The organism is Serinicoccus kebangsaanensis (assembly GCF_008919445.1).
GTDB lineage: Bacteria > Actinomycetota > Actinomycetes > Actinomycetales > Dermatophilaceae > Ornithinicoccus > Ornithinicoccus kebangsaanensis.
The window spans coordinates 1-226,759 of sequence record NZ_VSLG01000001.1 but is presented as its reverse complement, the minus strand read 5'-3'; the positions used below and the strand labels follow the sequence as shown (position 1 = coordinate 226,759).

Annotated in this window: 218 protein-coding genes and 2 tRNA genes (1 of these 220 cut by a window edge); 61 read left to right on the top strand and 159 right to left on the bottom strand. The window is 72.4% G+C overall.

Features of this window, described 5'->3' with window-relative positions; all coding sequences use genetic code 11:
• Positions 1-307 carry the 5' end (the start) of a homocysteine S-methyltransferase family protein gene (locus FXF60_RS01100; protein WP_302849006.1) on the bottom strand. It extends 659 nt beyond the left edge of the window, so only the first 307 of its 966 coding nucleotides appear in the window; its start codon is at positions 305-307; its stop codon lies beyond the left edge, outside the window.
• 136 nt (positions 308-443) lie between these two features.
• Positions 444-839: an HIT family protein gene (locus tag FXF60_RS01095; RefSeq protein ID WP_151523398.1), complete on the bottom strand. Its 396-nt coding sequence runs from the start codon at positions 837-839 to the stop codon at positions 444-446.
• A 114-nt stretch (positions 840-953) separates the two neighbouring features.
• Between FXF60_RS01095 and FXF60_RS01090 the strand changes: the two genes are divergently transcribed.
• Positions 954-1,541 (top strand): hypothetical protein, encoded by a 588-nt coding sequence (locus FXF60_RS01090; protein WP_151523397.1) that lies wholly within the window; start codon positions 954-956, stop codon positions 1,539-1,541.
• 27 nt (positions 1,542-1,568) lie between these two features.
• On the opposite strand, the gene FXF60_RS01085 is transcribed toward FXF60_RS01090, so the two are convergent.
• On the bottom strand, positions 1,569-2,099 hold the full coding sequence (locus tag FXF60_RS01085; protein WP_151523396.1) for an ATP-dependent endonuclease: 531 nt from the start codon (positions 2,097-2,099) through the stop codon (positions 1,569-1,571).
• A gap of 75 nt (positions 2,100-2,174) precedes the next feature.
• Here FXF60_RS01085 and FXF60_RS01080 point away from each other — a divergent pair, with 75 nt between their 5' ends.
• Both FXF60_RS01080 and FXF60_RS01075 read left to right on the top strand, forming a co-directional pair.
• Positions 2,175-2,876: an alpha/beta fold hydrolase gene (locus FXF60_RS01080; RefSeq protein ID WP_151523395.1), complete on the top strand. Its 702-nt coding sequence runs from the start codon at positions 2,175-2,177 to the stop codon at positions 2,874-2,876.
• A 26-nt stretch (positions 2,877-2,902) separates the two neighbouring features.
• Positions 2,903-3,787, top strand: a complete 885-nt coding sequence (locus tag FXF60_RS01075) for a hypothetical protein (RefSeq protein WP_151523394.1) — start codon at positions 2,903-2,905, stop codon at positions 3,785-3,787.
• A 1-nt stretch (position 3,788) separates the two neighbouring features.
• Here FXF60_RS01075 and FXF60_RS01070 read toward each other — a convergent pair whose 3' ends face one another.
• The gene (locus FXF60_RS01070; RefSeq protein WP_202879511.1) at positions 3,789-4,385 is read right to left on the bottom strand and encodes an NAD(P)-dependent oxidoreductase; all 597 of its coding nucleotides are present in this window, start codon (positions 4,383-4,385) and stop codon (positions 3,789-3,791) included.
• Positions 4,386-4,831: 446 nt separating this feature from the next.
• Between FXF60_RS01070 and FXF60_RS01065 the strand changes: the two genes are divergently transcribed.
• Complete coding sequence (locus tag FXF60_RS01065) at positions 4,832-5,782, top strand: N-acetyltransferase (protein WP_151523393.1); 951 nt, start codon at positions 4,832-4,834, stop codon at positions 5,780-5,782.
• Here FXF60_RS01065 and FXF60_RS01060 read toward each other — a convergent pair.
• Entirely contained in the window at positions 5,754-6,158 is a 405-nt protein-coding gene (locus tag FXF60_RS01060) for a cupin domain-containing protein (RefSeq protein ID WP_151523392.1), read from the bottom strand. The genes FXF60_RS01065 and FXF60_RS01060 overlap by 29 nt on opposite strands.
• A gap of 118 nt (positions 6,159-6,276) precedes the next feature.
• On the opposite strand from FXF60_RS01060, the gene FXF60_RS01055 reads away from it, so the two are divergent.
• The 4 genes from FXF60_RS01055 (at position 6,277) to FXF60_RS01040 (ending at position 10,181) form a co-directional block, all read left to right on the top strand.
• Positions 6,277-7,365 (top strand): YihY/virulence factor BrkB family protein, encoded by a 1,089-nt coding sequence (locus tag FXF60_RS01055; protein ID WP_151523391.1) that lies wholly within the window; start codon positions 6,277-6,279, stop codon positions 7,363-7,365.
• Between the two features lie 10 nt (positions 7,366-7,375).
• Entirely contained in the window at positions 7,376-8,839 is a 1,464-nt protein-coding gene (gene cls, locus FXF60_RS01050; protein WP_151523390.1) for a cardiolipin synthase, read from the top strand.
• Between the two features lie 61 nt (positions 8,840-8,900).
• A complete protein-coding gene (locus tag FXF60_RS01045; RefSeq protein WP_151523389.1) occupies positions 8,901-9,725 on the top strand; it encodes an aldo/keto reductase in 825 nt (274 codons plus the stop codon).
• Between the two features lie 96 nt (positions 9,726-9,821).
• Positions 9,822-10,181 carry a single-stranded DNA-binding protein gene (locus tag FXF60_RS01040; protein ID WP_151523388.1) on the top strand — a complete coding sequence of 120 codons (360 nt, stop codon included), beginning with the start codon at positions 9,822-9,824 and terminating at the stop codon, positions 10,179-10,181.
• Positions 10,182-10,191: 10 nt separating this feature from the next.
• On the opposite strand, the gene FXF60_RS01035 is transcribed toward FXF60_RS01040, so the two are convergent.
• Positions 10,192-11,250: an acyltransferase gene (locus FXF60_RS01035; protein ID WP_151523387.1), complete on the bottom strand. Its 1,059-nt coding sequence runs from the start codon at positions 11,248-11,250 to the stop codon at positions 10,192-10,194.
• Positions 11,251-11,316: 66 nt separating this feature from the next.
• On the opposite strand from FXF60_RS01035, the gene FXF60_RS01030 reads away from it, so the two are divergent.
• Both FXF60_RS01030 and FXF60_RS01025 read left to right on the top strand, forming a co-directional pair.
• On the top strand, positions 11,317-12,168 hold the full coding sequence (locus FXF60_RS01030; protein WP_151523386.1) for a D-hexose-6-phosphate mutarotase: 852 nt from the start codon (positions 11,317-11,319) through the stop codon (positions 12,166-12,168).
• 19 nt (positions 12,169-12,187) lie between these two features.
• Positions 12,188-13,678: an AI-2E family transporter gene (locus FXF60_RS01025; protein WP_151523385.1), complete on the top strand. Its 1,491-nt coding sequence runs from the start codon at positions 12,188-12,190 to the stop codon at positions 13,676-13,678.
• 75 nt (positions 13,679-13,753) lie between these two features.
• Here FXF60_RS01025 and FXF60_RS01020 read toward each other — a convergent pair whose 3' ends face one another.
• Entirely contained in the window at positions 13,754-13,936 is a 183-nt protein-coding gene (locus FXF60_RS01020; protein ID WP_151523384.1) for a CsbD family protein, read from the bottom strand.
• Between the two features lie 119 nt (positions 13,937-14,055).
• Here FXF60_RS01020 and FXF60_RS01015 point away from each other — a divergent pair, with 119 nt between their 5' ends.
• Both FXF60_RS01015 and FXF60_RS01010 read left to right on the top strand, forming a co-directional pair.
• Positions 14,056-15,444: an MFS transporter gene (locus FXF60_RS01015; RefSeq protein ID WP_151523383.1), complete on the top strand. Its 1,389-nt coding sequence runs from the start codon at positions 14,056-14,058 to the stop codon at positions 15,442-15,444.
• Positions 15,445-15,487: 43 nt separating this feature from the next.
• A complete protein-coding gene (locus tag FXF60_RS01010; RefSeq protein ID WP_151523382.1) occupies positions 15,488-16,552 on the top strand; it encodes an IS630 family transposase in 1,065 nt (354 codons plus the stop codon).
• On the opposite strand, the gene FXF60_RS01005 is transcribed toward FXF60_RS01010, so the two are convergent.
• The 6 genes from FXF60_RS01005 to lnt form a co-directional block, all read right to left on the bottom strand.
• Positions 16,549-17,145 carry a cadmium resistance transporter gene (locus FXF60_RS01005; RefSeq protein WP_151523381.1) on the bottom strand — a complete coding sequence of 199 codons (597 nt, stop codon included), beginning with the start codon at positions 17,143-17,145 and terminating at the stop codon, positions 16,549-16,551. The two genes, FXF60_RS01010 and FXF60_RS01005, sit on opposite strands and share 4 nt — an antisense overlap.
• Entirely contained in the window at positions 17,142-17,501 is a 360-nt protein-coding gene (cmtR, locus tag FXF60_RS01000; RefSeq protein ID WP_050671804.1) for a Cd(II)/Pb(II)-sensing metalloregulatory transcriptional regulator CmtR, read from the bottom strand. The genes FXF60_RS01005 and cmtR overlap by 4 nt, the downstream gene beginning before the upstream one ends.
• A 242-nt stretch (positions 17,502-17,743) precedes the next feature.
• Positions 17,744-18,103, bottom strand: a complete 360-nt coding sequence (locus tag FXF60_RS00995; RefSeq protein ID WP_058891117.1) for an RNA polymerase-binding protein RbpA — start codon at positions 18,101-18,103, stop codon at positions 17,744-17,746.
• Between the two features lie 240 nt (positions 18,104-18,343).
• On the bottom strand, positions 18,344-18,883 hold the full coding sequence (locus FXF60_RS00990) for an FxsA family protein (RefSeq protein WP_151523380.1): 540 nt from the start codon (positions 18,881-18,883) through the stop codon (positions 18,344-18,346).
• Positions 18,880-19,671 (bottom strand): polyprenol monophosphomannose synthase, encoded by a 792-nt coding sequence (locus FXF60_RS00985; protein ID WP_151523379.1) that lies wholly within the window; start codon positions 19,669-19,671, stop codon positions 18,880-18,882. The genes FXF60_RS00990 and FXF60_RS00985 overlap by 4 nt, the downstream gene beginning before the upstream one ends.
• A gap of 9 nt (positions 19,672-19,680) precedes the next feature.
• Positions 19,681-21,198, bottom strand: coding sequence for an apolipoprotein N-acyltransferase (lnt, locus tag FXF60_RS00980; RefSeq protein ID WP_151523378.1), 1,518 nt, complete (start codon positions 21,196-21,198; stop codon positions 19,681-19,683).
• Positions 21,199-21,634: 436 nt separating this feature from the next.
• Here lnt and FXF60_RS00975 point away from each other — a divergent pair, with 436 nt between their 5' ends.
• Together FXF60_RS00975 and ybaK are read left to right on the top strand one after the other, a co-directional pair.
• Entirely contained in the window at positions 21,635-23,107 is a 1,473-nt protein-coding gene (locus tag FXF60_RS00975) for a KamA family radical SAM protein (protein ID WP_151523377.1), read from the top strand.
• 162 nt (positions 23,108-23,269) lie between these two features.
• Positions 23,270-23,764 (top strand): Cys-tRNA(Pro) deacylase, encoded by a 495-nt coding sequence (ybaK, locus tag FXF60_RS00970; RefSeq protein ID WP_151523376.1) that lies wholly within the window; start codon positions 23,270-23,272, stop codon positions 23,762-23,764.
• 163 nt (positions 23,765-23,927) lie between these two features.
• Here ybaK and FXF60_RS00965 read toward each other — a convergent pair whose 3' ends face one another.
• Positions 23,928-24,392: an Lrp/AsnC family transcriptional regulator gene (locus FXF60_RS00965; RefSeq protein WP_151523375.1), complete on the bottom strand. Its 465-nt coding sequence runs from the start codon at positions 24,390-24,392 to the stop codon at positions 23,928-23,930.
• Between the two features lie 9 nt (positions 24,393-24,401).
• Positions 24,402-24,668: a hypothetical protein gene (locus FXF60_RS00960; protein ID WP_151523374.1), complete on the bottom strand. Its 267-nt coding sequence runs from the start codon at positions 24,666-24,668 to the stop codon at positions 24,402-24,404.
• Positions 24,669-24,704: 36 nt separating this feature from the next.
• On the opposite strand from FXF60_RS00960, the gene FXF60_RS00955 reads away from it, so the two are divergent.
• Positions 24,705-25,667 (top strand): 5'-3' exonuclease, encoded by a 963-nt coding sequence (locus FXF60_RS00955; protein WP_151523373.1) that lies wholly within the window; start codon positions 24,705-24,707, stop codon positions 25,665-25,667.
• A gap of 64 nt (positions 25,668-25,731) precedes the next feature.
• The gene (locus FXF60_RS00950) at positions 25,732-26,361 is read left to right on the top strand and encodes a phosphatase PAP2 family protein (RefSeq protein ID WP_151523372.1); all 630 of its coding nucleotides are present in this window, start codon (positions 25,732-25,734) and stop codon (positions 26,359-26,361) included.
• Here FXF60_RS00950 and FXF60_RS00945 read toward each other — a convergent pair.
• The 7 genes from FXF60_RS00945 to FXF60_RS00915 all read right to left on the bottom strand — a co-directional run bounded on the left by FXF60_RS00945 (position 26,354) and on the right by FXF60_RS00915 (position 34,692).
• Positions 26,354-27,559, bottom strand: a complete 1,206-nt coding sequence (locus tag FXF60_RS00945; RefSeq protein WP_151523371.1) for an acetyl-CoA C-acetyltransferase — start codon at positions 27,557-27,559, stop codon at positions 26,354-26,356. The genes FXF60_RS00950 and FXF60_RS00945 overlap by 8 nt on opposite strands.
• A 91-nt stretch (positions 27,560-27,650) precedes the next feature.
• Complete coding sequence (locus FXF60_RS00940) at positions 27,651-30,599, bottom strand: DEAD/DEAH box helicase (RefSeq protein ID WP_151523370.1); 2,949 nt, start codon at positions 30,597-30,599, stop codon at positions 27,651-27,653.
• Positions 30,600-30,614: 15 nt separating this feature from the next.
• Positions 30,615-31,499 carry a diacylglycerol/lipid kinase family protein gene (locus FXF60_RS00935; protein ID WP_151523369.1) on the bottom strand — a complete coding sequence of 295 codons (885 nt, stop codon included), beginning with the start codon at positions 31,497-31,499 and terminating at the stop codon, positions 30,615-30,617.
• The gene (gene tatC, locus FXF60_RS00930; RefSeq protein ID WP_238335622.1) at positions 31,496-32,323 is read right to left on the bottom strand and encodes a twin-arginine translocase subunit TatC; all 828 of its coding nucleotides are present in this window, start codon (positions 32,321-32,323) and stop codon (positions 31,496-31,498) included. The genes FXF60_RS00935 and tatC overlap by 4 nt, the downstream gene beginning before the upstream one ends.
• Before the next feature lie 24 nt (positions 32,324-32,347).
• Positions 32,348-32,635 carry a Sec-independent protein translocase subunit TatA gene (tatA, locus tag FXF60_RS00925; protein WP_151523368.1) on the bottom strand — a complete coding sequence of 96 codons (288 nt, stop codon included), beginning with the start codon at positions 32,633-32,635 and terminating at the stop codon, positions 32,348-32,350.
• Between the two features lie 63 nt (positions 32,636-32,698).
• Positions 32,699-33,679 carry a helix-turn-helix transcriptional regulator gene (locus FXF60_RS00920; RefSeq protein WP_151523367.1) on the bottom strand — a complete coding sequence of 327 codons (981 nt, stop codon included), beginning with the start codon at positions 33,677-33,679 and terminating at the stop codon, positions 32,699-32,701.
• Positions 33,679-34,692, bottom strand: coding sequence for a helix-turn-helix transcriptional regulator (locus tag FXF60_RS00915; protein WP_151523366.1), 1,014 nt, complete (start codon positions 34,690-34,692; stop codon positions 33,679-33,681). Before FXF60_RS00915 ends, FXF60_RS00920 begins: the two co-directional genes overlap by 1 nt.
• A 56-nt stretch (positions 34,693-34,748) precedes the next feature.
• On the opposite strand from FXF60_RS00915, the gene FXF60_RS00910 reads away from it, so the two are divergent.
• Both FXF60_RS00910 and FXF60_RS00905 read left to right on the top strand, forming a co-directional pair.
• Complete coding sequence (locus FXF60_RS00910) at positions 34,749-35,882, top strand: DUF3866 family protein (RefSeq protein WP_151523365.1); 1,134 nt, start codon at positions 34,749-34,751, stop codon at positions 35,880-35,882.
• A 2-nt stretch (positions 35,883-35,884) separates the two neighbouring features.
• The gene (locus FXF60_RS00905) at positions 35,885-37,243 is read left to right on the top strand and encodes a cation:proton antiporter (protein WP_151523364.1); all 1,359 of its coding nucleotides are present in this window, start codon (positions 35,885-35,887) and stop codon (positions 37,241-37,243) included.
• 170 nt (positions 37,244-37,413) lie between these two features.
• On the opposite strand, the gene FXF60_RS00900 is transcribed toward FXF60_RS00905, so the two are convergent.
• The 4 genes from FXF60_RS00900 to FXF60_RS00885 form a co-directional block, all read right to left on the bottom strand.
• Positions 37,414-37,812, bottom strand: coding sequence for an FKBP-type peptidyl-prolyl cis-trans isomerase (locus FXF60_RS00900; protein ID WP_151523363.1), 399 nt, complete (start codon positions 37,810-37,812; stop codon positions 37,414-37,416).
• Between the two features lie 29 nt (positions 37,813-37,841).
• Complete coding sequence (locus FXF60_RS00895) at positions 37,842-38,879, bottom strand: FKBP-type peptidyl-prolyl cis-trans isomerase (protein ID WP_151523362.1); 1,038 nt, start codon at positions 38,877-38,879, stop codon at positions 37,842-37,844.
• A 63-nt stretch (positions 38,880-38,942) separates the two neighbouring features.
• Positions 38,943-40,328 (bottom strand): Pup--protein ligase, encoded by a 1,386-nt coding sequence (pafA, locus tag FXF60_RS00890; protein ID WP_151523361.1) that lies wholly within the window; start codon positions 40,326-40,328, stop codon positions 38,943-38,945.
• Positions 40,325-40,528: a ubiquitin-like protein Pup gene (locus tag FXF60_RS00885; protein WP_151523360.1), complete on the bottom strand. Its 204-nt coding sequence runs from the start codon at positions 40,526-40,528 to the stop codon at positions 40,325-40,327. The genes pafA and FXF60_RS00885 overlap by 4 nt, the downstream gene beginning before the upstream one ends.
• Positions 40,529-40,595: 67 nt before the next feature.
• On the opposite strand from FXF60_RS00885, the gene FXF60_RS00880 reads away from it, so the two are divergent.
• Positions 40,596-42,197: a hypothetical protein gene (locus tag FXF60_RS00880; protein ID WP_151523359.1), complete on the top strand. Its 1,602-nt coding sequence runs from the start codon at positions 40,596-40,598 to the stop codon at positions 42,195-42,197.
• A gap of 42 nt (positions 42,198-42,239) precedes the next feature.
• On the opposite strand, the gene FXF60_RS00875 is transcribed toward FXF60_RS00880, so the two are convergent.
• The 3 genes from FXF60_RS00875 to dop form a co-directional block, all read right to left on the bottom strand.
• Positions 42,240-42,611, bottom strand: a complete 372-nt coding sequence (locus FXF60_RS00875; RefSeq protein WP_151523358.1) for a HepT-like ribonuclease domain-containing protein — start codon at positions 42,609-42,611, stop codon at positions 42,240-42,242.
• On the bottom strand, positions 42,608-43,048 hold the full coding sequence (locus FXF60_RS00870; protein WP_238335621.1) for a nucleotidyltransferase domain-containing protein: 441 nt from the start codon (positions 43,046-43,048) through the stop codon (positions 42,608-42,610). Before FXF60_RS00870 ends, FXF60_RS00875 begins: the two co-directional genes overlap by 4 nt.
• A gap of 81 nt (positions 43,049-43,129) precedes the next feature.
• Positions 43,130-44,686, bottom strand: a complete 1,557-nt coding sequence (dop, locus tag FXF60_RS00865; protein WP_151523356.1) for a depupylase/deamidase Dop — start codon at positions 44,684-44,686, stop codon at positions 43,130-43,132.
• A 24-nt stretch (positions 44,687-44,710) separates the two neighbouring features.
• Here dop and FXF60_RS00860 point away from each other — a divergent pair, with 24 nt between their 5' ends.
• The gene (locus tag FXF60_RS00860; protein WP_202879510.1) at positions 44,711-45,751 is read left to right on the top strand and encodes an alpha-hydroxy acid oxidase; all 1,041 of its coding nucleotides are present in this window, start codon (positions 44,711-44,713) and stop codon (positions 45,749-45,751) included.
• A gap of 1 nt (position 45,752) precedes the next feature.
• Here the strand turns inward: FXF60_RS00860 and FXF60_RS00855 are convergent, their stop codons facing one another.
• The 4 genes from FXF60_RS00855 to FXF60_RS00840 are packed head-to-tail and all read right to left on the bottom strand — an operon-like array spanning position 45,753 to position 51,614.
• Entirely contained in the window at positions 45,753-47,777 is a 2,025-nt protein-coding gene (locus FXF60_RS00855; protein WP_151523355.1) for an MFS transporter, read from the bottom strand.
• A 55-nt stretch (positions 47,778-47,832) separates the two neighbouring features.
• Complete coding sequence (gene arc, locus FXF60_RS00850) at positions 47,833-49,473, bottom strand: proteasome ATPase (RefSeq protein WP_151523354.1); 1,641 nt, start codon at positions 49,471-49,473, stop codon at positions 47,833-47,835.
• Positions 49,470-50,480, bottom strand: a complete 1,011-nt coding sequence (locus FXF60_RS00845; RefSeq protein ID WP_151523596.1) for a tRNA (adenine-N1)-methyltransferase — start codon at positions 50,478-50,480, stop codon at positions 49,470-49,472. The genes arc and FXF60_RS00845 overlap by 4 nt, the downstream gene beginning before the upstream one ends.
• A gap of 33 nt (positions 50,481-50,513) precedes the next feature.
• Positions 50,514-51,614, bottom strand: a complete 1,101-nt coding sequence (locus FXF60_RS00840; RefSeq protein ID WP_151523353.1) for a site-2 protease family protein — start codon at positions 51,612-51,614, stop codon at positions 50,514-50,516.
• A 23-nt stretch (positions 51,615-51,637) separates the two neighbouring features.
• On the opposite strand from FXF60_RS00840, the gene FXF60_RS00835 reads away from it, so the two are divergent.
• Positions 51,638-52,501: a RecB family exonuclease gene (locus FXF60_RS00835; protein WP_151523352.1), complete on the top strand. Its 864-nt coding sequence runs from the start codon at positions 51,638-51,640 to the stop codon at positions 52,499-52,501.
• Here the strand turns inward: FXF60_RS00835 and FXF60_RS00830 are convergent.
• Positions 52,487-53,344 carry a PAC2 family protein gene (locus tag FXF60_RS00830; protein WP_151523595.1) on the bottom strand — a complete coding sequence of 286 codons (858 nt, stop codon included), beginning with the start codon at positions 53,342-53,344 and terminating at the stop codon, positions 52,487-52,489. The genes FXF60_RS00835 and FXF60_RS00830 overlap by 15 nt on opposite strands.
• Positions 53,345-53,412: 68 nt before the next feature.
• Here FXF60_RS00830 and FXF60_RS00825 point away from each other — a divergent pair, with 68 nt between their 5' ends.
• A complete protein-coding gene (locus FXF60_RS00825) occupies positions 53,413-54,141 on the top strand; it encodes an HAD family hydrolase (RefSeq protein ID WP_302849005.1) in 729 nt (242 codons plus the stop codon).
• Here FXF60_RS00825 and mshC read toward each other — a convergent pair.
• From mshC to FXF60_RS16400, 6 genes are all read right to left on the bottom strand, one after another.
• A complete protein-coding gene (gene mshC, locus FXF60_RS00820) occupies positions 54,091-55,368 on the bottom strand; it encodes a cysteine--1-D-myo-inosityl 2-amino-2-deoxy-alpha-D-glucopyranoside ligase (protein WP_151523351.1) in 1,278 nt (425 codons plus the stop codon). The two genes, FXF60_RS00825 and mshC, sit on opposite strands and share 51 nt — an antisense overlap.
• A 166-nt stretch (positions 55,369-55,534) precedes the next feature.
• Positions 55,535-56,356 carry an SCO1664 family protein gene (locus FXF60_RS00815; RefSeq protein WP_202879509.1) on the bottom strand — a complete coding sequence of 274 codons (822 nt, stop codon included), beginning with the start codon at positions 56,354-56,356 and terminating at the stop codon, positions 55,535-55,537.
• Between the two features lies 1 nt (position 56,357).
• Positions 56,358-56,918 (bottom strand): DUF3090 family protein, encoded by a 561-nt coding sequence (locus FXF60_RS00810; RefSeq protein ID WP_151523350.1) that lies wholly within the window; start codon positions 56,916-56,918, stop codon positions 56,358-56,360.
• A 10-nt stretch (positions 56,919-56,928) separates the two neighbouring features.
• A complete protein-coding gene (locus tag FXF60_RS00805; protein ID WP_151523349.1) occupies positions 56,929-57,681 on the bottom strand; it encodes an MSMEG_4193 family putative phosphomutase in 753 nt (250 codons plus the stop codon).
• Positions 57,681-58,736, bottom strand: a complete 1,056-nt coding sequence (locus FXF60_RS00800; RefSeq protein ID WP_151523348.1) for an LLM class F420-dependent oxidoreductase — start codon at positions 58,734-58,736, stop codon at positions 57,681-57,683. The genes FXF60_RS00805 and FXF60_RS00800 overlap by 1 nt, the downstream gene beginning before the upstream one ends.
• 3 nt (positions 58,737-58,739) lie before the next feature.
• Positions 58,740-59,120, bottom strand: coding sequence for a hypothetical protein (locus tag FXF60_RS16400; RefSeq protein WP_192796541.1), 381 nt, complete (start codon positions 59,118-59,120; stop codon positions 58,740-58,742).
• Positions 59,121-59,200: 80 nt separating this feature from the next.
• Between FXF60_RS16400 and FXF60_RS00790 the strand changes: the two genes are divergently transcribed.
• Positions 59,201-59,386, top strand: a complete 186-nt coding sequence (locus FXF60_RS00790; protein WP_022923985.1) for a DUF5703 family protein — start codon at positions 59,201-59,203, stop codon at positions 59,384-59,386.
• Positions 59,387-59,444: 58 nt separating this feature from the next.
• Here the strand turns inward: FXF60_RS00790 and FXF60_RS00785 are convergent, their stop codons facing one another.
• The 9 genes from FXF60_RS00785 to FXF60_RS00745 all read right to left on the bottom strand — a co-directional run bounded on the left by FXF60_RS00785 (position 59,445) and on the right by FXF60_RS00745 (position 67,550).
• Positions 59,445-60,794, bottom strand: a complete 1,350-nt coding sequence (locus tag FXF60_RS00785; protein ID WP_151523347.1) for a M20/M25/M40 family metallo-hydrolase — start codon at positions 60,792-60,794, stop codon at positions 59,445-59,447.
• Between the two features lie 43 nt (positions 60,795-60,837).
• Positions 60,838-61,146, bottom strand: coding sequence for a hypothetical protein (locus FXF60_RS00780; protein WP_151523346.1), 309 nt, complete (start codon positions 61,144-61,146; stop codon positions 60,838-60,840).
• Between the two features lie 87 nt (positions 61,147-61,233).
• The gene (locus FXF60_RS16395) at positions 61,234-61,401 is read right to left on the bottom strand and encodes a YdeI/OmpD-associated family protein (RefSeq protein ID WP_192796540.1); all 168 of its coding nucleotides are present in this window, start codon (positions 61,399-61,401) and stop codon (positions 61,234-61,236) included.
• Between the two features lie 289 nt (positions 61,402-61,690).
• Positions 61,691-61,981, bottom strand: a complete 291-nt coding sequence (locus FXF60_RS00770) for a hypothetical protein (protein WP_202879508.1) — start codon at positions 61,979-61,981, stop codon at positions 61,691-61,693.
• Positions 61,978-62,427 (bottom strand): SRPBCC family protein, encoded by a 450-nt coding sequence (locus FXF60_RS00765; protein ID WP_238335620.1) that lies wholly within the window; start codon positions 62,425-62,427, stop codon positions 61,978-61,980. Before FXF60_RS00765 ends, FXF60_RS00770 begins: the two co-directional genes overlap by 4 nt.
• A gap of 4 nt (positions 62,428-62,431) precedes the next feature.
• A complete protein-coding gene (locus FXF60_RS00760; RefSeq protein WP_151523344.1) occupies positions 62,432-63,286 on the bottom strand; it encodes an FAD binding domain-containing protein in 855 nt (284 codons plus the stop codon).
• A complete protein-coding gene (locus FXF60_RS00755) occupies positions 63,283-65,799 on the bottom strand; it encodes a xanthine dehydrogenase family protein molybdopterin-binding subunit (protein ID WP_151523343.1) in 2,517 nt (838 codons plus the stop codon). The genes FXF60_RS00760 and FXF60_RS00755 overlap by 4 nt, the downstream gene beginning before the upstream one ends.
• Positions 65,796-66,278 (bottom strand): (2Fe-2S)-binding protein, encoded by a 483-nt coding sequence (locus FXF60_RS00750; protein WP_151523342.1) that lies wholly within the window; start codon positions 66,276-66,278, stop codon positions 65,796-65,798. Before FXF60_RS00750 ends, FXF60_RS00755 begins: the two co-directional genes overlap by 4 nt.
• Positions 66,279-66,413: 135 nt before the next feature.
• Entirely contained in the window at positions 66,414-67,550 is a 1,137-nt protein-coding gene (locus FXF60_RS00745; protein ID WP_151523341.1) for an XdhC family protein, read from the bottom strand.
• 71 nt (positions 67,551-67,621) lie between these two features.
• Here FXF60_RS00745 and FXF60_RS00740 point away from each other — a divergent pair, with 71 nt between their 5' ends.
• Positions 67,622-68,164 carry a hypothetical protein gene (locus tag FXF60_RS00740; protein ID WP_151523340.1) on the top strand — a complete coding sequence of 181 codons (543 nt, stop codon included), beginning with the start codon at positions 67,622-67,624 and terminating at the stop codon, positions 68,162-68,164.
• Positions 68,165-68,228: 64 nt separating this feature from the next.
• On the opposite strand, the gene FXF60_RS00735 is transcribed toward FXF60_RS00740, so the two are convergent.
• Together FXF60_RS00735 and FXF60_RS00730 are read right to left on the bottom strand one after the other, a co-directional pair.
• Positions 68,229-69,359 carry a vWA domain-containing protein gene (locus FXF60_RS00735; RefSeq protein WP_367889947.1) on the bottom strand — a complete coding sequence of 377 codons (1,131 nt, stop codon included), beginning with the start codon at positions 69,357-69,359 and terminating at the stop codon, positions 68,229-68,231.
• A gap of 10 nt (positions 69,360-69,369) precedes the next feature.
• Positions 69,370-70,266 (bottom strand): AAA family ATPase, encoded by an 897-nt coding sequence (locus FXF60_RS00730; RefSeq protein ID WP_151523339.1) that lies wholly within the window; start codon positions 70,264-70,266, stop codon positions 69,370-69,372.
• A 110-nt stretch (positions 70,267-70,376) separates the two neighbouring features.
• Here FXF60_RS00730 and FXF60_RS00725 point away from each other — a divergent pair, with 110 nt between their 5' ends.
• Positions 70,377-71,198 (top strand): hypothetical protein, encoded by an 822-nt coding sequence (locus FXF60_RS00725; protein ID WP_151523338.1) that lies wholly within the window; start codon positions 70,377-70,379, stop codon positions 71,196-71,198.
• Entirely contained in the window at positions 71,192-71,539 is a 348-nt protein-coding gene (locus FXF60_RS00720; protein WP_151523337.1) for a GntR family transcriptional regulator, read from the top strand. The genes FXF60_RS00725 and FXF60_RS00720 overlap by 7 nt, the downstream gene beginning before the upstream one ends.
• A gap of 13 nt (positions 71,540-71,552) precedes the next feature.
• On the opposite strand, the gene FXF60_RS00715 is transcribed toward FXF60_RS00720, so the two are convergent.
• Together FXF60_RS00715 and FXF60_RS00710 are read right to left on the bottom strand one after the other, a co-directional pair.
• The gene (locus FXF60_RS00715) at positions 71,553-72,053 is read right to left on the bottom strand and encodes a GNAT family N-acetyltransferase (RefSeq protein WP_151523336.1); all 501 of its coding nucleotides are present in this window, start codon (positions 72,051-72,053) and stop codon (positions 71,553-71,555) included.
• A complete protein-coding gene (locus tag FXF60_RS00710; protein WP_151523335.1) occupies positions 72,050-72,655 on the bottom strand; it encodes a nucleotidyltransferase family protein in 606 nt (201 codons plus the stop codon). Before FXF60_RS00710 ends, FXF60_RS00715 begins: the two co-directional genes overlap by 4 nt.
• 30 nt (positions 72,656-72,685) lie before the next feature.
• Between FXF60_RS00710 and FXF60_RS00705 the strand changes: the two genes are divergently transcribed.
• The 6 genes from FXF60_RS00705 to FXF60_RS00680 all read left to right on the top strand — a co-directional run bounded on the left by FXF60_RS00705 (position 72,686) and on the right by FXF60_RS00680 (position 76,785).
• Positions 72,686-73,054, top strand: a complete 369-nt coding sequence (locus FXF60_RS00705) for a pyridoxamine 5'-phosphate oxidase family protein (protein WP_151523334.1) — start codon at positions 72,686-72,688, stop codon at positions 73,052-73,054.
• Entirely contained in the window at positions 73,051-73,650 is a 600-nt protein-coding gene (locus FXF60_RS00700) for a pentapeptide repeat-containing protein (protein ID WP_151523333.1), read from the top strand. Before FXF60_RS00705 ends, FXF60_RS00700 begins: the two co-directional genes overlap by 4 nt.
• Positions 73,651-73,697: 47 nt before the next feature.
• On the top strand, positions 73,698-74,531 hold the full coding sequence (locus FXF60_RS16630) for an ABC transporter permease (protein WP_238335619.1): 834 nt from the start codon (positions 73,698-73,700) through the stop codon (positions 74,529-74,531).
• Positions 74,524-75,345 (top strand): ABC transporter permease, encoded by an 822-nt coding sequence (locus tag FXF60_RS00690; RefSeq protein WP_151523332.1) that lies wholly within the window; start codon positions 74,524-74,526, stop codon positions 75,343-75,345. Before FXF60_RS16630 ends, FXF60_RS00690 begins: the two co-directional genes overlap by 8 nt.
• Complete coding sequence (locus FXF60_RS00685; protein ID WP_151523331.1) at positions 75,342-76,310, top strand: ABC transporter ATP-binding protein; 969 nt, start codon at positions 75,342-75,344, stop codon at positions 76,308-76,310. The genes FXF60_RS00690 and FXF60_RS00685 overlap by 4 nt, the downstream gene beginning before the upstream one ends.
• Positions 76,311-76,392: 82 nt before the next feature.
• Positions 76,393-76,785 carry a VOC family protein gene (locus FXF60_RS00680; RefSeq protein ID WP_151523330.1) on the top strand — a complete coding sequence of 131 codons (393 nt, stop codon included), beginning with the start codon at positions 76,393-76,395 and terminating at the stop codon, positions 76,783-76,785.
• Between the two features lie 63 nt (positions 76,786-76,848).
• Here FXF60_RS00680 and FXF60_RS00675 read toward each other — a convergent pair.
• A tRNA-Leu gene (locus tag FXF60_RS00675) sits at positions 76,849-76,932 on the bottom strand.
• A 57-nt stretch (positions 76,933-76,989) separates the two neighbouring features.
• Positions 76,990-78,405: a DNA polymerase IV gene (locus FXF60_RS00670; RefSeq protein WP_151523329.1), complete on the bottom strand. Its 1,416-nt coding sequence runs from the start codon at positions 78,403-78,405 to the stop codon at positions 76,990-76,992.
• A gap of 76 nt (positions 78,406-78,481) precedes the next feature.
• Here FXF60_RS00670 and FXF60_RS00665 point away from each other — a divergent pair, with 76 nt between their 5' ends.
• From FXF60_RS00665 to FXF60_RS00655, 3 genes are all read left to right on the top strand, one after another.
• Positions 78,482-79,012, top strand: coding sequence for a YbhB/YbcL family Raf kinase inhibitor-like protein (locus FXF60_RS00665; RefSeq protein ID WP_151523328.1), 531 nt, complete (start codon positions 78,482-78,484; stop codon positions 79,010-79,012).
• Positions 79,009-79,557: a YbaK/EbsC family protein gene (locus tag FXF60_RS00660; protein WP_238335618.1), complete on the top strand. Its 549-nt coding sequence runs from the start codon at positions 79,009-79,011 to the stop codon at positions 79,555-79,557. The genes FXF60_RS00665 and FXF60_RS00660 overlap by 4 nt, the downstream gene beginning before the upstream one ends.
• 63 nt (positions 79,558-79,620) lie before the next feature.
• Positions 79,621-80,601, top strand: coding sequence for a bile acid:sodium symporter family protein (locus tag FXF60_RS00655; RefSeq protein ID WP_151523327.1), 981 nt, complete (start codon positions 79,621-79,623; stop codon positions 80,599-80,601).
• Here the strand turns inward: FXF60_RS00655 and FXF60_RS00650 are convergent.
• The 4 genes from FXF60_RS00650 to FXF60_RS00635 are packed head-to-tail and all read right to left on the bottom strand — an operon-like array spanning position 80,583 to position 83,741.
• Entirely contained in the window at positions 80,583-81,329 is a 747-nt protein-coding gene (locus tag FXF60_RS00650; RefSeq protein WP_202879507.1) for a class I SAM-dependent methyltransferase, read from the bottom strand. The two genes, FXF60_RS00655 and FXF60_RS00650, sit on opposite strands and share 19 nt — an antisense overlap.
• Complete coding sequence (locus FXF60_RS00645; RefSeq protein ID WP_151523325.1) at positions 81,326-82,174, bottom strand: TrmH family RNA methyltransferase; 849 nt, start codon at positions 82,172-82,174, stop codon at positions 81,326-81,328. The genes FXF60_RS00650 and FXF60_RS00645 overlap by 4 nt, the downstream gene beginning before the upstream one ends.
• Positions 82,171-82,935 carry a sulfite exporter TauE/SafE family protein gene (locus FXF60_RS00640; RefSeq protein ID WP_151523324.1) on the bottom strand — a complete coding sequence of 255 codons (765 nt, stop codon included), beginning with the start codon at positions 82,933-82,935 and terminating at the stop codon, positions 82,171-82,173. Before FXF60_RS00640 ends, FXF60_RS00645 begins: the two co-directional genes overlap by 4 nt.
• Positions 82,932-83,741, bottom strand: a complete 810-nt coding sequence (locus FXF60_RS00635) for an ABC transporter ATP-binding protein (protein WP_151523323.1) — start codon at positions 83,739-83,741, stop codon at positions 82,932-82,934. Before FXF60_RS00635 ends, FXF60_RS00640 begins: the two co-directional genes overlap by 4 nt.
• Before the next feature lie 44 nt (positions 83,742-83,785).
• On the opposite strand from FXF60_RS00635, the gene FXF60_RS00630 reads away from it, so the two are divergent.
• Positions 83,786-84,550: an Rv1486c family protein gene (locus FXF60_RS00630; RefSeq protein ID WP_151523322.1), complete on the top strand. Its 765-nt coding sequence runs from the start codon at positions 83,786-83,788 to the stop codon at positions 84,548-84,550.
• 121 nt (positions 84,551-84,671) lie between these two features.
• Positions 84,672-85,496: an extensin family protein gene (locus FXF60_RS00625; RefSeq protein ID WP_151523321.1), complete on the top strand. Its 825-nt coding sequence runs from the start codon at positions 84,672-84,674 to the stop codon at positions 85,494-85,496.
• A gap of 18 nt (positions 85,497-85,514) precedes the next feature.
• Here the strand turns inward: FXF60_RS00625 and FXF60_RS00620 are convergent, their stop codons facing one another.
• The 3 genes from FXF60_RS00620 to glgA are packed head-to-tail and all read right to left on the bottom strand — an operon-like array spanning position 85,515 to position 87,691.
• The gene (locus FXF60_RS00620; RefSeq protein WP_238335617.1) at positions 85,515-86,048 is read right to left on the bottom strand and encodes a DUF6328 family protein; all 534 of its coding nucleotides are present in this window, start codon (positions 86,046-86,048) and stop codon (positions 85,515-85,517) included.
• The gene (locus FXF60_RS00615; RefSeq protein ID WP_151523320.1) at positions 86,006-86,392 is read right to left on the bottom strand and encodes a four-helix bundle copper-binding protein; all 387 of its coding nucleotides are present in this window, start codon (positions 86,390-86,392) and stop codon (positions 86,006-86,008) included. The genes FXF60_RS00620 and FXF60_RS00615 overlap by 43 nt, the downstream gene beginning before the upstream one ends.
• Before the next feature lie 51 nt (positions 86,393-86,443).
• Positions 86,444-87,691 (bottom strand): glycogen synthase, encoded by a 1,248-nt coding sequence (gene glgA, locus FXF60_RS00610; RefSeq protein WP_151523319.1) that lies wholly within the window; start codon positions 87,689-87,691, stop codon positions 86,444-86,446.
• Between the two features lie 65 nt (positions 87,692-87,756).
• Here glgA and glgC point away from each other — a divergent pair, with 65 nt between their 5' ends.
• Complete coding sequence (gene glgC / locus FXF60_RS00605) at positions 87,757-89,013, top strand: glucose-1-phosphate adenylyltransferase (RefSeq protein WP_151523318.1); 1,257 nt, start codon at positions 87,757-87,759, stop codon at positions 89,011-89,013.
• Positions 89,014-89,103: 90 nt separating this feature from the next.
• Here glgC and fabI read toward each other — a convergent pair whose 3' ends face one another.
• The gene (gene fabI, locus FXF60_RS00600; protein ID WP_151523317.1) at positions 89,104-89,859 is read right to left on the bottom strand and encodes an enoyl-ACP reductase FabI; all 756 of its coding nucleotides are present in this window, start codon (positions 89,857-89,859) and stop codon (positions 89,104-89,106) included.
• 58 nt (positions 89,860-89,917) lie between these two features.
• Positions 89,918-90,646, bottom strand: coding sequence for a 3-oxoacyl-ACP reductase FabG (gene fabG / locus FXF60_RS00595; protein ID WP_151523316.1), 729 nt, complete (start codon positions 90,644-90,646; stop codon positions 89,918-89,920).
• A 28-nt stretch (positions 90,647-90,674) separates the two neighbouring features.
• On the opposite strand from fabG, the gene FXF60_RS00590 reads away from it, so the two are divergent.
• The 3 genes from FXF60_RS00590 to FXF60_RS00580 are packed head-to-tail and all read left to right on the top strand — an operon-like array spanning position 90,675 to position 92,093.
• Positions 90,675-91,079 (top strand): DUF3099 domain-containing protein, encoded by a 405-nt coding sequence (locus tag FXF60_RS00590; RefSeq protein WP_238335616.1) that lies wholly within the window; start codon positions 90,675-90,677, stop codon positions 91,077-91,079.
• The gene (locus FXF60_RS00585) at positions 91,076-91,300 is read left to right on the top strand and encodes a hypothetical protein (protein WP_151523315.1); all 225 of its coding nucleotides are present in this window, start codon (positions 91,076-91,078) and stop codon (positions 91,298-91,300) included. The genes FXF60_RS00590 and FXF60_RS00585 overlap by 4 nt, the downstream gene beginning before the upstream one ends.
• A gap of 1 nt (position 91,301) precedes the next feature.
• The gene (locus tag FXF60_RS00580) at positions 91,302-92,093 is read left to right on the top strand and encodes an SURF1 family cytochrome oxidase biogenesis protein (protein WP_151523314.1); all 792 of its coding nucleotides are present in this window, start codon (positions 91,302-91,304) and stop codon (positions 92,091-92,093) included.
• A 9-nt stretch (positions 92,094-92,102) separates the two neighbouring features.
• On the opposite strand, the gene FXF60_RS00575 is transcribed toward FXF60_RS00580, so the two are convergent.
• Positions 92,103-93,962 (bottom strand): ABC transporter ATP-binding protein, encoded by a 1,860-nt coding sequence (locus tag FXF60_RS00575; protein ID WP_151523313.1) that lies wholly within the window; start codon positions 93,960-93,962, stop codon positions 92,103-92,105.
• 23 nt (positions 93,963-93,985) lie between these two features.
• Positions 93,986-95,584: a ribosomal protection-like ABC-F family protein gene (abc-f, locus tag FXF60_RS00570; protein ID WP_151523312.1), complete on the bottom strand. Its 1,599-nt coding sequence runs from the start codon at positions 95,582-95,584 to the stop codon at positions 93,986-93,988.
• A 167-nt stretch (positions 95,585-95,751) separates the two neighbouring features.
• On the opposite strand from abc-f, the gene ypfJ reads away from it, so the two are divergent.
• Both ypfJ and FXF60_RS00560 read left to right on the top strand, forming a co-directional pair.
• Positions 95,752-96,636 (top strand): KPN_02809 family neutral zinc metallopeptidase, encoded by an 885-nt coding sequence (ypfJ, locus tag FXF60_RS00565; RefSeq protein ID WP_151523311.1) that lies wholly within the window; start codon positions 95,752-95,754, stop codon positions 96,634-96,636.
• A 142-nt stretch (positions 96,637-96,778) separates the two neighbouring features.
• Complete coding sequence (locus FXF60_RS00560; RefSeq protein ID WP_151523310.1) at positions 96,779-98,116, top strand: dicarboxylate/amino acid:cation symporter; 1,338 nt, start codon at positions 96,779-96,781, stop codon at positions 98,114-98,116.
• Positions 98,117-98,340: 224 nt separating this feature from the next.
• On the opposite strand, the gene FXF60_RS00555 is transcribed toward FXF60_RS00560, so the two are convergent.
• The 13 genes from FXF60_RS00555 to FXF60_RS00495 form a co-directional block, all read right to left on the bottom strand.
• Positions 98,341-99,030 carry an acVLRF1 family peptidyl-tRNA hydrolase gene (locus FXF60_RS00555; RefSeq protein WP_151523309.1) on the bottom strand — a complete coding sequence of 230 codons (690 nt, stop codon included), beginning with the start codon at positions 99,028-99,030 and terminating at the stop codon, positions 98,341-98,343.
• 1 nt (position 99,031) lies between these two features.
• Positions 99,032-99,355 carry a metal-sulfur cluster assembly factor gene (locus tag FXF60_RS00550; RefSeq protein WP_151523308.1) on the bottom strand — a complete coding sequence of 108 codons (324 nt, stop codon included), beginning with the start codon at positions 99,353-99,355 and terminating at the stop codon, positions 99,032-99,034.
• A gap of 29 nt (positions 99,356-99,384) precedes the next feature.
• The gene (sufU, locus tag FXF60_RS00545) at positions 99,385-99,879 is read right to left on the bottom strand and encodes a Fe-S cluster assembly sulfur transfer protein SufU (RefSeq protein ID WP_151523307.1); all 495 of its coding nucleotides are present in this window, start codon (positions 99,877-99,879) and stop codon (positions 99,385-99,387) included.
• Positions 99,879-101,222, bottom strand: coding sequence for a SufS family cysteine desulfurase (locus tag FXF60_RS00540; RefSeq protein ID WP_151523306.1), 1,344 nt, complete (start codon positions 101,220-101,222; stop codon positions 99,879-99,881). The genes sufU and FXF60_RS00540 overlap by 1 nt, the downstream gene beginning before the upstream one ends.
• Positions 101,223-101,251: 29 nt before the next feature.
• Positions 101,252-102,013: a Fe-S cluster assembly ATPase SufC gene (gene sufC, locus FXF60_RS00535; protein WP_151523305.1), complete on the bottom strand. Its 762-nt coding sequence runs from the start codon at positions 102,011-102,013 to the stop codon at positions 101,252-101,254.
• A 28-nt stretch (positions 102,014-102,041) separates the two neighbouring features.
• Entirely contained in the window at positions 102,042-102,377 is a 336-nt protein-coding gene (locus FXF60_RS00530) for a non-heme iron oxygenase ferredoxin subunit (RefSeq protein ID WP_151523304.1), read from the bottom strand.
• Positions 102,374-103,597, bottom strand: coding sequence for a Fe-S cluster assembly protein SufD (gene sufD, locus FXF60_RS00525; RefSeq protein WP_151523303.1), 1,224 nt, complete (start codon positions 103,595-103,597; stop codon positions 102,374-102,376). The genes FXF60_RS00530 and sufD overlap by 4 nt, the downstream gene beginning before the upstream one ends.
• The gene (gene sufB, locus FXF60_RS00520) at positions 103,597-105,018 is read right to left on the bottom strand and encodes a Fe-S cluster assembly protein SufB (protein ID WP_151523302.1); all 1,422 of its coding nucleotides are present in this window, start codon (positions 105,016-105,018) and stop codon (positions 103,597-103,599) included. The genes sufD and sufB overlap by 1 nt, the downstream gene beginning before the upstream one ends.
• 30 nt (positions 105,019-105,048) lie before the next feature.
• Positions 105,049-105,843: a helix-turn-helix transcriptional regulator gene (locus FXF60_RS00515; RefSeq protein ID WP_151523301.1), complete on the bottom strand. Its 795-nt coding sequence runs from the start codon at positions 105,841-105,843 to the stop codon at positions 105,049-105,051.
• A 77-nt stretch (positions 105,844-105,920) separates the two neighbouring features.
• The gene (locus tag FXF60_RS00510) at positions 105,921-106,691 is read right to left on the bottom strand and encodes an ABC transporter permease (protein WP_238335614.1); all 771 of its coding nucleotides are present in this window, start codon (positions 106,689-106,691) and stop codon (positions 105,921-105,923) included.
• Positions 106,688-107,419 carry an ABC transporter ATP-binding protein gene (locus FXF60_RS00505; RefSeq protein WP_238335613.1) on the bottom strand — a complete coding sequence of 244 codons (732 nt, stop codon included), beginning with the start codon at positions 107,417-107,419 and terminating at the stop codon, positions 106,688-106,690. The genes FXF60_RS00510 and FXF60_RS00505 overlap by 4 nt, the downstream gene beginning before the upstream one ends.
• A complete protein-coding gene (locus tag FXF60_RS00500; RefSeq protein ID WP_151523300.1) occupies positions 107,416-108,417 on the bottom strand; it encodes a COX15/CtaA family protein in 1,002 nt (333 codons plus the stop codon). The genes FXF60_RS00505 and FXF60_RS00500 overlap by 4 nt, the downstream gene beginning before the upstream one ends.
• The gene (locus tag FXF60_RS00495; RefSeq protein WP_151523299.1) at positions 108,414-109,382 is read right to left on the bottom strand and encodes a heme o synthase; all 969 of its coding nucleotides are present in this window, start codon (positions 109,380-109,382) and stop codon (positions 108,414-108,416) included. Before FXF60_RS00495 ends, FXF60_RS00500 begins: the two co-directional genes overlap by 4 nt.
• 215 nt (positions 109,383-109,597) lie before the next feature.
• Here FXF60_RS00495 and tkt point away from each other — a divergent pair, with 215 nt between their 5' ends.
• The 5 genes from tkt to FXF60_RS00470 are packed head-to-tail and all read left to right on the top strand — an operon-like array spanning position 109,598 to position 117,215.
• Entirely contained in the window at positions 109,598-111,745 is a 2,148-nt protein-coding gene (gene tkt / locus FXF60_RS00490) for a transketolase (protein WP_151523298.1), read from the top strand.
• 46 nt (positions 111,746-111,791) lie between these two features.
• Positions 111,792-112,916, top strand: a complete 1,125-nt coding sequence (gene tal, locus FXF60_RS00485) for a transaldolase (protein WP_151523297.1) — start codon at positions 111,792-111,794, stop codon at positions 112,914-112,916.
• Positions 112,913-114,547 (top strand): glucose-6-phosphate isomerase, encoded by a 1,635-nt coding sequence (locus tag FXF60_RS00480; protein ID WP_151523296.1) that lies wholly within the window; start codon positions 112,913-112,915, stop codon positions 114,545-114,547. Before tal ends, FXF60_RS00480 begins: the two co-directional genes overlap by 4 nt.
• Positions 114,544-116,097 carry a glucose-6-phosphate dehydrogenase gene (gene zwf / locus FXF60_RS00475; RefSeq protein WP_151523295.1) on the top strand — a complete coding sequence of 518 codons (1,554 nt, stop codon included), beginning with the start codon at positions 114,544-114,546 and terminating at the stop codon, positions 116,095-116,097. Before FXF60_RS00480 ends, zwf begins: the two co-directional genes overlap by 4 nt.
• A complete protein-coding gene (locus tag FXF60_RS00470; RefSeq protein ID WP_151523294.1) occupies positions 116,094-117,215 on the top strand; it encodes a glucose-6-phosphate dehydrogenase assembly protein OpcA in 1,122 nt (373 codons plus the stop codon). Before zwf ends, FXF60_RS00470 begins: the two co-directional genes overlap by 4 nt.
• Before the next feature lie 4 nt (positions 117,216-117,219).
• On the opposite strand, the gene FXF60_RS00465 is transcribed toward FXF60_RS00470, so the two are convergent.
• The 11 genes from FXF60_RS00465 to uvrA all read right to left on the bottom strand — a co-directional run bounded on the left by FXF60_RS00465 (position 117,220) and on the right by uvrA (position 129,553).
• Positions 117,220-117,579, bottom strand: a complete 360-nt coding sequence (locus tag FXF60_RS00465) for an RNA polymerase-binding protein RbpA (protein WP_151523293.1) — start codon at positions 117,577-117,579, stop codon at positions 117,220-117,222.
• 90 nt (positions 117,580-117,669) lie between these two features.
• A complete protein-coding gene (gene secG, locus FXF60_RS00460; protein WP_130013874.1) occupies positions 117,670-117,912 on the bottom strand; it encodes a preprotein translocase subunit SecG in 243 nt (80 codons plus the stop codon).
• A 116-nt stretch (positions 117,913-118,028) separates the two neighbouring features.
• Positions 118,029-118,841, bottom strand: coding sequence for a triose-phosphate isomerase (gene tpiA, locus FXF60_RS00455; RefSeq protein ID WP_151523292.1), 813 nt, complete (start codon positions 118,839-118,841; stop codon positions 118,029-118,031).
• Positions 118,841-120,058 (bottom strand): phosphoglycerate kinase, encoded by a 1,218-nt coding sequence (locus FXF60_RS00450; protein ID WP_151523291.1) that lies wholly within the window; start codon positions 120,056-120,058, stop codon positions 118,841-118,843. The genes tpiA and FXF60_RS00450 overlap by 1 nt, the downstream gene beginning before the upstream one ends.
• Positions 120,058-121,062: a type I glyceraldehyde-3-phosphate dehydrogenase gene (gene gap / locus FXF60_RS00445; RefSeq protein ID WP_151523290.1), complete on the bottom strand. Its 1,005-nt coding sequence runs from the start codon at positions 121,060-121,062 to the stop codon at positions 120,058-120,060. The genes FXF60_RS00450 and gap overlap by 1 nt, the downstream gene beginning before the upstream one ends.
• Before the next feature lie 124 nt (positions 121,063-121,186).
• Positions 121,187-122,167, bottom strand: coding sequence for a DNA-binding protein WhiA (gene whiA / locus FXF60_RS00440; protein ID WP_151523289.1), 981 nt, complete (start codon positions 122,165-122,167; stop codon positions 121,187-121,189).
• A gap of 92 nt (positions 122,168-122,259) precedes the next feature.
• Entirely contained in the window at positions 122,260-123,231 is a 972-nt protein-coding gene (locus FXF60_RS00435; protein ID WP_151523288.1) for a gluconeogenesis factor YvcK family protein, read from the bottom strand.
• The gene (rapZ, locus tag FXF60_RS00430) at positions 123,228-124,151 is read right to left on the bottom strand and encodes an RNase adapter RapZ (RefSeq protein WP_151523287.1); all 924 of its coding nucleotides are present in this window, start codon (positions 124,149-124,151) and stop codon (positions 123,228-123,230) included. The genes FXF60_RS00435 and rapZ overlap by 4 nt, the downstream gene beginning before the upstream one ends.
• Before the next feature lie 53 nt (positions 124,152-124,204).
• A complete protein-coding gene (uvrC, locus tag FXF60_RS00425) occupies positions 124,205-126,118 on the bottom strand; it encodes an excinuclease ABC subunit UvrC (RefSeq protein WP_151523286.1) in 1,914 nt (637 codons plus the stop codon).
• Positions 126,111-126,596 carry a Rieske (2Fe-2S) protein gene (locus FXF60_RS00420; RefSeq protein WP_151523285.1) on the bottom strand — a complete coding sequence of 162 codons (486 nt, stop codon included), beginning with the start codon at positions 126,594-126,596 and terminating at the stop codon, positions 126,111-126,113. The genes uvrC and FXF60_RS00420 overlap by 8 nt, the downstream gene beginning before the upstream one ends.
• Positions 126,593-129,553 carry an excinuclease ABC subunit UvrA gene (gene uvrA / locus FXF60_RS00415; protein ID WP_151523284.1) on the bottom strand — a complete coding sequence of 987 codons (2,961 nt, stop codon included), beginning with the start codon at positions 129,551-129,553 and terminating at the stop codon, positions 126,593-126,595. The genes FXF60_RS00420 and uvrA overlap by 4 nt, the downstream gene beginning before the upstream one ends.
• 200 nt (positions 129,554-129,753) lie before the next feature.
• Between uvrA and gltB the strand changes: the two genes are divergently transcribed.
• From gltB to FXF60_RS00395, 4 genes are read left to right on the top strand one after another with little or no spacing between them, the layout of a single operon-like run.
• Complete coding sequence (gltB, locus tag FXF60_RS00410) at positions 129,754-134,340, top strand: glutamate synthase large subunit (protein ID WP_151523283.1); 4,587 nt, start codon at positions 129,754-129,756, stop codon at positions 134,338-134,340.
• A complete protein-coding gene (locus FXF60_RS00405; protein ID WP_151523282.1) occupies positions 134,333-135,793 on the top strand; it encodes a glutamate synthase subunit beta in 1,461 nt (486 codons plus the stop codon). Before gltB ends, FXF60_RS00405 begins: the two co-directional genes overlap by 8 nt.
• 25 nt (positions 135,794-135,818) lie before the next feature.
• Complete coding sequence (locus tag FXF60_RS00400; protein WP_238335612.1) at positions 135,819-136,505, top strand: MBL fold metallo-hydrolase; 687 nt, start codon at positions 135,819-135,821, stop codon at positions 136,503-136,505.
• Positions 136,502-137,473 carry an EamA family transporter gene (locus FXF60_RS00395; RefSeq protein WP_238335611.1) on the top strand — a complete coding sequence of 324 codons (972 nt, stop codon included), beginning with the start codon at positions 136,502-136,504 and terminating at the stop codon, positions 137,471-137,473. The genes FXF60_RS00400 and FXF60_RS00395 overlap by 4 nt, the downstream gene beginning before the upstream one ends.
• Here FXF60_RS00395 and FXF60_RS00390 read toward each other — a convergent pair.
• From FXF60_RS00390 to rpsA, 4 genes are all read right to left on the bottom strand, one after another.
• Complete coding sequence (locus tag FXF60_RS00390) at positions 137,364-138,494, bottom strand: TerC family protein (protein ID WP_238335610.1); 1,131 nt, start codon at positions 138,492-138,494, stop codon at positions 137,364-137,366. The genes FXF60_RS00395 and FXF60_RS00390 overlap by 110 nt on opposite strands.
• Positions 138,495-138,679: 185 nt before the next feature.
• Positions 138,680-140,791: an excinuclease ABC subunit UvrB gene (gene uvrB / locus FXF60_RS00385; RefSeq protein ID WP_151523281.1), complete on the bottom strand. Its 2,112-nt coding sequence runs from the start codon at positions 140,789-140,791 to the stop codon at positions 138,680-138,682.
• Between the two features lie 95 nt (positions 140,792-140,886).
• Positions 140,887-142,614 (bottom strand): BCCT family transporter, encoded by a 1,728-nt coding sequence (locus FXF60_RS00380; RefSeq protein WP_238335609.1) that lies wholly within the window; start codon positions 142,612-142,614, stop codon positions 140,887-140,889.
• 229 nt (positions 142,615-142,843) lie between these two features.
• The gene (gene rpsA, locus FXF60_RS00375) at positions 142,844-144,304 is read right to left on the bottom strand and encodes a 30S ribosomal protein S1 (protein WP_151523279.1); all 1,461 of its coding nucleotides are present in this window, start codon (positions 144,302-144,304) and stop codon (positions 142,844-142,846) included.
• Positions 144,305-144,464: 160 nt separating this feature from the next.
• Between rpsA and FXF60_RS00370 the strand changes: the two genes are divergently transcribed.
• The gene (locus FXF60_RS00370; protein ID WP_151523278.1) at positions 144,465-145,313 is read left to right on the top strand and encodes a class I SAM-dependent methyltransferase; all 849 of its coding nucleotides are present in this window, start codon (positions 144,465-144,467) and stop codon (positions 145,311-145,313) included.
• 98 nt (positions 145,314-145,411) lie between these two features.
• Positions 145,412-146,758, top strand: coding sequence for an ABC transporter substrate-binding protein (locus tag FXF60_RS00365; RefSeq protein WP_192796537.1), 1,347 nt, complete (start codon positions 145,412-145,414; stop codon positions 146,756-146,758).
• An 86-nt stretch (positions 146,759-146,844) separates the two neighbouring features.
• On the opposite strand, the gene FXF60_RS00360 is transcribed toward FXF60_RS00365, so the two are convergent.
• The 5 genes from FXF60_RS00360 to polA form a co-directional block, all read right to left on the bottom strand.
• Positions 146,845-147,585, bottom strand: coding sequence for an ABC transporter ATP-binding protein (locus FXF60_RS00360; RefSeq protein ID WP_151523277.1), 741 nt, complete (start codon positions 147,583-147,585; stop codon positions 146,845-146,847).
• Positions 147,582-148,514: an ABC transporter ATP-binding protein gene (locus FXF60_RS00355; protein WP_151523276.1), complete on the bottom strand. Its 933-nt coding sequence runs from the start codon at positions 148,512-148,514 to the stop codon at positions 147,582-147,584. Before FXF60_RS00355 ends, FXF60_RS00360 begins: the two co-directional genes overlap by 4 nt.
• On the bottom strand, positions 148,504-149,493 hold the full coding sequence (locus FXF60_RS00350; protein WP_151523275.1) for a branched-chain amino acid ABC transporter permease: 990 nt from the start codon (positions 149,491-149,493) through the stop codon (positions 148,504-148,506). The genes FXF60_RS00355 and FXF60_RS00350 overlap by 11 nt, the downstream gene beginning before the upstream one ends.
• Positions 149,494-149,504: 11 nt before the next feature.
• Positions 149,505-150,824 (bottom strand): branched-chain amino acid ABC transporter permease, encoded by a 1,320-nt coding sequence (locus tag FXF60_RS00345; RefSeq protein ID WP_151523274.1) that lies wholly within the window; start codon positions 150,822-150,824, stop codon positions 149,505-149,507.
• A gap of 93 nt (positions 150,825-150,917) precedes the next feature.
• The gene (gene polA, locus FXF60_RS00340) at positions 150,918-153,629 is read right to left on the bottom strand and encodes a DNA polymerase I (protein WP_151523273.1); all 2,712 of its coding nucleotides are present in this window, start codon (positions 153,627-153,629) and stop codon (positions 150,918-150,920) included.
• 19 nt (positions 153,630-153,648) lie between these two features.
• Here polA and FXF60_RS00335 point away from each other — a divergent pair, with 19 nt between their 5' ends.
• Entirely contained in the window at positions 153,649-154,080 is a 432-nt protein-coding gene (locus FXF60_RS00335) for a hotdog fold thioesterase (protein ID WP_151523272.1), read from the top strand.
• A 37-nt stretch (positions 154,081-154,117) separates the two neighbouring features.
• Here FXF60_RS00335 and FXF60_RS00330 read toward each other — a convergent pair whose 3' ends face one another.
• The 11 genes from FXF60_RS00330 to FXF60_RS00280 form a co-directional block, all read right to left on the bottom strand.
• Positions 154,118-154,768: an ANTAR domain-containing response regulator gene (locus FXF60_RS00330; RefSeq protein WP_437440838.1), complete on the bottom strand. Its 651-nt coding sequence runs from the start codon at positions 154,766-154,768 to the stop codon at positions 154,118-154,120.
• Between the two features lie 55 nt (positions 154,769-154,823).
• Positions 154,824-154,909, bottom strand: a tRNA-Leu gene (locus FXF60_RS00325).
• A gap of 63 nt (positions 154,910-154,972) precedes the next feature.
• The gene (gene pyk, locus FXF60_RS00320; RefSeq protein ID WP_151523271.1) at positions 154,973-156,433 is read right to left on the bottom strand and encodes a pyruvate kinase; all 1,461 of its coding nucleotides are present in this window, start codon (positions 156,431-156,433) and stop codon (positions 154,973-154,975) included.
• A gap of 53 nt (positions 156,434-156,486) precedes the next feature.
• The gene (locus FXF60_RS00315) at positions 156,487-157,218 is read right to left on the bottom strand and encodes a DsbA family protein (RefSeq protein WP_151523270.1); all 732 of its coding nucleotides are present in this window, start codon (positions 157,216-157,218) and stop codon (positions 156,487-156,489) included.
• A gap of 1 nt (position 157,219) precedes the next feature.
• On the bottom strand, positions 157,220-157,723 hold the full coding sequence (locus FXF60_RS00310; RefSeq protein WP_151523269.1) for a MauE/DoxX family redox-associated membrane protein: 504 nt from the start codon (positions 157,721-157,723) through the stop codon (positions 157,220-157,222).
• Entirely contained in the window at positions 157,720-158,505 is a 786-nt protein-coding gene (gene trpA / locus FXF60_RS00305; RefSeq protein WP_151523268.1) for a tryptophan synthase subunit alpha, read from the bottom strand. Before trpA ends, FXF60_RS00310 begins: the two co-directional genes overlap by 4 nt.
• Positions 158,502-159,755 carry a tryptophan synthase subunit beta gene (gene trpB, locus FXF60_RS00300; RefSeq protein ID WP_151523267.1) on the bottom strand — a complete coding sequence of 418 codons (1,254 nt, stop codon included), beginning with the start codon at positions 159,753-159,755 and terminating at the stop codon, positions 158,502-158,504. Before trpB ends, trpA begins: the two co-directional genes overlap by 4 nt.
• Complete coding sequence (gene trpC / locus FXF60_RS00295; protein ID WP_192796536.1) at positions 159,752-160,585, bottom strand: indole-3-glycerol phosphate synthase TrpC; 834 nt, start codon at positions 160,583-160,585, stop codon at positions 159,752-159,754. Before trpC ends, trpB begins: the two co-directional genes overlap by 4 nt.
• Before the next feature lie 71 nt (positions 160,586-160,656).
• On the bottom strand, positions 160,657-161,322 hold the full coding sequence (locus FXF60_RS00290; protein WP_151523266.1) for an HGxxPAAW family protein: 666 nt from the start codon (positions 161,320-161,322) through the stop codon (positions 160,657-160,659).
• 3 nt (positions 161,323-161,325) lie between these two features.
• The gene (locus tag FXF60_RS00285) at positions 161,326-163,131 is read right to left on the bottom strand and encodes an ABC transporter ATP-binding protein (RefSeq protein WP_151523265.1); all 1,806 of its coding nucleotides are present in this window, start codon (positions 163,129-163,131) and stop codon (positions 161,326-161,328) included.
• Positions 163,128-164,969 (bottom strand): ABC transporter ATP-binding protein, encoded by a 1,842-nt coding sequence (locus FXF60_RS00280; protein ID WP_192796535.1) that lies wholly within the window; start codon positions 164,967-164,969, stop codon positions 163,128-163,130. The genes FXF60_RS00285 and FXF60_RS00280 overlap by 4 nt, the downstream gene beginning before the upstream one ends.
• 99 nt (positions 164,970-165,068) lie before the next feature.
• On the opposite strand from FXF60_RS00280, the gene FXF60_RS00275 reads away from it, so the two are divergent.
• The gene (locus FXF60_RS00275) at positions 165,069-165,716 is read left to right on the top strand and encodes a TIGR03085 family metal-binding protein (RefSeq protein ID WP_151523264.1); all 648 of its coding nucleotides are present in this window, start codon (positions 165,069-165,071) and stop codon (positions 165,714-165,716) included.
• A 45-nt stretch (positions 165,717-165,761) separates the two neighbouring features.
• Positions 165,762-166,919 (top strand): FUSC family protein, encoded by a 1,158-nt coding sequence (locus FXF60_RS00270; protein WP_151523263.1) that lies wholly within the window; start codon positions 165,762-165,764, stop codon positions 166,917-166,919.
• 9 nt (positions 166,920-166,928) lie between these two features.
• Here the strand turns inward: FXF60_RS00270 and FXF60_RS00265 are convergent, their stop codons facing one another.
• From FXF60_RS00265 to pyrR, 23 genes are all read right to left on the bottom strand, one after another.
• A complete protein-coding gene (locus tag FXF60_RS00265; RefSeq protein WP_151523262.1) occupies positions 166,929-167,378 on the bottom strand; it encodes a PH domain-containing protein in 450 nt (149 codons plus the stop codon).
• Entirely contained in the window at positions 167,375-168,106 is a 732-nt protein-coding gene (gene pnuC / locus FXF60_RS00260; protein ID WP_151523261.1) for a nicotinamide riboside transporter PnuC, read from the bottom strand. The genes FXF60_RS00265 and pnuC overlap by 4 nt, the downstream gene beginning before the upstream one ends.
• A 3-nt stretch (positions 168,107-168,109) precedes the next feature.
• Positions 168,110-168,781, bottom strand: coding sequence for a ribulose-phosphate 3-epimerase (gene rpe / locus FXF60_RS00255; RefSeq protein ID WP_151523260.1), 672 nt, complete (start codon positions 168,779-168,781; stop codon positions 168,110-168,112).
• 4 nt (positions 168,782-168,785) lie between these two features.
• A complete protein-coding gene (locus FXF60_RS00250) occupies positions 168,786-170,315 on the bottom strand; it encodes an RsmB/NOP family class I SAM-dependent RNA methyltransferase (RefSeq protein ID WP_151523259.1) in 1,530 nt (509 codons plus the stop codon).
• On the bottom strand, positions 170,308-171,249 hold the full coding sequence (gene fmt / locus FXF60_RS00245) for a methionyl-tRNA formyltransferase (protein ID WP_151523258.1): 942 nt from the start codon (positions 171,247-171,249) through the stop codon (positions 170,308-170,310). The genes FXF60_RS00250 and fmt overlap by 8 nt, the downstream gene beginning before the upstream one ends.
• A gap of 6 nt (positions 171,250-171,255) precedes the next feature.
• Positions 171,256-173,088 (bottom strand): ABC transporter ATP-binding protein, encoded by a 1,833-nt coding sequence (locus FXF60_RS00240; RefSeq protein ID WP_151523257.1) that lies wholly within the window; start codon positions 173,086-173,088, stop codon positions 171,256-171,258.
• Entirely contained in the window at positions 173,088-174,080 is a 993-nt protein-coding gene (locus FXF60_RS00235) for an ABC transporter permease (protein ID WP_151523256.1), read from the bottom strand. Before FXF60_RS00235 ends, FXF60_RS00240 begins: the two co-directional genes overlap by 1 nt.
• 67 nt (positions 174,081-174,147) lie before the next feature.
• Positions 174,148-175,680, bottom strand: coding sequence for an ABC transporter permease (locus FXF60_RS00230; protein ID WP_151523255.1), 1,533 nt, complete (start codon positions 175,678-175,680; stop codon positions 174,148-174,150).
• Positions 175,681-175,918: 238 nt separating this feature from the next.
• Positions 175,919-177,760: an ABC transporter substrate-binding protein gene (locus FXF60_RS00225; protein ID WP_151523254.1), complete on the bottom strand. Its 1,842-nt coding sequence runs from the start codon at positions 177,758-177,760 to the stop codon at positions 175,919-175,921.
• A 240-nt stretch (positions 177,761-178,000) separates the two neighbouring features.
• Positions 178,001-180,091 (bottom strand): primosomal protein N' family DNA-binding protein, encoded by a 2,091-nt coding sequence (locus tag FXF60_RS00220; protein WP_192796533.1) that lies wholly within the window; start codon positions 180,089-180,091, stop codon positions 178,001-178,003.
• A gap of 22 nt (positions 180,092-180,113) precedes the next feature.
• Complete coding sequence (gene metK, locus FXF60_RS00215) at positions 180,114-181,328, bottom strand: methionine adenosyltransferase (protein ID WP_151523253.1); 1,215 nt, start codon at positions 181,326-181,328, stop codon at positions 180,114-180,116.
• Positions 181,329-181,416: 88 nt separating this feature from the next.
• Positions 181,417-182,673 (bottom strand): bifunctional phosphopantothenoylcysteine decarboxylase/phosphopantothenate--cysteine ligase CoaBC, encoded by a 1,257-nt coding sequence (gene coaBC, locus FXF60_RS00210; RefSeq protein ID WP_151523576.1) that lies wholly within the window; start codon positions 182,671-182,673, stop codon positions 181,417-181,419.
• 35 nt (positions 182,674-182,708) lie between these two features.
• Positions 182,709-182,978, bottom strand: a complete 270-nt coding sequence (rpoZ, locus tag FXF60_RS00205; protein WP_151523252.1) for a DNA-directed RNA polymerase subunit omega — start codon at positions 182,976-182,978, stop codon at positions 182,709-182,711.
• A 7-nt stretch (positions 182,979-182,985) separates the two neighbouring features.
• On the bottom strand, positions 182,986-183,537 hold the full coding sequence (gene gmk, locus FXF60_RS00200; protein WP_192796532.1) for a guanylate kinase: 552 nt from the start codon (positions 183,535-183,537) through the stop codon (positions 182,986-182,988).
• Positions 183,538-183,593: 56 nt separating this feature from the next.
• A complete protein-coding gene (gene mihF, locus FXF60_RS00195; protein ID WP_151523250.1) occupies positions 183,594-183,911 on the bottom strand; it encodes an integration host factor, actinobacterial type in 318 nt (105 codons plus the stop codon).
• A 127-nt stretch (positions 183,912-184,038) separates the two neighbouring features.
• Positions 184,039-184,902: an orotidine-5'-phosphate decarboxylase gene (pyrF, locus tag FXF60_RS00190; RefSeq protein WP_151523249.1), complete on the bottom strand. Its 864-nt coding sequence runs from the start codon at positions 184,900-184,902 to the stop codon at positions 184,039-184,041.
• Positions 184,903-184,921: 19 nt separating this feature from the next.
• Positions 184,922-185,743: a nitronate monooxygenase gene (locus tag FXF60_RS00185; protein ID WP_151523248.1), complete on the bottom strand. Its 822-nt coding sequence runs from the start codon at positions 185,741-185,743 to the stop codon at positions 184,922-184,924.
• Entirely contained in the window at positions 185,730-186,557 is an 828-nt protein-coding gene (locus FXF60_RS00180) for an iron-sulfur cluster-binding protein (RefSeq protein WP_202879505.1), read from the bottom strand. Before FXF60_RS00180 ends, FXF60_RS00185 begins: the two co-directional genes overlap by 14 nt.
• Positions 186,538-189,882 carry a carbamoyl-phosphate synthase large subunit gene (carB, locus tag FXF60_RS00175; protein WP_151523246.1) on the bottom strand — a complete coding sequence of 1,115 codons (3,345 nt, stop codon included), beginning with the start codon at positions 189,880-189,882 and terminating at the stop codon, positions 186,538-186,540. The genes FXF60_RS00180 and carB overlap by 20 nt, the downstream gene beginning before the upstream one ends.
• A gap of 2 nt (positions 189,883-189,884) precedes the next feature.
• On the bottom strand, positions 189,885-191,081 hold the full coding sequence (gene carA / locus FXF60_RS00170) for a glutamine-hydrolyzing carbamoyl-phosphate synthase small subunit (RefSeq protein WP_151523575.1): 1,197 nt from the start codon (positions 191,079-191,081) through the stop codon (positions 189,885-189,887).
• Positions 191,082-191,083: 2 nt separating this feature from the next.
• Positions 191,084-192,418, bottom strand: a complete 1,335-nt coding sequence (locus FXF60_RS00165) for a dihydroorotase (RefSeq protein ID WP_151523245.1) — start codon at positions 192,416-192,418, stop codon at positions 191,084-191,086.
• Positions 192,415-193,347 carry an aspartate carbamoyltransferase catalytic subunit gene (locus FXF60_RS00160; protein WP_151523244.1) on the bottom strand — a complete coding sequence of 311 codons (933 nt, stop codon included), beginning with the start codon at positions 193,345-193,347 and terminating at the stop codon, positions 192,415-192,417. Before FXF60_RS00160 ends, FXF60_RS00165 begins: the two co-directional genes overlap by 4 nt.
• Positions 193,344-193,922 carry a bifunctional pyr operon transcriptional regulator/uracil phosphoribosyltransferase PyrR gene (pyrR, locus tag FXF60_RS00155; RefSeq protein ID WP_151523243.1) on the bottom strand — a complete coding sequence of 193 codons (579 nt, stop codon included), beginning with the start codon at positions 193,920-193,922 and terminating at the stop codon, positions 193,344-193,346. Before pyrR ends, FXF60_RS00160 begins: the two co-directional genes overlap by 4 nt.
• 262 nt (positions 193,923-194,184) lie before the next feature.
• On the opposite strand from pyrR, the gene FXF60_RS00150 reads away from it, so the two are divergent.
• Complete coding sequence (locus tag FXF60_RS00150; RefSeq protein WP_151523242.1) at positions 194,185-195,264, top strand: hypothetical protein; 1,080 nt, start codon at positions 194,185-194,187, stop codon at positions 195,262-195,264.
• A gap of 144 nt (positions 195,265-195,408) precedes the next feature.
• On the opposite strand, the gene nusB is transcribed toward FXF60_RS00150, so the two are convergent.
• Both nusB and efp read right to left on the bottom strand, forming a co-directional pair.
• A complete protein-coding gene (nusB, locus tag FXF60_RS00145) occupies positions 195,409-195,822 on the bottom strand; it encodes a transcription antitermination factor NusB (RefSeq protein ID WP_151523241.1) in 414 nt (137 codons plus the stop codon).
• Positions 195,823-195,825: 3 nt separating this feature from the next.
• Positions 195,826-196,386 carry an elongation factor P gene (gene efp, locus FXF60_RS00140; RefSeq protein WP_151523240.1) on the bottom strand — a complete coding sequence of 187 codons (561 nt, stop codon included), beginning with the start codon at positions 196,384-196,386 and terminating at the stop codon, positions 195,826-195,828.
• 124 nt (positions 196,387-196,510) lie between these two features.
• On the opposite strand from efp, the gene FXF60_RS00135 reads away from it, so the two are divergent.
• Positions 196,511-198,088 carry an FMN-binding glutamate synthase family protein gene (locus FXF60_RS00135; protein ID WP_151523239.1) on the top strand — a complete coding sequence of 526 codons (1,578 nt, stop codon included), beginning with the start codon at positions 196,511-196,513 and terminating at the stop codon, positions 198,086-198,088.
• A 3-nt stretch (positions 198,089-198,091) separates the two neighbouring features.
• On the opposite strand, the gene aroB is transcribed toward FXF60_RS00135, so the two are convergent.
• From aroB to FXF60_RS00090, 9 genes are all read right to left on the bottom strand, one after another.
• Entirely contained in the window at positions 198,092-199,177 is a 1,086-nt protein-coding gene (gene aroB, locus FXF60_RS00130) for a 3-dehydroquinate synthase (RefSeq protein WP_151523574.1), read from the bottom strand.
• Entirely contained in the window at positions 199,174-199,680 is a 507-nt protein-coding gene (locus FXF60_RS00125) for a shikimate kinase (RefSeq protein ID WP_151523238.1), read from the bottom strand. Before FXF60_RS00125 ends, aroB begins: the two co-directional genes overlap by 4 nt.
• Positions 199,677-200,939, bottom strand: coding sequence for a chorismate synthase (gene aroC / locus FXF60_RS00120; protein ID WP_151523237.1), 1,263 nt, complete (start codon positions 200,937-200,939; stop codon positions 199,677-199,679). Before aroC ends, FXF60_RS00125 begins: the two co-directional genes overlap by 4 nt.
• A gap of 56 nt (positions 200,940-200,995) precedes the next feature.
• On the bottom strand, positions 200,996-201,715 hold the full coding sequence (locus tag FXF60_RS00115; RefSeq protein WP_151523236.1) for a prepilin peptidase: 720 nt from the start codon (positions 201,713-201,715) through the stop codon (positions 200,996-200,998).
• On the bottom strand, positions 201,716-202,549 hold the full coding sequence (locus FXF60_RS00110) for a shikimate dehydrogenase (protein WP_151523235.1): 834 nt from the start codon (positions 202,547-202,549) through the stop codon (positions 201,716-201,718).
• Positions 202,543-203,787 carry an endolytic transglycosylase MltG gene (mltG, locus tag FXF60_RS00105; protein ID WP_151523234.1) on the bottom strand — a complete coding sequence of 415 codons (1,245 nt, stop codon included), beginning with the start codon at positions 203,785-203,787 and terminating at the stop codon, positions 202,543-202,545. Before mltG ends, FXF60_RS00110 begins: the two co-directional genes overlap by 7 nt.
• Positions 203,784-204,320, bottom strand: a complete 537-nt coding sequence (gene ruvX / locus FXF60_RS00100) for a Holliday junction resolvase RuvX (RefSeq protein ID WP_151523233.1) — start codon at positions 204,318-204,320, stop codon at positions 203,784-203,786. Before ruvX ends, mltG begins: the two co-directional genes overlap by 4 nt.
• On the bottom strand, positions 204,317-207,007 hold the full coding sequence (alaS, locus tag FXF60_RS00095; protein WP_151523232.1) for an alanine--tRNA ligase: 2,691 nt from the start codon (positions 207,005-207,007) through the stop codon (positions 204,317-204,319). The genes ruvX and alaS overlap by 4 nt, the downstream gene beginning before the upstream one ends.
• Positions 207,008-207,071: 64 nt before the next feature.
• Positions 207,072-208,448 carry a replication-associated recombination protein A gene (locus FXF60_RS00090; protein WP_151523231.1) on the bottom strand — a complete coding sequence of 459 codons (1,377 nt, stop codon included), beginning with the start codon at positions 208,446-208,448 and terminating at the stop codon, positions 207,072-207,074.
• Between the two features lie 18 nt (positions 208,449-208,466).
• Between FXF60_RS00090 and FXF60_RS00085 the strand changes: the two genes are divergently transcribed.
• Positions 208,467-209,243: a GNAT family N-acetyltransferase gene (locus FXF60_RS00085; RefSeq protein WP_151523230.1), complete on the top strand. Its 777-nt coding sequence runs from the start codon at positions 208,467-208,469 to the stop codon at positions 209,241-209,243.
• Between the two features lie 78 nt (positions 209,244-209,321).
• Here FXF60_RS00085 and FXF60_RS00080 read toward each other — a convergent pair whose 3' ends face one another.
• Positions 209,322-209,879 (bottom strand): gamma carbonic anhydrase family protein, encoded by a 558-nt coding sequence (locus tag FXF60_RS00080; RefSeq protein WP_151523229.1) that lies wholly within the window; start codon positions 209,877-209,879, stop codon positions 209,322-209,324.
• A 1-nt stretch (position 209,880) separates the two neighbouring features.
• Entirely contained in the window at positions 209,881-211,698 is a 1,818-nt protein-coding gene (gene aspS / locus FXF60_RS00075) for an aspartate--tRNA ligase (RefSeq protein ID WP_151523228.1), read from the bottom strand.
• 666 nt (positions 211,699-212,364) lie between these two features.
• Between aspS and FXF60_RS00070 the strand changes: the two genes are divergently transcribed.
• Positions 212,365-212,874 (top strand): hypothetical protein, encoded by a 510-nt coding sequence (locus FXF60_RS00070; protein ID WP_151523227.1) that lies wholly within the window; start codon positions 212,365-212,367, stop codon positions 212,872-212,874.
• 40 nt (positions 212,875-212,914) lie between these two features.
• Here FXF60_RS00070 and FXF60_RS00065 read toward each other — a convergent pair whose 3' ends face one another.
• The 13 genes from FXF60_RS00065 to FXF60_RS00005 all read right to left on the bottom strand — a co-directional run bounded on the left by FXF60_RS00065 (position 212,915) and on the right by FXF60_RS00005 (position 226,612).
• A complete protein-coding gene (locus FXF60_RS00065; RefSeq protein ID WP_151523226.1) occupies positions 212,915-213,523 on the bottom strand; it encodes an NUDIX domain-containing protein in 609 nt (202 codons plus the stop codon).
• A complete protein-coding gene (gene pyrG, locus FXF60_RS00060) occupies positions 213,520-215,220 on the bottom strand; it encodes a CTP synthase (RefSeq protein ID WP_151523225.1) in 1,701 nt (566 codons plus the stop codon). Before pyrG ends, FXF60_RS00065 begins: the two co-directional genes overlap by 4 nt.
• A 66-nt stretch (positions 215,221-215,286) precedes the next feature.
• Positions 215,287-216,423: a glycosyltransferase family 4 protein gene (locus FXF60_RS00055; protein ID WP_151523573.1), complete on the bottom strand. Its 1,137-nt coding sequence runs from the start codon at positions 216,421-216,423 to the stop codon at positions 215,287-215,289.
• 1 nt (position 216,424) lies between these two features.
• A complete protein-coding gene (murJ, locus tag FXF60_RS00050; RefSeq protein WP_151523224.1) occupies positions 216,425-218,074 on the bottom strand; it encodes a murein biosynthesis integral membrane protein MurJ in 1,650 nt (549 codons plus the stop codon).
• Positions 218,059-218,856 carry a hypothetical protein gene (locus FXF60_RS00045; protein ID WP_151523223.1) on the bottom strand — a complete coding sequence of 266 codons (798 nt, stop codon included), beginning with the start codon at positions 218,854-218,856 and terminating at the stop codon, positions 218,059-218,061. Before FXF60_RS00045 ends, murJ begins: the two co-directional genes overlap by 16 nt.
• Entirely contained in the window at positions 218,853-219,920 is a 1,068-nt protein-coding gene (locus FXF60_RS00040; RefSeq protein WP_192796530.1) for a copper transporter, read from the bottom strand. Before FXF60_RS00040 ends, FXF60_RS00045 begins: the two co-directional genes overlap by 4 nt.
• Positions 219,921-219,922: 2 nt before the next feature.
• Positions 219,923-221,095 carry a putative cytokinetic ring protein SteA gene (gene steA / locus FXF60_RS00035; RefSeq protein ID WP_151523221.1) on the bottom strand — a complete coding sequence of 391 codons (1,173 nt, stop codon included), beginning with the start codon at positions 221,093-221,095 and terminating at the stop codon, positions 219,923-219,925.
• Entirely contained in the window at positions 221,092-222,879 is a 1,788-nt protein-coding gene (gene recN, locus FXF60_RS00030) for a DNA repair protein RecN (protein WP_151523220.1), read from the bottom strand. The genes steA and recN overlap by 4 nt, the downstream gene beginning before the upstream one ends.
• The gene (locus FXF60_RS00025) at positions 222,876-223,805 is read right to left on the bottom strand and encodes an NAD kinase (RefSeq protein WP_151523219.1); all 930 of its coding nucleotides are present in this window, start codon (positions 223,803-223,805) and stop codon (positions 222,876-222,878) included. The genes recN and FXF60_RS00025 overlap by 4 nt, the downstream gene beginning before the upstream one ends.
• Positions 223,802-224,659 carry a TlyA family RNA methyltransferase gene (locus FXF60_RS00020; protein WP_151523218.1) on the bottom strand — a complete coding sequence of 286 codons (858 nt, stop codon included), beginning with the start codon at positions 224,657-224,659 and terminating at the stop codon, positions 223,802-223,804. Before FXF60_RS00020 ends, FXF60_RS00025 begins: the two co-directional genes overlap by 4 nt.
• Positions 224,660-224,661: 2 nt before the next feature.
• Positions 224,662-224,877, bottom strand: coding sequence for a hypothetical protein (locus FXF60_RS00015; protein ID WP_151523217.1), 216 nt, complete (start codon positions 224,875-224,877; stop codon positions 224,662-224,664).
• On the bottom strand, positions 224,874-225,704 hold the full coding sequence (locus FXF60_RS00010; RefSeq protein ID WP_151523216.1) for an HAD-IIA family hydrolase: 831 nt from the start codon (positions 225,702-225,704) through the stop codon (positions 224,874-224,876). Before FXF60_RS00010 ends, FXF60_RS00015 begins: the two co-directional genes overlap by 4 nt.
• Complete coding sequence (locus tag FXF60_RS00005; RefSeq protein WP_238335608.1) at positions 225,701-226,612, bottom strand: tetratricopeptide repeat protein; 912 nt, start codon at positions 226,610-226,612, stop codon at positions 225,701-225,703. The genes FXF60_RS00010 and FXF60_RS00005 overlap by 4 nt, the downstream gene beginning before the upstream one ends.
• Positions 226,613-226,759 lie beyond the last annotated feature (147 nt).

Here is a 226,759-nt window from a genome sequence, read left to right as displayed (position 1 = left end):
TCCGGGCGAGCCGGCGCAGCCAGGTCACCGCCTCCACGTCGACCTGTCGCAGGGCCTCGGCGTCGTAGCCGAGGGCGCGTCCCCAGTCCGGGTTGGCCCGCCAGGTCGGGGTCTCCAGCAGCAGGCCGGCCCCGGACCGGCGGGCGATGTCGGCATAGCCGCGGTAGTAGCTCTCCAGCAGGCGCCGGCCGGCCTCGTCCTGGAGCAGCGGGAAGGCCGCGAACTCCGGCAGGTCCAGCCCGTGGTGGAAGATCAGGTCGGTCTCCATCCCCCCGTCCGTGACGAAGCCTGCGTCGACCTGCGGCAGCTGTCAGCGCCGTCGGGGTGAACTGCCGCTGTGGTCCATGACTGCTCCTTCGCGTCCTGACGCGTCCTGCTCGCACCGGACCCAGGCCGGTCCGCTGACAGGAGGAGGGCCGGGGTGCTCCAGATACGGCCCGGTCTCAGCCGCTGAGGGCCTCGCGGAGCGACGAGGCGTCCGCGGCCAGGTCATCGGGGTCGCGCGGACCCTTCCGGGTGAGGTCGAAGTCCGCAGGGTCGGAGGTGGGGAAGACGTGGATGTGCGCGTGCGGCACCTCGAAGCCCTGCACGATCACCCCGACCCGCTCCGCGGCATACACCTGCTGCTGCGCCGCGCCGATCGTCGCGGCGACCTGCATGAGGTGACCCAACGTCTCGGGGGAGAGGTCCAGCCAGTGGTCGATCTCCTCCCGAGGGACGACCAGGACATGTCCCGGGGTGAGGGGCTCGATGTCGAGGAAGGCGCTGCAGATCTCGTCGCTCCACACGATGTGGCCCGGGATCTCGCCCTCGATGATCTTGGTGAAGATGGTCGCCATGCACCGAGCGTAGTGAGCGGGCGGGCGCGTCGCACTGGCAGCGGCCGGGTCACGCCCCTATCGTGGGCGGGGTTGCGCGGCCTCGCGCGACGACATCCTTGGGGAGGAACTCACATGCGCTCGACCCGAGCACGCCTGACCGCCGCCGTCGCCCTGGCGCTCACCTTGTCCGCCTGCGGAGGCGCGGACGACGGCCAGGAGGCCGCCAGCCCGTCCGAGGACACCTCCGCCGCCGACACCGGCGCCATGGACGAGGAGGCCACCGAGGAGCAGACCTCGGAGGAACCGGTCGAGGAGACCACCGCGTCGGAGACGACGGAGGAGCCGACCGAGGAGGACGCGGACGCGGGCGGGACCGTGGACACCCTTCCGGCGGGCGTCATGGACTCACCCCCGCAGACCGTGGGGGAGTTCACGCTCGCCGACGACAGCGGCCCGGCGATCATCTACGACCTGGAGTCGGGGGAGTACGTCTCCGTCGACACCCAGACGCTGTCCTCGCCCTACGAGGACCTCGTCTCCGAGATCGAGACGGACAACACCGAGGCGGGCGCAGGCAGCTGCGGGCTCAACCCGGGCGGCACGTCGGCAGTCTGCTACCAGCGCACGGAGGACGGGGTCATCACGATGAACGCCGATGCCGGGACGTTGGAGCTCCTCGTGACCTTCGCGGACGACTTCGCGGCGGCGGCGACCTCCTGACAGCCCCGCGCGTCGGGGGCCGAGGGGTCATGGCCCGCTGACCGACCACCGCAGCGCGGCGAGGAGCGGTCCGGCCGTCCGGTCCACCGGGGTGGCCGCGGCGAGGCTGGCGGCATACCTCGACTTGCGGCCCGAGCCCGACCCGAGGAACCGGCGCAGCTGGCGCTCGACCGGCTCGTCGCGCCAGGCGGCCTGGTGCTGCAGCGAGCGGAACGCGCGCAGGTCCTCCTCCTGGGTCACCACGGCGAGGGCCTGCTCCGCGCCGAGCGCTCGGATCAGCTCGTCCTCCAGGTCGTCGACACAGACGAACAACGGTGCCTCGGGGCGCCCGGTCTCGGTCAGTCTGCGGCGCACCATCGGCTGCTCGGCGACGTCCACCAGTGCACCGACGGGGGCCGAGGACGGGATGGTCGCGGCGGCACGGGCGACGTTGGTCGCGCCGTCGAGGACCAGGATCGTGGTCCCGGAGAGGTCGGTGCCCGTGGTGACCGCGGCCGCGCGCAGGGCTGCCGCGTCGCTGCGGCCCTCGACGAGGAGGACCCTCTGTCCCGCCTGCACAGGTCGTTTCTAGCAGCAGCGGCCCGGTGGTGCGTGCGGACGCGGACTGTCCGGGGGAGGTGCCAGGATGGGTGCATGACGACACAGATCGTGCTGGTGCCGGGGTTCTGGCTGGGGGAGTGGGCGTGGGAGGCGGTCGCCCGGTCGCTGTCCGGGCAGGGGTATGCCGTGGACGCGCTCACCCTGCCCGGCCAGGGGGTCGAGGACCCGAACCGTGCCGTGGTCACACCGCAGGACCAGGCGGACTCGATCGTCGCGGCGCTGGACCCGGCGGCGGACCGGCGGGTGCTGGCGGTGCACAGCGGTGCCGCCATCCCGGGGACGCTCGTCATCGACCAGCGACCCGAGCTGGTGGACCACATGGTGTGGGTGGACACGGCCCCGAGCGCCGACGGGGCGGCCATGGATGCCGACTTCGCCGGGGAGGTGCTGCTGCTGGAGGACCGCTACGAGGACGAGCTCGCCGAGGGCGCGATGCGGGACCTCACCGAGGACCAGTTGGCCACCTTCCGCTCGCGCGCGGTGCCGACGCCGGGACGCGTCGTCAGCACGCCCGTCCGGCTCACCAACGACGCGCGGCACGACGTGCCCGCGACGGTGATCTGCAGCTCGTTCCCGAGCGAGGACTTCCGCAGCTACGCCGAGCAGGGGGTGCCGTTCCTCAGGGCGCTGCCGGACTACCGGGCGCTGGGCTACGTCGACCTGCCGACCGGCCACTGGCCGATGTGGTCGCGGCCCGAGGACCTGGCGCAGGTCCTGGCCGCCGCCGCGGGCTGAGCCCGGATGCGCCCGAGGGGTGCACGGTGGCCGGCCTAGCGGCCCGCGCCGCGCCGCTGGTCAGGGCGCTGCTGCTGTGGTTCGCCCTGGTGCTCGGGCTGGGGGTCGCCGGGTTCGCGGTCGGCCTGCTCATCCCGTGCGAGGGCGGGCTGGAGTGCCTGAACTATCCCTTCGGGGGAGCGCTGCTCGGTGCGGTGCTGGCGGCCGTCGCGGCCGCGGTCCTGGCGGCGCGGTGGATGCGGTGGTGGTGGCTGCCGGTGACGCTCCTGCTGCTGGTGACGGCGGTGCTGGTGGCCTCCCTCGACGAGACCGTGGCGCTGGTGCTCGCCGTGGCCGCGCCCGTGGTCGCCGGTCTGTCGGCGGTCCGACCGGCTCCCGCGACGACGGCCGAGGAGCAGACGAGGCGTCCGTGGCTACCCGGGGTGGCGGCCCTGGTGTGCGCCGCGGCGCTGGCGGCGGGGACCTGGCTGGTGCTGGAGCGGCGCGAGCGAGGCGCGGAGATCGCCGAGCTGGAGACGGTCGGGGTGGACCTGGTCGCGCCCACCGACCGGGACGACCTGCGGGTGGACACGGTGACCACCTACTCCGGCCGGACCGTGGCCTACCGGCTGGCCCGGGGGGAGCCACCGGAGGCTGACTACCTGGCGGTGGACATCAGGCTCGGGGGAGGCGGGTGCGAGCGGACCGACCTGCGGCCCTGCGTCGAGCTGGGCGACGGGATCAGTGCATACCGGCAGGCCGACGGCGACCACTGGATCGTCTTCCGTGATCTCGGGACCAGCCACGCCCGGCTCAGCGACCGCACCGACTCCGGGCGCGGGTCCGGGTGGACCGAGCAGCAGGCCCTGGAGGTCGCGCGCGGGCTGCGCCCGGTGGACGCGGCCTGGCTGGTGGACCGGGAGGGGGAGTGAGTCACTGCTGGTCCGGTCCGGGCGGGCGGAAGCCGTCCCGGGTCCCGATCTTCGTGACCTCGCGCAGGAAGGTCAGCGGTGGCGGTGGCGCGGTGCGGCTGACGACATCGACCGTGGAGCGGGGATGCCGTGGGCTCGTCGCCTCGGCCAGCAGGGCGTCGGCGAGATCCGCGCGGGAGGTGAAGCGACCCTGGAGGCGAGGGGGTGCCATGTCGTAGGCGCCGGGTGCGTCGGCGTCGAAGAGGCCGGCCGGGCGGACGATGGTCCAGGTGAGGTCGCTGGCGCGGACCAGATCCTCCATCCTCGACATGTCGTCGTAGAGGGTGCGCCCCAGGACGTGACGCAGCAACGGCTCGACGACCCGGCGCCACGCGAGCGTCTCGCCCGGCGCCGGCTGCTCCGCGACCGTGGTGCTGCTCACGCAGACCAGGCGGTCCACACCGTGCTCCGTCATGGCCTCGATGATCCCGGCGATGCCGGTCGAGTAGACCGTGACCCGACGCCGGGTGTAGGGGACGCCGTAGGTCGAGATCACGGCGTCCGTGCCGACGACCGCCGCGAACACGGCGCCGGGGTCGGTGACATCGGCGCCGACCACGTTGCAGGTCCGCAGCCTCCAGCGGGTAGCGATCCGGCCTCCGGGTGACCGCCGTGACCCGGTGCCCCGAACCCAGCGCCTGCCGGACGACCCGGAGCCCGGTCGGACCGCTGCTGCCGAACACGGCGAGGTGCATACCGGCTCCTTGTCCGTCCTGATGGGGAAGTGGTCTCGCGCGGCGCCATCCCGACAACATGACATAATGTAGCTTATCGGCGATATCCACAGGTGCGTCCTACCTGGGCACGAGTATGCACCGGAGGCAGGGTCGACGACGGTGTGTCCGGTGCACAACGGTGCCCAGGCGCGCGGGGTACGGGCCGGGACCTCGTGGCGGACCGTGCGGCGCACCGTGGGCCGCTAGGCTGGCGGACATACCGCACGGGTAGCGGCTCCATCCCACGACGCGCGCCTCGACGGCGCGCACCCTGCCTGGAGGCCCGCGCATGGACCACACCGTCTCCGTCCTGTCCCGTCATCACCGTGACCAGCTCACCGCGCTCGTGAACCGTCACGTCGCCGCGGTGATCCCCGGGATCACCCTGTCCACCAACGCCGTCCTGTCCCAGCTGGAGCGGGAGCCCGACGAGGTCGTCGTCGATCCCTGGGTCGTGGAGCGGCGCACCCTGGTGGTCGAGTCGGGCCAGCGGCTCCTCGCCGCCGCCCTGGTGCACCGCTGCGCACCGGACGAGGAGGTCGGGCACGACTACCGGGACTCGGCGATCGTGCGCTGGCTGGTCTGCGAGCCGGGCCGCGCCGACGCCGGGCGGGCGCTCATCGCCGGCATCCGCCGGTGGGCCCGGTCGTGGAGCGCACCGCGCCTGCTGCTCGACCCGGCGCTGCCCGCTCCCGGGTGCTACGTCATACCCGACACCTGGCCGCACCTGGTCGACCTGTGGGACGAGGCCGGGGCGACCGACCCCCTGCGCCGGGAGCAGGTGCTGACCGCCGACTGCGCCGACCTCGTCGGGCACCTCCAGGCCGGGGACCGCGCCCAGCGGTCCGTGGGCCGGCTGGGGACCCGGCTGGACGTGGTGGGCGCCGACGGCGTGCCGGTCGGCTGGGTCGAGGTGTGCGACGCCGGTCTGGTCCGCAGCCGGACCGCTGCCTCCTGGGCCGACGTGGGCAACCTGCACGGGGCCGCAGGCGAGCTGGGTGCCGGGTCCGTGGGACGGCTGCTGGGCGCCGCAGCCGACTGGCTGCAGCGTGGTGGCGTGGACCGGCTGCTCGACTACGCCACGGTGCAGGACGTGGCGGATCCCCAAGCCGCGCTGGAGGGGCAGCGCTACGCGCAGCGGCTGCAGGCGTGCGGGTTCCGGCTGCTGTGCACCACCGGCAGGGGGTATGCCGTGCCCCTGCAGGACTCCCCTACTCCCCCGCCGGACCGGGCACGTTGACGGTCGGCGCGCCGGAGCCGCAGCGCACGACCACCGCCCGGGACGCCTCGTCCCCGGGGTTCGACTCCCGGTGGATCGCGCCGGCCGGGACCCGGATGAAGTCGCCCGCCCGGGCCTCGATCACGTCCGCTCCCCCGGGCCCGGACTCCAGCCGGAACGTCCCCGACACGATGTAGAGGGTCGTCTCGTGCTCGCCGTGGTGGTGCCAGGCGGTGACCGCTCCCGGCTCGGTGTCCACGGTGCCGGTCCACATGCCGTCGGAGTGCTCGGCCATCCGCCGGCTCATCCCGGGCGTCGGGTCCGCGGGCTCGAGCGCGCCGTCCGGGATGCGCCGGCACGGGACGCCCGCCGTGGCGGGGTCGTGGTCGCCGTCCATGGGTGCATTCGACCCCAGGACGGTCACCGATGTCCACCGCGGTGGGGACCCGAGGCTGCGCGCGCCGGACCGGGGTCGGGATACCTTGTCCTCGCAGACGTGAGCGGGAGGTGGTGCGATGGCCGTCGACACCGACGACGGGGTGGAGCGCAACGTCTTCTGGCGCGCCGTCCACCGGGTCGACACCTCCCGGGTCGTGCGCGCCTTCGTCCGCTACCTGCTGGTCCGCGGGAACCTGTCCGCCGGCGGGGTGACGATCTCGGCCCTGGTCTCGCTCACCGCCGGGATGACGATCCTGGTCAACGTCTTCCGGAGCACCCTGGGCCGTCAGCCCGAGCTCTTCGACGCGGTCATCGGCGCGATCAACACGGCCTTCCCCGGGCTGGTCGACGACGGGTCCAACGGGGGGATCATCGAGCCGGACCGGCTCGTGCTGGAGCGGTCCCTGACCCTGGCGACCATCATCTCGGTCCCGATCCTGGTGTGGACCGCGACCAACGTCCTCACCGGGCTGCGCAACAGCATCCGGTCGATGTTCGGTCTCACGGGTGCACCCATGCGTCCGGTCCGCGGCAAGCTGTGGGACGCCGCGGGGGTGCTCATGCTGGCCACGGCGGTGCTGCTGTCCTCGGTGCTGCTCAGTGCGTCCACCGGCGCCGCGCAGGTGGCGCTGGACGCCGTCGGTGCCAGCGGCGACACGACCCGCTTCCTGCTGCGCACGGCGGCCGTGCTCGCCGCCTTCGTGGTCGACGCGGTCGTCTTCTACGTCCTGTTCCGGGTGGCCGCCAAGGTGCGTATGCCGCACCCCGACTGGTGGCAGGGCGCGCTGCTGGGGGCGGCCGGCTGGGGCGTGCTGCGCCTGGTCGGCACCAGTCTCATCGGGCGGTGGGACAACCCCATCGTCGCCTCGTTCGCGGTGCTGGCCACGTTGATCATCTGGCTGAACCTGGGGATCCGGTGGTGCCTGTTCACCGCCGCCTGGACCGCGAACCCGCCGCACACCAACCTGCCTGTCGTGCCGAAGGAGGTGCACGACCGGGAGACCCCCAACTACGTGACCCAGACGGCGCCGCACACGCTGGAGTGGCCGCACCACGAGGTGACCGGGACCCTCATCCCGCACGAGGTCACCAGGGACGGTGCGCCCGTGGAAGGCTCCTCCCCCGCTGCGCGCACCGAGCCGGGCCCGGCCGCCTCGGACACCTAGACTCCGGGAGATGCACCCCCTCACGGCGACCTTCTACGGGGTCGTGCTGCTGCTCGACTACGGCCTGAAGATCTGGGCCATCGGCACCGTGCCGGAGAACCGGCGGCCCGGGGCGTCCTCGGCCTGGCTCCTGCTCATCCTGTTCGTCCCGCTGGTGGGGTTCCCGCTGTACTTCCTCATCGGGAGCAAGTTCGTCTCCGGCCGCCGGCACGAGATCCAGCGCCAGGCCAACCAGCTCATCGCGGACCACGCGGACACCCTGCCGGACCTGCCGCAGATCCAGCCCGAGGACGACCTGGCCTCGATCGTGCGGATGAACCGCCGGTTGACCGGGCTGTCCTGCGTGAGCGGCTCCTGCGAGGGGGTCTACCCGGACGCCGGCGACTTCTTCGCGGCGATGGCCTCCGCGGTGGACCAGGCCCGGGACTTCGTCTTCGTCGAGTTCTACATCGTCGCCTGGGACGAGAGCACCGACGTCCTCTTCTCCGCCCTGGAACGGGCCGCCGGGCGCGGGGTCGAGGTGCGGCTCCTGCTGGACCACCTCGGCTCCCGCAAGTACCCGGGCCGCCGGCAGCTGGGCGACCGGATGAGCGCCGCGGGGATCACCTGGCACCACATGATGCCGGTGCGACCGCTGCGCGGGCAGTGGCAGCGTCCGGACCTGCGCAACCACCGCAAGCTGCTCGTCGTCGACGGACGGGTCGCCTTCGTGGGCTCGCACAACCTCATCGACCCGGCCTACGGGAGCATCAAGAACGCCCGTATGGGGCGGGCCTGGAGCGACGTCTCCGTCCAGGTCGGCGGCGACATCGTGCTCCAGGTCTCCGCCGTGTTCGTCACCGACTGGTACACCGAGACCGGCGAGAACCTCAACCACGAGCGCTACTTCCCCGACCAGCCCGACCTCGTGCCCGGGGGCGCCGCGCACGCCATGCAGCTGGTGCCCTCAGGCCCCGGCTTCCCCACCGAGCCCAACTGGCGACAATTCGTGGCCCTGGTCCACATGGCCCGCGAGCGGGTGGCCATCACCAGCCCCTACTTCGTCCCGGACGAGGCGCTGCTGGCGGCGATCACGAGCGCGGTCTACCGCGGCGTGCGGGTGGAGCTCTTCGTCGGCGAGCAGGCGGACCAGTTCCTCGTCGGTCACGCGCAGCGCTCCTACTACCAGGTGCTGCTCGAGGCCGGCGTCGTCATCCACCGCTATCCCGCCCCGACGGTCCTGCACGGCAAGTACCTCACGGTCGACGACCGGGTGGCGCTCATCGGCTCCAGCAACATGGACTTCCGCTCCTTTGCGCTGACCTACGAGATCATGCTGCTGGCCTTCGGCGGGGACATGGTGAGGCAACTGCAGGACAACGACGAGGTCTACCGCGAGGCCTCCCGCGTGCTGACCCTGCAGGAGTGGGCGCAGCGACCGTGGCACCAGCGCTACCTCGACAACGTCTGCCGGCTGACCGCCGCCCTCATGTGAGCGGCACCGGGCACCGCCCCACCGGCTGCGGACCGGGCCCGGGGCGCCTAGCCTGGACGGCATGCACAGACTGCGTGACGGCACCACCCTGCCCCCTGTCGGCTTCGGGACCTACCCGCTGCGCGGGCCCGAGGGGGTGGAGGCGATGCTCTCGGCCCTGGAGGTGGGCTACCGCTACCTCGACACGGCGGTCAACTACGAGAACGAGCAGGAGGTCGGGGAGGCGTTGCGGCGCAGCGGGCTGCCCCGCGAGGAGGTCCTCGTCGCGACCAAGATCCCCGGTCGGTCGCACGAGCGGTCGGCCGCCGTCGACAGCGTGGAGCAGTCCCTCGAACGGCTGGGTCTGGACCGGGTGGACGTCGCCCTCGTCCACTGGCCCAACCCCTCCCGCGGACGCTACGTGGAGGCGGTCGAGGCGCTGCTCGAGTGTCGCGAGCGCGGACTCGTGCGCTTCGTCGGCACCAGCAACTACACCGCAGGACACCTGCGTGAGGTGATCGAGGCCACCGGTGAGGCCCCCGTCCTCAACCAGGTCGAGTGCCACCCGCTCTTCCCGCAGAGCGAGCTGATCGAGGTGCACGAGCAGCTCGGGGTCCTCACCCAGGCCTGGAGCCCGCTCGGCAAGCGGCAGGCGCAGTACGACGCGGACCCGGTCGCCGGGGCGGCCGCACGGACCGGGGCCTCCCCCGCGCAGGTCATCCTGCGCTGGCACCTGCAGCGCGGGGTGATGCCGCTGCCCAAGTCGGCGACACCGGAGCGGCAGCGCGCCAACCTGGACCTGCTCGACCTGGAGCTCACGGGGGACGAGGTGGCCGCGATCACCGCGCTCGGCCGGCCGGACGGCCGGCTCTTCGACGGCGACCCGGAGACCCACGAGGAGATGTAGCCACCCTCGTCCACACCCCGCCCCGGCTCCGGTCCGTCGTCCACAGATCCGGTCCGGCACCTCGATCGTGCCGCCCGGCGTCGGCAGTCTGGGTCGATGACGACGACAGCGGCGGCACCGGCCAACCAGGTGCATCTCACCGGGAGGGTGAGCGGTGACCCCGAGGAGCGATCGCTGCCCAGCGGAGACGTGCTGGTGCAGCTGCGCGTGGTGGTCCCCCGGCCGCGAGCCCGCAGGGGCGGCTCGTCCGGCGCCTCCCGCCAACGGGTCGACACCATCGACGTCACCTGCTGGAGCGCGCGCACGCGGGGCGCCGCCCTCCGCCTCGAGGACGGGGCGGGCGTGCACGTGACCGGGGCCCTGCGGCGCCGCTTCTTCCGGACCGGTGCGGGGGTGGCGTCGCGCTACGAGGTCGAGGCGGCCTCCCTGCGCAGCGTGCCCCCTGCCGGTGCCTGAGTGCCGGTGTTCACAGGACGGTCCGCACGACCGGCACCCGGCGCAGCAGCAGCACCACGCCCGTCGTCACCGCCCCCACCACGAGGAACCGCCCCAGCAGGATCGGCCAGGGGGCGACCGGTGGTCCGAGCAGTCCGGTGTCGGTGCCGATGAGCAGGACCAGGAAGTGCAGGGCGAAGATGCCCAGCGTGGCCCGGCCGAGAGGGTCGACCACGGCCATCACCCGGTCTCCGGTCAGCACCGCCAGGGCACCGCCGGGGCGGATGAGCGACTGCGCCAGCAGGTAGACGCACAGGCAGAGGGCGGCCACGGACGGCGAGTAGTAGTGGGCGCCGGCCCAGGCCTGCAGCCAGTCCGGGGCTGCGGGGTTCTTCCACTGCCAGGTCAGGAGCGCCGCGAGCGCCACGGTGAGCAGCGCGGCGACCAGGGTCCAGCGGCGCGGGAGCACCACGCCGCGCAGGCCGAAGCCCATGAGGTATGCCCCGAGGTAGGGCAGCCACCAGGTCCAGGCACTGTGGGTGACCCCGACCGGCTCGCCACCCGGACCGAGCGGCCACAGCGAGAGCACCGGGACCGCCCAGGCCACCAGACCGGCCAGCACCCACTCGCGGCGGCCGGTGCGGGCCAGCCACGGCACCAGGAGCGGGGTGAGCAGGGACAGCCCGAGCACGATCCAGAAGAAGTAGAGGTGAGGGGCGACCTGCCCGGTGAGCGCCCGGGCGAGCGCGTCACCCGGCCCGGACCACGACGCGGGCCGGGTCAGGGCCAGGTAGGCCAGGTAGACCAGGTGCCACACGACGAGGGCGGGGACCAGGCGCCAGACGCGCCGACGGAGGAAGCTGCCGGTGCCGGCGAACCGTGCCGGATCCAGGGTGAGCGCACCGGACAGCATGACGAAGACCGGCACGACCCACAGCAGCGGGAGGTCCAGGGCACGGGCCACCCAGCCGTCCACCGCGCCGGTGCGACCCTCCGCCCCCGCCGTGGCCGTGGCCCCGACGGTGTGGATGAGCACGACGCCGAAGACCGCCAGGCAGCGCAGCCAGCTGATCCATGCGGTGCCCTGCATGGCCCCAGCCTCTCACCGGGGCCGTCCTCCCGGCGCTACGGCGTGGTCGGGCCGTAGCCTGGGCCCATGCCTCCCGCCGCGCCCCTCACCGCCAGGACAGCCGAACGCGGCGGGTCTGCTCTGGTCGCCTACGACCACGGCGCGCACCTCGCCCGCTGGGACGTGGGTGGGGCCCCGGTGGTGTGGTGCAGCGACCACGCCGTGCTGGACGGGTCCCGCGCGATCCGTGGCGGTGTGCCGCTGTGCTTCCCCTGGTTCGCCGACGGCCCGTCCGGGGCGCTGGCCCCGGCGCACGGTCTGGTCCGGACCACCACCTGGACACCGCTCACCCCGGCCGGTCACGAGACCTGGGCCTGGACGGTGAGCGACACCGACGTCGCTGGGCACCCGGGTGCGGAGCATCTCGGGGGGCCCTTCGCCCTGCGGTATGCCGTCTCGCTCGAGCCCCGGCAGGCGCAGCCCGTCCTCCGGCTGAGCCTCGCGGTCCACAACCCCGGGAGCCGGCCGCTGCGGGCCGAGGTGGCGCTGCACACCTATCTCGCCGTCGGCGACGTCACGCGCACGCAGGTGCGCGGTCTGTCCGGGGCGGACTACCTCGACAAGGTGACCGGCGAGCGGCTGACCCACCACGGCCCGGTGCTGATCGAGGGCGAGACCGACTCCGTCTTCGACTCCCCCGGGAGGCCCCGGCTCGAGGTCGACGACGGCGAGCGGGTCCTGGTGCTGACCTCCGAGGGGGCCGGCCAGACCGTCGTGTGGAACCCTGGTGCCGACAAGGCTGCCGGGATGAGCGACCTCGGCGACGGTGAGTGGCGCGACTTCGTCTGCGTCGAGGCCGCCGCCACCGGGGACCTGGCCGTCGAGATCGACGCGGGGGCGACGCATACGCTGGGATGCGCGATCGCGGTCCAGACGTGAGGTGACCCGGAGGCCAGAGATGCAGGACCAACCAGCCGGCGACGACGCGCCCTCGCTCGACGAGGGCGGATCGGTCGGTGCCCCCGAGGAGTCGGGGCCGCCGGACACCTCGGAGCAGGACGAGCGGCCCGAGTTCGGGCCTGACCCCGCAGCCCACCCGGAGGACCGGCAGGACGAGCGCGCGGAGGTGGACCGCGGCGCCCTCATCCTCCAGGGGCTCCGTGGGGCGGCCGCGTGGTCGTGGCGCTTCCTGCTCGTGGTCGCGGCCGCCGTCGTCATCCTCTACGGGCTGGGCCGGATCTGGGTCGGTGTGCTGCCGATCATCCTCGCCCTGATCCTCTGCTCGGTCCTGTGGCCGCCGGTCCGGTGGCTGCGCGGGCACCGGTGGCCCGGAGGGCTGGCCGCCGCGGCGGTGCTGCTCGGCGCGCTCGCCGTCTTCGGGGGGATCATCGTCGCGATCGCCCCCGGGGTCAGCGCGCAGGTCCGGCAGGTGGCCAACAACGCCGCCGCCGGTGCCGACATCGTCCTGGAGTGGCTCTCCGAGCCACCCGTCAGCCTGCGGAACCAGCAGTTCGACTCCTTCGTCAACCGCATCACCGCATGGCTCGAGTCACGCGCCGACGTGCTGGCCGAAGGCGCCCTGTCGACCATCACCACGGTCGGGTCGATCCTGGTCACCACGATCCTGGTGCTCGTCCTGACCTTCTTCTTCCTCAAGGACGGCCACGGCTTCCTGCCCTGGATGCGCAAGACCGTCGGACGCACTGCCGGCCTCTACCTGACCGAGGCGCTGGCCCGGGTATGGGTGACGCTGGGCGGCTTCCTCCGGGCGCAGGCCGTCGTCGCGGCCGTGGACGCGACCTTCATCGGCCTGGGCCTGCTGCTGCTCGGGGTGCCGCTGGCCTTCGCGCTGGCCGTCATCACCTTCTTCCTGGCCTTCATCCCGATCGTCGGGGCGTTCGTCGCCGGAGGGCTGGCGGTCCTGGTGGCGCTGGTCTCGAACGGCTGGGTCACGGCAGTGTGGGTGCTGCTCATCGTCATCGCGGTGCAGCAGGCCGAGAGCACCTTCGTCGCGCCGGTGATGCACAGCCGGGTGATGTCCATGCATCCGGTCATCGTGCTGCTCGGCGTCGCTGCCGGCGGCACTCTGTGGGGGGTGCTCGGCGCCTTCCTCGCGGTGCCGGTGCTGGCCAGCGCCCTCACCCTGGTCCGATACGGCAGCGAGCACCTCGACCTGCGCAGCGGCCAGCTGCACGTCGACGACGTGCGCAACGTGACGACAGAGGGAAGCCAGGCGGCGAACCTCGCGGAGAGCTCGGCGCCACTATTCGCCCTGCGCGCCAGACAGGCATACCTCCAGGCCGAGGACGAGCGTGGCGCGGCGCAGGTCGCCATGCTGGGACGCACCGGCGAGCTGGCGGCCTCGCTGCGCGACCGCATCCTCTCCCCCATCCTGCGGCGGGACCGGGCCGAGCCCGACGGCGACGAGACCGAACCTCCCCGCACCTGAGGACAGCGCAGCACCCCCGGCCCGGGGGCAGGGGGTGCTGTCCGTGGTGGGCCGGGCCTCAGGACCCGGCCGGACTCACTTCGAGGCGTCCTTCCAGGCGTCCTTGACGTGCTCGCCCGCCTGCTTGACGTTGGCGCTGGTCTGGTCCGCCTGACCCTCGGCCTCCATCCGCTCGTTGTCTGTGGCGTCGCCGACGGTCTCCTTGATCTTGCCCTTGGCCTCTTCCGCCTTGTTCGAGATCTTGTCCCCGAGTCCCATGTCGGATCCTTTCGTCGTGGTGAACGCCCTCAGCCTCACTCCGGCCCTGCCTGCCTGCAAGCCGAACAGGCACGTCGCGCCTCCGCCACGCACCGTCCCGGGTCGCTAGCGTGTGCGGCATGACCACTCCCACGGTGCCGCGGGCCGATCCGGAGGTCGAGCGCACCCGAGCCCACCAGCGCGCCTTCGGCTGGTACGACTGGGCGAACTCGGCCTACGTCACGACCACCGGCACGGTGCTGATCTCGCCCTACCTCACGGCGCTGGCGCGTGCGGACGCCTGCCCCGACCTGGCGGAGGGCGAGCGCTGCGACACGATGCTCTCGGTCCTGGGCATCCCGGTGGCGGTCGGGTCGGTCGCGCCGTACACGATCACCGTGGCCACCCTGGTCTCCGCCGTCGTGCTGCTCTTCGTCGGGGCGATCGCGGACCGGCACCCCCGGCCGACGTGGCTGCTGGGCGGCCTGGCCTGGGTCGGCGCCGCGGCGGCCGCCTCCATGTTCTTCCTGGACGGGAGCAACTGGGAGCTGGGCGTGCTGCTCATCGTCGTGGCCAACCTGTGCCTCGGCGCCTCCACGGTGGTCTACGACGCCCTGCTCGTGCGGGTGGCCGCACCGGACGACCGGGACCGGGTGTCGTCCCGGGCGTGGGCGTTGGGCTACCTGGGTGGTGGGATCCTGCTGGCGCTCAACCTCGGGCTGATGCAGGCGCACGAGGCGCTGGGCATCTCCTACACCATGGCGGTCCGCCTGAACCTGTTGTCGGCGGGCCTGTGGTGGGGGCTGTTCACGCTCATCCCGGTCATCGGGCTGCGTCGGCTCCGCGGCACCACGGCGACGCCGGTCGAGCGGTCGGCGGGTGTCCTGGGGGGCACCGCCACCCAGCTGCGGGACACCTTCCGCGACCTGCGCGGCTACCCCCACACCCTGCTCTTCCTGCTGGCCTACCTCTTCTTCAACGACGGGATCCAGACGGTGATCTCCTCGGCCAGCCTCTACGGCAGCGAGGCGCTGGGCTTCGACACCAGCCAGCTGATCATCACGATCCTGCTGGTGCAGTTCGTGGCCTTCGGCGGTGCCCTCGTCTTCGGGTGGATCGCCGGCCGGGTCGGTGCCAAGCGCACCGTCCTGTCCGGACTGGTGATGTGGACCCTCGTGGTCGCCTTCGCCTATTTCGTGCCCACCGGCGCCTTCACGGTCTGGCTGGTGTGCGCCGTCTTCATCGGCACCGTCATGGGCGGCACCCAGGCGCTGTCGCGCTCGCTCTACTCCCAGCTGGTCCCGACCGGCAAGGAGTCGGAGTACTTCAGCTTCTACCAGGCGATGGAGCGGGGCACGAGCTGGTTCGGGACGCTGGCCTTCGGGCTCACCTACCAGCTGACGGGCTCCTACCGTCCCGCGATCCTGGTCACGATCGCCTTCTTCGTCGTGGGCGGGCTGATCCTCACCCGGGTGAACATGCGCCGCGGCATCGAGATGGCGGGCAACGAGCAGCCGCGGATCATCTAGTGTCGCGCGTCATTAATTCATTGACAGTATGGGATGATGGCGTATGCCGTCACCTGCTCTGGAGATCAGCGATGAGGATCGTGCGACCCTGACCTCGTGGACACGGTCGCGCACGTTGCCGGCGGGACGTGCGCAGCGGGCGCGGATCGTGCTGGCCGTCGCGGCGGGGGCGGGCACCTCTGCGGTGGCTCGGCAGGTCGGGACCTCGCGTCCGACGGTGATCAAGTGGCGTGACCGGTTCGCCGTCGACGGGCTCGCTGGCCTGGAGGACGAGGAGCGTTCGGGCCGACCGAAACGCGTCGATGATGCCGGGATCATCGCCACCACGCTTGAGCCGCCACCGGCCAGGCTCGGGGTGACGCATTGGTCCTCGCGGCTGCTGGGCCAGCACCTGGGGATCGGGGATGCCACTGTGGCCCGCGCCTGGCGCAAGTACGGGGTCAAGCCGTGGCGGCGGGAGACGTTCAAGTTCTCCACCGACCCGGAACTGGAGGCCAAGGTCCGCGACGTGGTCGGGCTGTACCTGAACCCGCCGGAGAAGGCGGTCGTGCTGTGCGTGGATGAGAAGTCCCAGATCCAGGCCTTGAACCGGACCGCGCCGATCCTGCCGCTTCGACCGGGTTTGCCGGAGAAGGCGACCCACGACTACAAGCGCAATGGCACCACCACGCTGTTCGCCGCTCTTGAGGTGGCCACCGGTGCGGTGACCGACCAGTGCTACGACCGGCACGGCAAGGCCGAGTTCCTCGACTTCCTCAAGAAGGTCGCCAGGGCCTACCCGCGCCGGGAGCTGCACGTGGTCCTGGACAATTACCACACGCACAAGCACGAGGACATCAAGCAGTGGCTGGCCAAGCACCCGCGGATCACGTTGCACTTCACCCCGACCAGCGGGTCCTGGCTCAACCTCGTCGAGGTCTTCTTCGGGATCATCAGCCGACAGGCCATCCGCCGCGGCTCCTTCGACAGCGTCAAGCAACTCGTCGCAGCGATCAGCACCTTCATCGACGGCTGGAACGAGCGCTGCCACCCATTCATCTGGACCAAGACCGCCGAGGAGATCCTGCCTCACGCCACCCGTCAAACCAGTTCAGGCGCGCGACACTAGAGGCCGAACGCGCCGCCACCGACGAGGATCGCGACGCCCAGTCCGATCAGGACGATCGGGAAGAGGATGTGCTCCCACCGTTCCAGGACCTCGGCGATGGGTCGACGCGTGGCGACGAACTTGGCCATGGCCACCAACACAGCCACGAGCACGAGGAACATGATGCAGAAGGTGATGACAGCGGGAGTACTGATGTTGAGGAACACCGGGACATAGACGCCGATATTGTCTCCACCGTTGGCGAAGGTGACTCCGGCGACGGTCGCCACTGCAACGCTCTTGCCGGATACGGCGGCATCATCGTCGTCGCCCTCGCCGCGGTAGGCCTGCCATGCGGCCCAGAGGCCCAGCGCGAGGGGGATGAGCCCGAAGTAGGGAATGGTCTCCTCTGGCAGTGCCCACCCCGCCCCCAGGGTCACCAGCAGTGCGGCGGCGAGGATCCCGACGAAGCCGAGGTACTGCCCGGCCAGGATCTTCGCGGTCGTCCCCGGACGCCCCGCCCCTCGGGCGAAGAAGAGTGAGAGCACGATGATGTCATCGATGTTGGTCGCGACGAAGAGCCCGATCGCTTGGAGCAGTGCCGTGACCGTCATGCCCTAGTGCTCCCTTCATGGCAGCCGGGCACATCGCAGGTGACGTCGAGGCAGGGAGCGTCCTCGTCGACGGCCAGCTTGACCTCGACCAGCTCGGTGAGCGCACGCGCGAGGTGGGGGTCAGCGATCTCGTAGAGGGCCTGACGGCCTTCATGGGTGGCGACCACTATTCCGCAGTCCCGCAGGCACCCCAGGTGGTTGGACACGTTCGAGCGCGTCAGGTCCAGAGCGTTGGCGAGTTCTGCCGGGTGCGCTGGGCACGCCAGAAGCGACAGGAGTATCCGTGAGCGAGTGGGGTCGGCCATCGCCCGGCCCAGGCGCTGCATGGCATCCAAGCGGGAAGTAAGAGTCAACATGCACTGAACAATACAGTTCATGCTGAACTAAACTTCATCCTGCCCACATTGCCCGCTGCACGCAAGCTCCCGGTCAGAGGGCTGGACGGCTCTCCCCCGAGCACCTGGAGGCAAGACCGCCGACCCCCGCGCAACCCGTCAAACAACTTCAGACGCGCGACACTAGGCCCCCTCCGGCACGAGCAGAGGCGCGGCACGCCGTGCGTGCCGCGCCTCCGTCGTCGCGATGTGGGTATGCGCTCTCAGGCGCTGCGCTTGCGCCGGGGCTTCTCGCCGCGCATCTCGCGCAGCAGCGCCAGCCGCTCCTCGAGCAGCTCCTCGAGCTCGGGGACGGAACGACGCTCCAGCAGCATGTCCCAGTGGGTGCGCTGCGGCTTGGTCGCCTTCAGCTCCGGCTCTGGGCCGTTCTCCAGCTTGGCGTCCAGGCCGCACCGGCACTCCCAGATCGGCGGGATCTCCGCCTCGACCGAGAAGGGCAGCTCGCTCACGTGCCCGTCCGGGCACACGTACCGGCTGATCTCACGGTCGCTGAAGGTGACGCCCTCGTCGCTCTCGAAGGACAGCCAGCTCAGGTTGGTGCCGCGAAGGGACCGCTCTGCCATATGTGTTCCACTCCCATCGTGTCGTTCCACCGACACGCATGCTTGATCGTGTGCCGTGCGTACGGGGATTGCCGTCGTCGTGGTGCGACGGCGTGCAGCGTCATGTAGGTCAACGCCTGCGGCGGGCCCCGTGTTCCCTGGTCGGCTGACGCGGCGTTCAGCGCGTGCTGCGACGCGCGGACCGCGGGGCCGACGGACCAGTCTAGCGCCGAACGGCTCTCCGGCGCCAGCGCGAGCGGGTCAGCGGTCGATGGGCGGGGGCGGCTGCTCGCGCCACGGCGGTGGCTGCTCGTCGACGATCTCGCCGTCGATGACGGTCCCGGCACCCGGGGGTCGGGGCGGGCGTGCCGACCCGCTGGTGCCACCGACGGTCGCCAGCGCACGGCTGGCCACCACGGCCTGCAGCAGGCGACGCGCTGCGGGACGGGTGAACGGGAGCACGAGGACGAGGGCCACGACGTCGCTGACGAAGCCGGGGAGCAGGAGCAGCACCCCGCCGACCATGAGCAGGATGGCGTCGGTCATCTCGTCCGCGGGCATCCGGCCGGAGTTCAGCGCCTGCTGGAGGGCGCGGTAGGTCCGGGAGCTCTCCCGTCGCGCCAGCCAGGTGCCGGCGACCGCGACCGCCACGATCAGGCCCAGGGTCCACCAGAGGCCGATGGCCTGGCCGACCAGCACGAGGACGGCGATCTCGACGATCGGCAGCAGCACGATAGCCAGCAGGATCCAGCGCAGGACGGGCCGCCGTCGCGGCTGGGTTCGACCGGTCGTCGAGCTCACGTGGCCTCCTCGAGGTGGTGCCATCGAGAACGGCCGCGGCGCCCGAGGTGTTCCCGGAGCTGGCCGGACCGGCGCTGCCAGCCCCACTCCCCCACCCGCAGCACGGCCTCGCGCACGATTGCGTCGTTCATCTTCGAGGTGCCCTCGGCGCGTTCGACGAAGGAGATCGGCACCTCGACCACCCGGAGCCCCGCGTCCAGCGCCCGCAGCGTCAGGTCGATCTGGAAGCAGTAGCCCTGGGAGGCGACCGGCGTGGCGACCAGTCGCACGAGCTGGGGCAGCCGGTAGACCCGGAACCCCGCCGTGGCGTCACGTACCGCGATGCCGAGGGCGAGCCGGGCATAGGTGTTGGCGCCGACCGAGAGGCCCTTGCGGTGCAGCGGCCAACGGTGCACCGAGCCGCCGGGCACCCAGCGCGATCCGATCACCACGTCGGCGTCCTCCCCGGCCTCCAGCAGGCTGGGCAGCTGCTCGGGCTGGTGCGAGCCGTCGGCGTCCATCTCCACGACGGCGTCGTAGCCACGGTCGGCCGCCCAGGCGAACCCGGCGAGATAGGCCGGACCCAGGCCCTCCTTGGCCTCCCGGTGCAGCACGTGCACCTGCGGGTCGGTGGCGGCGAGCTGCTCCGCGAGCTGCCCGGTGCCGTCCGGGCTGTTGTCGTCGATGACCAGCACGTCGACCTGTGGCGCGGCGGCGCGCAGGCGGCGCACCACACCGGGGAGTGCGTCGCGCTCCTGATAGGTCGGGATGCAGACGCACACACGGTGCAGCGGGCCACGGGCAGTCACCCGGGAAGCCTAACGAGCCGGTCGCCGGCGGGAGGTCAGCAGGCCCAGCAGCACGAGCAGCGCGGCCGCCGGCACCACCCACGGCCCGGTCCGCACCGCGAGGGTCTGCTCGGACCGCAGCGGCAGCTCCCGCTCCAGCAGCGCCTGGGTGAACAGGCCGGTCCGGCCGTGGGCCACGCCGTCCGGGGTGATGAGTCCGGAGATCCCGACGTTGCTGACGTGCGCCACCGAGCGGCCGTACTCGACGGCGCGGACCCGGGAGGTCGCGATGTGCTGCGCGGCCTCGTCGCCCTCGCCGAACCAGGCGTTGCTGGTGGGGACCACCAGCAGCTCCGCCCCTCCGGTGACGACGTCCCGCATCGCGGGGTCGACGACGACCTCGAAGCAGATGCCCAGACCCAGGCGCACGTCCCGGCCGTCGGGCAGCGCGACATCCAGCACACCCGGCTCGGTGCCGGCCTCCCAGTCGGGGATCCGGTCCACCCAGTCCGACAGGTGCCGCATCACGGGACGCAACGGCATACGCTCCCCGAACGGCGCCAGGTAGATCTTCTGGTAGGTGTCGTCCACCCCCTGGCCGGGCTGCAGCTCGAGGACCATGTTGCGCGGGGCCTCCCCCGTGCCGTAGGACGTCGCTCCCAGCACCACGGGCACCCCGAGCGCCTCGACGCCCGTCATCATCTCCGCCACCGCCTCGGGGCCGGTCGCCGGGTCCAGCGGATCGAGGTCGCTGGCCCCCTCGGGCCACAGCACGAGGTCCGGGGCCGGTGCGTCCCCGGCCGCCACGTCCCGCGCCAGCTGCTCGGTCATGGTGGTGTACCGCTCCAGCATCGTGCCCCGCGCGGCGCTCAGGGTGCGGGTGAAGTCGGCCGGCAGGTCACCCTGGACCGCCGCCACCTGCAGCGGGTCGCCCTCGGTCGGCCGGGGCAGCGCCGCCGGCGCCAGGGTGAGGGCGAGAGCCAGGAGGGTGAGCAGGCCGGCGCGGACGGTGCGGCGCTCCTGGCCGGGGGCCAGGTGCTGGACCGTGAGGGCGATGAGCCCACCGGCCAGGGCCACGAGGAAACCCAGCCCGGCGACCGAGAGCAGGCTCACCGCCCCGAGCGTCGGGCTGTCCGCCTGGCTGAAGCCGAGGCGCGCCCAGGGGAAACCGCCGAACGGGGTGACCGAGCGCGCATACTCCATCAGCACCCAGGCCGCGGCGCCCACGACCGGACGCACGGTCCCCGCCCGTTGCAGCACCGCGAGCAGACCGCCCAGGGCGGCGGGGTAGAGCGCCGAGGCCAGGCTCATCGCGAGCCAGGGCATCACCCCCGCGTAGGTGCTGGCCCAGACGAACATCGGGGTGTACCAGGTCAGCCCCAGCAGCAGCCCGGCCAGCAGGCCGGTCCGCACGCTCGAGCCGGCGGTGGACAGGGCGAGCAGGGCGGTCCCGACGATCGCCAGGGGCCAGATGTCGTGCGAGGGGAAGGCCAGCCACAGTGCGACCCCACCCAGCACGGCGAGCGGGAGTCGGGTCGGCCAGTGCACCGGGCCAGCCTACGTCGCACCCGGGTCCGGACATGGCCGGACCCCGGCACCTTTGGGGCCGGTCCGTGCCCGGCTGGCGGCCGACACGATCCCGTTGTCTACTCGGTGCTCGGGGTCCTGGCTCCCCTCCTCGGCGCTCGGGCGCCTCAGGGACGCGTCCGAACGTAGGACGCGACCGCGAGTTCTGTCAACACGCCACTGACCTGCGACGACGTGCAACCTCGCAGGTCAGCCGGACGCTTCTGGCGCCGGTGTCGACCCAGGTTCCGTCGGATCTGCGGCGTGTCGTGCCCGACACGCCGGGATGGCTGGTGCTGGCGCTCGGCACGCGGGCTCTGCACGGCCTCGCGAGAGATCATCCTGCCTGTTGCTGCTTTGGCGAGACATCATCCTGTGGATCCTCGCCTTCGCCGGATGTTGTCCGTAGCATGTGGGCATGAGCGCACAGATCGAGCAGCCCTATGCCTACCGGCGCCACGAGCTGGTGGAGCCCGACTGGACCCGCTTCGCCGGATGGGCGGACGTCACCCCCGAGCAGTGGGCCGACGTGCAGTGGCAGCGGGTCAACTGCGTCAAGAACATCGGCCAGCTACGCACCGTGATGGGTGACCTGCTCACCGAGGCGTTCTACGCCGACCTGGAGCGGGACCAGACCGAGCGCGCCACCATGTCGATGCTGCTGCCCCCGCAGATGCTCAACACGATGGTGAGCGAGCCGACGTGGGCCGACGGTCGGATGCCGGCGGCGGGCGTCGCGTTCACCGAGGCCTTCCTCGCCGACCCGGTCCGCCGCTACATGCTCCCCGTCTTCTCCGACCGACGGACCGACTGGTCCACCCACCCCTACGCCACCCGCGACAGCCTGCACGAGCACGACATGTGGGTGGCCGAGGGGCTGACCCACCGCTACCCCACCAAGGTGCTCGCCGAGATGCTGCCGACCTGCCCGCAGTACTGCGGGCACTGCACCCGGATGGACCTCGTCGGCAACTCCACCCCGACCGTCACCAAGCTCAAGCTCGCCGGCAAGCCGGTGGACCGGCATACCGCCATCCTGGACTACCTCCGGGCCACCCCCGGGGTGCGCGACGTGGTGGTCTCCGGCGGTGACGTCGCGAACATGCCGTGGAAGAACCTCGAGGCCTGGCTGGACCAGCTGCTGGAGATCGAGAACATCCGGGACGTGCGGCTCGCGACCAAGGCGCTGATGGGTATGCCGCAGCACTGGCTCGCCCCGGACACGGTCGAGGGCGTGGCCCGCGTGTCCCGCAAGGCGCGGGAGCGCGGCGTCGGCCTGGCCATCCACACCCACATCAACGCGGCGCAGTCGGTCACCCCGTTGGTGGCGCAGGCGAGCAAGGCGATGCTGGAGGCGGGCATCCGCGACGTCCGCAACCAGGGCGTGCTGATGCGTGGGGTCAACGACTCCTCCACCCAGCTGCTCGACCTCTGCTTCGCGATGGCGGACGAGGCGATGATCACGCCGTACTACTTCTACATGTGCGACATGATCCCGTTCAGCGAGCACTGGCGGGTGTCCCTGGCGCACGCCCAGCACCTGCAGCACTCGATGCTCGGGTACCTGCCCGGGTTCGCGACGCCCCGCATCGTCTGCGACGTGCCCTTTGTCGGCAAGCGCTGGGTGCACCAGGTGGACACCTACGACACCGAGCGTGGCATCTCCTACTGGCGCAAGAACTACCGCACCTCGATCGAAGGCGAGGACGTCGACGTGACCAGCGCGGAGTACGTCTACTACGACCCGATCGACACCCTGCCCGCGAGCGGTCAGGACTGGTGGCGCCAGCAGGCGGCCGAGGTGCACGGCACCGACGAGGCCGGCCAGCAGGAGAAGGCGGTGGCCGCCGCAGCCGCCTCCCGACGGGCCTCGGTCGACCAGCTCGCCTGACCGGCGCACTCCGCTCTCCCACCGAGCGTCGCTTGTGGTTGGCTGCAGCCCTACCGGGCGTCGCTTGTGGTTGGCTCCAGTCCCACCGAGCGTCGCTTGTGGTTGGCTGCAGCCCGACCGGGCGTCGCTTGTGGTTGCCGGGCGACGGCATACCCTGGCGTGGTGGCGAGGACGAGGCAGTCGGGTGGAACTCCGGCGACGGCGACCCTCGATCGGGCGGGGATCAGGTATGCGGTGCGTGCCTACGACCACGACCCGGCGGCGACGTCCTACGGGACCGAGGCGGCCGAGGCGCTCGGGGTGGAACCGGCCAGGGTGTTCAAGACGCTGCTCGTGCAGGGTGAGCGCGAGCTCTCGGTGGGCATCGTGCCGGTGGACGGACAGCTCGATCTCAAGGCGATGGCGGCCGCCCTCGGGCTCAAGAGGGTGTCCATGGCCGAGGTCGCCACGGCGCAGCGCGTCACGGGATACGTGGTCGGAGGAATCAGCCCGATCGGGCAGAAGCGGTCCCTCGCGACGGTGCTGGACGCCTCCGCGGAGCAGCACGACACGATCCTCGTGAGTGGAGGACGCCGTGGCCTGGACCTGGAGCTGGCGCCCTCGGACCTCCTCGCCGTGACCCGCGGGGCGGTCGCCGGCATCGCTCGGCGGCCCTAGCCACCACAGGCGACGCCCGGTGAGGCGTGAGCCAACCACAAGCGACGCTCGGTGGGGCGTGAGCCAACCACAAGCGACGCCCGGTGAGGCTGGGGGCAACCACAAGCGACGCCCGGTGGGGCGTGAGCCAACCACAAGCGACGCTCGGTGGGGTCAGGTCGGGTCAGGTCGCGTCGGGGGTGTGCACCGGCAGGCTGCCGAGGCGGTCCTCCCAGGGCGTCGACAGCACGATCGTGGTGTTCGTGGAGCAGGAGCCCTCCTGCCGGATCCGCGCCAGCAGCTCCTCCAGGTCCTGCGGGCGGGACACCCGGATGAGGAGCACGTAGTTCTCGTCGCCCGCCACCGACCAGCACGCCACGATCTCCTCGATGTGGGCCAGCCGCTCCGGGATGTCGTCGTCGTCGGAGGGGTCGAAGGGGGTCACCGACATCAGCGCCGTCAGCGGCAGGCCGACCGAGGCGTAGTCGACGACCGCGCGGTAGCCGGTGATGATGCCTCGCTCCTCGAGCCGCTTGACCCGCTGGTGGACGGCCGAGGTGGACAACCCCACCTGCCGGCCCAGGTCGGCGAAGCTGATCCGCCCGTCCTGCGCGAGGACGGTGACGATGTGGCGATCCAACGGCTCCATGCGGTCAGCCTAATCGGCGCGCGAGGACCCCCTGGGAGGCGCGAGCTGCGACCGGGTCGGCGCCCGACGCCCGTGGGGCGGCACGACCAGCAGTCCGACCACGGCCGCCACCAGGAGCGTCGGCAGCGCCAGCCGCAGCACCGCGCCGTAGTCCGGCTCCGGAGGCCGGGTCAGCGGGTTCTCCCCCTCGGCGCTGTCCCACAGCGGCCCGAACAGCAGCACCGCCGACACCGCCACGACGATGACCAGCAGCGAGATCGCCAGGCGTCGAGGCATACCTCACGCTAACCCACCGGCACTAGGGTGAGCGCCATGACGACACCTCCGGACCGCGACCCCGACGTCGCGCCGCCCCAGCTCCTCCTGCTCGACACGGCGTCGCTCTACTTCCGGGCCTTCTTCGGCGTCAAGGACCTCCGCGAGGCGCCGGACGGCACGCCGACCAACGCGGTCCGGGGGCTGGTGGACATGATCGCCACCCTGGTCGGCCGCTTCTCCCCCACCCACCTGGTGTGCTGCTGGGACAACGACTGGCGCCCCGACTTCCGGGTGCAGGCGATCCCCTCCTACAAGTCTCATCGTCTGGTCGAGGGTTCGGAGGAGAAGGAGGAGGCTCCACCTGAGCTCGAGGTCCAGGTGCCGATCATCCGTCGGGTGCTGGACGCCGTCGGCATCCCGATCCTGGGTGCCGACGGCTACGAGGCGGACGACGTCATCGGCACGCTCACCGCGCGGCACCGCGGCCGGATGCCGGTCGGCGTGGTGACCGGGGACCGCGACCTCTTCCAGCTGGTGGACGACGAGGCCGGGGTGACGGTGATCTACACCGCCAAGCAGGGTGTCCGGGACGCCGAGGAGATCCACCAGGCCGACCTGCGGTCGCGGTATGCCGTCCCCACCGGGCGCGCGTACGCCGAGATGTCGATGCTGCGCGGCGACACCTCGGACGGGCTGCCGGGGGTCAAGGGCATCGGGGAGAAGACCGCTGCCGCCCTGATCGAGGAGTACGGCACGCTCGAGGGCCTGCGCGCCGCCGTCGACTCCGGGGACCCGGCGATCAAGGGCGCCCGACGCACCAACCTCGAGGCGGGCGCCGCCTACCTGGACGTCGCCCCGACGGTCGTGCTGGTGGCGCAGGACGCGCCGGTCGCGGACGTCCCGCTCACTCTCCCCCGCGAGCTCGCGGACCCGGGGACGCTGCAGCAGCTCATCGAGACCTACGACCTCGGCAATCCCGTGGGACGGCTGATGTCCGCGCTCAAGGTGAGGCCGTAGGCCCGCACCCGCAGCCGCCTGTCGGCACAGGCGCCGCACAGGTGACCGCCCTACCGTGGACGGGGTGAGCACCACCACCGCCCCCGACCCCGGGCACACCCGCGTGCCGGCGGTCGCCTGGCCGCGCCCGCTGGGCCTGGTCGTGGGCGCGATCGCCGCCTTCGGCGCGGTGTATGCCGTGGCGGTGCTCAGCACCACGGGGCAGCGGGTCGACTCCGGCCTGATGGACGCCGTCACGGTGACCGGCGCGCAGCACCAACTCCTCGACAGCGTCCTGCCCAACCCCTACGTCCTGCTCGCCCTGGCCCTGGGTGTCGGAGTGCTGGCCTCGCTGCACCGGCCCCGGACCGGCCTGGCGGTGCTCGTGTCCGTCCCGGTCCTGGTCGCCTCCACCCAGGTGCTCAAGGCGCTGCTGCCCCGCCCCCAGCTGGCGGACCCGTGGCTGATGTCCAACTCGCTGCCGAGCGGGCACACCGGTGCGGCCGCCGCCCTGGCCCTGGCGCTGCTCCTGGTGGCTCCGCGCGCCTGGCTGCCCGTCGCGTCGGTGCTCGGCGCGGGTCTGACCGTGTGGATGGGAGCGCTCGTCGTCATGCTGGGGTTCCACCGGCCCAGCGACGTGGTCGCGTCGGTGCTGCTGGCGGTCGGCGCGGGTGGCCTCGGCCTCCTCGTGCGGGGTCGTCCCGCGCTCAGCTGACCCGCTCGAAGACCGCGGCCAGGCCCTGCCCACCGCCGATGCACATGGTCTCGAGGGCGTAGCGACCCTCGCGACGCCCCAGCTCGTGGGCCAGCGTGGCCAGGATCCGGGCTCCGGTGGCGCCGACGGGGTGGCCGAGCGAGATCCCGGAGCCGTTCACGTTGAGCCGGTCCCACCGGTCGCTCCCGGCCATGCCCCACTCGGTGAGCACGGCCAGCGCCTGCGCCGCGAAGGCCTCGTTGAGCTCGATGAGATCCAGGTCGTCCAGACCCAGCCCGGCGCGCTCCAGCGCGGCGGCCGTGGCCGGGACGGGGCCGATGCCCATGGTCTCGGGAGCGACCCCCGCGAGCGCCCACGACCGCAGCCCGAGCATCGGTGCCAGGCCCAGCTGCTCGGCGCGGTCCCGTGTGGTGACGACGCAGAGGGCCGCGGCGTCGTTCTGCCCGCTGGCGTTGCCGGCGGTGACGGTCGCCTCCGGGTCACTCCGGCCCAGGATCGGCCGCAGCCCGGCGAGGGCGGCGACGTCGGTTTCGGGGCGCACGTGCTCGTCGGTGTCGACCACCGTCACCCCCGTGCGCCCGGGCACCTCGACGGGCACCAGCTCGTCGGCGAAGCGGCCCTCGCGCTGCGCCGCCGCCGCGCGCTGGTGGGAGCGCACCGCGAGCTCGTCCTGCGCCTCGCGGGAGATCCGGTAGTCGCGACGGAGGTTCTCCGCGGTCTCGATCATGCCTCCGGGGATGGGGTGGTGCTCCCCACCCGCGGTGGAGCGGGCCCGGGCGAGCCGGTCGGCCAGGTCCACCCCGGCACGCACCCCCTGCCGGAGCAGGGCGTAGTGCTCGACGCTGCTCATCGACTCCGCACCCCCGGCGACGACGAGGCGACTCCCGCCCGTCGCGACCTGGGCCGCCGCGGTCAGGACCGCCTGCAGGCCGGACCCGCAGCGCCGGTCCAGCTGCATACCCGGAGCGGAGTCGAGCCCGGCGTTGAGGGCGACGATGCGGCCCAGGGCCGGGATCTCGCCGGAGGGGTTGGCGTTGCCGAGGATCACGTCGTCGACGTCGCCGTCGCCCAACCCGGTGCGCTCCAGCAGGGTGGTGAGCAGCTGGGTGCCGAGGTCGGCCGCGGTCAGGGTGGCCAGGCTGCCGAGGTAGCCCCCGACCGGGGTGCGCAGCGGGGAGCAGATGACGATCTCGGTCATGCCCGTCAGGGTACGGTCACCGGTCCCCTCCGGTGAGCCGAGGGGCAGGTGCACCGATCCTCACGGGTGCGGACCGCGAGAGGGCCGCGCGTCAGTCCAGCCGGTCCGCGGCGACGACGCCGCGGAGCATCGCCGCGGAGGCACGCCGGGCCGTGGCGGCGACGTCCTCGTCCGCCGCGTGCGCGATCTGGCCCAGCAGGTCGACCACCTGCTTGGCCCGGCGCACGAAGTCACCCGCGGACAGGTCGCCGGAGCGCAGCACCTCCTCGAGGCCCCGCCCGGACGCCCAGCGGTGCACCATCCAGGAGATGCCGGGGTCGAGCTCCCGGTCGCCGGTGAGGCTGTGGGCCAGCTTGCCGGCCTGGACCTCCTGCCAGATGGCGCTCATCTCGCCGAGCGCCTCGGCGACCTCGACGCTCGGTGTGGGCGGGTCACCCGGCTCGTCGCCGCGGGACTCGTGGACCAGGGCGGACACGACCGCCGCCAGGTCTGCCGGGGTGAGCCGGCGCCAGGTCCCGCGGCGCAGCGCCTCGGCGGCCACCAGGTCCAGCTCGGTGTAGATCCGGCGCAGCCGCTCGCCCTCCGGGGTGACGTGCGCGCCGTCCTTGCTCAGGTAGCCGGCCTCGGACAGCAGGTCGCAGATCCGCTCGAACGTCGCCGCGAGCGTGCCGGTGCGGTGCGAGACCCGCCGTTGCAGGTCGTCGGTCTCCTTGCGCAGCTTCCACCACCTCGCCGCCCACCGGGCGTGGTCCTCGCGCTCGGGGCAGCTGTGGCACGGGTGCGCGGACAGCTGGGCGCGCAGGTCCTGCACCCGTGTCTCGGTCCTGGTGGGTATGCCCGCTCCCCCGCCGTCCTCGCGCGCCCGGCCGGGCACGGGCTCGCGGACCGTGCTGCGCAGGGTGGCGGCGAGGTCCTTGCGCGCCTTCGGGCTGCGCTCGTTGAAGTGCGCCGGGATGCGCAGCGAGCCGATCACCTCCGGCACGTCCCGGAAGCCGGGGATCGTGAGCCGCTGCACCCGACCGTTCGAGGTGATCACGGTCGGCTCGGGGCCGGCGGAGCGGCCACGCGCCCCCTTGACGACGACGGCCATCGTCCCGTGCCGTCCACCGTCGAGCTGGATCACCTGGCCGGGCTCCAGGGCCTCCAGCGCCTGGCCGATGTCGCTGCGCCGCTGCGCCTGACGGGTGCGGGCCGCCTTCTTCTCGACCTCGGAGAGCTCGTGCCGCAGCCGGCCGTACTCACGGAAGTCGCCCCGGTCGCACGCCATCGACGCGGCATACCCCTCCAGCGCCTCCAGGTTGTGCCGCAGCTGCGTCGTGAGCCCGACCACGGACCGGTCGGCCTGGAACTGCGCGAAGCTGGCCTGGAGCAGCTCGTGCGCCTTCTCCCGGCCGTACTGCGCCACGAGGTTCACGGCCATGTTGGAGCTGGGCCGGAACGAGCTGCGCAGCGGGTAGGTCCGGGTGGAGGCGAGCCCGGCCACGTCCATCGGGTCCACGCCCCGCCGCCACAGCACGACCGCGTGCCCCTCGACGTCGATGCCCCGGCGCCCGGCGCGCCCGGTGAGCTGGGTGTACTCGGCCGGCGTGACCGGCGCGTGCTCCTCCCCGTTGAACTTCACCAGCTTCTCCAGCACCACGGTGCGGGCCGGCATGTTGATGCCGAGGGCGAGGGTCTCGGTGGCGAAGACCGCGCGCACCTGCCCGGCGGTGAACAGCTCCTCCACGATCTCCCGGAAGAGCGGGAGCATCCCGGCGTGGTGGGCGGCATAGCCCCGGGAGAGGCCCTCGACGAAGTCGTGGTAACCGAGGACGCCCAGGTCGGCCGGGTCCACCTCCGCCACCCGCTCGGCGACCAGGGCACGGATCCGCTGGCCCAGCTCGTCCGGGATCAGTCGGGCGCCCCGGCCGAGCAGCTGCTGCACGGCCGCGTCGCACCCGGCCCTGCTGAAGATGAAGGTGATCGCCGGCAGCAGCCCCTCCCGGTCCAGCCGGTCGATGACCTGGGTCCGGCTGGCCACGCCGCCGGGCAGCGCACCACGGGCGAACCCGGCCTGGTCAGGGCCGCCGGAGCTGTAGCCGCGGGCGTCGTCGCGGCGTGGACCCCGGTCCGAGGGTCGCTGTCCGGAGGGGCCTCCGCGTCCACGGCCGGCCCGCTGCCGGTCGTCCCGGCCGCCACGTCCGCCCTTGCCCCGCCGGTCACCGCGCCGCCCCCGGGGCCCCCCGGCGTCCTCCCGGCGCCAGCCGCCCTCGGACCGTGCCGACCGCTCGGCGGCGGAGATCGCCTGCAGCAGCTCGGGGTTGACCCGCGTGGTCCCGTCGGTGCCGGAGGGCGCGCGGGTGCCGTCGGTGACGAACAGGTCGTACATCCGTTGCCCGACCATCATGTGCTGCCACAACGGCACCGGCCGGTGCTCGGAGACGATGACCCGCAGCGAGTCGGGGTTGCCGCGGCCGCGGACCTGGCGCAGCCAGTCGCCGAACTCCTCGGCGTTGCTCACCGTCGCGGACAGCGAGATGACCTGGACCGACTCGGGCAGGTGGATGATGACCTCCTCCCAGACCGCGCCGCGCCACCGGTCCGCGAGGTAGTGCACCTCGTCCATCACCACGAAGCCGAGCCCGGTGAGGGTCGGCGAGGAGGCATACATCATGTTGCGCAGCACCTCGGTGGTCATGACGACCACCGGCGCCTCCCCGTTGACGGAGGCGTCCCCCGTGAGCAGGCCCACGTTGGCCGCGCCGTGCCGCGCCACCAGGTCGTGGTACTTCTGGTTCGACAGCGCCTTGATCGGGGTGGTGTAGAAGGCCTTGCGCCCGGTCTCCAGCGCGAGCGCCACCGCGAACTCGCCGACCACCGTCTTGCCCGCGCCCGTGGGTGCCGCCACCAGCACCCCGGCCCCGCCCTGCACCGCCTCGATCGCCTCGAGCTGGAAGGGGTCCAGCTCGAAGCCGATGGTGCTGGTGAACCGGCCGGCCGGCGTCGCCTCCCACCTCGCGCGCGCACGGGAGGCCGCATATCGCTCTGCGGGGGTGGACATGCCTCCCAGGCTACGTCAGGAGGGGGCGAGCACCCGCAGGCTCGCGGCCTCGACCCGGACGGTCAGCGGCAGCGCCGCCAGCGCCTCCCCGTCACCGTGGGCGACCACGTCGGGCGGTCCGCTCAGGTGCACCTCGTGCGCACGCACGATGCGCACCGCCGGGTGAGTGGTATGCCTGCCCGCCCGGATCGCGCGCAGCAGCCCGACGGCCTCCCGCGCGGAGACCGGTGACACCACGACGAGGTCGAGCTCGCCGTCCTCGGGGTCGGCCGCGGGCGCGATCGGCAGCCCGCCCCCGAGGTGGGGCATGTTGGCGGCGACCACGACCAGCGCCTCGAGGTCCTCGGTGCGGCCGTCGACCACGAGCTGGTAGGCCAGCGGCGGTTGGAGCCGGAGCAGGGCGATCTCGACCAGCGCGGACAGGCTGTAGGCCGACGGCCCCAGCCACCGTGGCCAGGTGTTGGCCCGGGCGTTGATCCGGGCGTCCAGGGCGCCGCAGACCGACCCCAGGACGCGGCGGCCCAGCTCGGGGACGTGGAGGGTGTCGACGGTCCTGGTCCGGGCACCGAGCAGCACGTCCAGAGCCGGGTGACCCGGTCCGATGCCCAGGCTGCGGGCGTTGTCGTTGCCGGTCCCGGCCGGCAGGACCGCCAGCGTGGTGCCGGAGCCGGCGCACAGGTCGGTGCCGAGGCTGACCAGTCCGTCCCCGCCCGCGACCACGAGCACGTCCACCCCGTCGGCCACCAGCGCGGCGCACGCGGCCCGCACCTGCTCCAGCGAGTCCCCGACCACCTCCACCACGTCGTGGCACGCGCCCCGCAGCCGGGTGACCGCCTGCTCCCCCACCACCGCGCCGCCCCGCCGGCCGGACCTGCGGCCGTGCGCGACGGCATACCTCATGTGAGAGGGGTCGCCTCGTCCGGGGAGAGACCGGCATACCGGTCCGGGTTCTTCCGGGCGCGGCGCCGCTCCATGAGGAAGGAGATCCCGACCGCGCACCAGAAGAGCGCGAACACCGGCGAGGCCATGGCCAGCATGGTCCAGGCGCTGGGGTCGGGGGTCATGAAGGCGGAGAAGACGAGGATGCCGAACAGCACGATCCGCCAGCTGCGGAGCATGACGCTCGCCGGCAGGATGCCGATCTGGTTGGCCGCGACCAGGACCACCGGCAGCAGGAAGGCCAGACCGAAGGCGAGCATGAAGTAGAGCCAGAGCGAGAGGAACTCCTGGGCTCCCGGCAGGTTCGCGGCTCCCTGGGGGGTGAAGCCCAGCAGGATCGCGACCAGCCGCGGGAAGGTGAAGGCCGCCAGCGCCGCCCCGGCGAAGAAGAGCGGGATCGAGATGAAGAAGTAGGACAGGGCGATGCGCTTCTCCGGACGCCGCAGCCCCGGCAGCAGGAAGGCCCAGATCTGCCACAGCCAGATGGGGCTGGCCAGCAGGATCCCGCTGAAGATCGCCACCCGCAGCTGCATGGCGAACGGCTCGGTGATGTTCTGGAAGCGCAGGCTGACCGCCTCGTCACCACGCTCCTGGGCGACCCGCACGATGGGCGCGTTGACGAAGCTGAAGATCTCGTCGTAGAAGTACCACCCCACCACCGCCAGCACGGCGATCGCGAGGACGCTGATCGTCAGCCGGTTGCGCAGCTCGCGGAAGTGCTCGCCGAGCGCCATCCGGCCCTCGGGGTCTCTGCGGCGTCGGCGGGGACGGTCGGTGCGGGCCACGGAGGAGTATGCCGGTGCGCCGGGTCAGGCGTTCGGCGAGGCGCCGTCGCCGGACTGGCGCCGCTTCATCGCGTCGTACTCCTGCCGGGCGGTGTCGCTGTCGGCGTCCTTGCTGCGGTCCTCCAGCGCCGGGCGCTCGGCGTCCTTGGCGTCCTTGCGCGCCTCACCCTCGTCCTTCATCTGGTCGACCTCGGACTTGAAGACCCGCATGGACTCACCCATGGAGCGCGCCATGTTGGGCAGGTTCTTCCAGCCGAAGAGCACGATGAACGCGATGACGAGGACGACGATGTGCCAGGCCTGCAGACGCATGGTGCAACTCACTCTCGGATCGGGCGCCGCGGGTGTGAGCCACGGACAGCTTGCCGCACCAGTCTAACGGTCGGCGCCCTCGGCGGGGTTCCCTGCGAGCCCGGCCGCGGCTGCCTCGCGGACCTCGTCGACCATGGCGGCCGGCTCGACCACGCGGACGCCGCCGCCCTCGCGCAGCACCAGCCGCACCAGCCAGTGCGGGTCGGCGACCCGGAGCGTCATCCGGACCGAGCCGTCGTCGCGCGGTGAGACCTCCTCGGCCGGGATCTGCTCGGCCACCCAGGCGGAGCCGGGCGCGAGGTCCAGCACGACGCTCTGGTCGTGCGGGTCCGGGCGGTAGACGCCCGATCCCACGGGCCGCTCGGGCAGCTCGTCCGGCGGGGTGGCCGCCTGGTCGAGCACCTCGACCGACTCGATCCGGTCCAGCCGGAAGAGGCGGAGGTCGGCGGCGCGGTGGCACCACCCCTCGAGGTACCACCGGCCGTCGACCGACAGGACCCGCAGCGGGTCGACGTCACGCTCGGTGGTCTCGTCGCGGCTCGCGGAGGTGTAGCGCAGGTGCAGCCGGCGCTGCTCGGACAGCCCGGTCCGCACCCGCGCCGCGAGTTCGTCGTCGACCGGCTGGTCCAGGTCCACCCGCACCTGACCGGCCCCCTCGGCGCTGTCGCCCGCGGCGCCCTCGAGCTTGGCGAGGGCGCGGTCGATGGCCTCCCGCTCGGCCAGGCCCGGCGTCGCCGCGAGCGCGCGCAGCGCCACGATGAGCGCCAGCGCCTCGTCCCGGCCCAGGCGCAGCGGCCGGGCGATGGTGTCGGCGTTGCCGACGAAGACCCGGCCGCCCTCCCAGGACGCCTCGATGAGGTCGTCCGGGTAGTGGCCGGGCAGGCCGCACAGGAACAGCACCTGCAGGTCCTCGACGACCTGGCTCTCGGAGACGCCCAGCTCGGCGGCGGCGGTCGCCAGGTCGATACCCTGGCGGTGCACCAGCCACGGGACCATCGTCAGCATCCGCGAGACCCGCGAGGTCGCGCTCTCGTAGGTCGCCATCACGCCTCCCCTCCCCCGTGCGCGGCCGCGACGGCGCGCAGCCGCTCCGCGACGAGGGACCCGAGCTCGGGGGGCGCGAGGACCCGCACGTCGGCCCCGGCCGCGCAGACCTCCCGCGCCAGCCGCGGCAGGGAACCCGTCGGCAGCTCCAGCGCGGTCCAGCCCTCCGGCGCTTCCTCGCCCGGCAGCGGGGTGCCCCGTCGGCGCAGCGAGGCCGCCGCGCCGTCGCGCAGCAGCAGTCGCGCGGCCGTGGTCGCCGGCGGCTCGTCGCCGGTGCTGCGCCGGATCATGGCGACCGTGTCGAGGTCCGACGGCACGGCATACTCCCCCGGCCTTCCCGACCGCTTCGGCGCACCGACGACGCGGTCCAGCCGGAACACCCGCGGTGCGTCCCGGTCCAGGTCGTGCGCCGTGAGGTACCACCGGCCGTGCCAGCTGGTCAGACCCCACGGCTGGACCCGGCGGTGCGCCAGGTCCCCGCTGCCCCCGCGGTAGTCGAAGGTGATCGGGGTGCGCGTCAGCACCGCGTCACGCACCGGCTCGAAGGCGGGATCGGGCGTGTGCAGCAACGGCTCGATGCCGGCGACCGAGGACTCGTCGCGCACCACCCCCGCGGCGTCCAGCTTGCGCAGCGCCTGGGCCGCAGGCCCGGCCAGGCTCGCCTGGCTCCACGCGCGCGCCGCCAGCCCCAGGACCGCGAGCTCGTCGGGGGCGAAGTCGATCTCGGGCAGGGCATACTCACGCTGGTCGATGCGGTAGCCCGGCTCGTCGTCGAAGAAGGCGTCGATCGGCTCGGTCCGCAACGGGATGCCCAGGGCCCGCAGCTCGTCCTTGTCCCGCTCGAACATCCGCTCGAAGGCCTCGACGCTGCCCTGCGCGTAGTCCGGCACGGCCTGGCGCAGCTTGGCCTTGGACAGCGGCTGCCGGGTGTGCAGCAGGGCGATGACGAGGTTGAGCAGCCGCTCGGTCTTCGCCGTGGCAGGGCTGACCCCCGTGCTCGCACTCTTCGCCATGCTGCCGAGGCTACCGTCCGGCCGCGACGCCGCCGCGCATCTATAGGCTCGGCCTCGTGATCACGTGGCGCGAGGGCGAGGTGCGCGAGCTGCTCCCCGGATGGGACGGGGTGGTCGTCGTCGGGGTCGACCTCACGGCCGGTGGCACGGCACGGGCGCTGGCCTATCCCGACCTGGTCGGGACGCCGGTCGTCGGCGACCGGGTGCTGCTCAACGTCACCGCGCTCGATCGGGGGCTCGGCACCGGTGGGTATGCCCTCGTCGTCGCCATCCCGGACCGTCCCGGCGCCTGGCCCGACGCCGGAGGGACCGAGGTGCCCGGCCACCTGGTCAAGGCCCGCTACACGCCGCTGCAGGCGATGGTGCTGGGGGTCGACGACCCGGAGGGTGAGCACCACGCCGCGCTGTCCGCGGCCGACGACCTGGACGGTATGCCGGTGGTCGCCACCGACCTGCACTCGGCGCTGCCCGCGGTGGTCGCCGGGGTCCGGGCCGAGGCACCCGGGGCTCGGGTGGCCTACGTCATGACCGACGGTGCGGCGCTGCCCCTGGCCTGGTCGCGCACCGTGGCCGGGCTGCGGGACGCCGGGTGGCTGGAGGCCGCCATCACGACCGGACAGGCCTTCGGGGGCGACCTCGAGGCGGTCACCGTGCACACCGCGCTGCTCGCCGCCCGGCACGTCGTGGGCGCCGACCTGGCGGTGGTGACCCAGGGTCCCGGGAACCTTGGGACGGACACCCGATGGGGCTTCTCCGGTGTCGCCGTCGGAGAGGCGCTCAACGCGGCCGCCGTCCTGGGTGGACACGCCGTGGCCGGTCTCCGGGTGTCCCAGGCGGACGCCCGGGACCGGCACCGCGGGCTGTCGCACCACAGCGTCACCGCCTTCGGCCGGGTGCTGGCGCACCCCGCGGACGTGCCGGTCCCGAGGGTGCCGCCCGGCGACCCGCAGGACCCGCTCGTCGGCTGCCTCGAGCGGGTCCGCGAGCAGGCGGGTGAGCTGGTGGCGGCCGCCGCGCACCTCACCGGCGTCGACGTCGGGACCGACGGGTTGCTGGGTGAGCTCCGGGGCGCCCCGGTGCCGTTGTCCACGATGGGCCGAGGGCTGGACGACGACCCCGCCGGCTTCCTCACCGCGGCGGTGGCCGGCCGGCACGCCGGCCGGCTCGTCTCGGCCGGACGTCGGGGCTGAGCATGTCGTCGGACCTGGTCTTCCTGCTCGGCGGGGCGGTGCTCCTGGTCGCCGTCGCGCTGCCCAGCCTGCTGACGCGCGCCTGGCTGTCCGCGCCGGTGATCCTCATCGTCATCGGTGCCCTCGTGGGGCTGCTGCCGATCGGCTCCAGGTTCGCCTTCGACCCCACGAACCAGCGGGAGACCATCGAGCACGTCACCGAGTTCACCGTGCTGCTGGCGCTGATGGGCGTGGGCCTGGCGCTGGACCGGCCGCTGTCCTGGCGCAACCGCAGGTCGTGGGGCACCTGGGCGGCCACCTGGAAGCTGCTCGGGATCGCGATGCCGCTCACCATCGCCGGCGTCTTCCTGCTCGGGTGGTGGGGTCTCGGGCTGGGGGTGGCCCAGGCGCTCCTCCTCGGTGCGGTCCTGGCCCCGACCGATCCGGTGCTGGCCAGCGACGTCCAGGTCGCCGGGCCGGCGATCCGTCGCCCCGGGGCGCAGGAGGACGAGGACTCGGTCGCGGAGCAGCTGCACGACGACGAGATCACCGACGACGACGAGGTGCGCTTCGCGCTCACCTCGGAGGCCGGGCTCAACGACGCGCTCGCCTTCCCGTTCGTCTACGCGGCGATCTTCCTCGCCACGCTCGGCCCGGTGGCGCAGTGGGGCTGGCGGTGGCTCGCCTGGGAGCTGGTCGGCAAGATCGTCCTCGGCCTGGTGATCGGCCTCGCGGTCGGGTGGTTCATGGCCTACATCGCCTTCCGGTCCCGCCAGCAGGTGCTGCGGCTGGCCGAGCAGGGCGAGGCGCTGCTGGCGCTGGCCGCGATGCTGCTGGCCTACGGTGTCGCCGAGGTGGCGCAGGGCTACGGCTTCCTCGCGGTCTTTGTCTGCGCCATGACCATCCGCTCCCGGGCACGGCGGCACGAGTTCCACGAGCACATGCACGGTGTCGTCGAGCGGCTGGAGCGGGTGCTCACCCTCGTGGTGCTGCTCTTCGTCGGCATCGCGCTCACCGACGGGGCGCTCGAGCACCTCGACTGGCGCGGGGTGCTCGTGGGCGTGGCCCTGGTCGGCGTGATCCGTCCGGTCGCCGGCTGGGCCGCCCTGGCGCCCGGGCGGTGGCGGCTGGCCGACGAGACCCACCGCCCCCTCGCCCGGCGGGAGCAGGCGATCAGCGCCTTCTTCGGGATCCGCGGAGTGGGCACGCTCTACTACCTGGCGTATGCCCTCTCGGAGGCGACCTGGACCGGTGAGCGGTGGCTGTGGGCCACCTGCGTCTTCACCGTGGTGCTGTCCGTGGTCGTGCACGGGGTGCTGGTGACCCCGGTGATGAGCCGGTTGGAGCGGGACCGGGAGCGCCTCAGCGCCTCATCTCCCTGACCGAGCGTCGCCTGTGGTCACCCCAGACCCGACCGGGCGTCGCTCGTGGTCACCTCAGACCCGACCGGGCGTCGTCTGTAGTCACCTCAGACCCGACCGGGCGTCGCTCGTGGTCACCTCAGACCCGACCGGGCGTCGCTCGTGGTTGCCCGGTATGCCCGGGGTCGGGCTCAGCGGACGTCGACGAGGTCCACCACGAAGATCAGCGTCTCGCCGCCCTTGATGGCGCCGCCCGCGCCCCGGTCGCCATACCCCAGGTGCGGCGGGATGACGATCTTGCGACGTCCCCCGACCTTCATCCCGAGCAGGCCCTGGTCCCACCCCTGGATGACCTGGCCGACGCCGGCCGTGAAGGTGAGCGGCTGGCCCCGGTTCCACGACGCGTCGAACTCCTCGCCCGTGGACCAGGCGACACCGACGTAGTGCGCCGAGACGGTCGAGCCGGCGGTCGCCTCGGCGCCCTTGCCCACCTCGAGGTCCTCGACGACCAGCTCGGTGGGGGGTTCGTCGCCGGGGAAGTCGATCTCGGGCTTGGCCTTCTGGACCTGGCCGAAGGGAGAGTCGGTCATCGTGGCTCCTTGGTGTGGGTGGGTAGGGGTCAGGACGCGCCGAGGATGTCGACCACGAAGACGAGGTCCTCGCCGGCCAGCTCGTGCGCGGGGGCCGCGGTCTGGCCCTCGGTCTCCTCGGGCAGCTCGCCGTAGGCCTCCTCGGCCGGAACCACCAGCAGGACCCGCGAACCGACCGGCTGGCCGACCAGTCCCTCGTCCCACCCGGCGATGACCTGGCCCACCCCGATGGGGAACTCGGTGGGCTCGCCCCGCTCCCAGGAGCTGTCGAACTGCTCGCCGTCGGACAGCTTCACGCCGGTGTAGTGGACCCGGATGGTCTGACCCGCGACCACCTCGGGGCGCTCGCCCTGGATCAGCGGCTGGGTGACCAGCTGCTCCGGCGCCTCGACGCCCTCGACGTCGATCTCCGGACCGGCGTCGCCCATGGTGACGGTGGGCAGCCCCTCCTCGGGCTCGACCTCCTCGCCCTGGGCCTCGGTGAGCGGCTCCCAGGTGTTCTGGACGGCCAGGTAGAACAGCACCGTGTCCGTCGGGCCGACGCCGAGCTGGGGGTTGCCCGCCTCTCCGAAGGCCTCGCTCGCGGGGATCGCCATGAGCAGCTCGTCGCCGACGGCCGTGCCGGGCAGCCCCTCGCGGAAGGCCGGGAAGAGCGCCTCGTTGCCGAGCGCCAGGGTGACCGACTCGTCGTTCGGGAAGGTCGACACCAGCTCGTCCCCGGAGGTGCCGTTGACGGCGAGGTACTGCACCTCGACCTCATCCCCCTCGGCGACCTCGTCACCGTCGCCCTCGGTCAGGGTGCGCGTCTGCGTCCCCGCCGCGACGAACGGCAGGTCGCCGTCGGAGAAGGGCTCGTCGTCCCAGGTCAGAGCCGGTTCATCACCCTCGGTGTCGACGGCGATGTCGGCGAGGTCGCCGTTCGGCGGGGCGCTCGTGGCCGCGTCGTCACCGGGTGCGCTGGTGGCGGCCGCGTCGTCGCCGTCCCCGGAGGACTCGGGGCTGCAGCCCGCGAGGAAGATCAGGGGCGCGGCGGCCGCCGCGAGGTAGCGCAGTCGAGGAGAGCGCACGGAGCGTCCTTTGCAGATTCGGGGAGTGGGTGCGCCCCCAGCCTAACCCGGCGACCCTGGACGTCAGGTGTGAGCACCCCCGCCGCCGCGGATGTGCTCGATCAGCGCCTCCACCCGCGGATCCTCGTCCGCGAACGGATCCTTGCAGATCACGGTGCGCTGGGCCGCGTCGTTGAGCTTGAGGTGGACCCAGTCGACGGTGAAGTCGCGGCGGTGCTCGGACGCGGTCCGCACGAAGTCGCCGCGCAGCCGGGCGCGGGTGGGGGGTGGTGTCGTCGTGGCGGCGGTGATCCGCTCGGGCTCGACCACGGTCCGCGCCGCACCCGACCGCTCCATGATGCGCACCAGCCCGCGGCTGGGGTGGATGTCGTGCCAGGCCAGGTCGAGCTGCTGCAGCCGGCTGTCCCAGGGGTCGAGGTCGTGCCTGGCGGCGTAGGAGTCGAGCAGCTTCTTCTTCATCACCCACTCGATCTCGGTGTCGACCAGGTCGAGCCGCTCGGTGGCGATCGCGTGCAGGCCGCGCTCCCACAGCTCCAGCACGTCACGGTATGCCGGGTGCTCGGTCAGCCCGGCGCCCTCGGCATACCGGGTGGTGAGGCCGAGCAGCTCCTCCTGGATCTCCAGGGCGGTCGCGGTGCCGCCCCGACGCAGCCGGACCGGCACCCGCCCGGTGGGGTCGCGGCTGATGTCGCGGATCGCCTGCATCGGGTTGGCCAGCACCAGGTCGGGGACGACCGTCCCGGCCTCGAGCATCTGGAGCACGAGATGAGTGGTCCCCAGGCGCAGCAGGGTGGTGGTCTGGCTCATCGTGGAGTCGCCCACGATGACGTGCAGCCGCCGGTGCCGCTCCGGGTCGGCGTGCGGCTCGTCCCTCGTGTTGATGATGGGCCGGGACCGGGTGGTGGCCGAGCTCAGGTCCTCCCACATGTGGTCGGCGCGCTGGGAGACCAGGTAGGTCGCGCGCTGCTCGGTGACGTGCAACCGCCCCGCGCCGGTCACCAGCTGCCGGGTGACGAGGAAGGGCACCAGCGTCTCGGTGATCCGCTCCATCCGGGTGCGGCGCTCGATGAGGTAGTTCTCGTGCGAGCCGTAGGAGTTGCCGCGGGAGTCGACGTTGTTCTTCAGCACGTAGACGACGGCGCCGAAGCCCTCCTCCGCCAGCCGTTGCTCGGCGTCGTGCGCGAGGTCCTGGACGATGATCTCGCCGGCCCGGTCGTGCGCGACCAGGTCGAGCAGGTCGGTGCACTCGGCGGTGGCGTACTCCGGGTGCGAGCCGACGTCGAGGTAGAGCCGGGACCCGTTGCCGAGGAAGACGTTGGAGGAGCGTCCCCACGCCACGACCTTGCGGAAGAGGTAGCGGGAGACCTCCTCCGGGGACAGCCGGGCGGTGCCGGTGAAGGTGGCGTTGACGCCGAACTCGGTCTCGACGCCCATCACCCGCTGCTTCACTCGCCGCCCTTCTGCACGAAGCCGTGCACGAACTCGGTGGCGTTGCTCTCCAGGACCCCGTCGATCTCGTCCAGGAGCGAGTCCAGCGCGGCGTCCCGCTCGGCGCTCTGCGCGGCCGGAGCGGTGGGCGGCGGAGCGCCGTCGGCGTCCGGCTCGCCGTCCCCGCCTCTGCCGCGACGGTCGAAGTGCTGCTGTGACATGCTCCGATCGTAGCTGGGGATGCTTCAAGCACGATGAATCTGGACCCCCGGCCAATAGGCTTGGCGCATGCGCGTGGACACCGTGATGTCGCTCATGGGATCAGCCCTGTCGATGAATCTCGCGGAAGTCGCTGGGTTGCTTGCGCTCTCGTACGGGGCCCTGGCCGTAGCGCGGAACCGGCCAGGCTCGAGGATGAGGAGGGCGAGAAGACGGGCCCTGCACTCCCTCGGTGTGGCGCGCCCGGCGATCCGGGCACGTGTGAGAGAGCTGCTGAACGGTTCCTCCCCCAGCCCGGCCGAGGAGCTCGTGTGGCTCGCGAAAGCGAAGGGTTTGAAGGATGAAGAGAGCATTACCTACGACCGCAAGCACCTTCCCCCGGCGAACCTGGCCGAGGCCTACGCTCGGCTGGCTGGTGAACTTGAGAGAGGTCCCCTCCTTGGCGGGGACTTGACTCCTGTTGTCGGAGCAGATGCGGCGCGCGCTAGGGACGTTGCAGAGATCCTTCGACGGCACGACAATCAGCGGGAGATCCTGCCAGGAGAGCCAGTAGAACTCCTGTCGAGGGATGGAAACCGAAGGTTAGTGTTTCTGGGGAGCAACCCCGATGAGGTGGCGGCGCTTGAGGGGAAGGAGGCCGGCAGGGGACCGGTGCTTCAGGCGCAGGATCTCATTGTCAGCTACCGCCCTGAGCGTGTTGTTATCGATCCTCCCATCCGTCGAGCATCCGCCGTGCCGCAGGTTGATCTGGATCCGATCCAGGAGTCGATGACGCGAGAGCTCCGAGCAGAGGACCACGGCCTGCGCATCCCCGAGGAGGCCAGAGACAGAATCGCGAAGTCGCTCCAGCGCTCGAATCACTTTGACGGCATCGTTCCCCGCCTCATCTCATGGCGGTCAGAGATCGACAACCGGAGCGGCCGACGGGCTCTCCACTTGTCACTGGCGGAGACGACCTACGCGGCTGTAGTCGCAACGCACCATCACGCGCCCGACCGCCAGGCGCCGCCGGGTGATTCGACCCCTGTGGGGGTTGTCACCTTGTCCGCGGTGCCAGTCACGGCCTGTGGACGCCTTGTATTTGTACGCCGGTCGAAGAAGGCTGGCTCGCACCAGGGCCTCCTGGGACCGGCCGTGAACGGCAACCTCGAGATGGAGCGCAGGCCGGGTGTCGATTCTGACTTCGACTCCGTTGGGTTGCCGGACCTGCGACGCGCGTTGGTGCGTGAAGCCCGCGAGGAGCTCGGCCTGCGGATAGACGAGTCGGAAATCGTGGTGATGGGGTTGGGGCGCTTCGATGACAAGCGCGAGACCGGAACGCATGTGCTCTTGGGCGCTTGTCAGCTCACGCTGGATCGAGACGATTTGCTGGCAGGCATGCGTCATGCGGACCCCATCGAAGGAGCTTGGGAGAACGACCTTGAGGTGGTAACGCTCCGCCTTCCGTCGACGGAAAAGGACCTTCAACTCGCTATCGACTGGCTGGTTGGATCCAGCGACCTGACGTCTCACGCTGTCATGGCAGGACTGGGAGCGCTTTCTCTGGGCATGAGGGACGAAACGGTGCTGGAGAAGGCACTCAAGAGTCGCGGACTACATGAAGTGGTGGATCCACCCGCACATCTCGTCGAGGCGCGGCACGGGTTCGCCGACCCGACCTCTCAAGACTGAGGCGCGGCTTGGCCGCGATGAAGCTCATCGTGAGTCTTTCGCCTAGGTAGCATCGATCAGAAGTGCCTCGACGCGTCGCCGCAGCTCTCCTGCGTGGCGCGACACCACCCCCCACACCAGCTCGTAGTCGACGGCGTCGTAGTCGTGGGCGATGCGACGCCGCATCCCGATGGCGCGTCGCCACTCGGGGTCGGCGTGATGGTCCTCGAGAAAGGCGTCAGGCAGGCGGCGAACGGCCTCCCCGAGCTTCAGGACGAGTGAGTCCGCGGCGAGCCTGGGGACCTGCAGCTCGGGGTCGGAGTCATACCACTCCCGACCGCGCCCTGCCAGCTGTTCGGCACGACGGCACAGCGCCGCGACGTCCCTGAGTCTGCCCTCGGTGTGCTCACCGTAACGCTCGTCGAGGGATGTCACAGGGGTATCGCAGTGCGCGCGATCTCGTGGTCCGGCCCGATCGAGCGCGAGGTGACGATGTCGACGTGGAGTCCCAGGAGCTCCTCGACCGCTTCAGCGCCGTCGATCAGGTCCAGCAGGTCGCCATCCGGCGGGAAGTCGACGAGAAGGTCAAGGTCACTACCTGGCGCGTCGGCCTCCCGTGCCGCCGAGCCGAAGACCTTGACGCGGCTCATTCCATGCGCCGCGAGGACGGCAAGGATCCGCTCCCGGTGTGCCGCCACTGCCTGGCTGGGGCGGGGCCGCAGTGACGCGCGCAGGCGCTCGGTCATCGCTGCGGACGGCTGACGCCGACCGGCCTCGTAGGCCGCGATGTTGGGCTGGGCCACCCCACTGCGCCGCGCGAGCTCTGCCTGCGAGACGCCCGCCGCGTGGCGCAGCCGACGCACATCCTCCATGGCTGGATCATATCGCATGATATGGGAGGCTGCGGTCGAGCCTGCCGTTGCCACATGGCTCCATGCCCGCTTTCCCGGGGCTCAGACGTCCTCGCTGGCCAGCTCGGAGAGCAGGCTCGCGGCCTCGGTATGCCGGTCCAGCAGCGCCTCGACGGCGTCTCGGGTGCCACTGGTGGGCTCGTCCATGCGCACCCGGCGCAGTCCCCCGCGGTCGTCGACGAGGACCACCGAGTCCCAGGAGGCGGCCCGCACTCCCCCGCCCACGCCATAGCGACGCACCGTCTCGCCGCGGAACCAGGCCCGCGTGTCCGGCGGCGGCTCGGTCACGGCGGTGGCGATCTCGTCGTCGGTCACCAGCCGCTCCAGCTGGCCCGCGGCACGCAGCTTGCGCGCCAGGCCGCGGGACGGGTCGAGGTCGTGCCACTGGATGTCCATCGCCGCGAGCCGGGGGTCGCCCCAGCCCACTCCCGCCCGATCCCGGAAACGCTCCAGCAGCCGGTGCTTGGCGACCCACTCCACCTGTCCCGCCGCGTCGGCCGGGTCGGTGCGCAACGTGTCCAGCACCGCCCGCCACCGCGCGAGGACGGTGAGGGTCTCCCCGCCGGCTGCCGGCTCGGCCCAGGCCTCGTGGCCGGAGGACGCGGCCTGCTCGGCCGCCTCCAGGTGCGCCTCGAGCAGGTCGAGCCCGGAGAGCCGGCGACCGTCGGCGAGGGGCACCACGGCACCCAGGGTGGGGTCGTGGCTGATCTGGCGGGCGGCGGCGACCGGGTGGGCCAGGTCCAGGCCGTCCAGCAGCTCGGGGTGGGTCTCGACGACCCGGAGCACGGCCGACAGCGACCCCAGCGCGAGGAAGGTGGTGACGTCGGCCATCGTGGCGTCACCCACGATGACGTGCAGCCGCCGGTGCAGGTGGGGCGTGGCGTGCGGCTCGTCCCGGGTGTTGACGATCGGGCGTCGCAGCGTCGTCTCCAGCCCGATCTCCGCCTCCAGGTAGTCGGCCCGCTGGGAGAGCTGGAACCCGGGGTCCTCGCTGACCTGCCCGAGCCCGACCCGCCCGGCGCCGGCGATGACCGGTCGCGCGACGAGGAACGGGATGAGCTGCCGGGCGAGCCGGTCGAAGGGCACGGCGCGCGGCACCAGGTAGTTCTCGTGGGTGCCGTAGGAGGCGCCCTTGCCGTCCACGTTGTTCTTGTAGAGGCGGACGTCCAGCCCTTCCCCGGCCAGGGTCCGCACCGCCGCGCACGCCACCTCCTCCCCCGCACGGTCGTAGCGCACCGCCGCCAGCGGACCGGTGACCTCCGGCGAGGAGTACTCCGGGTGCGCGTGGTCGACGTAGAACCGGGCCCCGTTGGACAGCACGGACGTCGCGATCGTCGGATCCTCGACATCGGTGAGCTGCGACCGGTCGGCCAGTGCCCGGGCCATCTCGAAGCCGCGGGCGTCCCGCAGCGGCGTCTCGTCGGCGTAGTCCCAGCCCGAGGCCGAGGGGAGCGCGGCCCCGGCGGCTGCACCCGCGGCATACGCGCGCACGACCTGGCCGGAGAGCACCATCGGCGTGACCGGTCGGCCCGCCGTGTCGACCTGGGTGCTGGTGATGCCGAGCTCGGTCTCGATGCCCATGATCCGGCCGACTCCCATACCGCTGACGGTAACGTGCGCGGCGTGAGCACCGGCTACCGCTTCGCCGACGCCCTCGCCCGGGCGGGCGACGCCCTGCCCGCGCCGGTGCTGGAGTACCTCATGACGGGGGCGGGTGAGGGGATCAGCGCCGCGGAGGCGGGCGAGGCCTGGCGGGCGCTGCGGCTGCGGCCGCGGGTGCTCCGTGACGTCAGCACCGTAGATCTGACCACCCAGCTGCTCGGCGAGGCCACGCACCTGCCCTTCGCGGTGGCGCCCACCACCCTGCAGCGGGCGGTCCACCCGGAGGGCGAGGTGGCGATGGCCCGCGCCTGCGCCACGGCCGGGCAGCTGCTGGTGGTGTCGAGCAACGCCGGGTCGACCTTCGCCGAGATCGGTGCGACCGGCGCGCGGTGGTGGCTGCAGGCCTACCTCACCCAGGACCGGTCCCGGTCGGCCCCGGTGCTCGAGACGGCGGTGGCGGCCGGTGCGCAGGCGGTCGTGCTCACCGTGGACACGCCGGTGGTCAGCACCAAGAGGTATGCCGGTGACACCGTCTGGGAGGCGACCGACCCGGCCCTGCTGCGGGTCAACTTCCCGGTCGGGGCGGACCCGGCCCAGGACGCGGAGAAGGCCACGGACCTCGGCCCCGCGGACATCGCCTGGCTGACCACGGTCACCGGGCTGCCCGTCGTGGTCAAGGGGGTCCTCCGGGGCGACGACGCCGTGCGCTGCCTGGAGGCCGGGGCCGCAGCGGTGTGGGTCTCCAGCCACGGTGGGCGGCAGCTGGACCGTGCGGTGCCGACCGCGTCCGCGCTGCCCGAGGTGCGGGACGCGGTGGGCGAGCACGCCGAGGTCTACGTCGACGGCGGGGTGCGAACCGGCCTGGACGTCCTGGTCGCCCTGGCCGCCGGTGCGGATGCCGTCTTCGCCGGGCGCGCCCCCGTGCTGGCGCTGCTGGACGGAGAGGAGGGCGTCTGGACCTGGCAGCAGACCTGGGCGGCCGAGCTGGTGGAGGCGATGCGGCTGGCCGGCGTGGCCACGGTCCCGCAGGTCAGGCCTGCCGGCCTGCTGGCGCGACCCTGAGTCAGGCGTCGACGCGCGGCCGGGGCACGCCGGTGACGATGTCCAGGTCGAGGGTGGTCGAGGTGGCCAGCACGGTCAGCGCCCGCGACCGGGTCCTCCCGCCCTCGTGGTCGACCGCGGTGAGCACGTAGCGTCCCGGCGGAGGGAGCCCGATCTCGTAGTGTCCGTCGGCGTCGGTGTGGGCGGTGCCGACGAACTCCCCGGAGTGCTTGATCAGCGAGATGAGGACGTCCGCCATCGGGGTCCCGTCGTCGGTGATGTGCCCCGAGAGCAGCAGCCGCTTGGCCATGGTGACGTTCTCCTCGTGCCCGACGGACAGCTCGACGAGGGCGGACTGCGGTGCCCAGCCGTCCGCGGAGACCACGAGCAGGTAGGGCCCGGGCTCGGGCAGGGCCAGGGTGTAGCGGCCGGCGTTGTCGGTGCGCCCCCAGTCGATGTGGCGCCCGTCCGGGCGCAGCACGGTGGTGACCGCCTGGCGCAGCGGCCTGCCCTGCGGGCCGACCACGGTGCCGCGCACCAGCAGCTCCGGGAGCTCGCCGTCGAGCTTGACCTCGGTCCGCTCCCCCACCGGCACCTGCGGGCCGCCCTCGGTGACGTCGGCGTGGGCGCGTTGCGGTCGCCGGATGAAGGCGGCGATCAGGCCACCACCCAGGGACGCGGCAGCGCCGGCCCAGAAGATCAGCTGGTATGCCTCGAAGCGCGGCGCCATCTCCCCGCTGGAGGTCTGCACCATCGACGCGGCGAAGACGGCCGCGACCAGGGCCGAGGCCGAGGAGGTCCCGAGCGAGCGCAGCAGCGTGTTGAGGCCGTTGGCCGAGGCGGTCTCGGTGATCGGCACCGCGCGCATGATGAGGGTGGGCATGGCCGCGAAGGCCAGCGCCGTGCCGAGCGAGGCGATGCTCGAGGTGATGACGACCTCGAGCACGCTGCCGTGCAGCAGCGACCGGCCGATGAAGCCGATCGCGATGGTGACCGCACCCGCGATGAGGACGGCGCGCGGGCCGAACCGGGTGATGAGGCCGGCCGAGACCGGCGACATCGCGACCATGAGCAGGCCCGAGGGCAGCATCACCAGGCCCGTGGAGACCACCGAGAGCCCGAAGCCGTAGCCGGTCTCGGCGGGCATCTGCACCTGCTGCGCGGAGGTCAGGAAGTTGGCGAACATCGCGAAGCCGACGAGCACCGAGGCCGCGTTGGTCAGCAGCACGGTGCGGCGGGTCGAGGTGCGGATGTCCACCAGCGGCTGCCCGGTGCGCAGCTCCCAGGGGACCCAGGCGGCCAGCACCAGGCCCGCTCCGGCCAGCAGGCTCAGCGTGATCGGTGACCCCCAGCCCCAGGTGCCGGCCTTGCTGACCGCCAGCAGGAAGCAGGTGAGAGCCACCGAGAGCAGCACCGCACCGGTGAAGTCGAACCGGCCGTGCGTCTTCACCGTCGACTCCGGCACGACCAGGTAGACCGCCACCAGCATGCTGACCGCGAACCCGCCGGAGACGTAGAACAGGGCGTGCCAGTCGAGGTTCTCGTAGATCACCCCGGCCAGCGGCATACCGATCGCCCCGCCGATGCCCAGGGTCGCCGACATCAACGCCACCCCGGAGCCGACCCGGTCCGCGGGCAGGTGGTCGCGCATGATGCTGATGCCCACCGGCACCAGGCACGCGCCGAGACCGCTCAGGCCCCGGCCCAGGACCACCAGCCACAGCTCCGCGCTGAGCGCCGACACGACGGATCCGGCGATGACGGCCCACATGCACACGATGAGCATGAGCCGCTTGCCGAACATGTCGGCCAGCCGGGACACGATGGGGGTCCCGACGGCGGCGGTGAGCAGCGTGACGGTCACCAGCCAGGACGCGTTGTCGCTGGTCGTGTCGAGGATCTCGGGGAAGTCCGGCAGCAGCGGGAGGACCAGGGTCTGCTGCAGCGAGACCAGGGTGCCGCACAGCGCGAGCACCACGATGATCGCGGTGGTGGGGGTGGATGGTGCGGACGGTGGGGCGGTCTCCTCGTCCGCAGCAACTGCCATGCTCAGAGCGTACGCCCAGCCCGTCGGCGGCCGGCTCCCGGGCGACGGGGCCGGCTCAGCGCTCCCCGAGCTCGACCGACCGGCCCGGCTGGGTGCCGGAGGCGTCCCCGACGAGCGTGCGGATGTAGGTGATCCGCTCGCCCTTCTTGCCCGAGACCCGCGCCCAGTCGTCCGGGTTCGTGGTGTTCGGCAGGTCCTCGTTCTCCTTGAACTCGTCGAGGTATGCCTGCTGCAGGTGGCGCTCGCGCAGCCCCTCCTCGCCGCGGGTGAGGACGTCCTTGATCGCCAGCTTCTTGGCCCGGTCGACGATGTTGTGGACCATCGCCCCGGAGGCGAAGTCGCGGAAGTAGAGCACCTCCTTGTCCCCGCCGGCGTAGGTCACCTCGAGGAAGGCGTTCGCCGGGGACACGGCATACATCCGCTCCACGACGCCGTCGATGAGCGACCCGACGGTCGCGGCCCGGTCCTCACCGTGCGCCGCCAGCGCCGAGGCGTGGAGCGGGATGTCGGCGGTGAGGTACTTCGAGAAGATGTCGCGGGCACCGGCGGCGTCCGGGCGCTCGATCTTGATCTTGACGTCCAGCCGGCCCGGCCGAAGGATCGCCGGGTCGATCATGTCCTCCCGGTTGGAGGCGCCGATGACGATGACGTTGTCGAGCCGCTCCACACCGTCGATCTCGGCCAGCAGCTGCGGCACGATGGTGGTCTCCACGTCGGAGGACACCCCGGACCCACGCGTGCGGAAGAGGGACTCCATCTCGTCGAAGAAGACCACCACCGGGTCGCCCTCGGCCGACTTCTCCCGGGCCCGCTGGAAGATCATCCGGATGTGCCGCTCGGTCTCGCCGACGTACTTGTTCAGCAGCTCCGGGCCCTTGATGTTGAGGAAGTAGCTGCGTGCGCCCCCCGGGGTGAGCCCCTTCTGCTCGGCCGCCTGCCGGGCCAGGGAGGCCGCGACCGCCTTCGCGATGAGCGTCTTGCCGCACCCCGGCGGGCCGTAGAGCAGCACCCCCTTGGGCGGGCGCAGGTGGTGGCTCTCGTAGAGCTCGGCGTGCAGGAAGGGCAGCTCGACGGCGTCGCGGATCAGCTCGATCTGCCCGGACAGGCCGCCGATGTCGTCGTAGGAGATGTCGGGCACCTCCTCGAGCATCAGCTCGGTGACCTCCGGCCGCTCGATCCGCTCGGTGACGAAGCCGCTGCGCGTGTCCAGCAGCAGGGCGTCCCCCACCCGGACCGGCTCCTCGCCGAGCGACCCGGCCCGGCGCGCGATCCGCTCGTCCTCGCCGCGCACGAGCACGGTCAGCCGCCCGTCGTCGAGGACCTCCTTGCAGGTCACCACGTCACCGGCACGCTCGTAGTCGGCGACACCGACGACGGCCTGGGCGTCGTTGAGCAGGACCTCGCGTCCCGGCCGCAACGTGCCGGCGTCCACCTCGGAGGCCACCTGGGTCCGGATCCGCCGACCGGACACCGAGACGTCGACCGTCCCGTCGTCCCCGAGACGGAGCACCAGCCCCATCGTCAGCGGGGGCGACGCCAGCGCGTCCAGGTCCTCGCGCAGCCCCACGATCTGCTTCTTCGCGCTCGTCAGGGTGGTGCTGAGCGCGTCGTTCTGGCCCTTGAGCTCGCTGACCCGGGTGGTCAGCGTCTGCACCTGCTGCTGCAGGTGCCGCTCGCGCGGCGTCGGCTCGGTCATGGTCCCTCCTGCCCCTCGTCGGTCTGCCCGGGCTCGCCCGCAACGGTCGCCGCGCCCGCGGCCTCCGCGTCGCGGCGGGTGCGCCGCAGCTTCTTGTCCGAGACCGGTCGCTCCCCCAGGTCGGCCGGGCTCCACTCGCCGTCGGCGGGGGTGTAGTCCTCTCCGTAGGCGCCCGGTGCCGGACGCTTCTTGCGCAGCGGCGCCTCGGTGCCCGGCGCCAAGCGCCGCATCGTCACCAGGAAGCCGGTGTGACCGTGCATCCGGTGCTCCGGGCGGACCGCCAGCCCCTCGAGGTGCCAGCCACGCACCATCGACTCCCAGGCCTGCGGCTCGGTCCAGCCTCCGGCCGACCTGGCCGCCTCGGCGACCCGGGACAGCTGGGTGGTGGTGGCGACGTAGCAGATGAGGACGCCTCCGGGGGCCAGCGCCTCGGCGATGACCTCCAGGCACTCCCACGGGGCCAGCATGTCCAGCACCACCCGGTCCACGGTCCCCGGCCCGACCGTCCGCGGCAGCGCCTCGACGAGGTCGCCGACGGTCACCGTCCACGCCGGGTGGTCGCCGCCGAAGAAGGTCCGGGCGTTGGCTCGGGCGATGTCGGCGAAGTCCTCGCGGCGCTCGAAGCTGAGCAGACGTCCCGACTCCCCCACGGCGCGCAGCAGCGACAGGGACAGCGCGCCCGAGCCGACACCCGCCTCGACCACGACCGCGCCCGGGAAGACGTCGGCATAGGTCACGATCTGCCCCGCGTCCTTGGGGTAGACGACCTGCGCGCCCCGCGGCATGGACAGGACGAAGTCGGAGAGCAGCGGCCGGAGGGCGAGGTACTCCGCGCCCGAGGTGTGCCGGACGACGGACCCGTCGGGGGCGCCGATGAGGTCGTCGTGCTTGAGGTGCCCGCGGTGGGTGTGGAACTCCTTGCCCGGCTCCAGGGTGACGGTGTGCATCCGTCCCTTGGGGTCGGTCAGCTGCACGCGGTCGCCCGCCCGGAAGGGTCCGCGCCGCATCTCGGCGCCCGTCGGCCTGCTCACCGGGTCAGTCTACGAGCGCGCCGGCGTCAGATCGTGGGCGCTCACCACGCCCCAGGGCCGGCCCTGCCCGTCGAGCAGCGCGACCACCCCGGAGCCGCTGCGCCGCATGACCTCGATCACGCCGTCCAGCGTCGCCTCCGGGTCCATCTCCACCGCCCAGCCCGCCGGGAGACGCACCGCCACGGCTTCGGCGGCCGTGCTCGGCCAGGCCTCCCGCGGCACCTGCTGCAGCGCCGGCGGGTCGACCAGACCGTCCGGCCGGCCGTCCGGCCCGAGCACGACCCAGACCGCGTGGTCGGACCACGGCACGGTGTGCAGCGGGGTGGCGGCGTCCACCACCCCGGGCGCCACCGCCGCGTCGCCGAGCCGGCGCCGGGACGCGACCAGCCCGTGCCGGCCCAGCCGGATCGCCTGGCTCGCGCCCTGCCACAGGAAGAGACCGATGAGGGCGACCCAGGCGACCCGGGTCCAGGGGACCTGCTGCCCCTCGAGCAGCGGTGGCAGCAGGAGCGCGATGGCCACCAGGACCACCACGAGGCGGCCCGCCCAGCCGGCGACCATCGTCCCGACGTGCCGGTTGCCGGACAGCCTCCACACCAACGCCTCCAGCAGGTAGCCACCGTCCAACGGCAGGCCCGGGATGAGGTTGAAGACGGCGACGAAGGAGTTGGCCCAGGTGAAGGCATACGCCAGCAGCAACGGCACCCCGGTGCCGTCGAACAGACCCATCGACCACCAGCCGAGGAGCGCCAGCAGACCGTTGGCCAGCGGGCCGACGACCGCGACGGCGGCGCTGCGGCCGGGCGTGCCGCCGGCGCCGTCGTGCGCGGTGTGCCCGCCCCAGAAGTCCGCCACGATCCGGGACACCCCGAAGCCGACCCGTTGGGCGACCAGGGCGTGGGCCGCCTCGTGCACCAGCACCGAGATCAGCAGGAGCAGCACGAAGACGAGCGCCACGGCATAGCTCCACGCGCCCAGGCCGGGAAGGGTGCGTCCCACGGTGGGACCGAAGAGGGCCACCATGAGCAGGGCGACGAGGACCCAGCTGCGGCCGAGGTAGATCGGGATCCCGGACAGGGTGCCGATGCGCCACCCGGACTGTCGCTCCATCCCACGAGCGTAGAGTGCCGCCCATGGAGCCGGGCAGAGCGGACTGCACCCGAGCCCTGTCCCCGTCGCGGGCCGCAGACTTCATGCAGTGCCCGCTGCTCTACCGCTTCCGGGTGGTCGACCGGGTGCCGGAGCCGCCGAGCGCGGCCGCCGCCCGGGGCAGCCTGGTGCACGCGGTGCTGGACCGGATCTTCGACCGTCCCGCAGCCGAGCGCACCGTGGAGAACGCCGCCGCGCTGGTCCCCGGCGAGTGGGAGCGGATGCTGGTGGAGGAGCCCGACCTGGCCGAGCTGGCCGTCGAGGACACCTGCGGCGCGGCGGACTCGCTGCTGGAGCGCTGGTTCGAGCTGGAGGACCCCACCCGGCTGCAACCCTCCGAGCGGGAGCTCTACGTCGAGGCCGACCTCGACGGACTCGTCATCAGGGGCTACGTCGACCGGTTGGACGAGGCGCCGGACGGACGGTTGCGGGTCGTCGACTACAAGACCGGCCGGGCGCCCTCGGAGACCTTCGAGGGTCGGGCCCTGTTCCAGCTGAAGTTCTACGCCCTGGCGCTGTGGCGCACCCGCGGGGTGCTGCCGAGCCGGCTGCAGCTGGTCTACCTCGGCGACCGCACGGTGCTGTGGATCGACCCGACCGAGGCCGACCTGCGGGCGACCGAGCGCAAGATCCGTGCGCTCTGGTCGGCCATCGAGCAGGTGGCGGTCTCCGGCGACTGGCGTCCGCGCCGGGGTCGGGCCTGCTCGTGGTGCTCGTTCCAGTCGTTGTGCCCGGCGTGGGGCGGGACGCCTCCCCCGCTCCCGGAGGGTGCGACCCGGCTGGCCCTGGACCCGCGCTCGGCGGGCAGCGTCGACAGCGGGCAGGAGGCGCGGTCAGCCGCGCGGTGAGCCGTCGTCCCGCCGGCGCAGGTATCGCTCGAACTCCTTGGCGATCGCGTCGCCGGAGGCCTCCGGGAGGTCGGCCGTGTCCTGCGCCTCCTCCAGCTGCCGGACGTAGTCGGCGACCTCCTCGTCCGTCGACGCGAGGTCGTCCACCCCGCGCTCCCAGGCCCGGGCCGCGTCGCTGAGCGCCGTGTCGTCGATGACGCAGTCGAGCAGCTCCTCGAGCTGCCCGAGCAGGGCGAGCGAGGCCTTGGGTGAGGGCGGGCCGCCGGCGTAGTGCGGGACCGCGGCCCAGCACGACAGGGTGGGCACGTCCTGCTGCCGGGCCTCGTCGGAGAGCACGCCGATGATGCCGGTGGGTCCCTCGTAGGTGCTGCGCTCGATGTCGTCGCTGCTGGCCAGCAGCTGGGTGTCCTCGGAGCTGATGCTCACCGGGATGGGCCGGGTGTGCGGCACGTCGGCCAGCAGCCCGCCCAGGACGACCAGCAGCTGGACGTCCCGCGCCAGCAGGTAGGACAGCAGGTCGCTGGCGAAGGTGCGCCAGCGCACCGACGGCTCGATGCCCAGCACCAGGAGCACGTCGCGGCCGAGCGGGGTGTTGCGGGCGAGCATCACCCGGGTGCTGGGCCACCGGATCATCCGGCGTCCGTCGACGGTGAGGATCTGCGGCCGGTTGACCTGGAAGTCGTAGAACTCCTCGGGGTCGACGGCGGCCACGACCTCGGCGTCCCACACCTGGGCGAGGTGCTCCACGACGCTCGAGGCGCACTCGCCGGCGTCGTTCCAGCCCTCGAACGCGGCGATGACGATCGGGTCCCGCAACTCACCCGTGTCCTGCAGCTCGATCACGGCCTCACCTTCCTGCTCGTGCACGGACCGTGCGACCACCCTAGACCGCACTGCTCTAGCGTGGAGGGGTGACGCGCCAGCATCCCGACCAGCCCCTGCCGACCGCCGTGCTCTGGGACATGGACGGCACCATCGTCGACACCGAGCCCTACTGGATCGCGGAGGAGTACCTGCTGGTGGAGGAGGCCGGCGGACGCTGGACGGACGAGGACGCGCACGATCTCGTGGGCCAGGACCTGCTGACCTCGGCACGGATGATCCTGCAGCGCACCCCGGTGCAGGGGGCGCCCGAGGAGGTGGTCCGACGGCTGCTCGACGGCGTGGTCGTGCGCACCCGGGAGCACGTGCCCTGGCGCTCCGGAGCGCTCGAGCTGCTCGCCGCCCTCCGCCGGGCGGCGGTCCCGTGCGCCCTGGTCACCATGTCCTGGACCGAGCTTGCCGACGTGCTGGTGGAGCAGCTGCCCCCGGGCACCTTCGACGCCGTGGTCACCGGCGACCAGGTGACCCGCGGGAAGCCGCACCCCGAGGCATACCTCGAGGCGGCCCGGCGGCTCGGCGTCGACCCGGGGCGCGCGGTGGCGATCGAGGACTCGGTCACCGGAGCCACCGCGTCGACGGCGGCGGGCGTGCCGACGCTGGTCGTGCCGCACATGGTGCCGGTGCCGAGCATCCCCGGCAGCATGCAGGTCGCGACGCTCGAGGGACTCGCTCCTGCCGACCTGGGTCGGCTCGTCCCCACCCTCAGCTCAGAGCTGCACGCCGAGCAACGCGTCGACGGCCCGCACGACCAGGCCTGACGCCGGCTCACCGGCGGCCACCGTCGTCGCCCAGTCGTCGACCGCCTCCAGGGCTCCCGGCGTGTCGAGGTCGTCCGCCAGCCGCTCCCGCACGCGCTGCACGGTGGCGCGGCCCAGGTCGGTGATCGTCTCGTGCGCCGCCATGTCGCTGGCCCGACGCCACAGGTCCAGCCGGTCGTCGGCGTCCCGCAGCAGCTGGTCGGTCCACTCCCACTCGGTGCGGTAGTGCTGGGAGAGCAGGGCCAGCCGGATCGCCATCGGGTCCACCCCGGTGCTGCGCAGCCGGGAGACGAGCACCAGGTTGCCCCGGCTCTTGCTCATCTTCTCACCCTCCAGCCCCACCATCGCCTGGTGCACGTAGGCGCGCGCGAAGCAGTCGTCCCCGCACGACGCGGCCGCCTGCACGGCGCTCATCTCGTGGTGCGGGAAAACCAGGTCGGTGCCACCGCCCTGCACGTCGAAGCCCGGGCCGAGATAGCGCTGGGCGATGGTCGAGCACTCGATGTGCCAGCCCGGCCGCCCCTGGCCCAGCGCCCCACCGTCCCAGTGCGGCTCACCCTCCCTGCCGGACCGCCACAGCAGCGGATCCAGCCGGTCCCGCTTGCCCGGGCGGTCGGGGTCGCCTCCCCGGTCCGCGAAGACCTCCAGCATCTGCTCCCGGGTCCAGCCGGAGACCGCGCCGAAGCTGGGCTGGGTGGACAGGTCGAGGTAGACGTCGCTGCCGGTCGCGCCGGGCACCCCGTGCTCGTCCTCCGGCACGTCCACGAGGTATGCCGTGCCCGCCTCGAGCAGCTGCTCCACCGCGGTCACGTCGTCCGGGATCCCCTCGACCGCGCCGACGTAGTGGTCGGGAGGGAGCACCCGCAGCGCCTCCATGTCCTCGAAGAAGAGCTCGATCTCGCGGCGGGCCAGCTCGCGCCAGTCCAGGCCGTCCCGCTCCGCCCGCTGCAGCAGCGGCTCGTCCACGTCGGTGACGTTCTGCACGTAGGTGACGGCCAGCCCGGCGTCCCGCCAGGCCCGCTGCAGCACGTCGAAGGTGACATAGGTCGCGGCATGGCCGAGGTGGGTGGCGTCGTAGGGCGTGATGCCGCAGACGTAGAGCCTGGCGGTGCCGTCCTGGCCCGCGACCGGGACCAGGGCGTCGGTGGCGGTGTCGTGCACGCGCACCGGCATCCCCTCGTGGTCGATCGGCAGCCGGGGGACGTCGGTGGTCGACCAGGTCTTCACGTCGGGGAGCCTAGCTCTCGTCCCCGGCGTCACCCCAATCGCGGGTCGCCCACCCGGACCAACGTCGGCATAGCACAACCTTCATCGGCAAACTTCCCGATGGAGCTTGTGCTATGCCGACCACACTCCCCGGTGGGTGGGCCTGGGCTGGGCGGGCGGGCGCCCGTCACCAGAGCGGCCAGGGCAGCGGGTAGCGCTCGGTCGGAGGCATCGGGAAGACGGCGACCTCGCGCAGGTCCCGCGCCCTGGTGCGCAGGGCGGTGGCCTCGGCGGGCGTGAGCAGCGCGCCGAGCTGCTCGGCGCAGTCCCCACCGGCGTCGTCCAGCTCACGCTCCAGCGCGGTCAGCCGGCGCGCGTCCTCGTCGGCCAGCTGCTCGCCGGCGAAGCCCCACAGCACGGTCCGGAGCTTGTCCTCCTCGTGCAGGCACACGCCATGGTCGAACCCTCGCAGCCGCGAGCCGAGGTCGAGGGTCAGGTGGGCGGCCTTGCGGTCGGCGTTGTTCAGCACCACGTCCAGCACCGCCATGGTGCGCAGCCGCGGATCGTCCGCGTGCGCCACCACCACCGGTGCCCCCTGCTCGTCCTCGCCCTGCACCACCGCCCGCCAGCCGGGTCCGAGCTGCTCCGGCGGCAGCACCTCGACCAGCCCGCCGGCCGGGTCCGCCAGTCGGTCCGCCTCCTGCTCCACCCACCACTGGACCGAGCCTGCGCCGAGCGGGCCCTCCCGCAGGACCGTGGGCGGGACGATGTCGAAGCCTCCGGCGCGGGACACGGCATACGCCGCCACCTCCCGGGCCGCGAGCGAGCCGGGCGGGAAGTCGTGCAGCGGGCGTTCGCCGCGGGCCGGTTTGTAGACGGCGCGGTGGCCGGTGGGCTCACCATCCACGGCGAGATCGACGAGAAGGGTCAGGTTCGAGGCCTGGGTGAGCACGCCGACCGGCTCGATGGTGCAGGTGCGCAGCAGCTCCAGGGCCGCGTCGTCGTGCACGTCAGCGGCGGTAACCGTTGGCGCGGGGGCAGATGTGGCCGGTCGGGTCCAGCGGCTGTCCGCAGAAGGGGCACGACGGCCGCCCACCCTCGATCGACGCCGTGCACCGTTGCGCGAAGGCCCGTGCCCGGCCGGGTTCGAGGACCACCTTGAGCGACTGGGGCGGGAGCCCGGCCCACGGGAGGTCGCCGGCCTCCGCCTCGGTCTCGAGCTCGGCGACGTCCTCCTCGCTGGGTCGGTCGTAGGCCTCCAGGACGATCCGGCGCTGCCCGGCCTCCCACGCCACCGACAGCCGCTGCACCCGGAAGTCGTCCTCGATCGGGGTGTCCAGCGGCGCGTTGTCCAGGTATGCCTCGCCCGCCTCCTCGCTGCCGTCCGCCCCCGCGACGTCGTCCAACATCTCGGCCAGCGACTCGCCGAGGAGGCGCACCTGCTCCTTCTCCAGCGAGACGGTCATCACCCGCTGGCCGTCGGTGGCCTGCAGGAAGAACGTCCGCCCGCCGGGGGGACCGACACTGCCGGCGACACAGCGCTCCGGTGGGTCGAAGACGTGCTCAGCCATGGAGGTCAGCCTACGTCTTCTCCCCTGCGGTCCCTCCGGCAGCACCGGCACCGCCACCGACGTCCGCGTCGCCGCTCGCGCCCTCGGCGGTGACCCGGGCCACCAGGCCGCTCAGGTCGACCGGGTCGCTGCTCGTGTCGTTGGTGCGCAGCACGAAGGGCCGGGTGCTGGTCCGGTGGACCAGGCTGAGCGAGGCCGGGTCCACGACGATGCGTTGGAAGTCGTCGAGCCGGGTCGCCAGGGCGTCGGCGAGGATGGCCTTGATGACGTCCCCGTGGCTGACCGCGACCCAGACGGCAGCGGGTCCGTGCCCGGCCTCGATCCGGGCGTCCCACTCCGTGACGGCGGTGACCGCGCGTCCGGCCATGTCCGACATGGACTCGTGGGCGAAGTCGTCGTCGGCCGGGAAGGACACCGTGGACGGCTGGTCCTGCACCGCCCGCCACAGCGGCTCCTCGGCGAGCTCGGACAGCGGTCGCCCGGTCCATGCGCCGTACCGCGCCTCCCCGAGGCGCTCCTCGGTATGCCGCGCCACGGCGCGATCCGCCGGCTGCGCCGCGAGCACGGCGGCCGCCGTCTCCGCGCACCGTTGCAGGGGGCTCGAGACGATGGCGGCCAGCGGCGTGCTCGCGAGCCGTGCCCCGACCGTGCGGGCCTGCTCGGCACCCACCTCGTCCAGTCCCAGGCCGGGGGTCCAGCCTGCGAGCAGCCCGTCGGCGTTGGCTCGGGTGCGCCCGTGGCGCAGCAGGATGCAGACCGCCATCAGCCGGTCGCGTCCAGCCGGGAGTGGGCCTCGACGGCGGTCTCCAGGGCGGTCATCCGGGCCGTGAGGTCCTGGCCCCACGGCGCCAGGGTCAGCGTGGTGATGCCCGCGTCCTGGTAGCGGCGCATCCGCTCGGTGATCCGGTCCACGTCGCCGAGCAGGCTGGTGTCGTCGATGAACTGCGGTGGCAGTGCCGCGGCGGCCTCGGCCCACTTGCGGTCGAGATACAGCTCCTGCACCCGGGCCGCCTCGCGCTCGTAGCCCATGCGGCAGGCGAGCTGGTTGTAGAAGTTGTGCTCGCGGCTCCCCATGCCGCCGACGTACAGCGCGGGATAGGGACTCACCGTGCGGGCGCAGGCCTCGAGGTCGTCGCCCACGGCGAGTGCCACCGTGGCATCGGTCTGGAACGGCTGGTCCTCAGGGCGAGGCTCGGCACGCCGGGCCTGGCCCGCCTCGAGATGGGCGCGCTGCTCGGCGAAGAAGTCCGGTGCCACGAAGACCCCGAGCCAGCCGTCGGCGATCTCCCCGGCGAGCTCCAGGTTCTTGGGGCCTACGGCCGCGAGGTATACGGGGATGTCCGGCCGGTGCAGGTGCGTGAGCCGGAGGGCCTTGCCGGGTCCGTCCGGCAGCGGCAGGGTGAAGAACTCGCCGTCGTAGCTGACCGGTCGGTGCCGCAGGGCGGTGCGGACGATGTCGACGTACTCCCGCGTGCGGGCCAGCGGCTTGGCGAAGCGCACACCGTGCCACCCCTCGGAGACCTGCGGGCCGCTGACGCCCAGCCCGAGGCGGAAACGGCCGCCGGAGAGGCTGTCCAGGCTGATCGCGGTCATCGCGGTCGCCGCCGGGGTGCGGGCGGGGATCTGCATGACGCCGGCGCCGAGCGCGATCCGCTCGGTGCGGGCCGCCAGGAAGGACAGGATGCTGACCGCGTCCGGGCCGTACACCTCGGCCACCCAGGCGACCTCGACCCCCAGCTCGTCCGCACGCTGCACCAGCGCGATGTTCTCCTCGTCGCGACCCTGCCCCCAGAATCCGCAGCTCAGACCCAGCCGCACGGCTCAGCCCCGCGGGGAGTCGTCGAGGTCGTACTCCTCGTCGTCCAGCCCGGAGTACTCATCCTCGTCGTCGCTCTCCCCGAGGTCCTCGAAGTCGTCCCCCTCGTCGTCGTCCTCGTCGTCCCCCTCGTCGTCGAAGTCGTCGTCCTCCTCGTCCTCGTCGTCGTCCTCGCTGGCCAGGTCGTCGTCGTAGACCTCCAGCGGGGTGACCTCGCCGTAGGCGTCCATCAGCGCGTCGTCGTAGGCGGTGAACGCCTCGGCGATGCGTTCATAGGCCTCGACGACCGCGGGGTCGTCCTCGCCCCGGCTGACCGCTGCCGTCTCCAGGTGGGTCTCGAGGGCGGCGACGAGGGCGGTCAGGGCGGCACGCGGGTCTGCGGTCATGGTGTGACGGTAGCGCGAATCGGGCGGTCACGGGCGGGTTGCTTCCCGAGGGTCGGCGAGGGTGCCTATGCTGGCCCGCAATGGTGGAGTACGAGTATCGAGAGCTCACGTTCCACCGCGACCAGGGTCGTGGTGAGGTGCGGCAGGCGCTCACCGAGCACGCCGAGTACGGCGCCTGGGAGCTGGCCCGCGTCCGGGTCTACCTCGGTGGGGTGCGCAGGGTGCTGCTGCGGCGCAAGATCATCCGGGTGCGTCGCACCGCCTGACACCCGGACCCTCCCGACCGGCCGCACGGTCTGCGCCGACCGACCTCACGGTCTGCGGTCAGCAGTCGGCGACGAGCTGCCCCAGCACCCGGGTGCCGAAGCGGATCGCGTCGACTGGCACCCGCTCGTCGACGCCGTGGAACATGCCGACGAAGTCGAGCTCCTCCGGGAGCCGCAGCGGGGCGAAGCCGTAGCCGGTGATGCCCAGCCGGGAGAGGTGCTTGTTGTCCGTCCCGCCGGACAGGCAGTAGGGCAGGACGCGGGCTCCGGGGTCCTCCTTGAGCAGCGCGCGCTTCATCGAGTCGACCAGCTCGCCGCTGCTCGGTGCCTCCAGCGCGACGTCCTTGTGCTCGATCTCCACCTCGACGTGCTCCCCCGCGAGCTCCCGGATGGTGGCGAGCAGGTCGTCCTCGTGGCCCGGCAGGAAGCGGCAGTCCAGGGAGGCCGACGCGCTCTGCGGGATGACGTTCATCTTGTAGCCGGAGTCCAGCATGGAGAAGTTGGACGTGTCCTGCAGGGTGCCCTCCACGAAGCGGCGGGCACCGCCGAGGCGGTGCAGCAGGTCCTCCACGGACTCCTCGCTCCACGGCTCGCCGGTGACCTGCGCGACCCCGTCGAAGAGCTCGCGGACGGACGCGATGTAGGTGCGCGGCCACACGTGGGCGTCGATCCGGGCGATCGCCTCGGCGAGGCGCACGATGGCGTTCTCGGGGTTGGGGACCGAGCCGTGCCCGGCGCGGCCGTGGGCGTGGAGCCGCAGCCAGGCGATCCCCTTCTCCGCCGTCTGCAGCAGGTATGCACGGGTCGGCGCGCCGGTCGCGTGGTCCGGGAGGGTGACGGAGAAGCCGCCGACCTCACTGATCGCCTCGGTGCACCCCTCGAACCACTCGGGGTGCTGCGCGACGACGTGCCCGGCACCCTTGGTGCCGCCCGCCTCCTCGTCGGCGAAGAAGGCCCAGACGATGTCCCGGGGAGGCTCCTCCCCCGAGCGCGCGAGCTGGCGCAGCGTCGCCAGGAGCATCGCGACCATGTCCTTCATGTCGACCGCACCGCGGCCCCAGATCATGCCGTCCTTCTCCTCCGCGGCGAAGGGGTCGACCGACCAGTCCTTGGCCTCGGCGGGCACCACGTCGAGGTGGCCGTGCAGGACCAGGCCGGGGCGTGAGCTGTCGCGGCCCGGCGTCCGGACGACGACGCTGGCCCGGCCGGGCTGGTCCGCCGGCTCGGTGAGCTGCGGGTCCAGGCCCACCTCCTGCAGCAGACCCATGACGTAGTCGGCGGCCTCCCGCTCCCCCGGCCCGCTGCCGTCGCCGTAGTTGCTGGTGTCGATCCGGATCAGCTCCCGGCAGATCCGGACGGCCTCCTCCTCGGCGGTGCTGGACGGGGTCAGGTCGGGCGTCGTCGTCATGCCCGCCACCCTAGCCAGCCGCGCCGGTATGCCTGGGGTGCGGCTACTCAGGCTCCTCGGCGAAGAGCTCGAGGTGGCGGCATTCTCGGCAGCGGAAGGCTCGGACCGGGTAGCGGGCGGACTGGTCCACAGCGGCGAAGCCGAAGATCTCGGTGGACGGCGGCTCCCCCACCCACTCCAGGTGACCGGTCATCCCGTCGCCGCGGCCGGTGAGGACCCCCTCGTCGAGCAGGCCGTCGCTGCCGCAGGCGGTGCAGGTCGACCTCGCCTTGCTCCACAGGTCCTCTCCCGCGGAGCCGGCGAGCCGGTGCATCTCGTCCGACGCTGGCTGGTGCTGAGATCGGCTACTCACCCGGCGATCATGCCGTGAGCTTGCCCTCGATGCACTTCACGAACTGTCCGAGCCATCCGGACCAGAGATGCGAGGGGTCCACAGGGCTCACGACCGGAGGTCCGCGATCATGCGGGTGATCCGGCGCGCCCGCGTCTCCTCCCTCGCGGCGTCCTCCACCGGTTGGAGCGCCCGCCGTCGGGCAGCGGGGCGCATCGCCTCCCAGGACTCGGTGAGGCCGGCGTCCTGCAGCGCCGTCGCCACATCCCCGGGCACGGGCACGAGGTCGGGGTCGACCGGGGAGAGCTCGCAGCTGATCGGCTCCCCACCTCCGCCCGCACCCGACGCAGGAGCGCTGGACCGGCGTAGACGAAGGCGTCCTCCAGCACGGGCGCGCGGTTGAGCCCCAGGTTCACCTCGACACCGTCCATCGTGCCGCCGACCCTCCGGGTCCCCAGCGCGGCCACCGCGTCGGTCAGCCGTGCCGGCAGCCGGATGACGGTATACGTGGTCCCGCCCCAGTCGATCTCCTCAGCAGGTGCCACGAAGTCGACCGTGCCGGACCTCACTCCGGGTCCTCGGCGAAGAGCTCGAGGTGGCGGCACTCCCGGCACCGGAAGGCGCGGACGAGCAGCTTCGGCACCCCGAACCAGGCACCGCCGAACATCCCGCCGGTGTGAGCCTTGCCGATCCAGGCGATGTGACCGCCGCTGGCCATGTCCGAGAGGTATCCCTCGTCGAGCAGCCCGACGGCCCCGCACGCGGTGCAGGTCGAACGGGCCTGCTCCCACAGGCTGCCTGTCGCGTGGGGCTCGGGGGCCGCAGGATCCTGGGTCGGCGGGTCTGGCGAGGTCACCCGGTGAGCTTGCCCTCGATGCACTCGACGAACTGGCCGAGCAGCTTGTCCGAGACCGTCTGCATCACCCCGCGACCGAACTGGGCAGGCTTGCCGGTGATGTTCATCGACGTCGTGACGTCGGCCTTGGTCCCCTCACCCTCGGGCTTGAGCTGCAGCGTCACCTTCGCGGACGCGTTGCCGAGGCCCCGCAGTCCCTTGCCCAGCCCTTCGATGACGGCTCGGTGCGCCTCGTCGTCGCGCTCGACGAATCGCCCCTCGCCCTGGTAGGTCACGCCGATCGGTCCGAGCTTGACCTTGACGTTGCCGGTGAACTCCTCGTCCGTGGCCGAGGTCACGGTGGCCCCGGGGAAGCACCCACCGACCTGCTCGAGGTCGGTGAGCAACGCCCAGGTGTCCTCCGGTGTCGCGGCCACCGTGAAGGTGTGGTGCAGCTCCATCGCCATCTGGTCAGCCTCCCGCCGCCGCGACGACGGCGCGCCGGGTCAGCACCCCGGCGACGTGCTTGCGGTAGTCGGCCTGACCGTTGAGGTCGGACGGCGGGTCGGTGCCCTCGCCCACCTGTGCGCAGGCCTCGGCGACGGCGTCCTCGGTGGCCTCCTTGCCGACCAGTGCCTGCTCCACGGAGGTCGCGCGCAGCGGCGTCGACCCCATGTTGGTGAGCCCGACCTTGGCCTCGGCGATGGTGCCACCCTCGACCCGCACGGCGGCGGCGATCCCGATGATCGCCCACTGGTGCGAGACCCGCACGAACTTCTCGTAGTGCGCGCCCCAGCCGGTGTGCTTCGGGATCTCGACGGCGGTGAGGAGCTCGTCCTCCCCCACCGCGGTCTCGAACAGGTCGACGAAGAAGTCGGACGCGTCGACGGTGCGCTCACCGTCCGGCCCCTGGATCACCATGCGGGCGTCCAGGGCGAGCACGGGCGCGCCCACGTCGCCCGCGGGGTCGGCGTGCACCAGGGCGCCGCACACCGTGCCGCGGTGCCGGATCTGGGCGTCGGCGACCTCGGTCAGTGCCTTGTGCAGCAGGCCCAGGTGCTCGGAGACCAGGGCGGAGTCGAGCACGTCCTGGTATGTCGCTCCGGCACCGATGCGGACCGCGTCACCTGACTCGGTGATGCCCTTGATCTCCTCGATGCGGGAGATGTCGATGACGATGCCGGGTGCGTTGAGGCGCATCCGCAGGACGGGCAGCAGCGACTGCCCGCCGGCGAGGACCTTGGCCTCGTCGCCGTGCTCGGCGAGCAGGGCCAGCGCCTCGCTCACCGTCCCTGGTGCCGCGTAGTCGAACTCCGGGGGGATCATGCCTGACCGCCTTCCTGCGTCGTCGTGGTCGCGCCCGTGACCCCGGCGGGTCCTGGCGGGTCCTGGTTGGGCTCACCCTCGGCGAAGTGGCCCGCGGCGTCCTCCGCCGTCGGCCTGCTCGCCCCGGCCTGCCCGTGCTGGATGGCCCGCCACACCCGCTCGGGTGTGCAGGGCATGAGGATGTCGTCGACGCCGTACTGGCGGATCGCGTCCAGCACCGCGTTGACCACCGCAGGCGTCGACGCGATGCAGCCCGCCTCGCCGACACCCTTGACACCGAGGTCGTTGGACGTGGACGGCGACGTCGTCCGGTCGGTCACGAAGCTGATCGTGTCGGCGGTCGTCGGCAGCGTGTAGTCGACGAACGAGCCGGACACCAGCGTGCCCTGGTCGTCGTAGACCGCCTCCTCCCAGAGGGCCTGCGCGATCCCCTGGACCAGGCCGCCGTGCACCTGGCCCTCGACGATCAGCGGGTTGACGACGTTGCCGATGTCGTCCACGCACACGTAGGACCGCATCCGGGAGGCACCGGTCTCGGTGTCCACCTCCATCGCGCACAGGTGGGTGCCGTGCGGGAAGGAGAAGTTGACCGGGTCGAAGGTGGCGTCGGCGTCCAGGCTGGGCTCCATGCCGTCGGGCAGATCGTGCGCGGCGAAGACGGCCAGCGCGAGACCGGCCAGGCCCACGCCCTCCTGGTCGGCACCGGCACCCTTGACGGTGAACTTCCCGTCGGTGAACTCCAGGTCGTCGACGTTCGCCTCGAGCTGGTATGCCGCGAGCGGCTTCGCCTTCTCGATCACCTTCTTGGCGGCGTTGATGACGGCCTGCCCGCCGACCACGAGGGAGCGGGAGCCGTAGGTGTCCAGGCCCTTGTGGCTGATCTGGGTGTCGCCGTGCAGCACCTCGACGTCCTCGAAGGGCACGCCCAGCTGGTCGGCCACGATCTGGCTCCACGCCGTCTCGTGACCCTGTCCGTGGGCGGACGAACCGGTGATCACCTCGACCTTGCCGGTCGGCAGCATCCGGACCGAGGCGTGCTCCCAGCCGCCGGCACCGTAGTTGAGCGAACCCAGCACCCTGGAGGGGGCGAGTCCGCACATCTCGGTGAAGGTGGAGATCCCCAGACCGAGCTGGACGCGGTCGCCGCTCTCCCGGCGACGCTGCTGCTCGGCCCGGAGCTCGGCATACCCGAAGAGCTCCTTGGCCCGTTCGGTCGCGGCCTCGTAGTTGCCGGAGTCGTACTCCAGGCCGCAGACGGTGGTGAACGGGAACTCCTCGTGCGTGATCCAGTTCTGCTCCCGCACCTCCATCGGGTCCCGGCCCAGCTCGACCGCCAGCTCGTCCATCATCCGCTCGATCGCGAAGGTCGCCTCGGGGCGGCCGGCGCCGCGGTAGGCGTCGGTCCACGTCTTGTTGGTGAAGACGTTGGTGCAGGCGAAGTGGTAGGCGGGGAACTTGTAGATCGAGTTGAACATGAAGGCGCCGAGGATCGGCACACCAGGGGTCACGAGGCCCAGGTAGGCCCCCATGTCGGCGAGCAGCTCGACCTTCAGGCCGGTGACGGTGCCGTCCTGCTTCGCGGCGAGTGTGAGTTTCTGCCACTGGTCGCGGCCGTGGTGCGCGGAGAGCAGGCTCTCGCTGCGGGTCTCGGTCCACTTGCACGGCCTGCCGGTGTGCCGGGCCACGAGGAAGGTGATGATCTCCTCCGGGGTGACCTGCAGCTTGCCGCCGAAGCCGCCACCGACGTCCGGCGCGACGACCCGCACCTTGGACTCGTCCACGCCCAGCGTCATGGCCAGCATGAGGCGCAGGATGTGCGGCACCTGGGTGGCCGACCACATGACGAACTGCTCGCCCGTCGGGTCCACCACCGTGGAGCGGGGCTCCATGAACGCCGGGATCAGCCGCTGCTGGCGGAACTCGCGCTCGACCACGACGTCGGCGTCCCTGATCGCCTCGTCGACGCTCCCACCGGTGCCGGCCTCGGCGGAGTCGAAGATCCAGGTCGCCGACCGGTTGGTCCCGAGGTCGGGGTGGGCGAGGGCCTCGTCCGCCGCGGCAGCCTTGAGCTCGAGGACCGCCGGGAGGTCCTCGTAGTCGACGTCCACCAGCTCGGCGGCGTCGCGTGCCGCTGCCGCCGTGCGGGCCGCGACCACGGCGACCACCTCGCCGGAGAAGGCGACGCGGTCCACGGCGATCGCCGGGTGCGGGGGCGCCTTCTGGTCCTCGGTGATCGGCCAGGCGCACGGGAGGCTGCCCTGCAGGTCCTTGACGTCCTGGCCGGTGAGCACCGCGATGACGCCGGTGGACTCCCGGGCCGCGGTCGTGTCGATCCCGGTGATCCGGGCGTGCGCGACGGGGCTGCGCACCATGGCCAGGTGCAGCATCCCCTGCAGCTGCATGTTGTCGGTCCACCGGGTGCGCCCGGTGATCAGCCGCTGGTCCTCCTTGCGGCGGCGGTCGCGGCCGACCTCGTGGGTCGCCTCGGCCGGCCGGTCGTCGACGGCGGTCATGCCTGCTCACCTCCGCTCGAGGCGGGCTGGCCGGAGGCCTGCAGGACCGCCTTGACGATGTTGTGGTAGCCGGTGCACCGGCACAGGTTGCCCTCCATGCCCACCCGCACCTCGTCCTCGGTGGGACTCGGGTTGGTGGCGAGCAGGTCGGTCGCCTGCATGATCATGCCCGGCGTGCAGAAGCCGCACTGCAGGGCGTGGCACTCGCGGAAGGCCTCCTGGACCGGGGTCAGGGTCTCCCCGTCCGCCAGGCCCTCGATGGTGGTGACCTCGTGCCCGTCGGCCTGCACGGCCAGCACGTTGCAGGACTTCACGCTGCGGCCGTCCAGGAGGACCGTGCAGGCCCCGCAGTTGCTGGTGTCGCAGCCGACCACGGTGCCGGTCTTCCCCAGGGTCTCGCGCAGGTAGTAGACGAGGAGCGTGCGCGGCTCGACCTCGTCGGTATAGCTCGTGCCGTCGACTTTCACGGTGATGTTCATGCAGCCCTCCATCGGGCGGTCGGGACGTCGCTGTCCCTGCCGATCCTGCCGTGACGCAGGTCACCCTGCAACAGATGAGCGCAGACGAACCCTCACTCGGATTCGGGCATACTCACACCGTCAAATTCGGCGCGCTCACACGGTATGCCGGTGGATGTCACCGGTGGTCTGTCGCAGCGGCTCGCCGTGCCCGCCCCAGCGCAGGGCGATGATCTCCGAGGCGATGCTCACGGCCGTCTCCTCGGGGGTCCGTGCGCCGAGGTCGAGCCCGATCGGGCTGCGCAACCGGGCCAGCTGCTCCTCGTCCAGACCGGCCTCCCGGAGGCGGCTCAGCCGGTCGTCGTGGGTGCGTCGCGACCCCATGGCACCGATGTAGGCGAGCTCGGGTGTGCCGGGGGCGAGCAGCACCTCCAGCAGCGGCACGTCGAACTTCGGGTCGTGGGTGAGCACGCAGGCGACCGTGCGCGAGTCGAGCGCGCCCTCGGCGACCTGCGCCTCGACATACCGGTGCGGCCACGAGACCACCACCTCGTCGGCCTCCGGGAAGCGGCTGGCCGTGGCGAAGACGGGACGCGCGTCGCACACGGTGACGCGGTAGCCGAGGAAGGTCCCCATCCGGGCCACGGCGGCGGCGAAGTCGATCGCGCCGAAGACCAGCATCCGGGGCCGTGGTGCGTAGGAGGCGACGAAGACCCGCATGCCTTCCCCGCGGCGCTCCCCGTCCGGTCCGTACTCCAGCGTCGCGGTCCGGCCCTGGGCGAGCATGCCGCGCGCGTCGTCGGTGACGGCGGCGTCGGCGCGGTCGGTGCCGAGCGTCCCCTCGACCGGCTCGCCCTCGGGGCGCACCACCATCCGCGCGCCGAGGTGGGACCCGTCCGGGTGCGCGACCACCGTGGCGACGGCCACCGGCCGCCCGGCCGCGATGTCGGCGCTCACCGTGCCGAGCTCGGGGAAGTCCGCCCGCGAGACGCGCTCGACGTAGACGTCGAGGATGCCGCCGCAGGTGAGCCCGACCCCCATCGCCTCGTCGTCGGAGACGCCGTAGCGCTGCAGCACGGGAGTCCCGGTGGCGATCACCTGCTCCCCCAGCTCGTAGACCGCGCCCTCGACGCAGCCGCCCGAGACCGACCCCACCGCCTCGCCGTCGGCGCCCACCAGCATCGACGCGCCGGGCTGGCGCGGTGCCGACTTCCAGGTGCCCACGACGGTGGCCAGCGCGACGCTGTCCCCCGCCTCCCACCAGGGCGCCAGCCGGTCCAGGACATCACGCATGGGGTCAGGATGTCACGGGCTCGCGGTGGAGCACCGCCGCAACCGCGGCGCGCGCCCTAGGATCATCGGCCATGGGGACCATCGACCTGCTCTTCGACCAGGTGCGGCAGGCTGTCGAGACCGACGGTGGCGGACTGACCGTGGAGCGCACCGACGGGGGCTTCGACGTCTGTGCCGACGTCCACGACCGCCGGGTGGTGGACGTGGCCTACCGCGCGGGTGTGCGGGAGCTGACCATCCACCACGTCGCCGTCGACGAGACGGAGGGCACCTTCACCGTGACCGACGACGTCCGCTCGGTGGCGTGGGAGGCCGGCATCGGCGGCCCGCGGATCGCCCTGCGCGCCTCGCTGAGCCGTTCCCTCGGGACGTTCCGCCGCGTGGAGCTCGGGTCCCGGTGGAGGCGGGGTGCTGACGGGCGGCCGGAGAAGGTGGCGGGGTATGCCTATGACTCCGCGCAAGGACGCCGGCTCGTGGAGCGGGTGGCCGAGCAGATGGGGCTGCGGCAGCGGATGAACACCTGGGCGAAGGTGGGACTGGGCTTCGCCGCCGTCGGGCTGCTGGGTGCCCTCGTGGCCGTGGTGGCGGCGATCCTGGTGATCAGGGCCACCTGACGGGGAGCGTCCCGTGGGAGTCGGCCCCCTCCCCGACTCCCACGGGACCGTCCCAGCCGCACACTCAGGTGTCGGCCACGACGTCCAGCACCTCCTGGAAGGCGGCCAGGGAGTGCCCCGCCACGAGGTCGTCGACGTGCGGCAGCACCGCGACGATCCCGGCCTGCACCGGGGCATACCCCTCTTTGCCGCGGTGCGGGTTGACCCAGATCACGCGGTGCGCCAGGGCGCGCAGCCGGCGCAGCTGCTCCCCCAGCAGCTCCGGCGACCGCCGCTCCCACCCGTCGCTGAGGACGACGACCACCGCGCCCCGCGCCATGCCTCGCCGCCCCCAGCGCCGCAGGAAGACGTCCAGGGCCTCGCCGAGGCGGGTGCCGCCGGACCAGTCGGGCACCGTCTCCCCGGCGGCGAGCAGGGCCCGGTCGGGGTCGCGCTCCCGCAGCGCCCGGGTGACGTGGGTGAGCCGGGTCCCGATGGTGAAGACCTCGGTCGTCCGGGGTGCGGCCTGGGCGACGGAGTGCGCCAGCCGCAGCAGGCTGTCGGCATACGCCCCCATCGACCCGGACACGTCGACCAGCAGGATCACCCGGCGGCGCCGGACGCCGCGGTTGCGGAACCGGATGCGGGTGGGCTCGCCCAGGTTCCGCAGGTGCGCGCGGACGGTGGCGCGACCGTCCACCTCCCCCCGTCTGGAGCGGGTATGCCGTCGGGCGGGCCGGGTGGGTGCGGTGACCCTGAGCGTGGCGAACTGACGGCGCATCGCGGCGCGGTCCGAGGGCGACAGGCCCGCGACGTCCCGGTGGCGCAGCACCTCCTCCGCAGATGCGGCCGCCCGCACCGCATCGCCCTCCGAGTCGCCGTCGCCGGAGGTCTCGGGCTCCTCGAGCGACGCCTGGGTGGTCGTCGGCGCAGGAGGCTCGTCGCCGCTCACCGCGTGCATCGGGCGTCCGCCGAACCAGCCGGTGAAGACCCGCTCGTAGGGCTCGACGTCGGCCGGGGAGCTGGTGAGCGTGGCGCGGCCCGCCCAGTAGACGTCCCGGCGCTCCCCCACGCCGACCGCGGCGCAGGCCTGCAGGAAAGTGCGCTCCCGGTCCGCGGTGACCGGCAGCCCTGCCGCCCGGCAGGCCCGGGCGAAGCCGCCGAGCATCTGACCCGCGCTCCAGGTCTGGGGAGGCTCCTCGGCAGGCTGGGTCACGGCATACCGCTCAGCGCGTGAGCATCCGGTCCAGGGCGACGCGCACCCGCTCGGCGTCCTCGCGGTACTTCACCGCCGCGCCCATGGTCGCGGCCGCCACCTCCGGGTCCAGCCGGCTCTGCCCGAGCGCCGTGAGGGCGCGCGTCCAGTCCAGGGTCTCGGCCACCCCCGGCGGCTTGACCAGGTCCTCCTCGCCGCGCAGCTGCTGCACCAGGCCCACCACGTCGCGGGCCAGCGTCTCCTCCACCTCGGGCAGCCGGGCGCGCACGATCGACAGCTCACGCTCCAGGCCCGGGTGCTCGATCCAGTGGTAGAGGCAGCGCCTCTTCAGCGCGTCGTGCAGCTCCCGGGTGCGGTTGGAGGTGAGCACGACGAAGGGCGGGGTCGCCGCCGCGACGACACCGAGCTCCGGGATGCTCACCGACCAGGTGGACAGCACCTCCAGCAGGAACGCCTCGAACTCGTCGTCGGCCCGGTCGATCTCGTCCACCAGCAGCACGCAGGGCGCCTCGCGCAGCGCACGCAGGACGGGTCGGGCCTGGAGGAACCGCTCGTCGAAGAGCTCGGCCTCCAGCTCGGACACCTCCGGCCCGCCCGCCGCGTCCCGGGCGAGCGCCTCCACCGCCCGCAGGTGCAGGATCTGCCGCGGGAAGTCCCAGTCGTAGAGCGCCTGGCTCGCCTCGATCCCCTCGTAGCACTGGAGCCGGATGAGCGGCACCCCCTGCAGCTGGGCGACCGACTCGGCCAGCGCCGTCTTGCCCGTCCCGGGCTCCCCCTCCAGCAGCAGCGGCCGTTGCAGCCTGTGCGCGAGCCAGGTCACGGTGGCCAGCCCGTCGTCGGCAAGGTATGCCGTCTCCGCCAGCGCGGCGCTGAGCGTGTCCGGGCTGGTCAGGGGGTCGGGCTGCATAGGCGCCAGCATCGCCGACGCCGTGCGGGTTGTCCACGGCGGGGCACTTGCCGTCCCTCCGGCACCCGGATATTGTATTAGAAACGCGTGCTACAAATGGAGCTGGTTGGATGTTCTGGTTTGGTCTTGTGGTGTGCCTCATCCTGCCACCGCTCGCCTACCTCACGCGCCGCGTCGAGGCCGAGCGTCAGCTGCGTCCTCTGCTCGGCACGGCCTGGGAGCCCGACGGCGAGGTCCTCGATCGCGCCCGCGACAGCCTGGCACGGCAGCAGATCTTCATGACCACCGGCTCGGCGGCGGGTGCCCTGCTGATCCTCCTGCTGCTGGAAGCGGCGAGTGATGATCCGATCTACGGCCTCGTGGGATTCGGGTTCGTGAGCGGGGCGGTCCTGGGGAACATCGTCGGTCATCTGTCCGCTGGGCGGATCACCGCTGGTGCATCCGTCGCCGGGGCGGCCCCGCGGCGGCTGCGCGACTACCTGAGCCGAGCGCACGTCGCGGCCTTCGGCATGTGGGCAGGCATGACGATGGTGGCCGCACCTGTGGCGGTTCTGGGTCTCGACGCGGTGCGCGGCCCCGCAGAAGGAATTGCAGTCCTCTCGCTCTTGGGCGTGGCGACGGTGTGGCTCGTGGCCGTGGTGGTCATGACCTCTGCGGTTCTTCGCCGCCGCACGACAGCGCGCAGCGGCGGTGATCTGGCCTGGCAGGAGTGGATGCGCGCACGTGTCGTGAGCGACGTCGTCGGCTCGCTCTGGCTCTCGGTGTGCTCTGTGGGCTCGGCCTTATGGATCGCCTTGTTGACCAGCGGCGGTTCCACCGTGGCCACAGGAGTGGCGGGCTCTGCCACCGCTCTCGCCGTCGTCGGCCTCGTGGTCTTCTGGGTGGCCCGCACGCGCATACCCACCGCAGTGAAGACGGCAGTCACATGCTGATCCGCGTCGACCCCGACCGGAGCACCCCGGTCTTCGAGCAGATCGTGCAGCAGGTGGTCACCGGCGTGCGTGCCGGCGACCTGGTCCCGGGCGAAAAGCTGCCACCGGTCCGCCAGCTGGCCGCGGACCTGGGGATCGCCCCGAACACCGTGGCGAAGGCATACCGTCAGCTCGAGGAGGAGGGGCACGTCGAGACCCGCGGACGCGGCGGCACGCTGGTCCGCGACGAGCTCGCTCCCACGCTGCCCAGCCGAAGTGCGGCCGAGGACTTCGTCCGGGCGGCCCGCGCCTCCGGTCTCGACCTGTCCCAGGCGATCGGCCTGCTGCGCCGCAGCTGGTGAGCTCGCCCCGACCTCAGTCGAGGTCGTCCAGCGCCAGCCAGTCGGCCCAGGTCAGGTCGGCTCCGATGAACCGGGGCCGCTCGAACGGCCACTCCTGGCGCACCCAGGCGGGGACGAACGCGTCCAGGGCCTGCTCCACATCGGTCCCGACCCACGGGTCGGCCACCCACCACGAGATGTCGGCGTCGGCACCGACCTTCTCCGGCGGGTCGAGGTAGACGCACCCGACGAGAGCCGACTCGTCCGCCAGCAGCACCGCGTAGTTGAACGACTCGTGCCGCTCGATCTCGTCGGCGTGCCGCTGCAGGTCGGCACGGTCCTCCTCGGCGGTCATGTCCGCCGGCGGCCAGCCCCACGCGGGTCCGAAGATCGAGAAGAGACGCTGCTGGCTGCCCATCACGGCGACCATGTCGATCCCGGTGTCCGCCGGGCTGATCGGGCGCAGGTGCAGGTCGGTGCCCGGCAGCGCCACCCGCGTCGGGTGCTCGAAGTCCTCCGGCAGCCATCCACTCATCTCTGCTCCTCGCTCTCGTCGACGTCGCGCCCCGTGGCCAGGTCGCCGCACTCCACCAGATCCGGTCGGGCCCGACGCAGATACGTCCGTGCCCCGGCGTCGCCGCGCGCCTGACCCAGGACACCCTGCCAGTGGTCCTGCCCCAGGAGCACGGGGTGGCCCGGGACGCCGTCGTAGGCGACGCGCGACAGGCTCGAGCCGCGCGCACCCCCCGCGTCGAGCAGCCGTGCGACGACCTCGGGACCGACGTCCGGCAGGTCCACGAGGTGCACCACGGCCACCAGCGGCACCGTGCGGCCGCGCGAGACGAGGGACATCAGGCCGGCCTTCAGCGACTCCCCCATCCCCTGCTCCCAGGTCCCGCAGTAGGTGGTCGCGATCTGATGCATACCGGGCGCGCCGGCCAGCACCCGCTCGACCTGGTCGGACTCCGCGCCCGTCACCACCAGCACGTCGCCACAGCCTCCCTGGAGGAGCGCCCTGGCCGACCGCACCACCCACGCCTCCCCGTCGGTCTCGGCCAGCGCCTTGGGGCCGCCGAACCGTCGCCCGGCCCCCGCGGCGAGCAGCAGGCCGGTGATCCGCGCGGAGGAGGTCGCCATGGTGTCAGTGTGCCTGGGCATGATGGGCCCATGAGCATCGTGGTGGACATCGACGAGCTGGCCGACGCGCTGGGCAGGCATCCCACGGCATACCTGCTGCTGTCCGGCGAGGACCGCCCGCACGTGGGTGAGGTCGAGGTCACGATGCGGGAGGACGTGCTCGTGGTCGACCGCGCGGGCCGCACCGCCGTGCGCACCGTGCCCGAGCGTCCGCAGGTCACGCTGCTGCTGCCACCGGCGCAGGCGGACGGCTACACCCTCATCGTCGACGGCGAGGCCTCGCTCAGCGGCGAGGAGCTCCGGATCGAGCCGAGCCACGCCGTGCTGCACCGCCGGCCCCGGCCCGGCTCCCCGCCGTCGACCACCGGGTGCGGCAACGACTGCCAGCCGCTGTCGTGAGCGGGCAGGAGGTCGTCGGGCGCACCTATCTCGACGAGGACTGGTATGCCGCCGAGCTCGCCGGCCAGGCGTGGCAGGGGTGCGTCTTCCGCGAGGTGGACCTCACCGAGGCCGTCACCGAGTCCTGCCGCTTCGTGGACTGCACCTTCGACCGCTGCCGGCTGAACGCCACGACCCACCGCTCGACGTCGTTCACCGCGTGCACCTTCACCGACACCTCGTTCTTCGACGCGACCCTGCACGGCTGCCGGCTGGACGGCTCCAGCTTCGTCGGGTGCGACCTGCGGCCGATCACGGTGAGCGGCGGGTCCTGGTGGGGCGTGTCGCTGCGCGGCGCCGACCTGCGCGACCAGGACCTGGCCGGGCTGCGCCTCACAGAGGCGGACCTGACCGAGGCCGACCTGCGCACGACGTCGTTGCGCGGCTGCGAGCTGACCGGCGCGCTGCTCCGGGGTGCGAGGCTGGGCGACGCCGACCTGCGCGAGGCGAGCCTGGTCGGCGCCGACCTCACCGACGTCTCGCTCCGTGGGGCGCGGCTCGACCTGGCCGGTGCGCTGGCGCTCGCGGAGTCGCTGGGCGCCGTCGTCGAGACCTGAGGTCGTCCCTGCCGCCTCGGGCCCGCTGCCGGTAGGCTCGTGCGTTTGTGACCCCCACCGACGCCGTGTCGATGCCGCCTGCCGCAGCGCGGGCCTACAGGCGGCTGCTCGCGGCAGGTTTCCGGCAGCAGAGTGCCTACCTGGCAGCCGCCGTCGGCGGACTCGTCGCCAACGTCACCTTCGGCTTCCTCAAGGCGGCCATCCTGCTCGCCACGCTCGCGGCGGCCGGCGGCACCCTGGGCGGCTACGACACCGGCCGGATGCTCGCCTACGTCTGGGTCAGCCAGGCGATGCTCGGTCTCATCAACGTCTCCGGCCGCGACGTCCTCGGCGAGCGGATCAGGACCGGGGACATCGCCGTCGACTTCCTGCGTCCGCTCGACCTGCAGCTCGCGGGCCTGTCGACCCATCTCGGGACGCGTCTCTTCACGCTGCTGCCCCGGGGCCTGCCCACGCTGACGATCGGGCTGCTCACGACCGGCATGGCCCTGCCCTCCGGCCCGGCGCCCTACCTCCTGGGCGCGGTGAGCGTGCTGCTCGCGACGACCCTGGCCTACCTCGCGGTCTACGCCCTCAACATGAGCGCACTCTGGCTGGTGGAGATCCGCGGGCTGCAGGTGACCTACATGGTGGTGGCGAGCTTCTGCTGCGGCCTCTACATCCCGGTGGGCATCTTCCCCGGCTGGCTCGAGACCCTCGCCCGGCTCACGCCGTTCCCGTCGATGCTCATGACGCCGGTGGACGTGCTGTCGGGGTATGCCGTCGGCACCGACGCGCTGCGCCTCGTCCTGGCGCAGGTCGCCTGGGTCGTCGTGGTCGGCCTGCTCGGGCACCTGCTCACCCGTGCCGGCCGCCGCCACCTGGAGGTGCAGGGTGGCTGAGGCAGGCACGCTGCGCGGCGACCTCACGGCATACCGTGCGGTCCTGTCGTCGCGCGTCCGTGCCCAGCGTGCGTATGCCGCCTCGTTCCGGCTCGATCTCGTCGGGGCGGCGCTGATCACGGTCGTCGAGTTCGCCGAGGTGTGGGTGCTCTTCGGCCAGGTGGACGCGATCGGTGGCCTGACCCTGGCCTCGGTGATGCTCGTCTTCGGGCTGGCCGAGATGACCTTCAGCACCGCGGACCTGCTGGTCGGTCACTGCGACCGGATGCCGACCTACGTCCGAGCCGGGACGTTGGACGTCTTCTACCTGCGGCCCCAGCCGGTCCTGGCCCAGCTGATGACCAGCGACATCGACCTGAGGCGTGTCGCCCGGGTCGCCGGCGGCATGGTCATCCTCGTGGTCGGGCTGGTCGTGAGCGGGGTGCGGTGGACCCCGGAGAAGGTGGCCCTGCTCGCCGTCACGATCCCCGCGGCCGTCGCGATCTACGCCGGCCTGTTCATCGCCGCGGCGGGGGTGCAGTTCTTCCTGATCAACGGGGCGGAGACGACCAACGCCTTCGTCTACGGCGGTCGGTATGCCGCGAGCCAGCCCGCGTCCGTGTGGCCCCGGTCACTGGTGCTCGTCTTCGGGCTGATCTTCCCGGTCGCCTTCACCGGCTACCTCCCGGCGCTCGCCCTGCTCGATCTGCCCGTGCCCTTCGGTCTGCCCGGGTGGACCGCCTGGCTCACGCCGGTGGCGGCCGTGTGGAGCTGGCTGGTGGCCCTGGGGTGCTGGCGCCTGGGGACCCGGCACTACCAAGGAGCGGGCGGATGAGCCGGACACCGGTGGTGCAGGTCAGCGGCCTGACGCGGGACTTCGTGGTGCGCCCGCGGGGGCACCGGCTGAGGGGTCGGCGCGTCCGCGCCGTGCACGACCTGAGCTTCACGGTCCGGCCCGGCGAGGCGGTGGGCTACATCGGCGCCAACGGCGCCGGCAAGTCCACCACCATCAAGATGCTCGCCGGCATCCTGGTCCCGACCGCGGGCGAGGTGCGGACCTGCGGGCTGCGGCCGGTGCAGGACCGCCGCGCGCTGGCGCGCCGGATCGGTGTCGTCTTCGGCCAGCGCTCCCAGCTGTGGTGGGACCTGCCGGTGGCCGAGTCGTTCCGCATCCTCGCGGCGATCCACCACCTCGACGCCGCCGGCGAGCGGGCGCGCACCGGCGAGCTGGTGGACCGGCTGGAGATGGGCGCATACCTCGACACGCCGGTGCGCCAGCTCTCCCTCGGGCAGCGGATGCGCGCCGAGGTCGCGGCCGCCCTCCTGCACTCCCCCAGGCTGGTCATCCTGGACGAGCCCACCATCGGGCTGGACGTCCTGTCCAAGCAGCGGCTGCGCGAGTTCCTCATCGAGGAGCGCCGCGAGCACGGGACCTCACTGATGCTCACCACCCACGACATGGGTGACGTCGAGCGGCTCTGCCCGCGCGTGCTCGTCATCGACGACGGCACCCTCGCCTACGACGGCACCCTCTCCGGCCTGTCGCGCACGGTCGGTGCCCGCCGGGTGCTCGTCGTCGACCTGGAGCGGCCGACCGAGCCGCTCACCGGCATACCCTCGACCGAGCACCTGTCCACGCAGGCCCAGGGGCTGCAGCAGCGGCTCGCCTTCGACCCGGAGCGCACCACGGCGGCGGCGGTGCTGGCCGCCGTGTCGCAGCGCTCCGAGGTGCGGGACCTGGCGATCGAGGAGCCCGACATCGAGGACGTCGTGCGCCGGATCTACGCCGCCCGCCGCTGAGCGTGCTACCCCGCTCCAGCATCGTCGCCCTCATCGTCCCGGCGCCGCGATGAGTCCGGCCGGTGGCCAGGGTCACACGACCATGGACATCACACGAGACATCTACAGCGTCACCGTCGTGGTCGAGGACCTGGACCGCGCTCTCGCCTTCTACCGCGACGTCCTGGGGTGCGAGGTGCGGATGGACGCCGAGCCGTTCCCGGGATCCCGGCTGGTCGAGGTCGCCCCACCCGGCTCCGCCGTCGGCATCGCGCTGCTCACCCGCGACAGCGGGCTGCCCCTCGGGGTGCGCTACTGGACCGACGACGCTGAGCGTGCGCACCAGGCGCTGCGGGAGGCTGGGGTGGAGCCGCACCAGGAGGTGCTGCGGCTGGACGGCATGCCGCCGATGTTCACCCTCGACGACTCCGAGGGCAACACCGTCATCCTGCTGGAGCGTCCACGGCCGGAGTCCTCCGCGGGCGACGGGTCCTGAGACATGCGCAGACCCCCGGACCGAGGGTCCGGGGGTCTGCGTCGTCCCTGAGGAGGACGACCGTGTCCGGAGGGGGACTTGAACCCCCACGCCCGTTAAGGGCACTAGCACCTCAAGCTAGCGCGTCTGCCATTCCGCCACCCGGACAGGTGTGCTGCTGCGGCACCCGTGGGGAGTGCGCAACGACCGTCAAGGTTAGCACGCTCACCGACCCCGATCACGCCAGTCCGGAGGGTCTGCCGGGTGTAACGCGGGGTCGCCGTCGGCGAAGCTGCGCACCGGCCCCGGGCCGGTCGACGGACCCTCGAACCGGACGGTCACGACGCCGCGTCCGCTCCCCCAGACCCACCCGGGGCCGTGCTCCTCGTGCCGCACGTCCTGACCGGTCCGCCACCCCGGCAGCATCCGCCCCGCCACCGCACGCGGCGCCTCCGCGCCGTCCCCCTCCTCGATCTCGACGACCACCGGCTCCTCACCCTCGCCGACCGCTCCCGCCGCGTCCGGCAGCTCGACCGGCTCGAGCACCGGGTATGCCGTCTCCAGCGACAGCTCCTCCTGCGCGTGCGCGGTGAGGCCGGCCACCCCCAGCCCCAGCAGCCGGAGCCCGGAGCTCACGTCGACCGACCGGAGCAGCCGCCGACCCTCACGCAGGATGATCCCCGCATCGCCGGTCGCGAAGGGCAGGGTCCCCGACCTCGTCTGCGTGGTGAAGTCGTGCTGGCGCGCCTTCACCGTGATGGTGCGCGCGAAGACCCCGCTCCCTTCCAGTCGCCCGGCCAGCCCCCGGGACATCCGGGACAGCTCTGCCTCCAGGGCTCCCCGGTCGGCGACGTCCGACTCGAACGTCTCCTCCACCGAGATCGACTTCGCCTCCCGCTCGACGACCACGGGGCGGTCGTCCTCGGCACGGGCCAGCCGGTGCAGGGCAGCCCCGTGGGCCGAGCCGAAGATGGAGACCAGGTCGGGCTCGGACATCCGCGCCAGGTCGGCGACGGTGTCCACGCCGAAGCCGTGCAGCCGACCGGCCGTGGCGGGTCCGATCCCGGGGATGGCGCGGACCGACAGCGCGTGCAGCACCTCGAGCTCATCACCGGGGCGCACCAGGGTGACGCCGGCCGGCTTGTCCATCTCGCTGGCCAGCTTGGCCATCATCTTGGTGGGTGCCAGCCCGACCGACGCGGTGAGACCGCCCGTCGCGTCCGCGATCTCCCGGAGCAGCTCGTGGCACCACTCCTCCAGCCCGGCCGAGTCCCAGCCGAGCGGTCCGCCGGGAGGGGTCAGGTCCACGTAGGCCTCGTCGACCGACACCTGCTCCACCAGCGCCGACCGCTCGCGCAGCAGGTCCATCACCACCTGTGACGTCGCCCGGTATGCCGCGAACCGCCCGGAGAGGAAGGCCGTGCCCGCAGGGCACCGCCGCCGCGCCTCGATCGTCGGCATGGCCGATCGTGCCCCGAACTCGCGGGCCTCGTAGGACGCCGTGGCCACCACCCCTCGACCACCGAGCCCGCCGACGATGACCGGTCGCCCGCGCAGGGACGGTTTGTCCCGCTGCTCCACCGCCGCGAAGAACGCGTCCAGATCGAGGTGCATGATGCACCGACGCGGCTCGCCCGGCATACCCCAACTGTGTCACGCAGCACCGACGACCCGGCACGACGTGCGCCGCCTCGGGCGGGCGGGTTAGGTTCGGCCCATGGATCTAGAGCGCACCACCGCACCGCACCCGATCGACACGCTTCCCGCCGCACCCGCCGAGCTGACGGTGACCAGCGAGGACTTCGCGGACGGCGAGCCGTTGCCGGACAGCGCCGGCTACGGCCACGGCAACACCTCACCGCACCTGTCCTGGAGCGGTGCGCCCGAGGGCACCAGGTCCTACCTGCTCGTGTGCCACGACCCGGACGCCCCGGTCGTCGGCGGCTTCTCGCACTGGGCGATCCTCGGCATGCCGGCGGACGTCACCGAGCTGTCCTCCGGCGCCGGCGAGTTCGGCGTGCAGCACGGGGACGGCGCCTTCACCCTGGCCAACGACTTCGGCACCAAGGACTGGGGCGGCTGCGCGCCGCCGGAGGGCGACGTGCCGCACCGCTACGTGTTCACGGTGTGGGCGCTGGACACCGACGACACCGGCCTGGACGCCGGGGCATCGATCGCGAAGGCGCAGTTCATGACGCTGGGCAACGTGCTGGCCCGCGGTTCGATCACCGGCACCTACCAGCTGTGAACCTCGTCTGGGCCCCGGCACTGGACCGCCCGGACCTCCTGGCTGACCCGGTGCGCCGGGCGCTGGAGACGATGCGCGACGCCGGGCTCGAGGTCGGCCGCATCGAGGTGGCCGAGATCGACCCGGACCAGGCCGACACGGCCGTCCTGGTCGAGGCCACCGGGTGGGCGATGGAGGACATGGCCAACTGCATCGTCGTGGCCGGCTCCCGCGCCGGGGACGAGCGCGTCTGCGCGGCGCTGGTGCTCGGGCATACCCGCGCCGACGTCAACACCACGGTCCGCAAGTCCCTGGACGTGCGCAAGTGCTCGTTCATGGGCATGGACGACGCGGTCGCCAGGACCGGCATGGAGTACGGCGGGATCACCCCCGTCGGCCTGCCGGAGGCGTGGCCCGTCCTCGTCGACGCGCGGGTGCTCGAGCGGGACCAGATCGTCATCGGGTCCGGTGTGCGACGCAGCAAGCTGCGGCTGCCGGGCGTGATGGCGGCCGACCTGCCCCGCGCCGAGGTCGTCGACGGACTGGCCAAGGAGATCCCCGGCTGAGCCCGCGCACGCCTTCCCAGCGCGCCTCGCGTGACATCCAGCGATCCGCGCCACACTGACGGGGTGAGCACCCTTGATGGCCCCACCGCTCCCACCCGGGCAGAGGACCGCAGCGCCTACCGCGCGGTGACCCTGTTCCCGCTGCTCGTGCTCGTCGCCGGCGGCGTCGGGTATGCCTTCGCCGCCCCGATCTCCGGCGGCGCCGGACTGATCACGCCCCTGCTTGGCGTGATCATGTTCGGGATGGGCCTGACCCTGACCCTGCCCGACTTCGCCCTCGTCGCCCGACGGCCGCTGCCGGTGCTGCTCGGCGTGGCGGCGCAGTACGCCGTGATGCCGCTGGTCGGGCTCCTTGTGGTCACCCTGCTGGGCCTGCCGGACGAGATCGCCGCCGGGGTCATCCTCGTCGGCTGCGTCCCCGGTGGCACGGCGAGCAACGTCGTGGCCTACCTCGCCCGGGCCGACACCGCGCTGTCGGTGACGATGACCTCGGTGTCGACGCTGCTGTCCCCGCTCCTCACGCCGCTGCTCACGCTGTGGCTGGTCGGCGAGCGGCTCCCGGTCGACGGCTGGGGGATGGCCCGCACCATCGTCGTCATCGTCCTGGTCCCGGTGGTCCTGGGGCTGCTCGTCCGGGTGCTCCTGCCCCGGGTGGTGCGCCGGGTGCTCCCGGCCATGCCGTGGTTCTCCGTCCTGGTCATCTGCGTCGTGGTCGCGCTGGTGGTGTCGCTCTCGGCCGACCAGCTGGTCGAGGCAGGGTTGCTGGTCACCGCGGCGGTGATCCTGCACAACCTGCTCGGGCTCAGCATCGGCTACGTCATCGGCAGGCTCACCGGCGTCGGGGAGCGCTCGGCGCGGACGATGGCGATCGAGGTGGGTATGCAGAACTCCGGCCTGGCCTCGGGGCTCGCCGCGACCTTCTTCACCCCGGTGGCGGCGCTGCCGGGCGCGGTCTTCTCCGTCTGGCACAACCTCTCGGGGGCGACCCTGGCCGGCTGGTTCCGCCGCCGGGACGCTCGGGTGGCTCAGGGCGAGCGGGTGTAGCGGTCCACGGTCGTGACGTAGGGCACGGCCACCGCGGTGTCCGGAGCGGCGGCTGCGAAGTGCTCGCGGAGCGCGTGGTCCACGGCACGGTCGATGCCGCGACGCTCCGCCTCGGTCCCCTCCAGGTAGTAGGACCGCGTGCGCACCTGCAGCCGGAGGTCGTCCAGGGCCACCGTGTCGGTCCACCGGACCAGATCCCGGTCCCGGTGCCCGAATCCTCCGCCGGGCGGGCGTGCCGCGACACCGCCCTCGGGCTCGGGCTGCCAGGCCCGGATGCTGCTGTGCATCGCCCGCTCCACGTCGACCACCCAGGGCACGCTGGTGTCGAACATGTTCCACACCATCCCGAGCACCCCGCCCGGGCGCAGCACCCGGGCCGCCTCCAGCCCTGCCCGCTCGGGGTCGGTCCAGTGCCAGGCCTGGGCATACGTCATGCGGTCGGCGCAGCGGTGCGGCAGGCCGGTGCCCTCCCCGGTGCCCGGCACCACCGTCAGCCCGGGCAGCACCCGGCCGAGCGTCTCGCGCATGGCGGCCGACGGCTCGACCGCCCGCACCCGGTGGCCGCGGGCCACGAGCGCACGGGTGAGCTTGCCCGTGCCGGCGCCGACGTCGACCACGTCCAGGCCGGCACCCGGCGCGAGCAGGGTCACGGTCTCGTCCGGGTAGGCCGGGCGCAGCCGGTCGTACTCGTCACCACCCTCGGCGAAGCTGCCCACGAGGCCCGTCACCGGCGCTCCTTGTCCCGGACCGCCCAGAACGCCACCGCGGAGGCGGCCGCCACGTTCAGGCTGTCCACTCCCCCACCCATCGGGATCCGCACCGTGAGGTCCGCCACCTCGACGGTGCGCCCGGACAGCCCGTCACCCTCGGTGCCGAGGACCAGGGCGAGCCGCTCCGGCGGCGCGGACTCCAGGTCGTCCAGGCTGACGGCGTCGTCGGCCAGCGCGAGCGCCGCCACGGTGAAGCCGAGCTGCTGGAGGGTGCGCACTCCCCCGGGCCACGGGTCGATCCGGGTCCACGGCACCTGGAAGACGGTGCCCATGGAGACCCGGACCGCGCGCCGGTAGAGCGGGTCGGCGCACCGGGGGGTGACGAGCACCGCGTCCACGCCGAGCGCTGCCGCGGACCGGAAGGCGGCACCGACGTTGGTGTGGTCGACGACGTCCTCGAGCACCGCCACGCGGCGGGCGCCGTCGACGACCGCGGCCAGGTCCGGGAGGTCCGGGCGGTGCATCGCGGCGATCGCCCCACGGTGCAGGTGGAAGCCGGTCATCTGCTCGATGACGTCGGGGCTGCCGACATGGACCGGTATGCCCTCGGCCAGGGCCGGTCCGACGAGCTCGGGGAGGTCGGTGGCCCACCGCGGCGTGAGCAGCAGCGACCGCATCCGGTGGCCGGCCGCCAGCGCCCGGCGGATCACCTTGTCCGACTCGGCGAGGTAGAGGCCCTCCGCGGGCTCCAGCACGCGCCGCAGCGCGACATCGGTGAGCTGGAAGTAGTCGCGCACCCGTGGGTCACGGGGATCGTCGATCCAGACCGAGCCCTGAGGCAGACCCTCCGGCTCGCCCGTCATGTCACCAGGAGGTTGATGATGGCTGCGGTCCCGATCACCACGATCACGCCGCGCAGGACCGCCGGGGGCAGCCGGCGGCCCACCTTGGCGCCGATGACGCCGCCGACGAGTGAGCCGACGCTGATGAGCAGCACCACCCACCAGTTCACCAGCTCGGGGGCGACCACGAGGAAGACGAGTGCCGCGACCAGGTTGGCGATGGTGGCCAGCACGTTCTTGATCCCGTTGATCTGCTGCAGCCCGAGCGGGAGCAGGATGCTCATGATGCCCAGCAGCAGCACGCCCTGGGCGGCCCCGAAGTAGCCGCCGTAGACCCCGGCGAGCAGGATGCCGACGATGAGCGCCACCCACCGCCCGGGGGTGATCCGGTCGGCGTGCTGGCTCGCCGCCCAGCGCTGCAGCCTCGGGCCGAAGACGACGAGCAGCAGCGCGACGAGGATGAGGACCGGGACGATCGCCTCGAACGCCGCCGGGGGCAGCCAGAGCAGCAGCAGCGCACCGATGACCGACCCAGCCAGGCTGGCCGGGCCCAGACGCCGCAGCATCGGGCCGAGCGTCCGCAGCTCCTGCCGGTAGCCCCAGGTGCCGGTGAGCCCGCCGGGCACGAGGCCCAACGAGTTGGACACGTTGGCCGAGACCGGCGCGTAGCCGAACAGCAGCAGCGTGGGGAAGGTCACGAGCGTGCCCGAGCCGACGATGGTGTTGATGGTGCCGGCGGCCAGTCCGGCCAGGACGATCGCGACGACCTCGAGGACGCTCACCGCTGCGCCGGGGTGGCGGGGTGCTGCGCCGCGCGGGCCGACCAGCGGTCGCCGTGCCGGTCCACGACCAGGGGCAGGCCGAAGGTCTCGGACAGGTTCTCCGCGGTGAGGGTCACCTCGATCGGGCCGGCGGCGACGACCCGCCCCTCCCGGAGCATGAGGATGTCGGTGAACCCGGGCGGGATCTCCTCCACGTGGTGCGTGACCAGCACCAGCGCCGGGGCCTCGAGGTCCTGGGCGAGGATGCTGAGCCGCCCCACCAGGTCCTCGCGCCCGCGCAGGTCGAGACCCGCCGCGGGCTCGTCGAGCAGCATCAGCTCGGGATCGGTCATCAGCGCGCGCGCGATCTGCACCCGCTTGCGCTCCCCCTCGGACAGCGTGCCGAACCTGCGGGTCGCGAGGTGCGCCACCCCCAGCGCCGCCAGCAGCTCGGTCGCCCGGTGGTCGTCGGTCTCGTCGTACTGCTCCCGCCACCGGCCCACCACGCCGTAGGCGGCCGTGACCACGACGTCGCTCACCCGCTCCTCCGCCGGGATCCGGTCGGCCACGGCGGCGCTGGAGACGCCGATGCGGGGCCTGAGCTCGAAGACGTCGACCGCTCCCAGCACCTCGCCGAGCACCCCGGCCACCCCGGTGGTGGGGTGCATCCGCCCGGCCGCGAGCTGCAGCAGGGTGGTCTTGCCGGCACCGTTGGGGCCGATCACCACCCAGCGCTCGCCCTCCTCGACCGACCAGTCGACCCCGCTGAGCAGGTCGGTCGTGCCACGACGCACACCCACGTCGGCGAATTCGAGGACGTCGCTCATGGCCGCTCACTCTAGTCGCCCGCTGAGCGCCTACCATCGCCCCCATGCCCGACCACGAGCTCCCGGCCAGCGTCCGGGTGGCGCTGTGGTCGACGGTCGCCTTCGCGGGGCGCATCGACGTCTCCGGGGTGGTCCCGCGGGCGCTGCCGGACCTGGACCACGTCGAGGGTCTGAGCGAGCCGCTGGCCATGTGGCAGAGCCTCGGTGAGCGGGCCGTGCTCGTGGCGCTCCCGAGACCCGGCGACATGTCCGGTATGCCGCAAGCCGGGACCGAGCTGCAGGCCGCGGCGGCTGCGGCGCAGGAGTGCCTCTTCATCCCGGGTCTGGGCGGCGCCCTGGTGCCGGACTTCGAGCGCTACGGTCCGGCCGGCGACCAGGGGTGGTCGGTGCGGTGGGAGGTGCACGGCGCCCAGCCCTACCCGACCCACCGGGTCGAGGCGTTGGACCTCGGGCAGGTCGAGCTCGCCCTGCGCACCGAGCTCGCGGCCCACACCGACGACCTCGTCGCCGTCGGTGGCGCGCCCTTCGGCCAGGCGGCCGAGCTGGGCCTGGCCCGGGTGCGTGCCGTGGCGGACGCGGACCGGTGGGGCCTCCCACCCGGTATGCCGGGCCGTGCCGAACGGGTCATCAGCCTGGCGGCGACGGTCCTGCGCCTCACCGAGGTGGGGCTGGACCCGGCCCTGGAGTCGGTGGACCTCACCACCACCACCGCCCGTGCGCATACCCTGCGGCGGCTGCACACCCTGGCGGCGTCGTCGCTGGCCGACGCCACGAACATCGCGGTGCTCCACCTCGCTGGCTGGCGCTGACCTGGGTGACGGGTCACCAGACCGAACCTTTGCCAGATCCGAACCCGGCCTTTGCCCGGCCCTCGTGGTCGCGCCCTAGCGTGAGTGGCGCCCATCGACACACTCCGGGAGGGACCACGACATGGGACACCACCAGCACGCACCCAGCCGCCGCACGCTCCTCGGCGCCGCCGGACTGGCCGGGGCCGGTCTGCTGACGCCGACGGGAGCCGCCCTGGCGGACGAGCACCGGGCGGCTCTGCCCGACGAGCACGTCCCGACCCGACGACAGGCCCAGGCGCTCGCCCTGATGTCCTTCTCCAGGATCAACGGGGTCGAGGTCTACTACGGGACGCAGACGTCCCCCTTGCGCACCTGGCGCTGCACCCCGGGCTTCTACGACCGCCTCCAGGCGTGGATGACCACCCTGTCGAACTGGTCCGGCCAGGCCGGGCACGGCGCGGTGCGCTCCATCGGCTCCGCCGGCTTCTACGTCAACAGGTCGGGGCAGCACGGCGCCGGGACGGCGATGGACCTGAGCATGGTGCGGTGGGCCGGTGGCCGGAACTCCAACATGTTCAACGGTGACCACGCGTCCGGGAACCGCACCCGGCGCCGGCGCTACTTCGCGGTGGAGGCGACGCTGCGTCGGCACTTCCGCTACGTCCTGGACGGCAACTACAACGCGGACCACCGCAACCACTTCCACGCCGACGTCGCGGCCCTGCCCGACCGGCGGCTGCTGCACGGCTCCCGGGCCGACACCGTCTTCGTCCAGGCGGTGTGCAACAACTTCCTGGGCTCGGGCATCGCCATCGACGGCGACTGGGGCCCGAACACCCAGCGCGAGGTGACCAGGCTCAAGAACCGGCTGAACGTCAGCGGCGACCTGCAGTCGAACCGGTCGGCGGTCAACAAGCTGCTCAAGGGGATCGCGCTGCACGGCTTCCGCGACCGGGCCATCTGAGCGAGCCCGACCCCGCCGTCAGTCGTGCGGTCCTCGCGACCCGGACCGCACGACGGACGGCACCACCCACCCGGTCGCGGCGAAAGCCACCACGACCACCGCGGCCGCCACGAGCCCGGCACGGTCACCGACGACCACGCTGAAGATGAGGCAGAGGGTGACGGCCATGGTGAGCCCGAGCAGCACCAACCCGGTGCTGGCCAGGACGTGCGAGACCTGGACCAACCGGTCCTTGAGGTGCCGCCGGAAGAGCATGCGGTGCGAGCTGACCGGGGCGACCAGGAAGATCGTGGTGAGCACGGCCAGACTGATGCACACCAGGAAGACCGTCCGGTGATAGGCGGTCAGGTCCTCGAACCGGGCCTGGAAGGGGAGGGTCAGCAGGAAGCCGGCCAGGATCTGCGTGCCGGTCTGCACCACCCTCAGCTCCTGCAGCAGGTCGAGGAAGTTGCGGTCCATCCGCTCGTCGAGGGACTCGTGACGCCCCTCCTGCCCGGGTCGTGCCTGGCTCAGCTCGCGACCTCCAGCAGCGCCGCGCAGGCGTCGGCGCACTCGCGGCAGGCCTCGGCGCAGAGCCGGCAGTGGTCCATGTCGTGCCCGCCGCACTCCTCGGCGCACTCGCGGCAGACCGCGATGCAGGCGCGGACCACCTCCTCCCAGCTGTCGCCGTTGGGACCCGGCCGCGACATCACGTCGGCGGCGGCGCGGCAGATCGACGCGCACTGGTTGCACAGGTCGATGCAGCGTGACATCGACCCGGCGTCCTCGCCGTGCAGGCACGCGTCGGCGCAGGTCGCACAGGTGGAGGCGCAGCGCGACGCCGCGTCGATGGCGGCCCGCAGCTGTGGCAGGTCGAAGGTGTCCCGGGACGGGTGGGTGGTGAGGATCTCGCTCATGCAGCGACCGTAGGTCGGCGCCGGCCCGTCCGCGAGCCGAAGCGCGACGGCTCAGCCGAGCTCGGGCAGGTCGGGGGCACGCCCCTCGAGCACCGCCCGGTAGACCTCCACGGTCCGCTCCGCGACCGTGGTCCAGGCGAACTGCTCGACCGCCCGTGCGCGCCCGGCCTCCCCCCGGCGCTCCGCCTCGTCGGCGTCCGCGCAGGCCTCGACCAGCGCCCGCCCGAGATCGTCGACGAAGGCGTCCTCGTCGACCGGGGTGCCGGTGCCGTCCTGCACCTGCTCGATCGGGACCAGCCAGCCGGTCTCCCCGTCGAGGACGACCTCCGGGATGCCTCCGGTCGCGGTCGCGACGACCGCGGCCCCGCAGGCCATCGCCTCGAGGTTCACGATGCCCAGCGGCTCGTAGACCGACGGGCAGACGAAGACCGTGGCGTGCGACAGCACGGCGATGACCTTCTCGCGGGGCAGCATCTCGTCGATCCACACGACCGCCGCGGCACCGTCGCCCCGGTCGGTGCGCAGCTGGTCCACCAGCGCGATCACCTCGGCCTTGATCTCCTCGGTGTCGGGCGCCCCCGCGAGGAGCACCACCTGCACGTCGTCGTCGAGCGCCCGCAGCGCCTTGAGCAGGTAGGGCAGCCCCTTCTGCCGGGTGATCCGGCCGAGGAAGACCACGCTCCGGGCCAGGGGGTCGATGCCCTGGGACCGGACGAAGTCCGCCGCCTCCGTGCTGGTGTCGCGCTGCCACAGCTCCGCGTCGATCCCGTTGTGCACGACGTGCACCTTGTCCGGGTCCACCGACGGGTATGCCGCGAGGATATCCCTGCGCATGCCGGCCGAGACCGCGATGATGCCGGCGGCGCCCTCGTAGGCGACCTTCTCCGCCATCGAGGACACGCCGTACCCGCCGCCGAGCTGCTCGGCCTTCCACGGCCGCAGCGGCTCCAGGCTGTGCGCGCTGACGACGTGCGGCACCTCCGCGAGCAGCCCCCCGAGGTGGCCGCCCATGTTGGCGTACCAGGTGTGGCTGTGCACCAGGTCCGCTCCCCCGCTCGCGACGTCCCGCGCCATGAGCAGGTCGACCCCGAGGGTGCGCAGCGCACCGTTCGCGTCCACCAGGTCCGCGGGCACGGCATACCCCGTCGTGCCGGGCTCGTCCACCGGCTCGTCGAAGGCCCTGACCTGCGCCTCGACCCCGTCGAGCGCACGCAGGGCGCGGGTGAGCTCCGCGACGTGCACGCCGGCGCCGCCGTAGATGTTGGGTGGGTACTCGCGGGTCAGGATGTCGATGCGCACCCCTCCAACGTAGTCCGTGGAGCGTCCCCCTCGCCACAGGTTGACGTTGCGTCTAGGTTGGTCCCATGGCTGCGCAACGAGGCACACGGATCAAGGTTCTCGCGATCGTTCTGGCCGGTGGGGAGGGCAAGCGACTCATGCCGCTCACGGCAGACCGGGCCAAGCCGGCCGTGCCGTTCGGCGGGATCTACCGCCTCATCGACTTCGCCCTGTCCAACATCGTCAACTCCGGCTATCTCAAGATCGTGGTGCTGACGCAGTACAAGTCGCACAGCCTGGACGCGCACATCACCAAGACCTGGCGGATGTCGACCCTGCTGGGCAACTACGTCGCCCCGGTCCCGGCCCAGCAACGGCTGGGCAAGAGCTGGTTCGCCGGGTCCGCCGACGCGATCTACCAGAGCCTGAACCTCGTCCACGACGAACGCCCCGACATCGTGGTCGTGGTGGGCGCGGACCACGTCTACCGGATGGACTTCGCCCAGATGGTGGACCAGCACCTCGAGACCGGGGCGGCGTGCACGGTCGCCGCGATCCGTCAGCCGATCAGCCTCGCTGACCAGTTCGGCGTCATCGACGTCCAGCCGGACGACCCGCGGCGGATCCGGGAGTTCCTGGAGAAGCCGACCGACCCGCAGGGACTGCCCGACGCCCCGGACGAGGTGCTCGCGTCGATGGGCAACTACGTCTTCACCACCGAGGCGCTCGAGGCGGCGGTGCGGATGGACGCGCTGAACGAGGGCTCCAAGCACGACATGGGCGGCGACATCGTGCCCGCCTTCGTGGACAAGGGGGACGCCTGGGTCTACGACTTCAAGGACAACGAGATCGCCGGGGCGACGGACCGGGACCGCGGCTACTGGCGCGACGTGGGCACCATCGACTCCTACTACGACTCGCACATGGACCTGGTCTCGGTGCACCCGGTCTTCAACCTCTACAACGAGGCCTGGCCGATCTTCACCAACTACGGACCGCACCCTCCGGCCAAATTCGTGCACGGATCCGGCGACCGGGTCGGTCACGCGGTGAACTCGGCCGTGTCGCCCGGCAGCGTCATCTCGGGGGCCACGGTCACCGACTCGGTGCTCTCCCCCCGGGTGATGGCGCACAGCTTCAGCCACGTCACCGGGTCGGTGCTGATGGACCGGGTGGAGATCGGGCGGTCCTGCCAGATCCACCGGGCGATCATCGACAAGGACGTGCACGTGCCCGCGGGGGTGCACATCGGGGTGGACCACGACCACGACCGGGCACGCGGCTTCACCGTGACCGACTCGGGGATCGTCGTCGTCGGCAAGGGCACCGTCATCGAGGAGTAGCGCCGGTCCTCGACCTCTCCTTTTCGACCTCTGGTTCTCTCGCCATGGCGACGGAACCAGAGGTCGAATTCGGGGTATGCCGGGTGCGCCTCAGAAGCCGGTGGCGTGGAAGCCACCGTCGACGTGCACGATCTCCCCCGTCGTCGCCGGGAACCAGTCCGAGAGCAGCGCCACGCACGCCTGGGCCGCGGGGACCGGGTCCTTGACGTCCCAGCCGAGCGGCGAGTGCTCGCTCCAGCGGGCGAACTGGTCGAACTCCGGGATCGACTTGGCGGCCGTGGTCGAGATCGGCCCGGCCGAGACCAGGTTGGAGCGGATCCCCTTCGGCCCCAGGTCCCGGGCGAGGTAGCGGCTGGTCGCCTCGAACGCCGCCTTGGACACCCCCATCCAGTCGTAGACGGGCCAGGCGTACTGCGCGTCGAAGGTCAGCCCCACGACCGCCCCGCCCGCGCTCATCCGCGGCAGCGCCGCCACCGCGAGCGACTTCAGCGAGTAGGCGCTGACCTGCATCGCGGTCGCGACGTCCTCCCACGAGGCGCCGAGGAAGTCGAAGGCCCCCTGCGGTGCGAAACCGATCGAGTGCAGCACCCCGTCGAGGTGGTCCACGTGCTCGCCGACCCGGTCGGCGAGGGTGTCCAGGTGCTCGTCGTCCTGGACGTCCAGCTCGATCACCGGTGCCGGGGCGGGCAGCCGCCGGGCGATCGCCTGGGTGATCCGCATGGTGCGCCCGAAGGACGTCAGCACCACCTCGGCACCCTGCTCCTGGGCCAGCCGGGCCACGTGGAAGGCGATGGAGGTGTCCATGAGGACACCCGTGATCAGAAGCTTCTTTCCCTCGAGGAGCATGGACCGAACTCTAGTGCGTCCCACGATCCTGGCCGGTCAGGCGCCGCACAGGTGTCGCTCAGTGCCCCATCCCGAGACCGCCGTCCACGGGGATGACCGCGCCGGAGATGTAGGCCGCGTCGGGACCGGCGAGGAAGCGCACGACCCCCGCGACCTCCTCCGGCCGGGCGAAGCGGCCGGCGGGGATGCCGGCGAGGTAGCTGCTGCGCCGGTCCTCGGGGAGCTGCTCGGTCATCTCGGTCTCGATGAAGCCCGGTGCGACGACGTTGGCGGTGATGCCGCGACCGCCCAGCTCGCGCGTGATGGACCGGGCGAGCCCGACCAGCGCCGCCTTGGACGCGGCGTAGTTGGTCTGGCCCGGCGAGCCGTAGAGGCCCACCACCGAGGAGATGAGGATGATGCGGCCCGCCCGGGCCCGGATCATGCCCTTGGACGCGCGGCGGGCGCACCGGAAGGCCCCGGTGAGGTTGGTGTCGACGACGGCGTCGAACTCCTCGTCGCTCATCCGCATGAGCAGTGTGTCCTTGGTGATGCCGGCATTGGCCACCAGCACGTCCACGGGGCGCCCGAGGAGCTCCTCCGCCTCGGTGAAGGCCGCGTCGACGCTGGCCGAGTCGGTCACGTCGCACCGCACCGCGCTCAGACCCTCGGGGGGCTCACCGCTGCGATGGGTGATGACGACGTCGTCGCCGGCCGCGGCGAAGGCGCGGGCGATGGCCAGGCCGATGCCGCGGTTGCCGCCGGTGACCAGGACTGCGGACGGGGTGGTGTCGCTGGGATTCGTCACGAGGCCACCGTAGTCGTATCGTGGAACGGTGCCCACCACCGCAACGTCGACCGGCAAGGGGCGGCGGCCCGCCCAGACGGCGACCGCCGTCCGGCGCTCGGTGGAGGAGGACCGCCGGCGGCGGATGTGGCAGTACCTCCTCGCCATGGGCATCCGGACCGCCTCGTTCCCGGTGGCCGTCTGGGCGTTCACCACGCAGCGGTATGCCATCGCCTGGGTCGCGGTCGCCTTCGCCACCCTCATCCCGGCCTTCGCCGTGATGGTGGCCAACGCGGTCGACCAGCGGCAGGGCACCTCGTCGGCCCCCCGCTCCCCCACCCGAGGACTCGGCGCCGGGTCGTCCGGGGGCGAGCGGACGTCGGGCGGCGAGGACCACGTGGTGTCCGGCACGGTGCTGAGCAGCAGGCATACCCGCACCGATCCCGAACCGTGACCGGGGGCGGACCCGGGGACCTGGTCTGCAGCGCGAAGGCGTGCCGGAGGCAGGCCGCGCACGCGGTGGTCTGGCGCAACCCCGCGCTGCACTCCGCGCAACGGCGCAAGGTGTGGCTCGCCTGCGGCGAGCACCGGGACCACCTGCGGGACTTCGTCCAGCTCCGTGGCTTCCTCATCGAGGTCCTGCCGGTCGACGAGCTGACCGAGGCGGACGGCTGAGGTGTGGCAGGTCCTGCGACGCCCGCGGTGGGTGGGCTACCTGGCACTGGCGCTGCTCTTCGGCGTGATCACCGCCGGCCTCGGGACCTGGCAGTGGCAGCGGCACGAGTCGAAGGTCGAACGACGCGCGGTCGTCGAGGCCAACTACGACAGCGCCCCGGTGCCGCTGGACGACGCGCTGCCCGTCGGCTCGGACCTGACCGAGCCGCAGCGCTGGACCCGGGTGCGTGCGACGGGCACCTATCTCACCGAGGACCAGCACCTCGTGCGCAACCGCCCGCACCAGGGCGTCTACGGCTACGAGGTCCTGGTGCCGCTCTCCCTGGACGACGGCACCACCCTGGCCGTCGACCGGGGCTGGGTGCCCAACGCACCGACCGCCGCCCAGCTGCCGGAGGTGCCGCCGGCACCCGGGGGTGAGGTGACCGTCACCGGCTGGCTGCTGCCCTCCGAGGCCGACCTGGGCCTGGACCCCGTCGAGGGACAGCTGCCGTCGGTGGACCTGGACGGGCTGGCCCGGGCCACGGGCCTGCAGGTGCGCGGTGCCTACCTCGTCCTCGACACGGAGGACCCCGCCGCACAGGAGCGCCCGGAGCCCCGTGCAGAGCCCGACACCGGCCTCGGCGCGCACCTGCCGTATGCCCTGCAGTGGTGGCTGACGGTGCCCGTCGGGGTGATCCTCGTGGTCGTCATGGCCCGTCGTGAGGCGCGCGACGAGGGGCTGGTCCAGGCCCGCCGGACGACCGGCAGCGAGCCTCGGAAGGTGCGGATCTGGGACGAGGAGGACGCCTGAGCGCTGCCGTCAGCGACGGAACTGGGTCCGGTGCAGCGCGGCATACAGCCCACCCTCGGCGAGCAGGTCCTCATGCGTGCCGTACTGCCGCACCCGGCCCTCCTCCAGCACGACGATCAGATCGGCGTCGCGGACCGTGGAGAGCCGGTGCGCCACGACCACCGAGGTGCGGCCGTGCAGCGCCTCGTCGAGCGCACGCTGGACCGCCGCCTCGGACTCGCTGTCCAGGTGTGCCGTCGCCTCGTCCAGCACCACGACCGACGGTGACTTCAGCAGCACCCGGGCGATCGCCAGCCGCTGCTTCTCGCCACCCGAGAGCCGGTGCCCCCGGTCGCCGACGACGGTGTCCAGCCCGTCCGGCAGGCGACGCACCAGGTCCGCGATGCGAGCGCCCTCGAGCGCGGCCCAGATCTGCTTCTCGGAGGCCTCGGGCCGGGCATACAGCAGGTTGGCGCGCACCGTGTCGTTGAACATGTGCGCCTCCTGGGTGACGACGCCCACGGTGTCCCGCAGCGAGGCGAACGACGCCTCCCGCAGGTCGACGCCGCCGATCCGCACCCGTCCGGCGCTGGGGTCGTAGAGCCGGGTCACCAGGGCGGTCAGCGTCGTCTTGCCGGCACCCGAGGGCCCGACCAGCGCGACCATCGACCCGGGCGAGACCTGCACGTCCACGTCCCGGAGGACGGCGTGGCCGTCGCTGGCGACCGCCTCCGGCCGCTGCTCCAGGGAGGCGATGGACACCTCGTCCGCCTCCGGGTAGGCGAAGCTCACCCCCGACAGCTCGATGCCGACCGGGCCGGAGGGGATGTCCACCGCGTCGGGCGCCTCACGCACCAGCGGACGCAGGTCGAGGACCTCGAAGATCCGCTCGAAGCTCACCAGGGCGGTCATGATGTCCACCCGGACGTTGGACAGCGCGGTGAGCGGGCCGTACAAGCGGGTGAGCAGCGTCGACATGGCGACCAGGGTGCCGGTCGTCAGGCTGCCGGCCACCACCATGACGCCGCCCATGCCGTAGACCAGCGCGGTGGCCAGTGCCGCCACCAGCCCGAGCGCGGCCGTGAAGAAGACCCGGTTCACCGCGATCGAGGCGCCGGCGTCGCGCACGCCTGCGGCGCGCTCGGCATACTCCTCGTCCTCGGTCGCGGGCCGTCCGAAGAGGCGCACCAGCAGGGCTCCGCCGACGTTGAAGCGCTCGGTCATCCGCGCCTGCATGTCCGCGTTCAGCGCCATCTGCCGCCGGGTGAGGAGGGACAGCCGCGTCCCCATGAAGCGGGCCGGCACCAGGAAGACCGGCACCAGCAGCAGCGCCAGCACGGTGATCTGCCAGTTCATGGACAGCAGCGCCACGAGGATCAGCACCAGCTGCACCAGGCTGCTCACGAAGCCGGACAGGATCGAGGTGAAGGCGGTCTGGGCACCGATGACGTCGTTGTTGAGACGGGACACGAGCGCCCCGGTCTGCGCCCTGGTGAAGAAGGCGATCGGTTGGCGCAGGACGTGGGTGAAGACCTCACGACGCAGGTTGTAGATCAGCCCCTCCCCGATCCGGGAGCCGAACCACCGGATGACGACGGTGACCACCGCCTCGAGCACCGCCAGCCCGGCCACGAGCAGCGAGAGCCGGACCACGAGCGAGCGGTCACCGACCTCCACCCCGTCGTCGATGATCCGGCCGAGCAGCAGCGGCACCGCGGTGACCAGCGCACCCGCCACCACGGTGAGCAGCAGGTAGACCACGATCCGGCCCCGGAAGGGGTGCCCGTAGGAGACGACGCGACGCGCCGTCTCCCGACCCACCCGGTGCCGACGCACGTCGGGGTCCTTGGCGAAGCTGCGGAAGGTGCCTCCGCGCAGTCCGACGGTCATCCTGGTGCTCTCCTGCCCGCCCCTCAGGCCAGGGCGATGAGATCTTCGTAGTCGCGCCCCCAGAGGTCCTCCACCCCGTCCGGGAGCAGCAGGACCCGCTCGGGTTCGAGGGCCTGCACCGCGCCCTCGTCGTGGCTCACCAGGACGACGGCGCCCTCGTAGGAACGCAGCGCGGAGAGCACCTCTTCCCGGGAGGCGGGGTCGAGGTTGTTGGTGGGCTCGTCCAGCAGCAGCACGTTGGCAGCGGACACGACCAGGATGGCCAGCGCCAGCCGGGTCTTCTCCCCGCCGGAGAGGACGCCCGCCGGCTTGTCCACGTCGTCACCGGAGAAGAGGAAGGAGCCGAGCACCTTGCGCGTCTCGGTCTCGTCCAGGTCCGGGGCGGCGGACTTCATGTTCTCCAGGACGCTGCGGTGCACGTCCAGCGTCTCGTGCTCCTGGGCGTAGTAGCCGAGCTTGAGACCGTGGCCGGGGTCGACGGTGCCGGTGTCCGGGTCGTCGATGCCGGCCAGCAGGCGCAGCAGCGTCGTCTTCCCGGCACCGTTCAGCCCGAGGACGACCACCTTGGAGCCGCGGTCGACGGCCAGATCGACGTCGGTGAAGATCTCCAGGCTGCCGTAGGAGCGGGACAGCCCGTTGGCGGTGAGCGGGGTGCGGCCGCAGGCGGCCGGCTGGGGGAACCGGAGCCGGGCCACGCGGTCCGCCTGCCGCTCCCCCTCCAGCCCCGCCATCATCCGCTCCGCGCGCCGGGCCATGTTCTGCGCGGCGACGGCCTTGGTCGCCTTGGCCCGCATCTTGTCCGCCTGGGCGAGCAGCGCGGCGGCCTTCTTCTCGGTGTTGGCACGCTCCCGGTGGCGGCGGCGCTCGTCCGCCTCGCGCTGCGCCAGGTAAGTCTTCCACCCCATGTTGTAGACGTCCATCACCTGGCGGTTGGCGTCGAGGTAGAAGACCTTGTTGACCACGGTCTCGATGAGCTCCACGTCGTGCGAGATGACCATCAACCCGCCCGTGTGCGCCTTGAGGTGCTCCCGCAGCCAGACCACCGAGTCGGCGTCCAGGTGGTTGGTGGGCTCGTCCAGCAGCAGCGTGTCGGCGCCGGAGAAGAGGATGCGCGCCAGCTCGATCCGGCGTCGTTGCCCGCCGGAGAGCGTGTGCAGCGGTTGGCCGAGGACCCGTTCGGGCAGGCCCAGGCTGCTCGCGATGGACGCGGCCTCGGACTCCGCGGCGTAGCCGCCCCGCGAGGTGAACTCGGCCTCGAGCCGGGCATAGCGACCCATCGCCCTGTCCCGGGCCTCGCCGTCGGCGGTGGACATGGTCTCCTCGGCGGCCCGCAGCCCGCGGATCACCTCGTCCAGCCCGCGCGCCGACAGGATCCGGTCGCGCCCCAGGTCCTCCAGGTCGCCGGTGCGGGGGTCCTGCGGCAGGTAGCCGATGGTGCCGGTGCTGGCGATGCTGCCCGCCGCCGGCTGACCCTCGCCGGAGAGCATCCGGGTGAGCGTCGTCTTGCCGGCGCCGTTGCGACCGACCAGGCCCACGCGGTCGCCGGGAGCGACCCGGAAGGTCACGTCCTCCATCAGGAGCCGGGATCCGACCCGGATCTCGACACCGGCGGCGGTGATCACGCGGGGCTCTCCTCTCGGGCTGGCAGGCAGCAGCGCACGGACTGCTGCGGGGGCGGGTGTGCGGCTCGCGCAGGCGCATCGGCTGCGTCTCGGCGGTCGCATGGCTAGTCTACGCGCTAGGCGTCGGTCGCCCGACCGGCGCGCACCGCCACCGAGAGGCAGCACCGATGACCTTCAGGGAGAACGCCAACATCGGTAGCGGTCGCGCCAGCCGCGGTGGCCGTGGCGGTGGTGGGGTGGCCGTGGGAGGCGGCCTGGGGGCGCTCCTGCTGGCCCTGGTGGTGATGCTGCTCGGGGGCGACCCCGGCCAGGTGCTCGGCAGCGGCGAGCAGCAGCAGGCACCGCAGGCCGAGAACGTCGATCTCGCCGAGTGCCAGACCGGGGCCGACGCCAACGCCTCCGTGGACTGCCGGATGAAGGCGACGATGGTGTCGCTGGAGGACTACTGGACGGCGGTCTTGCCGGACGCCGAGCCGACCAGCGCCATCCTCTTCTCCGGGTCGGTGCAGACCCAGTGCGGTGGGGCCACCAGCGCGGTGGGGCCGTTCTACTGCCCGCTGGACCGGCGGATCTACCTCGACACCACCTTCTTCAACCAGCTGGAGGGCCAGCTCGGCGCCGACGGGGGCAACTTCAGCCAGATGTACGTCCTCGCCCACGAGTACGGTCACCACGTCCAGAACTACACCGGCGCGCTGCAGTACTCCCAGCAGGACCCGCGCGGGCCCGAGTCCGGCGCCGTCCGGGTCGAGCTCCAGGCGGACTGCTTCGCCGGCGCCTGGGCCGGCAACGCCACGCGGACCCAGGACGACCAGGGGCAGCTGCTGCTCGAGGAGCTGAGCCGGGCCGACATCGAGTCCGCGCTCTCGGCCGCCTCCGCGGTCGGCGACGACTCGATCCAGGAACAGATGCAGGGACAGGTCACCCCGCATACCTGGAGCCACGGCAGCTCGGAGCAGCGGATGGGCTGGTTCATGCGCGGCTACGAGTCCGGCGACGCCAACCGGTGCGACACCTTCAACGCCGGGAGCGTCGACGACTACCAGGGGTGAGCGGAGTCACAACCCCGGCCCAGGAATAGTCCAGACATAACCTCTCGTTGGGACCCACGGTGCCCAGGCACAGGTATGCCGACACCGTCTCCGCCGCGACGCCGCGACGGGCGTCCCCATCCCTGCAACGGAAGGCTTCCTCGTGCTGTCCCGAATTCGCCGCGTGTCCTTCGGCACCCAGGTCCTCGTCGGCCTGGTGCTGGGTGTCGTGCTCGGCCTCGTCGCCCGGTCGACCGGCGCCAGCGCGGACAACCCGACGTGGTTGTCCGAGACCCTCTCGATCGTCGGGTCCTCCTTCGTCACGCTGCTGCGCACCATCGTGCCGCCACTGGTGTTCCTCGCGATCGTCTCCTCCATCGCCAACCTGCGGGACGTGACCAACGCGGCACGTCTGGCCTGGCAGACCCTGCTGTGGTTCGCGATCACGGCCCTGGTCTCGGTCTCCATCGGCATGGTCGTCGGGTGGATCGTCGACCCTGCCCAGGGGGCGGGCGTGACGTCGGCGGACGCGGCGGAGCCCTCGAGCACCGGCGGGTGGCTCGACTTCCTCACCGGCCTCATCCCGGCCAACGCCCTCGGCATCTACGCGCGGGACGGCGACGACGGCGTGAGCCTGAGCTTCAACGTGCTGCAGATCCTCATCCTGGCCATCGCGGTCGGGGTCGCGGTGGTCAAGGTGGGCAAGGACGCCGACCCGTTCCTGTCCTTCACCCGGTCCGCCCTGGCGGTCGTCCAGAAGGTGCTCTGGTGGGTCATCCTGCTGGCGCCGGTCGCCACCGTCGGTCTGCTGGGCAACGCGATCGTGTCCTACGGCTGGGAGACGATCGGCTCGCTCGGCCGGTTCACCCTCGCGATCTACGTGGGTCTGCTGCTCGTGGTCGGGGTGCTCTACCCCGTCCTGCTGCGGCTCCACGGCCTGTCGATCAAGCAGTTCTTCACCGGTGCCTGGCCCGCGATGCAGCTGGCCTTCGTCTCCCGCTCCTCGATCGGCACCCTCCCTGTCACCCAGGCCGTGACCGAGCGCAACCTGGGTGTGCCCCGGGCATACTCCTCCTTCGCGGTGCCGCTCGGTGCGACCACGAAGATGGACGGGTGCGCCGCGGTCTACCCGGCGGTGGCCGCGATCTTCGTGGCGCAGTTCTTCGGCGTGCAGCTGGGGGTCACCGACTACCTGCTCATCGCGATGGTGTCGGTGCTCGGGTCGGCCGCCACGGCCGGCGTCACCGGGGCCACGGTCATGCTCACCCTGACCCTGTCCACCCTGGGGCTGCCGCTGGAGGGCGTCGGCCTGCTGCTGGCCGTCGACCCGATCCTGGACATGGGGCGGACGGCGACGAACGTCACCGGCCAGGCGCTCATCCCGACCATCGTCGCCAAGCGTGAGGGCATCCTGGACCAGGCGGCCTACGACGGCGACCGCCGCGGTCTGCCCTGGGCCAACGACGCTGCCGACCGCGAGCAGGCCGCCTCCCCCGCCTGACCCCATCCCACCGGGCGTCGCCCGTGGTTGCTCTCAGACCCACCGGGCGTCGCCTGTGGTTGCCCTCAGACCGACCGGGCGTCGCCTGTGGTTGCTCATCTCGCCACAGGCGACGCTCGGTGGCACCAGGGACAACCACAAGCGACGCTCGGTGGCACCAGGGACAACCACAAGCGACGCTCGGTGGCCCCAGGGACGACCACAAGCGACGCTCGGTCGGCAGGTCAGGCGTTGTGCACCTCGACCTGCACCGCGCGACCCCGCCGGACGGCGTCCTCGAGCACCGCTCGGCGCGGGTCGGGCAGGTCCCACAGCTCGCGCCGGGGCAGCCCGGACAGCTCCGTCCGGAGGTCCTGCGGCAGCGCGGCGTCCTGGCGCACCCCGGCCAGCACCTCGGCGGCGAGAGCCTTGTCTCCCCCGAGCACCACGCCGCCGAGGTCACGACGGAGGTCATCGGCCTCCGGCACGAGCAGCAGCCGCACGGTATGCCCGGTGACGGCCTGCACGAGAGCGTCGGCCTGGTTGCCCCGGCGCCGGGCGTACCGCTGCTGGCTCCACCCCCCGGCGGCGGTCCGGGACTGCACGTGCCGGGTGCCCACCTTGTGGGCGACCAGCGTGCCGTCGGGTGCGGCCACGGCGACGGCATACCCGCCCCGGCGCACCAGCACCACCAGCAGCGGGGGCGGACGGAGCCAGGAGGCGGGCGGCCATCCCGGGTCGTCCGGCCCCGACCGCACGGCGTCCCGCCAGCCGGTCAACCGGGCCCAGGAACCGTCGGCGGCCTCGACCTGCCAGGACGCCGGGTCGGTGCCGGGGTCGAGCGACCGCGACACCTCGCCGTGGGACGCGGCGAACCGCTCCACCCATCCGGGGAGCCGCTCGGGAGCGACCTCGACCCGGCGGGTGCGGCTCATCTCAGACGTTGAACCCCAGCGCGCGCAGCTGCTCGCGACCGTCCTCGGTGATCTTGTCCGGTCCCCACGGCGGCATCCAGACCCAGTTGATCCGGTGGCTGGCCACCAGACCCTCCAGGCTCTGGGCGACCTGGTCCTCGATCACGTCGGTGAGCGGGCAGGCGGCCGAGGTGAGCGTCATGTCGATGACCGCGTGGTTGGCGGCGTCGACGGTGACGCCGTAGACCAGGCCGAGGTCGACGACGTTGATGCCGAGCTCGGGGTCCACGACGTCGCGCAGGGCCTCTTCGACATCGGCGACGTTGGGCGGTGTGGTGGTCGTCATGATCCCTCCAGGATAGGCGGTGGAACTTCTCAGGGGTCGACCCGGTCGCCGTGCTCGCTGGCGGCGGAGATGTCCGCGCCGGCTCGGGCGAGGGCGTCGAGGTAGGCGGTCCAGGGCAGCAGCGCGCACTTGACGCGCGCGGGGTACTTCGCGACCCCGGCGAAGGCGACGGCGTCACCGATCTGCTCCGGGTCGCCGGGGTCCTGCCCCTTGCTGGTCAGCATGGCGTGGAGGTGCCGGTAGGTGGTCAGGGTCTCGGCGACCGGGTGGCCGAGGGTCTCCTCGGCCATCACCGAGGCGGCGGCCACCGAGATGGAACAGCCCAGGGCGTCGTAGGACACGTCCCGCAGCACCAGGGCCCCGTCCTGCGCACCACCGTCGACCGTGTCCAGGTGCACCCGCAGGCTGATCTCGTCACCGCAGGTGGGGTTGACGTGGTTCACCTCCACGTCGAAGGGCTCGCGCAGCCCGGCGTGCTGCGGCCGCTTCGCGTGGTCGAGGATGAGCTCGCCGTAGAGATCCATCAGCCGGCCATCCCGAAGATCTGCGGCACGCGGTCGAGCGCCTCGGCGAAGGCGTCGACCTCCTCCAGCGTGGTGTAGACACCGAAGCTGGCGCGCGTCGACGCGGGGAGGCGCAGCCGACGGTGCAACGGCCAGGCGCAGTGGTGCCCGGTGCGCACCGCGACACCGGAGTCGTCGAGCACCTGCCCCACGTCGTGCGGGTGCACCCCGTCGACGACGAAGGCGACGGCGCCGACGCGCCGGTGGGTCGGCTCGGGGCCGAGCACGCGCACCCAGGGGCGGTCGGCGAGCAGGTCGAGGGTATGCCCCATGAGCTGCTGGTCGTGGGCGTGCACCCGGTCCAGACCCACCTCGGTGAGGTAGTCCAGCCCCGCGGCGAGACCGACCGCCTGCGCAGCCATGGGCACGCCCGCCTCGAACTTCGCCGGCGGCGGCGCCCAGGTGGAGCCCTCCATCCGGACGATCTCGATCATCGAGCCCCCGGTGAGGAAGGGCGGCATCGCCTCCAGCAGACCGCGTCGGGCCCAGAGCACACCCACCCCGCTGGGGCCGAGGGTCTTGTGGCCGGTGAAGACGAGTGCGTCGACCCCGGAGTCCGTGGCGGTGAGCGCGGTGATGTCGAGGTGCGGCGCGGACTGGCACGCGTCCACCACGACCAGCGCCCCGACGGCGCGGGCGGCCGCGACGACCGTGGAGTCCGGTCGGAGGTCGTTCAGCGTGCCGAGCACGTTGGAGACGTGGGTCAGCGCGACCACCTTGGTGCGCTCGGTGATGACCTCGGAGAGACGCGCTGCTCGGTCGTCCAGCTCACCGTCGTCGGTGACACCGACCCACCTCAGCGTGGCGCCCGTGCGGCGGCACAGCTCCTGCCACGGCACGAGGTTGGCGTGGTGCTCCATCTCGGTGACGACGACCTCGTCGCCGGGGCCGACGTGCAGCCGCCGCGCCCAGTCCGGGTCGGCGCCGTCGAGCGCGCCCGGCGCGGCCGCGTTGGAGAAGGCATAGGCCAGCAGGTTCAGACCTTCGGTGCCGTTCTTGGTGAAGACCACCTGCCCCGGGTCGGTGCCCAGGAAGCCGGCCACCGTGGCCCGGGCCGCCTCGAAGGCGTCCGTGGCCTCCTCGGCGAGCTGGTGCGCGCCCCGGTGGACCGCCGCGTTGTGCCGCTCGTAGAACTCACGCTCGGCGTCCAGCACCACCCTCGGCTTCTGCGAGGTGGCCCCGCTGTCGAGGTAGACGAGCGGTCGGCCGCCGCGCACGCTCCGTCCGAGCAGCGGGAAGTCGGCCCGGATCCGGGCCACCTCCAGCTCGCTCAGGGGAGCCGCGTCCGGCCGTCCCGTCGTCATCGCCTCGCCTCGCCTCGTGTCGTGGGGACTCAGGCGCCCGCAGCGGTGAGGAAGCGGTCGTAGCCCTCCTCCTCGAGCTGGTCCGCGAGGTCGCGACCGCCGGACTCCGCCACCCGGCCGTTCACGAAGACGTGGACGTAGTCGGGGGTGATGTAGCGCAGGATCCGGGTGTAGTGGGTGATGAGCATGACGCCGAGCCCGGTGTTGTCCTTGACCCGGTTGACGCCCTCGGAGACGACCTTGAGCGCGTCCACGTCCAGGCCGGAGTCGGTCTCGTCCAGGATGGCGATCTTGGGCTCGATCAGCTCCATCTGGAGGATCTCGTGGCGCTTCTTCTCACCGCCGGAGAAGCCCTCGTTGACGTTGCGCTCGGCGAAGGTCGGGTCGATCCGCAGCGCCTCCATCGCGACCTTGACGTCCTTGACCCAGTGCCGCAGCTTCGGGGCCTCTCCGTCGACCGCCGTCTTGGCGGTCCGCAGGAAGTTGGACACGGTCACGCCGGGCACCTCGACGGGGTACTGCATCGCGAGGAAGAGCCCCGCCTGGGCACGCTCGTCGACGCCCATGTCCAGGACGTTCTCGCCGTCCAGCAGCACCTCACCACCGGTGACGGTGTACTTCGGGTGACCGGCGATGGCGTAGGCCAGGGTCGACTTGCCGGAGCCGTTCGGGCCCATGATGGCGTGCGTCTCGCCGGAGTTGATGGTCAGGTCGACGCCGCGCAGGATCTCCTTGGCGGAGTCCTCGGTCTCGACGCTGACCTGCAGGTTCTTGATCTCCAGGGTGGTCATGCTTCTCCTTGTCGAAGGTAGGTCGCGCTCAGACGCGCGTGGTGTCGTTGAGGGTGACGAGGACGCTGCCGTCCTCGTCCACGGTGAGGGTGTGCACGGCGATCGGCACGGTGGCCGGCAGCTGCACCGGCTCCCCCGTCGTCATGTCGAACTGCGAGCCGTGCAGCCAGCACTCGATGAGCTGGCCCTCGACCTCACCCTCGGCGAGGCTGACGTTGGCATGGCTGCAGGTGTCGTCGAACGCGTGCAGGCTGCCCTCGGAGTCGCGCGCGATGGCGACGCGGCGCCCGTCGAGGTCGGCCACGACGGCCCCCACCGTGGTGGGGAGCTCGTCGACGGCGCAGACACGGATCGGCTCACTCATGCTCCGGGCTGGCTCCCCATCGTGAGCGACAGCTCCTCCTCGATCGCCTCCATGAGGGTGTCCACGACCTCCGGGACGCCGATCTTGGCGATGATGTCGGCGAAGAAGCCACGGACCACGAGCCGGCGGGCCTGCTCCTCGCTGATCCCGCGGGACATGAGGTAGAAGAGCTGCTCGTCGTCGAAGCGGCCGGTGGAGCTCGCGTGGCCAGCACCCTCGATGTCACCGGTCTCGATCTCGAGGTTGGGCACGGAGTCGGCCCGGGCCCCGTCGGTCAGCACCAGGTTGCGGTTGAGCTCGTAGGTGTCGATGCCCTCTGCCTCGGCCCGGATGAGCACGTCGCCGACCCAGACGGTGCGCGCCGTGTCGCCCTGCAGCGCACCCTTGTAGGTGACCAGCGAGGTGCACCGGGGAGCGTTGTGGTCGACGAAGGAGCGGTGCTCGAGGTGCTGCCCGGCGTCGGAGAAGTAGACGCCCAGCAGCGTCGCGTCGCCTCCCGGACCGGCATACCGGACGTTGGAGTTCATCCGCACGATGCTGCCGCCGATGGAGACCGCGATGTGCTTGTAGGTCGCGTCCCGGCCGACCAGCGCCTCGTGCTGCGCCAGGTGGAGGGCCTCGTCGTCCCAGCGCTGCAGCGACACCACCGTGAGGTCGGCACCGTCACCGACGACGACCTCCAGGTTGCCGGTGTGGTCGGCGGCGCCGGTGTGGTCCAGGATCAGCAGCGCCTTGCTGTGCGCGCCGGCCTCGACGACGTAGTGCGCGTTGCTGCGTCGCCCCGCACCCTGTCCGGTGACGTTGACCCGCGCCGGCTCGGACAGCTCGGCCTCGGGCGCGATCCGCAGGTGCAGCGCGTCGGCGGTGTTGGCCGACGCGACGACCGCTCCACGGTCCTCGGGGACCAGCACGGTGCCCCGCGGGGCCTGGCCGTGCGCCAGCGTGGACACCTGCACGGCGTCCCCGGCCTGTACGTCGAACTCGGCCGCGGCGTCACCGGCCCGGTCGTCCGTGGCCGCGTCGCTGAAGACGTTGCCGAGGCGGTCGATCGGGGTGAACCGCCACTCCTCCTCGCGCCCCGTGGGGACCGGGTGGGCGTCCACGTCGAAGGACCGGGTGCGGGCCGCACGGGACTGGTCCGGTATGCGGTGGTCCCCGCCGATCTGGGCCTGGGGGTCGGTATGGGTCTTCTCGGTGTCGTCACCGATGAGCAGCGACATCAGCCGACGGCTCCTTCCATCTGCAGCTCGATGAGGCGGTTCAGCTCGAGGGCGTACTCCATGGGCAGCTCGCGGGCGATCGGCTCCACGAAGCCGCGCACGATCATGGCCATCGCCTCGGTCTCGGACATGCCTCGGGACATGAGGTAGAACATCTGGTCCTCGGACACCTTGGAGACCGTCGCCTCGTGCCCCATCTGGACGTCGTCCTCGCGGACGTCGACGTAGGGGTAGGTGTCCGACCGGGAGATCTGGTCGACGAGCAGGGCGTCGCACACCACCGAGGACTTGCTGTGGTGCGAGCCCTCGTTGATCTGCACCAGCCCGCGGTAGGACGAGCGCCCACCACCGCGGGCCACCGACTTGCTGACGATGGTCGAGGAGGTGTGCGGTGCGGCGTGCACCATCTTGGAGCCGGCGTCCTGGTGCTGGCCCTCACCCGCGAAGGCGACCGAGAGCGTCTCGCCCTTGGCGTGCTCGCCGAGCAGGAAGACGGCGGGGTACTTCATCGTCACCTTGGAGCCGATGTTGCCGTCGATCCACTCCATGGTCGCGCCCTCGTCGCAGGTCGCGCGCTTGGTGACCAGGTTGTAGACGTTGTTGGACCAGTTCTGGATGGTGGTGTACCGCACCTTGGCGTTCTTCTTGACCACGATCTCGACGACGGCGCTGTGCAGGCTGTCGGTCTTGTAGATCGGCGCCGTGCAGCCCTCGACGTAGTGCACCGAGGAGCCCTCGTCGGCGATGATCAGGGTCCGCTCGAACTGACCCATGTTCTCGGTGTTGATCCGGAAGTATGCCTGGAGCGGGATGTCGACGTGGACACCCTTCGGCACGTAGATGAACGAGCCACCGGACCAGACCGCGGTGTTGAGCGCGGAGAACTTGTTGTCGCCGGCCGGGATGACCGAGCCGAAGTACTCCCGGAACAGGTCGCCGTGCTCCCGCAGGGCGGTGTCGGTGTCGAGGAACAGGACGCCCTGCTCCTCCAGGTCCTCGCGGATCTGGTGGTAGACGACCTCGGACTCGTACTGCGCGGCGACGCCGGCCACCAGGCGCTGCTTCTCGGCCTCCGGGATGCCCAGCCGGTCGTAGGTGTTCTTGATGTCCTCGGGCAGGTCGTCCCAGGTGGTGGCCTGCTTCTCGGTGGACTTCACGAAGTACTTGATGTTGTCGAAGTCGATCTCCGACAGGTCGGCGCCCCAGTGCGGCATCGGCTTCTTGTCGAACAGCCGCAGCGCCTTGAGCCGCTGCTCCAGCATCCAGGCCGGCTCGGCCTTCTTGTCCGAGATGTCGCGGACGACCTCCTCGGAGAGTCCACGCTTGGCCGAGGCACCGGCGTCGTCCCGGTCTGCCCAGCCGTACTCGTACTTCCCCAGGTCCTTCAGGCCTGGGTTGAGCTCCTCGATGTTGGTGCTCATGTCACGTCCTCTCGTGGGCGGATGTGGTGGTCAGTCGTCCGGACCGGCGCTGCTGCGCTGGTCCCGTCGAAGGATGAACGGCGGCGCACTGGCTCGTTCTTCCGCGGTCGGTGGTGCAGATCCCAGCGCCCCGGTCGGGACGAAGGTGGTGCACACGTGCTCCCCGCCGGCCAGGGTGGCCAGCCGCTGCACGTGCACGTCCAGGATGCGGGCGATGGCCTTGGTCTCGGCCTCGCAGAACTGCGGGAACTCGACCGCGACCTCGCGCACCGGGCAGTGACCCTGGCACAGCTGCAGGCCGGCGAGGCCGGTGCCCTCCCCGACCGGGCGGGTGGAGGCGGCATACCCCTCGGCGGAGAGCGCCTTCGCCAGGGCGGCGGTCCGGGTCTGCAGGTCGTCCGACCCGGCCTCGGCCACCTCCGCATCGACCCTCTCCCGGAGCCGGGTCTCCAGCTCGGCGATCTGGGCCTCGGCGAAGTTCTCGACGGCGGGCACGCCCACCCGGTCGGCGAGGTAGTGCAGGGCGGCGGTGGCGACACCGTCGTAGCTGGTGCTGAACTGCTCCTGCCCCAGGGCCGTGAGCACGTAGGCCCGGGCGGGGCGGCCGCGGCCGCGACGGCCGGGGAGCGGCCCGTCGTGCTCGGCGATGAGGCCGGCGTCCTCCAGGGCGTCCAGGTGGCGGCGCACCGCGGCGGGCGTGAGCCCGAGGTCCTTGGCCAGCACGCTCGCGGTGACGGGTGCCTGCTCCCCCACGGCATGACGCACGCGGTCCCGGGTGCGGGACTCGTCGTGCACCTCCGCCATCTGGGCGGGCACATCCGCCATATTCACCATGTCAGTGTGACGTATTGATCTGGTCGCTGCCAAGGAAGGCGACCCTCACCACGGAGCGCCCCGGGACCTCAGTCCGACCAGCGTAGGAGCCGTCGTGCGAGGACAGCCCCGAGGGCTCCCCAGAGGGCGAGCAGCAGCAGCGCCCGACCGTCCCACTCCCCCAGGACGAAGGCCGCGCGCAGGGCGTCCCCGAGGGCCGCGGACGGCAGCAGCGAGACCACGCCCTCACCCGGGAGGGCGGCCGCCGGCAGCAGCACCCCACCGACCCCGGCGAGCAGCACCCAGACGAGGTTGGCCAGGGCCAGCACGGCCTCGGCGCGCAGCGCACCACCGAGGCACACCGCCAGGGTGACCAGGGCCAGTGCCCCGAGCACCACGGCCACCGCGGCCGGCAGCAGCCCGCCCGCCTGCGGCCGCCACCCGAGCGCCAGGCCGACGACGACCAGGACCCCCAGCTGCAGGACCAGGACGCACAGCACCGCCCCGACCTTGGCGAGCAGCAGCCCACCCCGGCCCAGAGGGGTCGTCCCCAGCAGGCGGAGCACCCCCCATCGACGCTCGAAGCCGAGCAGGATCGCCTGCCCGGTGAACGCGGTGGACAGCACGGCCAGCGCCAGCACCCCCGGCGTCAGGACGTCGATCCGGGCGACCCCCTCCCAACGCCCGACGGACAAGTCGGGGGCGGGCAGCCGGGACAGCACGACGAGCGCGAGCAGCGGCAGCACCACCGACACGAGGAGCTGCTCCCCGTGGCGGAGCAGCCCGAGCGCCTCGAAGCGCGTCTGGGCGAGCACCCGCCTCGGCGCCGAGGCCGCGGTCGCCGGGGTCGCGGCGGTCACGCGAGGGCCCCGTCGGTGAGGGTGAAGTAGGCGTCCTCGAGGCCGCCGCAGCCGGTCCGGGTGCAGATCGCGTCGACGGTGCCCTGGGCCGCGACCCGGCCGCCGACGATGACCACCACCTCGTCGGCCAGACGTTCCGCCTCGTCGAAGGAATGGGTGGTGACCACCATGGCCGCTCCCCCACCGGCCTCCTGGGCGATCAGCTGGTGCACCTCGCGGCGCGCGTGCGGGTCCAGGCCGGCCGTGGGCTCGTCCAGGAAGGCCACCAGGGGCCTCCCGACCAGCGCGGCGGCCAGCGCCACGCGCTGGCGCTGACCCCCGGAGAGGCGCCGCACCGGGGTGCTGTCGAAGGCGTGCACCCCCAGCCGGCGGCCCAGCTCCCGGACGTCGGCAGGGTCCGCCCACAGCCGGGAGAGGTGCTCCAGCAGCATCCTCGGGGTGACCGCCTGCGGCAGCCCGCCGTCCTGCAGCATCACCCCCACCCGTGCCCGGTGCGCCGCGGACGCCCCCCAGGGCGAGGTCCCCAGCACCCGCACCGTGCCGGAGTCGGAACGCTGCAGACCCACGGCGATCTCGACGGCGGTGGTCTTGCCGGCACCGTTCGGCCCCAGGATGCAGGTGACCTGGGCGGGGCGCGCGGTCATGGTGAGTCCGCGCAGCGCCTCGACGTCCCCGAACCGTCGGGTCACGTCGGTCAGCTCGAGCGCCGGTGGCCGCGTGGCGCTCACGGTGCCGCCACGACGTCGGCACGGGCGGTCCGGGAGCCCGCCGCCGCGCTCACGGCATACATCGTCTCCACCGTCATGGCGGTCACGGCGCACAGCGACGCGGCGCCGACGAGGTGCAGGCCGACGGCGACCACCGGCAGCCCGGTGGCGAACTGGTAGTAGCCGACCGCGCCCTGCGCGAGGACCAGCGCGCCCAGGAGCAGCAGGCGTCGCCGCACCGGCCGCGGCCAGCCGGAGCGCCGGGCCAGGACGAAGGCGAGCACCAGCGTCCCCACCAGCACGTAGACGGGCACCACGTGGGCCCGGGTCACCAGGTAGGCGTCGAAGGTGTGCCGGGCGACCTCACCGCTGTCGCCGGAGTGGGGGCCGGTCCCGGTCACCAGGGTGCCCAGGTAGACGGCCAGGGCGACGCTGCCTGCCAGGACGGCTCCCACGCCGCGGATCGTGCGCCGCCCCTCCCCGACCTGTCCTGCGCGCTCGGCATGCGCCACGTGCGGCAGGCCCGCCCGGCGGGACCGGTTGACCAGGACGCCGCCCAGGGTGATGAGCAGCGCCGACACCAGGAAGTGCACCCCCACGACCCACGGGTTGAGGCCGGTGACGACGGTGACGCCGCCGAGGACCGCCTGCAGCGGGATGCCGAGACCCATCAGCAGGGCCAGCGTGAACAGGTCGCGGTGCCGACGGCGCAGCCGCCAGACCGCCAGGAAGGTCAGGACGGCCACCGCGGCGAGCACGAAGGTCAGCAACCGGTTGCCGAACTCGATGTAGCCGTGCACCCCCATCTCCGGCGTGTTCGTCCACGACGCCTCGGTGCACCGCGGCCAGGTGGGGCAGCCCAGACCGCTGCCGGTCAGCCGGACCAGGCCACCGGTCAGCACCAGCGTGGCGTTCGCCAGCAGGGAGGCCCACGCCATCGTGCGGAGCCACCGCCCCGGGGTCCGGGGCAGCAGCCGCTCCAGCACCGGGGGCGAGACCCGCGCGTCGGTGAGCGTCATCGCAACGGGAGGTAGAGCAGCGGGTCGACCGCCACGCCGAGGAAGAGGAGGGTGAGGTAGCTGATCGAGAAGTGGAAGAGCCGCATGGCCCCGAGGCCGGGCCCGGTGACACCCGCCCTGGCGCGGTGCAGCAGCCGGTGCGACTCGAGCAGGAAGACGACGCCCGCGACAGCGGCCACCACCGTGTAGATCCAGCCCATGGGGGCGACCGGCACGAGCACCAGCGAGGTCAGGACCGTCACCCAGGAGTAGGCCACGACCTGCCGCCCGACGGCGACGTCCTCGGCGACGACGGGCAGCATCGGCACCCCGGCGGCCGCGTAGTCCTCCTTGAACCGCATGGACAGGGGCCAGTAGTGCGGCGGGGTCCAGAAGAAGACCACGGCGAAGAGCACGAGCGCCGACCAGGACAGGCTGTTCGTGACCGCGGACCAGCCGATGAGCACCGGCATGCAGCCGGCGACCCCGCCCCAGACGATGTTCTGGCTCGTGCGCCGCTTGAGGACGAGCGTGTAGAACACGACGTACAGCGCGATCGCGCCCAGCGCCAGGGCGGACGACAGCCAGTTGACGACCAGCCCGAGCCACACGACGGACGCGACGCCCAGCGCCGCCCCGAAGACCAGGGCGTGTCCGGGAGAGACGGCACCGGTGACGAGCGGCCGGTTGGAGGTCCGGTGCATCCGGGCATCGATGTCCCGGTCCAGGTAGCAGTTGAGGACGTTGGCCGACGCCGCGGCCAGGGTGCCGCCGACGAGGGTCGCCACGATCAGCCACACCGGCGGGATCCCCCGCTCGGCCAGGAACATCACCGGGAAGGTCGTGACGAGCAGCAGCTCGATGATCCGCGGCTTGGTGAGGGAGACGTAGTCCCGCACCACCTCACGCCAGCCGCGTCCTGCAGCGGCGTCGGACCCGGTGCGCCCGCGGTCCGGTCGCGCGGGGCGTGGATCGAGCGTGGTCACGGTGTCCTTCGACGTGGTCTGGTGCAGGTCCTCCGGGCGCGGGGCGCCGGTTCGCGTCCGTCATCCTACCGGTCGTCGGTGCACCTGGTGCCGGGGAGCCAGCACCCCTGCCCGGCTCGCGCGGTGCGCCGGAGGGACTAAGGTCGGGGGTATGCCGCAGCCCTCCCCCGGGCTGCTCGGACCACACGCCTTCCGTAGCGTCAGGAGATGAACGAGTGAGCACCTCCACCGAGAACTACACCGCGGGTCGGGACGACCAGCTCGCGAGGCCCATCTGCTCCCAGGTCGGCTGGACCGACGCCGACGTGCGGGCGGTCGACACCGTCCGGCTGCTGGCGGCCGACGCGGTCGAGAAGTGCGGCAGCGGTCACCCGGGCACGGCGATGAGCCTGGCCCCCCTCGCCTACCTGCTCTACCAGAACGTCATGACGCACGACCCCAGCGACCCGCACTGGTTGGGGCGGGACCGCTTCGTGCTCTCCGCGGGCCACTCGAGCCTGACCCAGTACATCCAGCTCTACCTGTCCGGCTACGGCCTGGAGATCAGCGACCTCGAGGCGCTGCGCACCTGGGGCTCGAAGACTCCCGGCCACCCGGAGGTGCACCACACCGACGGGGTCGAGATCACCACCGGCCCGCTGGGGTCCGGGCTCGCGTCCGCCGTCGGCATGGCGCTCGCCCAGCGCCGGCAGCGCGGCCTGTTCGACCCGGAGGCGCCGACCGGGGAGTCGCCCTTCGACCACCAGATCTGGGTCATCGCCTCCGACGGCGACATCATGGAGGGTGTCTCCTCCGAGGCCTGCTCGCTGGCGGGTCACCAGGAGCTGTCCAACCTCACGGTGATCTACGACCAGAACTACATCTCGATCGAGGACGACACCGACATCTCGTTCAGCGAGGACGTGGCCCAGCGCTACGAGGCCTACGGCTGGGCCACCGAGGTGGTCGACTGGCGCGCCACCGAGCCCTACACGGAGAACGTCGACGAGCTGTATGCCGCGCTCCAGGCGGCCCGGGCGCGCACCGACCGCCCCACCCTGGTGCTGCTGCGCACCATCATCGCCTGGCCCGCCCCCGAGGCGCGGGACACCGGCGCGGCGCACGGCTCCGCGCTCGGTGCCGAGGAGATTTCCGCCACCAAGAAGCTGCTCGGCTTCGACGCGCGCCGCACCTTCGAGGTGGACGACGCGGTCCTCGCGCACGCCCGCGGCGTCGTCGAGCGGGGCCAGCAGGCGCACGCGAGGTGGGACGAGGCATACCAGGCGTGGCGCACCGCCCACCCGGACCGGGCCGAGCTGCTCGACCGGGTCCGGGCGCACGAGCTGCCCGCGGGCCTGGACGACGCCCTGCCCACCTTCCCGGCCGACGAAAAGGGGATGGCGACCCGCAAGGCGTCCGGCGAGGTGCTCACCGCGCTGGCCGACGTCATGCCCGAGCTGTGGGGCGGCTCCGCCGACCTGGCCGGCTCGAACAACACCACGATGAAGGGTCAGCCCAGCTTCGTGCCGTCGTCCAAGTCGACCGACATGTTCCCCGGGGACGAGTACGGCCGCACGTTGCACTTCGGCATCCGCGAGAACGGCATGGGCATGATGCTCAACGGCATCTGCCTCGAGGGTCTCACCCGCCCCTACGGCGGGACGTTCCTCACCTTCTCCGACTACATGCGTCCCTCGCTGCGGCTGGCCGCGATACAGGAGGTCAACCCGGTCTACGTGTGGACCCACGACAGCATCGGGCTCGGGGAGGACGGCCCCACCCACCAGCCGGTGGAGCACCTGGCCGCGCTGCGCGCCATCCCCGGCCTGGACGTGGTCCGCCCGGCGGACGCGAACGAGACGGTGGTCGCGTGGCGGACCGTGCTCGGGATCACGGACAACCCCACCGCTCTCGTCCTGACCCGGCAGAACGTCCCCACCTTCTCCCGCTCGGACATGGCGTCCGCGGACGGCGTGGCCCAGGGTGGCTACGTCCTCGTCGACGCGACCGGTGGGGCGCCGGACGTGATCCTCGTCGGCACCGGCTCGGAGGTGCAGCTGGCGGTGGAGGCACGCACCGCGCTGGAGGCCGAGGGCATCCGCACCAGGGTGGTCTCCATGCCGTGCCGCGAGTGGTTCGACGCCCAGGACGAGGCCTACCGCGAGCAGGTGCTGCCGGCCGCCGTCCGCGCCCGGGTCAGCGTCGAGGCGGCGGTCACCCAAGGCTGGCGCGAGGTGGTCGGGGACCACGGCCGGATGGTGGGGCTGGAGCACTACGGCGCCTCTGCCGCCTACGAGCGTCTCTACTCCGAGTTCGGCATCACCGCCGAGGCGGTCGCCGCCGCCGCCCGCGAGTCGCTGGAGGCGGTTCGCGGGAAGGTCTGAGCCGCAGCGCACGTTCCCCCACACCCACGTCATCGAGGAGATCAGCATGAGCACCGACAGCACGCGCACCACCCTCCACGACCTGGACGACGCCGGCGTCTCGGTCTGGCTGGACGACCTCAACCGACCGATGATCGCCGACGGCGAGCTGCAGGCATACGTCGACCGCGGGGTGCTGGGGATCACCACCAACCCGACGATCTTCGCCGCCGCGCTCGCCGAGGGCGACTCGTACGGCGACCAGGTGGCCGCGCTGGCCGCCGACGGCGCCGACGTCGACGCCGCGGTGTTCGCGCTGACGACGCAGGACGTGCGGAACGCCTGCGACGTCCTGCGCCCCGTCTACGACCGCACCGACGGCGAGGACGGCCGGGTCTCGATCGAGGTGGACCCGCGGCTGGCGAACGACACGGCGGCCACCGTCGAGGTCGCGAAGCAGCTCTGGGCCGAGGTCGACCGCCCGAACCTGTTCATCAAGATCCCGGCCACGGTCGAGGGTCTGCCCGCCATCTCCCAGGTGCTTGCCGAGGGGATCAGCGTCAACGTCACCCTGATCTTCTCGCTGGACCGCTACCGCGGGGTGATGAATGCCTACCTCACCGGTCTGGAGCAGGCCCGCGAGCGGGGCCAGGACCTGTCCTCGATCCGCTCGGTGGCCAGCTTCTTCGTCTCCCGGGTGGACTCCGAGATCGACTCCCGCCTGGAGAAGATCGGCACCGAGGAGGCGATGGCCCTGCGGGGCGAGGCGGGACTCGCCAACGCCCGCCTGGCCTACCAGGCCTTCGAGGAGGTCTTCGGCACCCCGCGGTGGCAGAACCTCGCCGACGACGGGGCCACGCTGCAGCGTCCGCTGTGGGCCTCCACCGGGGTGAAGAACCCGGACTACTCCGACACCATGTACGTCACCGGACTGGTCGCGCCGCACACGGTCAACACCATGCCCGCCAAGACGCTGGAGGCCACCGTCGACCACGCCGAGCTGCAGGGCGACACCATCACCGGGGGGTATGCCCAGGCGCAGCAGGTCCTGGACGACCTGGAGCGGGTGGGTGTCTCCTACGCCGACGTCGTGGACCAGCTCGAGACCGAGGGCGTCGACAAGTTCGAGGCCTCCTGGAACGAGCTCCTGGGCACCGTCCAGGACGAGCTGGACAAGGCAGGGTCCCGATGAGCACGCTCGCCGTCCAGGCGCTGGGAGCCGCCGCGGACGCCGTCGAGCACCACCTGGGCTCCCTCGTCTCGGACGCGGTGGCGTCGCGGCTCTTCGCCCAGGACGCGACCCTGTGGGGCCCGGACGCCGAGGCCGAGGCCTCGATCCGGCTCTCCTGGGTGGGCCTGCCCCGCAGCTCCCGCCCGTTGGTGGGCGAGGTCGAGGCGTTGTCGGAGGAGCTGCGGGAACGCGGCGTGGACCGCATCGTGCTGTGCGGCATGGGCGGGTCCTCGCTGGCGCCGGAGGTGATCACCGGCACCGCCGGCAGGCCGCTGGTCGTGCTGGACAGCTCCGACCCGGACATGGTGCGGGCCGCGCTCGCGGAGGGCCTGGAGCGCACCGCCGTCGTGGTCTCCTCCAAGTCCGGGTCGACCCTGGAGACCGACAGCCAGCGGCGCGCCTTCGTGCACGCGTTCACCGAGGCCGGCATCGACCCCACGGAGCGGATCGTCATCGTCACCGACCCGGGCAGCCCGCTGGACGAGCAGTCCCGGGCCGACGGGTATCGCGTGGTCAACGCCGACCCGGACGTGGGTGGTCGGTACTCCGCACTCACCGCCTTCGGACTCGTCCCCTCGGGGCTGGCCGGCGTCGACGTCGCAGCACTGCTCGACGAGGCGGAGGAGGTCGCCGACCTGCTGGCCGAGGACGACGAGGCGAACCCGGGGCTGCGGCTGGGTGCCGCCCTGGCGGGCACCGAGCCGCTGCGCGACAAGCTGCTCTTCACCGACGCCGGCTCCGGCATCGTCGGGCTGGCCGACTGGGCCGAGCAGCTCATCGCCGAGTCGACCGGCAAGGAGGGCACCGGTGTGCTGCCGGTGGTCGCACCGACCGGGGACTCCCCGACGCACGGTCTCACCGACCCCTCGGACTGCACCGTGGTCGTCCTCGCGCCCGAGGACGAGGACGGCGGCGCGGGCACGTCGGGGTCGGTCCCGGGCGACTCCGTCGTCGAGGTCTCCGGCTCCCTCGGCGCACAGCTGCTGCTCTGGGAGGTGGCCACCGCCGTGGCCGGCCGGCTGCTGGGGATCAACCCCTTCGACCAGCCCGACGTCGAGAGCGCCAAGAAGGCGGCCCGAGAGATCATGGAAGGCGGGGCCGACACCGCCGGCGAGCCGGCGCTGGCCGACGGTGCCGTCGAGGTCCGCACCGGTGGCGGTGACTGGCTCCCCGCGTCGGCCCAGAGCCTGGACGACGCCGTGACCGCGCTGCTGGACCAGCTGGACCCCGGCCGCGGATACCTCGCGGTGATGGTCTACCTGGACCGGCTCGAGCACGCCGACCTGGCCGAGGTGCAGGCCGCTCTGGTCGAGCGCACCGGCCGGCCGGTGACCTTCGGCTGGGGTCCCCGGTTCCTGCACTCCACCGGGCAGTACCACAAGGGCGGCCCGCCCCAGGGTGTCTACCTGCAGGTGACCGGGTCGCCGAAGGAGGACCTGCCGGTGCCGGGCAAGGACTTCACCTTCGGCGGCTTCATCGCCGCGCAGGCGGCCGGCGACGCGGCGGTGCTCGCCGAGCACGGCAGGCCCGTGCTCCGGCTGCACCTCACCGACCAGGGACAGGGACTGACCCAGCTGCGTAGGGCCCTGTGAGCGGCTCCGCGCCCGCACCTGTCACCGCCGACACCAACCCGCTCCGCGATCCGGACGACAAGCGCCTGCCGCGCATCGCCGGTCCGTGCAGCCTGGTGATGTTCGGCGTCACCGGAGACCTCGCCCGCAAGAAGCTCATGCCGGCGATCTACGACCTGGCCAGCCGGGGCCTGCTGCCCCCGGGCTTCTCGCTGGTCGGCTTCGCCCGGCGGGACTGGGCCGACCAGGACTTCGCCAAGGTCGTCTACGACTCGGTCCGGGAGCACGCACGCACCGAGTTCCGGGAAGAGGTGTGGCGCTCGCTCGCCGAGGGCTTCCGCTTCGTGCCGGGCGCCTTCGACGACCCGGACGCCTTCGAGCTGCTGGCCCGCACCGTGCGCGAGCTGGACGAGGAGCGCGGGACCGGTGGCAACCACGCGTTCTACCTGTCCATCCCACCGTCCTGGTTCGCCGACGTCTGCACCCGGCTCCAGGAGTCCGGCCTGTCCGACCCGCGACCGGGCACCTGGCGGCGGGTGGTGATCGAGAAGCCCTTCGGCCACGACCTGAGCAGCGCCCAGGAGCTCAACGAGATCGTCGAGGGCGTCTTCCCCGCCGACTCGGTCTTCCGCATCGACCACTACCTCGGCAAGGAGACGGTCCAGAACATCCTGGCGCTGCGCTTCGCCAACCAGCTCTTCGAGCCGGTCTGGAACGCCAACTACGTGGACCACGTCCAGATCACCATGGCCGAGGACATCGGCATCGGTGGGCGCGCGGGCTACTACGACGAGGTCGGCGCCGCCCGCGACGTCATCCAGAACCACCTGCTGCAGCTGCTCGCCCTCACCGCCATGGAGGAGCCGGTCGCCTTCACCGCCGACGCCGTGCGGGCGGAGAAGGAGAAGGTGCTGGCCGCCGTCAGCCTGCCGGACGACCTCGACGAGGCGACCGCGCGCGGACGGTATGCCGCGGGCTGGCAGGGGACCGACAAGGTCGGCGGCTACCTGGAGGAGGACGGTGTCGACCCGGACAACCACACGGAGACCTATGCCGCCCTCAAGGTGGACGTGCGCACCCGCCGGTGGGCCGGGGTCCCGTTCTACCTCAGGACGGGCAAGCGGCTCGGCAAGCGGGTGACCGAGATCGCTGTCGTCTTCCGTCGTGCGCCGCACCTGCCCTTCACGTCCACCGCCACCGAGGAGCTCGGGGCCAACGCGATCGTCATCCGGGTGCAGCCGGACGAGGGGATGACCATGCGGTTCGGCTCCAAGGTCCCCGGGAGCCAGATGGAGGTCCGTGACGTGTCGATGGACTTCGGCTACGGCTCGTCGTTCACCGAGTCCAGTCCCGAGGCGTACGAGCGGCTCATCCTCGACGTGCTCCTGGGTGAGCCGCCGCTCTTCCCCCGGCACGAGGAGGTCGAGCAGTCCTGGCGGATCCTGGACCCCGTCATCGAGCACTGGGCCAGCAGCCCCTCCGCACCAGAGGACTACCCCGCCGGGACGTGGGGTCCGAGCGGCTCGGACGAGATGATGCGCCGGGACGGCCGGGAGTGGAGGCTGCCGTGATCGTGGACCTGCCCAGCTCGAGCGCCGCGGACGTGGCCAAGAACCTCGTCCGGCTGCGCAACCAGGTCGGGGCGATGGCGATGGGGCGGGTGCTCACCCTCCTCGTCGTCGTCGACGAGGAGCTCGCCGACGAGGCGGTGGAGGTGGCCAGCGAGGCCACCCGGCAGCACCCCGCGCGCATCCTCGTGGTGGTGAGCGCCAACGCGCGCGGCCGTGGCCGTCTGGATGCCCAGATCCGGGTGGGCGGCGACGCCGGTGCCTCCGAGATCGTCGTGCTCCGACTCTACGGCGACCTGACCCGGCACGGGAGCTCGGTGGTCACCCCGCTGCTGCTGCCCGACTCCCCGGTCGTCGCCTGGTGGCCCGGGAAGGCACCCGCCGACGTCGCCGGCTCCGCACTGGGGCAGATGGCGCACCGGCGCATCACCGACGCGGCGGCCCCCCAGGGGGCGGGTGCCGCGACCCGGCTGCGGCGCCGGGCCAAGCACTACCAGCCCGGGGACACCGATCTCGCCTGGACCCGGATCACCCGGTGGCGGGCCCTGCTCGCCGCGTCGCTGGAGAGCGAACCGTTCGAGACGGTGGACCGCGCCGTGGTGGCCGGGGAGCCGGAGTCCCCCAGCTGCGACCTGCTCGCGGGCTGGCTCGCCTCGTCCCTGCGGTGTCCCGTGGAGCGGGTGCGCACTCCCGTCGGGTCCGGGGTCCAGAGCGTCCGGCTGGTGCGGGCCTCCGGGCCGGTGGATCTGGTGCGGATGGACGCCTCCGGCGACACCGCCACCCTGTCCGTCGTGGGGAGCAGCCCACGCCTGGTGGCGCTGCACACCCCCACCGCCCCCGGCGCGCTGACGGCGGAGCTGCGCCGCCTGGACGCGGACGAGGTGTATGCCCGGTCGCTGTGCACCGGGCTGGCGCAGGTGAAGCGTGGCGGGACCCGCTCAGCGGCCGCCCGGGCAGGGACCTCCCCTGCCGGCCCGGCGGACGTCGACGGCTCCCACAGGGCCGACGTCGGCGGACGGACGTTGACGAAGGTCGACCCACCACCGGACTCGTCCAGCAGCGAGGCCGTCGAGGACGCCGTCCAGGAAGGGCTGGAGGAGCTCTCCCGCACGGACGGGTGACTGCCTAGCGGGACCCTCCGCCCACCCCGCGGGCGCGCATCCGGTCCAGCGCCTCGTCCAGCAGCGCGGCACCGTCGGAGTCGCTGCGACGTTCCTTCACGTAGGCCAGGTGGGTCTTGTACGGCTCGGTCCTGGGAGCCTCCGGAGGGGCAGCGCGGTCCTGGCCGGCGGGCAGCCCGCACCGCGGGCAGTCCCAGGTGTCCGGCACCTCGACCTCGCCGTCCTGGGCGAAGCTGGGCCGTGTCTCGTGGCCGTTCGCGCACCAGAAGCTCACCCGCACGCGGGGGGCGGCATCACCACGCTCGCTCTCCCCCATGGGACCGGAGCCCACCCGGGAGCCGCGGATGGCGTTCGTGTTGACCATGGTGCCTCGTTTCGCGTCGCGGGGAGCGGACAGGGCCAAGGGTACCCCTGCTCCGGTGTCACCCTCCCCCGCAGGGGTGAGGGCCGCGGGTCAGCTGAAACGGACGAGCACGCCCAGCCCGACGATGACCGACACCCAGACCAGGGCCATCGCGACGGTGATCCGGTTGAGGTTGCGCTCGGCCACCGAGCTGCCGCCGAGGCTGCTGCTCATGCCTCCGCCGAACATGTCCGACATGCCTCCACCGCGGCCCTTGTGCATCAGGATGAGCAGCACCAGGAAGCAGCTGGTGATCACCAGCAGGGCGTCCAGGAACCAGCGGACGTACTCCACGTGGGCACACCTCGTCGTCGGGAGAGCGGATGTCTGATGCCCGGGGACCGAGGAGCACCTGGCCCCGGAGCACCAGACAGCCTAACCGACGGGGTGCCGGCTGGCCGAACCGCGCCTCAGCCGGTGGCGCCGGCGTGCTGCTGGTAGCGGCAGATCGAGGCGAAGTCGTCGACCGACAGCGAGGCACCGCCGACCAGCGCGCCGTCCACGTCGGGGCGGTGCATGATCTCGGCGACGTTGCCGGGCTTGACCGATCCGCCGTAGAGCACCCGCAGCGCGCCGGCGACCTCGGCACCCACCACCTCGGCCACCTCGGCACGGATGGCCGCGCACACCTCCTGCGCGTCGTCGGGTGTCGCGACCTCCCCGGTCCCGATGGCCCAGACCGGCTCGTAGGCCACCACGACCCGGCCCACCTGGTCGGCGTCGAGCCCGTCCAGCGCCCCCCGCAGCTGCGTCACGACGTGCTCCACGTGCGTGCCGTCCTGGCGCACCTGCAGCGGCTCCCCGACGCAGAGGATCGGCGTCAGGTCGTGGCGCAGCGCGGCCCGCACCTTGGCGCCGACCAGCTCGTCGGACTCCTCGTGCCCCTCCCGACGCTCGCTGTGCCCGACGACCACGTAGCTGCAGCCCAGCTTGGCGAGGAAGGACCCGGAGATGTCCCCGGTGTAGGCGCCCTCGTCGTGCGGGCTCAGGTCCTGACCGCCGTAGCGCAGCGCCAGCCGGTCCCCCTGGACCAGGGTCTGGACCGAGCGCAGGTCGGTGAACGGCGGCAGCACGACGACCTCGACGGCCGCGTGGTCGTGCTTGCCGTCCCGCAGGGTCCAGTCCAGCTTCTGCACCAGGTGCGTGGCCTGCAGGTGGTCCAGGTTCATCTTCCAGTTGCCCGCCATCAACGGCGTGCGCGGGGGGGCTTGCGTGTCGCCCATCAGTCCTCCAGCACCGAGAGTCCGGGAAGGTCCTTGCCCTCGAGATACTCCAGACTGGCCCCACCACCGGTGGAGATGTGGCTGAAGTCCTCGTCCGTGTGCCCGAACTCGCGCACCGCCGCGGCCGAGTCGCCTCCGCCCACGACGGTGAGGGCACCGGCTGCGGTACGACCGGCGAGGGCCTCCGCGACGGCACGGGTGCCGGACGCGAAGGGCTCCATCTCGAAGGCACCCATCGGGCCGTTCCAGAAGACGGTCCGGGCGTCGGCGAGCTTCTCGGCGAAGAGGCGCTCCGACTCCGGCCCGATGTCCAGACCCATCCGGTCCGACGGCATCGCGTCGGCCGCGACCACCGAGTGCGGGGCGTCCGCGGAGAAGGCGTCTGCCACGACGACGTCGGTGGGCAGCACGATCTCCACGCCACGTTCGGCGGCGGTGTCGAGGTAGCCCTTGACCGTCTCCACCTGCTCCTCCTCCAGCAGGCTGGTGCCGACCTCGTGCCCCTGCGCACGCAGGAAGGTGAAGACCATCCCGCCGCCGATGAGCAGCCGGTCCGCCACCGAGATCAGCGACTCGATGACGCCGAGCTTGTCGCTCACCTTCGCACCGCCCAGGATCACGGCATACGGCCGCGCCGGGTCCTCCCGCAGCGCGCGCATCACCTCGACCTCGTCGGCGACGAGGCCCCCGGCCGCGTGCGGCAGCAGCTGGGCGACGTCGTAGACGGACGCCTGGGCGCGGTGCACGACGCCGAACCCGTCGGAGACGAAGCCGTCGGCCAGCGCGGCCAGCGCCTGGGCGAAGTCGGCGCGCTCCTCGTCGGTCTTCGCGGTCTCACCGGCGTTGAAGCGCAGGTTCTCCAGCACCAGGACGGCACCGTCGTCCAGCGCCTCGACCGCGGAGGCGGCCCGGTCCCCGACCGTCTCCTCCACGAAGGACACGTCGATGTCGTCGTCCAGCAGCTCGTCCAGCCGGGCCGCGACCGGCGCGAGGGAGTACCGCTCCTCGGGGGCACCCTTGGGCCGCCCCAGGTGGGCGCACACGACCACCCGGGCACCGGCACGGGACAGCCGGGTGATGGTCGGGACCGACGCGCGGACCCGCCCGTCGTCGGTGATCTGCTGACCGTCGAGGGGGACGTTCAGGTCGCTGCGCACCAGGATGGTGCGGCCGGCCAGCCCTCCGAGGTCGTCGCTGAGCTGATCGATCGTGCGCATCAGAGCTTGCTGCCCACCAGCGCCACGAGGTCCACGAGCCGGTTGGAGTAGCCCCACTCGTTGTCGTACCAGCCGACCACCTTCACCTGGTCACCGATGACCTTGGTCAGCCCGGAGTCGAAGATGCAGGACGCCGGGTCGGTCTCGATGTCCTTGGACACGATCGGGTCCTCGGTGTAGGTGAGGATGCCCTTGAGCTCACCCTCGGCAGCCTTCTTCAGCGCCGCGTTGACCTCCTCGACGGTGACCTCGCGGGAGGCCTGGAAGGTGAGGTCGGTGGCCGAGCCGGTGGGCGTGGGCACGCGCAGGGCATACCCGTCGAACTTGCCCTTCAGCTCGGGCAGGACCAGGGCCACGGCCTGGGCCGCACCGGTCTTGGTGGGCACGATGTTGAGGGCGGCCGCGCGCGCCCGACGCAGGTCGCCGTGCGGGCCGTCCTGCAGGTTCTGGTCGGCGGTGTAGGCGTGGATGGTCGTCATCAGGCCCTTGACGATGCCGAACTCGTCGTTGAGCACCTTGGCCATGGGGGCCAGGCAGTTCGTGGTGCAGGAGGCGTTCGAGATGATCGTGTGCGCGGCCGGGTCGTAGTCCGACTCGTTCACGCCCATGACGACGGTGATGTCCTCGTTCTTCGCCGGCGCCGAGATGATGACCTTCTTCGCGCCGGCGTCCAGGTGCGCCCTGGCCTTGGTGGCGTCGGTGAAGATCCCGGTGGACTCGACCACGACGTCGGCACCCAGGTCGCCCCACGGGAGGGCCGCCGGGTCCTTCTCGGCGAACGCCTTGAAGGCCTTGCCGTCGACGCTGATCTCGTCCTCGGAGCTGGTCACCTCGCCGTCCAGCCGCCCCAGGATGGAGTCGTACTTCAGCAGGTGGGCGAGGGTCGCGTTGTCGGTGAGGTCGTTGACGCCGACGATCTCGACGTCTGCCCCCGAGGCCAGCACGGCCCGCATGAAGTTGCGGCCGATGCGCCCGAAGCCGTTGATCCCTACGCGAACGGTCATGAAAACCCTTCCTCGATGAGTGGTGCGCGGCCCGCCGGCTGCGGGCCGCCCGTGTCAGACGCCGTCGTCCTCCCACCAACCTAGCGGCCGGGGCAGGCCCGCACCACATCGGCCGTGGCGCGACTCAGTCCTCCAGCATGTCGGGGGTGATGTTGGCCTCGGTGCCCTCGATGCCGAGCTCCTCGGCCCGCTTGTCAGCCATCGCGAGCAACCGGCGGATCCGCCCGGCGACGGCGTCCTTGGTCATCGGCGGGTCGGCCAGCTGGCCCAGCTCCTCCAGGCTCGCCTGCTTGTGCTCGAGCCGCAGGTGCCCGGCCACCCGGAGGTGCTCGGGCACGTCCTCGGCCAGGATCTCCAGCGCCCGCTCGACCCGGGCGCCGGCCGCCACCGCGGCCCGTGCGGACCGCCGCAGGTTGGCGTCGTCGAAGTTGGCCAGCCGGTTGGCGGTCGCCCGCACCTCACGGCGCATCCGACGTTCCTCCCAGGCAAGGACCGCGTCGTGCGCCCCCAGCCGGGTCAGCATGGCACCGATGGCGTCCCCGTCCCGGATCACCACCCGGTCGACGCCCCGCACCTCGCGCGCCTTGGCCTGGATGCCCAGCCGGCGCGCCGCCCCCACCAGCGCCAGGGCCGCCTCCGGCCCCGGGCAGGTGACCTCCAGCGCCGAGGAGCGGCCCGGTTCGGTGATCGAGCCGTGCGCGATGAACGCGCCCCGCCACGCCGACTCGGCGTCGCACACGGCGGCACCGACCACGCGCGGCGGCAGACCCCGCACGGGACGTCCGCGGTGGTCGATCAGCCCGGTCTGCCGGGCGAGGGACTCCCCGTCCGACGTCGCGCGGACGACATACCTCGTCTGCTTGCGGAGCCCGCCGGGGCTCATCACCACGAGCTCGCTGCTCGAGCCGTAGACCTCGGCCATGAAGGTCCGCAGCCGGCGCGCGCTCTGCGCGGTGTCCAGCTCGGCCTCGATGACGATCCGGCCCCCCACGATGTGCAGGCCCCCGGCGAAACGCAGCATGGTCGACACCTCGGCCTTGCGGCAGCAGGTCCTGCTGACGGGGAGCCGGCTGAGCTCGTCCTTCACCTTGGCGGTCATCGCCACGGCAGTCATCCTCCTCGGTCGGCCGGTGGTGGTCTCCGCGGTCGGATCCCCGGACGACCCCGGAAGGCTACCCTCCGGTAGTGGTGCGCCGCTCACAACCCCTGCTCCGTCATCACGTCGCGGTAGGCCGCGGCGAGCCGCAGCGTGTCGTGGACACCAGGTCGTCCCTGCTTCCCGACGGTGGTCAGCACCAGGCTGGCGCCGACCTCGGCGACCGCAGCCTCGAGGGCGGCGCGCTCCGCCGCCGAGCGGGCGACCCTCGGGTCGGCGATGACGTGGTCGAAGGTCAGGTCCGGTGCGTGGGACGCGAGCGCGCCGACGTGCTCGGCGAGGGTGTAGCCGGTCGCCTCGTCGTCGCTGAGGCTGACGTTGAGGGTCAGCATGCGCCGCGCCGGGGTGTCGCAGAGCGCCTGCCGCAGCTCCGGGACGAGCAGGTGCGGCATCACCGAGGTGAACCACGAGCCGGGGCCGAGCACGACCAGGTCCGCCAGCTTGATCGACTCCAGCGCCTCCGGGCACGCCTGCGGAGCCTCGGGGATCAGCCGGATGGAGCGGACCTTGCCGGGGTGGCTGGCCACCGTGGACTGGCCGCGGACCGTGGTCAGCTCGGCCCCCGGCGAGCCGGCGGCAGGGTCCTCGGTCTCCATGACCGCCTCGATCTCGAGCGGCTCCAGCGCCATGGGCAGCACCCGGCCGCGGGTGTTCAGCAGCCGACCGACCAGGTCCAGCCCACGCACGTGCTCCTGCGGGCGCAGGTCCCAGAGCGCCATGATCAGCAGGTTCCCGAGGGCGTGCCCGGACAGCTCGCCCGCCCCACCGAACCGGTGCTGCAGCACCGAGGACCACTGGTGCCCCCAGGCCGTGTCCTCGCACAGCGCGGCCAGGGCCATGCGCAGGTCGCCGGGGGGCAGGATGTCGAACTCCTGCCGGAGCCGCCCGCTCGACCCCCCGTCGTCCGCCACGGTGACCACGGCGGTGATGGCCTCGGTCAGGTGGCGCAACGCCTCGAGCGAGGCGGCCAGCCCGTGCCCGCCGCCGAGCGCCACGACGCGAGGGCCGCTCACTCGCGCCCCAGGTCGCGGTGGAACGTGGACAGCTGCACACCCTGCTCGACGAGGTCGGCGAGCCGCCGGGTCAGCTCGTCGGCGGTCGCGACCGACCGGTGCTTGCCACCGGTGCAGCCCACCGCCACCGTGACGTAGCGCCGCCCCTCGGAGAGGTAGCCCTGGACCGCGGTGCGCAGGAGCTGCTCGGCGTGCTCGATGTAGTCCCGCGCCAGCTCGTGACCGAGCACGAAGTCCCGCACCGCCTGGTCCTGGCCGGTGTAGGGGCGCAGCTCGGGTATCCAGTAGGGGTTGGGGAGGAACCGCAGGTCGAGCACCACGTCGGCGTCCAGGGGGATGCCGTACTTGAAGCCGAAGGCCATGACGGCGAGGCGCAGCCGCACGTCGGCGTCCACGTTGAGGAGGGCGTCGATCTTCGCCGCGAGCTCGTGCACGTTGTAGTTCGACGTGTCGAGCACCAGGTCGGCGTCCGAGCGCAGGTCCCCCAGCATCCGGCGCTCCCTCCGGATGCCGTCCAGCAGCAGCCCTTCCCCCTGCAGCGGGTGCGGTCGACGGACCGCCTCGAACCGGCGCACCAGGGACTCGTCGGAGGAGTCGACGAAGACCACCCTGGGTCGCCACCCCCGCTCGCCCAGGATCTCCAGCGACCCGGCCAGCTCGGAGGTGAAGTCACGGCTGCGGACGTCCACCACGACCGCGACCCGCTGGCGCTGCGGGTCGTCGGCCGTCAGGTCCATCAGCTGCACGATCATGGCCGGCGGCAGGTTGTCCACGACGTACCAGCCGCGGTCCTCCAGGACGTCGCCGGCGGTGGTCCTCCCCGCCCCCGACATGCCGGTCAGGATGACGACGTCGGTGCGGCCGCTGACCTCGGGCGGGACCGGGGGCTGCTCCCCCAGGTCGGATCGCCGTGACGTCACTGCCCTCTCCCATCGGTGCTCGGGCGGCATACCCATCCAGGCCGCCGGATCGTCTAGTCCAGAACCTCGCCGGTGCTCAGGTTAACCGCCGGGGCGAGGCTATCGCCCGCGAGGCGTTCGTGCACCACGGCGGCGAGCGCCGGACCCACGCCCGGCACCTCCTGCAGCTGCTCCACGCTCGCGGCCCGCACCGCCTTCACCGAGCCCAGGTGGCGCAGCAGGGCCTGCTGCCGCGCCGGCCCCAGCCCCGGTATGCCGTCCAGCGCGCTCCGGGTCATGCTGCGCGAGCGGCGCTGCCGGTGGAAGGTGTTGGCGAAGCGGTGCGCCTCGTCCCTGACCCGCTGCAGCAGGTAGAGCGCCTCGCTGGTCCTCGGGAGGACCACCGGGAAGTCCTGGTCGGCGCTCCAGACCTCCTCCAGCCGCTTGGCCAGGCCCACCACGCTGACGTCTGTGACGCCCACGTCGCTCAGCGCGGCCTGTGCGGCCCGGACCTGCGGGAGCCCGCCGTCGACCACCACGAGGTTGGGTGGGTAGGCGAACTTGGCCGGACGCCCGTCCTCGTCGGCCCCGGGAGCCGGAGCCTCGGCGAGGTGCCGGAACCGGCGGGTGAGGACCTCGTGCATGGCGGCGGTGTCGTCACCCGTCCCCGAGCGCACGATGAACCGGCGGTACTCCCCCTTGCGCGCCAGCCCGTCCTCGAAGACCACCATCGAGCCGACGACGTCGCTGCCCTGCACGTGGCTGATGTCGAAGGACTCGATCCGCAGCGGCGCGTCGTCCAGCTCGAGGACCTCCTGCAGCTCCTGCAGCGCCTGCGAACGCAGCGTGAGGTCGCCGGAGCGGGCCACCTTGTGCCGTGCCAGGGCCTGCTCCGCGTTGCGGGCGACCGTCTCCATGAGGGTCCGCTTGTCCCCCCGTCGGGGGACCCGCACCGAGACCCGGGAGCCGCGCAGCTCTCCCAGCCAGGTCGCGACGTCCTCGGCACCCGAGGGCAGCACGGGCACCAGGACCTCCCGCGGGACCTCGTCGCCGCGCTCGGCGCCGTAGACCTGCTGCAGCAGGTGCTCGACGATGTCCGGGATCTCCTCGGCGCCCTTCTCGCTCACCCAGCCCCGCTGCCCGCGGATCCGGCCGCCGCGCACGTGGAAGACCTGCACGGCGACCTCGAGCTCGTCGTCGGCGAGGGCGAAGACGTCGGCGTCGGTGGCGTCCGGGAGCACCACCGCGGAACGTTCCAGGGCGCGCCGGAGGGCGCCCACGTCGTCCCGCAACCGGGCGGCGGTCTCGAAGTCCAGCTCCGCCGAGGTCCGGCGCATACGCTCCTCGAGATCCTTGATGAAGCGTGCGCTGTCGCCCGCCATGAAGGCGCAGAAGTCCTCGGCGATGCGCCGGTGCTCCTCGGCGTCGACCCGGCCGACGCAGGGCGCCGAGCACTTGTCGATGTAGCCCAGCAGGCAGGGTCGACCCACCTGCTCCGCGCGCCGGAAGACCCCGGCCGAGCAGGTCCGGACCGGGAAGACCCGCAGCAGCGTGTCCAGCGTCTCGCGGATCGCCCACGCGTGCGTGTAGGGGCCGAAGTAGCGGGTGCCCGGACGCTTCTTGCCGCGCATCACCTGCGCGCGGGGGAACTCCTCGCCCATCGTCACCGCGAGGTACGGGTAGGACTTGTCGTCGCGGTACTTCACGTTGAAGCGCGGGTCGAACTCCTTGATCCAGGAGTACTCGAGCTGGAGCGCCTCCACCTCGTTGCGGACGACCGTCCAGTCCACGGCGGCGCCGGAGGTCACCATCTGGCGGGTGCGCGGGTGCAGGGCGCCCAGGTCCTGGAAGTAGGAGGTCAGCCGCGACCGGAGCGAGCTCGCCTTGCCGACGTAGATGACCCGACCGTGCTGGTCGCGGAAGCGGTAGACCCCGGGCTCGGTGGGGATCTCACCGGGCCGGGGGCGGTAGGACTGCGGGTCAGCCACTGATGACGACGTCCCCGCCGTCGAGCGTGGCGGTGAGCGCGGTCAGCCCGGCCGTCGCCGGTCCCGTCACGACGCTGCCGTCGGCGCTGGCGAAGCTGCTGCCGTGGCAGGGGCAGACGAGGGTGGCGTCCTCGCCGGTGCCCGAGACGGAGCAGCCCTGGTGCGGGCAGGTGGCGTCGAAGGCGACGACCTCGCCCTCCGTGGGCTGCGCGACGATGACCTCCTGCTCCGACAGGTAGGTGCTGCCGCCCACCGGGACCTCGGCCAGCGCGACCCGCAGCTCCGTGCCCGCGCCGGAGCCCGAGCTCGAGGACGCGGGCGCCTCGCCCCCACCACCGGGGGCACAGGCACCCAGCGAGCCGGCGACCACCGCGCCACCCGCGGCCAGCACCCGTCGACGGGCCACGCCGGGAACTGCTCCCGCGCAGCCCGCGGCGCAGCCGGCGACGGGCGAGGCGCTCTCCTGCGGCGACGTCATGCGGTCGACCTCCGATCCAGTCCCAGCACGGGCGCGAGGAAACGGCCAGTATGGCTGCTGTCGTCGCGCGCGACGTCCTCGGGTGTCCCCTCGGCCACGACGGTCCCGCCGCCGCGTCCGCCCTCGGGGCCCAGGTCCACGACCCAGTCCGCCGACTTGATGACGTCCAGGTTGTGCTCGATGACGAGCACCGTGTTGCCCTTGTCGACCAGCCCCTGCAGCACCCCCAGCAGGCGCCTGATGTCCTCGAAGTGCAACCCCGTGGTCGGCTCGTCCAGGACGTAGATGGTGCGCCCGGTGGACCGCTTCTGCAGCTCAGCCGCGAGCTTGACCCGCTGGGCCTCACCTCCGGACAGTGTGGTGGCGGGCTGCCCGAGACGGACGTAGCCGAGACCGACCTCGACCAGGGTGGTGAGGTGCCGGGCGATGACCGGGACCGCGGAGAAGAACTCGGCGGCCTCCTCGATGGGCATGTCCAGGACGTCGGCGATGGTGCGGCCCTTGAAGTGCACCTCCAGCGTCTCCCGGTTGTACCGCCGACCGTGGCAGACCTCGCACGGGACGTAGACGTCCGGCAGGAAGTTCATCTCGATCTTCAGGGTGCCGTCGCCCGAGCAGGCCTCGCAGCGGCCGCCCTTGACGTTGAAGGAGAAGCGGCCCGGCTGGTACCCCCGCACCTTCGCCTCGGTGGTGGTGGCGAAGAGCTTGCGGATGTGGTCGAACAGGCCGGTGTAGGTCGCGGGGTTGCTCCTCGGGGTGCGCCCGATCGGGCTCTGGTCGACGTGGACCACCTTGTCCAGCTGGTCCAGCCCGTCGACCCGGCGGTGCCGGCCGGGCACGTGCCGCGCACCGTTGAGCTGGTTCGCCATCACGCGGTAGAGGATGTCGTTGACCAGGGTCGACTTGCCGGAGCCGCTGACCCCGGTGACGGCCACCAGGTTGCCGAGCGGGAAGGCGACGTCGATCTGCTGCAGGTTGTGCTCGCGGGCGCCCCGGACGGTGACCGCGCGGCCGTCCTGGGGTCGCCGCTGCGCCGGCGTCTCGATGGCCTTGCGGCCCGAGAGGTACTGCCCGGTCAGCGAGGTGGGATGGCTCAGCAGGTCGGCCACCTTCCCGCTGTGCACGACGTGCCCACCGTCCTCCCCGGCACCCGGACCGATGTCGACGACCCAGTCCGCCGTCGCGATGGTGTCCTCGTCGTGCTCCACGACGATGAGGGTGTTGCCGAGGTCCCGCAGCCGGGTGAGGGTCTCGATCAGCCGGTGGTTGTCCCGCTGGTGCAGCCCGATGCTGGGCTCGTCGAGGACGTAGAGGACGCCGACCAGGCCGGAGCCGATCTGGGTGGCGAGGCGGATGCGCTGCGCCTCTCCCCCGGACAGGGTCCCCGCGGGTCGGTCGAGGGAGAGGTAGTCGAGCCCGACGTCCAGCAGGAAGCCCAGGCGGGCGTCGATCTCCCGGCTGACCTGGCCCGCGATGGCGGCCTCGCGCTCGGTGTAGTGGACCGAGGAGAGGAAGTCGGCGCACTGGTCGATCGGCATCGAGCACACCTCGGCGATGCTGCGCCCCCCGACCAGGACGGCCAGGATCTCGGGCTTGAGGCGTGCACCTCGGCAGGCCGGGCAGGGGACCTCGCGCATGAAGCCTTCGTAGCGTTCGCGGCTGCTCTCCGACTCGGTCTCGGCGTGCTTGCGCTTGACGTAGGGCAGCACTCCCTCGAATCCGGTGGAGTAGCTCCGCTCGCGTCCGAAGCGGTTCTTGTAGCGGACGTGGACCTTGTGCTTGTAGCCGTCGAGGATGGCGTCGCGGGCGCGTCCCGGCAGCTGCTTCCACGGCACGTCGAGGCGGAAGTCGAGGTCGTCCGAGAGGCCACCGAGGACCCGGAGGAAGTAGTCGCTGAGCCCGGACGCGGTCGACCAGGGCACGAGCGCACCCCCCAGGATGCTCAGGTCCTCGCGCACCACGAGCTCGGGGTCCACCTCGAGCTCCACGCCGATGCCGGTGCACTCGGCGCAGGCGCCGAAGGGGCTGTTGAACGAGAACGAGCGGGGCTCGATCTCGTCGATCGACAGCGGGTGCTCGTTGGGGCAGGCCATCCGCTCGGAGAAGCGGCGCTCCCGCGGCAGCGGCTCGCCGGTGCCGTCCACCGGCAGCTCGCGGCCCGGTGCCGGGTCGGCCCCCTCCTCCGGCACGTCGACGAACTCCGCGACCATCATCCCGCCGGCGAGCGAGAGCGCGGTCTCCACCGAGTCGGTCAGCCGCCGGGCGTAGGCCCGGTCCACGGCCGGCGCGTCGCCCTCGTCCGCCTCGGCGACCTTGCTGACCAGCCGGTCGACCACGACCTCGATGCTGTGCTTGCGCTGCTTCTCCAGGGTGGGCGGCTCGGTCAGGGCCACCAGCTCTCCGTCCACCCGGGCGCGCGCGAAGCCCTTGGCCTGCAGCTCGGCGAAGAGGTCGACGAACTCCCCCTTGCGCCCCCGCACCACCGGGGCCAGCAGCTGGTACCGGACGCCCGAGGGCAGCTGCAGCAGCCGGTCCACCACCTGCTGCGGCGTCTGCCGCTCGACCGGCTCGCCGCAGGTCGGGCAGTGCGGCCGCCCGACCCGGGCATACAGCAGCCGCAGGTAGTCGTAGACCTCGGTGATCGTGCCGACCGTCGAGCGCGGGTTGCGGTTCGTCGACTTCTGGTCGATGGACACCGCCGGCGACAGACCCTCGATGAAGTCGACGTCGGGCTTGTCCATCTGGCCCAGGAACATCCGCGCGTAGGCGGACAGGGACTCGACGTAGCGTCGCTGCCCCTCGGCGAAGATGGTGTCGAACGCGAGCGAGGACTTCCCGGAGCCGGACAGCCCGGTGAAGACCACCAGGGCGTCCCGGGGGATGTCGACGGAGATGTCACGGAGGTTGTGCTCGCGCGCACCCTGGACGACGAGACGGTCGTGCCGGGCGCGTGACACAGCGGGAGAAGCAGGCGAAGATGGCACCCCTCCACTGTAGGTCCCACCACCGACACACCTCCCGCCCAACGGCTTTTCCGTCAGAGTGAATGCATAGGTATGCTGACCACTGCATGAAATTGTCGCCGGGCCGCCGCAGTCCCGCAACGTGTTCCTCCGGTCGCTGCCCGTCGCGACCCCGTTCCGAAACCGGTGATCCCATGACAGAGACGATCCTCCCGACCGCCGCTGCCCTGCGTCCCGTGCCCGGTGCCGCCCCGCAGGGGCTCTACGACGGCGCCCACGAGCACGACAGCTGCGGCGTCGCCTTCGTGGCCACCCTGGACGGGGTGCCCCGGCACGAGATCGTCGCCCACGCCCTCACCGCGCTGCACAACCTCGACCACCGCGGGGCCGTCGGGAGCGAGGAGAACACCGGTGACGGCGCCGGCATCCTCACCCAGCTGCCGGACTCCTTCCTCCGCGAGGAGCTCCCGTTCGAGCTCCCGTCGCCCGGACGGTATGCCGTGGGCATCGTCTTCCTCCCGGGCGACGGTCAGGCGGACGAGGTCGCGGCCCAGGTGGAGGAGATCGTCGAGGCCTCGGGGCTCGCGGTCCTCGGCTGGCGCGAGGTCCCGGTGGACGCGGGCCTGGTCGGACCGACCGCGCTGTCCGTCATGCCCGTCATGCGGCAGCTCGTGGTGGCGGCCGGGACCGAGGCGCCCGAGGAGGAGGGGATCGAGCTGGAGCGGCGCGTCTGGCTGGCCCGCAAGCGGATCGAGCGGCGCACGACCGCCTACCCGGTCTCCCTCTCCACCCGGACCATCACCTACAAGGGGATGCTGACCACCGACCAGCTGCCGGCCTACTTCCCCGACCTCACCGACGAGCGCTACACCAGCGCCCTCGCCGTGGTGCACTCGCGCTTCTCCACCAACACCTTCCCCTCCTGGCCGCTGGCCCACCCCTACCGGGTGATCGCCCACAACGGGGAGATCAACACGGTGAAGGGGAACCGCAACTGGATGCGGGCCCGGCAGTCCCAGCTGCGCAGCGACCTCTTCCCCGGCGAGCTGGCTGACGCGCTGCCCATCTGCACCCCGGAGGCCAGCGACTCGGCCACCTTCGACGAGGTCGTGGAACTGCTCAACCTGGGCGGGCGCTCGCTGCCCCACGCGGTGCTCATGATGATCCCCGAGTCGTGGGAGAACGACGACACCATGGACCCGCAGGTGCGGGCCTTCTACGAGTACCACTCGATGCTCATGGAGCCGTGGGACGGCCCGGCCAACCTCGTCTTCACGGACGGCACGCAGATCGGTGCCGTCCTGGACCGCAACGGTCTGCGCCCGTCCCGCTACTGGGTGACCGACGACGGGCTCGTCGTCCTCGGCTCGGAGTCCGGCCTGCTCCCCATCCCGTCCGAGAAGGTCGTCCGCAAGGGGCGCGTGGCGCCCGGCCGGATGTTCCTCGTCGACCTCGAGCAGGGGGAGATCCTCGACGACACCCAGGTGAAGAAGGATCTCGCCGCCCGGCAGCCCTACCGCGAGTGGCTGGACGAGGAGCTGGTGCACATGTCCTCGCTGCCGGACCAGGTGCACGTCCGCCACACGCACGCCTCGGTCACCCGGCGCCAGCAGATCTTCGGCTACACCGAGGAGGAGCTGCGGATCATCCTGGCCCCGATGGCCCAGGCCGGTGCGGAGCCGCTCGGTGCGATGGGCACGGACACCCCCATCGCCGCCCTCTCGGACCGGCCCCGCCTGCTCTTCGACTACTTCGTGGAGGCCTTCGCCCAGGTCACCAACCCGCCGCTGGACGCCATCCGCGAGGAGATCGTCACCTCGCTCGGGAGCTCGTCCGGGCCGGAGCCCAACCTGCTCACCGAGACGCCGGCGCACGCCAAGCAGGTGGTGCTGCCGTTCCCGGTGATCGACAACGACCAGCTCGCCAAGCTGCGGCGGATCAACGTGGAGGGCGAGCACCCTGAGTTCGCGGCCGTGGTGGTCCGCGGCCTCTACCGCGTCGACGGCGGTGCGGCGGCCCTGGAGCAGCGGCTCGAGGAGATCTGCGCCGAGGTGGACCAGGCGATCGCGGCCGGCGCCTTCTTCGTGGTGCTCTCGGACCGTCACGCGGACCGGGAGCGTGCCCCGATCCCCTCGCTGCTGCTGACCAGCGCGGTCCACCACCACCTGGTGCGCAACAACACCCGCACCCGCGTGGGGCTGCTGGTCGAGGCCGGCGACGTGCGCGAGGTCCACCACGTCGCCCTGCTGGTCGCCTACGGCGCGGCCGCGGTCAACCCCTACCTGGCGATGGAGACGGTCGAGAACCTCTGCTCGGCCGGTCAGGTGCTGGACGGGCTGGACCCCGACGTGGCCATCGCCAACCTCATCAAGGCGCTGGGCAAGGGGGTGCTCAAGGTGATGTCGAAGATGGGCATCTCCACCATCGCGTCCTACCGCGGTGCCCAGACGTTCGAGGCCGTCGGGCTGGCCAAGGACGACGTCGAGCGGTGGTTCACCGGGACCACCAGCCAGATCGACGGCGTGGGCCTGGACGTCATCGCCGAGGAGGTGCGGCGTCGGCACGCCGTCGCCTATCCCCTCTCCGGCATCCCGCCCTACCACCGCAGCCTCGACATCGGCGGCGAGTACCAGTGGCGCCGGGAGGGACCTCCGCACCTGTTCAGCCCGGAGGCGGTCTTCCGGCTGCAGCACGCCACCCGGCAGGGACGCTACGACGTCTTCCAGCAGTACACCCGGCTCGTGGACGAGCAGTCGGCGGCCCTCATGACGCTGCGGGGACTGTTCGGGCTGCGCCCCGACCGGGAGCCGGTGCCGGTCGAGGAGGTGGAGCCCGTCTCCGAGATCGTCACCCGGTTCGCCACCGGCGCCATGAGCTACGGCTCCATCTCCCAGGAGGCGCACGAGACGCTCGCCATCGCCATGAACCGGCTCGGTGGCAAGTCCAACACCGGCGAGGGCGGCGAGGACGTCGAGCGGCTGCTGGACCCGGAGCGCCGCTCGGCCATCAAGCAGGTCGCGTCCGGGCGGTTCGGTGTCACGTCCCCGTACCTCGTCCACGCGGACGACATCCAGATCAAGATGGCGCAGGGCGCCAAGCCGGGCGAAGGGGGGCAGCTGCCTCCGGGCAAGGTCTACCCCTGGGTGGCCAGCACCCGGCACTCCACCCCCGGGGTGGGGCTGATCTCGCCGCCGCCGCACCACGACATCTACTCGATCGAGGACATCAAGCAGCTGATCCACGACCTGAAGAACGCCAACCCCACGGCGCGGATCCACGTCAAGCTGGTGAGCCAGATCGGCGTGGGCACGGTCGCCGCGGGCGTCTCCAAGGCCAAGTCGGACGTGGTCCTCATCTCGGGGCACGACGGCGGCACCGGCGCCAGCCCGCTGACCTCGCTCAAGCACGCGGGCACGCCCTGGGAGCTGGGGCTGGCCGAGACCCAGCAGACGCTGCTGCTCAACGGCCTGAGGGACCGGATCGTGGTGCAGTGCGACGGGCAGCTCAAGACCGGCCGGGACGTGCTGGTGGCGGCCCTGCTCGGGGCCGAGGAGTTCGGCTTCGCGACGGCACCGCTCGTGGTGTCCGGCTGCATCATGATGCGGGTCTGCCACCTGGACACCTGCCCGGTGGGCATCGCGACCCAGAACCCGGAGCTGCGGGAGCGCTACACCGGCAAGGCCGAGTTCGTGGTGACCTTCTTCGAGTTCATCGCCCAGCAGGTGCGTGAGCTGCTGGCCGAGCTCGGCTACCGCAGCCTGGACGAGGTCATCGGACGCGCCGACCTGCTGGACACCTCTCGCGCCGTCGAGCACTGGAAGGCCGACGGGCTCGACCTGGCCCCGGTCCTGAGCCTCACGGACATCCCCGAGGGTGCGTCCCGGCGGAACACCACGACCCAGGAGCACGGTCTGGACGCGGCCCTGGACAACCAGCTGATCGAGATGGCGGCACCCGCCTTGACCGACGGCAGCCCGGTGAGCGGCAGCTTCCCGGTGACGAACGTGAACCGCACCGTGGGGACCCTCCTCGGGCACCAGGTGACCCGGACGGCCGGTCCGGACGGCCTGCCCGACGGGACCATCGACCTCACCCTCACCGGTTCGGCGGGTCAGTCCCTGGGTGCCTTCCTCCCGCGGGGGATCACCCTGAGGCTGGTCGGCGACGCCAACGACTTCGTCGGCAAGGGCCTCTCCGGCGGGCGCATCGTGGTGCGGCCACCGGAGGACTCCCCCTTCGTCGCGACCGACCAGGTCATCGCGGGCAACGTCATCTGCTACGGCGCCACCGCCGGGCAGGTCAACGTCCGTGGCCTCGTGGGCGAGCGCTTCTGCGTCCGCAACTCGGGGGCCACCGCGGTCGTCGAGGGTGTGGGTGACCACGCCCTGGAGTACATGACGGGCGGCACCGCCGTCATCCTGGGCCGGACCGGCCGCAACCTCGGCGCCGGTATGTCCGGGGGCACCGGCGTGGTGCTGGACCTGGACCAGGGGCGGCTCAACCCGCTCGCCATGGCAGGGGGTGACCTGCTGCTCACGCCGCTCCCCGAGACGGAGGAGGTGGAGACCGTCCGGCGGATCATCGAGGAGCACCATCAGCTCACCGGCAGCACCGTCGCCCGGCAGCTGCTCGACGACCCGGACTGGGCGCTGCGCCTCACCGTCATCACCCCACGGCAGTACGCCAACGTCCTGCGCATCCGTCGCGAGGCCGAGGAACGGGGCGACGACCCCAACGGCCCGCACGCCTGGCAACTCATCCTGGAGGACTCCCATGGCTGACCCGAAAGGCTTCCTGACGCACCGCGAGCGGGAGAACCGTCCGAGCCGCCCCGTGCCGGTCCGCATCATGGACTGGGAGGAGGTGCACGGCGAGCAGGAGACCTCGGTGCTGCAGCGGCAGGCGAGCCGCTGCATGGACTGCGGCATCCCCTTCTGCCACACGGGGTGCCCCCTGGGCAACCTCATCCCGGAGTGGAACGACCACACGCGCCGGGCCAACTTCGCCGAGGCCATCGAGCGGCTGCACGCCACCAACAACTTCCCCGAGTTCACCGGCCGGCTCTGCCCCGCACCGTGCGAGACCGCCTGCGTCCTGGGGATCAACCAGCCACCGGTGACGATCAAGCAGATCGAGGTCTCGATCATCGACCGGGCCTTCTCCAACGGACGGGTCACCCCGCAGGAGCCCGAGTGGCTCAGCGGCAAGACCGTGGCCGTCGTCGGGTCGGGTCCGGCCGGGCTGGCCGCCGCCCAGCAGCTGGGACGGGCCGGGCACACGGTGGTGGTCTACGAGCGCTCGGACGCGGTCGGTGGCCTGCTGCGCTACGGCATCCCTGAGTTCAAGATGGAGAAGACCGTGCTGGACCGTCGGCTGGTCCAGCTGCGCGGTGAGGGCATCCGCTTCGTCACCGGGGTCACCATCGGCGGCGACGGCCCGGACGACGAGTCGCTGGAGCAGCTGCGCGAGCGCTTCGACGCTGTCGTCCTGGCCACGGGGTCCACAGTGCCCCGCCTGCTCCAGGTGCCGGGTGCGGATCTCGACGGGGTCCATCCTGCGATGGAGTTCCTGGTCCCCGCCAACAAGGAGGCCCTGGGCGGTGAGCGCGGGATCGACGCGGGCGGGAAGCACGTCGTGATCATCGGTGGCGGCGACACCGGGGCGGACTGCCTCGGGACGGCGCACCGGCACGGTGCCGCCTCGGTGATGCAGCTGGAGATCATGCCCACTCCCCCGCAGGAGCGTCCCGAGAACCAGCCGTGGCCGACCTACCCGATGCTGTACAAGGTCAGCGAGGCGCACGAGGAGGGCGGCGACCGGAACTACGGCGTGTCCACCCTTGAGGTCCTGGGCGACGACGAGGGGCGGGTCCGCGCCCTGGTGCTCGTCGACGGGGAGTTCACCGACGGTCGCTTCGTGCCCGTGGAGGGCACCGAGCGGGAGATCCCGGCCGAGCTGGTGCTCCTCGCGATGGGCTTCGTCGGGCCGGACGAGCAGGCTGCCCCCGCCGCGGCCCTGCCGCGCACGTCCCGCAACACCTACGAGCGGGACGACGCCTTCGCGACCCCGCTGGACGGCGTCTTCGCGGCGGGCGACTGCGGGCGCGGCCAGTCGTTGATCGTCTGGGCGATCGCCGAGGGCCGCGCCTGCGCCGCCACCGTCGACACCTACCTGTCCGGGGCCACAACCCTGCCCTCCCCGATCCGCGCGAGCGAACGCCCGCTCACCGCGTGAGGACCGGGCCACCTAGGATCGTGGGGTGAAGCACACGGACCCGCACGGACACGTCACCCCTGGTGGACCGGCCTGGACCTACGACCTCGGCTCCGCCGTCGTGCGCAAGTGCAGCGTGGGCGAGATGGACAACAACGTCTACCTCGTCACGTGCACGGCCACCGGCGCGCGGCTGCTCATCGACGCCGCCGACGACCCCGACCGGATCCAGCGGCTGATGGAGGAGGACCCAGAGGGCTCCGGCTCCACCCTGGAGCAGGTGCTGACCACGCACTCGCACTGGGACCACCACCGGGCGCTGGCCGCGGTGGTCGGGCGCACCGGCGCGACCACGCTCGCGGGCGCGGCCGACGCGGCGGACCTCCCGGTGCGCGTCGACCGGCGGCTGCGCGACGGTGACACGGTGCGGGTGGGGCACCTCGTGCTCGACGTCATCCACCTCCGCGGGCACACCCCCGGATCGGTGGCGGTGGCGCTGAGCACGGCGGCCGACCGCACCACCTCACTGCTGTTCACCGGGGACAGCCTGTTCCCTGGCGGACCGGGCAAGACCGCCACGCCGGCGGACTTCACCAGCCTGATGGACGACCTGGAGCAACGGGTGTTCGCCGCCTTCTCCGACGACGCCCTGGTCCTCCCTGGCCACGGCGACAACAGCACGCTGGGCGCCGAGCGACCCTCGCTCGGCCAGTGGCGCGAGCGGGGTTGGTGACCACCTCGACGCCGTCCCCGGCCGCCCGCCCGGTCGTCCTGGTGCTGCTGGCGGTCGTCTCGGTGCAGTTCGGCGGTGCCCTCGCCGCCACCCTGCTCCCGATGGTGGGTGTCGTCGGGTCCGTCGCGCTCCGCCTCACCCTGGCGGCTGCCCTCCTGTGCGTCGTGGTGCGGCCCCGGCTCCGTGGCCGCACGGCCGGCGACTGGGGCACGGTGGGCCTCTTCGCCGTCGCGCTCACGTGCATGAACCTCGCGTTCTACGGCAGCCTGGTCCGGTTGCCGATCGGGGTGGCGGTCACCATCGAGTTCCTCGGCCCGCTCGCGCTGGCTGCTGCACTGTCCCGTCGCGCCCGCGACGCGGTCGCCGTCCTGGGGGCGCTGGCGGGGGTGGTGCTGATCTCCGAGTCGCTGACCACACCGCTCGGCGAGCTGGACCTGGTGGGGATCCTGCTCGCGGCCACGGCCGGGGCCTGCTGGGCCGGCTACATCGTGCTGAGCCGACGCACGGGTGCCCGGTTCGACGGCCTCGACGGGATCGCGATCTGCATGGCGCTCGGCGCGGTGGCGACCCTCCCGTTCGGCGTGCTCACGGCGGGGGCGTCGCTGTGGCACCCCGAGGCCCTGCTGCGTGGGCTGGGGATCGCCCTGCTGTCCTCCGCGATCCCCTACAGCCTGGAGCTGGTGGCGCTGCGGCGGTTGCCACCGGGGACGTTCGGGGTGCTGCTCAGCCTGGAGCCGGCAGCCGCGGCCCTGGCCGGGCTGCTCATCCTCGGGCAGGTGCTCGGGGCGGCCCAGCTCGCCGGCATGGCGCTGGTGGTGCTCGCGAGCATCGCGGTCCTCGGCCGACCGGTGCGCCCGGTCAGCGACCGTCCCGGGAGTCCTCCGCCGCGTGGCTCCGGTCGCTCCGGTCGCTCCGGTCGCTCCGGTCCTCGCCGTGCTGGGAGCCGCCGAGCAGCCCCACCTCGTTGATGTCCAGCCGCGCCTCGTCGCCCTCGTGCGTGACACCCCGGGCCGCGTCGCGGCGGGACTTCGCCAGGCTGGCCACGGCCGTCACCCCGAGGATGCCCACGATCGCCGTCAGCGACAGCCAGATCGGGACCTCCGGGACGCCGAACGGCTCACCGCCGTTGAGGAAGGACAGGTCGTTCTCGTGCATGGCGTGCAGCACCAGCTTCACGCCGATGAAGGCCAGCAGGACCGACAGCCCGAGGCCGAGGTAGACCAGCCGCTTCAGCAGGTCACCCAGCAGGAAGTACAGCTGGCGCAGACCCATGAGCGCGAAGACGTTGGCCATGAGCACCAGGTAGGGCTCCTGGGTCAGTCCGAAGATCGCCGGGATCGAGTCCAGGGCGAAGAGCAGATCCGTCGTGCCGAGGGCGAGGATGACGATCGCCATCGGGGTCAGCACGCGCTTGCCGCTCTCCACCACCCGCAGCTTGGTGCCGCCGTCCCAGGACTGGGTGACGGGGAAGCGCTTCTCGACCCAGCGCAGGAGGGCGTTCTCGTGGTACTCGTCCTCCTCGTCGTCGTGCCCGAGGTTCTCCATCGCCAGCCTGACCGCGGTGTAGATGAGGAACGCCCCGAAGAGGTAGAAGACCCAGGACCACCGCTCGATGGCCGCGGCTCCCACCAGGATGAAGATGGCCCGCATGACCAGGGCCATGACGATGCCCACCATGAGGGCGAACTGCTGGTACTTCCGGGGCACCCCGAACTTGGCCATGATGATGAGGAAGATGAACAGGTTGTCGATGGACAGGGAGTACTCCATCAACCAGCCCGCGTAGAACTCGGCCGCGACCTGCCCGCCGGAGGTGACCAGCACCCCGAGCCCGAAGAGGACCGCCATCCCGATGTAGATCGACAGCGCCACCGAGACCTCTCGCCGGGACGGCTCGTGCGGTCGACGGCCCAGGACCAGCAGGTCGAAGGTGAAGACGAGGGCGATGAGGACCAGGGTGACGGTCCAGACCCAGCCGGGGACATCCATACGGGTTGACTACCTTCCGATCAGGGCACACGATGCCGGACCGGAGGTCTCTCCCGCATCTGCGCCGGGCAGCGTGCGCTGGCCCCGGCGACCGGTGCCGACCTCACCGGGCCGCCGGGCCGTGGTGACGATGAGGTCACGGGGTGGGGATACTCCCCTCCGATGAACACCCCCATCGTCTCACGTCACCCGGTCGCCTCCCGCATCTGACGCAGCTCCTTCTTCAGGTCGCCGATCTCGTCCCGCAACCGGGCGGCGAGCTCGAAGTGCAGGTCGGTCGCGGCCTGGTGCATCTGCTCGGTGAGCTCCTGAATGAGCCCGGCCAGCTCGGTGGCCGGCAGACCCTCGCCGGTGCGCCGCTGGACCGCGCCGGTGCCGGCTGCCGCGGGAGCCCCACGCCGACCGGTCTGGCCCTTGCCCCGCGACTGGTTGCGCCCGCTGCCCATGAGCGCCTCGGTGTCGGCGTCCTCGCGCTCGAGCATGTCGGTGATGTCCGCGATCCGCTTGCGCAGCGGTGTCGGGTCGATCCCCTCCGCAGCGTTGTAGGCGAGCTGCTTGTCACGGCGCCGGTTGGTCTCCTCGATCGCCTCCTCCATGGACGGGGTGAGGCTGTCGGCATACATGTGCACCTGACCCGACACGTTGCGGGCCGCGCGCCCGATCGTCTGGATGAGCGATCTGGCGGAGCGCAGGAAACCCTCCTTGTCCGCGTCGAGGATGCTCACCAGCGACACCTCGGGCAGGTCCAGACCCTCCCGGAGCAGGTTGATCCCCACCAGGACGTCGTACTCCCCCAGCCGCAGCTCCCGCAGCAGCTCCACCCGGCGCAGCGTGTCCACCTCGGAGTGGAGGTACCGGACCCGCACACCCTTGTCGAGCAGGTAGTCGGTGAGGTCCTCGGCCATCTTCTTGGTGAGCGTGGTCACCAGGACCCGCTCGTCCCGCTCCACCCGGAGACCGATCTCGTGCAGCAGGTCGTCGATCTGTCCCTTGGTGGGCTTGAGCACCACCTCGGGGTCCACCAGCCCGGTGGGCCGGATGATCTGCTCGACGTAGCCCTCGCTCTTGGCCATCTCGTAGTCGCCCGGGGTGGCCGAGAGGTAGACCGTCTGACCGATCCGCTCGAGGAACTCCTCCCACTTCAGCGGCCGGTTGTCCATCGCGCTGGGCAGCCGGAAGCCGTGGTCGACCAGGGTCCGCTTGCGGGACATGTCCCCTTCGTACATCGCCCCGATCTGCGGGACCGTGACGTGCGACTCGTCGACCACGAGCAGGAAGTCCTCGGGGAAGTAGTCCAGCAGGCAGTTCGGCGCCGACCCGGACGAGCGGCCGTCGATGTGCCGTGAGTAGTTCTCGATGCCGGAGCAGGAGCCCACCTGGCGCATCATCTCGATGTCGTAGGTCGTCCGCATGCGCAGCCGCTGCGCCTCCAGCAGCTTGCCCTGCTGCTCGAAGGTCGCGAGCTGCTCCGCCAGCTCGCTCTCGATGCCGGAGATCGCCCGCTCCATCCGCTCCGGACCGGCGACGTAGTGGGAGGCAGGGAAGACATACATCTCCTGCTCCTCCCGCACGACCTCCCCGGTGAGCGGGTTGAGGGTGTAGAGCCGGTCGATCTCGTCACCGAAGAACTCGACGCGCACCGCCAGCTCTTCGTACTGCGGGATGATCTCGACCGTGTCGCCGCGCACGCGGAACGTGCCCCGCGAGAACGCCATGTCGTTGCGGGTGTACTGCATGGTGACGAACCGGCGCAGCAGCTCGTCCCGCTCGACGGTCTCACCGACCCGGAGCCGCGCCATCCGGTCGACGTACTCCTGCGGCGTCCCGAGACCGTAGATGCAGGACACCGACGCCACGACGACGACGTCCCGCCGGGTCAGCAGCGAGTTCGTCGCCGAGTGCCGCAGCCGCTCCACCTCGTCGTTGATCGAGGAGTCCTTCTCGATGTAGGTGTCCGTCTGCGGGACGTAGGCCTCGGGCTGGTAGTAGTCGTAGTAGCTGACGAAGTACTCCACCGCGTTGTGCGGCAGCAGCTCCTTGAACTCGTTGGCGAGCTGGGCGGCGAGCGTCTTGTTCGGCGCCATGACCAGGGTCGGGCGCTGGACCTGCTCGATCATCCAGGCCGTCGTCGCGGACTTGCCGGTGCCGGTGGCTCCCAGCAGCACGATGTCCTGCTCGCCGGCCTGCACCCGGCGCGCGAGCTGGTCGATGGCGGTCGGCTGGTCGCCGCTCGGGTGGTAGTCGGAGACGACCCGGAACGGGTTGACCGTGCGCTGCAGGTCGGTGGTCGGACGCATGTGCTCCACGGTAGACCCCGGCACCGACAAAGGTGGCCCGGCCATCGGCCGGACCACCTTTCGCCGTCACACCCGCGACCGGGCGGTATGCCGCGTCAGCGGGTCTGGTCCTGCGTCTGCGGCTTCTTCCGGCGGCCGGCACGCCACCCCACACCGTGGGTGTTGGACAGCGCGTAGTCGATGCGGTCGTCGACCTTGGGCCCGAAGACGTCGTCGAAGTTGTCGTGCAGCTCACCCGTGAGCTCACGGCGACGCATCCGCATCTCGCTCTGGGTGATCACCCGGTGCTCCTTCGCGAGCGCCTTGTAGAGCGAGATCGCGATGAGGACCATCACCACGGCGAACGGGAACCCGGTCGCCACCGACCCTGCCTGCAGCGCGCTCAACCCGGCGGAACCACCCGCGAGCAGCAGCCCGATCGCGACCAGTCCCTCCAGCGAGGCCCACAGCACACGGCTCCAGGTGGGCGGGTCCGGGTGTCCACCCGAGGCCAGCATGTCCACCACCAGCGAGCCGGAGTCCGACGACGTCACGAAGAAGATGACGACGAGGATGATGGCGATCCCGGACAGCACGGTGCCGAGCGGCAACGTGCCCAGGGTGTCGAAGAGGGCGATCTCCGCGGTGACCCCGTCCTCTCCGACGAGGTCTCCCTGCTCGATCTGTCGAAGGATGGCGGTGCCACCCATGACGGTGAACCACACGAAGCTCGCCAGCGTGGGCACCAGCAGCGTGCCGGTCACGAACTCGCGCACGGTCCGGCCCCGGGAGATCCGGGCGATGAAGACACCGACGAAGGGTGCCCAGGAGATCCACCAGCCCCAGTAGAAGATGGTCCAGCCGCTGGCCCAGCTGATGCCGTCCTCACCGCTGAACGCGAAGCCCTCGAAGGTCATCGGGACGATGTTCGCGGCGTAGGCACCCAGCGACTGCACGAAGTCGCGCGCGAGGAACAGGGTCGGGCCCAGCAGCAGCACCGCCAGCAGGAAGATCCCGGCGAGCACGAGGTTGGCGTTGGACAGGTAGCGGATGCCCTTGCCGACACCGCTCACCACCGAGACGATGGCGACGCAGGTGATCGCGACGATGAGGATGACCAGGAGGGTGTTGGTGCTCTCCCCGACGATCCCCAGCTCGCTCAGCCCGGTGGCCACCTGGGTGACGCCGAGCCCGAGGGAGGTGGCGACGCCGAAGACGGTCCCGACGATCGCCAGGATGTCGACGACGTCCCCGAGCGTGCCCTTGACCCGGTCACCGAACAACGGCTCCAGCGCCCACCGGATCGAGACCGGCCGGCCCTTGCGGTGGATGGCGTAGGCCAGGGCCAGCCCGACGATGGCGTAGACCGACCAGGGGTGGAAGCCCCAGTGCATGAACGTCTGGGCCATCGCCCGCTCGGCCAGGTCGGCCGTGGACGCGTCGGGGGAGACGCCGGGCGGCGGGGAGGTGAAGAAGGTCAGCGGCTCGGCCACGCCGTAGAAGACCAGACCGATACCCATGCCGGCGGCGAAGAGCATGGCGAACCAGGACATCAGGCCGAACTCGGCCTCCTCACCGTCCCGGCCGAGGGTGATATCACCGAAACGGCTGAACGCGAGGAACAGGGCGAAAACGACGAACCCGGCGATCGCCACGGTGTAGAACCAGCCGAAGTTGGTGACAATGCCGCTCTGGATGGCATTCCAGAATGTGCCCGCGGTGTCGGTGAAGATGGCAGAGAACAATGCCACGACCGCGACGATGATGAGGGCCGGCCAGAACACTCTGGTGGCGACCCCTCCGGCCCCGAGCTTGACACCGTGGTTCAGCAGCTGCTGCTCCACGGACACTTCTTCAGCACCAGCCCGTCCGGGCTGTTCCGTGTCTTTGACGGATTCGCTCATGATCTCCGATTCCGTGAGGTGGTGTACAGAAAAAACAATCTGCGCGGATGCCGAGCGCCTCCGCACCTATGACGGTAACACGGTCAATCCATCTCGGCGCGGGCCAGAACGCGACGATCCGCCCTGCCGTGCGGCAGGGCGGATCGTCGTGGACCTCCCCAGGGAGGGGTCAGTTGCCGGTCAGCTTCTCCCGCAGAGCGGCCAGCGCCTCGTCGGAGGCCAGGGTGCCGGCGTCCTCGTCGGTCGTGCTGTCGTCCGAGGAGTAGGACGCGGAGGTCGGCGCCACCTCGACGCCGGCGGCGGCGTCGGCCTCGGTGGCCGCCTCGACCTGGGCCTTGTGCGCCTCCCAGCGCTCGTGGGCGTCGGCGTACTCCTTCTCCCACTTCTCCCGCTGCTCCTCGTGGCCCTCGAGCCACTCGTTGGTCTCCGGGTCGAAGCCCTCGGGGTACTTGTAGTTGCCCTGCTCGTCGTACTCAGCCGCCATGCCGTAGAGCGTCGGGTCGAACTCGGAGGCGACCGCATCGTTGGCCTGCTTGAGCGACAGTGAGATGCGCCGACGCTCCAGGTCGATGTCGATGACCTTGACGAAGACCTCGGCGCCGACCGTGACGATCTGCTCGGGCAGCTCCACGTGCCGCTCGGCGAGCTCGGAGATGTGCACCAGGCCCTCGATGCCGTCCTCGACCCGCACGAACGCGCCGAAGGGCACCAGCTTGGTGACCTTGCCCGGCACGACCTGGCCGATGGCGTGGGTCCGGGCGAAGGTCTGCCACGGGTCCTCGAGGGTGGCCTTGAGCGACAGCGAGACACGCTCCCGGTCCATGTCGACGTCGAGCACCTCCACGGTGACCTCGTCGCCCACCTCGACGACCTCACCCGGGTGGTCGATGTGCTTCCAGGACAGCTCGGAGACGTGCACCAGGCCGTCGACGCCGCCGCCGAGGTCGACGAAGGCACCGAAGTTGACGATGCTGCTGACCACACCGGAACGCACCTGGCCCTTGGCGAGCTCCTTGAGGAAGGTGGTGCGGACCTCGGACTGGGTCTGCTCCAGCCAGGCCCGGCGGGACAGGACCACGTTGTTGCGGTTCTTGTCCAGCTCGATGATCTTGGCCTCGATCTCCTTGCCCACGTAGGGCTGCAGGTCGCGGACGCGGCGCATCTCGACCAGGGAGGCCGGGAGGAAGCCACGCAGGCCGATGTCCAGGATCAGGCCGCCCTTGACCACCTCGATGACGGTGCCGGTGACGACGCCGTCCTCCTCCTTGATCTGCTCGATCGAGCCCCAGGCGCGCTCGTACTGCGCGCGCTTCTTGGACAGGATCAGCCGACCCTCCTTGTCCTCCTTCTGGAGGACCAGGGCCTCGACCTCGTCGCCGACGGTGACGACCTCGGAGGGGTCGACGTCGTGCTTGATGGCCAGCTCGCGGGAGGGGATGACACCCTCGGTCTTGTAGCCGATGTCGAGCAGGACCTCGTCGCGGTCGACCTTGACGATCACGCCCTCGACGATGTCTCCGTCGTTGAAGTTCTTGATCGTGGCGTCGATGGCCGCGAGCAGTTCCTCCTCAGAGCCGATGTCGTTGACAGCGATCTGGGAGGTGGCCTTCTCGGCCGTGGTGGCAGTCATGTAGTAGGGACTCCGATTGTGGACACAGATGTATGGATGGATGGATGCAGTGCTTGTCAGGCGCTGGTCTCGCCCTGTGTCCGGGCATGCCGAACACACGAGACGAACCCGTCCAGCCTATCGGTGCCGGACGCGCAGGTCAAAAGGGCAGACTGGGGGTATGCCCGCCCCCAGTCCCCCGCCCCCCTCACCGGACCGGGCGGTCCGCCGGGCCGCCGGCCACGCCGAGTCGGTCCGCGCCGGGCGCTCTTGGTGGGACGAGGAGGCGGAGCGGTACCACGCCGAGCACGGCGTCGACCTGGGTGATGCCGAGCTGACGTGGGGCCCGGAGGGCGCGACCGAGTCGGAGCTGGGCGTGCTGGGACCGCTGGCCGGTCGGGACGTGCTCGAGGTCGGCGCCGGTGCGGCCCAGGGAGGACGGTGGTGCGCGCGACAGGGGGCCCGGGTCGTCTGCGCGGACCTGAGCGCCGGCATGCTCGCGGTGGCCGGCCGGTTGGACCACGACGGCGCCGGCGCGGCCCCGGTGGCCTACGTGCAGTGCGACGGGGCCGCGCTCCCGTTCGCCGACGCCAGCATGGACGTGCTCTTCACGGCGCACGGTGTGCTGGCCTTCGTGCCGGACACCGCCGCCACGCTGCGCGAGTGGGCGCGCGTGGTGCGACCGGGCGGCCGGGTGGCCTTCTCCCTCCCCCACCCGTTCCGGTGGGTCTTCCCCGACGCCCCGGGGCCGGAGGGACTCGTCGCCCGGCACAGCTACTTCGACCGGTCGGCCTACGTCGAGGAGTCCGCCGACGGCAGGGCGACGTACACCGAGCACCACCGCACCGTCGGGGACCTCGTGCGAGCCGTGCACGCCGCGGGCCTGGTCCTGGTGGACCTGCACGAACCCGCCTGGCGGGAGGGTCGGCGCACGTGGGGTGGGTGGAGCGCCGTCCGCGGCTCCGTGGTGCCCGGCACGGCCCTGCTCGTCGCCGCCCGCCCGGGCGCCGACGACCGGCAGGGGTCCTGAGGTCACAGTTTGGTGACGATGAACCCTCCACCACCACTTTCCGCCTAGGGTGAAACCCCGTGGACGGGCGACGAGGCCCCCGAGCTGAAAGAGGGAACATGCGTGTATCGACCCACCTGAGGACCGTGGCCGCCGTGTCGGCGCTGGCGCTGCTGGCGGCGTGCGGCGGCACCGCCGAGGAGGACGGCGGCGCGAGCGAGGACACCGCCGCCGAGGAGGGTGGCGGCGAGGACGCCGAGTCCTCGGACGACGGCATGGAGAGCGAGGAGCCGGCGGCCGGTGGCGACGGCAACACCTCGGACACCTTCACCTTCGGCTACGTGCTGCCGGAGACCGGCCAGCTCGCCTTCCTCGGACCCCCGCAGATCGAGGCGCTCGGCCTGGCCATCGAGGACATCAACGCCGCCGGCGGTGTCCTCGGCAACGAGGTCCCCGCCCCCGTCGCCGGTGACGAGGCGGGCCAGGAGGCCGCGGCGCAGCAGGCCGCGGACCGGATCCTCGCGGACCAGCCCAGCGCGATCGTCGGCGCCGCCGCCTCCGGCATGTCCCTGGCGATCATCGACCGGGTCACCGGCGCCAACGTCATGCAGTGCTCCGGCTCCAACACCGCGCCGACCTTCACCGACTACCAGGACGACGGCCTGTACGTGCGGACCGCACCCTCGGACGCCCTCCAGGGACCGGTGCTGGCCAACACCATCGTCAACGACGGCTACAGCAACGTGGCCATCGTCGCGCGTGCCGACGACTACGGCGCCGGTCTGGCCGACGCCACCGCCGCGGCCCTGGAGAACGCCGGGGCCACGGTGGCGCTCAACGAGAGCTACGACCCGCTGGCCCGGGAGTTCAACGCGGTCGTCTCCTCGGTCGAGGCGGCCGAGCCGGACGCCGTGGTGGTCATCGCCTTCGAGGAGGGCGGTCAGATCCTCCAGGGGATGTTCGAGGCCGGGCTGACGCCGGACGCCGTGGGCGTGTACGGCGCGGACGGGCTGCGTTCGGCAGACCTGGGGAGCATCGTCAACGAGTCGGACCCGAGTGTCATCGCCGGCATGAAGGGCACCGCCCCCGCCTCGGCCGACAACCCGGACTTCATCACCCGGCTGGAGGAGTTCGCCCCCGACCTGGAGGAGACCCAGTTCGCGCCGCAGGTCTACGACTGCGCGGTGACGATGGCGCTGGCCGCCGAGGCCGCCGGGTCGGTCAACGCCGCCGACTTCAAGGCCGAGGTGAACGGCGTGACCATCGACGGCACCGAGTGCAGCTCCTTCGAGGAGTGCAAGGGTCTGCTCGAGGACGGCGAGGACATCGACTACAACGGCGCGAGCGGCCCGCTCGACTTCACCGAGGCGGGTGAACCGGGGACGGCCACGATCGAGGTCTACGAGTTCGACGACGCCGGTGAGCTGCAGTCCGTCGAGACCGTGGAGGCCAACCCGAGCGAGTAACCGCTCGGAGCCACGCGGACACGCGCCTGGCGAGGCGAGGGCCCGGCACCATGGGTGCCGGGCCCTCGTGCGTCCGAGGTCGCTCCTCAGCCCTCGATCCGGGCCAGCGTGCCGAGGTAGAGCTCGATCACCTTCGGGTCCGACGCCAGCTCGGCCCCGGTGCCCGTGTAGGCGTCCTGTCCCTGGTCGAGCACGTAGGCGCGGTCCGAGATGTCCAGGCACTGCCGCGCGTTCTGCTCCACCATGAGGACCGACACGCCGGCCGAGTTGATCCGGGACACCGCCTCGAAGACGGAGTCCTGCATGAGCGGGGACAGGCCGGCGGAGGGCTCGTCGAGGAAGAGCACGTGCGGGCCGGTCATGAGCGCACGCCCCATCGCGACCACCTGCCGCTCCCCTCCCGACAACGACCCGGCGCGCTGGGCCCGCCGGTCGGCGAGCAGCGGGTAGAGGTCGCTCACCTCGGCGAAGCGCGCGGCATACTCCTTCGGGCGCAGGTAGAGGCCCATCTGGAGGTTCTCCTCGACCGTGAGCGAGGGGAAGACGTTGTTGTTCTGCGGCACGTAGCCGAGCCCGTCGGCCACCAGCGAGTGGGCGGGCCGGGACGTGATGTCCTGCCCCTGGAGCATGACCCGGCCCGAACGCACCGGCACCAGCCCGAACATCGCCTTGATGAGCGTGGACTTGCCGGCACCGTTCGGGCCGATGATGCCGACCAGCTCGCCGGTACGCACCTCGACCGTGCACCCGCGCAGGATGTCCACGTCGGGGATGTACCCGGCCACCAAGTCCTCGGTCCACAGGATCGCGGTCGTGCCCTCGCTCATGAGGGGTCCTCCTCGTGCAGTGCCCGGTGGGTGCCGAGGTAGGCGTCGATGACGGCGGAGTCCTTGCGGATGTCGTCCGGACGCCCCTCGGCGATGACCTGGCCCTGGGCGAAGCAGACCACCCAGTCGCTGATCGACATGATGACGTCCATGTCGTGCTCGACGAGCACGATCGTCATGCCCTCGTCCCGCAGGGCCTCGATGTGCCCCAGGAGGGACTGGGTCAGGGCCGGGTTGACGCCGGCCATCGGCTCGTCCAGCAGGATCATCTGGGGCTGCACCATGAGCGCCCGGGCCATCTCGAGCAGCTTGCGCTGCCCGCCGGACATGGTCCCCGCGAACTCGTCCCGCATGTGGGTCAGGTTGAACCGGTCCAGCAGCTCCTCCGCGCGGGAGGTGATCTGCGCCTCCTGGGCCGCCCACGAGGGCCGCAGCAGCGAGGCGAGCATGCCCTCCCCCCGCTGCCCGGTGGCGCCGAGCATGAGGTTCTCCAGACTGGTCAGGCGGGTCAGCGCCTTGGTCAGCTGGAACGTCCGGACCATCCCCGCTCGGGCGATCCGGTGCGGCGGCCGGCCGGTGATGTCCCGCCCCTCGAACGCCCACCGGCCGCTGTCCGGGCGGTCGAACCCGGTGATGAGGTTGAAGAAGGTGGACTTCCCGGCACCGTTGGGGCCGATGAGGGCCGTGATGGTGCCGCGCTGCACCTCGAGGTGCTCCACCTCGACGGCGCGCACACCACCGAAGTGCCTGGCCATGTCGTCCGCCACCAGGATCGGGTCCGGCTTCGCCACCCCGGGAGTGTTGGCGACCCCCGCCAGCGCCTGCGCCGCGCGACGGGCACCGGCCGAGGGCTCGGCCTCGTGCGCGCGCTCCTGCTCCACGACGGCCTCGCGCTGGGCGACGATCTCGGCATGCGTGTCATCGGACATCGAGACGCAGCTCCTTCCGGTTGCCGATGAGACCAGCGGGTCGGAACATCATCAGCAGCATGAGGCCGAGGCCGACGGCCGCGAAGCGCACCGCACCGATGTCGCTGGGGACCAGCAGGCCCCCGGGGATCCAGCCCGCGGACATGGCGCCCCGCAGGAACGCGTCCAGGAAGGTCAGCAGGAACCAGAAGACGATCGAGCCGATGATCGGCCCGAGCACCCGGCTGGCGCCGCCGAGGATCATGATCGTCCACAGGTAGAAGGTGATGATCGGGATGAAGGCGTCCGGGGTGATCGCCTGGCTGTTGATCGCCAGCAGGGCGCCGGCGAGGGCGCCGAGGACGCCACCGAGGACCAGCGCCTGCATCTTGTAGGCGAAGACGTTCTTGCCCAGGCTCCGGGCGGCCTCCTCGTCCTCGCGGACGGCGCGCAGCACCCGGCCCCACGGGCTGTGGATGAGCAGCCACACCAGCACCGCGGCGAGCAGGGTGATGCCCCAGGCCACCGTCATCAGCCACAGGGCGCGGTCGCCGAACCGGAGCGGCCCGAGCTCGAGCGGACCCGAGAAGGGATTGAGCTCGTAGAAGCTCCCGGCGAACTGCACCAGGCCGTAGACCCCACCCGTGACCGGCTCGGCGAAGGAGGAGCGGTAGACGTAACGCAGCACCTCGGCGGCCGCGATCGTCGCGATGGCCAGGTAGTCGCCACGCAACCGTAGCGTGGGGACCCCGAGGATCAGCGCCAGCACGACCGCGCACGCCATGCCGACGAGGACGCCGGCCCACAACGGGAAGCCGAAGGAGAGCACCGAGATCGCGGTGCCGTAGGCACCCACGAGCATGAACCCCACCTGGCCGAAGTTGAGCAGCCCGGTGTAGCCGAAGTGCATGTTCAGCCCGATGGCGGCGAGGGCGTAGATCGCGGCCTCCGGGCCGAGCGCGCCCCGGATCGCGACCGAGAGAACCGCAAGGATGTCCATCGTCGTCTCCCTCAGCCGACCCGCTCACGGCGACCCAGGATGCCCTGCGGCCGCACGAGGAGCACGAGGATCATGACCAGCAGCGCCCACATGTAGGCCAGGGACGCCGGGAACCACAGCGTGGACAGCTGCGAGACCAGCCCGATGACCAGCGAGCCGAGCATGGCTCCGTAGGCACTGCCCAGCCCACCCAGGATGACGCCGGCGAACATCAGCAGCAGCAGCTCGAAGCCCATCTCGCTGTAGATCGCCTGCGTCAGCCCGAGGAACACGCCGCCGATCGCGGCCAGCGCACCACCCAGCACCCAGACGACCAGGATCACCCGCTGCACGTCGATCCCGGACGCCTCCGCGAGGTCCCGGTTGTCGTTGACCGCGCGCATCGCCGTCCCGATCCGCGTCCGCTGCAGCATGACGGCCACCGCCACCATGATGACGAAGGCGAGCACGGTGATGATGAGGTCCCGTGGCGTGATGCGCACCGGCCCGAGGGTGAGCGCGGTCTGCAGGGAGTACTCGTCGTACTGCTGCCGCCGGGACCCGAAGATGATGAGGACGAGGTGCCGCAGCAGCAGGGACAACCCGATGGCGACGATGAACATCTGGATCAGCCCGGCGCCGCGACGCCGCAGGGGGCGCCACAGGGTCACCTCGAAGCCACCCGCCACGGCACCCCCGACCGCCATCGCGAGGACGGCCGCGAGGATGATCGGGAGGTTGCCCGGCGAGGTGCTGAGGAAGTAGGCCGCGACGGCGCCGATCGTGACGAACTCGCCGTGCGCGAAGTTGATGAGCTTGGTGGTCCCGAAGACCAGGGAGAGACCGACCGCGGTGATGGCGATGATCGCCCCGAACTTGATGCCGTCCACCACGAGCTGGAGCACGCGCCCGACCGGGACTCCCCCGCCTCCCTCGTCGACCTCACCGGTCCCGAGCTGGAAGATGACTCCCTGGGAGGCCCCGGCCCTGACCTGCACCCCGTCGAGCACCTCTCCACCCTCGGTGCGCGGGGCCACCCCCTCGGGCAGTCCCGCCACGTCGAGGGTGACGGTGTATGCCCCCGGCCCCGGGAGCGGCACCGCCCACGTCCCCTCGGCGTCGGTGGTGGCGCTGCCGATCTCGGCGCCGTCCTGGGTGACCGTGACGGTCACCCCCTCGATCGGCTCCCGGTCCGGGTCGCGCAGCGTGCCCTGCACCGACTCGGCCGCCTCCTCGGCGGCGCTCACGACCGTCGTGGGGACCGCGGCGGCAGGGGTGCCGCCGGGCAGACCCGCGCCGAGGAACAGACCCAGCAGGACGGCAGCGAGTGCTGCCCACAGGCGGGCGGTCACGGGATCTCCTTCGATGTGGACACCGGGAGTAAACCACAGGTCGGCCGGCCAGCCCAGCACGGGCAGGTCACGGTTCGTGGCGCGGTGCGTGGATCAGTGCGCGGCCTCGTGCCAGGTCCGGCCGAGGCCGACGCTGACGTCCAGCGGCACCGACAGGTCCGCCGCGGCGCCCATCTCGGCCCGGACGACCTCCTCGACCGCGGACTCCTCGCCCGCCGCCACCTCCAGGACCAGCTCGTCGTGCACCTGCAGCAGCATCCGCGAGGCCAGGCCGGCCTCGTCCAGCGCTCGCTCCGTGCGCAGCATCGCCACCTTGATGATGTCGGCGGCCGACCCCTGGATCGGCGCGTTCAGGGCCATCCGCTCGGCCATCTCGCGACGTTGCCGGTTGTCGCTGGTCAGGTCGAGCAGGTGCCGGCGACGACCCAGGATGGTCTCGGTGAACCCGGAGCGGCGCGCCTCGGAGACGACGTCGCGGAGGTAGTCGCGCACCCCGCCGAAGCGCTCGAAGTACTCCTCCATCAGCTCCTTGGCCTCGGCGGTGGTGATGCCCAGCTGCTTGGACAGGCCGAAGGCGGACAGCCCGTAGGCCAGGCCGTAGCTCATCGCCTTGACCTTGGACCGCATCTCGGCGGTCACCTCGGCCTGCTCCACCCCGAAGACGCGCGAGCCCACGAACCGGTGCAGGTCCTCCCCGCTCCGGAAGGCCTCGATCAGCCCGTCGTCGCCGGACAGGTGGGCCATGATCCGCATCTCGATCTGGCTGTAGTCCGCGGACATCAACGAGGCGTACTCGCCATGGGTCCCGGTGCCGACGACGAAGATCTCGCGGATCCGGCGACCGGCCGCGGTCCGGATGGGGATGTTCTGCAGGTTCGGCTCAGTCGAGCTCAACCGGCCGGTGGCCGCGATCGTCTGCTGGAAGGTGGTGTGGATGCGCCCGTCGTCCGCGACCGACTTGATCAGCCCCTCGGCGGTGACCCGGAGCCGGGTGGCGTCCCGGTGCCGCAGCAGTGCCTCGAGGAACGGGTGCTCGGTCTGCGCGTAGAGGCCGGCCAGGGCGTCCGCGTCCGTGGTGTAGCCGGTCTTGGTGCGGCGGGTCTTGGGCAGACCCAGCGTCTCGAAGAGCACCGTCTGGAGCTGCTTCGGGGAGCCGAGGTTGACCGTGTCGTCGCCGATCGCGGTCCAGGCGTCCTGCTGCGCCTGGGCGACGCCGTCGGCGAACTCCTGCTCGAGGGTGTTCAGGGCAGGCAGGTCGACCGCGATCCCGGCACGCTCCATCCGCCGGAGCACCCCGACCAGCGGCAGCTCCACCTCACGGAGCAGGTGCTGCTCCTCCTCGTCCGCCAGCTCCTCGTCCAGGGCGTCGGCCAGGTCGTGCACGGCCCGGGCGTGCACCATGGCCGAGCGCGCCGCGGCGTGGTGCTCCTCCTCGCCTCCGTCGAAGGACAGGTCGAGCTGGCCCTGTGACTGGGTCGCCTCCCCGCCCTCGGCGTCCAGGCGCAGCTCCCGTCGCAGGTAGCGCAGCGCGAGGTCGGCCAGGTCGTAGGAGCGCTGGTCCGGGCGGGCGAGATAGGCGGCGAGGGCGGTGTCGCTGACGATGCCCTCCACCGGCAGACCGACCGCCTCGAGCGAGGCGACCTGCTCCTTGCCGCCGTGCAGTGCCTTGGGGTGGGCCTCGTCCGCGAGCCACCGGGCCAGGGCGCTCTCGTCGGCGGGGTCGAGGTCCGGCAGGTGCAGGTAGACCGCCTCCTCCGGGCCGGCCAGCGCCAGCCCGGTCGCCTCGCCCGGACCGGCGGGGGTGCGCGGTGCGGCGTCGACCACCAGGGCCAGGCGCCGGTCGTCCGGTTGCTGCTCCAGCCAGGCCGGCACCGCGCCGGGGGCGAGGATCTCCCCGGCCACGTCGATCCCCTCCTCCGCCTCGGTCTCGGCCGACTCCAGCGTGGAGAAGAGCCGGTCCCGGAGCACCCGGAACTCCAGCCCGTCGAAGACCCGGTGGACCTCCTCGCGGTCCCAGCCCCTGGCCTGCAGGTCGGCCACCGTGACGGGCAGCTCCACGTCGCCGACGAGCTGGTTGAGGCGACGGTTGCGCAGCACCTGGTCCAGGTGGTCCCGCGTGGCCTGGCCCGCCTTGCCGGTCAGCTGGTCCGCGTGGTCGACGATCCCGGAGAGGTCGCCGAACTGTCCCAGCCACTTGGCCGCGGTCTTGGGCCCGACGCCGGGCACACCGGGCAGGTTGTCGCTCGACTCCCCCACGAGCGCCGCCAGGTCGCTGTACCGCTCCGGCAGGACGCCGTACTTCTCCTGGACCGCGTCCGGGGTCATCCGGGCGAGGTCGGACACCCCCTTGCGGGGGTAGAGCAGCGTGGTGCGCTCGTCGACGAGCTGCAGCGCGTCCCGGTCGCCCGAGCAGATCAGCACCTCCATCCCGTCCTCAGCGGCACGCGTGGTCAACGTGGCGATCACGTCGTCCGCCTCGTAGCCGTCCACCTCGACGTGCGTGATCCGGAGCGCGTCCAGCACCTCCTTGATGAGGTCCACCTGGCCGCGGAACTCGTCCGGCGTGGCGGAGCGGCCGGCCTTGTACTCGGCATACTCCTCGGTCCGGAACGTCTGGCGGGACACGTCGAAGGCCACCCCGAGGTGGGTCGGCGCCTCGTCCCGCAGCACGTTGATGAGCATCGAGGTGAAGCCGTAGACGGCGTTCGTGCTCTGCCCCGTGGTGGTGGAGAAGTTCTCCACGGGCAGGGCGAAGAAGGCGCGGTAGGCCAGGGAGTGTCCATCCAGCAGCAGCAAGCGACTCACGCATGGCAGCCTATGTCCCATGGCTGACACTCCGTCCAACGGCTCGACCACCGACCCCCGCCCCGAGATGCCTCGAGGCGACCTCGCGGAGCGGATGGGTATGCAGCTGGTCGAGGTGGCGGCGGAGCGCACCGTCGCCACCATGCCGGTGGCCGGCAACACCCAGCCCTACGGCCTGCTGCACGGCGGCGCCTCGGCCGCGCTGGCCGAGACGGCCGGATCGGTGGCTGCCGCGCTGCACGCCGGTGAGGGGCGGATCGCGGTCGGGGTCGATCTCAACGCCACACACCACCGGGCGGTCCGGGACGGCACCGTGACGGCGGTCGCCACGCCGCTCGCCCTCGGCCGGGCGGTCGCGTCCTACGAGATCGTGGTGAGCGACGACCACGGCCACCGCGTGTGCACCGCGCGACTGACCTGCGCGCTGCGCGAGCGGCCTCCGGGCGCCTAGCCCGGTGCGGACGAAGAGTCTCTGACCGCGGGCGCGGCTACTTCTTGGCCGGCATCCCGGAGATCACGGCGTCGGCCACCTCGCGCATCGACAGCCGACGGTCCATCGCGGCCTTCTGGATCCAGCGGAAGGCGTCGGCCTCGCTCAGCTTGAGCTGGGTCATCAGCAGACCCTTGGCCCGGTCGACCTGCTTGCGCGTCTCGAAGCGCTCGCCCAGGTCGGCCACCTCCGACTCCAGCGCCTTGCGCTCGGCCCAGCGGGCCCGCCCGATGTCGATCGCGGGCAGCACGTCCGCGGAGCTGAACGGCTTGACGACGTAGGACATGACCCCGGCGTCCCGGGCACGCTCCACGAGGTTCTTGTCGCTGAAGGCGGTCAGCATCACGACCGGCGCGATCCCCTCCTTGCCGATCTGCTCGGCCGCGGAGATCCCGTCCATCCCCGGCATCTTGATGTCCATGACGACCAGGTCGGGCGAGGTCTCCTGCGCCAGTGCCACCGCCTGCTCGCCGTCGGCGGCCTGGCCCACGATGACGTGCCCCGCCTCGGTGAGCATCTCGGCCAGGTCCATCCGGATGAGGGCCTCGTCCTCGGCCAGCAGGATGCGCAGCCCGGTCTCCGGACCGGCCTGCGGCTCGGCCGGGTCGGTGTCGGGTGCCGCCCCCTGGTCCTGCGGTGTCTCGCTCACGTGTCGCAGCCTATCTGTCGCGTCCGACCCCGACCAGCACGCCGCCGACAGGGGATGGTGCCGGGAGCGGGACTCGAACCCGCACGCCCTTGCGGGCAAAGCATTTTGAGTGCTCCGTGTCTGCCATTCCACCACCCCGGCGGGTAGACGGCGCGGACGGAACCGCACCGGGAAGCCGCACCAGCATACCGGCTGGTCGACGGCTCAGACCTGAGGGTCGTGGTTGTATGCCGGCGCCTCACCGAGGATCGCGTCGCCGACCCGGTGCATCCGCAGCGCGTTGGTCGTGCCGGACACCCCGGGCGGCGAGCCGGCCACGATCACCACGATGTCACCCTCCTGGCAGCGCTCCTCGCGGAGCAGCGTCTCCTCGACCTGCTTGACCATCTGGTCGGTGTGCCAGACGAAGGGGACGAGGAAGGTCTCCACCCCCCAGGTCAGGGCGAGCCGGGACCGGGTCAGCTGCTCGGTGGTGAACGCCAGCATGGGGGTCGCCGGCCGGACCCGCGCCATCCGGGTGGTGGTGTCGCCGCTCATGCTGAAGGTGACGAGGAACTTCACCTGGTCGCCCAGCGCCTCGGCGAGCGAGATCGCGGCACGGGTGACGGCCCCGCCGGGAGTCTTGGGCTTGGTCGTGATCGGGGGGATCCGGTGCAGCCCGTGCTCCTCGGTGCTGGAGATGATGCTGGCCATCGTCTCCACGGCGCGGATCGGCCAGGACCCGACCGAGGTCTCGCCGGAGAGCATGATCGCGTCCGCGCCGTCCAGGACGGCGTTCGCGCAGTCGCTGGCCTCGGCCCGCGTGGGGCGGGGGTTCTCGACCATCGACTCCAGCACCTGCGTGGCCACGATCACCGGCTTGGCCTTCTCCCGGCACATCTGGATGGCGTCCTTCTGCACCAGCGGCACCTGCTCCAGCGGGAGCTCCACACCCAGGTCCCCGCGCGCCACCATCACCCCGTCGAAGGCCTCCACGATCCCCGCCAGGTTGTCGACGGCCTGGGGCTTCTCGATCTTGGCGATCACGGGGAGCCGGCGCCCCTCCTCGTCCATGATCTTGTGCACGTCCTGGACGTCGTCCGCCGACCGGACGAAGGAGAGGGCGATGAAGTCCACCCCGCTGCGGATCGCCCAGCGCAGGTCCTCCTCGTCCTTGTCCGACATCGCGGGCACGCTCACCGCGGCACCCGGCAGGTTGATGCCCTTGTTGTTGGACACGACGCCACCCACGACGACCTCGCACACGACGTCCGTCGCGGTCACGTCCGTGGCGCGGAGCATGACCTTCCCGTCGTCGATCAGCAGGTCGTCGCCGGGACGGACGTCGCCGGGGAGCCCGTCGTAGGTCGTGCCCACGGCCTCCTGGTCCCCGGGGACGTCACGGGTGGTGATGGTGAAGGTGCCGCCGGCCGCGAGGGTCACCGGACCCCCTGCGAAGGTGCCGGTGCGGATCTTCGGACCCTGCAGGTCGGCCAGCACCGCGACCGCGTGCCCGGTGGCGTCGCTCGCCTCACGGACCCGGATGTAGCGCTCGTAGTGCTCCTCGTAGGAGCCGTGGGAGAGGTTCAGCCGGGCCACGTCCATACCGGCCGTGACGAGCGCCTCGATCTGCTCGTAGGAGGCGGTGGCGGGACCCAGGGTGCAGACGATCTTGGCTCGACGCATGGCGCCCACCCTAGTCGTCCGGACGCCGCTGTCCGACATCGCCTGCCGCTGCGTCAGGACCCGGCGCCCAGCAGGTCCTCCAGGGTGGCGGGGTCGCTCATCAGGGACTGCATCTGCGTCTCCCTGACCTCGCTCCCGTCGACCAGCATGCGGGGGGTGCCGGTGATGCCGTCGCGGTTGGCCCGCTCCTGCATGTCGTCCACGTAGTCGCCGTAGGTGTCGTCCTCGAAGCAGGAGGTGAACGTCTCCAGGGCCTCCCCCTCGATCCCGGCCGTGCCCGCGAAGCCGATCAGCTCCTCGTCGGTCCAGCCGGCCCCCTCCTGCTCGGGCTGACCGGCGAAGACCGCACCGTGGTAGCGCAGGAAGGCGCCGGCGTCGTCCGCGCAGAGCGAGGCGTTCGCCGCCCGGTGCGAGGCGTCGTTGCCGAGGTTGTCGTCGAGGAAGGACATCATCGTGTAGGTGGCGGTGATCTCGCCGGCCTCCGCCCGCTCGCTGAGCGAGGCACCGACGGACTGCTCCAGCACGCCGCACCAGGGGCACTGGAAGTCCTCGTAGAGCTGGACCTGCGGCGCGCCGTCCGCGGGGGCGGCCCCGACCTGGATGCCGCCGCCCTCCGGCAGCGCGTTGGCGCTGCCCTCGGCGCCGAGGCCGGCACTCCTGCTGACGGCCCACAGCACCAGTCCACCGATGAGTGCCACCACGAGCACCACGACGCCACCGATGAGCGGCAACGACGGTCCGGAGGAGGAGACCGGCTTGACGTCGGGAGCGGGAGGGCGGGGCATGTCAGGCACCTTTCTGGAGCAGCGAGTCCACGGAGGCGAGCGTGCGGGGTCGGACCGTGAGCCAGGCGGCCATGGCGAGGAAACCCACGTCGCGGAGCATCTCGCTCAGGTAGCGGGTGTCCTCCGGCGCGACCGGGCCACCCGTGCCGAAGCAGCCGCAGTCGATGGCCAGGCCGCGGGCCCAGGCCGAGGCGATCCCGGCGATGAAGACGACCATGAGCAGCGCGGCCGCCGCGGCGCCGGCCCGGGTGAGCAGGCCGACGAGCAGCAGCAGCGCGAGGGCCAGCTCCACGACCGGCAGCAGGATGCCGATCGCCCGGGCCAGCTCGTAGCCGAACAGCTCGTAGGCGAGGACGTTCTGGACCGACCCGGTGAGGTCGGTGATCTTGGTCCACCCGGCATACCCCAGCACGCCCGCGAGCCCGAGGCGGAGCACCAGTCCGAGCACGTCGAGCACGCGGGTCGACCGGTCCCGGGCGACGGGTGGGCGGAGCACGGACGTCATGCCCGGCGCACGCCCTCGGCCAGCTCCTCGGTCAACCAGGCGAGCTGTCCCCCCGACGGGTCGTCGGCCAGCGTCCGGACGAGCGCGGACCCGACGATGACGCCGTCCGCGAAGCCGGCCACCTCGCCGGCCTGCTCACCCGTGCTCACGCCCAGGCCCACGCACAACGGCAGGTCGGTGACTCCTCGGGTGCGCCCGACCAGCTCCAGCGCGGCGTCGCCGACGCTCGCGCGCACCCCGGTGACGCCCATCGTGGAGGCGACGTAGACGAAGCCCCGGCAGGCCGCGGTCGTCATCTGCAGGCGGTCGTCGGTAGAGCTGGGCGCCACGAGGAAGATCGGGGCGAGGTCGTGCCGCTGCGCCGCCGCTCGCCACTCCTGCGCCTCGTCCGGGATGAGGTCCGGCGTGATGAGTCCGGCACCGCCGGCAGCTGCGAGATCCGTGGCGAAGCGGTCCACGCCGTAGCGCAGCACGGGGTTCCAGTAGGTCATGACCACCGGGACCGCCCCGGCCTCGCGCACCGCCGCGACGACCTCGAAGACGTGCTGCAGCCGGAAGCCCGCCGCCAGGGCCGTGCTGGCGGCGCGCTCGACGACCGGGCCGTCCATGAGCGGGTCGGTGTAGGGCACCCCGACCTCGACGATGTCGGCCCCGTGGCGGGCGAGGGTCTGCACGGCCCGGACGGAGCCCTCGAGGTCCGGGTAGCCCGCCGGCAGGTAGCCGATCAGAGCCGCCCGCCGCTCCTGTCGGCAGCGCGCAAAGACCTCGTCCAGGGCCGTCACCGCGCGGCCACCTCGTCGGCGCCGTCGGTCTCGGCGTCGACCTGCGCCTCGCCGGACTCGTCGACCAGGCCGAACCACCGCGCCGCCGTGTCCACGTCCTTGTCGCCGCGCCCCGACAGGTTCACCAGGATCGTGGTGCCCGGTCCGAGCTCGGGGCCGATCTTCAGCGCGCCGGCGAGGGCGTGCGCGCTCTCGATCGCCGGGATGATCCCCTCGGTGCGGCAGAGCAGGGCGAAGGCCTCCATCGCCTCCTCGTCGGTGACCGGGGCGTAGCGGGCCCGACCGGTGTCGTGCAGGAAGGCGTGCTCCGGCCCGACGGACGGGTAGTCCAGGCCGGCGGACACCGAGTGGGTCTCCAGCGTCTGCCCGTCCGCGTCCTGCAAGACGTAGGTCGCCGCGCCGTGCAGGACCCCCGGCTCACCGCCGGAGAAGCGGGCGGCGTGCCGCCCGCTCGCGACACCCTCACCACCGGCCTCGAAGCCCCAGAGCGCCACCGTCGGCTCGTCCCGGAAGGCGTGGAAGATCCCCATCGCGTTGGACCCGCCGCCGACACAGGCGCACACGGCGTCGGGCAGACCCCCGACCGCCTCGTCCACCTGCTTGCGCGCCTCCTCGCCGATCACCGCGTGGAAGTCACGGACCATGGTCGGGAAGGGGTGCGGCCCGGTCACCGTGCCGAGCAGGTAGTGGGTGTGACCCACGTTGGTGACCCAGTCCCGCATCGCCTCGTTGATCGCGTCCTTGAGGGTGGCGCTCCCGGTGGGCACGGAGACGACCTCGGCACCCAGGAGCCGCATCCGGGCGACGTTGAGGGCCTGCCGCTCGGTGTCCACCCGACCCATGTAGACGGTGCACTCCAGGCCCATCAGGGCGGCCGCGGTGGCGGTGGCGACACCGTGCTGGCCGGCCCCCGTCTCGGCGATGACGCGGCGCTTGCCCATCCGCACCGCCAGCAGGGCCTGGCCCAGGACGTTGTTGATCTTGTGCGACCCGGTGTGGTTGAGGTCCTCGCGCTTGAGGAAGACCCGTGGTCCGCCGGCGTGCGCGGCGAACCGGGGCACCTCGGTGAGCGGGCTCGGCCGACCGGTGTACTCGCGCTGCAGCCGGTCCAGCTCGGCACGGAAGTCCGGGTCCGCCGACGCCGCGACCCGAGCCGCGTCCAGCTCCTCGAGGGCCGCGACGAGCGCCTCCGGCACGTAGCGTCCGCCGAAGTCCCCGAACCGGTCGGCCCCGGCGACGGTGCTGCTCACGGTGCCCCTCCCGCGCGGAGCCCCGCCGTGTGCAGCGCCGGGTGCGCGCCGGCGGCGACGAGCTCGCGCACCGCCTCGCGCGGGGAGCCCGCCGTGACCAGCGCCTCCCCGACGAGGACGGCCTGCGCACCCGCCTCACCGAAGCTCATGACGTCCAGCGGCCCACGGACCCCGGACTCGGCGACGGCCACCCGGTCCCTCGGGACCCGCGGTGCCAGCCGGGAGAAGGTGTCGCGGTCGACCTCGAGCGTCTTCAGGTTGCGGTTGTTCACCCCCACGATGCGGGCCCCCGCGGCCAGCGCCCGGTCCAGCTCGGCCTCGTCGTGCACCTCGACCAGCGCCTGCATACCCAACGACTCGGTGCGCTCCAGCAGGCTCACCAGCGCGTCCTGCTCCAGCGCGGCGACGATGAGCAGCACGAGGTCGGCGCCGTGCGCGCGCGCCTCCCACACCTGGTAGGGGTCGACGACGAAGTCCTTGCGGAGCACCGGCACGTCCACCCGCGCGCGGACGGCGTCGAGGTCCGCCAGCGACCCGCCGAAACGTCGCTGCTCGGTGAGCACGCTGATCACGCTGGCTCCCCCGGCAGCGTAGTCCGCCGCCAGCCCGGCCGGCTCGGCGATCGCGGCGAGCGCACCCTTCGAGGGGCTGCTGCGCTTGACCTCGGCGATGACGTGGATGCCGTCCGGACGGGCCAACGCCCCCCAGGCGTCCCGGCACGGGGCGGCCGCGCGGGCCTTCTCCCGCACCTCCTCCAGGGGCGTCGCGGCGCGACGCTGGGCGAGGTCCTCCCGGACCCCGTCGACGATCTCCTCTAGCACCGTAGGCACTCACCCAGCGTAGAACGCCCGGCGCCGGACGTCCGCACGGGGCTGTCGGCCGCCCCTGGCCCTGGGTCCGGTCAGTGGTGCGCTGCGGCGTCGTGCCGCGGCTCCCCCATCCCGGCGCGGTCCAGGAGGTACCACGCGAGGCCACCCACCACACCGAGGGCGACACCGACCCACAGCAGCCAGTCGGGGGCGAAGACGACGCCCCAGGCACCGATCACGCTGCCGACGAGCATGATGCCCACCCCCACCCAGGCGGCGACGCTGTGACCGTGGCTGTCCTCGTGCATGACGGTGTGCTCCTCGACGTGACCGGATCCGGGGCCGGCTCGGCCCGCACGGGTCATTGTGCCAGCCTCGCCCGTCGACGGGACCAGCACGAGCGCCCCGAGTGTCGCGACCACGACGGCGACCAGGCATACCCACCACCAGGCAGCCGCGTCGGCGGGAGCGGCCCCGGCCGTCACCACGACGGCGCAGACCCCCGCGACCAGCGCGAGCAGGCGTGCCGCGAGCGGGGCCCAGCCGCTGCCGCGCAGGCCCACCAGCACGGCCACCGCCGCGACCAGCAGCAGCGCCGACACGGCGGGCGCCAGCTCGTGGCCGGTGCGCACCACCTCCCACGCGACGCCCGCGGCGTCCACCCGCGTCCCGCGGGTCCAGGGCTGACCGGTGGCGAGGAGCGCCAGACCGAGCCCCAGCACGGTCACCGTCAGGGCCGTCAGCCGGCGTGGCCCCACGTCTCAGACCCCGGCCTGCTGGGCCGCCCAGGAGGCGTGCATGCGGGAGTACACCCCGCCCCGGCCGACCAGCTCCGTGTGGTGGCCGAGCTCGACGATCCGGCCGGCGTCGACGACGACCACGACGTCGGCCGCCTCGGCGGTCGAGAGACGGTGCGCGATGGCGACCGAGGTGCGCCCCGTGGTCAGGCCCTCCAGCGCCCGCTGGACCCGCACCTCCGTCGCGGGGTCCACGGCGCTGGTGGCCTCGTCGAGCACGAGCAGGTCGGGGTCCGCCAGGTAGGCGCGCGCGATCGCGACCAGCTGCCGCTCCCCGGCGGACAACGACTCCCCGCGCTGCCCCACCTGGGTCTGCAGCCCGTGCGGCAGGCCGTCGACCCAGGAGTCGAGGCCGAGCTCGGTCACCGCGAGACGCAGGTCCGCGTCGGTGGCGTCAGGACGGCCGAAGCGGATGTTCTCGGCGAGGTCCTCGTCGAAGAGGAAGCCCTCCTGCGGGACCAGCACCACCCGTTGCCGCAGGCTGGCGAAGCTGACCTCCCGCAGGTCCACGCCGTCCAGCCGCACGACGCCCTCGACGGGATCCATCAGGCGGGTGAGCAGCTTGGCCAGGGTGGTCTTGCCGGACCCGGTCTGACCGACCACGGCCACCCGCGTGTGCGGCTCGATGCGCAGGTCGACGTCACGCAGCACGCGGCCGCCACCCGGGTAGGCGAAGGACACGTCCTGGAAGTCCACGGTGATCGGCCCCCGCGCCAGCACGACCCCGTCCTCGCCGGGGTCGGACACGTCCGCCGGGGTGTCGATGACCCCGATGACGCGCCGCCAGCCGGCGATGGCGTTCTGCATCTCGTTGAGGATCTCGGTGGCCATGAGCACCGGCTGGGTGAACAGGTTGACGAGGAAGAGGAAGCCGAGCAGCTGACCGAGCGTGAGCTGACCCCGGGCGGCGAGGACGGTGCCCACGACCAGCACCACCGCGGTGGTGATCCCGGCGAAGGTCTGGCCGGACACGAAGGCCATCACCGAGCGGACCTGGGCGCGGATGGCCGAGGTGCGGTGGGCGTCGATCGCCTCGTCGATCCGGGCCGCGGTCCGGTCCTCCACGCCGTAGGCACGGATCGTCGTGGCGCCGACGATCGACTCGCCGATCGAGCCGAGCAGGTCCCCGACCCGCTCCCGGACGGTGCCGTAGGCACGCCCGAGGATCGGCTGGAACCGGCGCACCAGCAGCGTGAGCGGGACGAAGCACAGGTAGACCACCAGCGCCAGCAGCGGGCTGTAGACCACCATGAGGATGGTGGCCAGCACGATCTGGGCCGAGCTGACCAGCAGCATCAGCCCGCCGAACTGCACGAACATCGAGATGGTGTCGACGTCGCTGGTGACCCGGGAGACCAGCGCACCACGCCGCTCGGTGCTCTGGGTCAGCACCGACAGGTCGTGGATGTGCCGGAACGCCTTGAGCCGCAGCGTGGCCAGCCCGGACTCGGCCGCGGTGAACAGCCGGACGTTCACGGCATACTGCGCGAGCGAGGTGAACAGCACGACCACGGCGGCCAGCGCGATGGCGCGCACGACGTAGTCGACGTCGGTCCCCCCCTCGGCCTGGATGCCGTTGTCCGTCGTCTGCTGCACGACGAACGGGATGACCACCCGGCCGATGGTGGCGACCACGGCCAGGACGAGGGTGAGCAGCAGCCCGGTCCGCAGCTCGGGCGACAGCTCGAGTCCCCGACGCAGGGTGGCCAGGGTCCCGAGCCGGGCCTGCCCGTCGATGCGGCTCGAGGTCTCCGTCTCGTGCTCGCTCACCGGTCCACCTCCTCCTGCCGGGTGACCGCGGCGCGCTCGGCGGCCTCCCGGGAGTAGGCCTGGACCAGGTCGAGGTAGCCCCGGCACCGGGCGACGAGGTCGGCATGCGAGCCACGGTCCACGACCTGCCCTCGCTCGAGGTAGACGACCTCGTCGGCCAGCAGGATGGTCGCCATCCGGTAGGCCACGACGAGCACGGTCATCCCGCCCCGTGCCTCGCGCAGACCCGCCAGGATGGCCTGCTCGACCGACGGGTCCACCGCGCTCGTGGCGTCGTCCAGGATGAGCAGCCGCGGCGTGCGCCAGATCGCCCGGGCCAGGGCGATCCGCTGCCGCTGACCTCCGGAGAGGCTCCCGCCGCGCTCGCCGATCACCGTGTCCAGGCCGTCCGGCAGGGACCGGACGAAGTCGTCCGCCTGGGCGATGCGCAGGGACTCCCACACCGACGCGTCGTCGGCCTCCTCCCCCAGGGTGATGTTGCCGCGCACGCTGTCGTCGAACATGAAGGTCTGCTGCGCCACGAGCGAGGCGGAGGCAGGGATCTCCCCCCGGGCCAGCTGGCGCGCCTCGGCGCCGTCGATCCGCACCGACCCCGAGTCCGCGTCGACGAGTCGCAGGGCCAGGTTGGTGAGCGTGCTCTTGCCCGAGCCGGTCGGTCCGACCAGCGCCACCGTGCTGCCGCGCGCGACGTCCAGCGTGACCTCGCGGATCGTGGGCCGCTCCTCCCCCGGGTGCGCGTAGCTCACGTCCGTGAGGGCGGACTCCGCCGGCCGCGCCGTGCGCGCCAGCTCGGTCGACCCGAAGGACATCCCCCCGTGCGCCCCGAGCACGTGCTGCACCCGGTCGTGCCCGACCACGGAGCGGGGGATCTCCGCCAGCACCCAGCCCAGGGCTCGCACCGGGAAGGCCAGGATCGAGAAGAGGTAGGCCATCTGCACCACGTCGGCGGCGTCCAGGGCACCGCGCGACACCTGCCACGTGCCGACGCCCAGCACGGCCAGGGTCCCCAGCGTGGGGATCGCCTCGATGACCGGCTCGAACACCCCGCGCGTCCGGCCGACCAGGATCAACGAGTCCCGCAGCTGATGGGTCCTGACGCGGAACCGCTCGGTCTCCTGGTCCTCGCGCCCCATCGCCTTGACCACCAGGCCCGCCTCGAACGACTCGTGGGCGACCTCGGCCACCTCGGCGCGCAGCTGCTGCGCCCGGGTGACCCGTGGTGACATCACCCGTTGGAAGACGAGGTTGACCGCGAACAGGCCGGGGAAGACCAGCAGGCCGAGGATCGCCAGCAGCGGGTCGACCAGGATCATCATGGTCCCGGCGATGAGCAGCATGAAGATGACACCGATGGCCATGGGCAGCGGGTTGAAGACCTGCCAGGTCGCCTCGATGTCGGCGTGCGCGTTGGAGAGCAGCTGCCCGGACGGGTGCGCGTGGTGCCAGGACAGCGGGAGCCGGAGGTACTGGCGGGTGACCCGTCGGCGGTAGTCGGCCTGCAGGTTGAACCCGGCCACGGTGGCGAAGACACGGCGCAGGATGACGCCCAGCACGTTGACCACGAGCACCGCGACCAGCACCCCGAAGATCATCCAGAGCCCGGCGGTCTCCACCTCGCGGGCACGGACCGAGGGCTCGACGACCTCGTCGGTCAGCCAGCCGATCGCCCAGGCCGTGGCGACCGTCGCGGCTGCCCACAGCACCGACCCCACGACCGCCACCATCACCGGGCGGCGCTGCGCGACCATGCCGCCCCAGATCACGCGGAGCCCCCGACGCAGCACGGCACGGTCGCCGACGGGGCGTGGCACCGGTGCGGTGGCGGCAGGTGATGGCATGGCGGAGCGGGCCTCCCGGCGGAGTGAGGTGGGTGGGTGTGCCGACCTCCTATCCAACCACGAGCCGCCGACACACCTTCCCGTGGTTCGATGAGAGGTATGCCCCACTCCCCCGCTCTGCTCCGCGACCTGGTCGCGACCACCGCCACGGACCTGGGCCCGGACGCCCCCACGCTGTGCCCGCCCTGGACCGTCCGCGACCTGCTGGCCCACCTCGTGGTGCGTGAGTCCCGGCCGGACGCCCTCCCGGGCGTCGGTCTGCCGGTGGCCGCCCTGCAGCGGCACACCGAGCAGGTGCAGCGTGGGGTGGCGGCCCGCCCGTTCGCGGCCCTCGTCCAGCAGGTCCGCTCGGGACCCGCAGCCTGGTGGCCGACGCGCCTGCCACCGCTGGACCGGGCGGTCAACGTCGCCGAGCTGGCCATCCACCACGAGGACCTGGTCCGTGCCCAGCCCGGTTGGCAGCCGACGGTCCTGCCCGAGGAGGTGCAGCGTCAGCTCTGGTCGACCGTGCGGTCCGCGGGACGGATGCTCTACCGCGGTGCACCGTGCGGCGTCGTGGCGGTGGCGCCCGGGTACGGCCGCGCCGCGCTCCGGCGCCCCCCGGCCGGGCGCGGCACCGTGGTGCTGACCGGCCCACCGCTGGAGCTGCTGCTGCATGCCTTCGGGCGGGACCGGGTGGCCCGCGTCGAGGTGTCCGGCGGCGACGCCGAGCTGGCGGAGCTGGCCCGGCACCGACGCTCGGCCTGATCGCCGCCCCCCGGACTGCCCAGGGGCGTGGTCCACACTGAGCACATGAGCAGCGCCCGCGAGCAGGCCCGAGCGGCCGGCCACGCCGTCTTCGACCCCCTGCGGGAGGAGATCACGCCCGGTGCGGCGCGGACCCGGCTGCTCCGTCTCCGCACCCGCGCCTGGCTGATCCTGCAGGCCGCGGCGGGTGCGGTGCTCGCCTGGTTCATCGCGCACGACCTGCTCGGCCACGCGCTGCCGTTCTTCGCCCCCATCACCGCGATGGTGTGCCTGGGCCTCACCTACGGCGACCGACTCCGGCGGATCGTCGAGCTCACCATCGGCGTCGCGATCGGCGTGGGCATCGGGGACCTCTTTGTCCACTACTTCGGCACCGGGCTGTGGCAGATCTTCGCGGTCTGCGTCGTCGCCATGTCCCTCGCCGTCCTCGCCGGGGCAGGACAGCTGCTCATGATGCAGGCCGGCATCCAGGGGGTCATCATCACCACCCTGGTCGCCAGCGAGGGGCAGGCCTTCAGCCGCTGGCTGGACGCCGCGGTGGGTGGCGGGGTGGCCCTGGTCATCGCCATGCTCGCGCCGATGCGGTCCACGACCAAGCGGCCCCGGGAGCGGATCATCGGCCTGGTCGGCCATCTCGCGGAGGTCCTGACCGACACCGCCCAGAGCCTGCGCAACCGCGACGTGGGCCGGGCGACGCGGGCGTTGCAGACCGCCCGTGGGCTCTCGGCCGAGCTGGAGGCGCTCCAGGACACGACGGCCGAGGCTGCCGCCGCCGCCCGGCTGGCGCCCCTGCTCTCCGGTGTGCACCGGGCCGAGGTCCAGGAGATCAAGGCCCTGCTGCAGCCGCTGGACCTGGCGATCCGCAACGTCCGCGTCCTCGCGCGGCGGGCCGAGGCGGCCGTCGGGGACCGCGACTACGTCCCGGACTCCTACACCGACATGGTGGAGGGTCTGGCCGAGGCCGCCGCGGTCCTGCAGGAGAAGCTGGAGCGTCGCGAGCCCCTGGGTGGGGCGCAGGAGGAGCTGGTCCACCTCGCCCGGCAGTCCACCTGGGGGCACTCCCGGGCGGGGCTGTCGGCAGAGGTGCTGCGGGCGCAGGTCCGCTCCACGGTGGTCGACCTGCTCGTGCTCTCCGGCATGACGACCGCCGAGGCCCGCCGCCGGGTGCCACCCACCAAGGACGAGATCGACCCGTCCGAGTAGCGGCGCCGGTCAGCGCTGGTGGTGCTCCACCAGGGCCGCCAGGCGGGACGCCTCCTGCTGGGCCCGTCGGCCGTCCGCCCGCTGGATCGCCATCACGGCGAGCTCCTCGGTGTCGGTCAGCTCCAGCACCACCCACGGCGCGCCGCTGGAGAACCCGACCTGCACCACCTGGCTCCACTCCAGCTCGTGCCGTCGCACCAGGTTCACCACCACCAGGCCGGTCGCCGACGGGACGGCCCGGATCAGGGCATACCGCCAGAGGAAGGCACCCATCGCCAGGCCGAAACCACCGATGAAGACCCGGTTGAGCAGCGACATCATCGGGCTCGCGCCGGCATAGCTGGGGCCGAGGACGGCGATCAGCCCGAAGATCAGCACCGCGGCGATCGCGGCCGCACGCGCCACCCGCGCCCCGGTCACCGGCCGGAAGGGGGCGTACGGGTCGGACGTGTCGCTCATCGCGGCGCACCGGCCTCGGCGTCACCGTGAGCGGGACCGGCACCCGTGACCGCACCCTGCGGCGCCTCGTCCCGCGCCGCCCTGGACCACACGACGAAGCCCCAGAGCACGAGCCCGCCGTAGACGGCATACATCACGGCCGAGGGGTAGTAGCCCGAGTGCCACAGCAGCGGCACCCCGACCAGGTCGACCGCGATCCAGACCAGCCAGAAGTCGACCCAGCCACGCGCCATCGCATAGGTGGCGAGCATCGACCCCACGAAGATCCACGCGTCCGTCCAGTAGTACCACCGTGGCGCCGGCCACCCGGCCCCCACCAGGGAGAACACCCACTGGGCCAGCACGATGAGGACACCCGCCACGACGAGGTATGCCGTCCGCTCGACCGTCGTGGCCCAGCGCGGGGTGATCGCGGGCTCACCCTTGGCACGGGTCCGGCGGGAGCGCTGCCACCGCCACCAGCCGTAGACGCTGGTGGCGATGAAGAAGACCTGGCGGGCCGCCTGCCCGAACAGGCTGTGCTCCTGCGGGTTGGCGAACCACACCCCCATGAAGACGGTGAAGAGCAGCAGGTTGCCGATGATGCCGACCGGCCAGGCCCAGACGGTGCGGCGCATCCCGAGCAGCGCCGACGCGAAGCCGAAGGCGTTGCCCACGACCTCGCGCCAGGCGATGGTGTAGCCCGCGACCGAGAGCTCGGCGTAGAACAGGTCGCCCCACAGGTCCACGCCTCACACCGCCTCGGCCGCGGCGCGGCGCAGTGCCGCGACCGCCGCGGCCACGTCGTCGGCGCCGTAGACCGCCGACCCGGCCACGAAGACGTCGGCCCCGGCCTCGGCGCACCGGCCGATGGTGTCCTGCGCCACGCCCCCGTCGACCTGGACCCAGATCTCGCCCCCGTGCCGCCGCACGGCCTCCCGTACCTGACGCACCTTGGCGAGCTGGTCGTCCATGAACGACTGGCCGCCGAAGCCTGGCTCGACGGTCATCACCAGCACCATGTCCAGCTCGGGCAGCAGGTCGGCGTACGGCGCGAAGGGCGTGCCCGGCTTGAGGGCCAGGGCGGCCCGGGCACCGGCGGCGCGGATCGCCCGGGCGGTGCCGACCGGGTCCTGCGCGGCCTCGACGTGGAAGGTGACCGAGGCCGCGCCCGCCTCCGCGTAGCCGGGTGCCCAGCGGTCGGGGTCGTCGATCATGAGGTGTGCGTCCAGCGGCACCGGGCTCACCCTGGCCAGGGCCTCGACCACGGGGGCGCCCAGGGTCAGGTTGGGCACGAAGTGGGCGTCCATGACGTCGACGTGCGCCCAGTCGGCGGTCTCGATCGCCCGCAGCTCGGCGGCCAGGTGGGCGAAGTCCGCGGCGAGGATGGACGGGCTGATCTGCAGGGTCGCGGGCTCGGCCATGACCTCAGTCTAGAGAGCCGTCACGGCGCCGCAGCAGGGCCACGAACATGCCGTCGGTCCCGTGCAGGTGCGGCCACAGCTGCGCCCACGGTCCGTCCCCGGTGCCGGTGAGCTGGGCACCGTCCCGGTCGCGCAGCAGCGGCCGCACGTCGACGAGGTCGACGTCGGCCCGTCGCTTGAGCACGTCCCTCACCACCAGCTCGGTCTCGGCCAGGTGGGGTGAGCAGGTGGCGTAGGCGACCACCCCGCCGGGGCGGGTGGCCGTCAGGGCCGAGTCCAGCAGCGCCCGCTGCAGCGGGCCGAGCGTGCTCAGGTCCTGCGGTGAACGGCGCCAGCGCGCCTCGGGACGGCGGCGCAGCGCCCCCAGGCCGGTGCAGGGGGCGTCCACGAGCACCCGGTCGAAGGTCGCTGGTTCGGCGGCGCCCACGTCGCGGCCGTCGCCCACCGTCACCTCCACGTCGGCACCGCCGTGGACCGGCCCGACGAGGGTGTGCCGCACCAGCTCGGCCCGGTGCTCGCTCACCTCGTTGGCCCGCAGCCGCGCGCCCTGCTTCCCCGCGAGCGCGGCCAGCAGGCCGGCCTTGCCCCCGGGACCCGCGCACAGGTCCAGCCACCGCTCGTCCGTCCCGGGCAGGGGCGCGGCGGCCAGGGCCAGGGTCAGGAGCTGTGATCCGGCGTCCTGGACCGCGGCCCGGCCGGCGGCGACGGCGTCGATCCGGCCGGGGTCGCCCTGGCCCAGCTCCCAGGCCGTCGGGGCGACCGCGGCCGGCGTCGCGCCCGCGGCCCGCAGCTCCTCCTCGGCGCCGAGTCCGGGCCGCGCGGTCAGCGTCAGCGGCCCGGGCGAGTTGTGCGCGGCGAGCAGCTCAGCCAGCTCACCGGCCTCGAGCGCGCGGGCGCCGCGCGCCGAGAGCAGGGCGGACCGCAGCGCCCGCACGATCCACTCCGGGTGCGAGTGCTCCAGCGCCAACCGGGCGACCTCGTCCTCGAGCGGCCCGACGAGCCGGTCCACCCAGGCGGACCGGTCCTGCCCGGCCACCGTGCGCAGCACGGCGTTGACGAATCCTCCGGCACCCTGGCTCACCTGCGCCCGCGCCAGGCCGACGGTGGCGCTGACCGCGGCGTGGTCCGGCACCCTCATCCCGAGCACCTGGTGCACCCCGAGCCGCAGGATGGTGCGCACGGGGCTGTCGATCTCGGAGATGGGTCGGCTGGCGGCGTCGGCGATGACCGCGTCGTAGAGCCCGCGCATCCGGAGCGTGCCGTAGGTCAGCTCGGTCGCGAAGGCGGCGTCCCGACCGGTCAGTCCTGCGGACCGCAGCGCTCCGGGGAGGACGAGGTTGGCAAAGGCCTCGTCGGTGTCCACCTGGCGCAGCACCCGGAAGGCGACCGAGCGCGCCGGGTCCGCCTCACGGGCACGTGCGGCCGGGGTCTGCGCGGACCTCCGCCGCGGGCCGCGCCGGTCCTGCGACCGCCCCGATGCCGGTCCCCTCCGGTCTCCGGGACGGTCTGGGCGACCCTGCCGGCGCTCAGCCATCGAAGCGCTCGCCCGGCGCGGGGCGTGTCCCGCGCGCCCAGTCGAGAGCATCCATGGCCCGCTTGCCCTGGGCCTGCACCTGTCCCAGCCGCACCGCGCCACCGGCGGTGCCGACCAGCACCTCGGAGCGTCCGACCCGGATCTCCCCCGGCGACAGGACCTGCTCCGGCGCTGCGTCGGTCGTCACCGGCTGCACCGGCCCGATCTTCAGCCGATCCCCGCGGAAGCTGGTCCAGGCGCCCGGGGCCGGTGTGCAGGCCCGCACCAGCCGGTCGACCGCCAGGGTCGGCTCGCTCCAGCGCACCCGGGCGTCCGCCACCTCGAGCTTGGGCGCGTGGCTGACGCCGCTGGTGGGCTGCGGCTCGGCGGTGACGACACCGTCCTCGAGCGCGTCGAGGGTGGCCACCAGCAGCCCCGCCCCGGCGTGCGCGAGCCGCTCCAGCAGGTCGCCGGAGGTGTCCCTCGGGCGCACCGTCTCGGTCAGCCGACCCAGGACCGGGCCGCTGTCCATGCCTTCCTCGAGCCGGAAGGTCACGGCGCCGGTGACGTCGTCACCCGAGCGGAGGGCATGCTGGACCGGGGCGGCGCCGCGGTAGGCCGGGAGCAGCGAGAAGTGCAGGTTGACCCAGCCGTGCCGGGGCTGGGTCAGCAGGTCCGGCGGGACGAACAGCCCGTAGGCGACGACGGGGCAGGCCTCCGGCGCCCAGTCGGCGAGCCGGGCGGCCACCTCGGGGTCGCGCAGGGAGCCCGGTGTCAGCACGGGTATGCCCGCCTGCTCGGCGACCTCGCGGACCGGGGAGGGTCGCAGCGACCGGCCCCGTCCTGCCCGGGCGTCCGCGCGGGTGAGGACACCGGCCACGTCGTGGCGGGAGGTCAGCAGCGCCCGCAGGCTGGGGACCGCCGCCTCGGGGGTCCCGGCGAAGACGACGCGCACGCCCGGTCAGCGGCGCGGCTGGTCGTCGGTCCCGTCGACCTCGACGACCTCCGCCTCCCGGGAGGCCTGGTGGAACTGGTCGGCGTCGACGTTCAGCTCCACGACCTCCTCGCCCTGCTCCCGCAGCAGCTCGTGCCGGTCGCGCCGGCGCCGACCCTGCTCCAACGGGTCCGGGACGGGGGCGGCCGCGATGAGCCGCTGGGTGTACTCCTGGGTGGGGTTCTCCATGATCTGCTCGCGGGGTCCGGCCTCGACCACCTTGCCGTTCTGGAGCACGACGACCTTGTGCGCGAGCAGGTCGATGACCGCCAGGTCGTGGCTGATGAACAGGCAGGCGAAGCCGAACTGCTCCTGCAGCTCGGCGAAGATCTTGAGCACGCGCGCCTGCACCGAGACGTCGAGGGCCGAGGTCGGCTCGTCCGCGACCAGCAGCTCGGGGTCCAGGGTCAGGGCCCGGGCCACGGAGATCCGCTGCCGCTGGCCACCGGACACCTCGTGCGGGTAGCGGTTGTAGACCTCGCGCGGCAGGTGGACCGCGTCCAGCAGGTCGTAGACGCGCTTCTCCCGCGACTTGCGGTCACCGACCTGGTGCACGACCAGTGGCTCGGCGATGCACTCGCCGATGGGCAGCCGCGGGTTCAGCGAGGCGGCCGGGTCCTGGAAGATCACGCCGATCCGCTTGCGCAGCGGCTTGAGGTCGCCCCGCTTCATGCCGGTGATGTTCTCGCCCAGCAGGCGGAACTCGCCGGCCGCCGCGGGGATCAGCCCCAGCGCGCACCGGCCGATGGTGCTCTTGCCCGAGCCGGACTCGCCGACCAGCCCGACGATCTCGCCCTGGTGCACGTCGAAGCTCACGTCGTCGACCGCGCGGAACGGCGCCTTGCCGAGCCGCTGGTACTCGATGACGAGGTTCTTCAGCTCGATCGCCAGGGGGGCGTCCGCGTCGATCTCCTCCTTGACGCGGATGTCCATCTGCCCGCGGCCGTGCCCCATCCTCGGCACCGACCCGAGGAGCATCTTGGTGTACTCGTGGTTGGGGTGGAGCAGCACCTCCTCGACGGTGCCGCGTTCCACGATCTCGCCCTTGAACATCACCGCGACGCGGTCGGCCATGTCGGCCACCACGCCCATGTTGTGGGTGATGAGCAGGATGCCGGTGTTGAGCTTGTCCTTGAGCGAGCGGAGCAGGTCCAGGATGTCGGCCTGGACGGTGACGTCCAGCGCCGTCGTGGGCTCGTCGGCGATGATCACCTTGGGGTCGCAGCTGATGGCGATGGCGATGACCACCCGCTGGCGCTGCCCGCCGGACAGCTCGTGCGGGTACTTCCTCATCTGCCGCTCGGGCTCGGGGATGCCGACCATGCCGAGCAGCTCGATGGCGCGCTTCCACGCCGCCGCCCCGCGGGAGACGCCGTGCAGCTCCATCGACTCGACCATCTGGGTCCCGATGGTGAGGACGGGGTTGAGCGCGGTCATCGGCTCCTGGAAGACCATGGCCACGTCGTTGCCGCGCAGCCTGCGCATGTTGGACTCCGAGAGCCGGCCCACCTCGCGCCCCGCCACGTCGACCTGGCCGCCGATGGTGGCGTTGCGCGGCAGCAGCCGCATGGCGGTCATCGACGTGACCGACTTGCCCGAGCCGGACTCGCCCACCAGCGCCACGACCTCGCCGGGGCGCACCCTGAGGTCGACGCCCTTGACGGCGTGCACGCTGCCGAACTCGGTCTTGAACCGGACGTCCACCTCGGTGAAGGCGAGGACGACCTCCTCGTCGCCGGTGGGGGTGCCCGAGCCGGTGTAGACCGGCTGGCCGGAGCCGCTCTGCGTGGTCGTGGTCATCAGTCAGCCGTCCTGTTCTGCCGGGGGTCGAAGGCGTCGCGCAGTCCGTCACCGAGGAAGTTCACCGACAGGGCGATGCCCAGGATCATCAGGCCGGGCCACCAGAACAGCCAGGGCCGGGTGAGGAAGGCGTTCTGGTAGGTGGAGATGAGCAGCCCGAGCGAGGTGTCCGGGGCACGTACGCCGTAGCCGAGGAAGGACAGCGCCGACTCCAGCAGGATGGTCGCGGCGATCGCGAGCGTGGCGCTGACGATGATGGTGCCGATGGTGTTCGGCAGGATGTGCTTGAAGATGATCCGCCAGGGCCCGGTCCCGATCGCCTCCGCCGCCGTGACGAACTCCCGCTCGCGCAGCGACAGCACCTCGCCCCGCACCAGCCGGGCCAGGCCGGTCCAGGTCAGCAGGCTGAGCATGAGGGCCAGCCACCAGATGCCGGAGGCCATCTTGCCGACGACCGCGGCCAGGACCAGCAGCGGGATGATGATGAACAGGTCGGTGACCCGCATGAGGATGGCCTCGACCCAGCCGCGGAAGAAGCCCGCGATCGCCCCGATGAGGGTGCCGATCACGGTGGAGAGCAGCCCGACGGTGAAGGCCACGATGAGCGAGCGCTGCGTCCCGCGCATGGTGAGCGCGAAGTAGTCCTTGCCGATGGTGTCCTGGCCGAACGGGTGCTCGCCGATCTGGAAGGGCCAGAGCTGCATGGTGGGCCGGCCGCCGTCGACGGCGGCGCCGGCGTCGTAGAAGGTCTTGTCCCACCAGGACGGGATGAGTCCGTAGCCGATCGAGGTGAAGGCCATCACCGTGATGAAGACCAGCACGAAGAGCGAGACCATCGCCCCGCGGTGCCGGAAGAACCGGCGGCGGACCAGCTGGCCCTGGGAGTAGGACTTCTGGCTCAGGTCGATCTGCTTCTCGACCGAGTAGACTTCCTCGACCGAGCTCGCGGCCGGGGTGTGCTCCGGGTCGTCCGGACGGTGGTTGTCGGTCATCGCAGCGTCCTCAGGTCGGTCGAGCGGGCGGGGCGGTCAGCGGGATGCGGTAGCACGCGCACGGGCCTCACCGCCGGATCCGCGGGTCGAGGGAGGCGTAGGCGATGTCGGCCAGCATGTTCATGATCACCGCGGCCCCTCCCGCGACCAGGTAGTAGGCCATCACGGGGTTCGGATCGACCGTGTCCAGGCCGAGCCGGAACATGGCTCCGAGCCCGCGCCAGCCGAAGATGGTCTCGGTGATGACCGCACCGCCGAGCAGCGAGGCGAAGTCGAAGGCCACGATCGTGGTGATGGGGATGAGCGCGTTGCGCAGGGCGTGCTTGGTGAAGACCACCCGGTCCGAGAGCCCCTTGGAGCGCGCGGTGCGGATGTAGTCCTGGTTGATCGTCTCGAGCATGGAGCCGCGGGTGTACCGGCTGTAGGAGGCGATCGAGATGAGGGTCAGCACGATCGTGGGGAGCACCAGCTGCACCCCCCAGTTGAAGATCCCCTCCCAGAAGTCTCCCTCGAACCGCTCCGGGATGATCCGGTTCTCCCCGATCGTGCTGACCGGGCGGTTGCCGGCCAGCTCCAGGAACCCGGCCCACCCGCGCAGCAGCTTGTCCATGAAGATGAGGAAGGCCATGCCCAGCGCGGTGCCGACGCTGACGGTCATCGCGGTGCGGCGCTCGTAGCCTCCCATGACCCAGCCGACGGCCAGGCCCACCACGACCGTGACGGCGGTGAGGGCGAGGATGACCAGCCATCCCGACGGGTCGTCCAGGATCGGGCCGGTGACGAAGTAGGACACCAGGCCCAGGGCGATGGTGACCAGCCCGGCATACGTCACCTTGCGGTTGGACAGCCCGACCGTCATCACCAGCATGAAGCCGAGCGCCGCCACCGCACCGACGATGATCAGCGGCAGGCCGAGCGCCGGCTGGACCCACCACTGCACCTGGTCGAAGGCGAAGACCAGGCCGAAGACCACCGCGAAGGTCACCAGGCCGGTGACGACCTGTCGACGCAGGCTGCCGCCGAGCACCGAGGCGACGGCCAGGGCGAACAGCAGCGCCACCAGCGCCGTGACGGTGATCGACACGGCCGGGTCCGCGATCCAGTTGTTGAAGCGGATGGCGCCGAAGTCCTTGAGCAGCACCGCGGCCCAGAAGACCGGCAGCGAGTAGAAGAGGAAGGCGGCGAAGGTGATGGTGTAGTCGAAGCCGGAGTACTGCCGGATCGCGGACAGCACACCGAGGGCCACGCCGATGAAGATGGCCAGGAAGGTGGCGATGGTCACCAGCCGCAGGCTCGCCCCGGCGGAGGAGAGCAGCAGGTTGTTGACGTCCGCGCCGTCCCGCGCGGTGCCGAGGTCGCACTGCAGCACGAAGCAGCGGCTCACGCCGGTGAACCACCCCAGGTAGCGCTGCCACCACGGGTCGTCCAGCCCCATGTTCTCCGTGCGTGCGGCCATGAGCTGGTCGCGGTTCTCGGCCCGCGACTCGCGCAGGTCCTGGAGCGGGTCTCCCGAGTTGATCGTGAGGACGTACATCAGCACGGAGCCGAGGAACATGATCAGCGCGGAGATCGCGATCCTGCGGAGGATGAACTGGAGCACGGGTCTGACCTTTGCGGTGAGGGTTCACGGCGGTGTGACGGACTGCCCGCAGACTCTAACCCCTCATCAGGGGTCGGGGCCACAGACACCGGCGGCCGTGTCACGGCCACCCGCCGAGCGCGTGAGCCGGGGGAAGGGGTGAGACGTGCGAGGGGCGGGAGGGCGCATACCCTCCCGCCCCGTCGCGGTCCCGGTCGTGGTGCGCCGCTGGCGCAGCCACGGACTCAGGTGGTGCGTGTCAGCTGGCGCGCACCCACTGCTCGGCGTTCCACGAGACACCGGTCTGCACCGACGTCGGCATGACGTTCTCCAGGGTGCTGTCGAAGCCGGTCACGCCCGGGTGGGCGAACAGCGGGATGCCGTACAGGTTGTCCCACAGCAGCTTCTCGATCACCTTGATCTGCTCCATGTGGACCTCGGGGTCGTTGGAGCTCGCCAGGGTGTTCCACGCCTCGTCGACCTCCTCGTTGGAGAAGCCGCCGAAGTTCTGCCCACCGTCGGTGGAGTAGATCGGCTGACCCGAGGCGATCTGGCCCGAGCCCGCCCAGGCGAACAGGGCGACCTCCCAGTCACCGGACTCCAGCGTGCCGCCGGCCTCGAAGAAGTCGGGGTTGCCGGCGTCGACGATCTCGAAGCCCGCCTCGTCGCACGAGGCCTTGATCTGCGCGACCTCCTCGGTGCGCCGCTGGTTCGGGGCGGAGTAGCCGATCCGCACCTCGACCGGGGTCTCCAGCCCGGCCTCCTCGAGCATGCCGGACGCACCCTCGATGTCGACCTGGTCGTAGCGACCGTCGTAGGCCGCGTCGACGACCTCCTGGTAGTCCTCCTGGAAGGGGAACTTCTCGCGCAGGTTCATGATCTGCGCGTCCGGGTTGATCGGCGCGATGAGGTTGTCGATGATGTTCTGCCGCGGCACGCACATCGCGAACGCCTCGCGGGCGGCCAGGCCGCCGTTCTCGTCGTTGAAGACCGAGCTCTCGGCGAAGTTGAAGTCCAGGTGCTCCCAGGTCATCTCGGCCGTGGTCTCGACCGAGACCATGTCGCCCATGCCCTCGAGCTGCTGCAGCGTGTCCACCGTGGCCTGCGGCTCGATGACGTTGATGTCACCGTTCTGCAACGCCTGCACGTGGGTCTCCGGAGCGGCGAACTTGAAGACCAGGTTGCCGGTCGCGGGGGCCGGGCCGTAGAACTCCTCGTTCGGCACCAGCGCGAGCTGGTTGCCGCTCTCCCAGGCCGCACCCTCCAGGGTGTACGGACCGGACGAGGGCACCAGGGCCTCGTCCTCGACCTGGTAGTTCGGGAACAGCCAGCCGGTGTTCCAGAACTCGGACACCTCGGCGACCGTCTCGGTCTCGCCGTCCAGGATGGCCTGGGCGAGCTCGTCCGGCTCCATGCCCGCCTGCTCGGCGGCCACGTGCGAGGGCAGCGCGCTGCTGACCAGCAGCTCCCAGTCCGGGTAGGGCTCGGGGAAGACGATGGTGAAGGTCTTGCTGCCCGGCTCGGTCTCCGGCGCCTCGGGGACGTAGCGACCGAAGGTGTCGGACACCGGGTCGAAGCCCAGCGCGTCGACGCCACCGAGGGACTCCGGGTTGGAGGAGGCCCACGTCAGCAGGTAGTCGTTCGCGGTGATCGGGGTGCCGTCGGACCAGACCGCGTCGTCGGAGATGGTGTACTCGACGGTCAGCGGGTCCTCGGAGGTCTGCTCGTAGGAGCCGAACCACTCGTTGGGGTAGATCGTGCCGTCGGTGCCCCAGTACCAGAACCCAGCGAAGAGCTGGTTGTTCACGACCGCGTTGTAGGTCGAGTTGGTGCTCGCGGTGTCGCCGTTGTAGGCGTTGTACTCCTCGGCACCGCTGGAGAAGGAGACGTTGTCGTCGTTGGTGGTGACCTCGCCGAGGTCGGCCTTCGCGGTGGAGCCCTCCTCGCCGCCCATGTCGTCGCCCTCGGACTCCTCACCAGAGCCCTCGGTCTCCTCCATGTCGTCTCCGCCGCCACCCTCGGCGGCGTTGTCGGTGTCCTCCGTGCCGCTGTCGGACGTGCAGCCGGCCAGGGCCAGGGCACCGGCCGCAACAACAGCCATGGTCGCGCGCCTGATCTTCAATGTTCCTCCTAGTGAATGGGCGTCTCACGCCGGCGGACCGCCCTGGTCCGCCGCACGCCTCTCTTCGACGCGCCGGGGGGTTGCAGTGGCAACTTAGACAGGCGCGGGCCCACCACGCCACTAAAGTGCCCACACGGTGACGCGATCGTTACGCTTTTGAGACTTCCGTAGCAGTGACGTCACGTCAACCGCAGCGGCTCCTGCGGTGCACCCTCCGGCCTACTGATCGGCAGGGTCGAGCACCATCCGGACGGTGTCCTCGGCCTTGCGCGCACTGCGCTCGGCGCGCAGCGTCCGCACCCCCCGAGCCAGGTCGGTGCCGGGTGCCTCCCGCACCGTGGCACGGGCGCGGTCGTCGCCCGGCACGGTGCCCAGCAGCACGTGCCCGGCCCGCGCGAGCGCTTGGGCGGCCTCGTCCACCGCCGCCACCGGACCGAGCAGGTCGGCCTGCCGGACCGCGGGAGGCAGCCCGAGCTCCGACCGCTCGGCCAGCTCGCGGCCCGCGAGCCAGGCCGGGTCCCAGCGGACCAGCGCCTCCACGGCCGGGATCGTCGCGTGCGGGGGCACCCCGCACAGCACCACCTGGCGACGCTGCCGGCCTCCTTCCTCACCGCCCGCGGAGGGCCGCCGCAGGGCCGCAGCCGCGCACCACCGTCGCAGCGCCTCCGGCTGGGCCTCGAGCGAAGCTCGCTCCAGGACCCGCCAGCCGTCGAGCAGCACGACGGCGGCATACCCGGCCCGGCACCACGGCTCCGCCCCGGGGGTGGCGACCACCAGCGCCGCGGTGTCGTCCACCCGGTCGACGACCCGGTCGCCGCCCGAGCTGATCACCCGGGTCCCGGGGAACGCGCGACCGAGCTCCTCGGCGGTGCGTCGCTCACCCACCCCCGTGGCGCGGCGGCGCGCAGAACCGCACTCCACGCACGTCTGCCCCGCCGGCACCTCCGCGGAGCACCAGCGGCAGCGGGCCTCGGACTGCCGGTCGCCCGCCCCAACCGGACCGTGGCACCGGGCGCACCGCACCGGGGTCCGGCAGTCCTGACAGGCCAGGGCCAGGACGTAGCCCTGCCTCGGGACCTGCACCAGCACCGGGCGTCCGGCCTCCAGCCCGACGCGCAGCGCCTGCCACGCGACCGTGGGCAGCCGGGCCGTGCGCGCCGCGGCGTCGCGGGCCTCCTGGTGGCCCTCCCCCGCCACCAGCACCGCGGGCGCCGCCCGCCGGAGCAGCTCGCGCTCGCCGGCCACCGGGGCGAGGAGGCCCTGCCGGACCCACTGCTCCACCACGACGCTGCGGGTGAACCCGGCGACGAGCAGGCCGGCACCCTCGCGGTGGGAGCGGCGGCGGAGCACCTCACGGACGTGCGGGTAGGGGGCGCGGGGCTCCTGGTGCAGGTCGTCGCCCTCGTCCCAGCAGACGACGAGGCCGAGGGACGGCACCGGCGCGAAGGCGCTCGCCCGGGTGCCCACGACCACCGGTGCGTGGCCGCGCAGGACGCGCAGGAACGCGGCATACCGTGCCTCGGGGCCGAGATCCGCGGTCAGCCGCACCACCCGGTCCTCGCCCACCGCCGCGGTCACCGGCCCGATGACGCGCTCGACGTCCCGCCGGTCCGGGACGACCACCAGCGCGCCCCGACCGCCCGCCACGGTGGCGGCGACCGCCTCGGCCACGGCCCGCGGCCAGTCCTGCTCCTCGCCCTGACCGGGGAGGGCCAGCCAGGCCGCGCCGGGCGCGCCACCCTCGCGCAGCCGGCGCAGCAGGGCCGGGCCGGCCGGGTAGCCCGACCAGGCGGTGGCCGGGGGCACCGGGAACGCGTCGGTCCCCGCCGCGGCGTCCGGGGCAGGGCCACGGCCCGGGTCGGCCGGGCGCTCGGGCACCGACCGTTCGGCGCGCGCGTGCCGGGGTGGGACGGCCAGCCGGACCGTGTCGGCCAGGGTCCCGCCGTAGTGGTCGGCCACCTCGCGGGCGACCTCGAGCACCGCCGGGGTGAGGACCGGCTCGGGGCTGACCACCGACCGCAGCGGGGTGAGCCTGCCCTGGTGCTCGGCCGTGCTCGCCCGGGAGAGCAGGAAGCCGTCGTGGTCCCGCCCGGCGAAGCGCACCTTCACCCGCACCCCGGGGCGCGCCTGCTCGGCGAGGTCGGCCGGGACGGCATACTCGAACGGCCGGTCGAGGTGGGCCAGCGGGGTGTCGACGAGGACGGTCGCGACCGGGTCGCGCTCGGCCAGCTCCACCTCGGAGGAGGGACCGGCTGCGCGCCTGCGGGGCCGGGCCGGGGCCGGCACCAGCTCCAGCTGCTCAGTCGTCATCGACGCCCGGCCCCCGGAGCCCTCAGACGGCGGCGCGCAGGGCGTCGACCCGGTCCAGCCGCTCCCAGGTGAAGCCGTCGACCAGGCCAGGGGCCTCGCTGCGGCCGAAGTGGCCGTAGGCGGCGGTCGGACGGTAGATCGGGCGGAGCAGGTCGAGCTGGTCCACCAGCGCCGCCGGCCGCAGGTCGAAGACCTCGGTGACCGCCTCCTGGATGCGCTGGACGGGCACCGTCTCGGTGCCGAACGTCTCGACGTAGAGGCCGACCGGGCGCGGGTAGCCGATGGCGTACGCCACCTGGAGCTCGCACCGGCGGGCCAGCCCCGCGGCGACGACGTTCTTGGCGGCCCACCGCATCGCGTAGGCCGCGCTCCGGTCCACCTTGGAGGGGTCCTTGCCGGAGAAGGCTCCGCCGCCGTGCCGTGCCATGCCGCCGTAGGTGTCGACGATGACCTTGCGCCCGGTCAGCCCGGCGTCCCCCATCGGACCGCCGATGGTGAAGACCCCGGTGGGGTTGACCAGCATCCGGTAGCCGTCGGTCTTGAGCTCCACGCCCGCGGCGTGCGCGTCGTCCAGGACCGGGGTGATGACCCGCTCGCGGATGTCCGGGGTGAGCTGGTCCTCGAGATCGATGCCGTGCGCGTGCTGCGTGGACAGGACGACCGTGTCCAGCCGGACGGCACGGTCGCCGTCGTAGGCGATGGTGACCTGGGTCTTGCCGTCGGGCCGGAGGTAGTCCAGCTCCCCGCTCTTGCGCACCGAGGCGAGCCGCTCGGCCAGCCGGTGGGCCAGGAAGGCCGGCAGCGGCATCAGCTCGGGGGTGTCGTCGCAGGCGTAGCCGAACATCAGCCCCTGGTCCCCCGCCCCCTGGTGGTCGTAGCGGTGGGCCGTGTCGTCGCCCCGGGTCGTCACCGCGTCGTCGACCCCGGTGGCGATGTCCATCGACTGGTCCCCGATGGAGATCTCCACGCCGCAGGTGCGCCCGTCGAAGCCCTTGTGCGAGTTGTCGTAGCCGATGTCCAGGATCGTCTGCCGGACCAGCTGTGCGATGTTGGAGTACCCCTGGGTGCGGACCTCACCCGCGACGTGCACCAGACCGGTCGTGACCATCGTCTCCACCGCGACGCGCGAGTGCGGGTCCTGCGCGAGCAGGTCGTCCAGGATGGCGTCGCTGATCTGGTCGCAGATCTTGTCGGGGTGGCCCTCGGTGACGGACTCCGAGGTGAACAGGCGGGTCATGGGACGACTCCTTCGCGGGGCAGCGGCTGCTGACTGACGCGGGTGAGTCTACGGGGGCGGTGGGACACACCAGGGCCCCCGGCCGACCTCAGGGAAGCAGCGGCGCGACGTGGTCCCAGATCGCCTCGGCGACGTGGGCCTTGGTCGCCGGACCCACGGTGACCACCTCGTCCTCGTCGGCGCCGGGGTCCAGCAGGTGCACCGTGGTGTGATCCTGGCCGAAGGTCTTGTCGGCGCCCACCTCGTTGGCCACCAGCAGGTCGCAGCCCTTGCGCTCCAGCTTGGCCCGCGCCAGCGACAGGACGTCCCCGGTGCCGTCGCCGGTCTCTGCGGCGAAGCCGACGAGGTAGGGGTCGCGCCCGCCGGTCTCGTCGCGCCGCCGCACCAGCCCCGCGAGGATGTCCGGGTTGCGCACCAGCTCGATGGTCGGTGCGCTCTCGTCCCCGGCACCGTGAGTCTTCTTGATCTTGGCCTCGGCGTAGTGGGCCGGGCGGAAGTCGGCCACCGCGGCCGCCATGACGACGGCGTCCACGTCCCCCTCCTGCACCAGGCCGGTGACGGCGCGCTCCAGGTCCAGCGCCGTCTGCACGTCCACCACGTCGCACCCGGCAGGGGCGGCCAGCTGGGCGTTCGCGCTCACGAGCGTGACGCGGGCCCCGCGCCGGGCGGCCTCGGCCGCGACGGCATACCCCTGCTTGCCGGAGGACCGGTTGCCCAGGAAGCGCACCGGGTCCAGCGGCTCCCGCGTGCCGCCCGCCGTGACGACGACGTGACGGCCGGCGAGATCGACGTCCCCCGTCGCGCCGGTCGGGGCGGGAGACCGACCCACCGCGGCCAGGGCGGCCTCGACGATCTCCTCGGGCTCGGGCAGCCGGCCGGGTCCGGTGTCCGCGCCGGTGAGCCGGCCGGAGGCCGGCTCGATCACGTGCACCCCGCGGTCGCGCAGGGTGCGGACGTTGTCCACGGTGGCCGGGTGGGTCCACATCTCGGTATGCATGGCGGGGGCCAGCACGACCGGGCACCGTGCGGTGAGCAGGGTCGAGGTGAGCAGGTCGTCGGCCAGCCCGTGCGCCGCGCGCGCGAGCAGGTCCGCGGTGGCCGGGGCCACGAGCACCAGGTCGGCCTGCTGGCCGAGCCGCACGTGCGGCACCTGGGGGACGTCGTCCCAGACCTCGGCGGAGACCGGGCGGCCGCTCAGCGCCTCCCAGGTGGGCGCACCCACGAAGCGCAGCGCGGCGCGGGTCGGCACCACCGTGACCTCGTGCCCGGCCTCGGTCAGCAGCCGCAGCACGGAGCACGCCTTGTAGGCGGCGATGCCGCCGGAGACGCCGAGGACCACACGCATGCCGCCGCCCCGTCCGCTCACCTCGGGACGGTGGGTCAGCTCTCGGGCGAGCTGGTGTGCAGCTTGCCCTGGTCGACCTCGTGCAGCGCGATCGACAGCGGCTTGTCGGTCGCGTCCGCCTCGACCAGCGGCCCGACGTACTCCAGCAGCCCCTCGCTGAGCTGGGAGTAGTAGGCATTGATCTGGCGCGCGCGCTTCGCGGCATAGATCACCAGGGCGTACTTGCTGTCCGCACGCTTGAGCAGGCTGTCGATGGGCGGGTTGGTGATGCCGTCGGGGTGGGCGATGGTGCCGGTTCCACTCACGCTTGTCTCAGTCCTTCGTTCGGGGGTCGACCATCAATGATACGAGTTCTTCGGCGGCCCGGGCGACATCGTCGTTGACGATGGTCACGTCGAACTCCTGCGCGGCGGCCAGCTCGGTGCGGGCGGTCTCCAGCCGGCGGTCCCGCTCCTCCTCGGACTCGGTGCCTCGACCGACCAGCCGGTGCACCAGCTCCTCCCAGCTCGGCGGTGCCAGGAAGACGAAGAGCGCCTCCGGCATCGCCTCGCGCACCTGCCGTGCCCCCTGCAGGTCGATCTCCAGCATCGTCGGACGCCCCCGCTGCAGCGAGTCCTGCACCGGGCCGCGGGGCGTGCCGTAGCGGGCGCGGCCGTGGACGGTCGCCCACTCCAGCAGCTGCCCGTCCCGCTCCAGCCGGTCGAACTCCTCGTCGTCGACGAAGAAGTAGTGCTCCCCGTCACGCTCGGTGGGCCGCGGTCGACGGGTGGTCGCCGACACCGACAGCCAGACGTCGGGATGATGCTCGCGCACGTAGGCGGCCACCGTCCCCTTGCCGACCGCCGTCGGACCGGCCAGCACCACCAGTCTCGGACCCCCTGCCTGGACGGCGTGCCGCGGCCCGGGCGCGTGTGCGGTGCTCAGCGGCCGCTGAAGTGGTCGAGCAGGTGGTGCACCTGGTTGGCGCCCAGCCCCCGGACCCGACGGCTCTCGGAGATCCCGATGTCCTCCATGAGCTGGCGTGCCCTGACCCGCCCCACCCCCGGCATCGACTCCAGCAGCGCCGACACCTTCATCTTGCCGATGACGTCGTTCTCCTTGCCCTCGGCGATGACGTCCTTCAAGGACCCCTGCGAGTTCTTCAGGCGGTTCTTCACGGCTGCTCGCTCGCGACGGGCGGCGGCCGCCTTGGCGAGGGCGTCGGCACGCTGCTCCGGCGTCAGCTCAGGAAGGGCCACGGTCCTACTCCTTCGTCGTCCAGTGCCCAGGGGAAACCCTGGTTCGGTCGAACATAGCGACCCGGAAGTCCCCGTGCCAACCCCGGAGCCGGCCGCTGCGGCGCAGGTGAGCGCGGGGACGCCGGGATCAGTCGGAGCCCATGGCGGTGGCCAGCCGCTCGGCCCACCGGGCAGCCGCCTCCGGGACCGCGTCCGCCCCGGCGCCGAGGATGCCGCGCGAGATCGGGACCAGAACCCGGCCCCGCGCCCCGCCGAAGGACCGGGCGACGTCGTGCTCGTCCGCCCCCTGGGCACCGACCCCGGGGGTCAGGACCGGCGCCGGCGAGTCCTCGACGCGCAGGCCCTCGGCGACCAGGTCGACCGTGGCGCCGAGGACCATCCCGACGTCGCCGCACGGCTCCTGGCCGGCGCTCTCCCGGTGCACCTCCCGCATGACCTGCTCCGCCACGGTCGGCCGGCCGCACCCCTGCACCTGGGTGCCCTCGGGGTTCGACGTGCGGGTCAGCACGAAGGCTCCCCGCCCGGTCTGGCGGGCCAGGTCGAGGGCCGGACGCAGCGACTCGTAGCCGAGATAGGGGCTCAGCGTCAGCGCGTCCGCCGCGAGCGGCGAGCCGTCGCCCAGGTATGCCTCGGCATACCCGAGCATGGTGGAGCCGATGTCGCCCCGTTTGACGTCGAGCACCGTGAGCAGGCCGCGCTCGCGGCACGCGGCGAGGACCTCCTCCAGCACAGCCACCCCGGCGGACCCGTGCCGCTCGAAGAACGCGGACTGCGGCTTGACCGCGGCGCAGGTCGGCGCCGCGCCCTCGAGGGCGAGCGAGCAGAACTCACGGACACCCGCGGGGGTGTCCGGCAGGCCCCAGAGCTCGAGCAGCCCGGTGTGCGGGTCCAGGCCCAGGCACAGCGGTCCGCGCGAGCGGATCGCCTCGGCCAGCCTGACCCCGAACCGGTCGGGTACGGGGCGGGAGGAGCTCTTCGGCTGTTCGGTCACGACGACACCATCCTTGTCTTCATCCGGTCCGGTCCGCAGGATCGCCTCGGCCCTCGAGGTGCGCGGCCACGCTCCACAGCACGGTCGGGTCGGCCCACAGCGCGGTGCCGAGCTGGACCGCGACGGCCCCGGCCGCCAGGGCGGCGTCGGCACTGTCCGGGTCGTGGACGCCCCCGGCCGCGACCATCGGGACCGGCGGCCACCGCTGCTCCTGCGCCGCCTGCGCCAGCGCCTGCACCCCGGACCGGGAGATCGCGCCGGTCGACGGCCCGGACCACCACCGCCCCCGGCCCAGGGGCACCGACCCGCACACGACCACGGCACCGGCACCGCCGGCGACCGCACCGCGGGCAACACCCACCAGGTCGGCCTGGAGCGCGGACAGCCGGGCCAGCAGCAGCAGGTCGCGGGGCGTCTCCTCGCGCAGCCGCGCCATCACCTTGAGAGCCTGCTGGTCGTCCGCGGCACGCAGGTCCACCTCCACGGCGCCCACCGCGTCACCCTCGAGACCACGGCACAGCCTCCCGGCCAGGGCCGCCGGCTCCGAGGGCGTCTGTCCGCGCACGACCACCACCGTCCGCAGCCCGCGGGTCGCGCACCAGCGCAGCCGGTCCACGGCCTCCAGCAGAGGTATGCCGCGGGCGGCGTCGTGCTCCACCCCTCCCGGCCCCGGACCGTGGACCAGGGCCGGACCGGGAGCGGCCGCGCCGGCGTGCTCGGCGACGACCGGGCCGACCGGCACCAGCAGCCGGTCCAGCGACCCGAACCGCAGCAGCCCGCGCACGTCGTCGACCGCGCCGGGCGCGATCCACACCCGTGGCAGCTCCTCACCCCGCTGCATCGACGAGCCACTCCCCCGGCACCACCGGGCCCTCCAGGCAGGCGCGCAGCATCCGCGCGCCGCCGTCGACCGGCACGTCGCACTGGCCGCAGATCCCGGTGCCGCACAGCACCGGCTCGGCCAGGTCCAGCGCGGCCACGCGCACCGCCCGGCCGGCCCGGCGGGCGGCCGCCGCCACCGCCCGCACCTGGGGCCGGGACCCGGCGGCGAAGACGACGGCGAGCTCCGGCTCGGCGTCCAGCCGGTCGGTCACGGCACGCTCCAGGTGGGCGCCCGTGGTCAGCACCACCGAGGCGGCCTGCCGACGCAGGGCTCCGACCTCGAGGTGACGGTCCGGGTCGTCGGCCGACAGCACCGCGTCCACCCTGCTCCCCCGGTCCCGCAGCTGGGAGACCAGCCACCGCAACGGCGTGACGGCGGCCTCGTGCCCGGCCACCAGGGCCGGGACCGGCTCGGCGGGCAGCCCGAAGCCGCGCCCCAACGGGCCGAGCAGCCGCTGCTCCTGCGCGGCTCCGAGCGGGTGGCCGGCGGGCACGACCACGTCCACCGTCGTGCCGTGGATCCGGTCCACGCTCACCCCGGCCACCCACAGCAGCGACGGCAGCGTCCGACCGCGGGCCGGGTCGCCCGGCAGCACGAGGAACTGTCCGGGGCGGGTCCGCTCCCACATCGGAGCCGGCGGCACCGACAGGCTCAGCACGTCATAGGCGCCGCTGGCCCTGGTGAGCATCACCTGGGCCTCCACCACCGGGGACGGGTGGGTGGCGGTGCCGGCGCGCGTCATCCCCAGGGCCTCATCCGGCGTCCCCGCCACGGGCATACAGGTCCAGCCGCCGCGCGTGCTCCTGCAGCGGCGCGACCGACAACGGACCGGCGCGCATCGCCTCGATGCCGAGCACCGCGACGGCGAGCTGCTGCACGGTGGTGATGATCGGCTTGTCCAGGGACGTGGTGGCCGCCCGGATCGCGTAGCCGTCGGCGCGTGCGTCCCGGCCGGACGGGGTGTTGATGACCATGTCCACCTCGCCGCCGCTGATCCGGTCGACGATGGTGCGGACCGAGCCGTCGGCGCGCGCCTCGCTGTGCTTGTGCACGACCTCGGCGGGTATGCCGTTGCGCCGGAGCACGTCGGCGGTCCCCTCGGTCGCGAGCACCGAGAAGCCGAGGTCGACCAGCCGCTTGACCGGGAAGATCATCGAGCGCTTGTCCCGGTTGGCGACGGACACGAAGACCGTCCCCTGGGTCGGCAGGCTGGAGCCGGCGCGCAGCTGGCTCTTGGCGAAGGCCGAGCCGAAGGCCGCGTCGATGCCCATGACCTCGCCGGTGGAGCGCATCTCGGGACCGAGGATGGAGTCGATCGCCTCTCCGGTCTGGGTGCGGAACCGGCGGAACGGCAGGATCGCCTCCTTGACCGAGAAGGGCGCGTCCCCGGGGAGGGACCCGCCGTCCGCACCGGTGGGCAGCAGGCTCTCCTCGCGCAGCTCGCCGATGGTGGCGCCGAGCATCACCCGGGCGGCCGCCTGGGCCAGCGGCACGCCGGTCGCCTTGGCGACGAAGGGCACCGTCCGGCTGGCGCGCGGGTTGGCCTCCAGCACGTAGAGGACGTCCTGGGCGAGCGCGAACTGCACGTTGATCAGGCCGCGGACGCCGATCGCCTCGGCCAGGGAGCGGGTCGCCTCCCGGACGGCCTCCAGCTCCGACCGGCCCAGGGTGAACGGCGGCAGCACGCAGGCCGAGTCGCCGGAGTGGATCCCGGCCTCCTCGATGTGCTCCATGATGCCGCCGACGTAGAGCTCGGTGCCGTCGTAGAGCGCGTCGATGTCGATCTCGACCGCGGTGTCGAGGAAGCGGTCGATGAGCACCGGGTGCGGCTCCTCGTCCGCGCCGACCGCGGTCGCCCGGCCGACGTAGTCGGTGAGCGAGTCGTCGTCGTAGACGATCTGCATACCGCGTCCGCCGAGCACGTAGGAGGGGCGGACCAGGACCGGGTAGCCGATCTCGGTGGCGACCGCGAGGGCATCGTCCACGGTGTATGCCGTGCCGTGCCGCGGCGCCGTCAGCCCCGTCTCGGCCAGCACCCGGCCGAACGCGCCACGGTCCTCGGCCAGGTGGATCGCCTCGGGCGAGGTCCCGACGATCGGCACCCCCTCGGCCTTGAGGGCCGCGGCGAGCCCCAGCGGGGTCTGGCCGCCGAGCTGCACCACGACCCCGGCCAGCGGACCCGCCTCGCGCTCGGCGTGGACGACCTCCAGGACGTCCTCCAGGGTGAGCGGCTCGAAGTAGAGCCGGGTGGAGGTGTCGTAGTCGGTGGACACCGTCTCCGGGTTGCAGTTGACCATCACCGTGTCGAAGCCGTGCTCGCGCAGGGTGAGCGAGGCGTGCACGCAGGAGTAGTCGAACTCGATGCCCTGACCGATCCGGTTGGGCCCCGAGCCGAGGATGATGACCGCGGGCCGCTCCCGCGGCGCGACCTCGGTCTCCTCGTCGTAGGAGGAGTAGTGGTAGGGCGTCTGCGCCGCGAACTCGCCCGCGCAGGTGTCGACGGTCTTGTAGACGGGACGCACCCCGAGCGCGTGGCGCACCCCCCGCACCACCGACTCCTTGAGCCCGGTGAGCTGGGCGATCTGCGGGTCGGAGAAGCCGTGCCGCTTCGCGAGGCGCAGCAGCTCCGGGGTGAGCCGACCCCCGGTGCTGGAGCGGGCCTCGGTCCGGATCCGCTCCGCGATCTCGTTGATCGCGGCGATCTGGTCGAGGAACCACGGGTCGATGCCGGTGGCCTCGTGCGCCTCCTCGACGCTCGCGCCGCCCCGCATCGCCTGCTGCACCAGCACCAGCCGGCCGTCGGTGGGCGTCCGGGCCTGCTCCAGGAGGGCCGTCGCCATCTCGCGGCTCGGCAGCTCCTCCGCACGCCAGTGGAAGCTGGTGTGCGCGGCCTCGGTGGAGCGCAGCGCCTTCTGCAGCGCCTCGGTGAAGTTGCGCCCCAGGGCCATCGCCTCGCCGACCGACTTCATGGTCGTCGTCAGGGTGGGGTCCGCGAGCGGGAACTTCTCGAAGGCGAACCGCGGCACCTTGACGACGACGTAGTCGAGCGTCGGCTCGAAGCTGGCCGGCGTCTCGCGGGTGATGTCGTTGGGCACCTCGTCGAGGGTGTAGCCGAGGGCCATCTTGGCGGCGATCTTGGCGATCGGGAAGCCGGTGGCCTTGGACGCGAGCGCCGAGGACCGGGACACGCGCGGGTTCATCTCGATGACGATGATCCGCCCGTCGGCCGGGTTCACCGCGAACTGGATGTTGCACCCGCCGGTGTCCACCCCCACCTCCCGGATGACCGCGATCCCGATGTCCCGCAGCTGCTGGTACTCCCGGTCGGTGAGCGTCATCGCCGGGGCGACGGTGATGGAGTCTCCGGTGTGCACGCCCATGGGGTCGAGGTTCTCGATCGAGCAGACCACGACCACGTTGTCGGCGCGGTCCCGCATCACCTCGAGCTCGTACTCCTTCCACCCCAGGATCGACTCCTCGAGCAGCACCTCCGTGGTCGGGCTGTCCTGCAGCCCGGCCCCGGCGATCCGCCGCAGGCTCTCCTCGTCGAAGGCGAACCCGGAGCCGAGGCCGCCCATGGTGAAGGAGGGACGCACCACGACGGGGTAGCCCAGCTCGTCGGCGGCCGCGAGCACCTCGTCCATGGTGTGGCAGATCGCCGAGCGGGCCGACTCCGCGCCGCAGCGCTCGACCACGCCCTTGAAGGCCTGCCGGTCCTCGCCCAGCTGGATCGCCTCGACGTTGGCGCCGATGAGCGGGGCGCCCAGGCGCTCCAGCGCGCCCGACTCGTGCAGGGCGATGGCGGTGTTGAGCGCGGTCTGGCCGCCGAGGGTGGCCAGCACGGCGTCCGGCCGCTCCCGCTCGATGATCGACTCGACGATCTCGGGGGTGATCGGCTCGACGTAGGTGGCGTCGGCGACGCCCGGGTCGGTCATGATCGTCGCCGGGTTGGAGTTGACCAGGATGACGCGCACGCCCTCCTCGCGCAGCACCCGGCACGCCTGCGTCCCTGAGTAGTCGAACTCCGCGGCCTGGCCGATGACGATCGGGCCGGACCCGATGACCAGGACGCTGCTGATGTCGTCACGCTTCGGCACGCTCAGGACTCCTGCTGGGTGGGACCGGGGGTGGACGGGGCGGCGTCGGCGCCCGGCTCGGAGGCGTGCCGCTCGAGCAGGTCGACGAAGCGGTCGAAGAGGTACTCCGCGTCGTGCGGGCCGGCGGCCGCCTCGGGGTGGTACTGCACGCTGAAGGCGGGCACGTCCACGCAGGCCAGGCCCTCCACGACGTCGTCGTTCAGGGCCACGTGGTCGCAACGCACCCGCCCGTAGGGCGTGTCGACCTGCTCGTCGGTCGGCACCCCCTCCGGCCAGGCGATGGCGAAGCCGTGGTTGTGGCTGGTCACCTCGACCTTGCCGGTGGTGCGGTCCAGCACGGGCTGGTTGATGCCGCGGTGCCCGAAGGCCAGCTTGTAGGTCCCGAGGCCCAGGGCCCGCCCCAGCAGCTGGTTGCCGAAGCAGATGCCGAAGAACGGTATGCCCCGGTCCAGCACGCCGCGCAGCAGCTCCACCTCGTGCTCGGCGGTGGCCGGGTCGCCCGGTCCGTTGGAGAAGAAGACGCCGTCCGGCTCCAGCACGAGCAGTTCCTCGACGGTGGTGCGGCTGGGCAGCACGTGCACCTCGATCCCGCGGCGCGCCATCAGGGCGGGCGTCATCCCCTTGATCCCCAGGTCGAGGGCCGCGACCCGGAACCTGGTCGGCGTCCCCTCGGGCGGGGACACGACATACGCCTCCTCGGTCGAGACCTCGGCGGCCAGCGCGGAGCCCGCCATCCGCGGGGTCTGCGTGACGGTGCGCAGCAGCTCTGCGGGCGCGGCCTGCGCGGACTCCCCGGAGAAGATGCCGACCCGCATCGCCCCGCGGTCGCGGAGATGACGGGTGATGGCCCGGGTGTCGACACCGCTGATGCCGACCACCCCGGCGTCGGTCAGCGCGTCCTCGAGGTCACCCTGGGAGCGCCAGTTGGACGGACGGATGGCCGGGTCGCGGACGACATACCCGGCCACCCAGATGCGCTGGCTCTCCATGTCCGTGGTGTTGACGCCGGTGTTGCCGATGTGCGGAGCGGTCATGACCACGACCTGGCGGTGGTAGGACGGGTCGGTCAGGGTCTCCTGGTATCCGGTCATCCCGGTGCAGAAGACCGCCTCGCCGACGGTGCGGCCGCGGGCGCCGTAGGCCTCGCCGTGGAAGGTCCGGCCGTCCTCGAGGACGAGCAGCGCGGGCTCGGTCGTCATCGTCACTGGTCGCTCTCCTCGGTGGTGTTTCCCCACACCAGACCTTTCCTCGCGGTCACCCGGCCTCGCAGCATCGTCAGGTGGACGGCGCCGGTGAGCGTCCGCCCGTGCCAGGGGTTGTTGCGGGAGAGCGAGCGCGAGAGCGTCCGGTCCACCGTGTGGGTGCGGGTGGGGTCGACGAGCGTGAGGTGGGCCGAAGCACCGGCGACCACGCCCTGGCCCTGGTCGGTCAGCCGGGCGATGTGCGCGGGGGTCGTCGACATGGTGCGCGCCACGTCGGACCAGGTCATCAGGCCTTCCGCGACCATCACCGTGGACACCACCGGCAGCGCGGTCTCCAGCCCGAGCATCCCGAAGGCGGCGTCCGCGAAGGCGTGCTCCTTGTCCTGGCGGACGTGCGGGGCGTGGTCGGTCGCCACGGCGTCGATGGTGCCGTCGGCGAGCGCCTGGCGCAGCACCAGGGCGTCCTCGCTCGGCCGCAGCGGCGGGTTGACCTTGAAGGTCGGGTCGTAGCCGACCAGCTCGTCCTCGGTCAGCATGAGGTGGTGCGGCGTCACCTCCGCGGTGACGGCGATCCCCTGCGCCTTGGCCCAGCGCACGACCTCGACGCTGCCGGCCGTGGAGACGTGCGCGACGTGCACCCGTGAGCCAGTGTGCCTGGCCAGCATGACGTCGCGGGCGACGATCGTCTCCTCGGCGACGCCGGGCCAGCCGGGCAGCCCGAGCCGCCCGGACAGCTCGCCCTCGTGGCAGCACGCCGTGCCGTCGGCCAGCCGGGGGTCCTGCGCGTGCTGCGACACCACCCCGTCGAACGCCTTGACGTACTCCAGGGCACGGCGCATCAGCCGCGCGTCGTGCACGCACCTCCCGTCGTCGGAGAAGACGCGTACCCGTGCGCGGGACCGCGCCATCAGCCCCAGCTCGGCCAGCTCCTCCCCGGCCAGCGCCTTGGTGACCGCGCCGACCGGGTGCACGTCGACATACCCCGCGCGACGGCCCAGGTCGAGGACCGTCTCGGCGACCTCGGCCGAGTCGGTGACCGGGGTGGTGTTGGCCATCGCCAGCACCGCGGTGAAGCCGCCGACGGCGGCAGCCTGCGAGCCTGACTCGACCGTCTCGGCGTCCTCCCGCCCGGGCTCGCGCAGGTGGGTGTGCAGGTCGACCAGGCCGGGCAGCAGTACCAGCCCGTCGGCGTCGAGGCGCTGGGTGTCCTGGGGTGCCTCGGCGGCGGCGTCGGCGCCCACGGCGCGGATCGTGCCGTCGACGACGAGGACGTCACCGGCTCCCTCCCCCTCGATGTCGGCTCCCGTGATGAGCAGGGGTGGTGTGGTGCTCACTGCGCGTCTCCTTCCCCGGCGAGGAGGTGGTAGAGGATCGACATGCGGACCGCGACACCGGCGCTGACCTGGTCCAGCACCAGGGAGCGGGCGGCGTCCGCGGCGTCCGCGGAGATCTCCAGCCCGCGGTTCATCGGACCGGGGTGGCAGATCACCGCGTGATCCTGGAGCAGACCCAGGCGACGCGGGGTGAGGCCGTAGGTGACGGCATACTCCTTGGCGGTCGGGAAGTAGCCGCCGCTCATGCGCTCCCGCTGCACCCGGAGCATCATCACCGCGTCGACCTGTGGGAGGACCTCGTCGAGGTCGTAGGAGACGTCGAACCCGTCGGCCGCCGCCCAGGCGTGGACGCCGCTGGGCATCAGGGTGGGCGGCGCGACCAGGGTGACGTGGGCACCGAGGGCGCGCAGGCAGAGCAGGTTGGAGCGCAGCACCCGCGAGTGGGTGAGGTCACCGACGATGGCGACGTGCCGACCCTCGAGCTCGCCGAGGGAGCGGCGCAGGGTGTAGGCGTCCAGCAGCGCCTGGCTGGGGTGCTCGTGGGTGCCGTCGCCCGCATTGACGATGGAGCAGTCCACCCAGTCGGCGATCTGCGCAGGTGCCCCGCTGGCCGGGTGGCGGATGATCATCATGTCGACGCCCATCGCGTCGATGGTGAGCACCGTGTCCCGCAGCGACTCCCCCTTGGACACCGAGGTGCCCTTGCCGGTGAGGTTGATGGTGTCGGCGCTCATCCACTTGCCGGCGATCTCGAAGGACGCCCGCGTGCGCGTCGAGTCCTCGAAGAAGAAGTTGATGACGGTGCGGCCGCGCAGCGTCGGGAGCTTCTTGACCTGCCGGTCCTGCACCTCGTGCATCGAGACCGCGGTGTCCAGGATGGACGTGATCTCCTCCGGCGCCAGGTCGGCGATCGACAGCAGGTGCTTCACGCGATCCACACCCCCTCGACGTCGTCGCAGTCCTGCAGGCGGACCATCACCCGCTCCGAGCGGGAGGTCGGGAGGTTCTTGCCGACGTAGTCGGCGCGGATCGGCAGCTCCCGGTGACCGCGGTCCACCAGCACCGCGAGCCGGACCGCGCTGGGGCGCCCCAGGTCGGCGAGGCTGTCCAGGGCGGCGCGCACCGTCCGGCCGGAGTAGAGGACGTCGTCGACGAGGACCACGACCTTGCCGTCCACGCCGCCGCTGGGCACGCTCATCGGCTCCGGAGCGCGGGTCGGCTGGGTGCGCAGGTCGTCACGGTACATCGTGATGTCCAGCGAACCGGTGGGCACCTGTGCTCCCTCGACGCCGGCGATGGCGGCGGCGAGGCGGTGCGCGAGCGGGACACCGCGGGTCGGGATCCCCAGCAGCACCAGGTCCTGCGGGCCCTTGTTGCCCTCGAGGATCTCGTGCGCGATCCGCGTGAGCGCGCGCTGGATGTCGTCGTCGGTGAGAACCTCACGTCCTCCGAGATCCACGGGCTGCTGCGGTGGCGCCGCATCTCGGTCACGGGCAGGGCTCATCAGGCCCACTCTCCTTCCCCGCCTCACAGGACGGTGGTTAAAGGACGTGTCGGTGCGCACCACCCTACAACGCCCCCACCCCCACCCCCGCACCCCCACACCGACCGACCGCACGGTTTGCGCGCACCGACCGCACGGTTTGTCTCGACCGGCCGCACGGTATGCCGGCACGTCGGACCGGCATACCACGCGCAGAGAGGAGTTATCCACAGATGTCCGCGGACCGTCCCGCGCGCCGGCATACCTGGTCAGGATCATGGACATGGACCTGACGCCCCTCCCCGACGTGTTCCGACTTCGTGAGGCGCTCGCCTCCGGGGCGACCCGGGCCGATGTCGCACGTGCGATCGACGACCACGAGATCTCCTGGGTCCGCCACGGCTGGTACGCGAAGTCGGCGCCCACGCCTCCGCTCTCGGAGAAGTGGGAGGAGCATCGTGTCTCCCACCTCGCACAACTGGACCTCGAGCTCCGGCGGCGACCTGGTCATGCCGCCAGCCACACGAGTGCCGCGCTCGTCCACCAGCTCGAAGTCAGCATCAGTCCTCAGGCCAACGTCGACCTCAGCGCGGTGCAGCGCGCCCCGGTCTCCCGACGCGAGCCCGACCTCAGCGTGCATTGCGCCAAGATCGAGACCCCGGTCGAGGTCATCGACGGCCGCCTGACCACGACGTTGACCCGCACCGTTGCCGACTTCCTGCGTGTCCGCAGCCTGCCGCACGGCCTCGCACTGCTCGACGCCGCGCTCCGCGATGGGCAGGTGACCCTGGAAGCGGTCCGACGAGAGCTGGACACCCAGCGGCGTTGGCGAGGGCGACCTCGCGCACTGGGCGTCCTCACGCTGGCCGACCCGCTCCGTGAGTCTTGGGCCGAGTCGTACACCTTCGGGCGACTGCACCTTCTTGGCATACCCATGCCGCTGCACCAGGTGGACATCCTCGACGAGCACCTGCGGTGGCTGGCACGGGTCGACGGCCTGTGGCCCGAAGCCGGCGTCGCGGGCGAGTGCGACGGCCATGCCAAGTACTTCCTGCGTGAACCCGGCGACGAGCGTCCCGTCGAGGAGGTGGTGCGACACCGGCTTGAGGAAGAGCGTCGGCGACAGGAACCCGTCGAGCACCTGGGGCTGCCGTTCGTCCGCTGGACGCCGGACGAGGTCCGTGAACAACCCGAGGCCGTGCACGGTCGCGTGCGACATGCCTTCGCGGCCTCGCACCCTGAACAGTTCCGTGGGTACGTCGTCTACCAGGGAGAGGCGCGCCGGCTCCCCTTCTCCGTCGAGACCCCGTCGGTGGACGCCGAGGATCTCCGCTACCGCCGCACCCGACGACGGCGTCGCTGAACCACGGTGCGGTCCACGCAAAGTGTGCGGCCGGTCCACCCAAACCGTGCGGCCGGTCCACCCGAACCGTGCGGCCGGTCCACCCAAACCGTGCGGCCGGTCGACGCAAACCGTGCGGCCGGTCGACGCACACCGTGCGGCCGGTCAGATGAGGGTGTGCTTGAGCTCGGAGATCCGGGCGAGCAGGCCGTTGACGAAGCCGGGAGAGTCGTCGGTGCTCATCCGCTGCACCAGCTCGACCGCCTCGGAGACGGCCACCATGTCCGGCACCTCGTCGTTCCAGAGGATCTCCCAGGTGCCGACCCGCAGCGCCGCGCGGTCCACCGCGGCCATCCGCTCCAGGCTCCACCCCTGCGACCAGGTGGTGAGGATCTCCTCGATCTGCGACCAGTGCTGCAGCACGCCGCGCACGATCTCCACCGTGTAGTCGGGCAGTGCGTGCTGCGTGGTCGGCGTCTCGATCCGCTGCTCCAGCAGCTCACCGACGTTGACCCCACGCTGCTCGGCCTCGAACAGCAGCTCCAGAGCCCGCTTGCGGGCCCGGGTGCGTGCCGCCACGGCTCAGTTCACGCGGCCCAGGTAGGAACCGTCGCGGGTGTCCACCTTGACCTTGGTGCCGGTCTCGAGGAAGAGCGGGACCTGGATCTCGGCGCCGGTCTCGAGGGTCGCCGGCTTGGTGCCGCCGGTGGAGCGGTCGCCCTGCAGGCCCGGGTCGGTATGCGTGATCTCCAGCACCACGGACGGCGGCAGCTCGACGTAGAGCACCCGGCCCTCGTGCTGGGCGATCATGGCCCGGTTGTTCTCGAGCAGGTAGCTCGCGGCCTCGCCCATCGCCTCGGGGCTCACCGGCACCTGCTCGTAGGTCTTCTCGTCCATGAAGATGAAGTCGGTGCCGTCGTTGTAGAGGTACTGGTAGTCCGACCGGTCCACCGTCGCGGTCTCCACCTTGGTGCCGGCGTTGAACGTCTTGTCCACGATCTTGTTGGTCAGGACGTTCTTCAGCTTGGTCCGGACGAAGGCAGGGCCCTTGCCGGGCTTGACGTGCTGGAACTCCAGCACCTGCCACAGCCCGTTGTCCATGTCCAGGACCATGCCGTTCTTCAGGTCGTTCGTGCTTGCCACGTCGTGTGTCTTCCTTCGGTATGCCGTCGGCGCGTTCAGGTGGTCAACCTCACCGAGTCTACCCGCGCGCCGGCCCCGGCCCGTCGGCGTGACCTGCGTCACGTCGATGCGGCACAGTGAGGCCATGACTTCGTGGACCCGTCTCGCGGCCGCCCTCCCCGCCGCCGGTCTGGCGGCCCTGGCCGCGCACGACCTGCTGCAGAAGAAGCATGCGATCCTGCGCAACTTCCCGGTCATCGGGCACGCGCGGTACGCCGTGGAGAAGATCGGGCCCGAGCTGCGCCAGTACATCGTGGCCGGGGACAACGAGGAGCGGCCGTTCAGCCGGGACCAGCGACGCTGGGTCTACGCCAGCAGCAAGCAGCAGAACCCCTACTTCGGCTTCGGCACCGACAACGACGTCGAGCACGACGAGGGCTACGCCATCCTCAAGCACGCCACCTTCGCCGAGGTCGCCCCGGCCGTCCTCCCGCACGCCGGGGAGTCCACCGACCTTCCGTGCGCCAAGGTGCTGGGCCACGCCAGGGGACGCGCGCACGCCTTCCGTCCGCGGTCGGCGATCAACGTCTCCGCCATGAGCTACGGCTCGCTCTCCGGTCCCGCGGTCGAGGCGCTGAACCGCGGCTGCCGGGAGGCCGGCGCGCTGCACAACACCGGGGAGGGCGGGATCAGCGTCCACCACCAGCACGGGGCGGACCTGATCTTCCAGATCGGCACGGCCTACTTCGGGTGCCGCGACGAGCGCGGGCGGTTCGACCTGGCCCGGCTCAAGGACCTGGTCGCGGCCAACCCGGTCCGGGCGTTGGAGGTCAAGCTGTCGCAGGGCGCCAAGCCGGGGCTCGGCGGGCTGCTGCCCAAGGACAAGATCACCGACGAGATCGCGGCCATCCGCGGGATCGCGCAGGACCGGGACTGCCACTCCCCCAGCCGGCACGCGGAGTTCTCCGACATCGACAGCATGCTCGACTTCGTGGAGCTGCTCGCGACCGAGACGGGGCTCCCGGTCGGGATCAAGTCGGCCGTGGGTGACCAGCGCCTGTGGAGCGAGCTGGCCGAGGCGATGGTCACCGACGACCGCGGTGTGGACTTCATCACGGTCGACGGCGGCGAGGGCGGCACCGGCGCCGCTCCGCTGCCGTTCGCCGACTCGGTCGCGCTGCCGTTCCGGGTCGGCTTCCCCCGTGTGTATGCCGAGTTCGCCCGCCGCGGCATCGCGGGCGACGTCGTCTTCGTCGGCGGCGGCAAGCTGGGGCTGCCGACCAACGCGGCCGTCGCCTTCGCGCTCGGGGTCGACCTGTGCCACGTCGCGCGGGAGGCGATGCTGTCGATCGGGTGCATCCAGGCGCAGCGGTGCCACGACGACCACTGCCCCACCGGCGTCGCCACGCAGAACCCCTGGCTCACCCGCGGGTTGGACCCTGACCTGAAGTCGGTCCGCGCCGCCAACTACCTGAGGTCCTGGCGCCGGGAGATGCTCAAGCTGGCGGAGGCCTGCGGGGTCGTCCACCCGGCCCTGATCCGGGGCGACAGCGTGGAGATCCTGCTCGGCCAGCGGCAGGCGACGCCGCTGTGGCAGCAGGTGGGCTACGACTCGCCCGAGTGGGGGCTGCCCTCACGGGAGCAGGACCGCGAGCTGCACCGGCTGATGCTGGCCGCCCCGCACGGCGGCTCGGCGGAGCCCTCGGCCACGGCCTCCCACTGACGGTCAGCTGACCGCCGCGTAGGCCTCCTGCAGCTGCTCCTCGGTCGGCCCCTCCAGCCGTGCGGGGCGGCCCAGCCCCTCGAGCACGACGAAGCGCAGCGTCGAGCCGCGCGACTTCTTGTCCCGCCCCATGACGGCGCGCAGCTCCTCCCACCGCCCCGGCAGGTATGCCGTAGGGAGGCCCACCGAGGTGAGCACGCGACGGTGCCGCTCGGCGAGGTCGGTGTCGATCCGGCCGGCTCGGCGGGCGAGCTCGGCGACGTAGGTCATGCCGACCGCGACGGCGTCGCCGTGCCGCCAGGTGTAGTGCTCGACCTGCTCGATCGCGTGGGCGAAGGTGTGCCCGTAGTTGAGGATCTCCCGCAGCGACGACTCGGTGAGGTCCGCGGCCACGACGTCGGCCTTGACCTGCACCGCCCGCGCGATCAGGTCGAGCGCCAGCGCCGGGTGCCCGGTCGGGTCGGTGGCGGCCGCCGGGTCCGCCTCGACCAGGTCGAGGATGGTGGGGTCGGCGATGAACCCGCACTTGATGACCTCGGCGAGCCCGGAGGCGTAGTCCGCGCGCGGTTGGGTGCCCAGCCAGGCGGGGTCGCAGAGCACCTCGACCGGCGGGTGGAAGGCGCCGACGAGGTTCTTGCCCTCCGCCGTGTTGATCCCGGTCTTGCCGCCGACGGCCGCATCGACGACGGCGAGCAGCGAGGTGGGCAGCTGGACCACGTCGACCCCGCGGAGCCAGCTGGCGGCGACGAAGCCCGCGAGGTCGGTGGTGGCCCCTCCTCCGATCCCCACGACCAGGTCGGAGCGGGTGAACCCCTCCTGGCCCAGCCGGCGCCAGAGGTCGGCGAGGACACCGACGTCCTTGGCGGCCTCGGCGTCCGGGACGGCGGCCAGCACCGGCGTGGCACCGGCGGCGCGCAGCGTCGCGGCGGCCTCCTCGGCCAGCGGCTCCCGCCCGCTCTGGTGGACCAGCAGCACCTTGCGCCCCGGGACGGCGCCGGCGTGCTCCCCCAGCCGGGTGAGCGCGTCGGCCCCGATCCGCACGGCATACGGCTGGGAGCCGCCCACCGCGATGGTCCGGTGGGTGCTCACAACCACGCCATCACCTCGTCCGCGACCTGGTCCGCGGTCAGCCCCGCGGTGTCCACCCGCAGCCCGCTGACCGCCTCGTAGGTCGGCCGTCGAGCGTTCATCAGCCGGGTCCAGGACGCGCGGGGGTTGACCAGCAGCAGCGGCCGCGAGGCGTCGAACCCGACCCGGGCCGAGGCGTCGGCGATGCTGACGTCGAGGAAGACCACGGGGTGCTCCCCGGCCTGGAGCGCCTGCGCCACCTCGGTCTGCATGACCGCGCCGCCACCCAGCGCCAGGACCCCGTCCTCCTCCTGCAGCGCGCGGAGCACCTCGGCCCGCTCCATCGCCCGGAAGGCGGGCTCCCCGTCGTCGACGAAGATGTCGCTGATCGACCTGCCCTGCGCGGCCTCCAGCGCGGCGTCGGTGTCGTGCAGCCGCACCGAGAGGCGGTCCGCGAGCACCGCGCCGACGGTGGACTTGCCGGCTCCGGGCGGCCCGACCAGGACCACGACCGGCCCGGTCATCGCGCCGGCTCCGTCGCCGGGGTCCGCTGGTGCTCGCTGACGGCGGCGAGGTATGCCGCGTGGTTGCGGGCCACCTCGGGCACGGAGTCGCCCCCGAACTTCTCCAGGACCGCGTCCGCCAGCACCAGGGCGACCATCGCCTCCGCCACCACTCCGGCGGCGGGCACCGCGCAGACGTCGGAGCGCTGGTGGATGGCGGTGCCCGGCTCCCCCGTGGCCGTGTCGACGGTGCGCAACGCGCGGGGCACGGTGGAGATCGGCTTCATCGCGGCGCGCACCCGCAGCACCTCGCCGGTGCTCATCCCGCCCTCGGTGCCGCCGCTGCGCAGCGTGGCACGGCGGATGAGCCCGGCCTCGTCCCGGTCGATCTCGTCGTGCGCCTGGCTGCCCCGGCGCGCGGCGGTGCGGAAGCCTTCGCCGACCTCGACCCCCTTGATCGCCTGGATGCCCATGAGGGCACCCGCCAGCCGGGCGTCCAGGCGGCGGTCCCAGTGCACGTGCGATCCCAGGCCCGGAGGGAGTCCGTAGGCGAGCACCTCGACCACCCCGCCCAGGGTGTCGCCGTCCTTCTTGGCCGCATCGACCTCGGCCACCATCGCCGCGGACAGGTCGGGGTCGAGGGTGCGGACCGGGTCCGCGTCGACCCGGTCGACGTCCTCGGCGCGCGGCAGGTGCGTCTCGTCCGGCGCGTCGGCGTCCGCACCGGGGAGCCCGGCCCGTCCGATGCTCACGGTGTGCGAGACCAGCCGGACCCCGACCGCCTGCTGCAGGAAGGCCGCGGCCACGGCACCGAGCGCGACCCTCGCCGCCGTCTCCCGGGCCGAGGCCCGCTCGAGCACCGGGCGGGCCTCGTCGAAGCCGTACTTCGTCATCCCGACCAGGTCCGCGTGGCCGGGGCGGGGCCGGGTCAGGGGCCGGTTGCGCGCGAGCTCCTGCGGCGCGCCCACGTCGTCGGACCCCTGCAGCGCCTCCCCCGCGACCGGCTCGGGTCCCATCACCGCCTCCCACTTGTGCCACTCGCTGTTCTCGATCTGCAGGGCCAGCGGGGAGCCGAGCGAGACACCGTGCCGCAGACCTCCGAGGAAGTGCAGCCGGTCCGCCTCGAAGCTCATCCGCGCCCCTCGGCCGTAGCCGAGCCGTCGCCGCGCCAGGGCGGCCTCCACCGCCGATCGTTCCACCCGCACCCCGGCGGGCAGGCCCTCCATCACGGCGGTGAGGGCAGGTCCGTGCGACTCACCAGCGGTCAACCAACGCAGCATGGCCGCCATCCTCCCACGCAGGTCCGGCCGTCCCGCGGCCGCACGGCGGCGTGGGTTCAGGACAGGCCGGTCAGCATCCCGGGCCCGACCAGCAGACCCAGGAGGGCGCCCAGCATCATCGCCGGCCCGTAGGCGAAGTGCCCCTTCCAGCGGACCTTCCGACCCACCAGCAGCCCCAGCGCGAAGAGTCCTCCGACGAGGAAGCCGGCGTAGATGCCCAGGATCGCCTCCGGCCACCCGAACCAGCCCAGCCCGGCTCCCAGGACGACGGCGAGCTTGACGTCACCGAGCCCCAGGGCCAGCGACCCGCGGGCCAGCGAGAGCAGCGCGATGAGGAGATAGAACCCGCCCGCGCTCACCCCGGCGAGCAGGGCCCGCAGCAGGGGCTCGGCGCCGCCACCGACCAGGGCGGCGACGGGCAGACCCAGGCCCAGCAGGCCCATCGTCGGCCACATGATCCGGTCCGGGAGACGGTGCACGTCGAGGTCCATGGCGGCCAGGCAGACGCACGCGAGGGTGACTGGCAGCAGGGTGATGCTGAGCACCAGGGCCACCGGCCAGCCGGGCACCGCCGGGTCCGGCACCTGCCAGACGCGGTGCAGCACGGCAGCGCAGGACAGGCCCAGGGCCACCGGCACCCACCAGCGCCGTCCGGGCGAGGGTTCGTCGACCTCGTCCGGTTTGCGGTAGGTCGTCTGCTCCAGCCACCGCGCGACGGGGATGCCCAGCGCCGCGACGACGACCGCGACGACCGAGGGCAGCACCAGCTCGGTCACTCAGGCTCCCTCGGTGGCCAGGTGGGCCGACAGGGCGTCGTCCATGGCCGCGACCGGCGCGGGTCGGCCGGTCATCAGCTCGACCTGGTGGGCGGCCTGGTGCAGCAGCATGCGTGTTCCCCTCACGACCGCGACCCTACCCGCCAGCTCCGACCCGACCGAGGCGCTGAAGGCGCTGGGCCACGGGAGGTAGCAGGTGTCGACGAGGACCGGCAGGTCTGCCCCCGCGGCGGGAGGCCGCAGGGACGGCGACGGGACGTCGCCGGGCAGGGTGCTCACGACGACCTCGCCGTCTCCGAGCGGTATGCCGTCGGCGAGCAGCCGGATCCGCGTGTCGAGCCGCAGCCGCTCCAGCAGGTCCCGGGTCGGGCGCCGGACGTCGTCGCGCACGCAGACGGTGACCTGCGCGGCACCCATCGAGTGCAGGGCCAGGATCGCCGACCTCGCGGTCGCGCCCCCACCGAGCACGACAGCACGCTCGGCCCGGTCGAGCCCGGTCTCCCGGATGGCCGCGGCGAGACCGGGCACGTCGGTGTTCTCCGCGTGCCATCCCGCCTGCCGCCGGACGAGGGTGTTGGCGGCGCCGGCGGACCGCGCCTCCTCCGTCGCGGTGGCGGCGAGCGCGAGCGCCTCCTCCTTGCCCGGCATGGTCACCGAGAGGCCGGCCCACTCGGGCCCCAGCCGGCCCACGTGCCCGGCCAGGGCACCACGGGCCACGTCGACGCGGTCGTAGGTCCAGTCGGTCAGGCCGAGCGACGCGTAGGCGGCGCGGTGCAGCACCGGGGACAGCGAGTGGCCGACGGGTGAGCCGACGACCGCGGCCCGGGTCAGCACTGGTCCGGGTTGTCCTCGCACCACTGGAGGAACTCGTCCTGGTTGACGAGGTGCTCCTCGTAGGTCTCGGCGAACTTGGTCTCGCCGGTGGAGGGGTTGACCGTGACGAAGTAGACCCAGTCGCCCTGCTCGGGCTCGTAGGCCGCCCGCAGGGCGTCCTCGCCGGGCGAGTTGATCGGGCCCGGGGGCAGCCCCGGATGCACGTAGGTGTTGTAGGGGCTGTCGTCCGAGCGCTGCTCCTCGGTGGTCCCGGCGCGACCGCGCTCCTGGAAGATGAAGTGCACCGTGGAGTCCATCTGCAGGAAGCCGTCGGTCTCCGAGTTGCCCTCGATGCGGTTCTCCATCACCCGGGCGATCTTGGGCAGGTCCTCGGCGAACTGGCCCTCTCCCTGCACGATGCTGCCCTTGATGACCACCTCGCGCAGGTCCTCGTCCGGGATGCCGATGTCGGCGTAGACCTGCTGGCCCTGGTCGATCATGGTCTGCAGCTGCTGCTCCGGCGTGCTCTCCGGGCCGAACTCGTAGGTGCTGGGGAAGAGGAAGCCCTCGAGCTCCCCCTGCGCCGCCTCCGGAAGGTCCAGGGAGGCCGGGTCCACCGCCTCGTAGTCCGCCACCTCGTGGTCGGTGCCCTCGGCCAGGACCTCGAAGGTCTCGGCCACCCAGAGCCCCTCGCGGACCGTCACCCCGCTGAACTCGCGGAACTGCGAGTCGAGCAGCCGGGAGAGGGCCGCCTCGGAGCTCATCTGGTTGGCCATCCGGTAGGTGCCGGGCTGGATCGCGGCCGCGTCGGGGTTCGCCTGCAGCGCGGTGGTGAAGGCGGCGACGGAGCCGACGACGTCCTCCTCGGCCAGGATCTCGGCGATCTGCGCCCCGGCTGCACCGTCCGGGATCTCGACCATCACCTCGCCGCTGCCCTCCCCTGCGTAGTCCGTGGTGTCCACCTGCTCACCACCGGAGAGGTCGGGAAGCATGGACCGGACGGACCCGAAGGCGAAGACGGACGCGACGACGACGACGACCGCCGCCACGGCGAGCGCCAGGCCCCTGAGCACCGGGCTGCCCTGACGTCGCCGACGCGGGCGGAAGGTCTCCTCCTCCAGCTCGTCGGTGGCCATGACGTGGTCGGCGAGCCACTCGTCGTGGTGCCGCTCGCCGCGCAGGCCCAGCACGTCGTCGTCGAAGCGTTCGGCGGCATGCCGGTCGTGCTCGTCCCAGTCGTCCGGAGGCGGCTGGCTCATGTGGCGTCCTTCGCGTCAGGGTCGCGAGACCGTCGGGCCCGGGGTTTCCTCGCCTTGAGGGATGAGCCGACAGGGCGGCCGGCTCGGCGAGCGTCCAGAGCTGCTTGGAGGATAAGCACGGCCGCCGCCTGGTCGACGACGCCACGCTGGTCTCGGCCAGGAACGCCGCTGCTGCGCAGCGTCCGGTGGGCATCGACCGTGGTCAGCCGCTCGTCCCAGAGACGGACCGGCACCTCCAGGCACCGTTGCAGCCGCTCAGCGTACCTGCGGGCGCGGGCGGCAGCCACCCGCTCCTGCCCGTCCAGGGACCGCGGCAGGCCGACGACGACCGTCGAGGCGTCCCGGGCCCGCGCCTCCTCGGCGATGCGCTCCAGGTCGGTCTCGTGCTCGTGGTCCCGTCTCAGGGTGGCGACCGGGTGCGCCAGCAGGCCGAGCGCGTCGGAGGCGGCGAGCCCCACCCGGGTCTCACCGACGTCGATCCCCAGCAGGACACCGGCCGGCCCCTCCGGCGGTGTCCCGTGGTGACCACTCACGCTCGCAACGCGCCCTCGACGGCCTGGAGGGCGGCACCGGTGGCGGCAGCGTCCTGGCCGCCTCCCTGGGCCAGGTCGTCCTTGCCACCACCTCCGCCGCCGAGCGCCTGCGCGGCGACCTTCACCAGTGCCCCCGCCTTCGTGCCGCGGGTACGCGCGGCCTCGTTGGTGGCGACGACCACTGCGGGTCGACCGGCGGCGACACCCGTGAGCGCGACCACCGTCGGCCGCTCGTCGCCGAGCCGGGTCCGCAGGTCGGTGACCAGGCGGCGCAGGTCGTCCGCGCCGGCTCCGTCGCCGAGGTCGTGACCGAGGAAGGTGGTCCCGGACACGTCCTGCGCCCGCTCGACCAGTCCTGAGGCCGCGGACAGCACCTGGGAGGCCTTGGCCTGCGCGATCTCCTTCTCCGCGTCCTTGAGCCGCGTCATCAGCTGGGCCACCCGCTCCGAGAGCTCGTCCGGGCGGACCTTCAGCGCGTCCGTGAGCTGGTTGACGATGACGTTCTCCCGCGCCAGCTGGCTGTAGGCGTCGGCCCCGACCAGCGCCTCGACCCGGCGCACCCCGGACCCGATGGAGGACTCGCCCATGATCTTGACCAGGGAGAGCTGCGCGCTGTTGAGGACGTGCGTGCCACCGCAGAGCTCCAGGCTCCACGGGCCGCCCACCGAGACGACCCGGACCACGTCCGGGTAGCGCTCGCCGAAGAGTGCCATGGCGCCCATCTCCCGGGCCTCGGCGAAGCTCATCTCGGCGGCGCTGACCTGCAGGTCTGCCATCAGTCGCTCGTTGATGCGGGCCTCGACCGCAGCCAGCTCGTCCGGGCCCAGCCCCCGGGTGGCGCGGAAGTCGAACCGGAGGCGTCCCGGGGCGTTCTCCGAGCCGGCCTGGGTCGCGCTGTCCCCCAGCGTCTCGCGCAGCACCTTGTGCACGATGTGGGTGGCGGTGTGCGCGCGCGACACCGAGGCGCGGCGGACCACGTCGATCTCGCTCTGGGCGCCCTCCCCGACGGCGACCTCCCCCTCGACCAGGCGGCCCCGGTGCACGACCAGCCCGGGCACCGGTCGCTGCACGTCGGTCACCTCGACGATCCCGCCGCCGCCCAGACGGATCGTCCCGTGGTCGGCGAGCTGCCCGCCCGCCTCGGCGTAGAAGGGGGTGCTCCCGAGCACGAGCTCGATCTCGGACCCGCTCTCGAGCGCGCCCCCGTCGAGCCGCGCCCGCTCCACCTCGTGCCCGCCGGAGAACAGGCCGAGCACGCGGTCCTCGCCGGCCATCTGCTCGTAGCCGGTGAACTCGGTGGCGACGCCCAGCCGGTCCGCGAGACCGCGGTAGACGCCGGCGCCTCCACGGCCGGACTTCTTCGCCCGGGCGTCCGCCTTGGCCCGCTCGCGCTGCTCGGTCATGAGCGTGCGGAAGCCGTCCTCGTCGACCGACAGGCCCTGCTCCGAGGCCATCTCCAGGGTCAGGTCGATGGGAAACCCGTAGGTGTCGTGCAGCGCGAACGCCTCGGCACCGCCCAGCCGGGTGGCCCCGGAGGACTTGGCCTGCGCGACCGCGTCGTCGAGGATGCTGGTGCCGCTGGCGAGGGTGCGCCGGAAGGCCTGCTCCTCGGCGTAGGCGACCTCCGCGATCCGGTCCCACTGCTCGGCCAGCTCGGGGTAGGACGCCTTCATGACGTCTTTGCTCACCGGGAGCAGGTGCGGCAGCGAGGGCTCCTCCACCCCCAGCAGACGCATCGAGCGGACCGCCCGCCGCAGCAGCCGGCGCAGGACATACCCGCGTCCCTCGTTGCCCGGCACGACGCCGTCACCCATGAGCATGAGGCCGGAGCGGACGTGGTCGGCGACCACCCGGAAGCGGACGTCATCGTCGTGGTCGGCACCGTAGGCGCGTCCGCTGAGCTCCTCGGCACGCTCGATGACGGGGTAGACCTCGTCGATCTCGTAGAGGTTGTCCACCCCCTGGAGCAGGTAGGCGACCCGCTCCAGGCCCATCCCGGTGTCGATGTTCTTGCTCGGCAGCTCACCGACGACGTCGAAGTCGGTCTTTGAGCGGACCTCGCTCAGCTCCTCCTGCATGAAGACGAGGTTCCAGATCTCGAGGAAGCGGTCCTCGTCGACGACCGGGCCGCCGTCCGGGCCGTACTCCGGCCCGCGGTCCACGTAGATCTCGCTGCACGGGCCGCCCGGGCCCGGGACGCCGGTGTGCCAGTAGTTGTCCTCCAGCCCGCGCTCCTGGATCCGCTCGGGCGGCAGCCCGGCGACCCGGCCCCAGAGCTCGCGCGCCTCGTCGTCGCCCTTGAGCACGGTGACCCAGATGGACTCGGGGTCGAAGCCCAGGCAGCCCTCGTCCTGCGAGCCGGTGACGAACTCCCAGGCGTAGGAGATCGCACCCTCCTTGAAGTAGTCGCCGAAGGAGAAGTTGCCGTTCATCTGGAAGAACGTGCCGTGCCGGGTGGTCTTGCCGACCTCCTCGATGTCGAGGGTCCGGACGCACTTCTGCACGCTGGTCGCCCGGTCCCAGGGCGGCGTCTGCTGGCCGGTGAGGTAGGGGATGAACGGCACCATGCCCGCCACCGTGAACAGCAGCGTCGGGTCCTGGCTGACCAGGGAGGCGCTGGGCACCACCGCGTGACCCTTGCTCTCGAAGAACGACAGCCAGCGGCGGCGGATCTCGGCGGTTTCCATGGTCTCCTCACGAGGCGGATCGGGACTGATCCACTCTAGACGACCGCCGCCGGCGGGTATGCCGTCAGTCCCCGCCCGGCTCCCCGCGGATGATCCGGCGCAGCTCACGCCAGCGGGGGCCCAGGCGCTCCTCCCAGCCACGGTTCGTCGGCTGGTAGTAGTCGGCCCCGACGAGGTCGTCCGGGAGGAACTGCTGCTCCCCCACCCCGGCCGGCTCGTCGTGGGTGTAGTGGTACCCCTCGCCGTGCCCGAGCCGCGCGGCACCGGCATACCCCGTCCCCCGCAGGTGCGGCGGCACCGGGCCGCCCTTGCCGGCCCGCACGTCAGCGATCGCGGCGTTGACGGCGGAGTAGGCGGCGTTCGACTTCGGCGCCAGCGCGTTGTGCACCACGGCCTGGGCGAGGATGATCCGGGCCTCGGGCATCCCGATCTGGGCGACGGCGTGCAGGGCGGCGACCGCAGTCTGCAACGCGGTCGGGTCGCCCATGCCGACGTCCTCACTGGCGGCGATGAGGATCCGGCGGGCGATGAACCGTGGGTCCTCGCCGGCCTCGAGCTGGCGCGCGAGGTAGTGCAGCGCGGCGTCGACGTCCGAGCCCCGCATCGACTTGATGAAGGCGCTGGCGACGTCGTAGTGCTGGTCGCCCGCACGGTCGTAGCGGACCGCCGCCTGCGCCATGGCCTGCTCCACCTGGGCGAGCGCGATGTCGGTCACGTCGTCCTCGCGCCCGGCAGGCCGCTCGTCCGCGGCGACACCGGCGGCCGCCTCCAGCGTGGTGAGTGCGCGTCGGGCGTCCCCGCCCGCCATCCGGACGACGTGCTCCGTCGCCTCCTCCCCCAGCGTGTAGGCGCCCGCGAGACCGCGCTCGTCCGTCAGCGCGCGGGAGATGACGTCGCGCACGTCGTCGTCGTCCAGCGAGCTCAGGGTGACCAGGACGGACCGGGACAGCAGCGGCGCGATGATCGAGAAGGAGGGGTTCTCGGTCGTGGCCGCCACGAGGATCACCGTGCGGTTCTCCACGCCGGGCAGCAGGGCGTCCTGCTGGGCCTTGGTGAACCGGTGGATCTCGTCGAGGAAGAGGACGGTCTGGCGCCCGTGCAGCGACCGCTCCTGCACGGCGTGGTCCATCACCGCCCGCACGTCCTTGACCCCGGCGGTCACGGCGGACAGCTCGACGAAGGTGCGGTCGGCCGCCTGCGCCACGAGATGGGCGAGGGTGGTCTTGCCGGTGCCCGGAGGCCCCCAGAGGATCGCCGAGAGCGGCCCTGCCGCACCTGCGGCGCCCTCGATCAGGCGGCGGAGCGGAGACCCCGGTCGCAGCGCCTCCCGCTGGCCGACCACCTCGTCCAGCTGCTGCGGTCGCATCCGGACCGCGAGCGGCGCGACCAGCGCACCGCTGGCGTCGCCCGTGGTCTGGGCAGAGGTGAACAGGTCGGACACGGGTGCCAGGCTAACCCCGTGGACCGACTGACCCGGCACGCCGACCTGCTGGCGCTCTCCGGCGGTGACCCCTGGGTGCGGTGGGCGCTGCCGGACCCGCTGCCGGGCGAGGTGTGGCTGCACCAGGGGGTGGCCCTGGTGCAGCGCACGGGTCACCGACCGGGCTTCTGGGTCGCGCCGCTGCGCGCCGGTATGCCTGCGGTCGACGAGCCCGACCGGATGGCCGCCGCGCTAGTGGCGCTGCGCGACGGGGAGCACCTCGGACGCCTCGGCTCACGATCGGTCTCCGTGCCGCAGGAGCACGCCGCGGTCGCGCACCGGGTCCTGGACCTGGGTGACGGTGGCGACTGGGAGTGGATGTGGACCACCACCCTGCCGGACGTCGACGCCCGCGAGCGCGACGTCATACCCCTCGACGACGGTCGGGACGCTGTCGAGTTGGAGGAGTTCACCCGGGCGAACAACCCGCGGGTCTGGACCGAGGTCGGGACCGGTCGGGTCCACCGCTGGGTCGGGCTGCGTGACGAGTCCGGTCAGCTGATCGCGATCGGCGGTGCCGAGCTCGAGGCCACCGGCATACCCCACCTCGCCGGGATCGTGACGGCGGTCGAGCGCCGTGGCGCGGGGCTGGCCCGGGTGGTCAGCGCGGCGCTCACCCGGTGGGCGCTGGAGGCGCACGGGGTGTGCACGCTCGGGATGTTCAGCGACAACGACGCGGCTCGTCGGCTGTATGCGGGGCTGGGCTACCGCACCGCGCGCGCCTGGCACTCGCGGATGCTCGCCCCGCGAGGCTGACGCACGTCGCCCAGTGGCCCACTCCGGTCGGCGCGGGCGGGCCAGTCCCCGACCGAACTGGGCCACTCGGCACGAGCGTCAGTCCGCCTCCTGGGGACCGAAGACCTGGCACTGGCGCCGCATGATCTCCCGCATGGACGTCCCGCGCGGCACGCCGTAGACCGTGCCCGGGAAGTCCAGTCCCTCCTGCACCTGCCACCACTCCTCCGCCTGGTCCGGCGAGAACAGCTGAGCGGGATCTCCGGACGCGATCCACCCGATCGGCACGACGCTCTCCGGCTCCAGCCTCGAGTTGACGTGCAGCACGCTGTTGATCCGCAGCTCGCTGCCCCGCCCCGCCCGGGAGCCGGGGAACATCGACACGCCGGTGGCCACGAACACCTCGTCCTCGACCACCGTGCCGTTGAGGTGCGCGTGCGGACCGACCAGCACCGCGTCGCCGATCGTCAACGGATGGTTCGCCCGCCCACGCAGCACCGCGTTCTCCATCACCAGCACGTCGGCACCGATCCGGACCGGCCCGAGGTCGCCGTGCAGCACTGCCCCGGCGAGCACCCTGCTGCCGGGGCCGATGCTGACGTCACCCGTGACCACGGCCGTGGGGGCGACCCAGGCCAACGGGTCGACGGCGCCCATGTCAGGCCGGGCTCCCCGACCCGTCGACCGCCTCGGTCGTCGCCGGCTCGGGCGTGGCATCCACGCCTGCCTCCTTGCGCTGTTCGACGGTGATGGGGGCCGGTGCTGCCGTGAGCGGGTCGAACCCGCCACCCGACTTCGGGAAGGCGATGACGTCGCGGATGGAGTCCGTCCCGGCCAGGAGCGCGACGATCCGGTCCCATCCGAAGGCGATGCCGCCGTGCGGCGGCGCTCCGAACTTGAACGCCTCGAGCAGGAAGCCGAACTTCTCCTCCGCCTGCTCGGGGGACAGTCCCATGACGCCGAAGACCCGCTCCTGCACGTCCCGTCGGTGGATACGGATCGACCCACCGCCGATCTCGTTGCCGTTGCACACCAGGTCGTAGGCATAGGCGAGGACGGCGCCCGGGTCGGACTCCAGGCTGTCGAGGAACTCGGCCTTGGGCGAGGTGAAGGCGTGGTGCACCGCGGTCCAGGCTCCCGCACCCACGGCCACGTCTCCCGCCGCGACCGCCTCGGACGCCGGCTCGAAGAGCGGCGCGTCGACGATCCACAGGAAGCTCCAGGCGTCCTCGTCGACCAGCTCGCACCGGCGGGCGATCTCCAGCCGCGCCGCGCCCAGGAGAGCCCGGGACGGCTTGGTGGCTCCGGCGGCGAAGAAGACGCAGTCACCGGGCCGCGCCCCGACGTGGGCGGCCAGACCCTCGCGCTCCGCGTCCGAGAGGTTCTTGGCGACCGGTCCGGCCAGGGTGCCGTCCTCCGCGACGGTGACATAGGCCAGGCCCTTGGCCCCGCGCTGCTTGGCCCACTCCTGCCAGGCGTCGAACTGGCGTCGCGGCTGGCTGCCACCGCCCGGCATCACGACGGCACCGACGTAGTCGGCCTGGAACACCCGGAAGGGTGTGTCGGCGAAGAAGTCGGTGCACTCGGTGAGCTCGAGGTCGAAGCGCAGGTCCGGCTTGTCGCTGCCGTAGCGCCGCATCGCCTCGGCGTAGGTCATCCGGGGGAAGGGCGTGGTCAGCTCGACCCCGATGGTGCGCCACACGGCCGCCGCGATCGCCTCGCCGAGCTCGATGACGTCGTCCTGCTCGACGAAGCTCATCTCGATGTCCAGCTGGGTGAACTCCGGCTGGCGGTCGGCGCGGAAGTCCTCGTCCCGGTAGCACCGGGCGATCTGGTAGTAGCGCTCCATCCCCGCGACCATGAGCAGCTGCTTGAACAGCTGCGGGGACTGCGGGAGCGCATACCAGCTGCCCGGCTGCAGCCGCGCCGGGACGAGGAAGTCGCGCGCGCCCTCCGGGGTCGAGCGGGTCAGGGTGGGCGTCTCGACCTCGACGAAGTCACGCTCGGCGAGCAGGTTGCGTGCCGCGGCGTTGACCTTGGACCGCAGCCTCAGGTTCGCGCCGGCCGAGCTGGCACCGGGACGGCGCAGGTCCAGGTAGCGGTGCCGCAGCCGCGCCTCCTCGCCCACGCTGACCCGCTCGTCGATCTGGAACGGCAGCGGCGCCGCCTCGCTGAGCACCTCGATCTCGGCGGCGACGACGTCGATCCCGCCGGTCGGCAGCTCGGGATTCACGTCCTTGTCGGCGCGGGCGGTCACCTCGCCGACCACCTTGACGCAGTACTCGCTGCGCAGGTCGTGGGCGGTCCCGGTGAGCACCTCGTCGCGGGCGACGACCTGCACGACGCCGCTGGCGTCGCGGAGGTCGATGAAGGCGACACCGCCGTGGTCGCGGCGTCGGGCCACCCAGCCGGTGAGGGTGACGGTCGATCCGACGTGCTCGGGGCGCAGGGCCCCGGCGTCGTGCGTGCGCAGCATGAGCGATTCCTCTCGGGTCGGTCCGCGCAGGGACGCTGCCCTGACGCGAAGGCAGCCCGGGAGGTGTGGGCGGGGGCCAGGTCGCGGTGCCACCACACCTTTGCCGAGGGGTTCCTCGGCCTCTCGTCGGTGACGCCGGACGCGCGGTGCCTCGGGTGGTCCCGCGCGGCCGGTGTATGCCGTCGCGCCGGACCCGCGGCTCGTCACGCCGCCCCGGGAACAGCGCCCAGTCTACGGGTCGGTGACCGGCGGTCAGGACCAGGAGGCGGGCCGTCGACCTGCTGGTAGAAGGACGCCGTGCCATCCTGAGGCATGGGTCGAGGGCGGGACGCGCGCGCGGTTGCGCGGGACGAGGGGCAGGCATCGGGGTATGCCTCCGGCGCGTCTTCCCCCGGCACATCACGGGGCAGCAGGCTGCCTGGTGGTCGCGCCACGGGCGCCGCACGGTGGATGCGCCCGGTCGGTGCCGTCGCCGTCACCCTTCTCTGGGTGGCCCACGTGGTGCTGTCGCTGGTGGGGGGCTTCCATATGGTCAACCTGACCCGGGCAGCTGACGACCTGTCGCACGGGAGGGTGAGCAGCGTGGCGCTCGTGCAGCAGCGACCCGGTCTGGCGGGCTCGTCGCCAACCCGGTGGTGGACGGGACAGAGTCTGAGTCCGGCACCGATGGACGAGCTGCATCTCGGCTCGACCTCCGTGGTCTACACCGTCGAGGGCTCACGCCCACGCCTGGTGGTGCCGGACCGTATCGCCCCAAGCGTGAGCAGCTGGGGGTCCTGGGTGGAGTCGGAGGTCGAGTGGATCCAGGAAGACCTGCTGACCAGCGGACTGCCGTCCACCGTCGCGGTGCACGCACAGAGCCCCGTGGTGCGGGCACACGGTCTGCTGGGGCTGGTCCTGGCCGGCGGCACGCTGGCCCTGGTGCTCTTCGGACCGGCTCCCCGGCACGGCAACCGGTGGTTCTGGTTCTGGTTGATCGGCCTGCCCGCTGGACTGGGGGCGTTGGCGTATGCCGTCTGGGAGGTCGGCGGGTGGCGGGACCACCGCGCGCCGGCGGCCGACCGGCGCTCGGGAGGCGGCTACGGATTCCTCGGTCTCCTCGGGTGGGGCTCGCTGAGCGTGATCGCGTGGCAGCTCCTCACCTGGTTGCTGGGCGCCACCGTCATACCCCTCTGAGCACAGCGCCGATGTGCTCGCCGGTGGGAGCCGGTGGAACTCAGCCCTGCTGCTGCCGCCGCGCGAGCGCCAGCACCGACAGCATGAGCGGCCCGTTGTGGACCTGCCCGGCCATGACCGCCGCGACCGCGTCGCCCAGTGTGACCCAGCCGCACCGCATACCGGCCTCCTCCCCCTCCCGCGCGTGCCGCTCCCCCTCGGGCACGTCGGTGAGGTCGGTGGCGACGAAGGTGTGGATGGTCTCGTCCAGACCGCCGGGCGACGGCGTGAAGGACACCAGGGGCTCCCACCGCTGCGCCCGCAGGTCGGCCTCCTCGGCCAGCTCCCGCCGCGCGGCCTCCACCGGCGGCTCACCCGGCACGTCCAGCAGGCCGGCCGGGATCTCCCAGTCCTCGGCGGCGATGGGGTGACGGTACTGCCGGATGACAAAGATCTCCGGCTCGCCCCGGTCCTCGCGCACGGCCAGCACCGCGACCGCCCCGGTGTGGTGGACGTACTCCCGCGTCGCCGGGCCGTCGGTCAGCCGGACGCTGTCCCGGTGGACGTTCCACACGGCGCCGCGCATCGCCACCTCGGTGCCGAGCACCTCGCGCGAGCCCGGGCGGTCGGTCAGCTCGGCGAGCGCGAGCCGCGGCGCCTCCAGCGTCATGCGCCGGGCAGCTCGTGCTGGTGCTGGCGCGGCTCGACCTCGACCAACCGCTGGCTGCGTTGCGCGTCCAGGGCGGCGGCCACCAACCCGGCGAAGAGCGGGTGCGCGTGGTCGGGGCGCGACTTGAACTCGGGGTGCGCCTGGGTGGAGACGTAGTACGGGTGCACCTCGCGGGGCAGCTCGACGAACTCCACCAGGCCGCCGTCGGGCGACTGCCCGCTCACGACCAGCCCGGCTTGGGTGAGCCGGTCCCGGAAGGCGTTGTTGACCTCGTACCGGTGCCGGTGTCGCTCGGTGACCTCGGTCTCCCCGTAGGCCTGCGCCGCCACCGACCCCTCGGTGAGCACCGCGGGGTAGGAGCCCAGCCGCATGGTCCCGCCGAGGTCCCCGGCGCCGTCGACGAAGGACTTCTGCTCCTCCATCGTGGCGATCACCGGGGCAGGGGTGTCCGGGTCGAACTCGGTGGAGCTGGCCCCGTCGATCCCGGCCACGTGCCGGGCGTGCTCGATGACCATGGCCTGCAGGCCGAGGCAGATCCCGAGCGTGGGCACCTGCCGCTCCCGCGCCCAGCGCAGGGCGCGGATCTTCCCCTCGATGCCCCGCACCCCGAAGCCGCCGGGCACCAGGATCGCGTCCACCCCGCCGAGCGCCCTCGTCGCGCCCGCCTCGGTGCGGCACTCGTCCGAGGCCACCCACCGGATCTCGACCTTCGCGTCGTGCCGGAAGCCTCCGGCCCGCATCGCCTCGGTGACGGACAGGTAGGCGTCGGGCAGGTCGACGTACTTGCCGACCAGCGCGATCTCCACCTGGTGCTCCGGCTCGTGGACCCGCTCCAGCAGGGCGTCCCAGGCCGACCAGTCGACGTCCCGGAACGGCAGCCCGAGGTGACGCACGACATACGCGTCCAGCATCTCGCGGTGCAGCACCTTCGGGATGTCGTAGATCGAGGGCGCGTCGACGGCGGCCGCCACCGCGTCGGAGTCGACGTCGCACATCATCGAGATCTTGCGCTTGATGCCGGCCGGGATCTCCCGGTCCGCCCGCAGCACCAGGGCGTCCGGCGTGATGCCGACCTGGCGGAGCGCGGCGACCGAGTGCTGCGTGGGCTTGGTCTTCAGCTCGCCGCTGGGGGCGAGGAAGGGCACGAGCGACACGTGCAGGAAGAAGGCGTTGCCCCGGCCGATGTCGTGCCGGACCTGCCGGGCGGCCTCGAGGAAGGGCAGCGACTCGATGTCGCCCACCGTGCCACCCACCTCGGTGATGATGATGTCCGGACGCTCCCCCTCGGGCCGCTCGGCCGCGGCACGCATCCGGGCCTTGATCTCGTTCGTGATGTGCGGGATCACCTGGACCGTGTCGCCGAGGTAGTCACCGCGCCGCTCCTTGGCGATGACGTCGTTGTAGATCTGCCCGGTCGTGACGTTGGACCTGCCCCAGAGGTCGGTGTTGAGGAAGCGCTCGTAGTGGCCGATGTCGAGGTCGCACTCCGCCCCGTCCTCGGTGACGAAGACCTCCCCGTGCTGGAACGGGTTCATCGTGCCCGGGTCCACGTTGATGTAGGGGTCGAGCTTCTGCATGGTGACGCGCAGTCCCCGGCTGCGCAGCAGGAACCCGAGGCTCGAGGCCGTCAGTCCCTTCCCCAGCGAGGAGGCGACGCCTCCGGTCACAAAGATGTGCTTCGTCGTCGTCTCCGCCACGGGCTTGCAGTCTACGTGACGACTCCGACGGCCGGCGCAGGGGTGGGCACCGGGCGTGGCGCGCCGTCAGCGACGAGGGCCGCGCCCCCCGGCGACGCTGCGGTATGCCTGGAGCACGGCGGCCACGGCGTCCTCCGTGGTGGGCAGCCGCGCGGCCCTGGCCCGGGCGCGCTCGGTCATGGCCGCACGGGCTGCCGGGTCGGCGAGCAGCCCGGAGACGGCGGTCGCCACCGAGGCCGCGACCTGGGTGTGGTCGCCGTCGCCGCGCACGAGCAGCCCGGCGTCGCCGAGGAGCGCGGCCGTCCCGCCGACCTCGGTGGCCACGACGGGGGCACCCGCCGCGAGGGCCTCCTGGAGCACCAGCGGCTGGCCCTCCCACACCGCCGACGAGACGACCACGTCGGCGCCCGCGAGCAGCTCGGGGATGTCGTCCCGGTGCCCGAGGAAGCGCACCTCGCCGGGCCCCTCCGCGGCCAGCGCACGCAGCGTGCGCTCCAGCGGGCCGTCCCCCGCGACGACCAGCACCGGTCGAGGGGCGGAGGCACCGACCGGCAAGGTGTGGTGCGCGCGGACCACGGCGTCGACCCGCTTCTGCGCCGCGAGCCTGCCCGCGAAGAGCACGAGCGGGACCTCCTCGTCCAGACCGAGCTCCCGATGCAGGGCGACCCGGGCACGTGCTCGGTCGCGGTCGCTCGCGGGCGCAGCGGTGGACGACGGGACGACGGCCATCGCGGTGGCCCGGGCCCCCCGTCGCCGCGCCCGGTCGGCGAGGTCCGCGGAGACGGTGAGGACGAGATCTGCCCCCTGGCACACCACCAGCTCCAGCGCGCCGTAGACGGCAGCCGCGGCGCCGGCGGGAGGAGCGTTGTGCGAGGTCACCACCAGACCCGGCCGCGAGCGGAGGAGTGCGCCGGCCACCGCGGCGGCGGCCCCGGCCCGGATGCCGTGGGCGTGCACGACGTCGGCGCCGCGGATCAGCGCACGCAGCCGGCGCTGAGCGGCCCAGACCTCCCGGGGGCCGGAGGTGCCCAGCTCGACGGCGACGACGTGCGCCCCGGTCCGCTCCATCTCGAAGTCCACCGCCACCTGGTCGGGACAGGCGACGATGACGCGGTGCCCGCGTCCGACCAGCTGCTCCGCGAGCTGGCGCACGTGCCGTCCGACCCCACCACCGACCAGGGCCGTCACGAGGAGGATCCGCACGTCAGCCACCGCCCCGTCGCCGCAGCAGCCGTGCGCGCACGAGCGCCCAGGAGTCGCGGTCCAGGGCGGCGACCAGGGCGGCGACGCCGGCCATCCCCGTCAGTCCCCGCAGTGCTCCGACCAGGATCGCGCCACCCATGCCCTCCGGGTGCAGGGGAAGGAGCTCGGCGAGGGTGACGGCGACCGCCGCGCCCGCGACGGCGACGAGGAGGGAGCGCCCGAGCCCCTGCAGGCTGGACGGGCCCCAGGCACGCCGGGTGAGGACGACGAGCACCAGTCCGGACAGCAGCATCCCCGCGCTCGAGGACAGCGCCAGCAGGAGCAGGACCCCGCTGACGCCCTCCGCGGCGGCCGGACCGGCGCCGAGGACCGCGACCAGGGCGGCCACCAGCCAGCCCGCGCCCGCTCCCGCGGCCGCCGGTCCCGGACGGTGCACGGCATACAGGGCACGGGTCAGCAGCGCGAGGAGGGCGAAGCCGACCAGGCCCGGCGCGAGGGCCGCCAGCGCCCAGGGCAGCGCCGACAGCGCCTCCCGACCCGCTCCGTCCGCTCCCGCGTCCAGGACGAGGAAGACCGTCCCGACCTCGCGTCGCGCGGCGACGAGTGCTGCCGCGCCGGCCACCGCGCTGACCGTGATGCCCAGCGCCGTGCGTCGCAGGGTCCGGCGCGCTGCGGCCGGCTCTCCCGTCAGTCGGGGGAAGGCAGCGGTGGCCAGGGGCACCACGAGCACCGCGTAGGGCAGCAGGTAGATCGTCTGGGCGTAGGTCCACACGGTCACGCCGCCGACGCCGGTGCTGTTCGCCACCAGCAGGACCACCACGGTGAAGACCTGCTGAGCCCCCACAGTCACCAGACCCGCCAGGGCCAGGGCACCGGCGATCCGACCTGTCCCGTCCGGGAAGCGGAGGGTCGGACGCCAGCGCACTCCCGCCCGGAGGGTCGGCAGGACGAGCGGGAGGCTGAGCGCCACCACGCCCAGGGTGGTGCCCCCGGCCAGCAGGACGAGGGCCTGTCCGGACAGCTCGCCCAGCGGTGCCTGCGGGTCCACCGTCGCCCCGAAGAGGAGGTAGACGGCGATGACGACCACGCTGGACAGCAGCGGCGCCACCGCCGCGGCCAGGAAACGACGGTGCGCCTGCAGCACACCGGAGAGCACGATCCCGATGCCGTAGAGCAGGATCTGCGGGGCGAAGAGCAGCAGCATCAGGCGGCCCGTCCGGGCCACGTCCTCCGGGGCGCAGGCCAGGTCGTCCGACGTGGACAGCAGCGCCGCCGAGACGGGTCCGGCGAGCGACGCGACCAGGAGGGTCAGGGGCAGCAGGATCAGGAGGGTCCAGCTCAGCAGGGCTGACGCGGTCCGGTCGGCGAGGTCGTCCTGCCCCTGCTGCAGGCGCCGGGACACCAGGGGCACCGCGACCGCCGCCAGGGCACCGCCCGCGGCCACCTCGAAGAGCACGTTCGGCACCTGGTTGACCGTCACGTAGATCTGCCCGACGCAGGTGGTGCCGACCGCCTCGGAGAAGGCCAGCCACCGGGCCAGCCCGGCCACCCTGGCGAGCAGCGTCGTCACCGCCACCACCCCCGCCGCCGCCAGCAGGCCCTGACCGAGCAGCCGGGCGCTGGGGCCGTGGTCGCTCACGGTCGGCCCCACCGGTCCAGCTCCCGCAGGACCGGCGTCGACTCGATCACCCGGGTGAAGCTGACCCGCTCGCTGACCAGCGTGAGGGCCAGCACCACCCCCAACCAGGACCATCGACCGGAGGGGGACAGGCTGCGCGCCGCAGCCACACCCAAGGCCGCACCGAGGGCGTTCGCCCCGGTGTCGCCCAGCATGGTGCGTCCGCGCAGGTCGTCCGGCAGCAGCACCGCGGTCGCGCCCAGGGCGCCGGCGGCGCTGGCCCGTCGGGCCGCGAGCGGCACGGCGACGAGGAGCCCGACCTTGAGCGCACGTCCGGGCCGCAGGTCCAGCAGGTTGGCCAGGTTGGCACCGCCGGCGACCAGACCGGCCGCCGCCAGGGTGGCCGCGCGCAGGCCGGTATGCCGGTCGAGCGCCACCGCGGAGGCCAGTCCGGCTCCGCAGAGCACCGCGATCTTGACCACGCCGGTCGTCACCTCCCCCCGGCGCAACGCACCCAGGTGGCCGCGCAGCCCCTTCACGTCCGGACGACCCCCGAGGTCGTCGAGGGCGCCCGCCGTGCCGGCCAGCAGCACCGCGCCGGCGGCAGGGGGGTCGACGGCGAGCAGCGGGAGCCCCATGCCTGCCCCCAGCGCGACCCCCTCGATGAGGGTGACCTCGCGGCCGAGGTGGTTGCGCCGGACCCACCGCTCGCCGCCGCCGGGGAGTCGGCCACGCCGGTCGGCCCACCGCACGCCGGTGGCCACTGCCGCCGCAGCGGCGCCGACCAGGATCGACGCGGGCAGGGAGCCGCTCACGGTGCCGTGGTGGCGGCGGAGTCGTCCGGGACCGGCTCGGTCGCAGCGGGCTCCGCGCCTGCGCCGGGGCCGGATGCCAGTCGCAGCGGTGGCGGGGCGGGGACGGGCGCCTCGGACCCGTCGCCGAGGCCGTAGTGGCCCGCCTCACCCTGCAGCTCCCAGGCCAGGGCCAGCACCGCGGCGGCTCGACCGCTGGCGGCCTCCAGGTCGTCGACCGTCGAGACCTCGTCGCTGAGCCGGCCGTCATCCCGGACGGCCCGCACCAACCCGTCCTGCCCACCGCCCTCGGCGAGGGCGTCCACCTCGGCGCCCGCCGAGGCGATCACCAGCGGATGCTCCAGGCCGGCGATCCCGGCCACGAGGTCCTGGCGCACCTCCAGCACCCTCTCCAGCTCGGGGTCCTCCTCGGCCAGCGCTGCCGCCGACAGCCCACCGCCCACGAGCAGGAGCACGTCCGGTGGTCGGCGGTCCGTCACCTGGGCCTGGACGTCCTGCCACGCGAGGTCGACCAGGCCCTCGTCCTGGAGGCGTTCACCGGCCGCCAGCCAGGCGCCCACCTCACCCTCGCGGTCCGCTCCGACGAGGGAGGCGGCGAGGACGGCGCCGATGGTCGGCTGGTCCCCCTCGCGTGGTTCCGGCAGGGCCAGCCGCCCGGCGAGGTCGTCGACGACGGCTTGGTCGACCTGGCCCTCCTCGAGCGAGTCGTCCACCTCGACCCGGAGCACCAGGGCCCCGCCCGCGTCCGCGACCCGGTCCTCCAGCAGGGCGACGTGGTTGCGGTCCGCCCCGGGCAGCAGCACGGTAGCGATCCTGGTCCCGTTGAGGGTGCCCGCGACCCCCCGGGGACTGAGCAGGTCCACCGCCTCGTCCTTGGCCGTGGCGTGCCTCGACTGCACCTCCAGCTGGCCGCGCAGCTCGGCGCGCTCGGTCCGCAGCTGGGCCACCTCGTCGTCCAGCGTCTCCGAGATGCCCTCGCGCAGCGGCCCGGCCCCCAGCACGATCCCGATCGCCAGGGCGATGAAGACCGCGACCAGCGAGACGAGGTGGTAGCGGAAGTCGATCACGATCAGAACAGCCCCTCGATCCAAGCCCACACGTCGTCCCATCGTACGGCCAGCACCCCGAGCAGAGCCCGTCCACCAGGGGTGACGCCGAGCGCGACCAGCAGGGCGACCAGGCCGGCCAGGATGAGCCAGACGAGCGAGACGGTCGGGATCCGGGAGCGGTAGAGCAGGCTGACCCCCTTGGCGTCCACGAGCTTGCTGCCGACGCGGAGCCGGGTGAGGAAGGTGCTCGCCATCCCCTGCCGACCCTTGTCGAGGAACTCCACCAGGGTCGCGTGGGTGCCGACCGCGACGATCAGCTCGGCGCCCAGCTCGTCCGCGATGAGCATCGCGATGTCCTCGCTCGTGCCGGGCGAGGGCAGGACGACGGCCGTGGCCCCGAGCGCTTCCACGCGCTCCAGTCCCGGCGCGCGCCCGTCACGGTAGGCGTGGACGACCAGCTCAGCCCCGCTGGTGAGCGCCGCGTCGGAGACGGAGTCCATGTCGCCGACGACGAGATCCGGGCGGTAGCCCATCTCCAGCAGCGCGTCCGCCCCTCCGTCCACCCCGATGAGGACCGGCCGCGCCTCGCGCAGGAACGGCCGCAACGTCTGCAGGTCCTCCTTGTAGTGGTACCCGCGGACCACGACGAGGGCATACCGCCCCTCGAAGTCGGTGCGCAGGGTCGGGATGCCGATGCCGTCGAGCAGCAGCTCCCGCTCCGCGCGGACGTACTCCATGGTGTTGTGCGAGAAGGCCTCGATCTGCTCGGAGAGGTTGTCCCGCGCGCGCTCCTGGCTGTCCGCGATCATCGCCGTGGTCATCCGGGTCGCCTCGGCGACGACCACGCCGTCGACCCGCACCTGCTCGCCCACCACGGTCGCGTGCGAGCCCTCCGCCAGGGTCATCACCTCCGGACCCGCCACGTCGAGCAGCGGGATCCCCGCATCCATGAGGATCTGCGGCCCCATGTTGGGGTATGCCCCGGTCGTCGACGCGGCGGCGTTGACCACCGCCACCGGCTGGCAGGCGACCAGCGCGGTCGCACTCACCTGGTCCAGGTCGGCGTGGTCGATGACGGCGATGTCGCCGGGCTGCAGACGGGAGGTCAGCCGCTTGGTGCGCGCGTCGACGCGCACCGTGCCCGTGAGGGGCAGGTCCGGGTCGGGGGTGCGGTGGTGTCGACGGCTGCTCATCCGGCGTCAATGGTCGCACGCTGGGAGAGCAGCTCCCGGGCGTGCTCGAGGGCGGCCTCGGAGTCCGCCACGCCGCCCAGCATCCGGGCGAGCTCGGCCTCCCGCGCGCTCCCCTCGACGACGGCCACGCCGCTGCTGGTCACCTGGCCGTCGGTGCTCTTGCGCACCACGAGGTGCTGGTCCGCGTGCGCGGCCACCTGCCCGAGGTGGGTCACCACGACGACCTGGGCGTGCCGGGCCAGCCGCGCGAGCCGGGCCCCGAGGTCGAGGGCGGCCGCGCCGCCGACCCCGGCGTCCACCTCGTCGAAGACGTAGGTCGGCACGGTGCCGGCGCCGCAGACCAGCTCCAGCGCCAGCATCACCCGGGACAGCTCGCCCCCGGACGCCGCTCGGGTCACCGAGCGCGGCGGGGCCCCGGGGTTGGCCGCGAGCCGGATCTCCACCGCATCCAGACCGTGCTGCGCGGCCCGCACCCGCTGCCCGTCGTCCAGCACCACGACGCCGCTCTCCGCGTCGGCGCCGGCCGGCTCCTCCCCACCCTCCGGTCGGGCCTGCCGGTGCGCCACGTCGACGCTCACCGTCGCCGAGCCCATCGCGAGGTGGGCCAGCTCCGCGGTGACCTCCCGGGCGACCCGGTCCCCCGCCTCCCGCCGGCGAGCCGTGAGCTCCACCCCGGCGGCTGCCACCTCGGCGCGCAGCTCGACGGTCCGGGCGCGCAACGCAGACACCTCGTCGTCGGACACGTCGAGCTGCTCCAGCTCCCGGGCGGACCGCGCGGCGAAGGTCAGCACCTCACGGGTGCTGCTGCCGTAGCGGCGCAAAAGGCCCCCCAGCTCGGCCCGGCGCTCGTGCACCTCGTCCAGCCGCCCCGGGTCGACCTCGACGTCAGCGGCGTAGGCCGCCAGGTCGGGCGCCAGGTCGGAGGCGAGGTAGGCCAGCTCCTTCACCCGGTCCAGCAGCCCGGCCAGGTGCGCGTCGTGCGCGGCGGCACCGGACAGTCCCGCGGTCGCGTCCGCCAGCAGCCCCGCGACGGACGGCCCGTCGGCGACACCGGTCGCGGGGTCGCCGCCGGCCAGTGCGGCGTGCGCCTCCTCCGCGGCCCGGCGCAGCTCCTCGGCGTGGGTGAGTCGGTCGGCCTCCCTCCGCAACGAGTCCTCCTCCCCCTCCGTCGGAGCCACCCGCTCGATCTCCTCCAGCGCACCCCGCAGCGCACCGACCCGGAGGGCGCGCTCGGTGGAGGTCCGGGTGAGCTCGACCAGACGCTCCCGGCTCTCCTGCCACGCCTCCCAGCACCCGGCATACCGGCGGGCCGCGGACGCCACCGCAGCACCACCCGCGGCGTCCAGCAGGACCCGGTGCTGCTCGGCGTCCCGCAGCCTCCACTGGTCGGCCTGACCGTGCACGGCCACCAGGTGCTCACCCACCTCGGCCAGGACGGAGACCGGGGCACCACGACCACCGACCGTGGCCCGCGAGCGGCCCTCGGCGGCCACCGAACGCACGAGGATCACCCCGTCCGAGGCGTCGCCGCCGGCCTCGACGACCCGGCGGGCGGCGGGGTGGTCGTCGGGCACGTCCACCTCCCCCTCGACGACCGCACGGTCGGCCCCGGCACGCACCAGCGCCGCGTCGGCACGCTCGCCGAGCAGCAGACCGAGGCCGGTGACGACCATCGTCTTCCCGGCGCCGGTCTCCCCCGTGATGACGTTCAGCCCGGGCGCCAGCTCGAGCTCGGCCTCCTGGATCACCCCGAGGTGGTGGATCCGGATCCGCCGCAGCGTCATGCGGGGTCCCGGGGCGGGTCCGCCGCCGGTCCCCGCCACCCGGAGACGGGGAGGGCGAACTTGGCGACCAGCCGGTCGGTGAACGGACCGGTCCCGAGTCGCGCGAGTCGGACGGGCGTGCTCGACCGCCGCACCTCGATGCGGGCACCCGGGGGCAGCTCCACCGTGCGTCGGCCGTCGCACCACATGACACCGGTGACGTGGCTGTGCGGGACCACCTCGACGGCCAGGCGCGTGTCGGGACCGAGGACGACGGGGCGGGCGAACAGGGCGTGCGCGGAGATCGGCACGACGAGCAACGCCTCGACGTCGGGCCACACGACGGGTCCTCCGCCGGAGAAGGCATACGCCGTCGATCCGGTGGGGGTGGACATGACCACCCCGTCGCAGCCCCAGGTGGACAAGGGTCGCCCGTCCACCTCGACGGCGAGCTCGAGCATCCGCTCGCGCGCCGACTTCTCCACGCTCGCCTCGTTGAGGGCCCAGTTGTGGCACACGACGCGGCCGTGGTGCAGGACGTCCACCTCGAGGGTCATCCGCTCCTCGACGTGGTAGTCGCGGTCCACGATGCGGGCCACGATGGCGTCGATGTCGTCGCGCTCGGCCTCGGCGAGGAACCCCACCCGGCCGAGGTTGACCCCGAGCAGCGGGGTGCCGGCCGGCCGGGCGATCTCGGCCCCCCGCAGGATCGTCCCGTCTCCCCCGAACACCACGACCAGCTCGCACCCCCCGGCGTCGACGTGCGCGGGGACCGGGCTCTTGAGCGCCACGACCTCGCTGTCCGTCACCACCTGGTGCGTCGGGTCGGCCTCGGGCACGCTCTCGACCTCGATGCCGTGCTGCGCCAGCCGGTCGGCGAAGACGGCGGCGAGCTCGGGCATGTCGGAGCGGGTCGGGTGGGTGACCAGCATGATGCGTCGGCTCATCCGTCCTCCTGTGCTCGGGCCCGCAGCAGGGTCGCGGCTTCGGCCGGCCCCGGTCCACAGCCCATCATGCCCTCCGGGCCCACGCACGGACCCGGGTGGGCGCACCGACGCAGCCGCCACAGGTACTCGACGTTGCCCGAGCCTCCGAGCAGCGGCGACCGCAGGACGTCCAGTGGCGCGAGTCCGGCGGTGCGGGCGTGCCCGTCCAGCTCGACCAGCACGCGTTCGCGCTGTGCCGCCGAGCGCACCACCCCGCCCCGGCCCAGGGCCTGCGCGCCGACCTCGAACTGCGGCTTCACCAGCAGGATGAGGTCGGCCCCGGGCAGGCTCAGGGCCGCCAGCGTCGGCAGGACGACTCGGAGCGAGATGAACGACAGGTCGCCCACCAGCAGGTCGAAGGGCCCGCCGAGGCGCTCGGCGTCCACGTCCCGGACGGATGTCCCGGAGACCTCGGTGACCCGCGGGTCGTCGGCCAGGGGTGGGGCGAGCTGGTCGTGCCCCACGTCGAGCGCCACGACCGCCGCGGCGCCGCGCTCGAGCAGGATCTGGGTGAACCCGCCTGCGGAGGCCCCCACGTCGAGGCAGCGCCGGTCACGGACCGGGATGTCGGACCAGGAGTCCACGGCGTGGGCCAGCTTGACCGCGCCGCGCCCGACCCATCCCCGGCGCACCCACTCGGACTCGGTGCCGGCACCGGAGCCGCTCACGGTCACGTCGGCGTCGTCCGGCACGGCCAGCGCCGCCTTCGTGGCCACGGTGCCGTCGACACGGACCAGTCCGTCCCTGATGACGAGCTGCGCCTGCGTGCGGCTGGCAACCAGGCCGCGTGCGACCAGGGCACGGTCCAGGCGCATGCTCAGTCGGGACGCGGCCCGGCTCCTGCCGACCCGCTCCGGTCCGGCGCGGAGGGGTCGCTGAGCCGGGCCTGCAACGCCCGGTGCGCCTGCGCCAGCGCGTCCGCGGCGGCCTCCGGTTCGTCCGAGCGCAGCGCCTCGTCGAGGTCGCGCAGCGTGGCGTCCACGTCGTCGTCGCCCGTCGTCGGGCGCGACTCGGGCTCGGGGTGCTCGGTCATGCCGCCCTCCAGAGATCTGACAGGTCCAGGATCGTGTCGGCGACCCGGTCCGGCCGCTGCTCGTGCGGTGCCGCGTCGGCCTCCGCCCGGGTGGACACGCCGGTCAGCACCAGCGCGCTGCGCAGTCCGGCCGCCCTGGCACCGGCGATGTCGGTGTCCAGCCGGTCGCCGACCATCAGGGTCGCCTCCGGGGGCAGCCCCAGCCGGCGCAGCGCCACGTCGTAGGCGGGCCGGTGCGGCTTGCCGACGACCACCGGTGAGGCGCCGGTCGCGTGCGCGACCGCCATGACCAACGAGCCGTTCCCGGGCGCCTGGCCACGCTCGGTAGGCAAGGTGGGGTCGTCGTTGGTCGCGACCCACAGCGCCCCCGCAGTGATCGCGTATGCCGCCTCCGCCAGGTCGGCGACCCCGACCCGCGGCCCGTAGCCCTGGACGACCGCCCCGATCGGGGGGACTCCCGCGCGCCGGTCGGCGTCGGCCAGGTCGGGCGGGACCAGGACGTGGAAGCCGGCAGCCTGCAGAGCCGCCGCGACGCCAGGTCCCCCCACGGCCAGGACCGCCCCCGAGGCCAGCAGGTCCGGGCGGGTGCTGGCGAGCTCCTCGGCGGCGACCTCCGACGCGGTGAGGACGTCCTGCGGGTCGGCCGGCACCCCGAGATCGGTCAGCTGGGCCGCGACGTCCTCGGGTGACCGTGACGCGTTGTTGGTCATGAACAGGACGCGGACGCCCGCCGCACGCGCCCGGGCCAGCCCCTCGACGGCACCGTCGCACGGCTCGTGCGCGCGGTAGACGACGCCGTCGAGGTCGCACAGCATCCCCTCGATCACGACGGCGGCTCCCCGCCGGTGTCGTCCTCCTCGCCGTCACCCAGGTCCACGACCCAGGCCTCGTCGCTGCGACCCAGGAGCTCCGCGGCATCGGTCTCGGCGCGGGCGTCGACCTCGGCCGCTCGCGCGAACCACTCCTGCGCCTTCTCGGTCTGGCCGTCGGCCTCCAGCGCGGCGGCATAGGCATACCGCAGCCGGGCGGCCCAGGGCTGGGTGGCGGTGCTCCTGCGAGCCAGCTCCTCGAGGTGCAGCACCCCGGCGGCGTGCTGCCCGAGGTCTCCCCGCGCCCCCGCCACCACGATCGCCAGCTCCACCTGCTCGGCCGCGGCCAGCCGCGCCGCCTCGGGCGAGGCAGCCAGCTCGAGCGCGCGCTCGGGCCGGCCCAGGCCGCGCTCCACGTCCGCCATGAGGGGCAGCAGGTGCTGCGAGCCGCTCAGTCGCCGCGCGGTCCGGAACTCCGCCAGCGCCTTGCTCCACTCGCCGCGGCGGTAGTAGACCACCCCGAGGGTCTCCCGCACGCCTGCCACGCGACCCGCCCTGCGTGCCGCGGCCTCGGCGTGCGCCAGGGCCAGGTCGAAGTCCTCGGCGTCCAGGAGGCGCCCGACCATCACCAGGTGGCCGCCGACCCCCTCGGCGTTCTCCTTGCTCAGGGTGCGCAGCTCGGTGCGCAGCGAGCGGTCCAGGCCGCCGGCATCGGCGTCCTCGGGGAGCTCCGGCTCGGGCACCCGAGGTGGCCGTCGGACGTCCGGGCGCCGCTCGGCGCGCTCGTCCGCGCCCCGGTGACCACGGCCGGTGGACCCCGCGTCCCGCCCGCGGCGCTCGCGCCGGGGGTCGGGCCGGCTGCCCGCCCGGGAGCTGCGGCGGTCGTCACGATCGGGCCTCGACGATGCCGGGCGGTCGCTGTCCACCTCGAGTCCTCTCGCTCACGCTCTGGTCGGCGACCAGTCTGTCAGGTCACGTCCATCGGTGACGGACGTGGGTATAGCGCAAGGGCCCACCCGTGTGGGTGGGCCCTTGCGGGGGTGTGGTCCGGCGGTGTCCTACTCTCCCACACT

Bases quoted from the DNA above. Each gene is read 5' to 3' on its own strand.
- FXF60_RS01095 (WP_151523398.1), bottom strand. From the start codon at position 839: ATGGCGACCATCTTCACCAAGATCATCGAGGGCGAGATCCCGGGCCAC.
- FXF60_RS01090 (WP_151523397.1), top strand. From the start codon at position 954: ATGCGCTCGACCCGAGCACGCCTGACCGCCGCCGTCGCCCTGGCGCTC.
- FXF60_RS01080 (WP_151523395.1), top strand. From the start codon at position 2,175: ATGACGACACAGATCGTGCTGGTGCCGGGGTTCTGGCTGGGGGAGTGG.
- FXF60_RS01065 (WP_151523393.1), top strand. From the start codon at position 4,832: ATGGACCACACCGTCTCCGTCCTGTCCCGTCATCACCGTGACCAGCTC.
- FXF60_RS01060 (WP_151523392.1), bottom strand. From the start codon at position 6,158: ATGGACGGCGACCACGACCCCGCCACGGCGGGCGTCCCGTGCCGGCGC.
- FXF60_RS01055 (WP_151523391.1), top strand. From the start codon at position 6,277: ATGGCCGTCGACACCGACGACGGGGTGGAGCGCAACGTCTTCTGGCGC.
- cls (WP_151523390.1), top strand. From the start codon at position 7,376: ATGCACCCCCTCACGGCGACCTTCTACGGGGTCGTGCTGCTGCTCGAC.
- FXF60_RS01045 (WP_151523389.1), top strand. From the start codon at position 8,901: ATGCACAGACTGCGTGACGGCACCACCCTGCCCCCTGTCGGCTTCGGG.
- FXF60_RS01040 (WP_151523388.1), top strand. From the start codon at position 9,822: ATGACGACGACAGCGGCGGCACCGGCCAACCAGGTGCATCTCACCGGG.
- FXF60_RS01035 (WP_151523387.1), bottom strand. From the start codon at position 11,250: ATGCAGGGCACCGCATGGATCAGCTGGCTGCGCTGCCTGGCGGTCTTC.
- FXF60_RS01030 (WP_151523386.1), top strand. From the start codon at position 11,317: ATGCCTCCCGCCGCGCCCCTCACCGCCAGGACAGCCGAACGCGGCGGG.
- FXF60_RS01025 (WP_151523385.1), top strand. From the start codon at position 12,188: ATGCAGGACCAACCAGCCGGCGACGACGCGCCCTCGCTCGACGAGGGC.
- FXF60_RS01020 (WP_151523384.1), bottom strand. From the start codon at position 13,936: ATGGGACTCGGGGACAAGATCTCGAACAAGGCGGAAGAGGCCAAGGGC.
- FXF60_RS01015 (WP_151523383.1), top strand. From the start codon at position 14,056: ATGACCACTCCCACGGTGCCGCGGGCCGATCCGGAGGTCGAGCGCACC.
- FXF60_RS01010 (WP_151523382.1), top strand. From the start codon at position 15,488: ATGCCGTCACCTGCTCTGGAGATCAGCGATGAGGATCGTGCGACCCTG.
- FXF60_RS01005 (WP_151523381.1), bottom strand. From the start codon at position 17,145: ATGACGGTCACGGCACTGCTCCAAGCGATCGGGCTCTTCGTCGCGACC.
- cmtR (WP_050671804.1), bottom strand. From the start codon at position 17,501: ATGTTGACTCTTACTTCCCGCTTGGATGCCATGCAGCGCCTGGGCCGG.
- FXF60_RS00995 (WP_058891117.1), bottom strand. From the start codon at position 18,103: ATGGCAGAGCGGTCCCTTCGCGGCACCAACCTGAGCTGGCTGTCCTTC.
- FXF60_RS00975 (WP_151523377.1), top strand. From the start codon at position 21,635: ATGAGCGCACAGATCGAGCAGCCCTATGCCTACCGGCGCCACGAGCTG.
- FXF60_RS00965 (WP_151523375.1), bottom strand. From the start codon at position 24,392: ATGGAGCCGTTGGATCGCCACATCGTCACCGTCCTCGCGCAGGACGGG.
- FXF60_RS00960 (WP_151523374.1), bottom strand. From the start codon at position 24,668: ATGCCTCGACGCCTGGCGATCTCGCTGCTGGTCATCGTCGTGGCGGTG.
- FXF60_RS00955 (WP_151523373.1), top strand. From the start codon at position 24,705: ATGACGACACCTCCGGACCGCGACCCCGACGTCGCGCCGCCCCAGCTC.
- FXF60_RS00945 (WP_151523371.1), bottom strand. From the start codon at position 27,559: ATGACCGAGATCGTCATCTGCTCCCCGCTGCGCACCCCGGTCGGGGGC.
- FXF60_RS00940 (WP_151523370.1), bottom strand. From the start codon at position 30,599: ATGTCCACCCCCGCAGAGCGATATGCGGCCTCCCGTGCGCGCGCGAGG.
- FXF60_RS00935 (WP_151523369.1), bottom strand. From the start codon at position 31,499: ATGAGGTATGCCGTCGCGCACGGCCGCAGGTCCGGCCGGCGGGGCGGC.
- tatA (WP_151523368.1), bottom strand. From the start codon at position 32,635: ATGCGTCTGCAGGCCTGGCACATCGTCGTCCTCGTCATCGCGTTCATC.
- FXF60_RS00920 (WP_151523367.1), bottom strand. From the start codon at position 33,679: ATGGCGACCTACGAGAGCGCGACCTCGCGGGTCTCGCGGATGCTGACG.
- FXF60_RS00915 (WP_151523366.1), bottom strand. From the start codon at position 34,692: ATGGCGAAGAGTGCGAGCACGGGGGTCAGCCCTGCCACGGCGAAGACC.
- FXF60_RS00905 (WP_151523364.1), top strand. From the start codon at position 35,885: ATGTCGTCGGACCTGGTCTTCCTGCTCGGCGGGGCGGTGCTCCTGGTC.
- FXF60_RS00900 (WP_151523363.1), bottom strand. From the start codon at position 37,812: ATGACCGACTCTCCCTTCGGCCAGGTCCAGAAGGCCAAGCCCGAGATC.
- FXF60_RS00885 (WP_151523360.1), bottom strand. From the start codon at position 40,528: ATGTCACAGCAGCACTTCGACCGTCGCGGCAGAGGCGGGGACGGCGAG.
- FXF60_RS00880 (WP_151523359.1), top strand. From the start codon at position 40,596: ATGCGCGTGGACACCGTGATGTCGCTCATGGGATCAGCCCTGTCGATG.
- FXF60_RS00870 (WP_238335621.1), bottom strand. From the start codon at position 43,048: ATGGAGGATGTGCGTCGGCTGCGCCACGCGGCGGGCGTCTCGCAGGCA.
- dop (WP_151523356.1), bottom strand. From the start codon at position 44,686: ATGGGAGTCGGCCGGATCATGGGCATCGAGACCGAGCTCGGCATCACC.
- FXF60_RS00855 (WP_151523355.1), bottom strand. From the start codon at position 47,777: ATGGCAGTTGCTGCGGACGAGGAGACCGCCCCACCGTCCGCACCATCC.
- arc (WP_151523354.1), bottom strand. From the start codon at position 49,473: ATGACCGAGCCGACGCCGCGCGAGCGGCACCTGCAGCAGCAGGTGCAG.
- FXF60_RS00845 (WP_151523596.1), bottom strand. From the start codon at position 50,480: ATGCGGCGCGGACCCTTCCGGGCGGGCGACCGCGTGCAGCTGACCGAC.
- FXF60_RS00840 (WP_151523353.1), bottom strand. From the start codon at position 51,614: ATGGAGCGACAGTCCGGGTGGCGCATCGGCACCCTGTCCGGGATCCCG.
- FXF60_RS00835 (WP_151523352.1), top strand. From the start codon at position 51,638: ATGGAGCCGGGCAGAGCGGACTGCACCCGAGCCCTGTCCCCGTCGCGG.
- FXF60_RS00810 (WP_151523350.1), bottom strand. From the start codon at position 56,918: ATGGCTGAGCACGTCTTCGACCCACCGGAGCGCTGTGTCGCCGGCAGT.
- FXF60_RS00805 (WP_151523349.1), bottom strand. From the start codon at position 57,681: ATGGCGGTCTGCATCCTGCTGCGCCACGGGCGCACCCGAGCCAACGCC.
- FXF60_RS16400 (WP_192796541.1), bottom strand. From the start codon at position 59,120: ATGACCGCAGACCCGCGTGCCGCCCTGACCGCCCTCGTCGCCGCCCTC.
- FXF60_RS00790 (WP_022923985.1), top strand. From the start codon at position 59,201: ATGGTGGAGTACGAGTATCGAGAGCTCACGTTCCACCGCGACCAGGGT.
- FXF60_RS00785 (WP_151523347.1), bottom strand. From the start codon at position 60,794: ATGACGACGACGCCCGACCTGACCCCGTCCAGCACCGCCGAGGAGGAG.
- FXF60_RS00765 (WP_238335620.1), bottom strand. From the start codon at position 62,427: ATGGCGATGGAGCTGCACCACACCTTCACGGTGGCCGCGACACCGGAG.
- FXF60_RS00760 (WP_151523344.1), bottom strand. From the start codon at position 63,286: ATGATCCCCCCGGAGTTCGACTACGCGGCACCAGGGACGGTGAGCGAG.
- FXF60_RS00755 (WP_151523343.1), bottom strand. From the start codon at position 65,799: ATGACCGCCGTCGACGACCGGCCGGCCGAGGCGACCCACGAGGTCGGC.
- FXF60_RS00750 (WP_151523342.1), bottom strand. From the start codon at position 66,278: ATGAACATCACCGTGAAAGTCGACGGCACGAGCTATACCGACGAGGTC.
- FXF60_RS00745 (WP_151523341.1), bottom strand. From the start codon at position 67,550: ATGCGTGATGTCCTGGACCGGCTGGCGCCCTGGTGGGAGGCGGGGGAC.
- FXF60_RS00740 (WP_151523340.1), top strand. From the start codon at position 67,622: ATGGGGACCATCGACCTGCTCTTCGACCAGGTGCGGCAGGCTGTCGAG.
- FXF60_RS00730 (WP_151523339.1), bottom strand. From the start codon at position 70,266: ATGCAGCCCGACCCCCTGACCAGCCCGGACACGCTCAGCGCCGCGCTG.
- FXF60_RS00725 (WP_151523338.1), top strand. From the start codon at position 70,377: ATGTTCTGGTTTGGTCTTGTGGTGTGCCTCATCCTGCCACCGCTCGCC.
- FXF60_RS00720 (WP_151523337.1), top strand. From the start codon at position 71,192: ATGCTGATCCGCGTCGACCCCGACCGGAGCACCCCGGTCTTCGAGCAG.
- FXF60_RS00715 (WP_151523336.1), bottom strand. From the start codon at position 72,053: ATGAGTGGATGGCTGCCGGAGGACTTCGAGCACCCGACGCGGGTGGCG.
- FXF60_RS00710 (WP_151523335.1), bottom strand. From the start codon at position 72,655: ATGGCGACCTCCTCCGCGCGGATCACCGGCCTGCTGCTCGCCGCGGGG.
- FXF60_RS00705 (WP_151523334.1), top strand. From the start codon at position 72,686: ATGAGCATCGTGGTGGACATCGACGAGCTGGCCGACGCGCTGGGCAGG.
- FXF60_RS00685 (WP_151523331.1), top strand. From the start codon at position 75,342: ATGAGCCGGACACCGGTGGTGCAGGTCAGCGGCCTGACGCGGGACTTC.
- FXF60_RS00680 (WP_151523330.1), top strand. From the start codon at position 76,393: ATGGACATCACACGAGACATCTACAGCGTCACCGTCGTGGTCGAGGAC.
- FXF60_RS00670 (WP_151523329.1), bottom strand. From the start codon at position 78,405: ATGCCGGGCGAGCCGCGTCGGTGCATCATGCACCTCGATCTGGACGCG.
- FXF60_RS00665 (WP_151523328.1), top strand. From the start codon at position 78,482: ATGGATCTAGAGCGCACCACCGCACCGCACCCGATCGACACGCTTCCC.
- FXF60_RS00645 (WP_151523325.1), bottom strand. From the start codon at position 82,174: ATGACGGGCGAGCCGGAGGGTCTGCCTCAGGGCTCGGTCTGGATCGAC.
- FXF60_RS00635 (WP_151523323.1), bottom strand. From the start codon at position 83,741: ATGAGCGACGTCCTCGAATTCGCCGACGTGGGTGTGCGTCGTGGCACG.
- FXF60_RS00630 (WP_151523322.1), top strand. From the start codon at position 83,786: ATGCCCGACCACGAGCTCCCGGCCAGCGTCCGGGTGGCGCTGTGGTCG.
- FXF60_RS00625 (WP_151523321.1), top strand. From the start codon at position 84,672: ATGGGACACCACCAGCACGCACCCAGCCGCCGCACGCTCCTCGGCGCC.
- FXF60_RS00615 (WP_151523320.1), bottom strand. From the start codon at position 86,392: ATGAGCGAGATCCTCACCACCCACCCGTCCCGGGACACCTTCGACCTG.
- glgC (WP_151523318.1), top strand. From the start codon at position 87,757: ATGGCTGCGCAACGAGGCACACGGATCAAGGTTCTCGCGATCGTTCTG.
- fabI (WP_151523317.1), bottom strand. From the start codon at position 89,859: ATGCTCCTCGAGGGAAAGAAGCTTCTGATCACGGGTGTCCTCATGGAC.
- FXF60_RS00575 (WP_151523313.1), bottom strand. From the start codon at position 93,962: ATGACCGTCGGACTGCGCGGAGGCACCTTCCGCAGCTTCGCCAAGGAC.
- ypfJ (WP_151523311.1), top strand. From the start codon at position 95,752: ATGACCTTCAGGGAGAACGCCAACATCGGTAGCGGTCGCGCCAGCCGC.
- FXF60_RS00555 (WP_151523309.1), bottom strand. From the start codon at position 99,030: ATGAGCCGCACCCGCCGGGTCGAGGTCGCTCCCGAGCGGCTCCCCGGA.
- FXF60_RS00550 (WP_151523308.1), bottom strand. From the start codon at position 99,355: ATGACGACCACCACACCGCCCAACGTCGCCGATGTCGAAGAGGCCCTG.
- sufU (WP_151523307.1), bottom strand. From the start codon at position 99,879: ATGGATCTCTACGGCGAGCTCATCCTCGACCACGCGAAGCGGCCGCAG.
- FXF60_RS00540 (WP_151523306.1), bottom strand. From the start codon at position 101,222: ATGACGACGGGACGGCCGGACGCGGCTCCCCTGAGCGAGCTGGAGGTG.
- sufC (WP_151523305.1), bottom strand. From the start codon at position 102,013: ATGACCACCCTGGAGATCAAGAACCTGCAGGTCAGCGTCGAGACCGAG.
- FXF60_RS00530 (WP_151523304.1), bottom strand. From the start codon at position 102,377: ATGAGTGAGCCGATCCGTGTCTGCGCCGTCGACGAGCTCCCCACCACG.
- sufD (WP_151523303.1), bottom strand. From the start codon at position 103,597: ATGTCGCTGCTCATCGGTGACGACACCGAGAAGACCCATACCGACCCC.
- sufB (WP_151523302.1), bottom strand. From the start codon at position 105,018: ATGAGCACCAACATCGAGGAGCTCAACCCAGGCCTGAAGGACCTGGGG.
- FXF60_RS00515 (WP_151523301.1), bottom strand. From the start codon at position 105,843: ATGGCGGATGTGCCCGCCCAGATGGCGGAGGTGCACGACGAGTCCCGC.
- FXF60_RS00500 (WP_151523300.1), bottom strand. From the start codon at position 108,417: ATGACGCTCACCGACGCGCGGGTCTCGCCCCCGGTGCTGGAGCGGCTG.
- tal (WP_151523297.1), top strand. From the start codon at position 111,792: ATGAGCACCGACAGCACGCGCACCACCCTCCACGACCTGGACGACGCC.
- FXF60_RS00480 (WP_151523296.1), top strand. From the start codon at position 112,913: ATGAGCACGCTCGCCGTCCAGGCGCTGGGAGCCGCCGCGGACGCCGTC.
- FXF60_RS00465 (WP_151523293.1), bottom strand. From the start codon at position 117,579: ATGGTCAACACGAACGCCATCCGCGGCTCCCGGGTGGGCTCCGGTCCC.
- tpiA (WP_151523292.1), bottom strand. From the start codon at position 118,841: ATGGGCGACACGCAAGCCCCCCCGCGCACGCCGTTGATGGCGGGCAAC.
- FXF60_RS00450 (WP_151523291.1), bottom strand. From the start codon at position 120,058: ATGCGCACGATCGATCAGCTCAGCGACGACCTCGGAGGGCTGGCCGGC.
- gap (WP_151523290.1), bottom strand. From the start codon at position 121,062: ATGACCGTTCGCGTAGGGATCAACGGCTTCGGGCGCATCGGCCGCAAC.
- FXF60_RS00420 (WP_151523285.1), bottom strand. From the start codon at position 126,596: ATGACGTCGCCGCAGGAGAGCGCCTCGCCCGTCGCCGGCTGCGCCGCG.
- gltB (WP_151523283.1), top strand. From the start codon at position 129,754: ATGACAGAGACGATCCTCCCGACCGCCGCTGCCCTGCGTCCCGTGCCC.
- FXF60_RS00405 (WP_151523282.1), top strand. From the start codon at position 134,333: ATGGCTGACCCGAAAGGCTTCCTGACGCACCGCGAGCGGGAGAACCGT.
- FXF60_RS00390 (WP_238335610.1), bottom strand. From the start codon at position 138,494: ATGGATGTCCCCGGCTGGGTCTGGACCGTCACCCTGGTCCTCATCGCC.
- uvrB (WP_151523281.1), bottom strand. From the start codon at position 140,791: ATGCGTCCGACCACCGACCTGCAGCGCACGGTCAACCCGTTCCGGGTC.
- rpsA (WP_151523279.1), bottom strand. From the start codon at position 144,304: ATGACTGCCACCACGGCCGAGAAGGCCACCTCCCAGATCGCTGTCAAC.
- FXF60_RS00370 (WP_151523278.1), top strand. From the start codon at position 144,465: ATGCCCGCCCCCAGTCCCCCGCCCCCCTCACCGGACCGGGCGGTCCGC.
- FXF60_RS00365 (WP_192796537.1), top strand. From the start codon at position 145,412: ATGCGTGTATCGACCCACCTGAGGACCGTGGCCGCCGTGTCGGCGCTG.
- FXF60_RS00360 (WP_151523277.1), bottom strand. From the start codon at position 147,585: ATGAGCGAGGGCACGACCGCGATCCTGTGGACCGAGGACTTGGTGGCC.
- FXF60_RS00355 (WP_151523276.1), bottom strand. From the start codon at position 148,514: ATGTCCGATGACACGCATGCCGAGATCGTCGCCCAGCGCGAGGCCGTC.
- FXF60_RS00350 (WP_151523275.1), bottom strand. From the start codon at position 149,493: ATGGACATCCTTGCGGTTCTCTCGGTCGCGATCCGGGGCGCGCTCGGC.
- FXF60_RS00335 (WP_151523272.1), top strand. From the start codon at position 153,649: ATGGCTGACACTCCGTCCAACGGCTCGACCACCGACCCCCGCCCCGAG.
- pyk (WP_151523271.1), bottom strand. From the start codon at position 156,433: ATGCGTCGAGCCAAGATCGTCTGCACCCTGGGTCCCGCCACCGCCTCC.
- FXF60_RS00315 (WP_151523270.1), bottom strand. From the start codon at position 157,218: ATGCCCCGCCCTCCCGCTCCCGACGTCAAGCCGGTCTCCTCCTCCGGA.
- FXF60_RS00310 (WP_151523269.1), bottom strand. From the start codon at position 157,723: ATGACGTCCGTGCTCCGCCCACCCGTCGCCCGGGACCGGTCGACCCGC.
- FXF60_RS00280 (WP_192796535.1), bottom strand. From the start codon at position 164,969: ATGCCATCACCTGCCGCCACCGCACCGGTGCCACGCCCCGTCGGCGAC.
- FXF60_RS00275 (WP_151523264.1), top strand. From the start codon at position 165,069: ATGCCCCACTCCCCCGCTCTGCTCCGCGACCTGGTCGCGACCACCGCC.
- FXF60_RS00270 (WP_151523263.1), top strand. From the start codon at position 165,762: ATGAGCAGCGCCCGCGAGCAGGCCCGAGCGGCCGGCCACGCCGTCTTC.
- FXF60_RS00265 (WP_151523262.1), bottom strand. From the start codon at position 167,378: ATGAGCGACACGTCCGACCCGTACGCCCCCTTCCGGCCGGTGACCGGG.
- rpe (WP_151523260.1), bottom strand. From the start codon at position 168,781: ATGGCCGAGCCCGCGACCCTGCAGATCAGCCCGTCCATCCTCGCCGCG.
- FXF60_RS00250 (WP_151523259.1), bottom strand. From the start codon at position 170,315: ATGGCTGAGCGCCGGCAGGGTCGCCCAGACCGTCCCGGAGACCGGAGG.
- FXF60_RS00240 (WP_151523257.1), bottom strand. From the start codon at position 173,088: ATGACCACGACCACGCAGAGCGGCTCCGGCCAGCCGGTCTACACCGGC.
- FXF60_RS00235 (WP_151523256.1), bottom strand. From the start codon at position 174,080: ATGACCGACAACCACCGTCCGGACGACCCGGAGCACACCCCGGCCGCG.
- FXF60_RS00225 (WP_151523254.1), bottom strand. From the start codon at position 177,760: ATGGCTGTTGTTGCGGCCGGTGCCCTGGCCCTGGCCGGCTGCACGTCC.
- FXF60_RS00220 (WP_192796533.1), bottom strand. From the start codon at position 180,091: ATGACGACTGAGCAGCTGGAGCTGGTGCCGGCCCCGGCCCGGCCCCGC.
- metK (WP_151523253.1), bottom strand. From the start codon at position 181,328: ATGACCCGCCTGTTCACCTCGGAGTCCGTCACCGAGGGCCACCCCGAC.
- coaBC (WP_151523576.1), bottom strand. From the start codon at position 182,673: ATGCGTGTGGTCCTCGGCGTCTCCGGCGGCATCGCCGCCTACAAGGCG.
- FXF60_RS00185 (WP_151523248.1), bottom strand. From the start codon at position 185,743: ATGCAGCGGGGTGAGGAGCTGCCACGGGTGTGGATCGCGCCCGGCGCG.
- carA (WP_151523575.1), bottom strand. From the start codon at position 191,081: ATGACGACCGAGCCCGCGCTGCTCGTCCTCGAGGACGGCCGGACCTTC.
- pyrR (WP_151523243.1), bottom strand. From the start codon at position 193,922: ATGAGCCCTGCCCGTGACCGAGATGCGGCGCCACCGCAGCAGCCCGTG.
- FXF60_RS00150 (WP_151523242.1), top strand. From the start codon at position 194,185: ATGGACCTGACGCCCCTCCCCGACGTGTTCCGACTTCGTGAGGCGCTC.
- FXF60_RS00135 (WP_151523239.1), top strand. From the start codon at position 196,511: ATGACTTCGTGGACCCGTCTCGCGGCCGCCCTCCCCGCCGCCGGTCTG.
- FXF60_RS00125 (WP_151523238.1), bottom strand. From the start codon at position 199,680: ATGACCGGGCCGGTCGTGGTCCTGGTCGGGCCGCCCGGAGCCGGCAAG.
- aroC (WP_151523237.1), bottom strand. From the start codon at position 200,939: ATGCTGCGTTGGTTGACCGCTGGTGAGTCGCACGGACCTGCCCTCACC.
- mltG (WP_151523234.1), bottom strand. From the start codon at position 203,787: ATGAGCCAGCCGCCTCCGGACGACTGGGACGAGCACGACCGGCATGCC.
- alaS (WP_151523232.1), bottom strand. From the start codon at position 207,007: ATGGAAACCGCCGAGATCCGCCGCCGCTGGCTGTCGTTCTTCGAGAGC.
- FXF60_RS00080 (WP_151523229.1), bottom strand. From the start codon at position 209,879: ATGGGCGCCGTCGACCCGTTGGCCTGGGTCGCCCCCACGGCCGTGGTC.
- aspS (WP_151523228.1), bottom strand. From the start codon at position 211,698: ATGCTGCGCACGCACGACGCCGGGGCCCTGCGCCCCGAGCACGTCGGA.
- FXF60_RS00070 (WP_151523227.1), top strand. From the start codon at position 212,365: ATGGACGAGCTGCATCTCGGCTCGACCTCCGTGGTCTACACCGTCGAG.
- FXF60_RS00065 (WP_151523226.1), bottom strand. From the start codon at position 213,523: ATGACGCTGGAGGCGCCGCGGCTCGCGCTCGCCGAGCTGACCGACCGC.
- steA (WP_151523221.1), bottom strand. From the start codon at position 221,095: ATGAGCAGCCGTCGACACCACCGCACCCCCGACCCGGACCTGCCCCTC.
- recN (WP_151523220.1), bottom strand. From the start codon at position 222,879: ATGACGCTGCGGCGGATCCGGATCCACCACCTCGGGGTGATCCAGGAG.
- FXF60_RS00025 (WP_151523219.1), bottom strand. From the start codon at position 223,805: ATGAGCCGACGCATCATGCTGGTCACCCACCCGACCCGCTCCGACATG.
- FXF60_RS00020 (WP_151523218.1), bottom strand. From the start codon at position 224,659: ATGCGCCTGGACCGTGCCCTGGTCGCACGCGGCCTGGTTGCCAGCCGC.
- FXF60_RS00015 (WP_151523217.1), bottom strand. From the start codon at position 224,877: ATGACCGAGCACCCCGAGCCCGAGTCGCGCCCGACGACGGGCGACGAC.